Annotated in this window: 202 protein-coding genes and 4 pseudogenes (2 of these 206 only partly in view); 128 read left to right on the top strand and 78 right to left on the bottom strand. The window is 71.8% G+C overall.

The features are described 5' to 3' along the window. Window positions 1-619, bottom strand: the 5' end (the start) of a protein-coding gene (locus AB0L89_RS13545; protein WP_365139236.1) for a tetratricopeptide repeat protein. It extends 2,597 nt beyond the left edge of the window; only the first 619 of its 3,216 coding nucleotides appear in the window; it begins with the start codon at window positions 617-619; its stop codon lies off the left edge, out of view. A gap of 299 nt (window positions 620-918) precedes the next feature. Between AB0L89_RS13545 and AB0L89_RS13540 the strand changes: the two genes are divergently transcribed. The 5 genes and pseudogenes from AB0L89_RS13540 (at window position 919) to AB0L89_RS13520 (ending at window position 4,188) form a co-directional block, all read left to right on the top strand. After that, the gene (locus tag AB0L89_RS13540; RefSeq protein WP_365139233.1) at window positions 919-1,551 is read left to right on the top strand and encodes an ATP-binding cassette domain-containing protein; all 633 of its coding nucleotides are present in this window, start codon (window positions 919-921) and stop codon (window positions 1,549-1,551) included. Then, window positions 1,548-3,098 (top strand): hypothetical protein, encoded by a 1,551-nt coding sequence (locus AB0L89_RS13535; RefSeq protein ID WP_365139230.1) that lies wholly within the window; start codon window positions 1,548-1,550, stop codon window positions 3,096-3,098. The genes AB0L89_RS13540 and AB0L89_RS13535 overlap by 4 nt, the downstream gene beginning before the upstream one ends. A gap of 102 nt (window positions 3,099-3,200) precedes the next feature. Then, window positions 3,201-3,356 (top strand): annotated as a pseudogene (locus AB0L89_RS13530) (DUF255 domain-containing protein); the annotation flags it as partial. A 47-nt stretch (window positions 3,357-3,403) separates the two neighbouring features. Next, complete coding sequence (locus tag AB0L89_RS13525; protein ID WP_365139227.1) at window positions 3,404-3,538, top strand: hypothetical protein; 135 nt, start codon at window positions 3,404-3,406, stop codon at window positions 3,536-3,538. Window positions 3,539-3,837: 299 nt separating this feature from the next. Continuing rightward, entirely contained in the window at window positions 3,838-4,188 is a 351-nt protein-coding gene (locus AB0L89_RS13520; RefSeq protein WP_365139224.1) for a hypothetical protein, read from the top strand. A 927-nt stretch (window positions 4,189-5,115) separates the two neighbouring features. On the opposite strand, the gene AB0L89_RS13515 is transcribed toward AB0L89_RS13520, so the two are convergent. The 5 genes from AB0L89_RS13515 to AB0L89_RS13495 form a co-directional block, all read right to left on the bottom strand. After that, window positions 5,116-5,649: a hypothetical protein gene (locus tag AB0L89_RS13515; RefSeq protein WP_365139221.1), complete on the bottom strand. Its 534-nt coding sequence runs from the start codon at window positions 5,647-5,649 to the stop codon at window positions 5,116-5,118. 26 nt (window positions 5,650-5,675) lie between these two features. Beyond that, the gene (locus tag AB0L89_RS13510; protein ID WP_365139218.1) at window positions 5,676-7,658 is read right to left on the bottom strand and encodes a hypothetical protein; all 1,983 of its coding nucleotides are present in this window, start codon (window positions 7,656-7,658) and stop codon (window positions 5,676-5,678) included. Then, complete coding sequence (locus AB0L89_RS13505; protein ID WP_365139215.1) at window positions 7,655-8,818, bottom strand: 5'-methylthioadenosine/S-adenosylhomocysteine nucleosidase; 1,164 nt, start codon at window positions 8,816-8,818, stop codon at window positions 7,655-7,657. Before AB0L89_RS13505 ends, AB0L89_RS13510 begins: the two co-directional genes overlap by 4 nt. After that, window positions 8,819-9,562 carry an NUDIX domain-containing protein gene (locus AB0L89_RS13500; protein WP_365139212.1) on the bottom strand — a complete coding sequence of 248 codons (744 nt, stop codon included), beginning with the start codon at window positions 9,560-9,562 and terminating at the stop codon, window positions 8,819-8,821. A gap of 467 nt (window positions 9,563-10,029) precedes the next feature. Beyond that, window positions 10,030-10,596 (bottom strand): Uma2 family endonuclease, encoded by a 567-nt coding sequence (locus AB0L89_RS13495; protein WP_365139209.1) that lies wholly within the window; start codon window positions 10,594-10,596, stop codon window positions 10,030-10,032. Between the two features lie 196 nt (window positions 10,597-10,792). Here AB0L89_RS13495 and AB0L89_RS13490 point away from each other — a divergent pair, with 196 nt between their 5' ends. Then, window positions 10,793-12,811 (top strand): thioredoxin domain-containing protein, encoded by a 2,019-nt coding sequence (locus tag AB0L89_RS13490; protein ID WP_365139206.1) that lies wholly within the window; start codon window positions 10,793-10,795, stop codon window positions 12,809-12,811. 37 nt (window positions 12,812-12,848) lie between these two features. Here AB0L89_RS13490 and AB0L89_RS13485 read toward each other — a convergent pair whose 3' ends face one another. The 4 genes from AB0L89_RS13485 to AB0L89_RS13470 form a co-directional block, all read right to left on the bottom strand. Next, complete coding sequence (locus AB0L89_RS13485; RefSeq protein WP_365139203.1) at window positions 12,849-13,616, bottom strand: Mut7-C RNAse domain-containing protein; 768 nt, start codon at window positions 13,614-13,616, stop codon at window positions 12,849-12,851. A 30-nt stretch (window positions 13,617-13,646) separates the two neighbouring features. Further along, complete coding sequence (locus AB0L89_RS13480) at window positions 13,647-14,282, bottom strand: TetR family transcriptional regulator (protein ID WP_365139200.1); 636 nt, start codon at window positions 14,280-14,282, stop codon at window positions 13,647-13,649. 5 nt (window positions 14,283-14,287) lie between these two features. Then, the gene (locus tag AB0L89_RS13475; protein ID WP_365139197.1) at window positions 14,288-15,847 is read right to left on the bottom strand and encodes an MFS transporter; all 1,560 of its coding nucleotides are present in this window, start codon (window positions 15,845-15,847) and stop codon (window positions 14,288-14,290) included. Between the two features lie 131 nt (window positions 15,848-15,978). Further along, window positions 15,979-16,704, bottom strand: a complete 726-nt coding sequence (locus AB0L89_RS13470; protein WP_365139194.1) for a hemolysin III family protein — start codon at window positions 16,702-16,704, stop codon at window positions 15,979-15,981. Window positions 16,705-16,950: 246 nt separating this feature from the next. On the opposite strand from AB0L89_RS13470, the gene AB0L89_RS13465 reads away from it, so the two are divergent. Together AB0L89_RS13465 and AB0L89_RS13460 are read left to right on the top strand one after the other, a co-directional pair. Then, on the top strand, window positions 16,951-18,783 hold the full coding sequence (locus tag AB0L89_RS13465) for a phosphoenolpyruvate carboxykinase (GTP) (protein WP_365139191.1): 1,833 nt from the start codon (window positions 16,951-16,953) through the stop codon (window positions 18,781-18,783). A 261-nt stretch (window positions 18,784-19,044) separates the two neighbouring features. Then, window positions 19,045-20,757 carry an Ig-like domain repeat protein gene (locus AB0L89_RS13460; protein ID WP_365139814.1) on the top strand — a complete coding sequence of 571 codons (1,713 nt, stop codon included), beginning with the start codon at window positions 19,045-19,047 and terminating at the stop codon, window positions 20,755-20,757. Between the two features lie 76 nt (window positions 20,758-20,833). Here the strand turns inward: AB0L89_RS13460 and AB0L89_RS13455 are convergent, their stop codons facing one another. Both AB0L89_RS13455 and AB0L89_RS13450 read right to left on the bottom strand, forming a co-directional pair. After that, entirely contained in the window at window positions 20,834-21,241 is a 408-nt protein-coding gene (locus AB0L89_RS13455; RefSeq protein ID WP_365139188.1) for a hypothetical protein, read from the bottom strand. Between the two features lie 187 nt (window positions 21,242-21,428). After that, window positions 21,429-22,640: a pyridoxal phosphate-dependent aminotransferase gene (locus AB0L89_RS13450; protein WP_365139811.1), complete on the bottom strand. Its 1,212-nt coding sequence runs from the start codon at window positions 22,638-22,640 to the stop codon at window positions 21,429-21,431. A 308-nt stretch (window positions 22,641-22,948) separates the two neighbouring features. Between AB0L89_RS13450 and AB0L89_RS13445 the strand changes: the two genes are divergently transcribed. Continuing rightward, entirely contained in the window at window positions 22,949-23,842 is an 894-nt protein-coding gene (locus AB0L89_RS13445; protein WP_365139186.1) for a serine protease, read from the top strand. A 40-nt stretch (window positions 23,843-23,882) separates the two neighbouring features. Here the strand turns inward: AB0L89_RS13445 and AB0L89_RS13440 are convergent, their stop codons facing one another. Continuing rightward, window positions 23,883-24,479, bottom strand: coding sequence for a hypothetical protein (locus AB0L89_RS13440; protein ID WP_365139183.1), 597 nt, complete (start codon window positions 24,477-24,479; stop codon window positions 23,883-23,885). A gap of 108 nt (window positions 24,480-24,587) precedes the next feature. On the opposite strand from AB0L89_RS13440, the gene AB0L89_RS13435 reads away from it, so the two are divergent. Further along, window positions 24,588-26,027: a cellulase family glycosylhydrolase gene (locus tag AB0L89_RS13435; RefSeq protein ID WP_365139180.1), complete on the top strand. Its 1,440-nt coding sequence runs from the start codon at window positions 24,588-24,590 to the stop codon at window positions 26,025-26,027. Window positions 26,028-26,125: 98 nt separating this feature from the next. After that, a complete protein-coding gene (locus AB0L89_RS13430) occupies window positions 26,126-27,022 on the top strand; it encodes a serine protease (RefSeq protein ID WP_365139177.1) in 897 nt (298 codons plus the stop codon). Between the two features lie 13 nt (window positions 27,023-27,035). Here the strand turns inward: AB0L89_RS13430 and AB0L89_RS13425 are convergent, their stop codons facing one another. Together AB0L89_RS13425 and AB0L89_RS13420 are read right to left on the bottom strand one after the other, a co-directional pair. Then, window positions 27,036-28,646 carry a D-aminoacylase gene (locus AB0L89_RS13425; protein WP_365139174.1) on the bottom strand — a complete coding sequence of 537 codons (1,611 nt, stop codon included), beginning with the start codon at window positions 28,644-28,646 and terminating at the stop codon, window positions 27,036-27,038. Window positions 28,647-28,948: 302 nt separating this feature from the next. Then, entirely contained in the window at window positions 28,949-30,244 is a 1,296-nt protein-coding gene (locus tag AB0L89_RS13420) for an amino acid deaminase (RefSeq protein WP_365139171.1), read from the bottom strand. Window positions 30,245-30,371: 127 nt separating this feature from the next. Here AB0L89_RS13420 and AB0L89_RS13415 point away from each other — a divergent pair, with 127 nt between their 5' ends. The 7 genes from AB0L89_RS13415 to AB0L89_RS13385 all read left to right on the top strand — a co-directional run bounded on the left by AB0L89_RS13415 (window position 30,372) and on the right by AB0L89_RS13385 (window position 36,883). Next, entirely contained in the window at window positions 30,372-31,427 is a 1,056-nt protein-coding gene (locus AB0L89_RS13415; protein WP_365139168.1) for a sugar kinase, read from the top strand. Continuing rightward, window positions 31,424-32,200, top strand: a complete 777-nt coding sequence (locus AB0L89_RS13410) for an IclR family transcriptional regulator (RefSeq protein ID WP_365139165.1) — start codon at window positions 31,424-31,426, stop codon at window positions 32,198-32,200. The genes AB0L89_RS13415 and AB0L89_RS13410 overlap by 4 nt, the downstream gene beginning before the upstream one ends. A gap of 7 nt (window positions 32,201-32,207) precedes the next feature. After that, the gene (locus AB0L89_RS13405; protein ID WP_055697200.1) at window positions 32,208-32,618 is read left to right on the top strand and encodes a RidA family protein; all 411 of its coding nucleotides are present in this window, start codon (window positions 32,208-32,210) and stop codon (window positions 32,616-32,618) included. Window positions 32,619-32,744: 126 nt separating this feature from the next. After that, entirely contained in the window at window positions 32,745-34,235 is a 1,491-nt protein-coding gene (locus AB0L89_RS13400) for a gluconate:H+ symporter (RefSeq protein ID WP_365139161.1), read from the top strand. 229 nt (window positions 34,236-34,464) lie between these two features. Next, window positions 34,465-35,565, top strand: coding sequence for a hypothetical protein (locus AB0L89_RS13395; protein ID WP_365139158.1), 1,101 nt, complete (start codon window positions 34,465-34,467; stop codon window positions 35,563-35,565). Beyond that, window positions 35,562-36,227, top strand: coding sequence for a hypothetical protein (locus AB0L89_RS13390; RefSeq protein WP_365139155.1), 666 nt, complete (start codon window positions 35,562-35,564; stop codon window positions 36,225-36,227). Before AB0L89_RS13395 ends, AB0L89_RS13390 begins: the two co-directional genes overlap by 4 nt. A gap of 2 nt (window positions 36,228-36,229) precedes the next feature. Further along, window positions 36,230-36,883 (top strand): RES family NAD+ phosphorylase, encoded by a 654-nt coding sequence (locus AB0L89_RS13385; RefSeq protein WP_365139152.1) that lies wholly within the window; start codon window positions 36,230-36,232, stop codon window positions 36,881-36,883. Window positions 36,884-36,886: 3 nt separating this feature from the next. Here AB0L89_RS13385 and AB0L89_RS13380 read toward each other — a convergent pair whose 3' ends face one another. Together AB0L89_RS13380 and AB0L89_RS13375 are read right to left on the bottom strand one after the other, a co-directional pair. Then, window positions 36,887-38,803 carry a caspase family protein gene (locus tag AB0L89_RS13380; protein ID WP_365139149.1) on the bottom strand — a complete coding sequence of 639 codons (1,917 nt, stop codon included), beginning with the start codon at window positions 38,801-38,803 and terminating at the stop codon, window positions 36,887-36,889. Between the two features lie 89 nt (window positions 38,804-38,892). Next, window positions 38,893-42,798 carry a helix-turn-helix domain-containing protein gene (locus AB0L89_RS13375; RefSeq protein WP_365139146.1) on the bottom strand — a complete coding sequence of 1,302 codons (3,906 nt, stop codon included), beginning with the start codon at window positions 42,796-42,798 and terminating at the stop codon, window positions 38,893-38,895. 160 nt (window positions 42,799-42,958) lie between these two features. Between AB0L89_RS13375 and AB0L89_RS13370 the strand changes: the two genes are divergently transcribed. Then, window positions 42,959-43,423, top strand: coding sequence for a phospholipase A2 (locus tag AB0L89_RS13370; RefSeq protein WP_365139143.1), 465 nt, complete (start codon window positions 42,959-42,961; stop codon window positions 43,421-43,423). A 76-nt stretch (window positions 43,424-43,499) separates the two neighbouring features. Here AB0L89_RS13370 and AB0L89_RS13365 read toward each other — a convergent pair whose 3' ends face one another. Beyond that, window positions 43,500-44,837, bottom strand: coding sequence for a M14 family metallopeptidase (locus AB0L89_RS13365; protein ID WP_365139140.1), 1,338 nt, complete (start codon window positions 44,835-44,837; stop codon window positions 43,500-43,502). 158 nt (window positions 44,838-44,995) lie between these two features. Between AB0L89_RS13365 and AB0L89_RS13360 the strand changes: the two genes are divergently transcribed. Then, entirely contained in the window at window positions 44,996-46,330 is a 1,335-nt protein-coding gene (locus tag AB0L89_RS13360; RefSeq protein ID WP_365139137.1) for an Nramp family divalent metal transporter, read from the top strand. Window positions 46,331-46,445: 115 nt separating this feature from the next. On the opposite strand, the gene AB0L89_RS13355 is transcribed toward AB0L89_RS13360, so the two are convergent. After that, the gene (locus AB0L89_RS13355; protein WP_365139134.1) at window positions 46,446-47,450 is read right to left on the bottom strand and encodes a chitinase; all 1,005 of its coding nucleotides are present in this window, start codon (window positions 47,448-47,450) and stop codon (window positions 46,446-46,448) included. Window positions 47,451-47,758: 308 nt separating this feature from the next. On the opposite strand from AB0L89_RS13355, the gene AB0L89_RS13350 reads away from it, so the two are divergent. From AB0L89_RS13350 to AB0L89_RS13275, 16 genes and pseudogenes are all read left to right on the top strand, one after another. Continuing rightward, window positions 47,759-48,703, top strand: a complete 945-nt coding sequence (locus AB0L89_RS13350; protein ID WP_365139131.1) for a hypothetical protein — start codon at window positions 47,759-47,761, stop codon at window positions 48,701-48,703. 102 nt (window positions 48,704-48,805) lie between these two features. Next, window positions 48,806-49,516, top strand: a complete 711-nt coding sequence (gene cpaB, locus AB0L89_RS13345) for a Flp pilus assembly protein CpaB (RefSeq protein WP_365139128.1) — start codon at window positions 48,806-48,808, stop codon at window positions 49,514-49,516. A 9-nt stretch (window positions 49,517-49,525) separates the two neighbouring features. Continuing rightward, window positions 49,526-51,163, top strand: coding sequence for a P-loop NTPase (locus AB0L89_RS13340; protein WP_365139125.1), 1,638 nt, complete (start codon window positions 49,526-49,528; stop codon window positions 51,161-51,163). After that, window positions 51,160-51,570 (top strand): TadE/TadG family type IV pilus assembly protein, encoded by a 411-nt coding sequence (locus tag AB0L89_RS13335; RefSeq protein WP_365139122.1) that lies wholly within the window; start codon window positions 51,160-51,162, stop codon window positions 51,568-51,570. Before AB0L89_RS13340 ends, AB0L89_RS13335 begins: the two co-directional genes overlap by 4 nt. A gap of 53 nt (window positions 51,571-51,623) precedes the next feature. Then, complete coding sequence (locus tag AB0L89_RS13330) at window positions 51,624-52,961, top strand: CpaF family protein (protein ID WP_365139119.1); 1,338 nt, start codon at window positions 51,624-51,626, stop codon at window positions 52,959-52,961. Beyond that, window positions 52,958-53,905, top strand: a complete 948-nt coding sequence (locus tag AB0L89_RS13325) for a type II secretion system F family protein (RefSeq protein ID WP_365139116.1) — start codon at window positions 52,958-52,960, stop codon at window positions 53,903-53,905. The genes AB0L89_RS13330 and AB0L89_RS13325 overlap by 4 nt, the downstream gene beginning before the upstream one ends. 14 nt (window positions 53,906-53,919) lie before the next feature. Beyond that, the gene (locus AB0L89_RS13320) at window positions 53,920-54,810 is read left to right on the top strand and encodes a DUF5936 domain-containing protein (RefSeq protein ID WP_365139113.1); all 891 of its coding nucleotides are present in this window, start codon (window positions 53,920-53,922) and stop codon (window positions 54,808-54,810) included. 197 nt (window positions 54,811-55,007) lie between these two features. Beyond that, window positions 55,008-55,550, top strand: a complete 543-nt coding sequence (locus AB0L89_RS13315; protein WP_365139110.1) for a hypothetical protein — start codon at window positions 55,008-55,010, stop codon at window positions 55,548-55,550. Window positions 55,551-55,862: 312 nt separating this feature from the next. Continuing rightward, window positions 55,863-56,081, top strand: coding sequence for a hypothetical protein (locus AB0L89_RS13310; RefSeq protein WP_365139808.1), 219 nt, complete (start codon window positions 55,863-55,865; stop codon window positions 56,079-56,081). Then, window positions 56,078-56,239: pseudogene (locus AB0L89_RS13305) on the top strand (pilus assembly protein TadG-related protein); the annotation flags it as partial. The gene AB0L89_RS13310 and the pseudogene AB0L89_RS13305, both read left to right, overlap by 4 nt. 177 nt (window positions 56,240-56,416) lie before the next feature. Beyond that, window positions 56,417-56,686 (top strand): hypothetical protein, encoded by a 270-nt coding sequence (locus AB0L89_RS13300; RefSeq protein ID WP_365139871.1) that lies wholly within the window; start codon window positions 56,417-56,419, stop codon window positions 56,684-56,686. A gap of 32 nt (window positions 56,687-56,718) precedes the next feature. After that, a complete protein-coding gene (locus AB0L89_RS13295; protein ID WP_365139107.1) occupies window positions 56,719-57,321 on the top strand; it encodes a hypothetical protein in 603 nt (200 codons plus the stop codon). After that, window positions 57,318-58,031 carry an OmpA family protein gene (locus AB0L89_RS13290; protein ID WP_365139104.1) on the top strand — a complete coding sequence of 238 codons (714 nt, stop codon included), beginning with the start codon at window positions 57,318-57,320 and terminating at the stop codon, window positions 58,029-58,031. The genes AB0L89_RS13295 and AB0L89_RS13290 overlap by 4 nt, the downstream gene beginning before the upstream one ends. Window positions 58,032-58,082: 51 nt before the next feature. Beyond that, a complete protein-coding gene (locus AB0L89_RS13285) occupies window positions 58,083-58,796 on the top strand; it encodes a hypothetical protein (protein ID WP_365139101.1) in 714 nt (237 codons plus the stop codon). 58 nt (window positions 58,797-58,854) lie between these two features. Further along, entirely contained in the window at window positions 58,855-59,670 is an 816-nt protein-coding gene (locus AB0L89_RS13280) for a class I SAM-dependent methyltransferase (protein ID WP_365139098.1), read from the top strand. 60 nt (window positions 59,671-59,730) lie between these two features. Next, complete coding sequence (locus AB0L89_RS13275; protein ID WP_365139095.1) at window positions 59,731-60,102, top strand: helix-turn-helix domain-containing protein; 372 nt, start codon at window positions 59,731-59,733, stop codon at window positions 60,100-60,102. Window positions 60,103-60,303: 201 nt separating this feature from the next. On the opposite strand, the gene AB0L89_RS13270 is transcribed toward AB0L89_RS13275, so the two are convergent. Next, entirely contained in the window at window positions 60,304-60,690 is a 387-nt protein-coding gene (locus AB0L89_RS13270) for a DUF192 domain-containing protein (RefSeq protein ID WP_365139805.1), read from the bottom strand. A 357-nt stretch (window positions 60,691-61,047) separates the two neighbouring features. Between AB0L89_RS13270 and AB0L89_RS13265 the strand changes: the two genes are divergently transcribed. Beyond that, complete coding sequence (locus AB0L89_RS13265) at window positions 61,048-61,548, top strand: hypothetical protein (protein WP_365139092.1); 501 nt, start codon at window positions 61,048-61,050, stop codon at window positions 61,546-61,548. Window positions 61,549-61,642: 94 nt separating this feature from the next. Here the strand turns inward: AB0L89_RS13265 and mgrA are convergent, their stop codons facing one another. Then, entirely contained in the window at window positions 61,643-62,680 is a 1,038-nt protein-coding gene (gene mgrA / locus AB0L89_RS13260) for an L-glyceraldehyde 3-phosphate reductase (RefSeq protein ID WP_365139089.1), read from the bottom strand. A gap of 111 nt (window positions 62,681-62,791) precedes the next feature. On the opposite strand from mgrA, the gene AB0L89_RS13255 reads away from it, so the two are divergent. The 4 genes from AB0L89_RS13255 to AB0L89_RS13240 all read left to right on the top strand — a co-directional run bounded on the left by AB0L89_RS13255 (window position 62,792) and on the right by AB0L89_RS13240 (window position 67,893). Next, entirely contained in the window at window positions 62,792-63,565 is a 774-nt protein-coding gene (locus tag AB0L89_RS13255) for an isoprenyl transferase (RefSeq protein ID WP_055697881.1), read from the top strand. Window positions 63,566-63,897: 332 nt separating this feature from the next. Further along, complete coding sequence (locus AB0L89_RS13250) at window positions 63,898-65,220, top strand: PhoH family protein (protein WP_365139086.1); 1,323 nt, start codon at window positions 63,898-63,900, stop codon at window positions 65,218-65,220. A 418-nt stretch (window positions 65,221-65,638) separates the two neighbouring features. Beyond that, entirely contained in the window at window positions 65,639-66,394 is a 756-nt protein-coding gene (locus tag AB0L89_RS13245) for a lytic transglycosylase domain-containing protein (protein ID WP_365139083.1), read from the top strand. A 143-nt stretch (window positions 66,395-66,537) separates the two neighbouring features. Further along, window positions 66,538-67,893 (top strand): AI-2E family transporter, encoded by a 1,356-nt coding sequence (locus AB0L89_RS13240; RefSeq protein WP_365139080.1) that lies wholly within the window; start codon window positions 66,538-66,540, stop codon window positions 67,891-67,893. Between the two features lie 65 nt (window positions 67,894-67,958). Here the strand turns inward: AB0L89_RS13240 and AB0L89_RS13235 are convergent, their stop codons facing one another. Both AB0L89_RS13235 and AB0L89_RS13230 read right to left on the bottom strand, forming a co-directional pair. After that, entirely contained in the window at window positions 67,959-68,489 is a 531-nt protein-coding gene (locus tag AB0L89_RS13235; RefSeq protein ID WP_365139077.1) for an alkyl hydroperoxide reductase, read from the bottom strand. Between the two features lie 15 nt (window positions 68,490-68,504). Then, entirely contained in the window at window positions 68,505-69,059 is a 555-nt protein-coding gene (locus AB0L89_RS13230) for a peroxiredoxin (RefSeq protein WP_098244520.1), read from the bottom strand. A gap of 142 nt (window positions 69,060-69,201) precedes the next feature. Here AB0L89_RS13230 and AB0L89_RS13225 point away from each other — a divergent pair, with 142 nt between their 5' ends. Beyond that, entirely contained in the window at window positions 69,202-70,146 is a 945-nt protein-coding gene (locus AB0L89_RS13225) for a LysR substrate-binding domain-containing protein (RefSeq protein ID WP_365139802.1), read from the top strand. A gap of 50 nt (window positions 70,147-70,196) precedes the next feature. Here AB0L89_RS13225 and AB0L89_RS13220 read toward each other — a convergent pair whose 3' ends face one another. From AB0L89_RS13220 to AB0L89_RS13210, 3 genes are read right to left on the bottom strand one after another with little or no spacing between them, the layout of a single operon-like run. After that, on the bottom strand, window positions 70,197-72,608 hold the full coding sequence (locus AB0L89_RS13220; protein ID WP_365139074.1) for an FtsX-like permease family protein: 2,412 nt from the start codon (window positions 72,606-72,608) through the stop codon (window positions 70,197-70,199). After that, window positions 72,605-73,291 (bottom strand): ABC transporter ATP-binding protein, encoded by a 687-nt coding sequence (locus AB0L89_RS13215; protein ID WP_365139071.1) that lies wholly within the window; start codon window positions 73,289-73,291, stop codon window positions 72,605-72,607. Before AB0L89_RS13215 ends, AB0L89_RS13220 begins: the two co-directional genes overlap by 4 nt. Beyond that, window positions 73,288-73,815, bottom strand: a complete 528-nt coding sequence (locus AB0L89_RS13210; RefSeq protein ID WP_055697873.1) for a PadR family transcriptional regulator — start codon at window positions 73,813-73,815, stop codon at window positions 73,288-73,290. The genes AB0L89_RS13215 and AB0L89_RS13210 overlap by 4 nt, the downstream gene beginning before the upstream one ends. A 239-nt stretch (window positions 73,816-74,054) precedes the next feature. Between AB0L89_RS13210 and AB0L89_RS13205 the strand changes: the two genes are divergently transcribed. Next, on the top strand, window positions 74,055-76,364 hold the full coding sequence (locus tag AB0L89_RS13205) for a transglycosylase domain-containing protein (protein WP_365139068.1): 2,310 nt from the start codon (window positions 74,055-74,057) through the stop codon (window positions 76,362-76,364). Window positions 76,365-76,461: 97 nt separating this feature from the next. Here the strand turns inward: AB0L89_RS13205 and AB0L89_RS13200 are convergent, their stop codons facing one another. The 4 genes from AB0L89_RS13200 to AB0L89_RS13185 form a co-directional block, all read right to left on the bottom strand. After that, entirely contained in the window at window positions 76,462-78,534 is a 2,073-nt protein-coding gene (locus tag AB0L89_RS13200; protein ID WP_365139065.1) for a SpoIIE family protein phosphatase, read from the bottom strand. 62 nt (window positions 78,535-78,596) lie between these two features. Then, a complete protein-coding gene (locus tag AB0L89_RS13195) occupies window positions 78,597-79,238 on the bottom strand; it encodes a class I SAM-dependent methyltransferase (RefSeq protein WP_365139063.1) in 642 nt (213 codons plus the stop codon). 116 nt (window positions 79,239-79,354) lie between these two features. Beyond that, window positions 79,355-80,041: a DUF402 domain-containing protein gene (locus AB0L89_RS13190; protein WP_365139061.1), complete on the bottom strand. Its 687-nt coding sequence runs from the start codon at window positions 80,039-80,041 to the stop codon at window positions 79,355-79,357. A 95-nt stretch (window positions 80,042-80,136) separates the two neighbouring features. Continuing rightward, window positions 80,137-81,549: a class II fumarate hydratase gene (locus AB0L89_RS13185; RefSeq protein WP_365139058.1), complete on the bottom strand. Its 1,413-nt coding sequence runs from the start codon at window positions 81,547-81,549 to the stop codon at window positions 80,137-80,139. Window positions 81,550-81,671: 122 nt separating this feature from the next. On the opposite strand from AB0L89_RS13185, the gene AB0L89_RS13180 reads away from it, so the two are divergent. Continuing rightward, window positions 81,672-83,219, top strand: a complete 1,548-nt coding sequence (locus AB0L89_RS13180) for a ricin-type beta-trefoil lectin domain protein (protein ID WP_365139055.1) — start codon at window positions 81,672-81,674, stop codon at window positions 83,217-83,219. Window positions 83,220-83,327: 108 nt separating this feature from the next. Here the strand turns inward: AB0L89_RS13180 and AB0L89_RS13175 are convergent, their stop codons facing one another. Continuing rightward, complete coding sequence (locus AB0L89_RS13175; protein ID WP_365139052.1) at window positions 83,328-84,995, bottom strand: fumarate hydratase; 1,668 nt, start codon at window positions 84,993-84,995, stop codon at window positions 83,328-83,330. Between the two features lie 146 nt (window positions 84,996-85,141). Between AB0L89_RS13175 and AB0L89_RS13170 the strand changes: the two genes are divergently transcribed. Together AB0L89_RS13170 and AB0L89_RS13165 are read left to right on the top strand one after the other, a co-directional pair. Continuing rightward, window positions 85,142-85,798 (top strand): DUF1707 domain-containing protein, encoded by a 657-nt coding sequence (locus AB0L89_RS13170; RefSeq protein ID WP_365139049.1) that lies wholly within the window; start codon window positions 85,142-85,144, stop codon window positions 85,796-85,798. A gap of 148 nt (window positions 85,799-85,946) precedes the next feature. Further along, window positions 85,947-86,315 (top strand): WhiB family transcriptional regulator, encoded by a 369-nt coding sequence (locus AB0L89_RS13165; protein ID WP_079037059.1) that lies wholly within the window; start codon window positions 85,947-85,949, stop codon window positions 86,313-86,315. Window positions 86,316-86,395: 80 nt separating this feature from the next. Here the strand turns inward: AB0L89_RS13165 and glpX are convergent, their stop codons facing one another. Next, a complete protein-coding gene (gene glpX, locus AB0L89_RS13160) occupies window positions 86,396-87,427 on the bottom strand; it encodes a class II fructose-bisphosphatase (RefSeq protein ID WP_365139046.1) in 1,032 nt (343 codons plus the stop codon). Window positions 87,428-87,583: 156 nt separating this feature from the next. Here glpX and AB0L89_RS13155 point away from each other — a divergent pair, with 156 nt between their 5' ends. Then, window positions 87,584-88,111: a DUF4245 domain-containing protein gene (locus AB0L89_RS13155; protein ID WP_365139043.1), complete on the top strand. Its 528-nt coding sequence runs from the start codon at window positions 87,584-87,586 to the stop codon at window positions 88,109-88,111. Window positions 88,112-88,182: 71 nt separating this feature from the next. Here the strand turns inward: AB0L89_RS13155 and AB0L89_RS13150 are convergent, their stop codons facing one another. From AB0L89_RS13150 to AB0L89_RS13135, 4 genes are all read right to left on the bottom strand, one after another. Beyond that, window positions 88,183-88,773, bottom strand: a complete 591-nt coding sequence (locus AB0L89_RS13150; protein ID WP_365139040.1) for a malonic semialdehyde reductase — start codon at window positions 88,771-88,773, stop codon at window positions 88,183-88,185. Between the two features lie 197 nt (window positions 88,774-88,970). Next, complete coding sequence (locus AB0L89_RS13145; protein ID WP_365139037.1) at window positions 88,971-89,228, bottom strand: exodeoxyribonuclease VII small subunit; 258 nt, start codon at window positions 89,226-89,228, stop codon at window positions 88,971-88,973. Between the two features lie 9 nt (window positions 89,229-89,237). Beyond that, on the bottom strand, window positions 89,238-90,455 hold the full coding sequence (xseA, locus tag AB0L89_RS13140; protein ID WP_365139034.1) for an exodeoxyribonuclease VII large subunit: 1,218 nt from the start codon (window positions 90,453-90,455) through the stop codon (window positions 89,238-89,240). Window positions 90,456-90,702: 247 nt separating this feature from the next. Then, window positions 90,703-92,091: an APC family permease gene (locus AB0L89_RS13135; protein ID WP_365139031.1), complete on the bottom strand. Its 1,389-nt coding sequence runs from the start codon at window positions 92,089-92,091 to the stop codon at window positions 90,703-90,705. Window positions 92,092-92,176: 85 nt separating this feature from the next. Here AB0L89_RS13135 and AB0L89_RS13130 point away from each other — a divergent pair, with 85 nt between their 5' ends. Further along, window positions 92,177-93,160: a 4-hydroxy-3-methylbut-2-enyl diphosphate reductase gene (locus tag AB0L89_RS13130; RefSeq protein WP_365139028.1), complete on the top strand. Its 984-nt coding sequence runs from the start codon at window positions 92,177-92,179 to the stop codon at window positions 93,158-93,160. Between the two features lie 21 nt (window positions 93,161-93,181). Continuing rightward, complete coding sequence (gene ppgK, locus AB0L89_RS13125; RefSeq protein ID WP_365139025.1) at window positions 93,182-93,925, top strand: polyphosphate--glucose phosphotransferase; 744 nt, start codon at window positions 93,182-93,184, stop codon at window positions 93,923-93,925. 25 nt (window positions 93,926-93,950) lie between these two features. On the opposite strand, the gene AB0L89_RS13120 is transcribed toward ppgK, so the two are convergent. Then, a complete protein-coding gene (locus AB0L89_RS13120; RefSeq protein ID WP_365139799.1) occupies window positions 93,951-94,406 on the bottom strand; it encodes a DUF6542 domain-containing protein in 456 nt (151 codons plus the stop codon). A gap of 438 nt (window positions 94,407-94,844) precedes the next feature. On the opposite strand from AB0L89_RS13120, the gene ychF reads away from it, so the two are divergent. The 14 genes and pseudogenes from ychF (at window position 94,845) to AB0L89_RS13050 (ending at window position 112,549) form a co-directional block, all read left to right on the top strand. Beyond that, on the top strand, window positions 94,845-95,933 hold the full coding sequence (gene ychF, locus AB0L89_RS13115) for a redox-regulated ATPase YchF (RefSeq protein ID WP_365139022.1): 1,089 nt from the start codon (window positions 94,845-94,847) through the stop codon (window positions 95,931-95,933). 280 nt (window positions 95,934-96,213) lie between these two features. Continuing rightward, a complete protein-coding gene (locus AB0L89_RS13110; protein WP_365139018.1) occupies window positions 96,214-96,498 on the top strand; it encodes a hypothetical protein in 285 nt (94 codons plus the stop codon). Continuing rightward, window positions 96,480-96,893, top strand: a complete 414-nt coding sequence (locus tag AB0L89_RS13105; protein WP_365139015.1) for a PIN domain-containing protein — start codon at window positions 96,480-96,482, stop codon at window positions 96,891-96,893. The genes AB0L89_RS13110 and AB0L89_RS13105 overlap by 19 nt, the downstream gene beginning before the upstream one ends. A gap of 1,112 nt (window positions 96,894-98,005) precedes the next feature. Next, window positions 98,006-98,266: a type II toxin-antitoxin system prevent-host-death family antitoxin gene (locus AB0L89_RS13100; protein ID WP_365139012.1), complete on the top strand. Its 261-nt coding sequence runs from the start codon at window positions 98,006-98,008 to the stop codon at window positions 98,264-98,266. Next, the gene (locus AB0L89_RS13095; protein ID WP_365139009.1) at window positions 98,263-98,532 is read left to right on the top strand and encodes a Txe/YoeB family addiction module toxin; all 270 of its coding nucleotides are present in this window, start codon (window positions 98,263-98,265) and stop codon (window positions 98,530-98,532) included. The genes AB0L89_RS13100 and AB0L89_RS13095 overlap by 4 nt, the downstream gene beginning before the upstream one ends. A gap of 307 nt (window positions 98,533-98,839) precedes the next feature. Next, window positions 98,840-99,256, top strand: a pseudogene (locus AB0L89_RS13090) (CPBP family intramembrane glutamic endopeptidase); the annotation flags it as partial. A gap of 56 nt (window positions 99,257-99,312) precedes the next feature. Continuing rightward, a complete protein-coding gene (locus AB0L89_RS13085) occupies window positions 99,313-99,807 on the top strand; it encodes a hypothetical protein (RefSeq protein WP_365139006.1) in 495 nt (164 codons plus the stop codon). Window positions 99,808-99,899: 92 nt separating this feature from the next. Continuing rightward, window positions 99,900-100,763, top strand: a complete 864-nt coding sequence (locus tag AB0L89_RS13080; protein ID WP_365139003.1) for a DUF4097 family beta strand repeat-containing protein — start codon at window positions 99,900-99,902, stop codon at window positions 100,761-100,763. 80 nt (window positions 100,764-100,843) lie between these two features. Then, window positions 100,844-101,383: a chloramphenicol phosphotransferase CPT gene (gene cpt / locus AB0L89_RS13075; RefSeq protein WP_365139000.1), complete on the top strand. Its 540-nt coding sequence runs from the start codon at window positions 100,844-100,846 to the stop codon at window positions 101,381-101,383. Window positions 101,384-101,755: 372 nt separating this feature from the next. Next, entirely contained in the window at window positions 101,756-102,583 is an 828-nt protein-coding gene (locus tag AB0L89_RS13070; RefSeq protein WP_365138998.1) for a hypothetical protein, read from the top strand. 35 nt (window positions 102,584-102,618) lie between these two features. Then, the gene (locus tag AB0L89_RS13065) at window positions 102,619-104,688 is read left to right on the top strand and encodes a CHAT domain-containing protein (RefSeq protein WP_365138995.1); all 2,070 of its coding nucleotides are present in this window, start codon (window positions 102,619-102,621) and stop codon (window positions 104,686-104,688) included. Beyond that, window positions 104,688-109,790: a hypothetical protein gene (locus AB0L89_RS13060; protein WP_365138992.1), complete on the top strand. Its 5,103-nt coding sequence runs from the start codon at window positions 104,688-104,690 to the stop codon at window positions 109,788-109,790. Before AB0L89_RS13065 ends, AB0L89_RS13060 begins: the two co-directional genes overlap by 1 nt. Further along, window positions 109,787-111,109, top strand: coding sequence for a hypothetical protein (locus AB0L89_RS13055; RefSeq protein ID WP_365138989.1), 1,323 nt, complete (start codon window positions 109,787-109,789; stop codon window positions 111,107-111,109). The genes AB0L89_RS13060 and AB0L89_RS13055 overlap by 4 nt, the downstream gene beginning before the upstream one ends. A 24-nt stretch (window positions 111,110-111,133) precedes the next feature. After that, the gene (locus AB0L89_RS13050) at window positions 111,134-112,549 is read left to right on the top strand and encodes an amidase (RefSeq protein ID WP_365138986.1); all 1,416 of its coding nucleotides are present in this window, start codon (window positions 111,134-111,136) and stop codon (window positions 112,547-112,549) included. 3 nt (window positions 112,550-112,552) lie between these two features. On the opposite strand, the gene AB0L89_RS13045 is transcribed toward AB0L89_RS13050, so the two are convergent. From AB0L89_RS13045 to AB0L89_RS13030, 4 genes are all read right to left on the bottom strand, one after another. Beyond that, window positions 112,553-115,123, bottom strand: a complete 2,571-nt coding sequence (locus AB0L89_RS13045) for a glycosyl hydrolase family 65 protein (protein WP_365139796.1) — start codon at window positions 115,121-115,123, stop codon at window positions 112,553-112,555. A gap of 150 nt (window positions 115,124-115,273) precedes the next feature. Further along, complete coding sequence (locus tag AB0L89_RS13040) at window positions 115,274-116,293, bottom strand: CU044_5270 family protein (protein WP_365138983.1); 1,020 nt, start codon at window positions 116,291-116,293, stop codon at window positions 115,274-115,276. After that, a complete protein-coding gene (locus tag AB0L89_RS13035) occupies window positions 116,290-116,979 on the bottom strand; it encodes an RNA polymerase sigma factor (protein WP_365138980.1) in 690 nt (229 codons plus the stop codon). Before AB0L89_RS13035 ends, AB0L89_RS13040 begins: the two co-directional genes overlap by 4 nt. Before the next feature lie 49 nt (window positions 116,980-117,028). Next, entirely contained in the window at window positions 117,029-118,153 is a 1,125-nt protein-coding gene (locus AB0L89_RS13030; protein WP_365139793.1) for a threonine synthase, read from the bottom strand. Window positions 118,154-119,125: 972 nt separating this feature from the next. Here AB0L89_RS13030 and AB0L89_RS13025 point away from each other — a divergent pair. After that, on the top strand, window positions 119,126-120,700 hold the full coding sequence (locus AB0L89_RS13025) for a S8 family peptidase (RefSeq protein WP_365138977.1): 1,575 nt from the start codon (window positions 119,126-119,128) through the stop codon (window positions 120,698-120,700). A 60-nt stretch (window positions 120,701-120,760) separates the two neighbouring features. Here the strand turns inward: AB0L89_RS13025 and AB0L89_RS13020 are convergent, their stop codons facing one another. Further along, window positions 120,761-121,990, bottom strand: coding sequence for a serpin family protein (locus tag AB0L89_RS13020; protein WP_365138974.1), 1,230 nt, complete (start codon window positions 121,988-121,990; stop codon window positions 120,761-120,763). 180 nt (window positions 121,991-122,170) lie between these two features. On the opposite strand from AB0L89_RS13020, the gene AB0L89_RS13015 reads away from it, so the two are divergent. The 8 genes from AB0L89_RS13015 to AB0L89_RS12980 all read left to right on the top strand — a co-directional run bounded on the left by AB0L89_RS13015 (window position 122,171) and on the right by AB0L89_RS12980 (window position 131,571). Continuing rightward, complete coding sequence (locus AB0L89_RS13015) at window positions 122,171-123,343, top strand: DUF4190 domain-containing protein (RefSeq protein WP_365138971.1); 1,173 nt, start codon at window positions 122,171-122,173, stop codon at window positions 123,341-123,343. Window positions 123,344-123,448: 105 nt separating this feature from the next. Next, window positions 123,449-124,639 (top strand): alpha/beta hydrolase, encoded by a 1,191-nt coding sequence (locus AB0L89_RS13010; RefSeq protein ID WP_365138968.1) that lies wholly within the window; start codon window positions 123,449-123,451, stop codon window positions 124,637-124,639. Between the two features lie 112 nt (window positions 124,640-124,751). Beyond that, window positions 124,752-125,507 carry a GntR family transcriptional regulator gene (locus AB0L89_RS13005; protein ID WP_365138965.1) on the top strand — a complete coding sequence of 252 codons (756 nt, stop codon included), beginning with the start codon at window positions 124,752-124,754 and terminating at the stop codon, window positions 125,505-125,507. A gap of 182 nt (window positions 125,508-125,689) precedes the next feature. Continuing rightward, window positions 125,690-127,396 (top strand): hypothetical protein, encoded by a 1,707-nt coding sequence (locus tag AB0L89_RS13000; RefSeq protein ID WP_365139790.1) that lies wholly within the window; start codon window positions 125,690-125,692, stop codon window positions 127,394-127,396. 184 nt (window positions 127,397-127,580) lie between these two features. Then, window positions 127,581-127,772 (top strand): SPOR domain-containing protein, encoded by a 192-nt coding sequence (locus AB0L89_RS12995; protein ID WP_365138962.1) that lies wholly within the window; start codon window positions 127,581-127,583, stop codon window positions 127,770-127,772. 72 nt (window positions 127,773-127,844) lie between these two features. After that, on the top strand, window positions 127,845-128,243 hold the full coding sequence (locus tag AB0L89_RS12990) for a (deoxy)nucleoside triphosphate pyrophosphohydrolase (protein ID WP_365138957.1): 399 nt from the start codon (window positions 127,845-127,847) through the stop codon (window positions 128,241-128,243). Between the two features lie 128 nt (window positions 128,244-128,371). Beyond that, window positions 128,372-128,788 carry an ATP-binding protein gene (locus AB0L89_RS12985; protein WP_365138954.1) on the top strand — a complete coding sequence of 139 codons (417 nt, stop codon included), beginning with the start codon at window positions 128,372-128,374 and terminating at the stop codon, window positions 128,786-128,788. A 173-nt stretch (window positions 128,789-128,961) separates the two neighbouring features. Continuing rightward, on the top strand, window positions 128,962-131,571 hold the full coding sequence (locus AB0L89_RS12980; protein WP_365138951.1) for a SpoIIE family protein phosphatase: 2,610 nt from the start codon (window positions 128,962-128,964) through the stop codon (window positions 131,569-131,571). 19 nt (window positions 131,572-131,590) lie between these two features. Here the strand turns inward: AB0L89_RS12980 and AB0L89_RS12975 are convergent, their stop codons facing one another. Both AB0L89_RS12975 and AB0L89_RS12970 read right to left on the bottom strand, forming a co-directional pair. Further along, a complete protein-coding gene (locus AB0L89_RS12975; protein WP_365138948.1) occupies window positions 131,591-132,304 on the bottom strand; it encodes a PspA/IM30 family protein in 714 nt (237 codons plus the stop codon). 59 nt (window positions 132,305-132,363) lie between these two features. After that, a complete protein-coding gene (locus tag AB0L89_RS12970) occupies window positions 132,364-134,460 on the bottom strand; it encodes a TPM domain-containing protein (protein ID WP_365138945.1) in 2,097 nt (698 codons plus the stop codon). A 114-nt stretch (window positions 134,461-134,574) separates the two neighbouring features. Between AB0L89_RS12970 and AB0L89_RS12965 the strand changes: the two genes are divergently transcribed. The 3 genes from AB0L89_RS12965 to AB0L89_RS12955 all read left to right on the top strand — a co-directional run bounded on the left by AB0L89_RS12965 (window position 134,575) and on the right by AB0L89_RS12955 (window position 136,809). After that, entirely contained in the window at window positions 134,575-135,240 is a 666-nt protein-coding gene (locus AB0L89_RS12965) for an SMI1/KNR4 family protein (RefSeq protein WP_365138942.1), read from the top strand. A 72-nt stretch (window positions 135,241-135,312) separates the two neighbouring features. Then, window positions 135,313-135,747: a VOC family protein gene (locus AB0L89_RS12960; protein WP_365138939.1), complete on the top strand. Its 435-nt coding sequence runs from the start codon at window positions 135,313-135,315 to the stop codon at window positions 135,745-135,747. 138 nt (window positions 135,748-135,885) lie between these two features. Next, complete coding sequence (locus AB0L89_RS12955) at window positions 135,886-136,809, top strand: hypothetical protein (RefSeq protein WP_365138936.1); 924 nt, start codon at window positions 135,886-135,888, stop codon at window positions 136,807-136,809. Window positions 136,810-136,818: 9 nt separating this feature from the next. Here AB0L89_RS12955 and AB0L89_RS12950 read toward each other — a convergent pair whose 3' ends face one another. The 6 genes from AB0L89_RS12950 to AB0L89_RS12925 all read right to left on the bottom strand — a co-directional run bounded on the left by AB0L89_RS12950 (window position 136,819) and on the right by AB0L89_RS12925 (window position 143,144). Continuing rightward, entirely contained in the window at window positions 136,819-137,727 is a 909-nt protein-coding gene (locus AB0L89_RS12950; protein ID WP_365138933.1) for a hypothetical protein, read from the bottom strand. Window positions 137,728-137,823: 96 nt separating this feature from the next. After that, a complete protein-coding gene (locus AB0L89_RS12945) occupies window positions 137,824-139,089 on the bottom strand; it encodes a hydrolase (protein WP_365138930.1) in 1,266 nt (421 codons plus the stop codon). A 116-nt stretch (window positions 139,090-139,205) separates the two neighbouring features. Then, window positions 139,206-139,976: a succinate dehydrogenase/fumarate reductase iron-sulfur subunit gene (locus AB0L89_RS12940; protein WP_365138927.1), complete on the bottom strand. Its 771-nt coding sequence runs from the start codon at window positions 139,974-139,976 to the stop codon at window positions 139,206-139,208. Then, on the bottom strand, window positions 139,973-141,922 hold the full coding sequence (locus tag AB0L89_RS12935; RefSeq protein ID WP_365138924.1) for a fumarate reductase/succinate dehydrogenase flavoprotein subunit: 1,950 nt from the start codon (window positions 141,920-141,922) through the stop codon (window positions 139,973-139,975). Before AB0L89_RS12935 ends, AB0L89_RS12940 begins: the two co-directional genes overlap by 4 nt. Then, a complete protein-coding gene (locus AB0L89_RS12930) occupies window positions 141,922-142,758 on the bottom strand; it encodes a hypothetical protein (protein WP_365138917.1) in 837 nt (278 codons plus the stop codon). The genes AB0L89_RS12935 and AB0L89_RS12930 overlap by 1 nt, the downstream gene beginning before the upstream one ends. A 74-nt stretch (window positions 142,759-142,832) precedes the next feature. Then, window positions 142,833-143,144: a hypothetical protein gene (locus AB0L89_RS12925; RefSeq protein ID WP_365138915.1), complete on the bottom strand. Its 312-nt coding sequence runs from the start codon at window positions 143,142-143,144 to the stop codon at window positions 142,833-142,835. 562 nt (window positions 143,145-143,706) lie between these two features. On the opposite strand from AB0L89_RS12925, the gene AB0L89_RS12920 reads away from it, so the two are divergent. From AB0L89_RS12920 to AB0L89_RS12870, 11 genes and pseudogenes are all read left to right on the top strand, one after another. Then, window positions 143,707-145,947, top strand: a complete 2,241-nt coding sequence (locus AB0L89_RS12920) for an ABC transporter family substrate-binding protein (RefSeq protein WP_365138913.1) — start codon at window positions 143,707-143,709, stop codon at window positions 145,945-145,947. 245 nt (window positions 145,948-146,192) lie between these two features. After that, a complete protein-coding gene (typA, locus tag AB0L89_RS12915) occupies window positions 146,193-148,100 on the top strand; it encodes a translational GTPase TypA (RefSeq protein WP_365138910.1) in 1,908 nt (635 codons plus the stop codon). A gap of 498 nt (window positions 148,101-148,598) precedes the next feature. Next, window positions 148,599-150,224 carry an ABC transporter substrate-binding protein gene (locus tag AB0L89_RS12910; RefSeq protein WP_365138907.1) on the top strand — a complete coding sequence of 542 codons (1,626 nt, stop codon included), beginning with the start codon at window positions 148,599-148,601 and terminating at the stop codon, window positions 150,222-150,224. A gap of 81 nt (window positions 150,225-150,305) precedes the next feature. Beyond that, window positions 150,306-151,235 (top strand): ABC transporter permease, encoded by a 930-nt coding sequence (locus AB0L89_RS12905; protein ID WP_365138904.1) that lies wholly within the window; start codon window positions 150,306-150,308, stop codon window positions 151,233-151,235. Beyond that, entirely contained in the window at window positions 151,228-152,190 is a 963-nt protein-coding gene (locus AB0L89_RS12900) for an ABC transporter permease subunit (RefSeq protein ID WP_365138901.1), read from the top strand. The genes AB0L89_RS12905 and AB0L89_RS12900 overlap by 8 nt, the downstream gene beginning before the upstream one ends. 11 nt (window positions 152,191-152,201) lie before the next feature. Next, window positions 152,202-153,263: an ABC transporter ATP-binding protein gene (locus AB0L89_RS12895; protein WP_365138898.1), complete on the top strand. Its 1,062-nt coding sequence runs from the start codon at window positions 152,202-152,204 to the stop codon at window positions 153,261-153,263. Then, on the top strand, window positions 153,256-154,419 hold the full coding sequence (locus tag AB0L89_RS12890) for a dipeptide ABC transporter ATP-binding protein (RefSeq protein ID WP_365138895.1): 1,164 nt from the start codon (window positions 153,256-153,258) through the stop codon (window positions 154,417-154,419). Before AB0L89_RS12895 ends, AB0L89_RS12890 begins: the two co-directional genes overlap by 8 nt. Before the next feature lie 154 nt (window positions 154,420-154,573). Then, window positions 154,574-154,837, top strand: a complete 264-nt coding sequence (locus tag AB0L89_RS12885) for a hypothetical protein (protein WP_365138892.1) — start codon at window positions 154,574-154,576, stop codon at window positions 154,835-154,837. Between the two features lie 69 nt (window positions 154,838-154,906). Next, a complete protein-coding gene (locus tag AB0L89_RS12880) occupies window positions 154,907-155,563 on the top strand; it encodes a GNAT family N-acetyltransferase (protein ID WP_365139787.1) in 657 nt (218 codons plus the stop codon). After that, a pseudogene (locus AB0L89_RS12875) lies at window positions 155,461-156,000 on the top strand (SigE family RNA polymerase sigma factor). The gene AB0L89_RS12880 and the pseudogene AB0L89_RS12875 overlap by 103 nt, the downstream one beginning before the upstream one ends. Continuing rightward, window positions 155,993-156,649: a hypothetical protein gene (locus AB0L89_RS12870; RefSeq protein WP_365138889.1), complete on the top strand. Its 657-nt coding sequence runs from the start codon at window positions 155,993-155,995 to the stop codon at window positions 156,647-156,649. Before AB0L89_RS12875 ends, AB0L89_RS12870 begins: the two are co-directional and overlap by 8 nt. Before the next feature lie 19 nt (window positions 156,650-156,668). On the opposite strand, the gene AB0L89_RS12865 is transcribed toward AB0L89_RS12870, so the two are convergent. From AB0L89_RS12865 to AB0L89_RS12840, 6 genes are all read right to left on the bottom strand, one after another. Continuing rightward, window positions 156,669-157,259 (bottom strand): GNAT family N-acetyltransferase, encoded by a 591-nt coding sequence (locus AB0L89_RS12865; RefSeq protein ID WP_365138886.1) that lies wholly within the window; start codon window positions 157,257-157,259, stop codon window positions 156,669-156,671. Between the two features lie 178 nt (window positions 157,260-157,437). Continuing rightward, a complete protein-coding gene (locus AB0L89_RS12860) occupies window positions 157,438-158,478 on the bottom strand; it encodes a dipeptide ABC transporter ATP-binding protein (protein WP_365138883.1) in 1,041 nt (346 codons plus the stop codon). Between the two features lie 26 nt (window positions 158,479-158,504). Continuing rightward, the gene (locus tag AB0L89_RS12855) at window positions 158,505-159,530 is read right to left on the bottom strand and encodes an ABC transporter ATP-binding protein (RefSeq protein ID WP_365138880.1); all 1,026 of its coding nucleotides are present in this window, start codon (window positions 159,528-159,530) and stop codon (window positions 158,505-158,507) included. A 13-nt stretch (window positions 159,531-159,543) separates the two neighbouring features. Next, window positions 159,544-160,524 carry an ABC transporter permease gene (locus AB0L89_RS12850; protein ID WP_365138877.1) on the bottom strand — a complete coding sequence of 327 codons (981 nt, stop codon included), beginning with the start codon at window positions 160,522-160,524 and terminating at the stop codon, window positions 159,544-159,546. Between the two features lie 88 nt (window positions 160,525-160,612). Beyond that, window positions 160,613-162,400 carry an ABC transporter substrate-binding protein gene (locus AB0L89_RS12845; RefSeq protein ID WP_365138874.1) on the bottom strand — a complete coding sequence of 596 codons (1,788 nt, stop codon included), beginning with the start codon at window positions 162,398-162,400 and terminating at the stop codon, window positions 160,613-160,615. An 84-nt stretch (window positions 162,401-162,484) separates the two neighbouring features. Then, a complete protein-coding gene (locus AB0L89_RS12840; RefSeq protein ID WP_365138872.1) occupies window positions 162,485-163,510 on the bottom strand; it encodes an ABC transporter permease in 1,026 nt (341 codons plus the stop codon). Window positions 163,511-163,910: 400 nt separating this feature from the next. On the opposite strand from AB0L89_RS12840, the gene AB0L89_RS12835 reads away from it, so the two are divergent. The 5 genes from AB0L89_RS12835 to AB0L89_RS12815 all read left to right on the top strand — a co-directional run bounded on the left by AB0L89_RS12835 (window position 163,911) and on the right by AB0L89_RS12815 (window position 169,626). Further along, the gene (locus tag AB0L89_RS12835) at window positions 163,911-165,542 is read left to right on the top strand and encodes an ABC transporter substrate-binding protein (RefSeq protein WP_365138869.1); all 1,632 of its coding nucleotides are present in this window, start codon (window positions 163,911-163,913) and stop codon (window positions 165,540-165,542) included. A 68-nt stretch (window positions 165,543-165,610) separates the two neighbouring features. Further along, window positions 165,611-166,534 (top strand): ABC transporter permease, encoded by a 924-nt coding sequence (locus AB0L89_RS12830; protein WP_365138866.1) that lies wholly within the window; start codon window positions 165,611-165,613, stop codon window positions 166,532-166,534. Then, window positions 166,527-167,498 carry an ABC transporter permease gene (locus AB0L89_RS12825; RefSeq protein WP_365138863.1) on the top strand — a complete coding sequence of 324 codons (972 nt, stop codon included), beginning with the start codon at window positions 166,527-166,529 and terminating at the stop codon, window positions 167,496-167,498. Before AB0L89_RS12830 ends, AB0L89_RS12825 begins: the two co-directional genes overlap by 8 nt. Before the next feature lie 6 nt (window positions 167,499-167,504). After that, window positions 167,505-168,500, top strand: a complete 996-nt coding sequence (locus AB0L89_RS12820; protein ID WP_365138860.1) for an ABC transporter ATP-binding protein — start codon at window positions 167,505-167,507, stop codon at window positions 168,498-168,500. A gap of 52 nt (window positions 168,501-168,552) precedes the next feature. Next, entirely contained in the window at window positions 168,553-169,626 is a 1,074-nt protein-coding gene (locus AB0L89_RS12815) for a dipeptide ABC transporter ATP-binding protein (RefSeq protein WP_365139784.1), read from the top strand. A 160-nt stretch (window positions 169,627-169,786) separates the two neighbouring features. On the opposite strand, the gene AB0L89_RS12810 is transcribed toward AB0L89_RS12815, so the two are convergent. Then, window positions 169,787-171,958, bottom strand: coding sequence for a prolyl oligopeptidase family serine peptidase (locus AB0L89_RS12810; RefSeq protein WP_365138857.1), 2,172 nt, complete (start codon window positions 171,956-171,958; stop codon window positions 169,787-169,789). A gap of 147 nt (window positions 171,959-172,105) precedes the next feature. Here AB0L89_RS12810 and AB0L89_RS12805 point away from each other — a divergent pair, with 147 nt between their 5' ends. The 8 genes from AB0L89_RS12805 to AB0L89_RS12770 all read left to right on the top strand — a co-directional run bounded on the left by AB0L89_RS12805 (window position 172,106) and on the right by AB0L89_RS12770 (window position 179,829). Further along, window positions 172,106-172,300: a hypothetical protein gene (locus AB0L89_RS12805; RefSeq protein ID WP_055698844.1), complete on the top strand. Its 195-nt coding sequence runs from the start codon at window positions 172,106-172,108 to the stop codon at window positions 172,298-172,300. Between the two features lie 69 nt (window positions 172,301-172,369). Next, window positions 172,370-173,317 (top strand): N-acetyl-1-D-myo-inositol-2-amino-2-deoxy-alpha-D-glucopyranoside deacetylase, encoded by a 948-nt coding sequence (gene mshB, locus AB0L89_RS12800; RefSeq protein ID WP_365138854.1) that lies wholly within the window; start codon window positions 172,370-172,372, stop codon window positions 173,315-173,317. A 134-nt stretch (window positions 173,318-173,451) separates the two neighbouring features. After that, on the top strand, window positions 173,452-173,820 hold the full coding sequence (locus AB0L89_RS12795; protein ID WP_365139781.1) for a DUF6113 family protein: 369 nt from the start codon (window positions 173,452-173,454) through the stop codon (window positions 173,818-173,820). A gap of 164 nt (window positions 173,821-173,984) precedes the next feature. After that, a complete protein-coding gene (locus AB0L89_RS12790; RefSeq protein WP_365138851.1) occupies window positions 173,985-176,138 on the top strand; it encodes a hypothetical protein in 2,154 nt (717 codons plus the stop codon). Window positions 176,139-176,304: 166 nt separating this feature from the next. After that, a complete protein-coding gene (locus AB0L89_RS12785; protein ID WP_365138848.1) occupies window positions 176,305-177,243 on the top strand; it encodes an ABC transporter ATP-binding protein in 939 nt (312 codons plus the stop codon). Then, a complete protein-coding gene (locus tag AB0L89_RS12780) occupies window positions 177,240-177,980 on the top strand; it encodes an ABC transporter permease (protein WP_365138845.1) in 741 nt (246 codons plus the stop codon). The genes AB0L89_RS12785 and AB0L89_RS12780 overlap by 4 nt, the downstream gene beginning before the upstream one ends. Then, on the top strand, window positions 177,977-179,173 hold the full coding sequence (locus tag AB0L89_RS12775) for a histidine kinase (protein WP_365138842.1): 1,197 nt from the start codon (window positions 177,977-177,979) through the stop codon (window positions 179,171-179,173). The genes AB0L89_RS12780 and AB0L89_RS12775 overlap by 4 nt, the downstream gene beginning before the upstream one ends. After that, window positions 179,170-179,829, top strand: coding sequence for a response regulator transcription factor (locus AB0L89_RS12770; RefSeq protein WP_365138839.1), 660 nt, complete (start codon window positions 179,170-179,172; stop codon window positions 179,827-179,829). Before AB0L89_RS12775 ends, AB0L89_RS12770 begins: the two co-directional genes overlap by 4 nt. A 19-nt stretch (window positions 179,830-179,848) precedes the next feature. On the opposite strand, the gene AB0L89_RS12765 is transcribed toward AB0L89_RS12770, so the two are convergent. From AB0L89_RS12765 to AB0L89_RS12755, 3 genes are all read right to left on the bottom strand, one after another. After that, entirely contained in the window at window positions 179,849-180,703 is an 855-nt protein-coding gene (locus AB0L89_RS12765) for a transglutaminase-like domain-containing protein (RefSeq protein ID WP_365138836.1), read from the bottom strand. Window positions 180,704-180,770: 67 nt separating this feature from the next. Further along, on the bottom strand, window positions 180,771-181,619 hold the full coding sequence (locus AB0L89_RS12760; RefSeq protein ID WP_365138833.1) for a transglutaminase-like domain-containing protein: 849 nt from the start codon (window positions 181,617-181,619) through the stop codon (window positions 180,771-180,773). A gap of 154 nt (window positions 181,620-181,773) precedes the next feature. Further along, window positions 181,774-182,778 (bottom strand): GNAT family N-acetyltransferase, encoded by a 1,005-nt coding sequence (locus AB0L89_RS12755; RefSeq protein WP_365138830.1) that lies wholly within the window; start codon window positions 182,776-182,778, stop codon window positions 181,774-181,776. 143 nt (window positions 182,779-182,921) lie between these two features. Here AB0L89_RS12755 and fdxA point away from each other — a divergent pair, with 143 nt between their 5' ends. Both fdxA and AB0L89_RS12745 read left to right on the top strand, forming a co-directional pair. After that, the gene (gene fdxA / locus AB0L89_RS12750; RefSeq protein ID WP_030573070.1) at window positions 182,922-183,242 is read left to right on the top strand and encodes a ferredoxin; all 321 of its coding nucleotides are present in this window, start codon (window positions 182,922-182,924) and stop codon (window positions 183,240-183,242) included. Window positions 183,243-183,335: 93 nt separating this feature from the next. Then, a complete protein-coding gene (locus tag AB0L89_RS12745) occupies window positions 183,336-184,430 on the top strand; it encodes a bifunctional succinyldiaminopimelate transaminase/glutamate-prephenate aminotransferase (protein WP_365138826.1) in 1,095 nt (364 codons plus the stop codon). 81 nt (window positions 184,431-184,511) lie between these two features. Here the strand turns inward: AB0L89_RS12745 and AB0L89_RS12740 are convergent, their stop codons facing one another. Continuing rightward, a complete protein-coding gene (locus AB0L89_RS12740) occupies window positions 184,512-184,958 on the bottom strand; it encodes an ATP-binding protein (protein ID WP_365138823.1) in 447 nt (148 codons plus the stop codon). 325 nt (window positions 184,959-185,283) lie between these two features. Beyond that, complete coding sequence (locus AB0L89_RS12735; RefSeq protein WP_365138821.1) at window positions 185,284-186,186, bottom strand: heavy metal transporter; 903 nt, start codon at window positions 186,184-186,186, stop codon at window positions 185,284-185,286. Between the two features lie 62 nt (window positions 186,187-186,248). Here AB0L89_RS12735 and dapE point away from each other — a divergent pair, with 62 nt between their 5' ends. Beyond that, window positions 186,249-187,337 (top strand): succinyl-diaminopimelate desuccinylase, encoded by a 1,089-nt coding sequence (dapE, locus tag AB0L89_RS12730; protein ID WP_365138818.1) that lies wholly within the window; start codon window positions 186,249-186,251, stop codon window positions 187,335-187,337. Between the two features lie 73 nt (window positions 187,338-187,410). Continuing rightward, complete coding sequence (locus AB0L89_RS12725) at window positions 187,411-188,169, top strand: TIGR00730 family Rossman fold protein (RefSeq protein WP_365138815.1); 759 nt, start codon at window positions 187,411-187,413, stop codon at window positions 188,167-188,169. Between the two features lie 18 nt (window positions 188,170-188,187). On the opposite strand, the gene folP is transcribed toward AB0L89_RS12725, so the two are convergent. After that, window positions 188,188-189,048, bottom strand: a complete 861-nt coding sequence (gene folP / locus AB0L89_RS12720) for a dihydropteroate synthase (protein ID WP_365138812.1) — start codon at window positions 189,046-189,048, stop codon at window positions 188,188-188,190. 123 nt (window positions 189,049-189,171) lie between these two features. Between folP and AB0L89_RS12715 the strand changes: the two genes are divergently transcribed. Further along, window positions 189,172-189,555, top strand: coding sequence for a DivIVA domain-containing protein (locus AB0L89_RS12715; RefSeq protein ID WP_365138809.1), 384 nt, complete (start codon window positions 189,172-189,174; stop codon window positions 189,553-189,555). Next, on the top strand, window positions 189,552-190,151 hold the full coding sequence (locus tag AB0L89_RS12710; RefSeq protein WP_365138806.1) for a DNA-3-methyladenine glycosylase I: 600 nt from the start codon (window positions 189,552-189,554) through the stop codon (window positions 190,149-190,151). Before AB0L89_RS12715 ends, AB0L89_RS12710 begins: the two co-directional genes overlap by 4 nt. Here the strand turns inward: AB0L89_RS12710 and AB0L89_RS12705 are convergent. Continuing rightward, the gene (locus tag AB0L89_RS12705; protein ID WP_365138803.1) at window positions 190,148-190,948 is read right to left on the bottom strand and encodes an enoyl-CoA hydratase-related protein; all 801 of its coding nucleotides are present in this window, start codon (window positions 190,946-190,948) and stop codon (window positions 190,148-190,150) included. The genes AB0L89_RS12710 and AB0L89_RS12705 overlap by 4 nt on opposite strands. 39 nt (window positions 190,949-190,987) lie before the next feature. Here AB0L89_RS12705 and AB0L89_RS12700 point away from each other — a divergent pair, with 39 nt between their 5' ends. Next, on the top strand, window positions 190,988-191,269 hold the full coding sequence (locus tag AB0L89_RS12700; protein ID WP_365138800.1) for a hypothetical protein: 282 nt from the start codon (window positions 190,988-190,990) through the stop codon (window positions 191,267-191,269). Then, window positions 191,257-191,424 carry a DUF3117 domain-containing protein gene (locus AB0L89_RS12695; RefSeq protein ID WP_003966491.1) on the top strand — a complete coding sequence of 56 codons (168 nt, stop codon included), beginning with the start codon at window positions 191,257-191,259 and terminating at the stop codon, window positions 191,422-191,424. Before AB0L89_RS12700 ends, AB0L89_RS12695 begins: the two co-directional genes overlap by 13 nt. Before the next feature lie 476 nt (window positions 191,425-191,900). On the opposite strand, the gene AB0L89_RS12690 is transcribed toward AB0L89_RS12695, so the two are convergent. Next, window positions 191,901-192,599 (bottom strand): O-methyltransferase, encoded by a 699-nt coding sequence (locus AB0L89_RS12690; RefSeq protein ID WP_365139778.1) that lies wholly within the window; start codon window positions 192,597-192,599, stop codon window positions 191,901-191,903. A 153-nt stretch (window positions 192,600-192,752) separates the two neighbouring features. Here AB0L89_RS12690 and sigE point away from each other — a divergent pair, with 153 nt between their 5' ends. From sigE to AB0L89_RS12665, 5 genes are all read left to right on the top strand, one after another. Next, window positions 192,753-193,526, top strand: a complete 774-nt coding sequence (gene sigE, locus AB0L89_RS12685) for an RNA polymerase sigma factor SigE (protein ID WP_193433187.1) — start codon at window positions 192,753-192,755, stop codon at window positions 193,524-193,526. After that, on the top strand, window positions 193,523-194,527 hold the full coding sequence (locus AB0L89_RS12680) for a zf-HC2 domain-containing protein (protein WP_365138796.1): 1,005 nt from the start codon (window positions 193,523-193,525) through the stop codon (window positions 194,525-194,527). The genes sigE and AB0L89_RS12680 overlap by 4 nt, the downstream gene beginning before the upstream one ends. Window positions 194,528-194,657: 130 nt before the next feature. Further along, window positions 194,658-196,520: a trypsin-like peptidase domain-containing protein gene (locus tag AB0L89_RS12675; protein WP_365138793.1), complete on the top strand. Its 1,863-nt coding sequence runs from the start codon at window positions 194,658-194,660 to the stop codon at window positions 196,518-196,520. Between the two features lie 136 nt (window positions 196,521-196,656). After that, window positions 196,657-197,118 (top strand): sec-independent translocase, encoded by a 462-nt coding sequence (locus tag AB0L89_RS12670; RefSeq protein ID WP_365138790.1) that lies wholly within the window; start codon window positions 196,657-196,659, stop codon window positions 197,116-197,118. Between the two features lie 120 nt (window positions 197,119-197,238). Then, window positions 197,239-197,907, top strand: coding sequence for a hypothetical protein (locus tag AB0L89_RS12665; RefSeq protein WP_365138787.1), 669 nt, complete (start codon window positions 197,239-197,241; stop codon window positions 197,905-197,907). Window positions 197,908-198,059: 152 nt separating this feature from the next. On the opposite strand, the gene AB0L89_RS12660 is transcribed toward AB0L89_RS12665, so the two are convergent. The 3 genes from AB0L89_RS12660 to AB0L89_RS12650 are packed head-to-tail and all read right to left on the bottom strand — an operon-like array spanning window position 198,060 to window position 201,089. After that, entirely contained in the window at window positions 198,060-199,193 is a 1,134-nt protein-coding gene (locus tag AB0L89_RS12660; RefSeq protein ID WP_365138784.1) for an Mrp/NBP35 family ATP-binding protein, read from the bottom strand. Between the two features lie 44 nt (window positions 199,194-199,237). Next, the gene (locus tag AB0L89_RS12655) at window positions 199,238-199,825 is read right to left on the bottom strand and encodes a DUF1003 domain-containing protein (RefSeq protein WP_365138781.1); all 588 of its coding nucleotides are present in this window, start codon (window positions 199,823-199,825) and stop codon (window positions 199,238-199,240) included. Beyond that, window positions 199,809-201,089: a CBS domain-containing protein gene (locus AB0L89_RS12650; RefSeq protein WP_365138778.1), complete on the bottom strand. Its 1,281-nt coding sequence runs from the start codon at window positions 201,087-201,089 to the stop codon at window positions 199,809-199,811. The genes AB0L89_RS12655 and AB0L89_RS12650 overlap by 17 nt, the downstream gene beginning before the upstream one ends. 254 nt (window positions 201,090-201,343) lie before the next feature. Here AB0L89_RS12650 and AB0L89_RS12645 point away from each other — a divergent pair, with 254 nt between their 5' ends. Continuing rightward, on the top strand, window positions 201,344-202,057 hold the full coding sequence (locus AB0L89_RS12645) for a hypothetical protein (RefSeq protein WP_365139775.1): 714 nt from the start codon (window positions 201,344-201,346) through the stop codon (window positions 202,055-202,057). Between the two features lie 26 nt (window positions 202,058-202,083). Here AB0L89_RS12645 and AB0L89_RS12640 read toward each other — a convergent pair whose 3' ends face one another. Both AB0L89_RS12640 and AB0L89_RS12635 read right to left on the bottom strand, forming a co-directional pair. Continuing rightward, a complete protein-coding gene (locus AB0L89_RS12640) occupies window positions 202,084-202,593 on the bottom strand; it encodes a hypothetical protein (protein ID WP_365138775.1) in 510 nt (169 codons plus the stop codon). A 56-nt stretch (window positions 202,594-202,649) separates the two neighbouring features. Continuing rightward, window positions 202,650-203,780: a magnesium and cobalt transport protein CorA gene (locus tag AB0L89_RS12635; RefSeq protein WP_365138772.1), complete on the bottom strand. Its 1,131-nt coding sequence runs from the start codon at window positions 203,778-203,780 to the stop codon at window positions 202,650-202,652. A gap of 453 nt (window positions 203,781-204,233) precedes the next feature. Here AB0L89_RS12635 and AB0L89_RS12630 point away from each other — a divergent pair, with 453 nt between their 5' ends. Continuing rightward, window positions 204,234-204,818: a suppressor of fused domain protein gene (locus AB0L89_RS12630; protein WP_365138770.1), complete on the top strand. Its 585-nt coding sequence runs from the start codon at window positions 204,234-204,236 to the stop codon at window positions 204,816-204,818. Window positions 204,819-204,836: 18 nt separating this feature from the next. On the opposite strand, the gene AB0L89_RS12625 is transcribed toward AB0L89_RS12630, so the two are convergent. Continuing rightward, on the bottom strand, window positions 204,837-206,093 hold the full coding sequence (locus AB0L89_RS12625) for an MFS transporter (RefSeq protein WP_365138767.1): 1,257 nt from the start codon (window positions 206,091-206,093) through the stop codon (window positions 204,837-204,839). Window positions 206,094-206,256: 163 nt separating this feature from the next. Here AB0L89_RS12625 and AB0L89_RS12620 point away from each other — a divergent pair, with 163 nt between their 5' ends. From AB0L89_RS12620 to AB0L89_RS12610, 3 genes are all read left to right on the top strand, one after another. Next, window positions 206,257-206,898 (top strand): DUF6758 family protein, encoded by a 642-nt coding sequence (locus AB0L89_RS12620; protein ID WP_365138764.1) that lies wholly within the window; start codon window positions 206,257-206,259, stop codon window positions 206,896-206,898. A 190-nt stretch (window positions 206,899-207,088) separates the two neighbouring features. Next, window positions 207,089-207,955 carry a PHP domain-containing protein gene (locus AB0L89_RS12615; protein WP_365138761.1) on the top strand — a complete coding sequence of 289 codons (867 nt, stop codon included), beginning with the start codon at window positions 207,089-207,091 and terminating at the stop codon, window positions 207,953-207,955. 132 nt (window positions 207,956-208,087) lie between these two features. Further along, the gene (locus AB0L89_RS12610; RefSeq protein ID WP_362328439.1) at window positions 208,088-208,693 is read left to right on the top strand and encodes a MarC family protein; all 606 of its coding nucleotides are present in this window, start codon (window positions 208,088-208,090) and stop codon (window positions 208,691-208,693) included. A 72-nt stretch (window positions 208,694-208,765) separates the two neighbouring features. Here the strand turns inward: AB0L89_RS12610 and AB0L89_RS12605 are convergent, their stop codons facing one another. Beyond that, window positions 208,766-208,918 (bottom strand): hypothetical protein, encoded by a 153-nt coding sequence (locus AB0L89_RS12605; RefSeq protein ID WP_167357870.1) that lies wholly within the window; start codon window positions 208,916-208,918, stop codon window positions 208,766-208,768. Between the two features lie 199 nt (window positions 208,919-209,117). Here AB0L89_RS12605 and AB0L89_RS12600 point away from each other — a divergent pair, with 199 nt between their 5' ends. Beyond that, window positions 209,118-210,056, top strand: a complete 939-nt coding sequence (locus tag AB0L89_RS12600) for an NYN domain-containing protein (protein WP_365138758.1) — start codon at window positions 209,118-209,120, stop codon at window positions 210,054-210,056. Between the two features lie 27 nt (window positions 210,057-210,083). Here the strand turns inward: AB0L89_RS12600 and AB0L89_RS12595 are convergent, their stop codons facing one another. Further along, window positions 210,084-210,971, bottom strand: coding sequence for an alpha/beta hydrolase (locus AB0L89_RS12595; protein ID WP_365138756.1), 888 nt, complete (start codon window positions 210,969-210,971; stop codon window positions 210,084-210,086). A gap of 310 nt (window positions 210,972-211,281) precedes the next feature. Beyond that, entirely contained in the window at window positions 211,282-213,576 is a 2,295-nt protein-coding gene (locus AB0L89_RS12590; RefSeq protein WP_365138754.1) for a DEAD/DEAH box helicase, read from the bottom strand. A 463-nt stretch (window positions 213,577-214,039) separates the two neighbouring features. On the opposite strand from AB0L89_RS12590, the gene AB0L89_RS12585 reads away from it, so the two are divergent. Next, window positions 214,040-214,777, top strand: coding sequence for a ferritin-like fold-containing protein (locus tag AB0L89_RS12585; RefSeq protein WP_365138751.1), 738 nt, complete (start codon window positions 214,040-214,042; stop codon window positions 214,775-214,777). 170 nt (window positions 214,778-214,947) lie between these two features. Here the strand turns inward: AB0L89_RS12585 and AB0L89_RS12580 are convergent, their stop codons facing one another. From AB0L89_RS12580 to AB0L89_RS12565, 4 genes are all read right to left on the bottom strand, one after another. Continuing rightward, window positions 214,948-215,217, bottom strand: a complete 270-nt coding sequence (locus AB0L89_RS12580) for a hypothetical protein (protein WP_365138748.1) — start codon at window positions 215,215-215,217, stop codon at window positions 214,948-214,950. A gap of 176 nt (window positions 215,218-215,393) precedes the next feature. Further along, entirely contained in the window at window positions 215,394-215,621 is a 228-nt protein-coding gene (locus AB0L89_RS12575) for a DUF3107 domain-containing protein (protein ID WP_365138745.1), read from the bottom strand. A 138-nt stretch (window positions 215,622-215,759) separates the two neighbouring features. Next, entirely contained in the window at window positions 215,760-216,401 is a 642-nt protein-coding gene (locus tag AB0L89_RS12570; protein ID WP_365138742.1) for a TetR/AcrR family transcriptional regulator, read from the bottom strand. A gap of 224 nt (window positions 216,402-216,625) precedes the next feature. After that, window positions 216,626-216,844, bottom strand: a complete 219-nt coding sequence (locus tag AB0L89_RS12565) for a hypothetical protein (protein ID WP_365138739.1) — start codon at window positions 216,842-216,844, stop codon at window positions 216,626-216,628. Between the two features lie 126 nt (window positions 216,845-216,970). On the opposite strand from AB0L89_RS12565, the gene AB0L89_RS12560 reads away from it, so the two are divergent. From AB0L89_RS12560 to AB0L89_RS12520, 9 genes are all read left to right on the top strand, one after another. Next, window positions 216,971-217,963, top strand: a complete 993-nt coding sequence (locus AB0L89_RS12560; RefSeq protein ID WP_365138736.1) for an alpha/beta hydrolase — start codon at window positions 216,971-216,973, stop codon at window positions 217,961-217,963. 8 nt (window positions 217,964-217,971) lie between these two features. Next, window positions 217,972-219,342 (top strand): DUF3152 domain-containing protein, encoded by a 1,371-nt coding sequence (locus AB0L89_RS12555; RefSeq protein WP_365138733.1) that lies wholly within the window; start codon window positions 217,972-217,974, stop codon window positions 219,340-219,342. A 79-nt stretch (window positions 219,343-219,421) separates the two neighbouring features. Then, window positions 219,422-219,514: an Ms4533A family Cys-rich leader peptide gene (locus AB0L89_RS12550; protein ID WP_324964634.1), complete on the top strand. Its 93-nt coding sequence runs from the start codon at window positions 219,422-219,424 to the stop codon at window positions 219,512-219,514. 180 nt (window positions 219,515-219,694) lie between these two features. Then, window positions 219,695-221,419 (top strand): ABC transporter substrate-binding protein, encoded by a 1,725-nt coding sequence (locus tag AB0L89_RS12545; RefSeq protein ID WP_365138730.1) that lies wholly within the window; start codon window positions 219,695-219,697, stop codon window positions 221,417-221,419. Further along, window positions 221,416-222,351: an ABC transporter permease gene (locus tag AB0L89_RS12540; protein WP_365138727.1), complete on the top strand. Its 936-nt coding sequence runs from the start codon at window positions 221,416-221,418 to the stop codon at window positions 222,349-222,351. The genes AB0L89_RS12545 and AB0L89_RS12540 overlap by 4 nt, the downstream gene beginning before the upstream one ends. Then, window positions 222,348-223,337: an ABC transporter permease gene (locus tag AB0L89_RS12535; RefSeq protein WP_365138724.1), complete on the top strand. Its 990-nt coding sequence runs from the start codon at window positions 222,348-222,350 to the stop codon at window positions 223,335-223,337. The genes AB0L89_RS12540 and AB0L89_RS12535 overlap by 4 nt, the downstream gene beginning before the upstream one ends. Further along, window positions 223,334-224,935, top strand: coding sequence for an ABC transporter ATP-binding protein (locus AB0L89_RS12530; RefSeq protein ID WP_365138721.1), 1,602 nt, complete (start codon window positions 223,334-223,336; stop codon window positions 224,933-224,935). Before AB0L89_RS12535 ends, AB0L89_RS12530 begins: the two co-directional genes overlap by 4 nt. 264 nt (window positions 224,936-225,199) lie before the next feature. Further along, a complete protein-coding gene (locus tag AB0L89_RS12525) occupies window positions 225,200-227,179 on the top strand; it encodes a DUF3492 domain-containing protein (RefSeq protein WP_365138718.1) in 1,980 nt (659 codons plus the stop codon). Between the two features lie 641 nt (window positions 227,180-227,820). After that, window positions 227,821-228,445: the 5' portion of a hypothetical protein gene (locus AB0L89_RS12520; protein ID WP_365138715.1), read on the top strand. Its footprint extends 605 nt past the window's final position; 625 of the gene's 1,230 nt are visible here — the first part of the coding sequence; the start codon lies at window positions 227,821-227,823; its stop codon lies beyond the right edge, outside the window.

Here is a 228,445-nt window from a genome sequence, read left to right as displayed (position 1 = left end):
AGGACTGCTCCAGCACGGAGCGCCGCCGCGCCGCCGCGCTCTTGTCCGTGCCGCGCAGCTGGGGCGCGGCCTGCTTCGCCGTCCGGGTGCCGGTCGAGGCGGCGAGGAGGCGCTGCTGGTCGAGGAAGGGCCGGATGCCGCGCACTTCGAGCGCCGTCAGCCATTGCAGCCGCAGCTGCTCGGGCCCGCCCGGCTGGCTGAGCGCCCCCGCGCGGCGGCTGGCGGCGGGCACGTGGGAGGCCGTCACCTTCACGACGGTGGCCGCCGCGCCCGCCACGGCGACGACCGCGCCGGTGCCCAGGGCCGTGCCGACGCTCGTGCCGAACGACAGGTCGGAGACGCCGGCGGCGACGGCGGCAACCACCGCCACCAGCAGGGGAGTTCCCGCTCCCTCGCGTGCGTAGCGCTGTCCGAAGGTGAGGTGGCCGGCCTGCGCGTCGTCGAGCGCGTGGGTGTACGCGCCGTACTCCTCGTCGGCCGTCTGCGCCATGGCGTCCAGGGCGCCGCGCGCCCGCGAGAGCAGTACGCCGCCGTCGACGCGGCCGCCCGAACGCCGGACCTCCTCCTCCACGGCCCGTGCCAACAGCCGCTCGGCCTCGGCCCGATGGCTGTCCCGCATATGGGTTCCCCCTCCGAGAGCAACAGTTGCCTGCACTTCACAAGTGTCCTGCGTACAGGGCCCGGAAGCGAGGGCGGCGGCGGATCGGTGACCTTCCGCTCCGGCGCAGGCCGGAATAACACCCTCCGGAATCCGCCGTCAGCCACCGCGTTCCACGAGAAGGCCACCTGGGCTACGCTCGCGGAGATCCGCCTGATGGCGCGGATCGCGGGTCTGGAGGAGGCGGACGTCAACGGGTCGTACGCGGGAGAGCCCTACGGCGCGCGCTCGCGGGAGACGCTCGTCGTCCTGGAGCGCCCGTGAGCGAGGTGCCCGCGATCGCCGCGCAGGACGCCACGGTCGTCCTGGACGGGACCACTCTGCTGGCGCCGACGACGTTCGCGGTGATGCCCGGCGAGTTCTGGTGCCTCACCGGCAGCAACGGCTCCGGCAAGACGACCCTCCTGCGGGCCTTCCTGGGGAGCCGGCGGCTGACGGACGGTGCCGTCCTGGTGCAGGGCGAGCGCGTCGACCTGGCCCGGCCCCGGCACCGGCGGCTCGTGGCCTCGCTCGTCGAACCGGTGCCCGTCGCGCGCGACATGACGCTGCGCGAGCAGGTGACCCTCGTGGCCGCCTCCTGGTACGGCAACACCACGACGACCGCCGAGCGCGCCGAGGAGGTCATCGACCGGCTCGGCCTCTCCGCCTTGGGCGAGCGGTTTCCCTCGCAGCTCTCCTCCGGCCAGCTCCAGTTGTTCAGCCTCGCCCTGACCCTGGTCCGCCCCGCCGACGTCGTCCTGCTCGACGAGCCCGAGCGGCACCTCGACACCGACCGCGTCGACCTCGTCGCCGAACTGCTCGTCGAGCGCGCCGAGGAGGGCACCTCGTTCCTCGTCGCCACCCATGAGGCCGCCGTGGTGGAAGCCTGCGACGGCGTCATGGAGCTGGGATGACGACGGACAGCATCACCGCCGTCGAGGCCGATCCCAGGGCGCGCGTCCACGCCGTACGCCACCGGTACGCCCACCGCGGCGACCGCGCCACGGTGCACGACCGGGCGTACACCATCTACCTCACCGCCATCCTCGCCTTCGTCTATGTGGCGCCGGTCGTCCACCTGGTGAGGACCTCGCGGGCGCTCGTCTCCCTGGAGTCCGCCGAGGCGGCGACGCCCGTGGTGTGCCTGTTCGCGGCGGCGGTCGTCTGGGGCGCCCAGCTGGCCGGCCGGTTCTGGGGACCGCTGGTGCTCAAGCCGTTCCTGCTGCACGTGTTCATGTCCACGGACCTGTCCCCGACGCACTACCTCGGCACGATCGCCCGCCGCCGTCTCGCCTACGCGGGACTCGGCACGCTCCTCGCGGTGTGCACGACGACGTTCCTCGTGACCGACCTGTTCGACGACGCGGGCAGCGCGCTCGTACCGCCGGGCGTGGCGGGCGTGGTGGGCATCGGCGCCGTCGCCTCCGTGGCGTGGCTGTGGGGCCAGGTCAGGGAGGTGCGGGAGAACCTCCTGCTCGCCTCCGGCGTGGCCGCCGCGGCCGTCGTCGTGGCGCTGCTCGGCCGCTCCGCCCTCCTGGGCGGGGGCGGCCTGTGGCTGGTCGCGGGGGTGCTCGCGGTCGCGGCCGTGCTGCTCGGCCGGTCCGCCTTCCGGTCGGTCCGCACGGTCGATCTCGCCCGGCTGGCCCGCGAGTCGGCGCGCGCCGCCGAGGCCCAGACCTTCGCCTGGACCGGCACGCTCCACCACGCGCTCGACCTGTACCGCCCGCAGCCGCGCGGGCTCACCTCGGCTCTCGTACGCCCGGACGGCCGCCTGCGCGGCCACCTCGCGCAAGGGGCGGTCCGCGCCCTGCGCACGCGGGGCCGCGCGATCGCGGCCGTGGCGTTCCTGCTGGGCGGCGGCGCCGCCCTGACGCTCGGCGTCGCGGAGCCGGACGCCCGGCTCGCGACGTTCTCCTGGGTGGTCGGCGCGGCCGCCGTGTACTGGGGGTCCGGGTGGGTCGGCGAGACCTGGCGCGGCCTGCGCGACGAGCTGACCCTGGCCCCGCTGTTCGGCGAGTGGTGGGGCGGGATGCTCGCGCGCACCCTGGCCTGGCCGGTCGTCGCGGTGGTGGCCGCGGTGAGCCTCGCGAGCGGGGTCACGGCCGCGACCCGGTGGCCACTGGAGGACGGCAGGGCGGCCGAGGCCCTGCTGCTCGCCGCGGGGTCGGTGGTCCTCGTGCTCGGCGCCAGGTTCCTGCGCGAGATGAAGATGAACCTGCCCGTCGAACTGCTGCTGCCCGTCATCACGCCGCTTGGCGACCTCTCCGGACTCCGGGTCTTCGTGTGGCAGTTCGACGGACTCGTCGTCGTGCTGGTCGGCGTCCTCGTGATGAACGAGATGCCGACCGCGCTCGGCGGGCTGCTGGTCGCGCTGGGCGCGGCCGCCTGGTGCGTCCGGGCGGGCCTGCGCCGGACCGGCTGGGCGCGCCGGGCGCTGTTCACCCGCCTCGGCCGGGTGTAGCGGCGCCCCGGCACCGAAACGGCGGGGCCGCCACCGCCCCGCCCCGGGCCGCCGGGCGACGGGCTCACGTGCGTGCGCGCGGCGGCAGGGCAGGATGGGCACATGCCGAACCGACTGGCCCATGAGACGTCCCCCTACCTCCTCCAGCACGCCGACAACCCCGTCGACTGGTGGCCCTGGTCGACCGAGGCCTTCGAGGAGGCACGCGAGCGCGGGGTGCCGGTGCTGCTGAGCGTCGGCTACAGGAGCGGTCACTGGTGGCAGTGAACTTGTTGAACCCATAAGAGCCGAACAGGCGTGACGCCATGGGCACCAGCAGTGACGAACTCGATGTGAGGATCGATGTCTTGGTGCAGGAGCAGCTCGCCGCATCACCCGCCTGGTTCAAGGAGAAGTGGGACACCATCATGGCGATCTTGGAGCCAGGTGGCTCCTCCTGAGTGCAAGGGATGCATCCCGGTCCCGCCCTTGGTGGACCTGGAGGGTCTAGGCGCTGGGCGACGATCGTAAGCCGGCGATCACGGTCGCGTACGCGACTCAGCCACAGCCGTGAACGACCTCTTCGCAATTCTCGGGGTTCTCAACTCATCGGCGGTCTGTTTCTGGCTGAAGCAGGCCAACGCCACCACAGGGGCCGACGGGCTCGATACCCCCCTGCCTGGTCAAGAATGTGCCCGGCCCTACCTCTTCGCGGCAGCTTCCCTCTCACGCCTCCCCTTGCCGGGCGGCACGTCACCGGATGACCGCACTTCAGGAGGAACTGGACTGGGACGTCTACGGCGCCTACGGGCTGCTGTCCGCTGATGAGTGGACTCGTCTGACCACCGTCCCCGGCGCCGAGTTGCCGCCGCTCCCGCCGGGCGAGCGTGCCTTCGAAATCGTGCTGGCACGCAAGGTCGCCGACGGTACGGCCTCGTCGTCCTGGTTCCAGAGGCTGTCCTGGTTCGAGAATCAGGGAGTTACACCGGTCACCGACGTCCCGAACCACTGGCCGACCACCTACCGGGACGTCGTGCAGGCCAGGGTCGACGCCATCGAGCCCGGGCATACGATCGCCCTCGTGGAACGTCCGGAGTACAAGCGGCGGTGACTGTCGGACCCATGGGCGAGGCGTGAGGAATCAGCGCTGCGTTCCTGGTTGCTCGACCACTGTAAGGACGAACGCCTGTGGTTTGAGCTCCGGGGGGCCCAGCACCCTCGCCCCAAGACGATCGATCAGCTCGCGCGGGACTTCGGAGACGACGCCGACGTCACTGCCGGCAGCATCGACCATGGCTGTTCCGTTGCGGCACACACTGATGAGCTGCCCGACCGTTGCGCCTCCGGGGCCGACGCCAGCCCGCTGGCGTACGTTCCGACCCTGACCGGAGTGAAGTCCTTCGCGTCGAGCGAGAGCTGAGCGCACCAGACTGCTCGTCCAGTTCCCTGCCGAGCGTGCTCGGCAGGGAACTGGAGAAGCGAGTAGGGGGTAATTCGGATAGTCATCGTGCGTGGAGTGCAAATTGGGCACATAGGGGAAGGGGCCTGAGTACGCTCGCCCGAGCCGAAGTTCAACGGGCCGATTCGATCGAGTGGCACCCGACCGGTATGTCGACGTTCTCCAGAGTCCTGGCCAGCCCGATGCACGTGGGAGTGTCCGATGAGGGAGGACACCCAGCGGCAGGGGAAACCCCATGACTTTGAGGACGCGCTGCTGATTGCCAAGGCGGTGTTGGCTTCCTGCGCGCAAGGGCTAGGACGACTGCACTGCGAAGTGCGGCCGCTATGTAGGTGGTGAACCCGTACGCCGGGGAAGCTGTCGCCCACACCCAGCCCACCGGCTCCGGCTGCATCCCGGCCCACGCGCCCAAGTACGGCTCGGCCAAGCTGCCCATCAAACTGGCCGACGGATGGACCTGGACCCCTGACCTGGACGAATCTCCCGGGCTCGAGCCGGGCGCTCGTTGACTGTACGGCGGAGTTCGGCTCGCACCCCGCGGGCGGAGATGTCGTACGCGCGCCTGGCGAGGGCCTGGTGCTACCGCTCCGTGCGGCGCAGGAACTGCCAGCCCAGTACGGCCAGGGCGAGCGTCTGACCGAGGGAAGCGAGCATGAGCACGGGCTGAACGACGGGAGAGCACCAGAACGCGGTCGTGCAGACCATGGGCAGGACCAGGTACGCGAACAGATCCACCGCAGTCTGAAGCCGCTTGCGCATGGTGCGGCCCGCGACGTTGCGGTGGTAGATCTCCCAGCCGAACACTGCGCCGTGGGCGGAGGTGAGTTCCCCCAGGCGTGGCCCCAACCGGTCGCGGACGTAGCAGCCGATCGCCGAGATCTTCTCGTCGTTGACCAGATAGGTCCAGCCCAGGATCAGACAGATCGCGGGGACGGATAGCAGCAGTCGGAACTGTCCGCGCTGGGCAGTGATCGCCACGACCGCGGTGGCTGCGGCGAGCGTGAAGTAGAGCAGGTTGTCGCGGAACCCTATGCGGGTCTTCTGTTCCTCCTTGAGGCGGTCGTACTCGGCCAGCAGGATCTTGCTCTCGGTGATGTCATCCGTGGAGGTCACAGGCACCCCTATGCTCGATTTAAGGATCAGCTGGCGATCTGGAAGGGCGCCAGGCTGTCGGGGCCGTGCCGTTCGATCCAGCTCTTCCCGTCCGCCGCTATCCCCTCCAGGAGGCGGAAGGTGTGGGTGGAGCCGGCCGCGCTGAGGTTGATCTCGGAGATTTCCTGGGAAGTCTCGGTCGGCGCCAGTTGATGGGCGTCAGCGTCCTTGACGCGGATCTTCCTGGCCGGTCCGTTGGTGAGGAAGAGCTCCAGGTCGTAACCGACGTCGGCGTTCTCCGTCACCTGCACGGAGGTCAGTGCGTCGAACCGGTAGTTGCTCCGCTGCTCGTTCCTGCGTGTTCCGTCGGAGAAGTTGAACTCGGAGCTGATCTCGCGGATACCGTCCTGGGTGAACAGGAACAGGCGGAACACGTAGTGCGAGTACCGCCATGGGCCGCCTCGGACCCGGCCACGTTTGTAGGAAGGCCCCGGGGCCACCAGGATGGTGTGGGTGATCAGGTCGCGCCAGGTGAGCCGGTAGTGCCGGAGTGCCTCATCGACGAACGAAGTCTTGTCGCAGGTGAGCCAGGTCTCCATCTCCAGTTCGCTGGGGCGCTTCTCATCCAGGAACGACTTCCAGCGCTGGTAGGCGATCTGTCGTGCGGTCAGTTGCTCGAGGTACTCCTGAGTCTCCCGGGCCAGCCGGCGCTCTTCACGCCGGACCTCCAGCCATCGGGAAGCCGTCGCGTGCCCGGACCAAGCCGCACCGAGCACGGCCAGGAACGCCCACAGAGACCGCGGTTGGGCGGCACCAGAGACCGCCGTGCCGAACGCGGCCAGAGCCGCGATGCCGAGAACGGCGAGGGCGGCCACGGCCAGGGCCTTCGTCCTGCCCGAAGTCTGGTCCTGGCGGTGTCGATCGAACAGGGTGCCGTTGTTGTAGCGATTTCGGGCGTCCTCGGCGAGGTGCCGGATCAGCCAGTCGACCCGCTCCACACCGATTCGGCTCTCCCGGTATAGGTCCGCGATCTCGGCGGCGAGGTTGCTGCGGATCTGAACCGTGTGGGCGAGCCAGGCATCCGAGGTGAACCCGTGGGGCCTGCGAATGCTGAAGTAGTGATCGAACGAATGGCGGACGCGTTTGGTGAACCCGTCCTCGGCGAAGGCGGGATCGTGCAGGTGCGGGACGTGGGCCTCCGCCGTGAGGCCCGGCCTGGGCTCCCGGCCCCACCACCGGACGCCGAGGCGCGCCGCGGTCAGGCCCGCGCCGAGTGCCGCCGGTAACTCGATGATCGCCTGGGCCGGGTCCGCGATCAGTGCCAGGACCCAGAGGAGCGCACTGCTGATGACGAACAGGAGCGCCCGGACAGGGAGGGCCGCCCTGGCGGCGGCAGCGGTGCTCGGGCGGGGCTGAACGGCCCGCGCCCCGATGGGGGCGGGTGCGAAGTAGGCCCAGACCCGCTGGACCCGGTCGTTGTCGAAGCGCTCCGCCCTGGCCCGTCCACGGGTCTCGGCCCACAGGTCGTCCTTCAGCCCACCGGTGAGTATGACGTCGAGGTGGCGGAGGATCGCGTCGTGCTGGCGGAGCGGTAGGTCCTGTAGCCGCTTCAGCACGGGGCCGGTCTCGCTGCCGGTGGTGCTGAGTACCGCCAACAGGTCGAACGTGACGCGCAGGGCTTGCTTCCACTCGTCCTCGGCGTAGGTCCGCACGAGCCTGGAGGCGTAGCGCAGCCGCTCGACCTCTTCGGTGGTCAGGTCGTGGTGGGTGCGTGCGCTGAGCATGGCGAGCACCCAGTGGAAGCGAACTTCCGTGCCGTCATGCCCGTGGACGATCGCATCGGTGATCATTTCGCGGGCCCGGCTGGGGACGCCGTCCTCCAGGAGCTGCACGCCGACCCGGTACTTCTCCTGCGGCGAGGCGTCCGGGTGGACGAAGTAGATGGTGGAGTCGTGTACGGTCTCGGCCTGGATCCCGATGGTGGAGTTGTACGCGGCCGAGCTGTACGCAGCACCGTCGTTGTGGCTCATGCCAGGTCACCGGCCGTAGCAACCAAGGGAGCCAACGTGGCCACCAGCGCGGGGCACTCCGCGACCAGTCCGCGCAGCCTCTTGAGGGTCATGACCGTCCGCTTCGACGATTCAGGGGTGCGCTCCCCAGCAGACCGGAGGGCGGAGTCCAGATCAGTCAGGGCTTCCCGGTAGCTGTCCTCGTCGAGGGCGCCCTCGTTGCGGTGCCACCCCAGCTGATCGCGGAATTCGTTCAGTTCCGTGATCAGATCCGTCGGGCCGGATGCCTTCGAGGCCGTGTTCATGTGGACACTGCTGCCCGTGACTGAGCTGGCAACGATGCCGACGGTACTGTTGTGGACGGTGTTGCTGACGTGCCTGTAGAACTGGTCGGCCGAACGGCCCCTGTCGTCCTGGAGCATTGCGACCTCCTCCTGCTCGCCCACCAGTTCCACTGCCAACCGGATGGCGAACGCCGCTGCGTTCGCCGCGGCCCGCGGCTGCCAGTTGCGGTCCTCCGAACTGTTCTTCGTGCCGTCCGCCCGGTCGCTGATCCCCCGGACGATGGCCACCGGCGCTCCGCTGAGATGGCCGGCCTGGGCCACACCGGCCGCCTCCATCTCGATGGCGAGCGCGTCGTTGTAGTGCTCTCGGATCCACTTTGCCTCGGCGGAGATCCTCGAGTTCTGGACGATCTCGCCGGCGGCGATCGCCCCGAAACGCACCTGCGGTCCGTCCTCGTGACCGGGTGTGGGGTCTGCCCAGTCGTTCAAACGGGCCAGGTGCGAAGCGAGTTGGCTGATGCCGTGCGGCGCTTCCCACACCCGGGGACGGGCTTTGAGCCCGTCGTCCTCGCTGGTTCCGCCGTGATAGGCGTACACGTGTGACGCCATCACCACGTCACCCAGCCTGGTGGCGTCCCACAGGGCACCGGCGACCCCGACGAACAGCACGGCCACCGGCGAGAACTCCTGGATCGCACGTTCGGCGATCACCGCGGCGGAATGGTTCCCCTTGTTCGTCAGGCCGAGCGCGACGCGGCACGATGTGCCCCGTACGGTTCCCACCTCGAACCGGGTACCGCGCTCATGTCGATGCACCAGAAGATCCGCCAGCCTCTGGCGCACGGAATGATATTCAAGATTGAGGGCGGTGAGAATCACCACTGGGCCCTTCGGCATTTACTCCTCTTCCCCTCTCGTGTTCTCTTCCGTCGCAGATGGCGCAGGTCGAATCAGCGGTGGGAACAGCACGGTTCTCGGGCCAGCCCGGTACAGCCGTGCGGGCCGTCCTCCCGTGGTTCTGCGGTCCGTGCCGACGGGAACGATGAATCCCTTCGCGGCCTGGACCTTCCGGTAGAAATTGCGGGTGTCGAGTGTGGTGCCCCAGACGGCCTCGTACACCTGCTGCAGCTCTGTGATGGTGAAGCTCTCCCCGCAGAACGCGGTGGCCAGTGCCGAGAACTCGATCTTGGTGCGCGCGCGTTCGATCCCGTCCGCGGCGATTCGATGGTGGTCGAAGGCGAGGGCCGCCTCGCCGGACAGGACGGCTTCTGCAGGAATCCATGCGGCATCAGTGGCATCCGTCCCTGCGACAGGGTCGGGCAGCCCCGGTGCGATCGCCAGGTGAGCTACGGAGACGACTCGGCCCCGCGGGTCGCGACCCGAGCTTCCGTACACGGCCAGCTGTTCAAGGTGCACCCAGCCGGAGGCCAGGGCCGTTTCCTCATGCAGTTCGCGGTGAGCGGCGTCCAGGATCTCCTCGCCATCGTGGCTCAGGAATCCTCCGGGCAGCGCGAGCATGCCCCGGAAGGGATCTTCGCCCCGCTCCACCAGGAGGACGTGCAGACGACTGTCGCGCAGCGTCAGGATCACGAGATCGACTGTCAGTAGTACAGGAGGTGGTGACCATGCGTCATCTTGCATGTCTCGCAAGGTACTTCAGTTACTGTCACTTGCACAAGAAGTAGGGTTCTGGGATCGACGCACCGCTCGACCTCATGGTCGTGGCGCGCATGGATGGTCGGCTGGTGGTCGCACGTGCCAGCTCGTGCCTGCCTGCAGTGCCACGGCTTTCCAGCCCGCGACTGGCGCGCTCGTGGCGTCGATGGCGAAGCGGGGCAGTCGTGGCTCGTTCATGTCGATGAACCGCAAGACGGATGCCGGGGCGTGGGTCAGTTTCGGAGGTGGCTGCCCCGGTTGGTGTGATCTTCCGTTGACGTGACCTTGATCAGTTCCTGAGCGGGCACGGCTAAGCGATCACTTATGAGTCGGCCTGGCATCCGCAGGTGGTGTATCCGGCCCGGAGGTGGGCAATGTTCCGATCGGTCCGCGAACAATGACTATCCGGGCAATGCCGGTCAGCTGTCGAAAGCGGGGAGACCTCTCCGTCCTTACATGACCCCAAGATCGACGGTGATGGAGAAAGGCGCGGGGGTCTTCACCGTGCCGGTGAACATCTCGCCGTCCCTGTACGCCTTGGTGGCGGGATCGAGCACGTAGGTGTAGACGATCGGGACGCCAGTGGCAGCCTGCTCGACCCGCCAGTAGAAGGGGATGCCGGCTTTGGCGTACTGGTCCACCTTCACGATCCGGTCCGTGGTCTCCGAACCGGGCGACACGACCTCGACGACCAGCAGTACGTGCTCGGGGCGGGTAGGCGTGAGGTCGATGGTCTCCGCCCGGTAGACGATGACGTCCGGGCGGCGGTTGGTGAGCGGAACGTCCTGCAGGCGGACGTCGAAGTCCGTGTCGGCGTTCCAGTCCGGGCCCGCGGCGGCGTCAAGGGCATTGGCCAGGATCCGGGCCAGCCGGTTGTGCCGTTTGGAGGCGCTCGGGCTCACGACGACCATCCCGTCCACGATCTCGATGCCGGCGCACTGCTCCTCGGACCAGGAGTCGTACTGCTCCGCGCTGATCTGCGAATGCATCCACGCGGGCGCCACCATCTCGGCGGTCATGGTGTACCTCCTTCGAGGAGCCTGGGCAGGTCCGGTTCCGCTGCGCCCAGCCTACTGTTCCGAGGTGCCGGGTCGCCCGAATCGAAAGGGAAGGAGCCGCCCACCACGTGATGCCTCGCAAGTTCAATTCAGCCGAGCGAGGCGGGTCCGTGAGGGTTTCGTCGGTCGGGCCGGGCGTTGTGAGAGGCTGGCCCGCATGAACCGGCTGGCTGGTGTGACCTCGCCTTATCTGCTGCAGCACGCTGACAATCCGGTCGATTGGTGGCCGTGGACGCCGGAGGCGTTCGAGGAAGCGCGACGGCGCGATGTACCTGTTCTGCTGTCGGTCGGCTACTCGGCGTGCCACTGGTGCCACGTCATGGCGCACGAGTCCTTCGAGGACGACGCGACGGCCGCGCTCATGAACGAGAAGTTCGTGAACATCAAGGTCGACCGCGAGGAGCGGCCCGACGTCGACGCCGTTTACATGGAGGCCGTGCAGGCCGCGACGGGGCAGGGCGGTTGGCCCATGACCGTCTTCCTCACGCCCGACGCCGAGCCGTTCTACTTCGGCACGTACTTCCCGCCCGAGCCCCGGCACGGCATGCCGTCCTTCCCGCAGGTCCTCGACGGCGTCCACCGGGCGTGGACGGACCGGCGCGGCGAGGTCGCCGAGGTCGCGGGCAAGGTCGTGCGCGACCTCGGGGAGCGGCAGCTGACGCACGGCGCCGACGAGAAGCCCGGCGAGGACGAGCTGGCGCAGGCGCTGCTCGGCCTGACCCGCGACTACGACGCCGCGCACGGCGGCTTCGGCGGCGCCCCCAAGTTCCCGCCGGCCATGACGGTCGAGTTCCTGCTGCGGCACTACGCCCGCACGGGCGCCGAGGGCGCGCTGCAGATGGCCGCCGACACCTGCGAGCGGATGGCGCGCGGCGGCATCTACGACCAGCTCGGCGGCGGCTTCGCCCGCTACTCCGTCGACCGCGAGTGGATCGTGCCGCACTTCGAGAAGATGCTGTACGACAACGCGCTGCTGTGCCGCGCCTACGCCCATCTGTGGCGGGCCACGGGCTCGGAGCTCGCGCGCCGGATCGCCCTGGAGACCGCGGACTTCATGGTCCGTGAACTACGCACGAACGAGGGCGGGTTCGCCTCCGCGCTGGACGCGGACAGCGCGGACCCGGCGACGGGCGAGCAGGTCGAGGGCGCGTACTACGTCTGGACGCCCGCGCAGCTGACGGAGGTCCTCGGCGAGGCCGACGCCGAGCTGGCGACGGCCTGCTTCGGGGTGACCGGGGAGGGCACCTTCGAGAAGGGCGCGTCTGTACTTCAACTGCCGCTTGCCGAGGGTCCGTTGGCGGATGCCGGGCGGCTCGCCTCGGTACGGGAGAGGCTGCTCGCGGCGCGCTCGCTGCGGCCCGCGCCGGGGCGCGACGACAAGGTGGTCGCCGCCTGGAACGGCCTCGCGATCGCCGCGCTCGCCGAGGTCGGCGCGTACTTCGACCGCCCGGACCTGATCGCGGCGGCCGTCGGCACGGGCGATCTGCTCGTACGGCTGCACATGGACGCCCGCGCGCGCCTGGCCCGCACCTCCAAGGACGGCCGGGTCGGCGCCAACGCGGGTGTCCTGGAGGACTACGCCGACGTGGCGGAGGGCTTCCTCGCGCTGGCCTCGGTCACGGGGGAGGGCGTGTGGCTGGAGTTCGCGGGCTTCCTGCTCGACCACGTCCTCGCGCAGTTCGTGGACGCGGAGAGCGGCGCGCTGTACGACACGGCGGCGGACGCCGAGCGGCTCATCCGGCGTCCCCAGGACCCCACGGACAACGCGGCGCCCTCCGGGTGGACGGCCGCCGCGGGCGCGCTCCTGTCGTACGCGGCGCACACCGGCGCCGAGCCGCACCGCACGGCGGCGGAGCGGGCGCTCGGCATCGTCAAGGCGCTCGGCCCCCGCGTCCCGCGCTTCATCGGCCACGGCCTCGCCGTCGCGGAGGCGGCGCTGGACGGCCCCCGCGAGGTGGCGGTCGTCGGCGAGGTCCTGGGCGACCTGCACCGCACGGCACTGCTCGGCACGGCGCCGGGGGCGGTGGTCGCGGCCGGGGCGCCCGGTTCGGGCGAACTCCCGCTGCTCGCCGACCGGCCGCTGGTCGACGGCCGTCCCGCCGCGTACGTCTGCCGCGGCTTCGTCTGCGCGGCCCCGACGACGGACCCGGCGGAGCTGGCGGAGCAGCTGTCCTAGGCGCGAGCAGTGCCGGGTGGAGTCCGCCTGGAAGCGGTCATCCGCGTTCTCCCGCGGTACGCGCCGCGAGCCGGCCGGGGGCCGCGCCGAACTCCTCGACGGCGCGGTCCACGATCGCCTCCAGGCGGTCGTGGTGGGCGCCCCGCCAGTACACGCGGGCGCACTGTCCGCACTGCGCGAAGACGTCGTACGTGCCGCGGGTGCCGCCCTCCAGGAGGTCCGCCACCTCGTCCTTCGTGGCCGGGCGCAGCGTGCCGTTGCAGGCGGTGCAGCGGGTCCAGGGGGTCAGCTCGGGGGCGAAGCGGCCGAGCACGTCGCGGAGCTGGTCGTCGGGGCGGTCGCTGTAGACGTACGCGCCCGCCCACAGCTCGCGGCGCCGCAGCAGCCCCCGGTCGCGGCTGAGCAGCACGCGCCGCTCCTCGGCCGAGCGCGTGGCGAGCGCGGGGTCGCCGATGTCGGTGCTCTCGTACGCCGCGTCGACGCCGAGGAGGCGCAACCGCCGCGCCAGCGTGCCGAGATGGACGTCGAGGAGGAAGCGGAGCGGGGCGCCGGGGACGGCCTGGGGGCGGGCCACCGCGCGGACGTCGACGGTCTCGCCGGCCGCGGGGACGTGCCCGGCGGCGACCTCGCGGCCGTCCACCACGAGCGCGCCGACCTCCGTCAGCGGGACGCCGAGGGACTCGACCACGTGCCCGAGCGTGGACACTCCGTCCGTCACGGCCGCGGTGGGGCCGCCCCTTCGCTCGTGCGGGACGAAGAGCCCCAGCTCGGGGGCGAAACCGACGACAATCTCCGGACCGTTCATGCGGTCAGGATGGCATGTGCGGGGCGGGCGTCACCGGGGATTTCCGGTCGCCGCGAACCCGCTGGTCAGCGCGGACAGCGTCCGGTCCACCAGCGTGGCCAGGTCGTCCTCGTGATCGTGCTCGGCCCAGTACGCGGTGGTCTCGGTGAGCGCGCCGATCAGCCCCATGGAGAACGTCCGCACCTCCAGGTCGCCGGGGTCGCGGCCGGTGCGCTCGGCGATGACGCGGCACAGGATCCCGCCGGTGACGGACATGCTCTCCAGCATCCGCGAGCGCACGGCGGGCACCTCGATCATCAGCTTCGTGCGCAGCCGGGTGGTCTCGGGCTCCTCGGTGAAGCCGAGGACGACGGCCTGCCGCAGCACCTGCCGCAGCGACTCCACGATCGGTTCGTCGGCGGGCCGCTGCCGCAGCTCGCGCTCCAGGAGCGGGTCGAACTCGTCGGTGAGGACGATGTCCTCCTTGGTCGGGAAGTAGCGGAAGACCGTGGAGGGGGAGACCTCCGCGGCCTCCGCGATCTGCTCGACCGTCGTGGCCTCGTAGCCCTGCTCCTGGATCAGCCGGTACGTCGCCTCCCGGATCGCGAGCCGGGTCTTGAGCTTCTTGCGTTCGCGCAGCCCGAGCGGGGGCGCGGTCTCGGGGAGCGGGGTCCGTGCGGCCGTCATGACGTTCATTGTCGGGCATCGTGCGGGGCGCCGCCCCGGTCCGTGCCCGGCGTCCGCGCGGCACCGGACCGGGGCAGGAGCGCGGCGACGAGCAGCGCCGTCACCAGGGCGGCCACTCCGCTGACCAGGAGGACGAGGTCCATGCCGTGGACGTACGCGGCGTTCGCGGAGGCGCGCAGCCCGTCGTCGCCGAGCCGGGCGGCGACCGCGTGGGCGGCGACGACCGAGTCCTTCGCGGCGTCGGCCGCGGGCGCCGGCAGCCCATCGGTGTCCAGGCGGCCGGTGTACGCGGCGGCGAGCAGCGAGCCGAGCAGCGCGATCCCGACGGCGGCGCCCACCTGACGCACGGTCATCAGGAGCCCCGAGCCGGACCCCGCGCGCTCCGCGGGCAGGGCGCCGAGCGCCGCGTCCATGGCCGGCACGATCGCGAAGCCGAAGCCGAGTCCGGCCACCGAGAGCCACAGCGCGGTGAAGCCGTAGCCGCTGCCGGGTCCGGTGCGGCTGCCGAGGATCGCGGCGAAGGCGAGGACGACGAGCCCGCCGCTGATCACCGCGCGCCCGCCGAAGCGCCGTACGACGGGTTCGGCGCCCTTCGCGGCGATCAGCAGGCCGCCCATCATCGGCAGCAGCCGCACGCCGGTGCCGAACGCGTCGTTGCCGAGGACGGCCTGGAGGTGGGGCGGCAGCACGAACATCAGGCCCGACAGCACGAACATCACGAGCGTCGCCGCCGTCGTGTTGAGGAAGAAGGCGCGCTCGCGCAGCAGGGTCAGGTCGAGCATGGGCCGCGTCATGCGGCGCTCGCGCAGGACGAGGGCGGTCAGCAGGACGGCGGCGCCGGCGAACGCGCCGAGCACGAGCGCGTCTCCCCAGCCACGGCCGGGCGCCTCGATGATGCCGAAGACCAGGGCGCCGAGCCCGGCGGCGGTCAGGGCGGCGGAGAGGGCGTCGACGCGCGGGGAGGCCGGGTCGCGGGTCTCGGGCAGCAGGAACAGGCAGGCGGCGAGGCCGATCGCGACCATGGGCACGTTGACCAGGAAGATCGAGCCCCACCAGAAGTGGTCGAGCAGCCAGCCGCCGACGATCGGTCCGAGCGGGGCGCCGAGCGCGCCGGCCGCCGAGACGATGCCGATGGCCCGGGTCCGCTCGCCGGGGCCGAAGAGCGCGGGCAGCACGGCGAAGGCGAGCGGCATGACGAGGGCGGCGCCCAGGCCCATGACGGCGCGGGCCGCGACGACGAGGGCGACGTCGTCCACGAGCGCTCCGAGCAGCGAGCCCGCCAGGAAGACGCCGAGCCCGGCCATGAGCATCGCGCGCCGCCCGAACCGGTCGCCGAGCAGCCCGGCGGGGAGCATCAGCGCCGCGAAGACGACCACGTACGCGTCCGCCAGCCACTGTTGCTCGCCGGTGCTCGCGCCGAGCTGTCCGGCCATCGTCGGCAGCGCGACGTTGAGGATCGTCATGTCGAAGCCGAGCACGAGGAGGCTCGCGACCAGGGCGCCGAGCGCCCACCAGCGGCGGGGGTCCTGCCGTACGGCGGCAGTCGGGTCAGAGACAGTCGTCATAAAATGAGAGTAGCTCTCAAAAGAGAGTTGCTGTCAATATTTTCTCCGAGGGGTGTGCGGGGGGCAGTGGGCGCACACGAAAGCGGCCGCGGCTGGAGAGCCGCGGCCGTCGGGTGGAAGGGGGGGGTGTGTCAGGCGTGCTGGTAGGCCACCAGGGAGATGCCGACGTAGTGCACGGCGAAGGCCGCGAGGGTCAGGGAGTGGAAGACCTCGTGGAAGCCGAAGAAGCGGGGGGAGGGGTTGGGGCGCTTGATGCCGTAGATCACGCCGCCCGCACTGTAGAGGAGTCCGCCGACGACGACCAGGACGAGCACCGCGATGCCGCCCTTCTGGAGGAAGTCCGGCAGGAAGAAGACCGCCGCCCAGCCCATCGCGATGTAGCAGGGGGTGTACAGCCAGCGCGGGGCGCCGACCCACAGGACGCGGAAGGCGATGCCGGCGACGGCGGCGCCCCAGACGCTCCAGAGCAGCCACCGCCCCTTCGCCTCGGGGAGCAGCAGCAGGGTCAGCGGGGTGTAGGTGCCCGCGATGATCAGGAAGATGTTGGAGTGGTCGAGCCTGCGGAGGATCCCGTCGGCCCTGGGGCCCCAGTTGCCCCGGTGGTAGAGCGCGCTCACGCCGAAGAGGAGACAGGCGGTCAGGGCGAAGATGCCGCAGGCGACCCGGCCTCGGGTGGAGTCCGCGAGCGCGGTCAGCACCAGGCCCGAGACGAGCACCGCGGGGAACATGCCGGCATGCAGCCAGCCGCGCATCTTCGGTTTCGCGGGGAGCGGCAGGTGTGGCCGCGGCACGACGGGAGAAGCGGTGCCCGCGGGCTCGGGGACCACTTCGGGGACGGGGGCGGTCATGGACGGCATCGTACCTACGGCTCCGTAAGTCGTACATCAAACGGACGGATCACCGCCCTCACCCCCGTACGCGTACAAGTGGCGATGCTCACGCCGCTCAGGTGTGAGGCCCTCTGGACAGATGGGCGCGCGCGTCGGATGATCAAATGAGTGCGGTCGGCACCGGATGAGCGCCAGAGGGAAATCAAGTGAAGCGTCCGGGTCGCAGCCCCCACGGGGCATACATCCTCAAAACCCCTCCGATTAGGAGCAATCGTGGCGCGCGACATCGCGGCTCCCCAGTCCTTGGACACTGTCCCGACCACCCACCAGGAGCTCGTCTCCTGGGTGAATGAGATCGCCGAACTGACACAGCCGGACAGCGTCGTCTGGTGTGACGGCTCCGAGGCCGAGTACGAGCGCCTGTGCGGGGAGCTCGTCGCCAAGGGCACCTTCAGGAAGCTCGACCCGATCAAGCGCCCCAACTCCTACTACGCGGCCTCCGACCCGACCGATGTCGCGCGTGTCGAGGACCGCACCTTCATCTGCTCCGCGAAGGAGGAGGACGCGGGCCCGACCAACCACTGGAAGGCCCCCGCCGAGATGCGGGAGATCTTCGCCGGCGAGAAGGGCGTCTTCCGCGGCTCCATGCGCGGTCGCACGATGTACGTCGTGCCCTTCTGCATGGGCCCGGTCGGCTCGCCGCTGTCCGCGATCGGCGTCGAGATCACCGACTCCGCGTACGTCGCCGTCTCGATGCGCACCATGACCCGGATGGGCCAGACCGTCCTGGACGAGCTGGGCTCCGACGGCTTCTTCGTGAAGGCCGTCCACACCCTGGGCGCGCCGCTGGCGGAGGGCGAGGCCGACGTGCCGTGGCCCTGCAACTCCACCAAGTACATCTCGCACTTCCCCGAGGACCGCGAGATCTGGTCCTACGGCTCGGGCTACGGCGGCAACGCCCTGCTCGGCAAGAAGTGCTACGCCCTGCGCATCGCCTCCGTCATGGCGCGCGACGAGGGCTGGCTCGCCGAGCACATGCTGATCCTCAAGCTGACCCCGCCGCAGGGCGAGTCGAAGTACGTCGCCGCCGCGTTCCCGAGCGCCTGCGGCAAGACCAACCTCGCGATGCTGGAGCCCACGATCTCCGGCTGGACCGTGGAGACCATCGGCGACGACATCGCCTGGATGCGCTTCGGCGAGGACGGCCGCCTCTACGCGATCAACCCCGAGGCGGGCTTCTTCGGCGTCGCGCCCGGCACCGGCGAGCACACCAACGCCAACGCCATGAAGACCCTGTGGGGCAACTCCGTCTTCACGAACGTCGCGCTCACGGACGACGGCGACGTGTGGTGGGAGGGCATGACGGAGGAGACCCCGGCGCACCTCACCGACTGGAAGGGCAACGACTGGACGCCCGAGAGCGGTGTCCCGGCGGCGCACCCCAACGCCCGCTTCACCACCCCGGCCGCGCAGTGCCCGATCATCGCGCCCGAGTGGGAGGACCCCAGGGGCGTGCCGATCTCGGCGATCCTCTTCGGTGGCCGCCGCGCCTCGGCCGTGCCGCTGGTGACCGAGTCCTTCGACTGGAACCACGGCGTGTTCCTCGGCGCCAACGTCGCCTCCGAGAAGACCGCCGCCGCCGAGGGCAAGGTCGGCGAGCTGCGCCGCGACCCGTTCGCCATGCTGCCGTTCTGCGGCTACAACATGGGCGACTACATGGCCCACTGGGTCAAGGTCGGCGCCGACAAGGACCAGGCGAAGCTGCCGAAGATCTACTACGTCAACTGGTTCCGGAAGAACGCCGACGGCAAGTTCGTGTGGCCCGGGTTCGGTGAGAACGCCCGCGTGCTGAAGTGGATCGTGGACCGCCTCGACGGCCGCGCCGAGGGCGTCGAGACCCCCATCGGCATCCTGCCGACGGCCGCCTCGCTGGACACGAACGGCCTCGACCTGGCCGACGCCGACCTGGAGTTCCTGCTCACGGTCGACAAGGAGGTCTGGCGCGAGGAGGCCTCCCTGGTGCCCGAGCACCTCAACACCTTCGGCGACCACACGCCGAAGGAGCTGTGGGACGAGTACCGCGCGCTGGTGCAGCGCCTGGGCTGACGTTCCCCGCATTCCGGATGGGCCCCGCACAACGGCGTGCGGGGCCCATCGGCGTGTGCGGAGGGATTCCGTCCGGGGCAACGGAGGGATTCCGTCCGAGGGTGCGGAGGGATCCCGTCCGCAATATCCGCATCTTGTGCACCTTGCCTTCACATGGCACTCACATGTTTCAATGTGCCCACACGGGGGGCCGCTGACGGGCGCGTGCCCCAAGAACGCCTGTGGGGGGCCAAGTTGAAGAACTCTCAGCGCTTGAGACGGGTGACGGGCGCCGCGCTCGCGGTGGTCCTCGGCACGACGGGCCTGGTCGCCGTCGGCACGCCGGCCGCGTACGCCGCCACGCCGTCGGACGAGGTGGCCAAGCTGCCGATCGCGTCGTTCGGGGCGATGGTGGTCGACGACGCGCACGAGTACGTCTACGTCACCGACGGCCGCAAGGGCAGCTCGGCGAGCTCGGTCTGGATCTACAACTTCCAGGGCCGGCGGGTGGGGTCGCTCGCCACCGACAAGCCGGTCTCCGGCATGGCGCTCAGCGCGGACGGCGCCACGCTGCACGTGTCGCAGTCGGACCGGATGCTGACGTTCGACACGGCGACGCTGACGAAGAGCGGCGCCAGCTACACGCCGGCCGACGTGACCTGCGGCCGTGACCTGGCCGTGGCGGGCGGCAAGACGTGGTTCACGGAGACGCCGTACAGCGACTCGTACTGCAACGACAGCAACAACACCACGACGCTCCACCAGGTCGGCTCGCCCTATCCCGCGAACACCGGCTGGACCGGCAAGGGACGGCTCAAGCTGGCGGCGGGTCCCGGCGCGCCGGACCGGCTCGTGATGGGGCAGGCCGCCGCGGGCGACAAGGCCGACCCGTTCCTCACCACGTTCGACGCGAGCGGCGACACCCTGGTGCGCGGTCCCCAGCGGCGCTTCGCCGACGCAGAGGGCAAGGGCGCGCTCGACCTGAAGGACCTCGCCCAGAGCGCCGACGGCAAGCGGATCGCGGTGGCCGACGGCGCGTTCGGCACCCGGCTCCTGAACGCCTTTGACCTCTCGGACGCGCCGACCGGCTACCAGCCCCTTCCGGAGGGCGCGAAGTCCTCGGCGGTGGCGTTCAGCGGCGACGGCAAGTACGTCGCCCGGGGCGCGGCGGCCTCCGGCAGCACGCCCGACCTGCTGATCCAGCCCGCCGACCCGGCGGACGGCACCACGCCCCTGGAGTTCGCCTTCGAGAGCGAGCTCGACGGCGCCCGGATCGCGCCGCAGGGCCTGGCCTGGGCCAAGGACGGCTCGCGGCTCTTCGCGGTGACCTCGGGCGGCGGCGGCGACCACTGGCTGCACGTCATCAAGCCGCCGGCCGCGCAGTACGACGCGCGCTTCACGGGCGCCCTGGGCACCACGCCCTCGAAGCCGGTCGTCGGCGAGCCCCTCGGCATCCGGGGCAGGCTGGAGCTGGACGGGCCCGCGCCCGCCGAGCCCGTGAAGGTCACCGCGGTCCGCAAGGACGCCGACGGCACGCAGGAGGTGGCGGCCGCCAAGGTCGCGGCCGACGGCACCTTCACCGTGCTCGACGTGCCGGACCGCCTCGGCGAGGCGACGTACACCCTGCGCTTCCTCGGCGATGTCACGCACCGCCCGGCCGAGGACGTCACGGTCACCGTCGACGTGGCGAAGGCCCCGACGGCGATCGAGCTGACGGCGCCCGCCGAGGCGACCCGCAAGGACGGCGTGGAGATCACCGGCAGGCTCACCGGGCAGGGCCGCGCGCTGCCGTCCGGGATCGCCCTGAAGGTGACGCGGACCGACAAGTTCGGCACGACGGGCGAGCTGACGTCGGCGTCGGTCGCGGCCGACGGCACGTTCAAGGTCCGGGACCTGCCGAGCAAGAAGGGCAAGACGGTCTACGAGGTGGGCTACGCGGGCGATGCCCTGCACGGCGCCTCGTCGGCGCGGACCACTGTGAGGATCACCGGCTAGGCGACGGGTACCCCCGGTCGTCGCCACCGGTGGTGGCGCCCGGTCCGCGGCCTCCCCGGCCGCGGACCGGGGCCGTTCAGGGGGCGCCGACCAGGCGCGTGGCGTCCGCGTGGGCGTCCATGCGCTCGGCGGCCAGGATCGCGGCCGCGGTGTCGGCGCGGGAGGCGGCCACCACCAGGGCGCGGCCCGCGAGGGCGTGCGCGCGCTGGTGCAGGGCGGCCAGGTGCGGCTCGTGGATGGCGGCGGCCACGGAGGACCGTGGGGGCAGCGCACCGCGCAGGCGGGCGACCTGAAGCGCCAACTTCTCGGCCGCCGCGTCCAGTTCGGCGGCGGGGGCGAGGGCGCGCAGCTCGTCGGTGACGGCGAGCAGGGCGGCCAGGTGCCCGGCGAGCTGGATGTCCAGCTCCTCCTCGCGGGAGCGGTGCGGGAAGCTCGCGTCGTCGGCCATCGAGTGGACCGACTTGGTGCGGATCGGCTCGTACATGAGATGGCCTCCAAGCTGTCTTGTGGACATCCTAGCTTAGATTCATTCTAAAGTTGAGCCGGATCCGAAAGGCCGGTGATGGGTCGGTTCCGCCCGGCCGGACCCGGAAACGCCGGTGGGGCCGGACGCCCGTCGGCGTCCGGCCCCACGCACCGTTCCCACACGCCGTTTCCGCGCGGCGCGGGCGTCACGGCTGGCTGTAGCCGTCCAGGAAGTTCCCGATCCGGGTGACCGCCTCCGCCAGATCCGTCGCGGTCGGCAGCGTCACCACGCGGAAGTGGTCCGGCTCCGGCCAGTTGAAGCCCGTGCCGTGCACGACCATGATCTTCTCGGCCCGCAGCAGGTCGAGGACCATCTGCCGGTCGTCCTTGATCTTGAAGACCTTCGGGTCGAGGCGGGGGAAGAGGTAGAGCGACCCCTTCGGCTTCACGCAGCTCACGCCGGGGATCTGCGTCAGCAGTTCGTACGCGGTGTCGCGCTGTTCCAGGAGGCGGCCGCCCGGCAGGACGAGGTCGTTGATCGTCTGGCGTCCGCTCAGCGCCGCGACGACGCCGTGCTGGCCGGGCATGTTCGCGCACAGGCGCATGTTCGCGAGGATCGTCAGGCCCTCGATGTACGAGGAGGCGTGTGCCTTGGGGCCCGAGATCGACATCCAGCCGACGCGGTAGCCGGCCACGCGGTACGCCTTCGACATGCCGTTGAAGGTGAGGGTCAGCAGGTCGGGGGCGACGGCGGCGGTCGGGGTGTGCGTCGCGCCGTCGTAGAGGATCTTGTCGTAGATCTCGTCCGAGCAGACCAGGAGGTTGTGGCGGCGCGCGATGTCGGTCAGGCCGCGCAGCATGTCCTCGCTGTACACCGCGCCGGTCGGGTTGTTCGGGTTGATGATCACGATCGCCTTGGTGCGGTCGGTGATCTTGCGCTCGATGTCGGCGAGGTCCGGCATCCAGTCCGCCTGCTCGTCGCAGCGGTAGTGCACGGCGGTGCCGCCGGACAGGGACACGGCGGCGGTCCACAGGGGGTAGTCGGGCGCGGGTACGAGGACCTCGTCGCCGTCGTCGAGCAGGCCCTGCATGGCCATCACGATGAGCTCGGAGACGCCGTTGCCGATGAAGACGTGCTCGACGTCGGTCTCGATGCCCAGGGTCTGGTTGTGCATGACGACCGCGCGGCGGGCCGCGAGGAGGCCCTTCGCGTCGCCGTAGCCGTGCGCGTCGCCGACGTTGCGGAGGATGTCCTCCAGGATCTCGGGCGGGCACTCGAAGCCGAAGGCGGCCGGATTGCCGGTGTTGAGCTTGAGGATGCGGTGGCCCGCCGCTTCCAGCCGCATCGCCTCCTCGAGCACCGGGCCCCGGATCTCGTAACAGACGTTGGCGAGCTTTGTCGACTGGATGACCTGCATGTCCGCGAGCTTAAGGCCGCGCATGGCGGGCCGCCTCGTGTTTTCGGACACAAGGGGGGTGTACCGCCCATACCGGCGGGGCAGGTCGTGCTGGTGGGGCGTTCCGTCCGCGCCGGTGGGGGCGTTCCGAACCGAACCGGTGAGGGGGCCGCTCCCGTGGTGACGCGTCCGCTCGCCCCGGCGCGGTGTTCTCTCAGCGGTCAGTTGTGTCCGTTCGCGGTCTTGTCCTGGGGCCCGGGGGCCTCAACAATGCGCATGACAAAACCGAAGCAACTTCGGTCACTTAGTCATCAAGAGGGGACCCCCACATGAAGAAGCCTCTCGTCGGTGCGTGCTTCGCCGTTCTCCTGCTCGGAGCCACGGCGGCGCCCGCGACGGCCGTCAGCAGCGAACGGCCCGCCCAGGCCGACACCAAGCCCGCGGCCGAGCCGGCCAAGCCGGCCAAGCCCAAGGCGAAGGCCGTCACGTTCGCCGGGACGGTGGCGCTGAGCAACTGTTCCGGCTCCGTCGTCCGCGTGCCCGACTCGAAGCCCGGCGACCCCGCGCTCGTCCTGTCCAACGGCCACTGCCTGGAGAGCGGCTTCCCCGCGCCGGGCGAGGTCGTCCTGGACAAGCCGTCCTCGCGCAGCTTCACGCTGCTCAACGCCTCGGGCGGCAACCTCGGGACGGTCAAGGCCAGCAAGGTCGCGTACGGCACGATGACCGACACGGACATGTCGCTGTACCAGCTCACCAGCACCTACAGCGACATCGAGAGCAAGTACGGGATCAAGGCGCTGGAGCTCAACGCCGCGCGTCCCGAGCAGGGGCGCGCGATCACCGTTGCGTCCGGCTACTGGAAGAAGCTGTACAAGTGCAGCATCGACGGCTTCGCCTACCGTCTGAAGGAGGGGAACTGGACCTGGAAGGACTCGGTCCGCTACACCCCCGACTGCAAGACGATCGGCGGCACCTCGGGCTCGCCGGTGATCGACGACGAGACCGGCAAGGTCGTCGCCGTCAACAACACCGGCAACGAGAGCGGCGAGGAGTGCACGGACAACAACCCGTGCGAGGTCGACGAGAACGGCAAGGTCACCGTGCGCGAGGGCATCAACTACGCACAGCAGACCTACGGCCTCGTGCCGTGCGTCGCCCCCGGCAACAAGATCGACCTGAGCCGCGAGGGCTGCACGCTGCCGAAGCCGTCCGGCATGAAGTGATCGAGCCGCGCACGCGGTGAGGCGGTCCGTTCCGTGACCGTCAGGGGCCGGCGTCCGGCGGGACGTCGGCCCCTTCCCGTTCCGGTGGGCCGTCCGCCGGAACGCGCGCCCCCAGCGCCGCCAGCCCCGGCAGCCACCCGAGCGCCACACCCCACAGCGCGCCGAACAGCGCCCCGGCGAGCGGCAGTCCGAGCCAGCCCCACCCGCCCGCCTCGACCATGCGGGCCGCGACCAGGCCGCGCCAGACGCCCGCCGTCGCGGCGCCCGCGATCAGGGCCGTCCAGCCCGCGAGCAGCCGCCGGACCCGCCCCGCCCCGGGACGTACGCGCACATGGCGGCGCATCCGGGCCGCCGCGACGGCGACCAGGAGCAGCGCCGCGAAGTCCTCGCACAGCTGCCAGGACCAGTCGGTCGCGCCCAGCGGCGCGGCCCGCAGGCCCGGCAGCGCGAAGGGCACGCCGAGCGCGCTCGGCACCACCGACAGGCCCGCCCGCGCGGTGAACGCGGTCAGCAGGGTGGCGCTGCCGTGCAGCAGCACGAGGAGCAGGCAGACCCCGGCGACGAGGGCCGTGGCGTCGACGCGCCCCCACAGCGCCTCGGCCGCCCGCCCCCGCGGTGCGTCGATCTTCGTCCGCATGGCGCGACTGTAGGGCGCAGGGGCGCGCGCCGACAGGGGGCGGACCAAGAAAAGTGAACAATGCTCAGGTCTATTGCTCGCAAGGGCCCGCGATCTACCATCCCGGCCATGAAGTCCCCTGTGGCACACCGCAGTTGGGTGGTGGGCGCGGTCGTGCTCGCCGTCGCCGCCGCCCTGCTGGTCGCCGTCGGACCCGAGGGCGCGGGGGCCGCGCGCGCCGACACCGCGAGCGGCCACCGGTGGATCACCGACCGGCAGGGGCGCGCGCTCGTGCTGCGCGGCCTGTCCACCGCGAGCAGCGCCAAGCAGGCCCCGGACGGCATGCCGTGGATCGAGGAGAAGGACGTGGCGCGCGAACGGCGTGCGCTGGGCACCAACTTCGTCCGCTTCCTGCTCCAGTGGCGCAAGGTCGAGCCGTCGCCGGGAACGTACGACACGACGTATCTGAAGCGGGTCGCCGAGCGGGTGCGGTGGTACGGCGAGCGCGGCTATCACGTGTTGCTCGACATGCACCAGGATCTGTACGGGCCCGGGGTGGGCGGCAACGGCGCCCCGAAGTGGGCGACCGAGACGGACGGGCACACCTCCGCCGCCACCGACCCCTGGGAGCTCGGCTACGTCGAGCCGGGGACGGTCCGCGCCTTCGACCGCTTCTGGGGGACGGCCGACGGCGGCCGCGATCTGCGCGGGCACTACGTGAAGGCCTGGCGCGAGGTGGCCAGGTACTTCGCCGACGACGACGCGGTCGTCGGCTACGACCTGATGAACGAGCCCTGGGGCGGCAGCGTGCAGGGCCCGGCCTTCGAGTCCGGCCCGCTCGCCCGGCTCTACCAGGACTGCGTCGACGCCATCCGCACCGTCGACCGCGACCGCTGGCTGCTGGTCGAACCGTCCGCCATCGGCGCCAACTGGGGCTTCGCCACCGGGCTTCCGCGCCTGGACGACCCGCGCGGCGACGGCGAGGAGGCGCGCATCGCGTACGCGCCGCACCTCTATCCGCTGCCCATGGACCTCGGCGGCGGGTACACGGGCAGCGCCAAGGGGCAGGTCGACGCGTCGCTGAAGGCCTGGCGCGAGCAGACCGAGAGGACCGCGCGGCGGCTCGGGGCGCCGGTCGTCATCGGCGAGTTCGGGCTCGACGTGGGGCTGCCGGGGGCCATGGAGTACGTCGAGAAGGTGCAGCGCATGGCCGACGAGATGGGGGCGGGCATCGCCTACTGGTCCAACGACCCCGGCTCCTGGGCGCCCTGGGACGCGAAGATGCGGCCGACCGCGCTGCTGCCCGTGCTCGACCGGCCCGCGCCGATGGCCGTCGCGGGCGACCCCGTCGGCTACCGGTGGGACGCCGGGAGCCGGACGCTGAGCGTCAGTTGGCGGGGCAAGGCGGGGGTGAGGGGCGGCACCGAGGTGTATCTGCCCGCGCGGTACTTCCCGCGCGGCGGGCGGGCGGCGGGCGGCGAGGCGATCTCCTGGGACCGCAACTCCCGTGTGCTCACGCTGCGTTCGGGACCCGGCGAGCACTCCGTCCGGATCACGCCACGCGGGTGAAATAGAAGGGTTACCCCCTCTTGTCCGGCCGCACAGGGAACCCAAAGAATGCCCCTGACATCAGCACCACAGGTGTACGTCAGAGGGGGGCTCCAACGATGGGAAAGAAGTCCAAGGCTCTCGCGGGTTCACTGTGCGCGCTCGCGCTGGCCGGCGCCGGCGCGGCGCCCGCGTTCGCCGGGCACGCGGCCGAGGGGGGCGCGGCAGGCCAGGACACCCGGTCGGTACGGCAGTCTTCGGCCAAGGCGAAGGCGGTCGACTTCGCGGGCACGGTGGCACTCAGCAACTGTTCCGGCTCGGTCGTCCGCACGCCTGGGGCCAAGGCGGGCGACCCGGCACTCGTCCTCACCAACGGCCACTGCATCGAGTCCGGTTTCCCCAGGGCGGGCGAGGTCGTCGTCGACCAGCCCTCCACCCGCACCTTCAAGCTGCTGGACGCGCAGGCGAACGACGTCGCCACGCTCAAGGCGTCCAAGGTGGCGTACGCGACGATGACGGACACGGACGTCACGATCTACCAACTGACCAGCAGCTACCGCGACATCACCAAGAAGTACGGCATCGAGCCGCTGGTCCTTGACGACGCCCACCCGGTGAAGGGGCGCGCCATCACGGTCGTCTCCGGGTACTGGAAGAAGACGTACAGCTGCTCCATCGACGGGTTCGTGTACCGCCTGAAGGAGGGGGAGTGGACCTGGAAGGACTCGGTCCGCTACACCCCGGCCTGCCAGACCATCGGCGGCACCTCCGGCTCGCCCGTGATCGACCACAAGACCGGCAAGGTCACCGCGGTCAACAACACGGGCAACGAGGACGGCGAGCGCTGCACCCTCAACAACCCCTGCGAGGTCGACCGCAAGGGCACCGTGACCGTGCGCAAGGGCATCAACTACGCGCAGCAGACGTACGGGATCGTGCCGTGCGTCGGCAAGGCCAGCAGGATCGACCTTGACCGGCCGGGCTGCAAGCTGCCCCGGCCGGCCGCCGCGCGGTAACCGCCGCGCCCGCTCAGGGAGTCCGGCGTACGGCGCGTCCCGCGAGGACGTCCGTGCGCCGGCCGTCGCGCATCACGAACCGGCCGTCGATCAGGACGTGCGGAACGCCGGTGGGCAGCGTGCGGGGCGCCTCGAAGGTGGACCCCGCCGCGACCGTCTCCGGGTCGAAGAGGACCAGGTCGGCGCGGTAGCCCTCGCGGACGATGCCCCGGTCGGACAGGCGCAGCCGGGCGGCCGGGCGCGAGGTGAGGTGCGCGACGGTCTCCTCCAGCGACATGACGCCCAACTCGCGGGCGTAGCGCCCCAGATACTGCGGGAAGGTGCCGTACGCGCGCGGGTGCGGCTTGAAGCCCTGCAGGATTCCGTCGCTGCCGCCGGTGTGCACGCGGTGCCGCATGATCGCCTGGACGTTCTCCTCGTGGCCGACGTGCTGGAGGATCGTCGAGCCCAGGCGGTCGTTGATGAGCAGGCGCCGCGCGGTGACCCACGGCTCCTCGCCGCGCATCTCGGCGGACTGGGCGATCGTCTTGCCGACGCAGGAGGCGAGCCCGGGGTCGGAGACGCCGGAGATCTCGATGGTGTCCCACTCGATGGGCACGCCGTGGCAGCCGTCGGCGCCGATCACCTCCATGTGGTGGCGGATCTTCTCGGCGGTCCCGTCGTCCTGGAGGCGCGCGAGGATCGCGTCCGGGCCGCCCTCGCTGGCCCAGCTGGGCAGCATGGCCACGAGCGTCGTGCAGCCCGGGGTATAGGGGTACGTGTCCAGGGTGATGTCGGCGCCGCCGTCGAGGGCGGTGTCGAGCAGGGCGAGCAGGTCCGGCGCCTTGCCCTTGTTCACGCCGAAGTTCATGGTGGCGTGCGCGAGGTGGAGGGGGCAGTTCGCGGTGCGGGTGAGGTTCACCATCTCCTCGTACGCCTGGAGGGCGCCGGCGCCGTAGCTGCGGTGGTGCGGACAGTAGTAGCCCTGGTGGGCGGCGACGACCTTGCACAGCTCGGTGAGCTCGGAGTCGTCGGCGTACATGCCGGGTGTGTAGGTGAGCCCCGACGACATGCCGACGGCACCCTCCCGCATCCCCTCGGCGACCAGCCGGCGCATGCGGTCCAGCTCGGCGGGGGTGGCGGGGCGGTCGTCCCAGCCGACGGCGTACATGCGGACGGTGCCCTGGGGGATGAGGTAGGCGGCGTTCACCGCGATGCCGTGGCCGCCGTGGGCGGAGTCCAGGGCGTCGAGGTAGCCGCCGACCGTGCGCCAGGTGAAGTCGATGTCGCTGCCGTCGCCGTTCCAGCCGGTGATGGCCTGGCGGACCTGGGCGAGGGTGCGGTCGTCCACGGGCGCGTAGCTGAGGCCGTCCTGGCCGATGACCTCCAGGGTGACGCCCTGGGCCGCCTTCGCGCTGTGGTCGGGGTCCCTGAGGAGGGCGAGGTCGCTGTGCGCGTGCATGTCGATGAAGCCGGGCGCCAGGGCGAGCCCCTGGGCGTCCAGGGTGACGGCACCTGAGGGGCGGGGGCCCTCGCCCTCCTTGTGGATGGCGGTGATCCTGCCCTCGTGTACGGCGACGTCGGCGCGGTAGGAGGCACCTCCGGTGCCGTCGATGACGCGTGCGTCCCGGATGACCAGGTCCATGGGGTGCCTCTCCTCTGCGTTCGGCTTTCGGCCGTTTGGTGGTGCGCCCGGCCCTCCGGCCGGGTCTGGTTGTCCCACCCGCTCCACCCGTGCGACTCCGTCGCCGGGTGCGGGTGGCCCCCGTGGCAGCATCTCGCCGTCGGTGTGCGCGGTCCGCCCCTGTGGCGGACCCGGCCCCTGCTCCAGCCGTACGGTGCGGGGCCGACGGGTGGGCGGGAGTGATCCGCCGCGGAGCGGCGGGACGGGAATCCCGCCCACCACGGTCAGTGGGCCACGAACGGAATGCCCGCCCAAGCCCCCGGTCAGAAATACGTGCGGATGTAGTCCGTGACCGTCCCGTCCGCCTCCACCAGGGGAATCAACTGCCACTTGTCGAACGCCGTGCACGGGTGCGACAGGCCCATTCCCAGCCAGTCGCCCACGGCGAGGTCCGCCTCCGGGGACGTGCGCAGCCACCCGTGCTGGTCGGAGAGGCCGGAGACCGTGACCCCGGTCGCGGCCCGCTCCACCCCGTCCCGCCGCACGACCTGCGCCTCCGGCAGGTCCAGGTCGTACGCCGCGTCCCGCTTGCCCGCGTTGGTGAACGCCTGCTCGGCGGAGGGCCGCGACACCACCTGCGCCCACAGGCGGAAGGCCGGCTCCAGCGCGCCCTCCTCCGGGACCCGGTTGAAGGGCGTCAGATGCCGGTAGTGGCCGTCGTCGTGCGAGACGTACGCACCCGAGCGCAGCAACTTCAGTACGGGTGCGGAGAGTTCGGGGAGCTCCGCGAAGACCGCCGCGACCGCGTCGAACCAGGCGCTGCCGCCCGCGCTGACCACGACCTCCGGCAGATCCGCGAACCGCCCCGCCTTGTCGAACTCCGCGAGCAGCGCGGTGAGCCGGCGCAGCCACGCCGTGACCGTCTCGGTGGAGGCCTCCGGTACCTCGCCCTCGTACCCGGCGATGCCCACGAGCCGCAGCGTGTCCGCGCCCGCGACGGCGTTGGCGATCTCGAAGCACTCGGCCTCGGTCCGCGCGCCGGTGCGCGCGCCCTCGCCCGCCGCCAGCTCGACGACCACGTCGACGGGGCGGGTGGCGCCCGCCGCGCCGAGGGCGGCGTGCATCAGCTCGACGCCGCGTACGGAGTCGACGTAGCAGATGAAGCGGAAGGAGGGGTCGGCGTCCAGCTCGGCGGCGAGCCAGCGCAGCGCCGCCGCGTCGACGAGTTCATTGGCGAGGAAGATCCGGCCGATGCCGAACCGCCGTGCCACGCGCACCTGGTGGGGGACCGCGAGCGTGATGCCCCAGGCGCCGCGCTCCAGCTGGCGGGCGAACAGCTGCGGGGCCATCGACGTCTTGCCGTGCGGGGCGAAGGCGAGGCCGTGCCGCTCGGCGTAGGTCTCCATGAGGGCGAGGTTGTGCTCCAGGCGCTCGGCGGAGAGCGCGAGGACCGGGGTGGTGAAGCCGTCCGTGAAGAGGTTCCTGCGCTGGGCCGCGAGCTCGCCGACGGTGAGGCCCTCGGCGTCCGGCGGCAGTCCCTTGAAGCGGTGGTCGACCCGCTCGTCCGCGAGCGCGGCCAGCGGATCGGCGGGACGTTCGACGGCGTTGTCGGCGGCCATGGGCGCCTCCTCCAGGAGTGCGTTGCAGCATGTGCAACAGTCATTGCGTATGTCGCTTACTGCTGTCTAACATCCCAGCCAACGCCGGGTCAACGGATCCGGAAGCCGGTGAGGAGTGAGATCGGACGTGACCGCACAGGCAGCACAGGACGCCCGGCCCCCGGAGCCCGTGGACGTCGTCGCGCTCGGCGAGTCCATGGTCACCTTCGTGCCCACGCGTCCGGGACGCCTCGCCGACGTGCCCTCCTTCGAGCGCGGCATCGGCGGCGCCGAGTCGAACGTCGTCTGCGCGCTCGCCGCCGCCGGGCACACCACCCGCTGGGTCAGCCGCGTCGGCGCCGACGGCTTCGGCGACCACCTCGTGCGGACCGTCGCCGGGTACGGCGTCGACACCTCCGCCGTGCGCCGCGACCCGGACCGCCCGACCGGCATCTACTTCCGCACGGCGGGCGACCGCGCCACCGACGCGCACGAGGTCGCCTACTACCGCGCCGGGTCCGCCGCCTCCGCGATGTCCACGGCCAACCTCGACCGGGCCGCGCTGCGCTCCGGACGGCTGCTGCACCTGTCCGGGATCACCGCCGCGCTCTCGGCCGACTGCCTGGAGCTGATGAGCACTCTGGTCGACCCCGCCGCCGGCGCGGACGGCGTCTCCTTCGACGTCAACCACCGCCCCGGCCTGTGGCGGCGGCCGGGCGACGCGCGCGTCCTGCTCGACCTGGCGCGCGGCGCCGACCTCGTCTTCGTCGGCGAGGACGAGGCCGACGAGGCCTGGGGCATCACCGGCGGGCCCGACGCGATCCGCGAGGCCCTGCCCGAGCCGCAGCTCCTCGTCGTCAAGCGGGGCGCCGAGGGCGCCGTCGCCTTCGGCACGGACACCGGACGCCACGAGGAGCCCGCGCCGCGCGTCGACGTCGTCGCGGCCGTCGGGGCCGGGGACGCCTTCGCCGCCGGGTTCCTCTCCGCGACCCTGCGGGGGCTGCCCGTCGGGCAGCGGCTGCGCCACGGCCACCTCATGGCCGCCGCCGCCCTCACCGTCCCCGGCGACCTCGCCACGCCACCGGCCCGGAGCCACGCCGACCGCCTCGCCGCCCTCGACGCGGACACCTGGGAGAGACTGCACCTCGGCCCAGGCTGGACGACAGCCGACGACCAGGCCGAGGAGGAGGTACCCACCCCATGAGCCAGACCGTCGACCGCGCTCTCTCGATCCTGCCGCTGCTCGCCGAGGGCCCCGCCGACCTCGGCCAGGTCGCCGACCGGCTCGGCGTCCACAAGTCCACGGCGCTCAGACTGCTGCGCACCCTGCTGGAGCACGGCCTGGTCTTCCGCCAGTCCGACCAGCGCTACCGCCTCGGCGCCCGGCTGTTCGCGCTCGCCCAGGAGGCCGTCGAGAACCTCGACGTGCGCGAGATCGCCCACCCCCACCTCCTCGCCCTCAACGAGAAGTGCGGCCACACGGTCCACCTCGCCGTCTACGAGGAGCAGGAGGTCGTCTACATCGACAAGGTCGAGAGCCGCTACCCGGTGCGGATGTACTCCCGCATCGGCAAGCCGGTGGCCATCACCGTCGCCGCCGTCGCCAAGCTGCTGCTCTCCGACTTCCCTGAGGCCGAGCGCCGCGCCATCGCGGAGAAGCTCGACTACCCCACCTACACGTCCCGTTCGACGCCCAACGCCGCTGCCTTCCTGAGGGAGCTGGACAAGGTGCGCGAACAGGGCTGGGCCACCGACCTCGGTGGCCACGAGGAGTCCATCAACTGCATCGGGGCCCCCATCCGCGGTGCGGACGGGCGTGTCGTCGCCGCCATGTCGGTCTCCGCGCCGAACGTCGTCGTCACCGCCGAGGAACTCCTCAGCCTGCTCCCGCTGGTCCGTCGCACGGCGGACGCCATCAGCCGGGAGTACTCGGGCGGTGTGCCCGATGCGAAAACCACCCCTCTCAAGGAAGCCTGAACAGCCCATGACCGAGAAGATCGCCCTCACCCCGGCCACCCACACCACCCCGCCCGCGAAGTTCTCCCACGGCGTGAAGAAGGGCAACATCCTTCAGGTCGCCGGCCAGGTCGGCTTCCTCCCGGCCGAGGAGGGCAAGGCCCCCACCCCCGCGGGCCCCACCCTGCGCGAGCAGACCCTCCAGACCTTCGCCAACGTCAAGGCGATCCTCGAAGAGGGCGGCGCGACCTGGGACGACGTGATGATGATGCGCGTCTACCTCACGGACGTGGACCACTTCGCCGAGATGAACCAGATCTACAACGAGTACTTCGAGGAGCAGGGCCTGAAGGCCCCGGCCTCCGCCCGCACCACGGTCTACGTGGGGCTGCCCAAGGGCCTCCTCATCGAGATCGACGCGCTCGCCGTCCTGAGCTGACGCAGCCCGTCCCCTGACCCACCCCCAGCAAGCCGTTCGTCGTCACGGCGCGGCGCCTCACCCGCACGAGGCGCCGTGCCGCGATCCCCCCTGCCCCGAAAGCCCCATGCACTTACGAGGTCGACGATGTCCCCGTTCCACACCGCCGTGCTCGCGGCCGCCCCCGCCGCCGAGGAACCACCCCACACCGGCGGTCTCCTCACCCTGATCGACGGCACGGCCGGTCTCCTGACCGTCGCCGCGCTCGGCATCCTCCTTCTGCTCTTCCTGATCATCAAGGTCAGGCTGCAGCCCTTCGTGGCGCTGCTCGCGGTCTCCATAGCCGTCGGCCTGTCGGCCGGGCTCTCCGTCACCGAGCTCTTCGGCACCGTCCAGAAGTCCGACGCCGTCTCCGTCATCGAGTCCGGCATGGGCGGCATCCTCGGCCATGTGGCGATCATCATCGGCCTCGGCACGATGCTCGGCGCGATCCTGGAGGTCTCCGGCGGCGCCGAGGTACTGGCCTCCCGGCTGCTGGGCCTCTTCGGCGAGAAGCGCGCCCCGCTCGCGATGGGCCTGACGGGTCTGATCTTCGGCATCCCCGTCTTCTTCGACGTCGGCATCTTCGTCCTCGCGCCGATCGTGTACGCGGCGGCCAAGCGCTCCGGCAAGTCGATCCTGCTCTACTGCCTCCCCCTGCTCGCGGGTCTCTCCATGACCCACGCGTTCCTGCCCCCGCACCCCGGCCCCGTGGCCGCCGCCGGTCTGCTGAAGGTGGACCTCGGCTGGGTCATCCTCATGGGCATCGTCTGCGGCATCCCGGCCGTCCTCGCCGCCTGGGTGTTCTCCGCGTGGATCGGCAAGCGCATCTTCGTGCCCGTGCCGCAGGACATGGTCGAGGCCGCCGACGAGGCGAAGGCCGCGGTCGTCGCCGAGCAGCGCGCCGCGGGAGTGCAGCCGAGCGAGAAGCCGGTCCCGCTGGGCACGGTCTTCGCGATCATCGGTACGCCGCTGCTGCTCATCCTGCTCGCGACGTTCTCCTCGATCGCCTTCGACCCCTCCACGCTCCGCTCGGTCATCGAGTTCTTCGGCAGCCCCTTCGTCGCCCTGACGATCGCGCTGCTCATGGCGTACTACCTGCTGGGCATCCGGCGCGGCTGGTCGCGCAAGTCCCTGGAGACGGTGTCGACCTCGTCCCTCAAGCCGGTCGGCAACATCCTCCTGGTGGTCGGCGCGGGCGGCATCTTCGGCGCCGTCCTCAAGGCCAGCGGCGTCGCCAAGGCCCTCTCGGACACCTTCCAGGACGTGGGCCTGCCGATCATCGTCCTCGCCTACCTGCTCTCCCTGATCCTGCGCGTGGCCCAGGGCTCGGCGACGGTCGCGATCGTCACCACGGCCGGCATCGTCGCGCCCCTGCTCTCCGAGGGCGACTACTCCCAGGCCTTCGTCGCCCTGGTCATCATGGCCATCTCGGCGGGCTCCATCTTCGCCTCGCACGTCAACGACGGCGGCTTCTGGATGGTCGCCAAGTACTTCGGCATCTCCGAGCGGGACACGCTGAAGACGTGGACGGTCCTGGAGTCGGTCCTCTCGGTGGCCGGGTTCGCGGTGGCGGCGGTGGTCAGCCTGTTCGTGTAGGGCGCGGGATCCTCCCGTCCGCGAGGATCCTCCGCACGTGATCAGGGGCATCCGGCAGTGCGCCGGGTGCCCCTGAGTGCTGTGTGCGCGGCGGTCGTACGCCCGGCAAACGGCCCGCAACTGCCCTGCGGGCGACCGGAGTTCGACCGGCTCCTCGTGTGCAATGGATGTCGGAGGGAGAACCCGAACGGGCTTGTGATGCGGATGACCCGGTGCGATCCTTGCCGCCATGTCAGCCGCACCTCGCCTGCCCGACTACGGACCAGTGCTAGAGGAGGTGAGGAAAGTGCGACGGGCCGGTGTCGTCAGGCTACGTGAGATCGATACGCCGGAGCTGCGGCGCATCGCCGGGCAACTCCCGGGTGCCGACGGCGGGTCGACCGGCACCACCGTCGAGGGGCTGCTGCGCACCGCCGTCACCGGGATCGGCGGGGGCAGCCTCCAGACCGCCGCCGAGTACACCCTCGGCCTCGCCCAGGGCACCCGCGACTGGCCGGCCGCCGACCGCAGGCGACGGGCCGCGCAGGTGTACGGCGTCAGCGTGGAGCGGTTCCGCAAGCACCACGAGCTGATGGTGCTCGGCCAGATCGCCGAGCAGGTCGTCGCGCTCGCCGTCACCGCCCCCGCGCGCGCCGACGGCACGGCCACGGCCCCGCTGCCCGCCGCGCACCGCACGATCCGGCTGTCCCTTGACGGCAGGACCGTCGTCCTCACCGTGCACGTCCACTCGGTGGACCTGCTGCGCGACGTGGACGTCGTCGTCTCGCCCTCCAACACGTACTTCGCGCTGCCCGCCGCCTACAAGTCGTCGGTCTCGGCGACCCTGCGGCGGGCCGGCGCCCTCAAGGACCCCGCGGGGGGACTCGTCGAGGACCACGTCCACGACGAGCTACGGGGGTGGGCCGCCCGGCACGGGGCACCGGGCCGGGCGGCCCTTCCGGGCACCGTCGTCGCCACCTCATCCGGCGCGCTCGCCGGACAGGGCGTGCGGCGCATCTACCACGTGGCCGTGGCCGTGCCCCGGCCCGAGACCAACGACTACGACGTGCAGCCCGCCGACGTCACGCGCGGCGTGGCCCGCGCCTTCGCGCTGCTCGCCGAGGAGGCGCGGGCGAGCGAGCCGCCGCTCACCTCCATCGCACTGCCGCTGCTCGGTGCCGGCCGCGGCGGGCTCCCGCCGCTGGAGAGCTTCGGCGCGCTCTGGGCGGCCGTGGAGGCCGAACTCGCCCGCGGCGCCGACTGGGACGTCCACTTCGTCGTACGCCGCCACGCCCGCGCCGACCTCATCGAGAGGCTGCTCGCGGGGCTCGCAGACCGGGGGAATCCGTGAATCCGTACGCCGTGCTCGCGGCCGCCGCCGCGCTCTGGGACCGCATCGCCGACCGGCTCGACCAGCCGCTGCGCGACCGCCTCGCCGCGCTCCTCGGCGTCGTGCGCAGAAGCGGCGACGAGGCGATCCGGCGCGACGCGGCCGACCGGGCCGCGGGGCTGCTGCGGGAGCGGCTGCCGGACGAGTTCGACGCGGGCGGCGGGGCGCGCCTGGCGCCGGACACCCGGCCCGAGGCCGGTGCCGAGGACCTCAGCTACCAGGGCTTCCGCGTCGAGGACCTCGCCGTGCTCCTGATCGACGGCCACCGCATGGTCGGCCCCGTGCTCGGCCCGGTCCGTGAACGGCTGCTGGCCGCGCCCGCGCTGGACGCCGACACCGTGCTGCGGCACGGCGGCAACCCCTTCGCGCCCGAGCTGATCCGGCTGCCCGGCGCCGGCGGCCTGCCGCGGCTGCCGCGCTTCCAGTTCTCCGAGGACACGATGCCCTGGCTGATCGTCCTTGAGGTCAACACGCTGCTCACCGCCGACCGCGACCCCTGGGGCGCCGCCGACTGGTGGCTGTCGGCCAACGCCTGGCTCGGCACCCCGCCCGCCGACCTCCTCGGCACCGGCCGCGACCGTCAACTCGTGGACACCGCGCGCTTCTTGATGGAGGGTGAGTAGCCGTGCCCCACTACCGCCCGCCCGAGGAGCTGACGGCCAGCCCCACCAAGGTCACCTTGGCGCGCGGCACCGTCCTGCACCGCGTGCACTCCGCGCGCCGGCCCGGCACCGCCTTCAACCCGCGCCCCGCGCACTGCCTGTACGGCGGCGGCCGCTTCGACGCCACGCCCTGCGACCCGTACGGCTTCCTCTATGCCGGGCTCAACCGCGAGGCCGCGGTCTGCGAGACGCTGCTGCGCTCAGTGCCGTTCGACCCGTCGGGCGCCCCGCGCCTGCTGCCGCGCGTGAGCATGCGCGGCAGGCGCCTGACCACGCTGCGGCTCACCGCCGAGGTGACCGTCGTCTCCCTGATGTCCGCCCAGGACCTGGCGGGCGTCCACCAGGACGGCTGGCTGGTGCAGACCGAGGCGGCCGACTACGCGTACACCCGCGACTGGGCCCACTGGATCCGGCACCACACCGACCCGTGGGCCCAGGGCTTCGTCTGGCCCTCGAAGCGCGAGCCGGGCGACCGCACGGTCGTCCTCTTCGGCGACCGCTGCCCCCGCGGCGTCGTCGACGCCGCCGAGGACGAGGCGATCGACTTCGACACGGCCGAGGGCGAGGAGTGGCTCGACTCGGTGCTGCGGCTCTATCACGCGCGGGTGGCGCCGTGAGCGCTACGGCACGACCGTCCGCACCGGGACCGTGAGCGTCGTCCAGCGCCCCGGCGCGCCCGCGCCGGTCCGCCGGAACTCCCGTACCGCGTGCGGCCGCAGGCGCAGCACCCCGTCGTCGGCCGAGAACCCGTCGGTGCGGGACGCGGTGCCCCGCGGGTCCCAGGGGGGCAGCCGGAACGGCAGCGTGTTCAGCTCGCCCTCGGCGACGACGAGCTTGAGCCAGTCCCGTGCCTGGGCGCCCGGCACGGCGGGCCTGTCCCTCGGCAGGGACAGCCGCACCGGCTCGCCGTCCAGCGCGTGGCCGATGCCGCCCGGCCCGATGAAGTGCCCCGGATACAGCTCGGGGTCGGCGGCGTAGCGGTCGGTCAGGTCCAGGAGCAGGCACCACAGCGTCCGGTCGGGGGAGCGGTTGCGCAGCCGGACCGTGACCAGGGGGCCCCGCGGTCCTTCGGGGCCGCGCGTGTAGGGGCAGACGATCTCCCCGCTGCCGTCGGGCAGCAGCGGTCCGCCGTCCGGCGCGTCCCACGGCGTGATCTCCACCCGGACCAGCCCGTCCAGGAGCGAGGGGCGCGGTGTGAGGTCCCGCAACTGGTGCCAGCGCGCGAGATGGACGAGGCAGTCGGCCACGCGCGCGGCGTCGTCGCGGCCCCTCAGCGGCAGCGGCTCGACGAACGGGGTGCCGTCGCGGCGCAGCACGTGCGCCGACGGGCCGCGCACCACCACCCGGAAGTGCAGATCGGCGGCCTCCCGCGCGGTGGCCACCACCCGCAGCAGTGGGGAGGCGGTGGTGACGGCTTCGTCCAACACACCGGAGAGGTCCGGTCGTTCGCTGGTGTCGAGCGCCGCCGTCGCCGGGGGAGCGGCGAGCGCCGAGAGCGCCACCGGGTAGACGCGTCCGGCGGACGGCGTCCAGTCCACGGGGTCGACGAGCGTGCGGTGGCCGTGCACGGCCCGGGCCCGGACGGTACCGGGGGCAGCCGCCGCTTCGGGAGGCCCTGCTTCGGGAAGCCCTCCTTCGGGAAGCACCGTGAACTCCGTCCCCGAGGCGCCCGCGCCGTCCCGCAGCCCGTGCCCGCTGCCACAGTCCACCTCCCAGCCCGCCGGTCCGTACCGCAGCAGATGAGGGCTGGGGGTGCGCGCGACGGCGCCGCCCAGGAACGGCCGGTCGGCCACGCCGTCGGCCTCCGCCGGGTACAGCACCGGCTGCTGGCCGCCCCCGGACCGCTGGAGCCGGGCGTCGGCGGCCGCCAGGATCCGGCGGTACGTCGCGTCGGGCCCCGCCTCCCGCAGGGCGCCGAGCAGCGCGTGGGTGAACGCGCCGTGCCTGCGGCCCCCGAAGTACCCCTCGTACGACAGCTGGTTGAGCCTGCTGGCGGCCAGGAGCACATGGCGCGGCGGACCGTCGGGGACCAGCGCCTCCCGCGCCCCCGCGAGTTCCCACTCCGGCTCCGGCGGCGTACAGCGGGCGGTGAGGTCCGCGTCCCGCGTCGCGCCTCCCGAGTAGCAGCAGTCGAGGACTGCCGCGGTGTGCGCGCCGCCGGCCGCGACCGCGTCGAGCAGGGCGCCCAGGCGCTTGTCCGGCAGCGGCCCGTCCACGCAGACGACGGCCTGGTTGTGACCGGTGGCCTCGACGAGCAGGTCCGCGCCCGTGGCCCGGGACTGCGTGCCGTGCCCGGAGAACCAGAACAGCGCCGTGTCGTCGGGGCCCGCCGCCCCCAGGTGGTGCTCGATCGCGTCCGTGACGGCGGCGGTCGTCGCGTCGGCGTTCAGCAGCGTCCGTACGTCCGCCGAGCCGCCCGTGCGGCCGGTGAGCAGTCGCCGGGCCGCCACGATGTCGTTGACGCACCCGGTGAGCGGGAGCGCCGTCCGCGACGGATAGTCGTCGACGCCCACCAGGAGCGCGTAGATCTTCCCCATGGGCCAGAGTCTGACAGCCGCGCACGATCACCCGCAGCCCGTGGCGGGTCGTGAACAGGGCTTCTTGCGGCCGGAGTCGGGGCGCCCGCTCACCGGCACGTCTCGTGGAAGGGCGCGTCCGGAATGTGCTTCCTCCACTCACCCGCCGAAAAGCCCCCCTCCGTCCGCCCGCACACCCGGTCCACCAGATACGCGTGGTCGATGCGGTACGCGAAGGACGGCGTGTGTTCGCCCGTGGCCAGGACCGTCGTGCCGTCGTGGGTGAAGGCGAGGGCGCGGACCGTGTCGCCGGGGGTGGGCAGGGAGGCGACCAGGAGGCGGCTGGAGGGGATGTCGTACAGCGCGACGCGGCCGCCGTCGTCGCCCACGGCGAGCGTCGTGCCGTCCCGGCTGAACGCCAGCGCGGTCACCGGGGATCCGGCGCCGTCGCCCGTCACCGTGAACGTGCCGGGCAGGTCGGCGATCAGACGGGTGCCGTCGCCGTTCCACAGGGCGACCCGGCCGGTGTGTCCGCCGCCCGCGAGCAGGGTGCCGTCGGGGCTGAACGCGTAGCGGTGGGCACCCTGCGACGCGAGCGGGGAGCGGGCGGGCCTGCGGCCCGAGGGGAGCCGGAAGAGACCCCCGCCGTCCGCGGCGTACGCGTCGTCGGGGCGGACCACCAGATGACTGTGACCCGGTGAGAGTCCGCTCAGCGCGACGGGCGCGGCCTCGGCCGCGGCGCCCGCGCGCAGCTCCGTCTGTTCGAGACGCGCACCGCTCTCGCGGCGGGCCAGCAGCGCGCCGCCGTCCGCCGTCAGGGCGAGGTCGGTCACGTCCTCCTCCCTGCGGCCCGCGCGGGCCAGCACGTGCCGGCTCCGCTCGCGTCCCTCCCGTACGTCCCACACGCGCACGGTCTGCGGACGGTCGCGACGGTCGTAGTCGTGGCGGGCCCGGATGCCGTGGGCCAGGCGGAGCCCGTCGGCGCTGAACGACATCAGCACGTCGCAGCTGCGCTCCGCCCGGTCCACGTCGCCCGGCCCGGACAGGCCGCAGTCCTCGGCGGCGAGGCGGCGGGTCTTCGCCCCGGAGCGGGTGGGCCGCAGCTCGAAGCGCATCCGGCCGCCGTCCCTGCGGGCCACCGCGAGCTGTCCGCCGTCGGGGCCGTACTGCGCCTCGACGACCGTGTCGCGCCGCCAGGCCGGGGTCAGGGCGTTGCCGAGCGCGAGCGTGCGCACCGTCGTGCCGTCCTCGACGTAGCGGACGGCGCGGTCCTCGGTGTCGATCCGCAGCTGCGTGGCGGAGCCGCCGTTGAGGGAGTGCCGGTAGACCGGCCGCCGCGGGTCGGCGGTGCGCCACACGAGGACCTCCTCGTCGGTGGTGACGCCGAGGAACGCGCCGTCCGCGCTGAACGCGACGCTCGCGTGGACCGGCGAGACGCGCCACGACGTCCCCCGTGCGAGGTCCCAGGCGCGGACCGTGTCCCCGACGGAGGCCAGGAACCGGCCGCTCGGGTCGAGGACGACGAGGTGCCCGAGCCGCTCGTCGCCGCACACCGCCCGCCGCTCCCCGCGCGAGAGCCCCGACGGCGGGGCGGGGGACCGCCCGTCGACGGCATGGATCTCCAGCGCCTGCGGGCCGCCGGGCTCGACGGCCCGGCAGAACGCCAGGACCCGGTCGGCACGGCCGAGGACGGGCTCGGCGACGTCCGCGTACGGGGTGAGGGCCATGCGGCGCGCGACACGGCCGCTCGCCGTCTCCAGCACGCGGATCGACCCGAGGTCGTGGACGACGACATGGCGCCCGGTGGGGGAGAAGGACGCCGGTGCGTACGGCGAGGCGAACGCGGGACCCACGGGGGACGCGGTCCGCGCGTCGTACACCCGCGACCGGCCGCCCTCGCCGAGGACGAGCCGCCGCCCGTCCGCCGACAGGTCCTGCACCTGCCGCCCCCGGTGCCGGACCCGGCCCACCCGCTCGTGCCGCACGACGTCCCACACGTGGATGTCGCGCGCGTCCCGCGTGAGCACGACGCGGCCGTCGGCGCTGAGGTGCGCGCCGTGGAACCCGTCGTCGGCCTCGCCCACCGGCGGGCGGTACGCGTCCTGTTCGGGCTGGGCCGCCGAGGCCATCAGCGCCGCCTCGGCCTCCGGGCCCGGGTGCAGGTGCCAGGCCGCCACGCTCATCCGCATCGCCTCCACCGGGTGGGTGTAGCGCAGGCTCTCCGCGCGGGAGGCGAGCCGGCGCGAGGCCGCCTCGACGTCCCGCCGGACGCGGTCCTCGTGCTGCTGCCAGGCGGTGACACCGGCGAGCAGCATCAGGACCGTGAGCACGACCAGGCCCACCCGGGCGCCGCGCCGCCTGCGCGCCTGCCGTCCCTCGGCCGCGCGGGACGCGGTGAGGAAGCGACGCTCCGGAGTCGCGGGGCCCAGGTGCGTGCCGGCCAGCGCGTCGGCGGCCAGGGCCAGTTGGGTGCCGCGGTACAGCGCCGCCGGGTCGTGCCCGCAGCCCGCCCAGGCCTCGGCGGCCTCGGTCAGCCGCTGCCGGTCGCGCAGCAGCGCCCGGTCGGCGTCGATCCACTCGCGCAGCCGGGGCCAGGCCGACAGGAGGGCCTCGTGGGCGAGTTGCACGCCGTCGGCGTCCAGCGTGAGCAGCCGGGCCCCGGCGAAGGCGGCGACGACGCGGCGCGTGGTGTCCGCGCCGGGCGGCAGGGCGGCCAGGTGGTCGGGGGAGACCCGCCGCCGGGTGCCCTGCCCGCCCGGTCCGACGCGGACCAGGCTCAGCAGGACGTGCCGGGCGGCGGCGCGTTCGGCCGGGCCGAGGCCGCAGTACACCCGCTCGGCGCTCGCCTCGACCGCGCCGCGGATGCCGCCGGTGAGCCGGTAGGCGGCGACGCTCATCAGGCCGTCCCGCTCGTCGCGCCGCTGCCAGGTGGCCAGCAGCGCGTGGGCGAGCAGGGGCAGTGTGCCCGCGTCGTGCGGCGGCGCGGTGTCGCCGTGGACGCCGAGGTCGGCCAGGAGGAGGTCGCCGAGGCCGGGGTCCAGGACGAGGCCCGCGCGCCGGGCCGGGCCCTCGATCGCCTCGCGCAGCTCGTCCCGGGACATCGGCCCGAGCGGCAGCTGTCCGTCGCGCAGCGCGGCGACCAGGCGGGGGTGCTCCAGACAGGCGGCGTAGAAATCGGCGCGGACACCGATGACGACCAGCACGGGCGGCTCTCCGGAGCCCTCGGCGGGCGCGGCCAGCGCGCACAGGAGGTCGATGAACCACCGCCGCTCCGCCTCGTCCGGGCACAGGGTGAAGACCTCCTCGAACTGGTCGGCGACCAGCACGAGTCCGCCGCCCGCGCGCCGGGTGCCGGCCGCGGTCAGGGCGGCGCGCACCGACACGGCGTACGACTCCGCGGAGCCGTGGTCGTACGCGGCCTCGGGCGGCTTGCGGTCCGTCACCTCCGCGAGCGCCGCGGCGAGGCCGTCGCGGGGGCGGGCGCCGGGGGCGAAGCAGACCACCGGCCACGACCGGGAGCCCGGCACCGGCAGCGCGCCGCGCGCCACGGCGGGGCCGAGCCCGGCCCGCAGCAGCGAGGACTTGCCCGCCCCCGAGGGCCCGACGACCACGACGGGCCCCGGCGCGCGCAGCCGCTCGGCGAGGCGGGACACCAGCGCGGCGGTGGCCCGTTCGCGGCCGAAGAACCACGCGGCGTCGTCCGCGCCGAAGGCGGCGAGGCCGGGATAGGGGCACGGGCCCTGGCCCGGCCCGGCGGCCCGGGGCGGGGCGAGGGCGATCAGCTCGCCGCCCGCCTCCAGGGCCTCGTCGCAGACGCGGGCCAGCTCGGCGGTGGGCGGCTTCTGCCCGTTCTCGGCCTTGCTCAGATAGCCCCTGCTGTAGTGCGCGACGCGGGAGAGGTCCGCGAGGGACATGCCCCGGTCGGCGCGCAGCCGCCGCAGGCACGCGCCGAAACTCTCCTCCTGACGCGGGCCGATGCCCAGGTCAGCTGGTGTTTCCCGTTTCCCGTCGGGCAAGGCGACAGGCACCTCCTTGGCCGGCCGTGCCGGGTGCCCCACGCTGGGACCCGGCAACGCTGCGTCACCGGAAAGCTACGCAGCGAAGTCGCCGGGTGTGGGCGTTCCGCACCCGCCACCTCCTATGGAGTGATCGACTCCACTCACGAAGGGATCTGTCATGCGTGCACGTATCGCCCTGCGCAAGGCCTTCCTCGCGGCCACCGCATGTCTCGCGCTGGCGGCCGGGGCCTCCCCCTCGCCCGCTGCCGCCGACGACATCCGGGCCGAGGCCGACCGTCTCATGGGCCTCAGCCGGATCGATTTCGTCAACCACCCGAAGAACCCGCCGTTCGACTGGGAGAACGACGGCTGCACGTGGTGGCCGGACGGCGTCTTCTTCGAGGCCTGTGCGCAGCACGACTTCGGCTACCGCAACTACGGCAACCACGGCTCCACCGGGCTCAGGCTGAGTCCCACGCCGGAGACCAAGGCGTGGATCGACGAGCGCTTCTGGCACCAGATGCGGGCCGCCTGCATCGAGAACTACCCCGAGGGCAGCACCGAGCGGAACTGGTGCCTCGGCGAGGCGAAGGTCATGTACGACGGCCTCTCGGCCGGCATCGGCAAGGACGCCTTCTTCTAGGCCGCCCGCCGGACCCGGGCGCGCGACGGCCCCGGACCCTGCCGGGGTCCGGGGCCGCCGCGTCACCACGGTCACGTCAACTCGTGCAGTACTGCTGTTCCTTGCCGATCGAGCGGTACATGCAGTCCGAGTTCTCCAGGAGCTGCAGGACCGCGTCGCGGTTGCGCGAGGTCTCCCGCTCGATGACCTCGTCGGGCGGGTAGAAGCCGCCGCCCCCGGCGGACGACGGATACATCTCGAAGGTGTAGCTGAAGATCTTCTGGTCGCCCCAGAGCCAGTCGTTGATCGTCCCGTCCGTGATGTAGAGGTCACTGGACTGCTCGGGCGTGTAGCCGTTGCTCGCGGCCATCTTCCGGCCGACGGCCGCGTGGGCGTCACGGTCGTCCTGGGTCAGGCCCGGACCCGTGTCGCTGTACGTGTAGCCGTACGGCCACAGGACCAGCTCGCTGTACGTGTGGAAGTCGATGGACGCCTTGATCTGCTGCTTGCCGCCGACGATGCGGCTGCGCACGAAGTTCGAGACGACCTGCACCTCGGGGGCCGACGCGGCGCTCGGGCCGCGGTAGGTCTCGGAGCCCGTGGAGCCCGACGAGCCGCCGCAGCAGCCCCACCGGTAGGCCCAGTTGCGGTTCAGGTCGGTGCCGACGTTCGACGAACCGCTGTTGGGCTGGCGGTTCTTGCGCCAGCTGCGGTAGGAGCCGCTCGCGATGTCGTACTCGCCGCCGTCCGGGTTGAGGTCCGGCACGATCCAGATCTCGCGCGAGTCGACCATCTTCTTGACGCGCGCGTCGGTGGCGTAGTCGTCGCCGAGCTCGCGCAGCAGGTAGAGGGCCATCTCCACCGTCAGGTGCTCGCGCGCGTGCTGGTGGTGGGTGAACAGGACCTCGGGCTCGGCCTCGTCGGTGCCGACGTTGTCGCTGACCTTGATGGCGACGATGTCACGGCCCGAGTAGGACTTGCCGATGACCCTCTTGCTCATGAGGTCCGGGTGGGCCGCGACGCGCTGGTCGATCTCCGCGGTCATCTCGGCGTAGTTGTGGTAGCGCGAGTCGGCGGGCGGGAAGTCCTTGGGCTCCACGGTCTTGCCGCCGGTCCGCTTCGGGGGCGCGGCCAGGGCCTTGAGCTCGTAGCCCGACTCCCTCAGCAGCGCGGCCTCCTTGCCGTCGGCCGAGACGACCACGGCGCGGCCGTCGACCTCGTCGATCGCGACACCGGTACGGGCGAGTGCGGTGCGCGCGGCGGGATCGTCGGACAGGGGGATCTCGTACTGGCGGGTCTCCTCGTCGGCCGCGGTCGCCGCGCTCCGGGGGGCCGGATCGGCCGGGGAGGCGTTGGCGGTGATGGGGGCCGCCACGGCGAGGGCGAGCAGGGCCGCGAGTGCGGCGGATCGTCTGCCGCGTATGCGAAGTCGCATGAAGTCTCCTCAGGGGTGGGGGCGGTTCAGTGCGACGCGTGCGGTGCGATGCGGTGCGGGTTGCGCGGGCCCATCGTCGAGGCGTGGCATGCCCCCGTCAACGCTGTCTTCGGCCAACCCCCTTGTGCCGCGCGCCGCGATGCGCTTTCTTGATCCGCATGGCTGAAACCACAGGCAGCGGCACCACCGCGGGCGAGTCGACGCCCCGGATGCGCAAGGCGAGTTGGAAGTACGTCGGGCCCGGCATCGTCGTCGCGGCCACCGGCGTCGGCGCGGGCGACCTCGTCGCGACGCTCATCGCGGGCAGCAAATTCGGCTACACGCTGCTGTGGGCCGCGATCATCGGCTGTCTGGTGAAGATCTCGCTCGCCGAGGCGACGGGCCGCTGGCATCTGGCCACCGGCCGCACCCTGTTCGAGGGCTGGCGCAGCCTCGGCCAGTGGACCACCTACTACTTCGCGATCTACGTCGTGGTCTGGGGCTTCGTCTACGGCGCCACGGCGATGTCCTCCAGCGCCCTGCCGCTCGTCGCGCTCTTCCCCGACGGGCCGAGTCTGAAGACCTGGGCGGTCCTCTGTGGCCTGCTCGGGCTCGCCTTCGTGTGGTTCAACCGGTACGCGGTCTTCGAGAAGGCCATGACCGTCGTCATCGGCATGAAGTTCCTGATCGTCGTGTACGTCGCCATCCGCGTCGCCCCCGACCTCGGCAACGCCGTCGCGGGCCTGGTCCCGGCCCTGCCCGACGGCTCGCTGCTCTACACGCTCGGCCTGATCGGCGGCGTCGGCGGCACCATCACCATGGCCGCGTACGGGTACTGGGTGAACTCCAAGGGCTGGACCGACATCACCTGGCTCAAGGTGATGCGGCTCGACAACCGCGTCGCGTACATCACCACCGGCGTCTTCGTCGTCGCCATGATGATCATCGGCGCCGAGCTGCTGCACTCCACGAACATCGCCCTCACCTCCGGCGACCGGGGCCTGATCGACCTCGGCAAGGTCCTGGAGGACAAGTTCGGCGCGGTCACCGCGAACCTCTTCCTCATCGGCTTCTTCGCCACGTCCTTCGGCGCCCTGATGGGCGTGTGGCACGGCGTGAGCCTCATGTTCGCGGACTTCGTGGAGCGGCTGCGGCGCGAGCGCGCCGCCACGCCGGACACCTCCGGTGAGGCCAAGGGTGAGGGCGACATGGTCGCGGAGGTCGCGGCAGGCAAGCGCGAGAAGTCGCTGCCGTTCCGCGCGTATCTGCTCTGGCTGACCTTCCCGCCGATGGGCCTGCTCTTCCTGGACCAGCCGTTCGGCCTCGTCATCGCCTACGGCGTGCTCGGCGCCTTCTTCATGCCGTTCCTCGCCCTCACGCTGCTGTGGCTCCTCAACTCCTCGCGCACGCCCAAGGAGTGGCGCAACGGCATCGTCAGCAACGTCATGCTGGCGGGCGCCGGGCTGCTGTTCCTGATCCTGTGCGTCCAGCAGGTGCGCGACCTGCCCTGGTGAGACGTGCCGGTGACACGCGGCAGCGCCGCCGGGGGAGCGGCGGCGCTGCGGTTCGCGTGAGCGGTTTCCGGGGGATTTTCCGGGGGATACGGGGACGGGGTGTGGGGGCTGCTCGCTAGGGCAGGCCGTGGACGTGCGGGCCGACCGCCTTGGACCAGGCGCTGCCCGCGGCGGCGTCCCAGTTGGTGGACCAGGTCATCGCGCCCCGGATGCCCGGGTACGTCTTGGACGGCTTGAAGGAGCCGCAGCCGGTGCCCTTGGCCAGGCAGTCCAGGGCGTCGTTCACCACGTCCGGGGAGACGTACCCGCCGCCGGCCGCCTGCGGGGAGGCGGGGACGCCGATGCCGACCTGGGAGGGCGCGAGGCCGTTCTCCAGCTGGATGCAGGCGAGCCCGGTGAGGAAGTCGACGGTGCCCTGGCTGTAGACCTTGCCGTCGCAGCCCAGCATCGAGCCGCTGTTGTAGTACTGCATATTGACCACCGTGAGGATGTCCTTCACGGCGAGCGCGGTCTTGAAGTACTCGTTCGACGGCGACTGCATGTCGATGGTCTGCGGCGCCATCGTCAGGACGAGACCCGAACCGGCCTTGCCCGCGAGCGACTTGAGCGCCTGGGTCATGTACGTGGAGTTGAGGCCGTTCTCCAGGTCGATGTCGACGCCGTCGAAGCCGTACTCCTGCATCAGCGCGTACACCGAGTTCGCGAAGGCGTCGGCCGACGCCGAGTCGCTGACCGACACCGCGCCCTTCTCGCCGCCGACCGAGACGATCACGGACTTGCCGGCCGCCTGCTTGGCCTTGATGTCGGCCTTGAACTGGTCGACGGTGTAGCCGCCGAGACCCGCCGAGTCGAGGTTGAAGGTGACCTCGCCCGGTGTGCCGGTCGCGTCGGCGAAGGCGACGGCGATGATGTCGTAGTCGTCCTGCACGTCGCCCAGCTTCTGCACCTGGGCGCCGTTGTCGAAGTTCTGCCAGTAGCCGGTCACCGCGTGCTCGGGGACGGCACGGGTGTCGGCCCGGGCGGTGCCCGTGCCGCCGGCGAAGAGGCCGGTGACGGCGAGGGCGAGTGCGGTGAGGGTGCCGGCGACGGCACCCGTCCTTCTCCTGCGTATGCGGTCCACTTGCTGCCTCCGTGGGGGGAGTCGTGAGGAGGGGGGAGTCGGGATCCAGGGGTCGTGGGGTCGGGGACAGGACGCTGGAACGGTGGCCACCGCTGTTCGCCGGGTCGCGTTCCGCTCGGCCGTTTCAGGACTCACGCGACCCCGCTTGGTCGTACAAGTTGGTCCAGACCAATTGAGTTGTCAAGGCCTCAAACACCACTGGCTTCCCGCCGGGAGAGCCCCACCTCCACGTGAACAGTGGGAAGTTGGGTGTTGAGGCGGCCATCACCTGGATATGGTGCTGAGGCAGGAGTGCACGACGACCGGGGGTGTACGCGTTGCCGACCGCCATAGCCGTCACCGGCCCCGACCTCGTGCTGCCGTCACCCGACCGGCACACGCCGTCGGCCGCCGTCCTCCAGTCGGCCGTGCAGTCCCCGCGGACGTACTCGCTGGACCGGGCGCTCACCGAGATGCACACCCTCATCGAGCACCACGGCTACGTGGTCGCCCTGTGCCCGGCCTCCGCGCCCGCGTCCGTCGCCCAGCGCCTGCACGCCGTCCGCTCGGTCCTGGAGAGCGACCGCATCGCCATCGTCCGCTCCGACCTGCCGCCGCTCGGCCTCGCCGTACTGGCCCTTCAGCTGCGCCAGTTGTCGATCTGCGACTTCAGCCCCGGCGTCCTGGCCTCCGCCGCGCGCCTGCTCTCCCACTACATCTACGCCGGCGCCCTGCTCGGCTCCGTCGCCCGGCTCGACCGCGTCCCCGTCACCCTCCAGTCGCACGCCAAGTCGTGGCTGCCCGGCGCCCAGTTCGCCGTCCTCGCCACCCCGCGGCCCGAGCTGGTCAAGCTCTCCGGCGACAGCGAGGGCGGGGCGGGCCTGCCGGGGCCGGGGTTCGGCACGCAGATGCTCTACGCCCCCGGGCAGCTGGCCCCCGACTGGGTCACCGACACCCTCGCCCCCGCCTGGCACTCCACCGGCGTCGTCGAGGCGCGGCTGCCCGCCGAGTCCGCGCGCTGGTGGGCCACCGGCAAGCTGGTCGAGTTCGCCGCGGCGATCCCGGACATCTCCGTCCTCTACCAGCTGGTCTCGTCCGTCCGCCGCGACGACTGCCACTGGTGCGGCCTCGAACTCATCGGCGACCGCTGCGCGTTCTGCGCGGCCCCCCTGCCGCCGCCCGCCGAACGCCCCTCGCCACCGGTGCGCGCCCTCCCGCGCGGCACGGCCGCCCTGCCCCGGGCCGCGACCGCCCTGCCGCGCGGCGCGACCTAGTCCAGGACCCGCCCCCGTACGCCGTACGCGACCGACGACCGATCACGCGCCACCCCGCTCACTGTCCGTAGCCAACCGCACCCGATCGAGGTAGTCCGGCCCATGAACTCACGCCAGCGCCGCGGCGTCATCCTGCTGGTCCTGTCGGTCCTGTGCGCGTTCGGCGCGTTCGCGGGCGTCCTCTCGGTGATCCGCGACGTCAACTCGAAGGTGGGCCCCGAGACCTCCGCGTACAAGCTCAAGGACGACATCGCGCCCTATAAGGAGCTGAGCGCCGACCAGTTCGAGAAGGTCGAGATGCCCGAGCGCTGGCTGTCCGAGAACGCCGTCACCGACCTCCGCGACGTCCGCGGCAAGATCGCCGTCACCCAGCTGCGCAAGGGCTCGCTGCTCCAGTCCGACATGATCGTCAAGCGTCCCGAACTCGGGCCGGGACAGCAGGAGATCGCCATCATGATCGACGCGTCGACCGGCGTCGCGGGGAAGATCACCCCCGGCTCGACGGTCAACATCTACGCCACCTTCAAGGGCGAGAGCGACCAGGCGAAGGACCAGTCCAAAGTCATCGTGGAGGGCGCCAAGGTGCTCGACGTCGGCAAGCTGACCCCGCTCGAACCCGACCAGGACGACCGTACCCGCCGCAAGGCCACCGAGGCCGTGCCGATCACCTTCGCGCTCGGCACGGCGAACGCCCAGCGCGTCGCCTACGCCGAGTCGTTCGCCACCCACGTCCGGCTCGCCCTCGTCGGCGCGGGCGGCGACGCGAGTGTGCCGCCGCGCGACCGGACGTACACCCTCGACGAGGACAAGTAGGAGGTCCGCATGGCCATCCGGATCCTCCCCGCCGTCGGGGACATCGAGGCCGCCCGCGCCCTGTCCACGCTCACCGGCCAGCTCCCCGACGCCGAACCCGCCCTGCCCGTCGGCGACTCCACCGCGCTGCTCGACACGCTCGCCCACCTCGCCGCCGAGTCGGTCGACGAACTGCCCGAGGTCGTCCTCGTCCACGAGCGCATCGGACCCGTCCCCGCCCTCGACCTGATCAGGGACCTCGTCCTGCGCTTCCCCGCGGTCGGCGTCGTCCTGATCACCGCCGACACCAGCCCCGGCCTGCTCACCGCCGCCATGGACTCCGGCGCACGCGGCATCGTCGGCTTCCCGCTCTCCTACGACGCCCTCGCCGAGCGCGTCCAGGCCGCCGCCGCCTGGTCCACGGGCATGCGGCGCCACCTGAACAGCGGCGGCCTCGAACTGTACGGGGGCGGGGGCGGGGGCGTCGGCGCGGGCGCCGGGACCGGCGGCGCGGGCACCGTCGTCGCGGTCAGCGGCGCCAAGGGCGGCGTCGGCGCCACCCTGACGGCCGTCCACCTCGCCCTCGCCGCCCGCGCGTCGGGCCGCACGGTCGCCCTCCTCGACCTCGACCTCCAGTCCGGCGACATCGCCTCCTATCTCGACGTGCAGTTCCGCCGCTCGGTCGCCGACCTCGCCGCCATCACCGACATCACGCCCCGCGTCCTCCAGGACGCCATATACACCCACGAGACCGGCATCGGCCTGCTCCTCGCCCCCGCCGAGGGCGAGCGCGGCGAGGAGGTCACCGACCGCGTCGCCCGCCAGACCGTCGCCGCCCTGCGCGCCCGCTACGACGTGGTCGTCGTCGACTGCGGCGCCTACGTCACCGGCGCGAGCGCCACCGCCGTCGAACTCGCCGACCAGGCGCTCCTGCTGGTCACCCCGGACGTGGTGGCCGTCCGCGCGGCCAAGCGCGTGGTCCGCCTCTGGGACCGGCTCCAGATCCGCAAGGCCGAGGAGACCGTCACCGTCGTCAACCGCCACGGCAAGGGATCGGAGATCCAGCCGTCCCTGGTGGAGCGCGTCACCGGCACGCGGACGGCCCGCACCACGGTGCCCGCCGCCTTCAAGGAACTGCAGGCCGCCGTCGACGCGGGCCGCATGCAGGACCTCGACAGCCGCTCCTCGGTGAAACAGGCGCTGTGGGGCCTCGCGGGCGAACTCGGCCTGGTCGACCCGGAGGCGGCGGGCACCGGCGCCAAGCGGGGCGGCCTCTCCCTGCGCCGCAGGTCCGCGACCGGCGACCGGGGCGCGGTCACCCTCGAATTCGCGGGCATGTTCCCCCTGCTGCTCGTGGTCATGACGATCCTCTGGCAGTGCGCCCTGTACGGCTACACGTACTCCCTCGCCGGAAACGCGGCGGACGAGGCGGCACGGGCGGCGACGGCGGCGTACGCGGCGGGGGAGGGCGCGGCGGGCGCGTGCGACGCGGCCGGGAAGAAGCACCTCCCCGACGCCTGGCAGGCGGCGTCGATCTCCTGCACGGACGAGGGCACGGTCTGGAAGGCCCGCGTGGCGGTCGACGTCCCGCTCTTCTTCCCGGGCTTCGACGCGGGGTGGAGCGTGAACGGGGAGGCGGGGGCGGCGAAGGAGGGGGAGGACCGATGAGTGCCGGTTCTCCCGCCGCGCCCGCGGTGCCGGGTGCGGTGAAGAGGGCGTTCCTGAGGCACCGCCACGACGACAGAGGCGTATCCATCCTGGAGTTCGCCGGATTCCTGCCGGTCCTCCTCCTCGTGGGCCTCGCCGCGATCCAGCTGGGCCTCGTCGGCTACGCCGCCAACCAGGCGGGGTCCGGCGCCCGTGCGGCGGCCCGCGCCGCGGCACAGGGCGACTCCGGCGAGGCAGCGGGCCAGGCGGCCGTCGACGGCGGACTCACCGCATCCGTGGGCGTGAGCGACGGCGGCACCACGACGACCGCCACCGTGGAGGTCCGGGTCCCGACCCTGCTCCCCTTCGTCGACACGAACTGGAGTGTCACCAAGAAGGCCACGATGCCGAACGACGACGTGGACTGAGCCGCGTACCACCACCGAGGGACCCCTGCCGCCGAAGGAGGCCGAAGGACGACATGAGTCTGCGCGACCGCGTGGCCCCCAGCCACCAGACCGAGCCCAGCCGGGACGACGGCCTCGTCGCCGTCTACCGGGCCAAGCTCCTGGAGGAGATCGACCTCGCCGAGATGTCCTCGCTCGCGGCGGCGGACCGCCGCGTCCGCCTGGAACGCGTGCTCGGCCACATCATCAGCCGCGAGGGCCCCGTCCTCTCCACCTCCGAACGCGCGCAGCTGATCCGCCGCGTCGTCGACGAGGCCCTCGGCCTCGGCGTACTCGAACCGCTCCTCGCCGACGCCTCGATCACGGAGATCATGGTGAACGGCCCCGACTCGATCTTCGTGGAGCGCGCGGGCCGCGTGGAGCAGCTCCCCCTCCGCTTCGCCTCGAACGACCAGCTCATGCAGACGATCGAACGCATCGTCTCCACGGTGAACCGCCGCGTCGACGAGTCGAACCCGATGGTCGACGCCCGGCTGCCCACCGGCGAGCGCGTCAACGTCATCATCCCGCCGCTCGCGCTGACCGGCGCCACGCTCACCATCCGCCGCTTCCCGCGCGCGTACACGCTGCCCGAACTCATCGGCCTCGGCTCGCTCGACGAGCACATGCTGATGCTGCTCGGGGCGTTCGTCCGCGCCCGCTTCAACCTCATCGTCAGCGGCGGCACGGGCTCCGGAAAGACCACCCTGCTCAACGCCCTCTCGGGCCTGATCCCGGCCCACGAGCGCATCATCACCATCGAGGACTCCGCGGAGCTCCAGCTCCAGCAGGAGCACGTCATCCGCCTGGAGTCCCGGCCCCCGAACGTCGAGGGCAAGGGCCAGATCACCATCCGCGACCTGGTCCGCAACAGCCTCCGCATGCGCCCCGACCGCATCATCGTCGGCGAGGTCCGCGGCGGCGAGACCCTGGACATGCTCCAGGCGATGTCGACCGGCCACGACGGCTCGCTCGCCACGGTCCACGCGAACACCGCGGAGGACGCGCTGATGCGGTTGCAGACCCTCGGCTCCATGTCGGAGGTGCAGATCCCCTTCGAGGCGCTGAAGGACCAGATCAACTCCGCGGTCGACGTGGTCATCCAGCTCACGCGGCACGCCGACGGCTCCCGGAGGATCTCCGAGATCGTGCTGCTCGTCTCGCACGGCCGCCAGCAGTTCCGCATCGTCCCGGTCACCCGCTTCGTGGCGCGCCCGCTGGGGGCCGACCGGGTCGTGCAGGGCTGCTTCGAGCACCTGCCGCTGCCGCGCGAGGTCGCCGACAAGCTGTACGTCGCGAACGAACCGGTGCCGTCGGCGTACGGGGTGGCCGAGGCCGTCGACGTACTGAACACGAGGGAAGCGATCGGATGAACAACCCAGCCGTCCTCGCGCTCGGCGCCACGCTCCTGACGGGCACGCTCGCGGTCGCCGGAGTGCACACGTACGCGTCCGGACGGGCCCAGCGCCAGGCGCTGGTCGACCGCTTGGCGCTCGGCCCCGGGACGGGGGACGGCGGGCCGCCCGGCCGCGCGCGCCGCTTCGCGGGCATCGACCGTCGGCTGCGCCGCACCCGCCTCGGCCGGGCGATCCACCTCCGGCTCTCCTCGACGGGGCTCGACCTGACGGCGGGCGAGTTCTTCACGTACGTCCTCGCGGTCGTCGCCGCGCTCTGGCTGATCGCGGCGGCGACCCTGGCCCCGTTCTTCGGCCCGATCGCGGGCGTCGTGGCGGTGTGGAGCGCGGTGGCGTTCCTCAACTGGCAGCGCCAGAAGCGCATCGAGGCGTTCATCAACCAACTGCCCGACGTGGCGCGCATCCTGGCCAACGCGACGGCGGCGGGCCTGGCCCTGCGGACGTCGCTGGCCATGGCGGCGGAGGAGCTGGAGGCCCCGGCGGGCGAGGAACTCTCGCACGTGGCGCATCAGTTGACGCTCGGCCGCTCGATCGACGACACCCTCGGCGAACTGGCCGAACGCCTTCCGTCCCGGGAACTGATAGTGCTGGTGACGACCCTGGTCCTGTCCAACAAGGCGGGCGGCACCGTGGTCAACTCCCTGCGCAACCTCACGCAGACCCTGGAGGACCGCAAGGAGACGCGGCGCGAGGTCCGCACGATGCTGTCCGAGGTCCACGCGACGGCCTTCACGGTCCCGCTCCTGGGCCTCGGATCCCTGCTCCTGATCAACTCCTCGAACGAGGGCGCGCTGGAGCGGGTGACCGGCTCACCGCTGGGCCAGACCCTGATCCTGATCTCGCTCGGCCTCTACGGCGTCGGATTCTTCGTGATCCGGCGCCTCGGCAAGATCGAAGTGTAGGAAGGTTTCCGACGATGCTGGCACTGGCTCTGGCCGCCGTGATGGGCCTGTCCGTGGCGGGCGTCTGCCAGGGCGTCCGCATGTACCGCGCGGACGCGAAGCTGCCCTCCGACCTGGCCGTGGCCCTGGAGGTCGGCGCGACCCGCGTCTCGGCGGCGGGCTCGGCGGTGGACCGCCTCGGCATGCGCTTCGCACCGCTGGTCCTGCGCCTGATGGGCCCCAAGCGGGTCGACGCCAAGCGCCGCAGGATCGACATGGCGGGCAACCCCGGCGGCCTGACGATCGACCGCTACGCGGCGCGGCGCGCGGTCTACGGCGTGTTCGGCGTGCTCCTCGGGCTGATCTTCCTCACGAACGGCTCCCCGCTCTTCGCGCTCCTCACCCTGGCCTTCGGCGCGACGGCGGCGGACGCCCTGATCTGGCAGGCGATCCGCGAACGCCGCGAGGTCATCGACCGCACGCTCCCCGACTTCCTCGACGTCCTCGCGGTCGTCGTCTCGGCGGGCCTCGGCTTCCGCCAGGCGCTGGACCGCGTGGCCGAGCGCTACGAGGGTCCGTGGGCGGACGAACTCCGCATCACCCTGCGCCAGATGGACATGGGCGTCAGCCGCCGCCAGGCCTTCGACGACCTCCGCCGCCGCAACGCCTCGGAACAGGTGGCCCAGTTCGTCTCCGCCCTCCAGCAGGGCGAGGAACTGGGCTCCCCCATCGCGGACACCCTGATCCAACTGGCCACGGACATGCGGCGCACGGACGCCCAGAACTCCCGCCGCAGGGCGGCCAAGACCATCCCCAAGGCGACGATGGTGACCCTGGTCTTCATGCTCCCGGCCACGATGATCCTCATCGCGGCCGGCATGTTCCTCGGCTCGGGCTCGGACTTCGGGTCGATCCTGGGCCGATAGCGGCCTTCCTCCCCGCGTACGCCGGTGCACGCCCCCGGTACGGGTGGGTGAGGGAAGGGATATTCGGTTCCGGTCCGCCGATGGCGGTGGGGCGGCGCGGGCATGCTCCTGCCGCACATGCCACTGGCGACTGGGAGAGCCTCATGAACGGCACGTACAGCGGGGAAGAATTCCGACAGGCACTTGCCGATGGCACGGTGGGGACACCCCTCACCCTGGTCGGCATGGTCAAGGCCGGCGAGGACGAGGACGCCCTCCAGTTCGCGCCGGGCACCGTGTGCAAGAACTGGGTGTCGGTTCCCGTCGCGCTCGTCGACCGCGTCGAAGTGCTGCGGGAGGTGCCCTGCGACGACCACACCCACCATCTGGTCGGGCTCCAGCTCAAGGACCCGGGAACCCCGGAAGGCACCTTCCTGCTGGGGCTGTTGCGGGCGGTGGTGAAGCAGCGGGCCGCCGCGCAGCAGGAGCCCACGGCGCTCGCGAAGGCGCCAGCGCCTCCTGCGCCTCCTGCGCCACCCGTGCCTCCCGCGAGGGCCGCTCGGGCCGTCGCCCGGGGCATCCCGACGTGGCCGTGCCAGGAAGGGGACTCGTACTGCGACCCGGATACGGAGCACTGCTGGGGCTGCTGCGGAGGCATCTGGAAGCCGTTCGCCTCGGGAGGGTGTCTGTACGGCATGAGGTTCCACTGCGACACCACGGGCAACAGCTACAACGCGTACGGCTGTTGGCCGATCGGTTAGCCGGGTCCGGTCCTCAAGAACGAAGACGAAATGGCAAGTTGGCGTCGGTTCGCACAACGATCCGCACCGGCTTCGCGAAACCCCTTCGCGGATGCAACTCGATGTGGGACAGTCGGGGCTGAGTTCACGGTTCGCGGGAGGGGACTTCGTGCATGGTGATCTCACCGAGGGGGAAGAGAACCCGCCAACTTGCCGACCGGGGCCAAGTGTTGCCCAATCGGTTGCGCAGAGTTGCTGCCGATGCACGTGTTGTGGCGTACGTTGCCTCTGACTGCAACGGTCGCGGTATCGGGTGGGAGAGAAGGGGCCGTCGTGCTGAAGGAACGCGTGCTCAGGGTCTGGTTCGACTGGACGGTGACGGTCGCTTCCCGCGTGCGGGGGAGGGAGCGGGACGCGGGGGCCGGGTTTGTGGAGTATGCGGGGCTGATGATTCTTATTGCGGGGATCTTCGTTCTCATCGACGGGCTGGGGCTCGACGGGCAGATCTCCGGAGCCATCCAGGACGCAGTGTCAGACGTGATCGGCGGCTGAGACGCGACCGTCTCCGCAGTGATTCAGGGCAGACCCTGCCCATCTACATCTGGCTGACGGCGATCCTGCTCTTCGCCGCTTTCGCCTTCTTCGCCTTCGCCCAGGCGGCCTCCGCGCGCAATGGTGCCCAATCAGCGGCCGACGCGGCGGCACTGGCCGCGGCCCAGGACGCCAGGGACGAGCTCGTCGAAGGGCTCGGTCTGTCCATCGGCGAGGGCGACGACTGGCTGGACTGGCTCGCGGGCGACAAGTTCACCGGTGACGGCGCGCAGGGCGCGGCCGACGCCCTCGCCGCCGACAACGACTCGACCGTCATCGGCTTCGGGCCCGACGAGGTGAACGGCTACCCGGGCTTCTGGGCGAAGATCGAGACCACGTACACCGTCGGCGATTCCATCATCCCGGGTACGGAGTCCCAGCACGCCAGGGCCGAGGCCACCGCGATCATCAAACCCCGCTGCGACGTCGATCCGTCGGCCGATCCCGAGAAGGCCGTGGAGTTCGAGTGCGACGGCGGCGAATCCTTCGAACTCGATCCGGACGACTTCGAACCGGGCGACCTCCCGGACGCGTCCGTCCTCTTCTCTGTCCACCTGGCCGGCTGACAAGCGATCGACGAGAGAAGGAAGCCGTAGCGATGAACATTCGGCGCACCACGACGACACGCAGGGCGATGACCGCCGTGGCGATCACGACTGGGCTGGTCCTCACGGTCGCCGGCTGCGGTGGCGGGGACGGGGGCGGTGACAAGTCCGAGAAGGGGGCGTCCTCGTCGCCCGCCAAACAGCGCGAGGACGACGACGAGAAGGGTGACGGCGAGCAGGCCCCGTCGCCGGACAAGGTGCTGGCCGAGGTCAAGGGCGAGGAGAGCATCACGCTGACGATCACCTCGGCGGTCCGGGACGAAGGCGGCTTCGTGACGGTCTCCGGCAGGGTGACGAACAACGGCGGAAGGTTCTGGGCTGCGGCGAACTGGCGCGGCGAGGAACGGGAGTTGAACAAGAACGGCTCGTCCGTGGCGGGTGCGAACCTGATCGACAACGAGGGCCGGAAGAAGTACCTCGTACTCCGGGACACCCAGGGCCGCTGCCTGTGCACCAAGTTCACCGGAGGCGTCAAGCCGAACCAGACCGCCGATTGGTACGCCCAGTTCCCCGCCCCACCCGAAGGCACCACCAAAGTCGACTTCCAGGTGGGCGCCATGCCCCCCGCCCCCATAGAGCTCACCGAGGGCGAATGACCATGACCCCCATCTCCGCACCCGCCCCCCTCACCCGCACCGCGGGCGTCGCCGTGTTCGCGGCGTTCGTGCTGGCGCTCGGGGCCGTCCCGGCCTTCGCCGACAACGACGACCCCTCCGCGCCGCCGGGCAGTACCACCACGTCCCCGCCGCCCGAGGTCGACTCCAACAGCCCCGGGCTCAAGCTCGCCGACGGCGCCACGCTCGCGCCCGCCAAGGTGCTGGACATCAAGTCCGTCGTCGAGGACCTCGGCGGCGAGGAGCGGCGCGAGGACACCAACACGGACGTGAAGTTCGCGCTGCAGGCCGAAGTGCTGTTCCCCAAGGACAGCGCGAAGCTGAACCCCGAGGCGAACGCCCGCATCAAGGCGATCGCCGAGGAGGCCGAGGCGCAGAAGGCCACGGACGTCCGGGTGTTCGGCTTCACGGACAACCTCGGCTCCTACGGCCACGGCAAGAAGCTCTCCCGCGAGCGCGCGGAAGCCGTGCACGACAAGCTGTCGGGCTACCTCGGCCCCGAGGTCACGTACTCCGTACGCGGCTACAGCGAGGACTACCCGATCGCGGACAACGGCTCGGAGGAGGGCCGCAAGAAGAACCGCCGGGTGGAGGTCTCCTTCCCGCGTGGCGCGGGCGGCGGCACGGGGTCCGCGAGCGGCGGGACCGGGAACGACACGGCTGCCGGAGGATCCACCCCGGAGAACCCGTAGGTCCTCCCCGCACGGGCCGCCCCGCCACGCCCGGTGCGACAATGCCCCGTGATGAGTGAAGCGCACGGACTCGGCGACGCCGAATGGGCCCGGCTGCGGAGCGAGTTGCGTCTCGGGCAGGTGCTCACCGGCACCGTCGTCCGCGTGCCGACCCCGGGTGCGGTCGGCGTCTTCGTCGACGTGGGCCTGCCGGTCGGCGGGTTCGTGGACGTACTCCTGCTGCCCGGTGACGCGGACCGCTGGCCCGTAGAGGGCACGGTCACCCGGTTCGAGGTGTGGTGGGCGCACCAGGACGCCCGGCAGGTGCGCCTCAAGCCCGTCGACCCCGCCTTTCTCCGCGCGGACTTCGAGGAGTTCGTGGCGGAGCTGCGGCCGGGCTGGCCCGCGCAGGTGGGGCATCCCGTCGACCACATGGAGAAGTCCCTCGCCGTCCTGGAGCACGAGTTCGCCGCCGGCGAGGGCAGTTTCCTGATCGGGCTGCGGGGCGACCTGACCTGGGACCGGGCCGCCTTCACCCGCCTGGAGAAGGCGATGCGGGCGGTGTGCGCGTACGTCCAGGGGAGCGACAAGCTGGACCGGTGGCTGGCCGGCGGCTTCCACCACGTGGCGACGTTCGTCCCCGCCTGGACCGCGCACCCCCGCTTCACGCGGCCGGAGCCCGTCTCCTACTACGAGGCCTGCCTCGAACGCATCGGCGACCTCGCGGACTGGTTCTTCCAGGGGGAGTCCCCTTATGCGGACCGCCACGTCTGGACGGAGCTGTAGGCCCCGGACCAGGCGAAACCCGGATGTGCGACCGGTGCCGCGATGCCAGGATTGCCCCATGAGCACCGACCACACCGCTGAGCCCTCCGAGAGCGCAGGCGCCACCCCCGGCACCACCCCCGATACCTTCGAGGCCCTCGTCGCCGAGGCCGAGGCCGCCCCCACCGAAGGCTGGGACTTCTCCTGGTTCGAGGGGCGGGCCACCGAGGCGCGGCCCTCGTGGCGGTACGCCGAGTCCATGGCCCGGCGTCTGGCCGACGCGTCGGCGAGCCTCGACATCCAGACCGGCGGCGGCGAGGTGCTCGCCTCCGCCGCCGCCCTGCCGCCGCTCGCCGTCGCCACGGAGGGCTGGCCCGCGAACGTCGCCAAGGCCACCGCCCTGCTGCACCCGCGCGGCGTCGCCGTCGTCGCCTCGCCGGAGGACGCCCCGCTGCCGTTCGCGGACGGCGCCTTCGACCTGGTCACCAGCCGCCACCCGGTCAAGGCCCACTTCGACGAGATCGCCCGCGTCCTGCGCCCCGGCGGCACGTACTTCGCGCAGCACGTCGGGCCCGCCAGCGTCTTCGAGGTCGTCGAGTACTTCCTCGGGCCGCAGCCGGAGGAGGTGCGCGGCAGCCGGCACCCCGACCTGGAGCGCGCCGAGGCCGAGGCCGCGGGCCTGGAGGTCGCCGACCTGCGTGCCGAGCGGCTGCGGATCGAGTTCTTCGACGTCGGCGCGGTCGTCCACTTCCTGCGGAAGGTGGTGTGGATGGTCCCCGGCTTCAGCGTGGAGAAGTACCGGCCCCGCCTGCGCGAGCTGCACGAGCGGATCCGGGCCGAGGGCCCCTTCGTGGCGCACAGCACGCGGCACCTCTTCGACCTGCGCAAGCCGTAGTCCCAAGGGCTCCGGGTACTGTCGAACGCGCAAATGACCGTCGGACCGGAGGAGTTGGCCATGCCGAAGGACAGAGGACCGTACGCCTGCGGTCTCGACGCCGCGGTGGACGTCGTCGGCGGCAAGTGGAAGCCCATGATCCTTTGGGCGCTGCACTCGGGGGCGACCCTGCGCTTCGGCGAGCTGAAGCGGCACATCGTCGGTGTCAGCGAGAAGGTGCTGATCCAGCAGCTGCGGGAGCTGGAGTCGGACGGCATCGTGCACCGCGAGGTCTACCGCGAGGTGCCGCCGAAGGTCGAGTACTCGCTGACCGATCTCGGGGAGTCCCTCAACACGGCGCTGGTTCCGCTGGGGTTGTGGGGGGACGCGCACATGCAGCAGGTCGTCGCGAACAAGGCCAATGCCGACAAGAAGGCGGATAGCGCTGCTTGACGGGGTAATTGGGGCGGATTGCCCTTGAGGTGTGGCGTGTCACGTACGCCACAAAATCGAAGCCCTGATTCCGCATTGTTATCAATACTGGCTCGATCCGCCCCTAAGACTCACGTAAGTTCAGACCAAGGCTAATTCGCGTGAGCAAACCTGCGCGTGCGGTGCCGCGCGGCGGAGGGGGCCGCGCGGCACCGCGAGCCCTCACCCCGCGCCGCCGCCGGCGCCCCGCACGACGATCCGCGAGCCCCGGTGCACGCCCCACCGCGCCATCGCCCCGGCCTCCGCCTCGATCACCTGCCGGGCCCGTGGCCGCGGCAGCCCGATCCGTCCAGGGCGCATGGTCCGGACGGCCAGGACGCGCGACTCCCGGTCGAGATACGCCACATCAATGGCGAACCGCATCCCCATGGTGTGCACGCTGCTCGCCGGACTCAGCAGCAGCGCCCCCGTCACCCCGGTGCGCCCGAGCAGCCCCCGTCGCCGCGCCCGCGCCGAGTCGGCGATCTCCAGGGGGATCTCCGCGGCGGGGTCCCGCGGGGTGGTCGGAGGGTTCTCGGCGCGGCCCGCGAAGGGGCCGAAGACCGTCATCGTGGCCATGGGCGCGAAGTTAGCGCCTCTGCCGTCCGGGGCGTCAAGCACGCGAACCGCGCCGGGGTCCCCCGTGGGGAGTACGGCCCCACCCGGCCGAAATCCGCCCTCGAATCGCTGATTCCGCCGGTGAAACGGGGGTCGCGCAGTCGCCGCGCGGTTTCGGAGAGTAGTTGTCGGGCGCCAATGCACGCAGCATCACTTACGAAGGGTTATGGTGGAAACCCCCCCTCGGGCCGGTCCGTCTCCCCCCCACGGACCGGCCCGTTTTTTGTGCCCGCGCGCAGGGGTACGGATCAGGTCCGCCCGACGGGCCGCACGATGGCGGAAGATCGACGTCCAGTTATGGTCAGGGACATGTCGAACCAGTTCCCCCCACCGCCCGGCCCCGAGCACAACCCCCAGCAGCCCCCGTACGGCAACCCGCAGGCGGGCCTGCCCACCTACAACGGCCCCGCGCAGGACCCCGCGTACGGCTACGGATACGGCCCGACGGCTCCGCAGCAGATGCCCGGTGTCGTCCGCGCCGCACAGATAGTCCTCTGGGTCCTCGGCGGACTCCTCGTCTTCGGCGTGTTCGGCCTGATCTTCACGGTCAACCCGGAGACGGCGGGCGCCGCGCTCGGCGTGAACATCTGCCTGCTGGTCTCCGCGTGCATGGCCTTCCGCTTCGGGACGGTCGGCAACGGCATCCGCGTCACGTGCATCGTCCTGATGAGCGTGCAGATCGCCGCCGCCCTCGGCGGCGCGGCCAGCGGCAACCCGGCGGGACTGCTGCCGCTGCTCGGCGCCATCGCCGTCGTCGTCCTGCTCTCCCAGGGCGCGGCGGGCGCGTGGTTCAAGCGCCCGCGCGGCTGACGGCGGACCGGCCGACGCGGCGCTGAGCACCCAGAGGGGAGCCCCGGGCCGGACGCGCTCCGGCCCGGGGCTCCCCTCGGCGATGCGGGTCCGGCTAGCCCCGTCCGGCCCAGATGTTGGTGCCCGGCGTCGACACCGCGAACGTGTCGATGGCGGCCAGCTCCTCGTCGGTCAGCTTCGGGCCCGCGAGCGCGGCCACGTTCTCCTCCAGCTGCTTCACGCTGGAGGCGCCGATCAGCGCGGAGGTCATGCGCTCGTCGCGCAGCACCCAGTTGAGGGCGAGCTGGGCGAGCGACTGGTCGCGGCCCGCCGCGATGTCGTTCAGGCCGTTGAGGCGGCGCAGGACCTCGTCGCTCAGCAGGTTCGGGTCGAGGGACTTGCCCTGCGTCGCGCGCGAACCCTCCGGGATGCCCTTCAGGTACTTGTTCGTCAGCAGGCCCTGGGCGAGCGGCACGAAGGAGATGCAGCCCATGCCGGCCGCCTCCAGCGTGTCGAGCAGCCCGTCGTCCTCGGTCCAGCGGTTGATCATCGAGTACGACGGCTGGTGGATGAGCGCGGGGACGCCCATCTCCCGCAGCAGGCGCGCCGCTTCGGCGGTCTGCTCGCTGTTGTACGAGGAGACGCCGACGTAGAGCGCCTTGCCCTGCTGGACCGCCGAGGCGAGGGCACCCATCGTCTCCTCGAGCGGGGTGTCCGGGTCGAAGCGGTGCGAGTAGAAGATGTCGACGTAGTCCAGGCCCATCCGCTGCAGCGAGGCGTCCAGCGAGGACAGCAGGTACTTGCGGCTGCCCCACTCGCCGTACGGGCCGGGGTGCATGAGGTACCCCGCCTTGGTGGAGATGACCAGTTCGTCGCGGTACGCGGCGAAGTCCTGCGCGAAGATCTTGCCGAAGTTGAGCTCCGCCGAACCGGGCGGCGGGCCGTAGTTGTTCGCCAGGTCGAAGTGGGTGACGCCCAGGTCGAAGCCGCGGCGCAGGATCGCGCGCTGCGTCTCCAGGGCCTTGTCGTCCCCGAAGTTGTGCCAGAGACCGAGGGAGACGGCGGGCAGCCTGAGGCCACTGCGGCCCGTGCGCCGGTACTCCATCGCGTCGTAGCGGTCCGTCGCGGCCACATAAGGAGAGGTGTCGTTCATGGTTACGAAGCTACGACAGTGCGCCGGTGCCCTGTGGCTCACACCCCCGATTTCCGGCGGTAGGCTTTCGCCTTCGGGGACTGGCGTCTGCACGGAGGGGTTGGAAACACCGTGAACCTGCGGGACAGGCTGCGCGGCCTGCTGGTCAGGCTGTACGCACGCCGGGTGGAGGGCCACCTGGACCATGACCAGGTGCCCAAGCACATCGGGGTCATCATGGATGGCAACCGGCGCTGGGCGAAGGCCGCCGGATCCACCACCGCCCAGGGCCATCAGGCGGGTGCGGACAACATCGGGGAGTTCCTCGGCTGGTGCAGCGAGACGGACGTCGAGGTCGTCACGCTCTGGCTGCTTTCGACGGACAACTTCGACCGCCCCCAGGAGGAGCTCGGCCCCCTGCTCGGCATCATCGAGGACACGGTCCGCTCGCTGGCCAGGGACGGCCGCTGGCGCGTCCACCACGTCGGCGCCACGGACATCCTGCCGTCCGGGATGCAGACCGTCCTCAAGGAGGCGGAGGAGGCCACGGCCCACGTCAAGGGGATAGTGGTCAACGTGGCGATCGGCTACGGCGGCCGCCAGGAGATCGCCGACGCCGTCCGCTCCATGCTGCTCGACGCCGCCGACAAGGGCGAGTCGCTCGACGAGGTGGCCGAGAAGGTCGACGTCGACCTCATCGGCAAGCACCTCTACACCAGGGCCCAGCCGGACCCGGACCTGGTGATCCGTACGAGTGGTGAACAGCGACTGTCCGGGTTCATGCTCTGGCAGACCGCTCACTCCGAGTACTACTTCTGCGAGGTCTTCTGGCCGGCCTTCCGGAAGGTCGACTTCCTGCGTGCGCTGCGGGATTACGCCGCGCGCCACCGCCGTTACGGGGGATGACCCGCACACCCTCATGAGGTCGGGGTAACCCAGAGTTAACCAACGCGTCGTCATATGCCCTGGCATGGCTGCGCTTGTTCGAGGGAATAAGCCTTCCAGGTCGACGTCCGAGCAGTGTCCGAAAGGGACGTCGTTCTCAGCGGGCGGCATCAGGCCGCTCGCCCGGGAGGCCCTTTGCACCAGGACGACCGTGTGAACAGCACGGGCGACGTGGAGGGCCGGCGCTCGGCCCGCGCATCGCGGCCCGTGACCGGCCCGGTTCACACCCGCCGGACCGCGCCCGGTATCCCTCCCGTCGCTCCCCGACCTCATCCGAGGGGGTACGTCCTTCCGTGGTGAACAGCACAAAGCGCCGCATGCCCGACAGGCGCACCTATGTTCTCGACACCAGCGTCCTGCTGGCCGATCCCAACGCGCTGACCCGCTTCGACGAGCACGAAGTCGTGCTCCCCGTCGTCGTGGTCACGGAGCTGGAGGCCAAGCGGCACCATCCGGAGCTCGGTTACTTCGCCCGGCAGGCCCTGCGCCTGCTCGACGATCTCCGTATCCGGCACGGCCGCCTCGATGCCCCGATCCAGATCGGGGACCTGGGCGGTTCGCTGCGCGTCGAGCTCAACCACTCCGACCCCGGCGTGCTCCCGGCCGGCTACCGGTTGGGGGACAACGACTCACGGATTCTCGCCGTAGCCCGCAATCTCCAGGCGGAGGGGTACGACGTCACCGTCGTCTCCAAGGACCTGCCGCTCAGAATCAAGGCGTCCTCGGTCGGGCTCCTCGCGGAGGAGTACCGCGCGGAGCTCGCGATCACGGACTCCGGCTGGACCGGGATGGCCGAGCTGACCCTCTCGGGGGAGCAGGTCGACCTCCTGTTCGAGGAGGACAGTCTCTACGTCCCCGAGGCGGTGGACCTGCCCGTGCACACGGGCCTGACCATCCAGTCCGAGCGGGGCAAGGCGCTCGGCCGCGTCACGGCCGAGGGCAACGTCCGGCTCGTGCGCGGCGACCGCGAGGCCTTCGGTCTCAAGGGGCGCAGCGCCGAGCAGCGGGTCGCGCTCGACCTGCTCCTCGACCCGGACGTCGGGATCGTCTCGATGGGCGGGCGCGCGGGCACCGGCAAGTCGGCGCTCGCGCTCTGCGCGGGCCTGGAGGCCGTCCTGGAGCGCAGGCAGCACCAGAAGGTGATGGTCTTCCGGCCGCTGTACGCGGTGGGCGGGCAGGAGCTCGGCTATCTGCCCGGCACCGAGGCCGAGAAGATGGGGCCCTGGGCGCAGGCGGTCTTCGACACGCTGGGGTCGGTGGCGGGCAAGGAGGTCATCGAGGAGGTGACCGCGCGCGGGATGCTGGAGGTGCTCCCGCTCACCCACATCCGCGGCCGCTCCCTGCACGACGCGTTCGTGATCGTGGACGAGGCCCAATCGCTGGAACGGAACGTCCTGTTGACCGTTCTGTCCCGTATTGGGGCGAACTCCCGTGTCGTACTGACCCATGACGTGGCCCAGCGCGACAACCTCCGCGTGGGGCGGTACGACGGCGTGGTCGCCGTCGTCGAGAAGCTGAAGGGGCATCCGCTCTTCGCGCACGTCACGCTCACCCGGTCGGAGCGTTCGCAGATCGCGGCCCTGGTGACCGAAATGCTGGAGGACGGCCACATCTGACGGATCCGGCACATCTGGTGTGTCTGACTCTTCTGGGTCAGTTCGCGGCGGTTACGCGGTAGTTGGCGCCGCCCGGCGAAGCGAGTGAGCCTAGCCGGGCGGCGTCTGCGTGCGCGTCACTTTCCGTAAAACTCCTGGGGCAAACGAGGTGTGAGCTTTCCCACGCAACGGAGAATTGCCTTGCGGTGTCCGGCTGCGGCAGAGTCTGGGTCCTGTCAGGCCCCGCATGCGACACACATGTACCCCCAGCGGTACAGCAACTCAGGAACCACAGAACTTCATAGTGACCGTCGCATGCCGCCCGAAGCTTCACGCGGCGCTCCCGTAGCGGGAGTTGTCCACCGGGTCCGAGCCTCCCGTGACCGATGTACGAGCGGAGGCCAGCGCCAGGGGCACGATTGCGTCCGCGGGGTCACCTATGCGGGCGCTGCTGGAAGGAAACCGTGTGAGCCGGATTTCGGTCCGGGGATTCGCCGTGGCGTCTGCCACCGCGGTCACCACCGTCGGCGCTGTCGTGGGCGTTGCCTCGGGCAACACCCAGTCCTCGAACTCCAACGACTTCGAGGCAGCGGCAAGCGACGCGACGCTCCTCGCAGACATACCCGCCGGTCAGCAGGCGCAGGTCCAGACGGCGTCGCTGACGCAGCAGGCCGATGCGCAGGCCATGGCCGCGGACACCGCCGCGAAGAAGACCGCCGCTGAGGAGGCCCGCAAGCAGGCCGCCGCATCGGCGATCGAGAAGCAGAAGGCAGCGGAGAAGGCCGAGGCGGCCGAGAAGGCCGAGAAGGCCGCGGCCAAGAAGGAGCGTGAGGAGAAGGCCGAGGCCAAGGCCAGCCGCTCCTCCGCCCGCGACGCCTCCAGCTTCGCCCCGCAGAGCTCCTACACGGTCGCTCAGGTCCAGGCGATGGCACGGCAGATGGTCCCCGGGGACCAGTTCCAGTGCTTCAGCAACATCGTCAACCACGAGTCCACGTGGAACTACAAGGCCACCAACGCCTCTTCGGGCGCCTACGGCCTGGTGCAGGCGCTGCCCGGTTCCAAGATGGCCTCGGCGGGCGCCGACTGGCAGACCAACCCGGCCACGCAGATCAAGTGGGGCCTGGGTTACATGAACGACCGCTACGGCAGCCCGTGCGGAGCCTGGAGCTTCTGGCAGGCGAACAACTGGTACTAGGCCCAATCCGGCCACACCGTGCTCAACCTTTCGAGGCCCCTCGCCGTCCTTCGGTGAGGGGCCTCGCACGTGCACCCGTGTACGGTCGGTCCGGACAGCTCCAGGGGGGAGTGGTGGGGAAAGACGGGGGAAGAGGACGGATCATGTCGCGAGTGCCAGGGTGGCTCGGCCGGCTCGGCGCCGGGCTGAGCGAGATGGGCGAGCGGTTGAACGAGCAGCGCCGCGACAGGGAGGCCGAGGCGGACGCCGACGGGCCCGACGGCCTGCTCCACGACCGGGTGCGGGACGACGTCGCGCTCGCCGAGGACGCGCACGACGGGGAGCGCGACCACGTGCCGCCGCCGCCCGCGTACGCGCCGGCCGTGGCGGCCAGGCCCGACCCGGTGGCGGCCGTGCCGTGGGGGATGCGGGTCGCGGCCGAGGCCGGCTGGCGCCTCCTCGTCCTCGCGGGCACCCTCTGGGTGCTCATGAAGGTCATCAGCGCGGTGCAGCTGGTGGTGCTCGCCTTCGTCGCCGCCCTGCTGATCACCGCGATGCTCCAGCCCACGGTGGCGCGGCTCAAGCGGATCGGTCTGCCGCGCGGGCTCGCCACGGCCGTCACCGCGATCCTCGGCTTCGTCATCATGGGACTGGTCGGCTGGTTCGTGGTCTGGCAGGTCATGGACAACGTCGACGAACTGTCGCGCCAGGTCCAGGACGGCATCGAGGACCTGCGCAAGTGGCTGCTCAACAGCCCCTTCCACGTCACCGAGGACCAGATCAACGACATCGCCAAGAGCCTGCGCGACGCGGTCGGCGCCAACACGGAGGAGCTGACCTCCGCGGGCCTCGAAGGCGTCACGGTCATCGTCGAGGCGATGACGGGCATCCTGCTCGCGATGTTCTCGACGCTCTTCCTGCTCTACGACGGCAAGCGCATCTGGCAGTGGACGCTGAAGCTGGTGCCCGCCCAGGCGCGGCCCGGCATCGCGGGCGCGGGTCCGCGGGCCTGGCGCACGCTCACCGCGTACGTGCGCGGCACGGTGATAGTGGCTCTGATCGACGCGATCTTCATCGGGCTCGGCATCTACTTCCTCGGTGTGCCGATGGCGGTGCCGCTGGCCGTCTTCATCTTCCTGTTCGCGTTCATCCCGCTGGTGGGCGCCGTGATCTCCGGCGCCCTCGCGGTGGTCGTCGCGCTGGTCACGCAGGGCGTGTTCACGGCAGTGATGGCGCTGGTGGTGGTCCTCGCGGTGCAGCAGATCGAGGGGCACATCCTGCAGCCGTTCATCCTCGGCCGCGCGGTGCGGGTGCATCCGCTGGCCGTGGTGCTCTCGGTGGCGGCGGGCGGCCTGGTGGCGGGCATCGGCGGCGCGGTCGTCGCGGTGCCGCTCGTGGCGGTCACGAACACGGTCGTCGGCTATCTGCGGGCGTACACCCGGGAGCCCGCGCTGAAGCAGTCGCCGCAGCCCCGCGGGGCCACGGCGGTCGACGTCGCGCCGGTGCGGCCGCCCGAGTAGGCGCGCGGACACGCGAAAGGGCCCCGGAACCGTGGTGGTTCCGGGGCCCTTCCTGCTGCGTGGGGTTACGCGAGGACGTCCTCGGAGTCCAGCGTGACACCGACCGCCTGGATGACCGAGGCGACCTTGAAGGCCTCCTGGATCGTCTCGCGGTCGACGCCGGCCTTGCGCAGGACCTGCTCGTGCGAGTCCAGGCACTGGCCGCAGCCGTTGATCGCGGAGACCGCGAGGGACCACAGCTCGAAGTCGACCTTCTCGACGCCCGGGTTGCCGATGACGTTCATCCGCAGGCCGGCGCGCATCGTCCCGTACTCCGGGTCGGAGAGCAGGTGGCGCGTGCGGTAGAAGACGTTGTTCATCGCCATGATGGCGGCGGCCGACTTGGCGGCCGTGTACGCCTCGGGGGAGAGGTTCGCCTTCGCCTCGGGCTCCAGCTCGCGCAGCACCTTCGGGGAGCGGGACGCGATGGCGCAGGCCAGCACGGTGCCCCACAGCTGCTGCTGCGGCAGGTCGCTGTTGCCGATGACCGAGCCCAGGTTCAGGCGGAGGTCCTTGGCGTAGTCCGGTATGGCGGACTTCAGTTCGTCGAGTGCCATGTCAGAAGGCTCCGTTCACTCGCCGGAGAGCAGCGCGACCGGGTCGAGGGTCTCGTCGCCCTTGGACCAGTTGCACGGGCAGAGCTCGTCGGTCTGCAGGGCGTCGAGGACCCGGAGGACCTCCTTGGGGTTACGGCCCACGGAACCGGCGGTCACCATCGTGAACTGGATCTCGTTGTTCTGGTCGACGATGAAGACGGCGCGCTGCGCGAAGCCGTCCTCGCCCTCGATGCCGAGGTCACGCATGAGCTCGTGCTTCGAGTCGGCCAGCATCGGGAAGGGCAGGTCGGTCAGGTCCGGGTGGTCCTTGCGCCAGGCGTGGTGCACGAACTCGGAGTCGCCGGAGAAGCCGAGGATCTGGGCGTCACGGTCGGCGAACTCGTCGTTCAGCTTGCCGAAGGCCGCGATCTCGGTCGGGCACACGAAGGTGAAGTCCTTGGGCCACGCAAAGACGATCTTCCACTTGCCCTCGTAGGTCTTGTGGTTGATCTGCTCGAACTCCGAGCCCTTCTCCAGCGAGACACAGGCAGTCAGGTCGAACTCGGGGAACTTGTCACCGACAGTGAGCACGCGCTCTCCTTGCAGTGGAGAAAATCCCTTTTGGGGAGTTTCCTGTGGGGTTGGACTGGTGTCGATGGTGGCACAGGGTGCATTGATTAGGGAAATAGCTAGAGTGGGTCATGTTGATCGGAGGTGGCTATCAGTGCGAGCCATAAATAGGGGCAAGCAGCCCGGCGGCAAACAGCCCAGCCTGGCGCAGCTGCGCGCCTTCGCCGCCGTGGCCGAGCACCTGCACTTCCGGGACGCCGCCGCGGCGATCGGGATGAGCCAGCCCGCGCTCTCGGGGGCCGTCGCGGCGCTGGAGGAGGCACTGGGTGTCCAGCTCCTGGAGCGGACCACGCGCAAGGTGCTGCTCTCACCCGCCGGCGAGCGGCTCTCCGCGCGCGTCAACGCCGTCCTCGACGAGGTCGAGGCGCTCCTGGAGGAGGCCGACGCGGTCAAGGCGCCGTTCACCGGGGCGCTCCGGCTGGGCGTGATCCCGACCGTCGCGCCGTACCTGCTCCCGACGGTGATCGCCCTGGTCCACGAGAAGTACCCGGACCTCGACCTCCAGGTCCACGAGGAGCAGACCTCCTCGCTCCTGGAAGGACTCGCGGCCGGGCGGCTCGACCTGCTGCTGCTCGCGGTGCCGCTCGGGGTGCCCGGCGTCACCGAACTGCCCCTGTTCGACGAGGACTTCGTGCTCGTCACCCCGCTGGACCACTGGCTCGGCGGCCGCGAGGGCATCCCGCGCGAGGCGCTCAAGGAGCTGAACCTGCTCCTCCTCGACGAGGGGCACTGCCTGCGCGACCAGGCCCTCGACATCTGCCGCGAGGCGGGCCGCGCGGACGCCCCCGTCACCACGACCGCCGCCGGGCTCTCCACCCTCGTCCAGCTGGTGGCCGGCGGACTCGGCGTGACGCTGCTGCCGCGCACGGCGGTGCGGGTGGAGACCAGCCGCAGCAATCAGCTGCTGACCGGCTACTTCGCCGACCCCGCGCCCACGCGTCGGATCGCCCTCGCGATGCGGACGGGGGCGGCGCGGGCCGCCGAGTACGAGGAGTTGGCGAAGGCCCTCAAGGACGCCGTACGGCCGCTGCCGGTGCGGGTCGTGTGACCCCGCACCGGCAACGGCCGTACTGACAAGGGGCCGAAGCCCCGGGGGCGCTACTCCGTGCGCAGACCGTCCGGCCGCATCATCCGCCGCAGCGGCGGCAGGCTGAGCAGTGTCACGACGGCGACCATCGCCGCGCCCGCGCCCGTCAGCGGCACGAACGACCACCAGTCGGTGACGCTCTTGTCGATCATACGGGTCATCACCACGCCGAGGCCGAGGCCGCCGACGATCGCGAGGGCGAGGCCAAGGGCCACCGGCAGCGCCGTCTGCCACAGGAGCGACCAGCCCATCGACGAGCGGCGCGTGCCGAACGCGGTGAGGACCGCGAGGAGCCGCTTGCGCTCGCGCAGTTGCTCGATCATCGACACCAGCATGGAGGCCGCGATCAGTGCCATCGTGGCGCTCGCGCCGATCTGCAGACCGCGCGCGATGGAGTTGTACTGCTTGTCGCGGTCGACCGACTTCAGCGAGTCCACGCCGAGGAACGGGCTGATGTGGGCCGCCGCGTTGCGCACGTGCTCCTCGGCGTCCGGCACCTTCGGGTCGAGCTTGACCCAGGAGGTCGTCGACGCGTCGTCCAGCTTCTTGATGTCGACGGCGCCGGACGTGGCGAAGATGCCGTCGATCTTCATGCCGGACGGGTTGGGCCGGGCCTGGACCGTGGGCGAGTCCTTCGGCAGCGTCCACAGGACCGGCGCGGCGCCCTTGTTGAAGTCGGGGTCGGGCCCGACGTTGATCGGCTTGCCGGGGCGCGCGGTCGTGTCCACCCAGCCGTTCTGCTCCCGGCTGCCCGTGTGGACGACGAAGGTGTCGCCGTCCTTGCAGGCGCCGATGCGGGCCAGCTCGCGCAGGGTCGCGCAGGTGCCGATGGTCAGCTCCGTGGTCGGCGTCATGTCGTTGACCTTCTTGCCGCCGGGCCGGGTGACGTACGCCTGCACGGTGCCGATGACCTTGGTGACGCCCTCGGTCTGCGCGAAGTCGTCGATCATCCGCTGGGCGAGGGCGCCGTTGCCGGTGCCGCTGCGGATCGTGAGCTGGGCGCGCGTGGTGTCCTGCCCGGTGATCTCGTTGAAGTCGTCGTGCATGGACGCGAACATCATCTGCAGCGCCACCGCGCCGGCCACCGCGACGGTGATCCCGCTGACCGCGCGGGACGCCGTGCCCGTCGTCAGCTGAAGCCTGCGCACGGCGAGCTGCCAGGGCACGGGACCGCCGCGCAGCCGTCCCACGACGGCCTCGACGAGCCAGGGAAGGAGTGCGCTGAGCCCGATCAGGGCGAGCGCCGAACCCACCGCGATCGCGGGCACGTTGACGGCGGCGTTGCTCGCGGCGCGGTCGATGCGGCCCGAGAAGAGCAGGATGCCGATGCCGAGGACCGGCAGCACCACCCGCCACCACAGGCGGCGCTTGCGCTGCTTGGTGCCGCGGAACACGCCGAGCGGTTCGATGGCGACCGAGCGCAGCGAGATCAGCGTCACCAGGACCGAGGAGACCGGCACGGCCACCGCGACCAGCGCCACCAGGGCGGGCGAGGGCACCATGTCGGACGGGTAGGCGCTGACGTTCGTCAGGTCGACCACGCCCACGAGTTCGCGGAGCAGCAGGAAGAGCACGGCGCCCGCCGCGAGCCCGAGGACCGCCCCGAACATCGCCTCGCCGGCCGCGATCCTGCGCACCGCGCGGGCGTCCGCGCCGACCAGGCGCAGGGCCGCGAGCCGCCGGTCGCGCCGGTCGCCGCCGAACCGCACGGCCGTACCGATGAAGATCGCCACCGGGGTGAGCAGCACGACGCAGATCAGCACGACGAGCGCCATCAGGAACGGGTCGAGGGGCAGCGAGTTGTCCTGCCCGAAGCTCTCGACGCGATAGGCGCCCTGGGCCGCGGTGAGCTGGCCCGCGCCGGCGTAGTAGTAGAGCTCTAGCGGTGAGACGAGGCCGGCCTTGTCGATGGTGCCGGTCACGCGGAAGTCGCGGAAGCGCTCCTTGAACAGCTTGTTCGCCGGGTCGTCCAGCAGGTCGCGCAGCGCGGGCGAGACGACCATCTCGCCGGCCGCGGGGATCTTGTCGATGCCCGGCGGCAGCACGGGGTTCGTCCCGTCGGCGCGCAGGAACATGCCGGACGCGCTCTTCCCGTGGAAGGTGGTGCCGGTGTCGCGCATCATCACCGTCGACTCGGTCGCCTTGACCGACTTCCCGTCCATGGAGGAGTGCGGGGTGCGGGCGAACTGCCGGTCGTCGCGGTTCTGCAGAAGGTTGGGCACCGAGGCCGCGCCGAGCAGCAGTGCGACGCCGAGGCCGACGCCGATCGCGGTCAGGATCGTGCGGATCCAGCCCTCGCGCCCGCCGCCCGCCGCGAAGCGTATGCCCATGCCCAGGTCGCGGATCCAGGCGGCGGCACCGGTCGGTGCCACGGCGGTGGGGGCCGTGATCGGGGGCTGCGGGCGCACCTGGGTGTCACTCATGCGATCCGCTCCATGTCGCGGGACTTGCCGTCGCGCACGACGATCTCGCGGTCCGAGTAGGCGGCCACCCGGGTCTCGTGGGTGACCAGGACGACGGCCGCGTTGGTGGAGCGGGCGGCGTCGGTGAGCATCTCCATGACGCGCTCGCCGTTGAGCGAGTCCAGGGCGCCGGTCGGCTCGTCGGCGAAGATCACGCGCGGGCTGGTGGCGAGGGAGCGGGCCACGGCGACGCGCTGGCCCTGGCCGCCGGAGACCTCGCCGGGCCGCTTGTCGCGCACGTCGGCGACGTCGAGCCGGTCCATCCAGGCGAGCGCGGTGGCCTCGGCCTCCTTGCGCTTGACGCCGTTCATCCGCAGCGGCAGGGCGACGTTCTCCACGCAGGTCAGCTCGGGGACGAGCTGGCCGAACTGGAAGACGAAGCCGAACTCGCTGCGGCGCAGGGCGCTCAGCTCGGTGTCGGACATGCCGGTCAGCTCACGGCCGCCGTAGGTGATGGAGCCCGCGTCGGGGCGGACGATCCCCGCGAGGCAGTGCAGCAGGGTCGACTTGCCCGAGCCCGAGGGGCCCATGACGGCGACGACCTCGCCGGGGTGGATGGAGAACGCGGCGTCGTCGAGCGCGCTGGTGGGGCCGTAGGCCTTGCGCAGTCCATCGGCGACGAGAAGGGAACCTGCGGGGGTCATGCGGAGCGCACCTCCAGGGCGAGCTTGCCGAGGCGCGCGGCGGTGAGCTCCAGCCAGCGCAGATCGGCTTCGAGGTGGAACAGCGCGTGGTCGCAGATGAGCTGGTCGGCGAGGTCGCCCTTGCGCTTGCGGTCGGTCAGTATGCGCATCAGGCGCAGGTGCTCGGCGCGCTGGACGTCGAGGAGTTCGGCGGCGTCGCGGTCGGTGAGGAGCGCGAGGACGACCTTGGTGTAGAGGGTCGACTGGAGGTAGGGCTCCGGCTTCTCCGGGGTGGCGAGCCAGCGCTGGACATCGGTGATGCCGGCCTCGGTGATCGCGTACCGCTTGCGCTCGGGGCCGCCGCCCGCCTCTATGCCGTCGACCTCGACGAGGCCGTTCTTCAGCAGGCGGGACATGGTCGAGTAGACCTGCCCGTAGTGCAGGGGCTTGTCGTGCCCGAACTTCTCGTCGAAGGCGCGCTTGAGGTCGTAGCCGTGCCGGGGGCCCGACTCCAGAAGACCCAGAAGGGTGTGGCCAATGGACATGCGAAGCACTGTACATGGTGTGTATACGTGCCGTGTATACCCCCCGTGTAGAGCTGAGACGTGCGACGCGGCGGGCAACCATCCGGGCCCTGGGATCGTCGGTTCCTAAGGGGCAGGTGCTCATTGTCACGTCCGCAAAAGACCGGATCGGCAGGAGTTTGTCCCAGGGTGCGGTGTTAGCTTCATGAGCTGACTCGACGGACACATGTGGACTAGACGGAAGCGGAGCACTCTCAGTCATGGGCCGAGCCGAAGCACGACAAGCGCGGACGCGCGGTGCCCGCAGGGCAGCGCGCCGTGGGCGCCCGTCCGGCGGCAAGCGCACCGGCATACGCCGCTTCTTCACCTGGAAGAAGATCCTCGGGACGTTCTTCGGACTGATCCTGCTCGGCATGGGCGCGTTCATCGTGCTGTACCTGGTGATCGACATTCCCGAGGGCAACGCCCTGGCGAAGAAGCAGAGCAACGTCTACAAGTACAGCGACGGGTCCATCCTGGCGCGGGACGGCAAGGTCAACCGCGAGATCGTCGACCTGGACAAGGTCCCCGAGGACGTCCAGAAGACCTTCGTGGCCGCCGAGAACAAGTCCTTCTACAAGGACGAGGGCGTCGACTTCAAGGGCACGGCCCGCGGTCTGATCAACACGGTGACCGGCAAGGGCAAGCAGGGCGGCTCGACGATCACCCAGCAGTACGTGAAGAACTACTACCTCACGCAGGACCAGACGGTCAGCCGCAAGCTGAAGGAACTGGTCATCTCGCTGAAGGTGGACCGCGAGAAGAGCAAGGACGACATCCTCGCGGGCTACATCAACACCAGCTACTACGGCCGCGGTGCCTACGGCATCCAGGCCGCCGCCCAGGCCTACTACGGCGTCGACGCCCCGAGGCTGAAGGTGGAGCAGGGCGCCTACCTCGCCGCGCTGCTCCAGGCCCCCAGCCAGTACGACTGGACGTCCGCGACGCCCACCAGCAGGAAGCTCGTCGAGCAGCGCTGGAACTACGTCCTCGACAACATGGTCGAGGAGGGCTGGCTGGACGCGGGCAAGCGGTCCGGCATGACGTTCCCCAAGCCCGACGCCCCCAAGCCCGCGCCCGGCCTGGAGGGCCAGACCGGCTACCTGGTGAAGGCGGCCGACGAGGCCGTCGAGAAGCAGCTGATGACGCAGGGGCTCACCCGGTCCGAGGCCGAGGCGCAGCTGAAGCTCGGCGGGTACACCATCACGCTCAACATCGACCGCAAGAAGCAGCGCCAGCTGGAGAAGTCGGTCGAGGCGAAGCTCGAGGACAAGCTCGACCGCAAGAAGAACGAGGCGGACGCCCGGGTCCAGGCGGGCGCCGCGTCCGTCGACCCGAAGACCGGCGCGGTCCTCGCCATGTACGGCGGCGAGGACTACGTGAAGCACTACACGAACAACGCCACGCGCCGCGACTACCAGTCGGCCTCCACCTTCAAGCCGCTGATCCTCGCCGCCGCCCTGGAGAACGGCGCACGCACCCAGTCCGGGCAGCCGATCACGGCGAACACGGTCTACGACGGCACCAGCGAGCGCCCGGTCAAGGGCAGCGACGTCGCCTTCGCCCCGCCGAACGAGGACGACGTCAGCTACGGGCCCGTCACCGTCCAGAAGGCGATGAACAAGTCCGTCAACTCCGTCTTCGCGCAGATGGGCGTGGACGTTGGGATGCCCGAGGTGATGGACATGGCGGGCAAGCTCGGCATGGACGTCAAGGGCCTGCCCGCGGTGCCCGCCCAGACGCTGGGCTCCATGGGCGCGAGCCCGCTGGAGATGGCCGGTGTGTACGCCACGCTGGACAACCACGGCAAGAAGGTCACCCCGGCGATCGTGAAGTCCGTCGAGCACAAGGACCTGACGGTCGACATGCCCGACCCGATCGGCGACCAGGTCGTCGATCGCGGCACCGCCGACTCGCTCACCTCGGTCCTCACCGGTGTGGTCGACGACGGCACCGGCCACGCGGTCCGCAACTCCGCGCAGGACGTGGCGGGCAAGACCGGTACGTCCGACGACAACAAGTCGGCCTGGTTCACCGGCTACACGCCCAAGCTCGTCACCTCGGTCGGCCTGTTCGGCGAGGGTGCCCCCGGCACCCCGGAGGCCACCAAGCACGTGTCGATGAAGGGCGCGGGCGGCAAGGCCCGCGTCGACGGCGGCAGCTTCCCGGCCGAGATCTGGGCGGCGTTCACCTTCGACGCCATGGGCGCGCCGAGCAAGTTCGACCTCGACACGACCATGGGCGCGGCCATCGCGCCGCCGCCGGACCCGACGTCCGAGGCCCCGAAGGAGCCGTCGAACACGCCGTCGAAGCCGGAGGACGACCCGTCGTCGAAGCCGCCGACGCAGAGCCCGACGACCCGGCCGACCCCGACGACGCCGACCACTCCGACGACGCCGACCCCGACGATCGATCCGCCGACCCAGGAGCCGGACCCGTCCGACTCGGTCGGGATCCCGGAGGACCCGGACGGCAGGACCGGCAGGGGCGACCGGAGCGACCGGAGCGACCGGGGCGAGTCCAGGGACTGAGTCCCGGGACCGAGTCCGCGCCAGGAACACCCGAAGGCCCCCGGAACCAGCTGGTTCCGGGGGCCTTCGGCCGTTCTCGGGGCACTGCCGATTCGGTTCAGCTCCGGTTCAGTTCGAACCAGACCACCTTGCCGGTGCTCAGGCGCGTCGCACCCCAGCGCCGCGCCATCCTGTTGACCAGATACAGGCCGCGGCCGCCCTCGTCGGTGGCGCGCGCCTGGCGCAGCCGGGGCAGTTGCGGCACGTCGTCGCCGACCTCGCAGCGCAGCACGTCGGTGCGCAGCAGGCGGAGCGTGATCGGCCGCGAGGCGTACCGCACCGCGTTCGTCACGACCTCGCTGACCAGCAGCTCCACCGACTCGCTCAGGTCTTCGAGGCCCCAGCGGGCGAGAGCGCTGCGGGCCAGCCTGCGGGCCCGCGACGGCGTCGCGTTCTCCGGTTCGAGGAACCAGTACGCCACATCGCTCGGCGCGATCCCGTCGAAGCGGGCGGCGAGCAGCGCGATGTCGTCGTCCCGGTCGCCCGGACCGAGCATGTCGAGCACCTCGTCGCACAGCGCCTCCAGCGGCGGCGGGTGGTCCGGTCCCGTCAACTGGGCGGTGGCCGCGAGCCGTTCGCGCAGCTGCTCTATGCCGGTCCACACGTCCCGCAGCCGCGACTCGACGAGCCCGTCCGTGTACAGGAGCAGCGTGGCGCCCGCGGGGGCGTCCAGCTCCACGGCCTCGAAGTCGACGCCGCCCACGCCGATGGGGGCGCCCGGCGGCACCCGGAGCACCTCGGCGCGGCCGCCCAGGTGCAGCAGGACGGGCGGCGGGTGTCCGGCGTTGGCGATGGTGATGCGGTGCGAGACCGGGTCGTAGACCGCATACAGGCAGGTGGCCATGCGGTCGGAGCCGAGCCGCTGGGCCTGCTCGTCGAGGTGGTGCAGGACCTCCTGCGGCGGCAGGTCGAGCCCGGCGAGGGTCTGCGCGGTCGTCCGCAGCTGGCCCATGATCGCGGCCGAGGTCATGGAGTGCCCCATGACGTCGCCGACGACCAGCGCGACCCGGCTGCCGGGCAGCGGGATCGCGTCGTACCAGTCGCCGCCGACCCGGGCCGTCTCGGCGGCCGGCAGATAGCGCGAGGCGAGCCGGACGCCGGTGGGGCGCGGCAGCGTCTCGGGCAGCATCGTGCGCTGCAGCTCGTCGGCGATGTAGGCCTCACGCCCGTACAGGACGGCCTTGTCGATGCCGAGCGCGCTGTGCGTGGCCAGCTGGGCGGCGACAAGGAGGTCGTCCGCCTCGAACGCGGGACGGTCCGGGCGGCGCAGGAACACGGCCGCGCCGATCACCCGGCGGCGGCCCCGCAGCGGCGCGAGGATCGCCCGCTGCCCGTCCGGCAACGTCCGCCCCTCGCCGAGCAGTTCGGGCAGCGCGGCCCGCGCCGCCGGTGAGTCCGCGAAGACCGGACGGACCCCGCGCAGCACCTCCGCGAGCGCACCGCCGGCCCGCACCTCGCACAGCTCGGCACTGCCCAGCACATCGGTGATGTCCGCCTGCACGACCTGGAGCGTCGACAGCGTGGCGCCGTCGGTGTCCGCGTCCTCGGAGCTCTCGTCGAGGGAGCGCAGCCGGTCCGTGCGGCGCAGCCGCAGCACCAGCGGTCCGGTGGGCCGCTCGTCGCCGACGGGCAGCGGGTCGCGCAGATAGACGAGGATCGCGTCGGAGAACGTCGGGACGGTGGCCCGGCACAGGCCCATCACGATCTCGTCGAGGTCGATGCCGCGCGCGATGCGCCGGGTCGCGGCGCCCACGAAGCGCAGCCGGTCGCCGTCGCGCCGCATCGCCACCGGGCCCGCGCCCGGCGGCCTGGGCTGTCCGGTGCGCCGGTCCTCGCCGTCCGGCGGCCCCACCACGGGCACGGCCGGGGCGGGGCCGGGCTGCGCGGGCACGCCGCCCTCCGGCGCGGGGCGCGGCCGGTGCGGGTCGGGCTCGGCGGCGGACGACTGGGAGTGCTCGCCGGACGGCACGGGGGCGTCCGGCACGGCGTCGCCCGCGCGGGCCTGGGCCGCGGTGCCGCCGGCCGCCGCGGTCTCGGGGGAACGCAGCAGCGCCCCGCGGGGATCCGCGGGGGCGGTCGGCCGGGCAGCTGGTGCCTTGCGACCCTCGTGGGGGGTGAGGTGCTCCGTCACGCGTTTCGAATCCGTCCGTCCGGGGCTGCGCGCCGTGCGCGCCGTCCAGCGTTGCACGTTGCTCAGCCGCGTCGGCAGTGCAGAAAGATCTGGTGTTCGGGTGGTGCGTCGGTGCTCGCGGGGGCGTACGAGTACGTGTCCTCGCCGGTGATCTCGAAGCCCGCGTCACGCACGACCTGCCGCAGTTCGTCCCGCAGGTAACCCGATACCCGGATTGTGTGCCCCAGGAACGGAATCGCGGCGTCGTCCAGATCGGCCTCGACCATCGAGAGCTCCATCAGGCCGCCCGGCAGCAGCAGTTCGTGCAGCCGGCGCAGTGCCTCGGGGATCTCCCGACGCGGCAGCATCAGCAGGGAGAAGAAACATGCCACGCCGTCGAACCGGCCCACCCCGCCGGGACCCTCTGCCCTCAGGTCCGCGATGTCGAGCTGCCGGAACTCTGCGGCAGGGACGTTCTTTCCCGCCAGTTCCAGCATGCCCGCCGAGATGTCCGTGCCGAGCACCGAGTGGCCGGATCCGGTCAGGTCCAGGGCGGTGGGCAGGCCCGTTCCGCAGCCCACGTCGAGGACCCGGGAGCCGGGTCGCAGCCCTTCCGCGAGACGGCGGCCGGCGGCCAGCTGTCCCTCCTTGTGCGGGAAGGCTTCGTCGTAGTGCTGCCCGATGGCGTCAAAGGCCTCTGCCTGGCCCTTGCGGTCCTCGCTCACGTTCTGCCGCCCCTCGATGACTTCCTGTCAGGCACCGCGCAGACCCACGGAGTTGCTGCTGTGCGCCCTTGCGGAGGACGATCCTACGTTTGAACCACAGGGGCGCATCAAGGGTCTCATGAGGACACATGCGCGGGCGTACGGTCCCAGTCATCCGGAAGGGAGGGTACGACCCAGGACGGATCGGGCCGCCAGTGCTGCCAGCCGTCCGAAAAAGGTGCCCCCCAGGAACTGATCACGTCAAGGGCCGCCTCTCCGGCCGCGCGTACGTCAGCGGCCTTTCCGGCGTCCATCAGACCGACCCGGCGGGCCTCGGCGAACTCGTCCTCGTCGTGCCAGCGCCAGCTGCGGTCCGGCCGCACGGAGATGTCCAGAAAGTGATCCTCGGAGTCGACGCCGCCGGCCCAACGGGCGCGCGGTTCCTCCAGGTTCACGTACCAGTTCTTGAACTGCCAGCCCGGGTCCCAGAACAGCCAGACCGACCACGGGTCGTCCGGCCGCGCGAGCTTGAGGACGCCGGTGCCGAACCAGTGGTCCCTGCGGACCGTGCGCGGCTTGGTGTAGCGGGTGGCGAGCGGCTCGTGGTGCAGGGACGTGCCGTCGGCGAGCACCGGCTTCACGCACTCGGTGCCGGGCGCCATCCACACGGCGAGCAGATCGTCGTCGTCGCGGACGACGGTGACGGGCCGACAGATGTGGTAGCGGCGACCGGCGTTCTCCCGGTAGCGCCACAGGATGTGCTCACCGGCGGCCCATCGCACCGCTCCGCCGTGGGCCGCCGTCGTCCCGTCGAGGTCTGTCATGCACAGATATTAGACGCCGCCCCGCGCTTGTGCCGGGGGCACGTGTACGGAGGGCCGCACGGCCCCCGGCGCGGGGCGGCTGGAGTGGGCGCCGATCAGGGACGCGTCATGCGCAGCACGTCCAGCGCCTCGTCCAACTGATCGAGGGTGAGGTCGCCCCGGTCCACGTACCCGGACGCGAGGACGACCTCGCGGATGGTCTTCCGTTCGGCGAGGGCCCGCTTCGCGACCTTCGCCGCCTCCTCGTACCCGATGTACTTGTTCAGCGGCGTCACGACGGACGGCGAGGACTCCGCGTACTCCCGGGCCCGCTCCCGGTTCGCGGTGATCCCGTCGACCGTCCGGTCGGCGAGCAGGCGCGAGACGTTGGCGAGCAGCCGGATCGACTCCAGGACGTTCTTGGCGATGACCGGCAGCATCACGTTGAGCTCGAAGTTGCCCGCGGCCCCCGCCGCGGCGACCGTCGCGTCGTTCCCCGTCACCTGGGCCGCGACCATCAGCGCGGCCTCGGGGACGACCGGGTTGACCTTGCCCGGCATGATCGACGAACCGGGCTGGAGGTCCGGCAGGTTGATCTCGGCGAGGCCGGTGCGCGGCCCCGACGCCATCCACCGCAGATCGTTGGCGATCTTCGTCAGGCCGACGCCGACGGTCCGCAGCTGCCCGCTCGTCTCGACGATGCCGTCCCGCGCGCCCTGCGCCTCGAAGTGGTCGCGCGCCTCGGTCAGCGGCAGCCCCGTGGCCCGCGCGACCTCGGCGATGACGGCCGCGGAGAAGCCGGGCGGGGTGTTGATGCCGGTGCCCACGGCCGTGCCGCCGAGGGGGAGTTCGGCCAGGCGCGGCAGCGAGGAGCGCAGCCGCTCGACGCCGTACCGCACCTGCGCCGCGTAGCCGCCGAACTCCTGGCCGAGCGTCACGGGCGTCGCGTCCATGAGGTGCGTACGCCCGGACTTCACGACGTCCGCGAACTCCTCGGCCTTGCGCTCCAGGGCGGCGGCGAGGTGCTCCAGGGCGGGGATCAGGTCGCCGGTGACCGCGCCCGTCGCCGCGATGTGGATCGAGGAGGGGAAGACGTCGTTCGAGGACTGCGAGGCGTTCACGTGGTCGTTGGGGTGCACGTCGCGGCCGAGCCGCTCGGAGGCCAGCGTGGCCAGGACCTCGTTGGTGTTCATGTTGGACGACGTGCCGGAACCGGTCTGGAAGACGTCGACGGGGAAGTGGTCGTCCCAGCGTCCGTCCGCGACCTCGGCCGCCGCGTCCGCGATGGCCTCGGCGACGTCCTTGTCGAGCACCCCGAGCTCCGCGTTGACCTTGGCGGCGGCGCCCTTGATCCGCGCGAGGGCGGCGATGTGCGCGCGCTCCAGGGTCTGCCCCGAGACGGGGAAGTTCTCCACCGCGCGCTGGGTCTGGGCCCGCCACTTGGCGTGCGCGGGGACCCGCACCTCGCCCATGGAGTCGTGCTCGATCCGGTACTCGCCGGTGCGGTCGTCGGTGCCGTCGCTGGTCATGCGCTGAACCTACCTCTCCGTTCAAACCCCGTAAAAAGTTGAGCACTTGTCTTGTTCCAGGTATTCCCAAGCCTGCTACCCACCAGTAAAAACCCTGGGTAACACCACACCGGGGAGGCGCAATGAAGCGCATCAGACGCAGCGGACGGGGCCGGCTGCGATGTTCGTTCGCGGCGGCGGTCGCGATGACGGCCGTGCTCGGCACGGCGGCGGCGGTGCCCGCCCAGGCGGCGGACCAGCAGGCCGGGGCGGCGCCGAAGGCGGCACCGCTCCCGCCCGAGCTGGAGAAGATCAGGGCCGAGGAGGCCACCAAGCTCTACGGCAGCCCCGCCGAACGCCCGATGGCCGACCGCAAGACCGGTCTCATCTCGCTCGGCGACAGCGAGATCTCCGGCGAGGGCGTCGGCACGTACGAACCGGGCACCGACGGGCCCGACAACTGGTGCCACCGCTCGCCGGACGCCGCGATCCACCGCACCGGCATCCCGGCCGACGTGACGTACAACGTCGCCTGCTCGGGGGCCCAGACCGTCAACATCAGGATCGGCGGCCAGAAGCAGTACGCCGACGAGCTGGTGCAGAGCGACAACCTCGCCATCAAGGCGCGCAACACCAAGATCAAGACAATCCTGCTCGTCATCGGCGCCAATGACGACCTGGAGTTCTCCCCGGTCATGACGGACTGCGTGACCCGCTATCTGCTCAGCCAGGGAGCCTGCGCCGGCAAGTACACCGACGGCTGGCAGGCGCGGGTGGACGGCCTCGTGCCCAAGGTCGAGCAGTCCATCCGCGACCTGAAGACCGTCATGAAGGACGCGGGCTACCAGGAGGGCGACTACAAGCTCGTCGCCATGGGGTACCCGAGCCCGATCGGCCCGGACTTCCGCGACAACCCCGCGTTCCCGGGCAAGCTGGCCTGCGGCGGGCTCGGCTACGACTCGGACACCGAGTGGGGCCGCAACTACGCGGTGCCGGCCTTCGCGACGGGCATGCGCAAGGCGGTCAAGAACGCGGGCGCGACCTACCTGGACAACTCCCGGCTCTTCCAGGGCCACGAGGTCTGCATGGAGGACACCTGGGCGCGGGGTCTGTACATCGACCTGTCCAACCCGTTCCCGCCGGACTCCAACTCGGTGCGCCAGTCCTTCCACCCGAACGCCCGCGGCCACGCGGCCTTCGCGTCCTGTCTGACGCAGCTGTACGACTCGGGCTACCGCGAGGGCAGTTGCGCCGACCCGGCGAGCACGGGCAGCCCCAAGCTCTACCAGGGCGCCTGGGACGACGCGTACAAGCCCCTGAAGAACGAGGCCACCGGGACCTGCGTGGACGTCGACGCGTCCAAGAGCCGCAACGGCACCAAGGTGCAGGGCTGGGACTGCACGGGCAACCGGAACCAGACCTGGTGGTACGACGGCGCGTCCGGCGGGCAGCGGTCGCTGCACACCGGGCTGACCCAGGACCGCTGCCTGGACGTGCCCGACGGCTCGTACAAGGAGGGCGCCGCGCTCACCCTCTGGAACTGCCACGGCGGCGGCAACCAGAAGTTCGTGCGTCAGTCGGGCACGCTGCGTCCCGCCGCTGACACCGGGCTCTGCCTGACCCTCGCGGGGGCCAAGGAGCCGGTGCGGCTCCAGAAGTGCACGGGGGCGGCGAACCAGCGGTTCGCCTGAGGATCCGCCTCCTCCGCGGGGAGCCGCGGACGGCCGGTCACCGCGGGTGCGCCGTGGCCGGTCGCGCAGCTCCCCGCGCCCCTTTCGGGGCGCACCCGCACCGTCCTGCTACGCCAGGCCCGGGCCCCGCACCGGGATGTGCGTGAACGTCGGCTCCGGGGCCGGGTTCTGGAAGAAGTCGTTGCCCTTGTCGTCGACCACGATGAAGGCCGGGAAGTCCTCGACCTCGATCTTCCAGACGGCCTCCATGCCGAGCTCCTCGTACTCGACGACCTCGACCTTCTTGATGCAGTCCTGCGCGAGGCGCGCGGCGGGGCCGCCGATCGAGCCGAGGTAGAAGCCGCCGTGCGCGTCGCACGCGTCGGTGACCTGCTTGCTGCGGTTGCCCTTGGCCAGCATGACCTTGGAGCCGCCCGCCGCCTGGAACTGCTCGACGTAGCTGTCCATGCGGCCGGCCGTCGTGGGCCCGAAGGAGCCGGACGCGTACCCCTCGGGGGTCTTGGCCGGACCGGCGTAGTAGACCGGGTGGTCCTTCAGGTACTGCGGCATCTCCTCGCCCGCGTCCAGGCGCTCCTTGATCTTGGCGTGCGCGATGTCGCGGGCCACGACCAGCGGGCCGGTCAGCGAGAGGCGGGTCTTCACCGGGTACTTGGTGAGCTCGGCGAGGATCGCGTCCATCGGCTGGTTCAGGTCGATCTTCACGACGTCGCCGGACTCGTCCAGGTGGGAGTCCTCGGTCTCCGGCAGGAAGCGCGCCGGGTCCGTCTCCAGCTGCTCCAGGAAGACGCCCTCGGCGGTGATCTTCGCGGTGGCCTGGCGGTCGGCCGAGCAGGAGACGGCGATGGCGACGGGCAGCGAGGCGCCGTGCCGGGGCAGACGCACCACGCGCACGTCGTGGCAGAAGTACTTGCCGCCGAACTGCGCGCCGATCCCGATCTTCTGCGTCAGCTCGAAGACCTTCTCCTCGAGCTCCTTGTCGCGGAAGCCGTGCCCGGTCGCCGAGCCCTCGGCGGGCAGCTCGTCGAGGTAGTGCGCCGAGGCGTACTTCGCGGTCTTGAGCGCGAACTCGGCGCTCGTGCCGCCGACGACGATCGCCAGGTGGTAGGGCGGGCACGCGGCCGTACCCAGCGAACGGATCTTCTCCTCCAGGAACTTCATCATGGAGGCCTCGTTCAGGACGGCCTTCGTCTCCTGGTAGAGGAACGACTTGTTGGCGGAGCCGCCGCCCTTGGCCATGAAGAGGAACTTGTAGGCGCCGCCGTCGGTCGCGTACAGCTCGATCTGCGCGGGCAGGTTGGAGCCGGTGTTCTTCTCCTCCCACATGGTCAGCGGGGCCATCTGGGAGTAGCGGAGGTTCAGCTTGGTGTACGCGTCGTAGATGCCGCGCGAGAGGGCTTCCTCGTCGCCGCCCTCGGTGAGGACGTTCTGGCCGCGCTTGCCCATGACGATCGCGGTGCCGGTGTCCTGGCACATCGGGAGCACGCCCGCGGCCGCGATGTTCGCGTTCTTGAGCAGGTCGAGCGCCACGAACTTGTCGTTGTTCGACGCCTCCGGGTCGTCGACGATGCGCCGCAGCTGGGCCAGGTGCGCGGGCCGCAGATAGTGCTGGATGTCGTGGATCGCCTCGGCGGCGAGCTTGCGCAGCGCCTCCGGGTCCACCTTGAGGAACGTCCGCCCGTCGGCCTCGAAGGTCGACACACCCTCGGCGGTCACCAGCCGATACGGGGTGGTGTCCTCTCCCAGCGGGAGCAGATCGGAGTACGCAAACTCTGGCATTACGGCCATTCCTCACTCGGCAGACAGCGGCGCGGCCTCCATTGGCGACGCGCCAACCAGCGTAGAGCGCGCGAAGCGGACCGATCCTGTGAGGTAAGGCTCAGTAGGGGTAGTCGCGATCTATCGCGTTTGGGTACGCTGCCCGCGTGGACCTCGAAAAGCAGCCTCCAGCGCTCCGTGCCTCCGACGCCGACCGGGACCGCACCGCGGACATCCTCCGTGAGGCCCTGGCCGAGGGGCGGCTGACCGCGGAGGAGCACGCGGAGCGGATCGACGGGGTCTACCGCGCCAAGACCATGGCCGACCTGGAGCCGTTGGTCCGCGACCTGCCCGCGGCGCACGGACCGGCGCACGCCACCGGACGCGCCCCCGAGCCCGCTCCCGCGCGGCCGTCGCCCGGCCTGGTCCCGCCGGTCGCGGACGAGAACCTCGTCGCGGTCCTCAGCAGCTCGGTCCGCAAGGGCCGCTGGCGGGTGAGCCGCCGCACGCACGCGTACGCCATCTTCGGCAGCGTCGAGATCGACCTCAGCGAGGCGATCTTCGAGCAGCGCCACGTGGTCATCAAGGCGGTCTCGATCTTCGGCTCGGTCGACATCCGCGTCCCGGAGAACGTGTCGCTGCGCGGCAGCGGCTCGGGCGTCCTCGGCAGCTTCGAGGTCAACACCCTCGACTCCCCGGACCAGGACGCCCCCGTCGTCTACGTGGACGGCCTCGCGGTCCTCGGCAGCATCGAGGCGCGGCCCAAGCGCGGCAAGCTCATCCGCGACCTCCACAGCCGGCTGCGCAAACACCTCGGGAGCTGACGGCGCGACCGGGGCGCGGCAGGCGGCGCACGCCCGGCGCGGGGAAGGTGAACTTCCGTACATCGGAACTCAGTGCATAGGCGCGCACACAGCGGGTAGAGGTTGCTGCATCGTCTCTCGCACGCGAAGCCGTCGTCAGGAGTAGACCGTGCTGCAACCGCCGCATCAGTCCCTGCAGGTCGCCGCCGTTCCGGCCCAGCGGGTGCCAGTGCGAGATCGGAACGATGACGCCCCATGGCACACGGAGGCCGTGTGCAGGCGCGACGAGGCCGGACTGTTCTTCGCCCCGTCCAAGGAGCCGACCGCGGCCAGGCTCTCCCGCGAGGAGGCGGCCAAGCGCGTCTGTGCCCGCTGTCCGGTGATGGTGGAGTGCCGTGAGCACGCCCTGCTGCAGCCCGAGCCGTACGGCGTCTGGGGCGGCCTCACGGCCGCCGAGCGCCGTGTCGTGCTGGCCCGCCGCCGCAGGCGCGACCTGGAGTTGAAGAAGGCGACGCACACCGTCGCCGCCGCCGGCTGACCGCCGGGGTGCATGAAGGGGGCGTCCCCCGCACGGGGCGCCCCCTTCACGCATGAACCGTCGTGTGCCGTCCGCTGCCCCTACTTCGCGCGGTCGAAGTCGATGGCGCTGTAGGCGCGGAGCTTGGAGAGGCGGTGGTCGGAGTCGATCTTGCGGATCGTGCCCGACTTGGAGCGCATGACCAGCGAGGACGTGGAGGCGGTCGCGGCCCGGTAGCGCACGCCCTGGAGGAGTTCGCCGTCGGTGATGCCGGTCGCGACGAAGAACACGTTGTCGCCCTTGACCAGGTCGTCGGTGGACAGCGTGCGGTCCAGGTCGTGTCCCGCGTCGATGGCCCGCTGGCGCTCGGCGTCGTCCTGGGGCCACAGCTTGCCCTGGATCACCCCGCCCAGGCACTTGATCGCGCACGCCGAGATGATGCCCTCGGGGGTGCCGCCGATGCCCATGAGCAGGTCGACGCCGGTGCCCTCGCGCACCGCCATGACCGAGCCGGCCACGTCGCCGTCGGAGATGAACTTGATGCGCGCGCCGGTCTCGCGGATCTCCTTGACGATGCCCTCGTGCCGGGGCCGGTCCAGGATCATGACCGTGACGTCCTCGGGCGAGGAGTTCTTGGCGCGGGCGACGCGGCGGATGTTGACCGAGGCGGGCGCGTTGATGTCCACGTAGTCGGCGGCCTCGGGGCCGGTGACCAGCTTGTCCATGTAGAACACCGCGGACGGGTCGAACATGGCGCCGCGGTCGGCGGCGGCCAGCACGGCGATCGCGTTGGGCTGGCCCTTGGCGGTCAGGGTGGTGCCGTCGATCGGGTCGACGGCGATGTCGACCTCGGGGCCGGTGCCGTCTCCGATCCGCTCTCCGTTGAAGAGCATCGGGGCCTCGTCCTTCTCGCCCTCGCCGATGACGACGACGCCGTTCATCGAGACGGTGTGGACCAGGGTCCGCATGGCCCGGACCGCGGCGCCGTCGGCGCCGTTCTTGTCGCCGCGGCCCACCCAGCGGCCCGCGGCCATCGCGGCCGCCTCGGTGACCCGGACCAGCTCCAGGGCGAGGTTGCGGTCGGGAGCCTCGGGAGAGACCTCGAGCTCGGACGGGAGATGATGCTCGGTCATCGGAGCGCACCTTTCTGCTTCGTACGACGACGGCCGGATGAGGGATTGCTATGACTCTATCCGTAGGCCGACAAAATGAGCAGAGGGCCCCACGCATGAGCGGACCGGGCGGCAGGGGAGGGACCGGGGGAAGGTCGGCGTCCGCCGCCTGCGACGATGGGGGGCGTGGCAGGAAGACAAGGCAACCAGACCGTCAAGAACATGCTGTGGTCGTTGGTGGTGATCGCCCTCGTGGCGGGCGTGATCTACATCTTCGTCCCGCATGACGAGTCCGAATCCCCGGTCGAGCGGAAGGACTACCGCGTCGAGCTCCTGACGGCACGGCGGGCCGCGGCCTATCCGGTGGCGGCGCCCGAGGGCCTCCCCAAGGCCTGGAAGGCGACCTCGGTGCGGTTCAAGGGCGAGGAGCACGACAGCTGGCACCTGGGCTTCCTCGATCCGGACGACGAGTACGTGGCGATCAAGCAGTCCACGGAGAAGCCGGCCAAGTTCATCGAGGACGTCACCCGGGATGCCGCGCGGACCAAGGTCACCGACACGATCGGCGACCAGGAGTGGCGGCGGTACAAGGGGGAGACGTACGACGCCCTGGTGCGCACCGACAAGGGCGCGACGACGGTCGTCCTCGGCACCGCCTCCTTCGAGCAGCTGACGAAGATGGTGGAGTCGCTGAAGACGTCCTGACCACAGGACCCGAACGCGCGAAGGGCCCCCGGCGGTGTGCCGGGGGCCCTTCGCGCGTCGGTGGACGGTGCTCAGACCGTGGTGACGACGTCCTCGTAGGACAGGCGCGGGGAGCGCGGGAACCAGGCGTCCTCGCCCGGCTTGCCGATGTTGACGACCATCAGCGGGGTGTGGTCGTCGTCCAGGAACTCCTTCTGGATGCCCGCCGGGTCGTAACCGGTCATCGGGCCCGCGGCCAGGCCGGCGGCGCGCACGCCGATGATGAAGTACGCGGCCTGGAGGCCGGCGTTCAGGGACGCGGCCTGCTCACGGGCCGGGCGCTCCGAGAAGAAGACGTCCTTGGCCTGCGGGAAGTGCGGGAAGAGGGCCGGCAGCTCCTCGTGGAACTCGTTGTCCGCGGAGAGGATCGCGACGAGCGGGGCGCTCGCGGTCTTCGGCTGGTTGCCCTCGGCCATGTGCTTGACCAGGCGCTCGCGGGCCTCGGGGGAGCGGACCAGGGTCACGCGCAGCGGCGACTGGTTGAAGGCGGTCGGGCCGTACTTGACCAGGTCGTAGATCGCCTGGACCTGCTCCTCGGTGACCGGCTCGTCGGTGAAGGTGTTCGCGGTGCGGGCCTCGCGGAAGAGCAGGTCCTGGGCGGCGGGGTCAAGGGCGAGAGACATGGATCAACCTTCTCGATGCGTACGTGGGGTGGTGGCCGGGCCCGTCTCCGGACCTGCCTCCATGACAGTACGCCGGTGCTGTTCAACTTTCAACAAAAGCCGGGTCGGCGTGATCCGCTTCACAAGCCGCAGGTCAGCGTGGTGCCGTCGCGGACGTCGGCGCCGGTGCCGCCGCGGATGCCGGCGCCGCCGCTGCCTCAGGCCCGGGCGTCGGCGTCCTCTTCCCCGTCGCCGTCGGGGCCCGCGAGCGCCGCGTCGAGGCGGGCCCGCGCGCCGTCCAGCCAGCGGCGGCAGACCTTCGCCAGCTCCTCGCCGCGCTCCCACAGGGCGAGCGACTCCTCCAGGGTCGTCCCGCCGGTCTCCAGGCGGCGCACGACCTCGATCAGCTCGTCCCGCGCCTGCTCGTAGCCGAGCGCGTCCGCGGAGCCCGTCGCCTCGTCCGTTGTGCTGCTCATGCGCCCACCCTAATGGTCGATTTGTGTCGTTCGTACGGTGAATTCGCCCTCGGCGACCCGGGCCCTCAACTCCTCGTCGGCGCCCACCTCTTCGGGGTCGCGGACCACGGAGCCGTCCGACTTCTGCAGCACCGCGTACCCGCGCTGGAGGGTCGCGGCGGGGGAGAGGGCCACCACGCGCGCGTGCGTGTGCTCCAGCTCCGAGCCCGCGCGGTCCAGGAGGTGTCCCAGTGTGCGACGGCTGCGGTCGACCAGCGCCGCCACCTGCTCCTCGCGCTCCTCGACCATGCGGTGCGGATGCTCCATGGAGGGGCGGGCCAGGGCGTGCGCGAGACCGCGGGCCTCGCGGTCGAGGAAGGCGTCCATGCTGCGCCGGGCCCGGTCGCGCAGCCACTGCACGCGCTCGTACTCCTCGCCGACGTCCGGCACGACCTTCTTGGCGGCGTCGGTCGGGGTGGAGGCGCGCAGGTCCGCCACGTGGTCCAGGAGGGGGTTGTCCGGCTCGTGGCCGATCGCCGAGACGACCGGCGTACGACAGGACGCCACCGCCCGCACCAGCTGCTCGTCCGAGAACGGCAGCAGGTCCTCGACGCTGCCGCCGCCCCGCGCCACGATGATCACGTCGACGTCGTCCAGCGCGTCCAGGTCCTTGACGGCCTGCACGACCTGCGGCACCGCGTGCACGCCCTGCACCGGGACGTTGCGCACCTCGAAGCGGACGGCGGGCCAGCGGTGGCGCGCGTTCTCCAGGACGTCGCGCTCGGCGGCCGACGCGCGGCCCGTCACCAGGCCGATGAGCTGCGGCAGGAACGGCAGCGGCTTCTTGCGCTCAGGCGCGAACAGGCCCTCCGCGGCCAGGCTCTTCTTCAGCTGCTCGATCCGCGCGAGCAGCTCGCCGACGCCGACCGGCTTTATCTCGGCGGCGCGCAGGGAGAGCTGCCCCCGTGGCGCGTACCACTCGGGCTTCGCGTGCACCACGACGCGGGCGCCCTCGGAGACGACGTCCGCCACGGCGTCGAACACCTGGCGGTAGCAGGTCACGCTCACCGAGATGTCGTGCGACGGATCGCGCAGCGTCATGAAGACGACGCCGGCGCCCGGTCTGCGGGACAGCTGCGTGATCTGTCCCTCGACCCAGACCGCGCCGAGGCGGTCGATCCAGCCGCCGATGAGGCGCGACACCTCCCCGACGGGTAGCGGGGTGTCCGCGGACGTGTTCAGAGCCATGCGCCGAGCGTAGTCGGCGGGGCCGACATCGACGGGTGTCCTCAGCCCCGTCGGCCCCGGGCGGGGCGGCGACGGGGCCCTGCGGGGGGCGTGTGGTGGGCTCGGGTTCCTTGGCCGGTGCCGGTCGTTCTTGGCTGGGTGCGCCGTTCCCCGCGCCCCTTTCGGGGCGCTCGGCCGGGGTGTGTGTTGTCTGCGGGTTTCTCTTGGCTGGGCGCGCAGTTCCTCGCGCCCCTCAGGGGCGCGTCCCTTACCGGGCTTCCTCGCGTCTGGAGCCTTGTACGGCCAGTACGACCAGGCCCACCGCCAGCCAGATCGCGCCGACCACCTGGGCCGAGCCCGCCGCCTCCCAGATGACCGCCACCACGATCGCCGCGCCCAGCACCGGGAACAGGAGGTGGCGCCACCAGCTGAACCCGGCGTCGCGCTGTCTGATCACGAACCAGCCCACCACGCTCGCGTGCAGCAGCAGGAACGCCGTGAGCGCCCCGATGTCGACCACCGACACCAGGTGGTCCATCCCGTCGTCCCGACGCGCCGCCCACACCGCGGCGACCATCGTGATCACGGCCGCGCACAGCAGCGCGATCCTCGGCGTCCCCGAATCCGTCCTGGACAGCGCCTTCGGCAGCCGCCGGTCCCGCGCCATCGCGAACAGCAGCCGTCCCGCCGCGGCCTGCCCGGCCAGTGCCGCGAACGCCGCGCCGATCGCCTTGCTGACGGCCACCAGCTTGTGCAGCCACTCACCGGCCGCGGCCTCCGCCGTGTCGTAGAAGGCGGTCCCCTGCTTGCCCGGATCCGCGGCGAGCTCGGCCGACGACATCGGCTCCAGGAGCGCCACCAGATACGTCTGGAGGATGAACAGGAAACCCGTGAGCGCCAGACAGAACAGCACCGCCCGCGCGACCTTCGCCGAGCCGCCCGTCACCTCCTCCGCGAACGAGGCGATCGCGTCGAAGCCCAGATACGACAGGACGGCGATCGACACCGCCCCCACCACCGCGGACAGCGCGAACGCGCCCTGCGAGCCGTCGCCCGTCAGCGGCGAGAGCCAGTCCCGCCGGGCCCCGTCCTGCACGAGGACGACGAGGGCCGCGACGACGAAGACGAGCAGGACCACGATCTCCATCGCGAGCACCGCGAAGCCGACCCGCGCCGCCGCCCGTACCCCCCACAGGTTCAGCGCCGTGGTGACGAGCACGGCGATCGCCGTCCACACCCACCGCGACACCGAGGGCACCAGCGAGTTCATCGCGATCCCGGAGAAGAGGTAGGCGACCGCAGGGATCAGCAGGTAGTCGAGCATCGCCATCCAGCCCGCGATGAACCCGGGCCCTTTTCCGAGCCCCACGCGCGCGTACGCGAAGACGGACCCCGCCTGGGGGACCACCTTGACCATCTGCGCGTAACTGAAAGCGGTGAACGCCATCGCGACCGTCGCGATCAGATAGACCAGCGCGACGGCGCCGTGCGACTTCGCGTCGAGCGTCCCGAAGACGCCGACCGGCGCCATGGGGGCGATGAAGAGCAGGCCGTAGACCACGAGGTCACGGAAGCCGAGGCTGCGTCGCAGGCCTTCGCCCCCGGCGGGCCCGGCGCCCTCGGCGGGCGCTCCCGTACTGGCGGACTGTCCGGACATCGTGCCTCCGTAGATCAACGCAGGCCCCCAGTCTCTCCAAGAAGCGGATCTTTGACGCGTTGAGCGCGGCCTTACGATGGTGTGCATGACTGCTACGCCTGGCTCCCGCCGTGTCCTGCTCGCCGCTCCCCGTGGCTACTGCGCGGGCGTGGACCGTGCCGTGATCGCCGTCGAGAAGGCCCTGGAGCAGTACGGGGCCCCGATCTACGTACGCCACGAGATCGTCCACAACAAGTACGTGGTGAAGACCCTGGAGAAGAAGGGCGCGATCTTCGTCGACGAGACGGCGGAGGTCCCCGAGGGCTCGATCGTCATGTTCTCCGCGCACGGCGTCGCCCCGACCGTCCACGCCGAGGCCGCCGAGCGCAAGCTCGCCACGATCGACGCGACGTGCCCGCTGGTCACCAAGGTCCACAAGGAAGCGGTCCGGTTCGCCAAGGAGGACTACGACATCCTCCTGATCGGCCACGACGGCCACGAGGAAGTCATCGGCACGTCCGGTGAGGCGCCCGACCACATCACGCTGGTCGACGGCCCCGGCGACGTCGACAAGGTCGAGGTCCGCGACCCGGACAAGGTCGTCTGGCTCTCCCAGACCACGCTCTCCGTCGACGAGACGATGGAGACCGTCGGCGCCCTGAAGAACAAGTTCCCGAACCTCCTCTCGCCGCCCAGCGACGACATCTGCTACGCCACGCAGAACCGCCAGATCGCCGTGAAGAAGCTGGCGGAGGACGCCGAGCTGGTCATCGTCGTCGGCTCCAAGAACTCCTCGAACTCGATCCGCATGGTCGAGGTCGCCCTGGACGCCGGCGCCGCGGCCTCCCACCTCGTCGACAACGCCGACGAGATCGACGAGGCCTGGCTGGAGGGCGTCACCACGGTCGGCCTGACCTCCGGCGCCTCCGTGCCCGACGTGCTGGTCGAGGGCGTCCTCGACTGGCTCGCCGAGCGGGGCTACGGCGACGTGGAGACCGTCAAGACGGCCGACGAGTCCATCACCTTCTCGCTGCCCAAGGAACTGCGCAGGGACCTGAGGGCCGAGGCGGCCGAGCTGTCACAGCGGTGACCGCCCCGTAACGTGGGGTCCATGCAGATCTTCGGTGTGGACATCGGCGGATCCGGGATCAAGGGCGCTCCCGTGGACCTGGACCGCGGAGACCTTGCGCAGGAGCGGCACAAGGTCCTGACCCCGCAGCCGGCGACGCCGGACGCGGTGGTCGGGGGCGTGCGCGAGGTCGTCGGGCACTTCGACTGGACGGGGCCCGTCGGCGCCACCTTCCCCGGAGTGATCACCGACGGCACGGCGCGCACCGCCGCCAACGTCGACAAGAGCTGGGTCGGCACCGACATCCGCAAGCTCGTCTCCGACCGCCTCGGCGGCGTCCCGGTGACCGTCCTGAACGACGCGGACGCGGCGGGCGTCGCCGAGATGCACTTCGGCGCGGGCCGCGGCCGCACCGGCACGGTCATCCTGCTCACCTTCGGCACGGGCATCGGCAGCGCGCTCTTCACCGGCGGCCGTCTCGTCCCCAACACCGAGCTCGGCCACCTGGAGCTGCGCGGCCACGACGCGGAGAAGAAGGCCTCGTCCAAGGCGCGCGAGGACGAGGACCTGACCTGGGAGCACTGGGCGCGCCGCGTCCAGCGCTACCTCGCGCACGTGGAGATGCTGTTCTCGCCGGAGCTGTTCATCATCGGCGGCGGCGTGAGCCGCAAGGCGCACAAGTTCCTGCCGCTGATCGAGGGCGTCGCGGCGGAGATCGTCCCGGCGCAGCTGCAGAACAACGCGGGGATCGTGGGGGCGGCGATGGCGGCGGCGGGCGAGGCGTAGCGGGCCGGGGCGTGGCCCGCGGGGGTCACGCGGTGGGCAGCCGCTTCCCGCGACCGGCCCCCTGCCCCTGCCCCTTCTTCATCTGGGCCTGCACCTTCGGCGGGTGGGCCTGCCGCCGCTGCGCCATCAGCCGGATCTTGCGTACGCACACGATGAACCCGGCGACGAGCGTTCCGCCGTACAGCCATCCCGCGTGCAGGGCCAGTGACGTCACGAGCCCCATGAAGTGGCCGCCGAAGCCGCCCGTGCCTCCCGAGATCGGCAGGATGCCGACCGCGAAGGCGATCGGCACGCCCACCGGCGCGGTGACCAGGTCGGCCGGGCGCACCCACAGCGCGGTGAGCGCGGCCACGGGCAGGAAGAGCACGCCGTACACGACGGGTGACTCACCCACGAGCAGCCGGATCAGACAGGCGAGCACGAACATCACGGCCGAGCAGAACAGACCGCTGCCGAGCCCCGTGAGACGGGGGTTCGGCATGCGCCGCAGCGAGCGGTACAGCGGGCTTCTGCGCAGGGCCCGGACGAAGGGCGGGACGGGGCGCCGCGGGCGGGACCCCGCGCGGTACACCGTGCCCGGCTCGGCCGGACCGCTCTGCGGGGGCAACGGCGCGGTGCGCCGCTGCCGGGCCTTGGGATGGGCCTTCGGGGCGGACTGAGGGGGACGCGTCCTGTGTTGCTCCACTGGACCAACCTAGGTGGGCCCCCGCGCGGAATCAGGCATGGGACACGCCCTTTGAGCGACCTTGGCCAAGCGTTCGACGGGGCGCGGGGCCCCGGGGCCCGGGGGAGGCGGCCGACCGGCGGGTCCGGTGGTGGCACGCCGTAGACTGGTGGATCGGCCCACGCACGCAGGGGCCGGTCCCACCCGGCCCGCACGGGCCGTCCCACCCAGCCCTCACGTACGGGAAGTCGCAACGTGTCGCTCACGATCGGAATCGTCGGTCTGCCGAATGTCGGCAAGTCGACCCTGTTCAACGCCCTGACCAAGAACGACGTGCTGGCGGCCAACTACCCGTTCGCCACGATCGAGCCGAACGTCGGCGTGGTCGGTGTCCCCGACCCCCGCCTGACGAAATTGGCCGAGATCTTCTCCTCGCAGAAGATCCTCCCGGCGACGGTCGACTTCGTCGACATCGCGGGCATCGTGCGCGGCGCGAGCGAGGGCGAGGGCCTGGGCAACAAGTTCCTGGCGAACATCCGTGAGTCGGACGCGATCTGCCAGGTCATCCGCGCCTTCAAGGACGAGAACGTCGTGCACGTCGACGGCAAGGTCTCGCCCAAGGACGACATCGAGACGATCAACACCGAGCTGATCCTCGCGGACCTCCAGACGATCGAGAAGGTCCTGCCGCGCCTCCAGAAGGAGTCGCGCATCAAGAAGGACATCGCCCCGAAGGTCAAGGCCGTCGAGGAGGCCAAGGAGATCCTGGAGAAGGGCGACACGCTCTTCTCGGCGGGCATCGTCCAGGGCAGCGGCAACGAGGAGCTCCTGCACGACCTGCACCTCCTCACGACGAAGCCCTTCCTCTACGTCTTCAACGTCGACGAGGACGAGCTCACGGACGACGCGTTCAAGGCCGAGCAGCGCGCGCTGGTCGCCCCGGCCGAGGCGATCTTCCTCAACGCCAAGCTGGAGGCGGACCTCGCGGAACTCGACGACGAGGAGGCCCTCGAACTCCTCCAGTCCGTCGGCCAGGAGGAGCCCGGCCTCGCCACCCTCGCCCACGTCGGCTTCCGCACCCTCGGCCTCCAGACCTACCTCACGGCAGGCCCCAAGGAGTCCCGCGCCTGGACGATCAAGCAGGGCGCGACGGCCCCCGAGGCGGCCGGCGTCATCCACACGGACTTCCAGAAGGGCTTCATCAAGGCCGAGGTCATCTCCTTCGCCGACCTGGTCGAGACGGGTTCGGTAGCGGACGCCCGCGCGGCGGGCAAGGCCCGCATGGAGGGCAAGGAGTATGTGATGCAGGACGGGGATGTGGTGGAGTTCCGCTTCAATGTGTAGCGGGTGATGTAACACCACGTCGCTGATCTGGCAAACATGCAGGTCAGATAGGGTCCGACTCTTCGGAGTCGGGCCCTTTGTTTTTCCCGTGCTGGGATGGTGCTGGGATAGCTGATCCCTCGTCACCTGTCGTCATCCCTGGTCATCCGTACCGTGCTGGGATCGTGTTGGGATGGGATGGGGGTGCCCGTGCTGGGATTTGTGTGAGCGGGGCGCTGACCGAGCTGTGAAGGTAGTGCGGACGTGGCGCTTTTCCTACTCGTTTGACACAATCGGGGGCATGGCTGAGGCGACGTACAGCATCGGGGAAGGGCCAGCGACGCGGGTGAGCTTGTCGCTGCCAGAGGGGACCGCGGAGGCGATCCGGGCTCGGGTGGGCAAGCGGGAGTTCTCCGCGTTCATCGCCGAGGCGGTCGAGCGTGAGCTGCGTGGTCAGGTCCTTGATGAGTACTTGGCGGACTACGAGAGCCGCAAGGGGGCGGTCTCCGAGCCGGCTCGTCAGCGGGCGCGGCAGGTCTTCGACGAGGTGTTCGCCGAGGAGGCCGAGTGGCCCGCCGCAGGTTGAGTCACGAGGGGACGCTGGTCCTCGACAGTGAGGGACTCTCGAAGTTGCTCGCTGACGACGAGCAGGTGGTGGCTCTGATCGCTGAGGCGCGCTCGCGTGGCATGGAGGTCGTGATCAGTGCGCTCACCATTATCGAAGCCGTGCACGCTCGTACGAACAAGTCCCGCTTGAACTGGGTGCTTTCCGGGCTGCGGGTCGTCCCGGTCGGTGACGAGGAGGCGAGGGCTGCCTCGAAGTTGCTGATGAATGCCGGGTTGCACGGACACAAGTACGCGATCGATGCGGCCGTCGCCGAGGCCGCGCTGCGACAGCACCGCCCCGTGGTCATGCTGACTTCCGATGTCGACGACATGGCCAAGCTGTGCGGCGATCGGATCCGGCTCGTGGCGGTGTGATCTCACCTTGCCGACTGCGTGATCGCCGATGCGGCCGACGGGGTAGGGGCACGCCGACCGCAGCGAGTGCTGCAACTGCGCACTAATGGATCCGGGACAACCGCGGGTAGTGTCCGCGTCGGGATCTTGTGGACAGAGGAATCCTGCTGGAATGTGCAGGTGTGTTTTCCGGGGCCGATCGGGGGCGGGGCAAGGGCGTCTTGGCAGGTCATGGGCAAGCGCTGCCGCAGTACGCGCGTTCCCCGGTTTGGGAGGTGGTGCGTTGACATCCGGGCGCGGCTGCCGTCAGCGCCCTGTCTCGGCCCTGATGAGCTGCTGAGTCGCCTGCGATGCGGCCGGAGGGTGTCCCGGGAAACGGTTGGTCTCCGTGGCCGAGTGCTGCCATTCTCGCCGCTATGCGCACCAAGCACTTGGGAAGCTTCAGCGCGGCCGGCTTCTAGGCCGACCAAGCCGGAGAGTCCGGTGGGCCCGCCGAGGTCTGCCAGGTCCCGCACTTCACGATGTTCCGCCACGTCATCGTGGCGGCAGCGTTCACCAAGCTCCCTGCTGCAAGATTCGGGGCGGACCGTGCACGAGTCACTGCCTCACCGAACTTCGCTACAGTCAACGGGAGTTGATGCTCGCGGACGAGAGGGGCCGACGGCCCCAGCCTGTGCTGCTCGTGCGATCCTTCGCCGCGTACGCCTATCCGCGCGCATCGGGCGTGCGAGTCGCCTCCTGGCGAGAGTCGGAGGCGGCGACCCGCGCAGCCCTGCGCACCTTCCGGTGCAGCGGCGGTCAAGCGCCTCCGTAGGGCCGATCTGGGCTGCAGCAGCTACCGCACACCTTCCGACGGCAACGCCGAGATCCCGGACTGGGTCGCTCGCCAACTCGCTGATCGGCACTGGCTGACCGAGGGGGGCGCCGCACCATGGCAGTCGAGGTCTGCCGGCACCCTGGCGCGGACTGGCTGCGGCTCGCGGGCGCACCCGGAAGTGATCGCCCGCCTCGACGGGCTCGGGTGCCGGGCGCTCGTCGCGGAACATCCATTAATCGGTACTGAAATCCGTACCTATCCTGTACGGTTTTTGGTACGCTGAAAGCGTCTGATGGAAGCGGAAGGGGTATCGGCAATGACGATCACTGGATCCGAGGCGCGGCGGGACCTCTTCCCGCTGCTCAAGAAGGTCAACGACGATCACGCACCGGTGCGGATCGCCTCGAAGCAGGGCAACGCAGTCCTCATGGCGGAGTCCGACTACGAAGCCTGGACGGAGACCATGTACCTGCTCGGCAATGCGCGCACCGCCGCAGAGCTGATGGAGTCCGTCGCCGAGCTGGATGCCGGGCGCGGCACCGTCCGTGACCTGATCGACCCGGAGACGGCGGAGTGAAGGTCATGTTCTCCACCCGCGCATGGGAGCAGTATGCGCAGTGGGCCATGACCGACCGACGCACCCTCAAGCGCGTCAACACCCTGATCGCGGACATCCAGCGCAACCCCGATGACAGCAACGGCATCGGGAAACCCGAGATGCTGAAAGGCGCGCTCAAGGGGTGGTGCTCGCGGCGGATCACCGAAGAGCACCGGCTCGTGTACCGGGTGAGTGGCGACGTGCTGGAGATCGCCCGAGTCTACGGTCACTACGCCGGCCGATAGCCCGCGTGGCGACGCTGTCCGGTGATCAAGTCGGCGCGTCGGGAGGTCACCGCTGTGGATGCGAACGGTTGCTGGATCCGGCGCCCGGAATCGGTGTTCACGCAGGTGAATGCCGAGTCGTCGATGTTCCGCTTCAACGTGTAGCGGGTGACGTGTCGCTGCGGCGCTGATCCAGTAGTAGGCGCGCAGGTCAGAGAGGGTCCGGCTCTTCCGAGTCGGGCCCTTTGTGTTTTCCCTGTGCGCGACACGCAAGGCCCCTCCGAAGGTGCTGGGTTCCGGCCGGTGCGTTCGTACGTTCGTCTGGGTTCTGGTCGGTGTCCTGTTGTTCGCGGCCGTCGTGGCGAGCGTGTTCGCCTCCGGGTGTTACCGCGTCCACGGCCTCGGGTCGGTGGCGGGCGCGGTCGGGCTCGTCGGCCTCATGGCGGCCGTCGCCGTGACCGAGGAAGTGATGTACCGCGGCGTCCTGTTCCGGATCGTCGAGCAGTGGACCGGCACGTGGATCGCCCTGGTGCTGACCGGTGCTCTCTTCGGCGCGGCCCATCTGCTCAACCCGGACGGCAGCGTGTGGGGCGCCGCCGCGATCGCGGTCGAGGCCGGTGGCATGCTGACCGCCGCGTACATCGCCGCCCGCGTCGTGCTCCTGTGGTCGGCCCGTCGCCGTGGGCGCCTGGTGCCCCGCCGGCGTGCCGACCGCGTGGGCGCCGCTCCCGTGCTCTCCCGGTGATCGCGAGTGACGTCACTTCTGTTGTGGTGACGTCACTCTGACGCTACTGTGACGTCATGGATCTGGCGCCGTTTGTCGCGAGGCTCAATCGTGCGGTCGCCGCCGCCGGTACGGCGGGGGGAGAGGAGGCCGAGGCCTTTCTCGAGCGGTTCGCGGTGCCCCTGGAGTCGGCGATTCGGCTCGCCCTGCTGGAAGTCGTCTCCGCCGCGGCCGAGGAGATCACCTCGGAGCTGACGCCGGGGGGCTCGGTGGACGTGGTGCTGCGGGGCAGCGACCCGGGGTTCAGTGTCACGCCGCCCGCGGGGGAGGCGACCGCGCCGCCCGCACCCGCTCCGTCCGCCGGGGACGGGGCCATGGCGCGCGTCACCCTGCGCATCCCCGAGTCCGTCAAGCTCCAGGTCGACGAAGTCGCGGGCCTGGAAGGGCTGTCGGCGAACGCGTGGCTCGCCCGCGTCGTGACCGCCGCTGTCGCCGGTACCGGTTCCGGTGCCGGTTCCCGTACGGGAGGTGGCGTGCGCATCGATCAGGGGTACTCCGGCTGGTCCCGCTGAGGGGCGGGGCGGGGCAGTGCGCCCCGCTTTCCCAACCGCGCCTCCGCCGCGGGAAGTTCGCGTTCATTCAGACCCTTGAGGAAGGCCTTGGTATGCCCACTTTCGAGACGCCCGCCCCGATCTCCGTCTTCATCGACATCACCGTCGGGGACGTCGAGATCCGGGCGAGCGAGCGCACGGACACCGTGGTGGAGGTGCGGCCGAGTACCGGCAGCGAGGCCAGTGTCCGGTCCGCAGAGGAGACCAAAGTCGACTGCAGGGGCGGCAAGTTGGAGATCCGGGGGCCCAGGCCGCGCCGGCGGTTCTTCGGCAAGCAGAAGAACGTCGAGACCACCTGCGACGAGTCGGTCCACGTCACCATCGCTCTGCCCGTCGGCTCCACGGTGCGGGGCGAGGCGGCCCTCGGGCACGTCGACGGGCAGGGGCGGCTCGGTGCCTTCCGCTTCGTGTCGGGGAGCGGCGACATCCGCCTGGAGGAGGCCGCGGGCGTGCGCCTGGAGGCGGGGCTCGGCAACGTCACGGTCAGACGTGTCGTGGGTGACGTCGACGTCACCGTGGCGCAGGGCAAGCTGCGTATCGCCGACATCGACGGCTCCGCCACGATCGAGAACCTCAGCGGCGTCACCAAGATCGGCCACGTCTCGGGCGGTCTGACGCTCAAGGCGGCGAACGGCGACGTCTCGGTGGGCCGGGCCGACGGCGACATCAAGGTCAACAACGCCAACGGCGACATCCAGGTCAGCGAGGTCGTCCGCGGTTCCGTCTCGCTGGAGACCGCCCACGGTTCGGTCGAGGTCGGCGTCCGCGAGGGTTCCGCCGCGCACGTCGACGCCCACGCCATGGTGGGCGGCCTGCGCAACGACCTGAACACCGTCGACGGTCCCGGGGCGGGCGACGAGACCGTCCGGCTGCGTCTGCGTACCCTCGTCGGGCAGATCGACATCCACCGCTCCTGAGCTCCTGAGATCCTGAGCCCCCGGGCTCCCGGAGTCTCCCGAACTCCCAAGGGAGCCCGCCACTTTGGAAGGTCCCGCGCATGCGTACCCGTACCCAAGTCATCGTCCTGAACGGCGGATCCAGCTCCGGCAAGACCGGCATCAGCCGCTGCCTCCAGGCGATCCTGCCCACCCCCTGGATCGCCCTCGGCGTGGACGACCTGATCGCGCGGCTGCCCCGGTCGATGACCGCACAGGACTCCGGGATCACCTTCGGGGACCAGGGGGAGGTCGAGGTCGGCGCGGAGTTCCGGGAGATCGAGGCCGCCTGGACCACCGGCATCGCCGCCATGGCGCGCGCCGGGGCCCGCGTGATCATCGATGACGTCTTCCTCGGCGGTGCCGCCTCCCAGGAGCGCATGCGCGAGCGGCTCGACGGCCTCGACGTGCTGTGGGTCGGCGTGCGGTGCGACGCCGAGACCGCGGCGGGACGCGAACTGGCGCGCGGCGACCGGGCGGTGGGCATGGCGGCCTCGCAGGCCGAGGTCGTCCACGAGGGCGTCGTCTACGACATCGAGGTCGACTCGTCGAAGGCCGAGTCGCTGTCCTGCGCCCGCGCCATCGCCGCCGCGGTGCATTGACGTATCGCGTCGCTGTCGCGGTGCGCTGACGTATCGCGTCGCTGTCGCGGTGCGCCGACGCGTCGCGCGCGATCGCCGTCCCCGTACACGGCCGTACGTCGACACCGACCTCATCGGCGGACGCCCCGCCCGCCACCACCCCGCCCCCGCCCGACGCACCGCGTCATCGTCATTGCCATCGCCACGACCCCAGATGTAAACCTCACACCAACTCCAAGCCCAGAGAACCGAGTTCGGCTCGGGACACTTCGCGGGGGCGTACCCATACCGCATATTCCGTCGCCGCGTGCAAGGGCCCTGCATTCCGGGGTCCGGTCGCCTCACCCGCTGCTAATCTCCCAGAAAGAGCCGCATTCCCAGGGGGGAGTGGCCATGGCCAAGGGTGCGTACGCGGCGTATCGGAAAGCGCTGAGCGATGTGTACGGCGGCTGGTGGTGTGCCTGGCCGCTGACACAGCGGGTGCTCGTCGGTGACGTGCGCGCGCTGCACGACGGGGGCACGGTCACCGCGGGCACGCTCGCCGAGCGGAAGATCGAGGCCAAGTCGGGCCGGACCGGTGCGCCCGGCGACATCCTGTACGACGCGGGGGGCTCCGTCGGCGTCGAGTTCAAGGCGGCGGGCGCCGCCGCTCAGGGCTTCTCCGCGCTCGCGGCGGCCGACGCCGGGGCGCGCGTCGATTTCGCGGCCGAGCACAGCGCCCTCATCCTCTACACCGGCCTGGCACAGCACGGCCTGGACGACGTGGCACAGCTGGCGCAGGAGCTGGTCCGGCGGACCTGGCACGGCGACTGGGACCCGGCACTGTTCGCCGTCACCGAAGTGATCTCCGCGCGGGCGGGCACCGTCCTGACCGCCGAACGCAAGGGCGCCAGCGCGGAGTTGCGACTCCAGGCGGACGCCGGGCCCGGTCCGCTGAACCTCGCCGACCTCGCGGGCCGGGTCTCCTTCAGCGCCGCGAGCCGGCTCGGCCTGAAGTGGTCGGGCACCGACCTGACGCCCTGCTACCGGGGCGTGCGGATCTCCAGGTCCTGGTGGCGGCGCGAGGTCGAGGCGGAGTACGGCACCACCCAGCCGGGCCGGGGCCTCGCCGCCGACCCCGTTCCCGACCTGCTCCTGGAGCAGGCCAGGGACGACGTCTGGTCGGTGGTGGAACACGTGGAGCCGGACGGGCGGCTCCCGGGCGGTGACCAGCTGCCCTAGGCGGTACAGCACGGCGCGATCCCTCGGGGGGAACCATGACCGACGTCGTCCTCAGCATCCACCGGGACCACGTTCGACTGCACAGGGACACCGGTGAGTCCGACGAGATCGAGTGGCCGCTGGGTGCCGAGCTGGTCGAGATCGTGAACGATCCCACCGGCGTCAAGGCGGCGGAGTTCACGGGGGCCCTGGAACCCGGAGCGTCCCAGCAGGAGCGGATCGCCGTCGGCCTGCGCCTGTGCGAAGGGCTGCTCGGCAAGGCGCCCGAAGGGCTCTGGGAGGAGATGCAGCGGGACGCCTCCGAAGGGGCCCCGCTGCGGGTCAGGATCGACATCGAGTGCCTGCCGCTCGCGGTGCTGCCCTGGGAGCTGATGCGGGACAGGCAGCGCCCGCTGTGGCGCAACAGCCGTGTCCTGCTGCGCCGCGGGCGGCACGGGGCGGCGCCCGGCAAGTGCGAGGAGACCAGCCGCATGGGCCCCCTGCGCGCCCTGCTGGTGGTCTGCAACCCGCACGACCCCGATCTGCTCGCGGACTGCGAGCTCGCCATGATCGGCGCGGCGCTCACCCGCCTGCCGGGCCGCGTCCACACCGAGGTCCTCGACGGCCCGAGCCTGCCGCAGCTGACGGCCGAGCTGAAGCATGTGCGCCCGCACGTCCTGCACTTCATCGGGCACGGCATGAGTGCCGTCGCCGGGGACACGGGCGGGCTCCACTTCAACGCCCAGCAGGCCGTGGCCGCCGACGACCGGCAGTGGAAGACCGCGCAGGAGCCCTGGGTGCTCGGCCCCGACGAGATGCACACCCTCTACGACAAGTGGACACCGCGGCTCGTCGTGCTCAACGCCTGCCGGCAGGCGCACGCCCCCGCCGCCGAGCTGGCGGCGCTGGTCGACACCTGTCTGGACCGGGGCTCCGCCGCCGTGGTGGCCATGCAGGCCGACATCGAGTCGCCGGCCGCCGCGCAGTTCTCCCACGCGCTCTACCAGGACCTCGCCCACGCCAAGTCGATCGACGCGGCCCTCACCGAGGTCCGCAACCATCTGCACATGGCGGAGCCGGACGGTCCCTCCTGGGCGCTGCCCGTGCTGCAGTGCGGCGTGGACGACCCGGGCGAGGTCGTGCGCATGGACTTCGGCCACACGGAGCCCGAGCTGACCCAGCTGGGCGAGAGCTGGCCGTTCGGCGAGCTCGCGATGTTCCTCGGCCGGGCCAAGGAGCGGCGCACCGGCTGGTGGGAGCAGTGCGGGGAGAAGCCGCCGCAGCGGCTGCTGGCCATCACCTCCGCGCAGCGCGAGTCCGGCAAGACCTGGCTGGCCAAGTGGTGCCTGCTCACCTGCATGCTGCGCGGCGAGGACGTCACGTACGCCGACCTCGCCGCCTACGCGGGCCGGGGCAACGGCGACGACCCGGTGACCCTGGACTGGCTGGCCGTGCTGCGCGCCCTGCGCAAGGCCTGCACGGACCCGCGGCAGCCCGACCCGATGCTCCCGGTGGAGTTCGCCCGGTTCAACCAGGTCCTCAACCGCGCCCTGCGCGGCGGCAAGGAGTGGGCCCAGCGGCTGCCGGCGTCCTCGGAGGACCGGGGCGGCCCCTTCGTGGTGGAGAGCGACCGGCACGCCGAGGACCGCAAACGGGAGATATTCCAGGCCTTCCTGAGCACCCTGCGCTCCCGCGCCCAGGCCCGTCGGCGCCCGCACCTGCTGGCCATCGACCACGCGCAGGGCATCATCGAGTCCGATTTCCGCTCCGTGCTGCTGCCCCAGCTCTTCGGCCCCGTACAGGACATGACCGACGAGTTCCCGCTGCGGGTCCTCGCGGTGACCCCGCAGAGCTGGCCGGGCTACCGGCACCTCCAGGAGTTCATGCGGGGCGACCCGGTTTCCCTGACGGACTTTCAGTTGTACGACTACAAGCGGCTGGCCCGTGAATTCTGGGAACGTCAGGTGCACAGCAGCCGGCTGCCGAGGGACTGGACGTTCAAGAACTTCGAGCAGGTGCTCGACGCCGCCCTCCTGGGCAGCAGTCAGCAGTCCTTCCCGGTGACGGCGTACCAGCAGATGCTGGACGTGCTGCTCGGCATGGCCGGCGTCAGGGAGGCGGGATGATGAGCGACCACGACGCGCGTCGAGAGGGGCCGTTCGCCGAACTCGCCGCCCGGCTCGGCCGGGGCGAGGGCCTGGACGACATCCGCCGCACCCTGCTGCCGGACGCCTGGACCGAGATCCTCAAGGCGGCGGCCGTCGCGCGGCTCTTCGACGACACCACCTACAGCTCCGTCCTGAAGGAGTTCGCCGGCGAGGACCCGCCCAGCCTCGCCGCCCTGAAGGAGCGGGGCGCGGTCGAGGAGATCGCGGGCCGCCGCCTCTTCCGGGTGCCGGACGCCTTCCGGCCCTCGTACTTCCTGTCCTGGCTGCGCGACGGGTCGAGCCCCGAGATCCCCGACGCGCTCGTGCGCCTGGAGCGCAGGCTGAGCGAGCACTGGCACTCCCGCGGCAAGCCCGCCGAGCGGTTACGGCACCTGATGCTCGCCGACCCCGACGCCACCGTCGAGCTGTTCAAGGACCTCTTCTCCGCCAGCGACGCCCGGCGGGACTTCACCCGCTGCCAGGACTTCACCGACGCGCTGGCCGACCCGGACCGCGCCGCGGTGGCCGAGCGCAAGATCCTCGAACTGGCCGAGGACCGCGCCGGCTATCTGCGCGCCCGCACCTACTGGACCACCGACTACGCCCGCTCCGCGCAGTTCCTGGAGCCGGACGGCCTGTGGGAGCGGGCCCAGCGGCTGCTGTCGCGCGAGGGTCCGCGCGTCTGGCAGATGTACGGCAGCGGCGGCTCGGGCAAGACCATGCAGCTGCGCTGGCTGGTGTCCCGCAGGGCCGTCACCCCGGAGAAGGACATCAACTGCGCCCGCATCGACTTCGACGTGGTCGATCCGCTGAACGCCGCGCACTGGCCCTGGCTGCTGCTCCTGGAGATCGCCGACCAGCTCGAACAGCGCCTGCCCACCCGGGTGTTCGCGGGCCTCGACGAGTACGCCGCCTACCGTTCGCTGCTGCGCCGCCCCACCTCGCGGTCCGCCGTCGAGGCCGCGCGCGGCATCCGCAGCCAGGACGCGAGCCGCATCGAGCGCGAGGTGGTCACCGCGTTCACCACCCGCTTCAACCAGGGACTCGGCACCGACCAGCCCGTGCTCATCGTGGTGGACACGCTGGAGGAGGTCGTCGTGCGCAGCTCGCGCACCGACAGCCTGCTGCGGCTGCTGGGGGAGACCGTCAAGCGCTGCAAGGCGATGCGGCTCATCCTCTCCGGCCGCCCCGACCTGAGCCAGGGCCACGGACCCGCCCTCGCCACCCTCGGCGCGTACGAGAACGTGCCGGTGCCCGGGTTCACCGCCGACGAGGCGGACCGCTATCTGCACCACATACGCGGCATCCAGGACCCCGGCCTGCGCGAGGTCATCATCCGCCGCAGCGAGGGCATCCCCTTCCACCTCGCGCTCTTCGCCGACAACATCGACCAGAACCCCGAGGCCACCGCCGAGTCGATGGACAGCCTGCGCGACCCGCTCATCCGCTACCTCATCAACCGCGTCATCCGCCGCATCGAGGACCCCCTCGTGCGCTGGCTGCTGCGCTACGGCGTGATCCCGCGCAGACTGCGCCGCGAGCACCTCTACGACATCCTCCAACCCCATCTGCGGCAGCGGATGACCGCCCAGTCGGAGGAGGACGACCCGCTCACCGACGACCACCACATGCGCGGCAGCGACGACGTGTTCCCCTTCGTCGAACAGCCCCTCGACAAGGACAAGCTGGACGAGGCCTGGCGCAAGGTCCTCACCTACGCGAAGGGCTCCTCGTGGATCAGCGAGGTCGCCGAGGACCAGGAGTCGGTGGTCTTCCACGGCATGGTGCTCGGCCCCATGCGGGACCTCATCTCCGACAAGCCGATCTTCGCGCAGCTCCACGCGGACTTCGCCGAGCGGTTCGAACTGCGCGCCCAGGACGACCCCGACAACTGGTCCTGGTACCTGCGCGAAGCCCTCTACCACCGGTTCCAGATGCGCGACCCGGGCGCGCCGGAGGCCTGGCGCGGCGCGATGGAACGGGCCTGGATGGCCGGGGAGACCGACCGGCTGCGGGACCTCGCCGAGGAACTGCTCGGCGAGGAGTACGTGGACCGCGGCACCCCCCGCAGCACCTGCGGCGGCCCCCTCGTCACGTACGCCCTGATGGCCGAGGCCCATCTGAACATCGCCTACGCGCAGTTCAGGGACGGCATGGTCGAGGGCGTGCCGTCCGACGTGCACGACCACGTGTGGTCCGAGGTGGAACTGCACCTGGCCGAGGCCGACGGGCTGTACCGGCGGGCGGGCGCGGGCGAGAACCGGCGGCACTCGGTGCGCGAGGAGGTGGTGCGGGCCACGCTCCTGAGCCTGCGCGGCCACCCGGACGACGCCGTCCGGCTCCTGGAGGCCGCCGTGCTGCACCGGGTGGGGCTGCCCGAGCTGGAGAAGCTGTGGGCGCTGAGCATCCTCGCCACCTCGCAGCGCAGGCTCGGCTCGCCCGACGCGGCGAACGCCTTCCAGCGGATGCTCGTCTTCGCGGGCCACATCCACCGTCCTGACATCGCCGCGCACGCCGCGTCGGCCGAGGCGGCGCAGTACCGCCTGATGGGCAACGTCGGACGCGCCATCGAGCTCTACCAGCAGGCGGCGGGCCTGCGTTACCGGGCGGGCGTCTCCGTGTTCCAGGCCGTCGCGCAGCGGGCGGGACTGCTGCTGCGCTGCCGCCGCCCGCAGGAGGCCCTGCGCGTCCTCGACGGGGTGGAGGTCCACTCGGCCAGGGAGGAGGCCGACCGGGCCCGCCTGCAGGCCAAGGCCCAGCTCCTGCTCGGCAGGGAGGGACCCGCGCTCGCCGCGCTCCAGCGCGCCGACGCCGCCGCCGGACAGGTGCCCGACGCCGAGCGCTACCGCCAGCTGGCCCAGAACGCCCAGCTGCGCGGGGTCGCCCTCGGCGAGCTGCACGAGATCGAGGGCGCCGACGACTGCTTCACCAGCGCCACCGGCCTCTGGTCCGAACTCGGCTATCTGGCGGGCGAACCCGAGTGCCACTACCTGTACGCGCGCTTCCTGCTGCGCGGCGCCCTGGACTACACCGCCGCCCACCCCCTGCTCGAACCCAAGGAAGCCCCGGGCCAGGAACCGGAGTTCGCGCTGCGGCTGCAACTGCTCGCCCTGGAGTGGGCCAAGCGCACCGGGAAGACCAGGGTGGGCCGCGTCCCGCCGCTGACGTACGGCGAACTGCCCGCCCTGGTCCGCCCCCTGCACGCCCTGTGCCGCATCGCCGCGCACCCCGAGGGCGAGGCGTCCGAGGAGGCGCTGGGGCAGCTGACGCGGGCGCTGGAGAAGGTGCAGCCCGTCGACGCCCGGCTCGCCACGCTGCGCGACCTGATCGACAACCCCGCGATGGAGGGCCGGGTGCCCTGGCAGGTGCTGCGGCCCTTCTACGAGATGGAGGCCGGCGGCGACGACCCCGACCACGGTCTCGCCCAGCTGCTGATCATGCAGGTGCGCGGCGAAGCGGGTCCCGAGAGCCTCGGCCGCACCGTGCGCACCCTCGTCGAGAGCGGCGACGGCAGCCGGCTCATCGTCTGGCGGTGCGCGCGGATCGCCGCCCGGCTCGGCCACCGGGAGCTCGCCGTGCGGCTGCTGGACCGGGTGCCGTGGGAGGTGCCGCCCCGGGTGCCGAGCGGCGCGCCGCGCATCCCGCACGTACGGCTCGCGCTGGCCGCGCTGGTGCTGCGCGCCGGGGTCGACCCGGACCCGGTGGCGGCCGGGATGGCCCTGCGCAGGGCCATCGCGCTCGCGGAGCGGGGCGGCGGCGGGGCCACCCGGCAGAGCGTGCCGGTGCAGCTGACCGACTGCGCCCTGCGCATCCAGGTGGCCGGGGTCCAGGACCGGGTGGGGGAGCTGCTGCTCGGCCTGCAGCGGCCCGCCTTCCTCGACACCGACCTCCCGGACGACCTGCGGCTGTTCCAGGACTGGCGCGGGGAGCTCGGCTTCACGCTGCGCGCCCGCCCGGAGATCAACCCGGTGGACGACAAGGCCGTGCCGCACCCCGCGAACCTGGCGAAGTGGCACGACGACATGTGGCAGCTGCGCACCGAGCTGATCAACACGGTGCACGGCCCGCTGAGTTTCGTACGCCTGGAATCGGAGGATCCCGCCGCGCACGCGCTGCCCTGGGAGCTGGCCCTGCAGTCGGCCCTGGAGACCTCCGACGGACAGGAGCGGCCGGTGATCTACCGCACGGTGCCCACCGGGGCCCGGCGCGTGGACGTGTGCTGGCTGCAACTGGGCCTGAACCGCAGGTACGGACTCGACCTGGACGTGGACGGCATCGTGGGCCCGCAGACCCGGCAGGCCCTCGACCGCCTCCAGCCGGGCGCGGCGACGGCCGACTGGCCGCTGGTCGAGCCGGAGACCCGCTGGGAGCTCCAGCGGGACATGCCCAGCGAGCCGGGCACCCGCAAGGTGCTGGTGCTCAGCGCCCGGCAGGACGAGCGGTCGGTGCCGCTGTCGTACTGGCTGCGCGGCCGACGCCCGCTGCTGGGCCAGTTCCCCGCCAGGCTGCTGGTGGTGGAGCCGGGCACCGACCTGGCCGAGCGCCTCGCGGCGCCCACGGAGGAGGTCGACATCCTGCACGTCGCCGCCCCGCTCAGGCAGCGCGACGGCATGCCCTACCTCGAACTCTCGCCGGTCGGGCACGCCCGGCGGCTTGCGAGCAAGGCACGCGGCTCGGACCTCTTCCCGGTCCAGCTGTCGCGCTACCTCGCCGGGTTCCAGCCGGGGCGCAGGCCGCTCATCGTGCTCGATCCGCCGTGCCCCGGCTCCGAGGTGGACATCCACGTCCAGCTGGCGCTGCGCAACCTGTTCGCCGCGCAGCTGTTCCGGCTCGGCCACTGCCCGGCCGTGGTGTGCACCGGGCTCTTCCCCGGGGGCGGCCTGAAGCAGGTGCTCGGCTTCTACCAGTCGCTGTCCGCGCAGGGGTCGCTCGCGGACGCCGTGCGCGAGCTGCGCACCACGGAGCAGCCGGGCGGTCCTGGCCGCGGCACCACCTTCAAGACGGACGACGACGCGCGCCGGGCGACGGCGCTGTACGCGGCGGGCTCCTCGCTCCTGAAGCGGCCCATGGGCCGGACGTGAGCGCAGGGCAGGGGCAGCGCCGGGCGGTCCTCGCGCACTTCGTGGCCGGGCTCCGCGCGGAGCAGGACTCCTGGCGGCGCCTGGCCACCCAGGGCGAGGCGCCCGCGCTGGAGAAGCACCGCAGCCAGCTCGCCGCCGTGGAGGCGCTGCTGGCCACCGGGATCGAGGAGGCGCGCGCCCGGCTGCGGACGGGCGAGCTGGACGGCCTTCCGGTGTTCGTCCTCGACCTGCACCACGTCTGGGACTACTTCCGTTCGAAGTTCGCGCTGCGCAGGCTGGCCGAGTACCGCGACTGCCTGGCCGTCGCGGACGAGATCGCCTGGGCCTGCTACCGCGCTCCGCTGGCCGCGGCCCTCGCCGCCGGCACCGCCCCGGCCAAGGAGCCGCCGCTGGTGTCGTTCGCCCGGGCGGCGGCGCCGCGCGCCCACCGGCGCGGCGACCAGTACCGCGAACTGCTGCCGCGCGGCGGCATCCACACCGGCGCGGGTCTGCGCCTGGTGCGGAGCCTGCCGTTCCCGGTGATCGACGTGCCCTGGTACCACGCCTCGCACCTGCCCGCCCTGCTGACCGTCGCGCACGAGGCGGGCCACCACGTCGAGGACGACTTCGGCCTCACCCCGGAGATCGGGGAGCGCCTGGCGGGGGCCGCGCTGCCGGACGCCGAGCGGGACCGGTGGCGGCGCTGGGCGGGCGAGGTGTTCGCCGACGTGTGCGCGTGCGTGGTCTGCGGGGTCGCCTATCCGGGGGTGCTCGCCGAGACCCTCGGCGAGCTGGTGCCGGAGCCCGCGGGAGCCGCGTCGCCGGACCACCCCCCGGCCGCCGTCCGCCTCGGCGTCTGCCGCGCGGCCCTGGAGCGGGCCGGGCACCCGCCCGCGGCGAACTGGCCGGGGCCGCTCGCCGCCGCCCTGGACACGTCGGCGGACGCCGCCCCGGCCGCCGCCGAGGTGGCTCGCGCCCTTGTGGACGGCGGGTACGAACGGCTCGGCGGGGCGAGCCTGCCGGACCTGCTCGCCCCGCGCCGCCCCCTGCCCGGCGCCTTCCGCGAGTACCCCGACATGGTCCATGCCGGGCGCCTGCTCGCCGGTGTCCCGTCCCGGCACCGGCGCATCCCCGGTGTCGTCGCCGCGGCGGCCCTGGCCTTCATGACCGACCCGGACGGCTACGACAGCCGCCGCGTCGGCGCCCGTGCCGCGGCGGAGGCCCTCGAACTGCGGCCCAAGGGGCCCCGCGCCGACGTGCCCCCCACCCCCGGGCGCGGCGCCGCCCCCGGCGCGGAGCCGGGCCGACTGCTCCTCGGCGCGCTGCTCGGCGAGCCGTAGCGCGGGCCTGGGCAGACTCCCGACATGGACATCTGCCTGCTGGACGCCACCGAGCTCGCACGCCTCGTCCGCCGCCGTGAACTCTCCGCCCGCGACGTGGTCACGGCCCACCTGGAGCGGATCGAACGGCTCGGCCCCGTCGTCAACGCCGTCGTCACCCTCGACGCGGACGGCGCGCTCACCGCCGCCGCGCTCGCCGACGACGCCCTCGCGCACGGCGCACGACCGGGGCCGCTGCACGGGCTGCCCATCGCCTTCAAGGACACCCACCTCACGCGCGGCATGCGCACCACGCAAGGTTCCCCGCTGCTCGCCGACTTCGTGCCCGACGAGGACGAACTCCTCGTGGAGCGCATCGAGTCGGCGGGCGCCATCCGCATCGGCAAGACCAACGTCCCCGAGTTCGGCGCCGGTTCGCACACCTTCAACCCGGTCTTCGGCGCGACCCGCAACCCCTACGACCTCACCCGCAGCGCGGGCGGCAGCAGCGGCGGCGCGGCCGCCGCGCTCGCCGCCGGACTCCAGCCGCTGGCCGACGGCAGCGACATGGGCGGCTCGCTGCGCAACCCGGCCTCCTTCTGCAACGTCGTCGGACTGCGCACGACACCGGGCCGTGTCCCCGCCCACCCGGCCCTCGACGCGTGGGGCAGCCTCACCGTCGCGGGCCCGCTGGGCCGTACCGTCGCCGACGCCGCGCTGCTCCTGTCGGTCATGGCGGGCCCCGACCCGCGCTGCCCGCTCTCCCTGGACACCCCGGGTGCCGCGTTCCGGGCGCCCCTGGGGGAGCGCGACCTGCGGGGGCTGCGGGTCGCCTGGGCGCCGGACCTCGGCGGGCGCGTCCCCGTCGAGGCGGACGTACGCGCCGTACTGTCCGAACAGCCCAAGGTGTTCGAGGAGTTGGGCTGCCACGTCGAGGAGGACTGCCCCGACCTCGACGGCGCCGACGACGTCTTCCGCACGCTGCGCGCCCAGGCCTTCCGGCACGCGCTCGGCATGTTCCTCGACGCGTCCCCCGAGGCGCTGCGGCCCAGCATCGCCCGCAACATCGAGGAGGGGCGCGGGCTGACCGGCGCCGACCTGGCCCGCGCCGCCGCCGCGCGCACCCGCCTCCACCTCGCCGCCGTCCGCTTCTTCGAGCGGTACGACGTGCTGCTCGCGCCGGTCAGCCAGGTCGCGCCGTTCCCCGTCGAGTGGGAGTACCCGCGCGTCGTCGACGCACGGCCGCAGCGCGACTACCTCGACTGGATGCGCTCCGCCTACCTGCTGTCCGTGCTCGGCGCGCCCGCCCTGTCCGTGCCCGCCGGGTTCACCCCCGCGGGCCTGCCCGTCGGCCTGCAGATCGTCGGGCCGCCGCGCGCCGACCGGGCCGTGCTCGACGTGGGGGCCGTCTTCGAGGCCGCGACCGGACACGGGAGGCGCCGGCCGCGGCTGCCGGAGTGAGCCTCAGCGCTCGACCCTCAGCTCCGTCAGGGACGGCGCCTCGTCGCCCCGCCGGACCGTGATCCGCACCTGGCGCACCGGGCCGTGCCCCGGGGCGTGCCAGGTGCGCCCGTCCGCCGAGGTCTCCACGCGGTGCCCGGCGGGCCGCACCTGCCACACCGGGGTGATCCGGCCGACCCGGCGCGCACTGCCCAAGTCGACGGTGAGAGAAGCCCGTTCAGAGGTGGGCGACCAGGCCGTGACCGGGTTGCCGTCCACCGCCGCGACCGCGTACAGACCCGGTTCCTCGGAGGTCGCCGTCGCCGGGCGGCAGCGCGCCAGGTCGGTCGTCGGGGCCAGGTCGGGGCGGCGGGTCCGCAGGACGGCGGGGGAGTGGCGCCGCACGGTGACCGTGCCGCCGGGCGCCGCCACCCGGAAGGCGTCGCCCGACACCAGCCGCACGGTCGTCTCCTTCGGGCCGATCGCGATGTCGTACGTCCGCCCCCGCCAGCGCATCCCGCGCAGCGTCACGCCCCGCGCGAGCTGCGGCGGCAGCGTCGGGTCGAGGCGCGGCGCGTCGCCCTCGCGCAGCCGCAGCCCCGTCAGGCCGTGCGTGAAGACCTGGAGGAAACCGCCCTTGCCGGTGAGGAAGTCCTGTGCGGGCGACCCGGCCAGCGCGTCCCCGGCGCCCGCCTTCGTGCCGCGCGACTCCGAGAACAGCGCGAACGGCCCCCGCATGAAGGGACGTACGGACCTCTGGAGATACGTGTACGCCGAGCAGCCCGGCTCGCCGATCGCGGCCGCGTCGATCGCGTGCACGGAGTCCGTCATCGCGGGCCCGTCCGGGTCGGTGCGGGCGCTGTAGTGGTCGAGCGTGGCCGCCGCCGCGCCCTTCGGCATCGGCCAGTCCAGCGGGTAGGTCAGCAGGACGGTGTCGGCCTGCTTGATGGTCGACCCGGTGTAACCGGCGTACTGGAGATAGATCTTGCGCTTCGGGTCGTACGGGATGCGGATGCGGTCGGCGGTCGCCGTCCAGGCGGCGGGGGCCCGCTTGCCGAGCGCACGGGCCGCGCCGACCGCCGCGCGCAGGGAGGTCACGGCGACGGCGTTGGTGTAGACGCCGTCGGTGACGCCGTTGCTGTACTCGTCGGGGCCCGCGACGTTCCGGATGGAGTGGCTTCCGTCCGGATTGCGGGTGGTGCGCGAGGTCCAGTACTCCGCGATGCCCTTGAGGAGCGGCCAGCCGCGCTCGCGCAGCCAGGCGCGGTCGCCGGTGGCCAGGTGGTACTGCCAGGCGGCCAGCGCGATGTCGCCCTGGAGGTGGTTCTGCTGGACGCAGTGCGGCGGGTACCAGCTCTGGCACTCCGACCACAGCGCGCCCCGGCTCGCGCTCGTCCACGGGAAGAAGAGACCCTTCACGGAGGTCCTGCGGGCGTTCTCGCGGGCGGCCCCGCTCGTGAAGTGCCGGTAGGCGAGGACCGGTTCGGCCAGCTCGGGCTGCGTCGCGAGCAGCGCGGGGAACATCCAGGTCTCCGCGTCCCAGAAGATCATGCCCGCGTAGTTGTCGCTGGTCAGCCCGGCGGGCGCGAGACTGTCGCGGGAGCCGGGGCGGGTGGCGGAGAGCAGTCCGTACTGCGCCGAGCGCGCCCACAGTTGCAGGTCGCGGTGGCCCGGGATCTCGATGTCGGCGCTCCAGAGCCGGCGCCAGGCGGCCGCGTGCGAGGCGAACAGCGCGTCCCAGCCGAGCGCGGCGGCACGGCGCGAGGCGCTCTGCGCGGCGGCGCGCGGCGCCCGGGAGGTGCGGGTGGTGTCGACGCCGACGTACTTGACGGCCTCGTACGTCCCGCCGTCGCGCACCCGGAGGTCCGCCGCCTGGCTGTTGCTCAACTCCCTTGCCGAGCCCGCCTGATGGGTGACCCCGGGCGCCTTCAGCGTGGAGGTGACCGCGCCGTCCGTGCGGGTGCCGTCGGTGCGGAAGGCCACGTCCATCGTCTTCTTGCCGCGCGGCCCGCCGCCGGTCTGCGTGATCCGCCGGGCGCCGCGCCCGTCGATGCGGTCGGTGACGGTGGCCCGGCCGGTCCAGTGCGGGGTCAGGCGCAGGCGTACGGCGGCGGTGTGCGCCCGGTCGCGGGAGGCGAGCACGTCGTAGGCGAGGTCGGTGCGGCGGCCGTCGGCGGTGGTCCAGGTGAGGGAGGTCCGCACGACGCCGCAGCGCAGGTCCAGCGTCTGCCGGTAGCGGGAGACACGGCTGCGCGGGCCGTACGTCTCGCCGCCGACGGTGAGGTCCAGCGCGGTCCAGTTCGGCAGCGCGGCGATCGCCTCGCGCCCGGCGGTCCCCCGCGGCCCGCGCGCGTAGAGCCCGGCGGCGAACGCCCCGTCGAAGCGCGGCGTGTACAGCGGCCAGCCGGTCTTCTCGTCCGGGTGGGGCGCGGGGTACCCGGCCCCGGCGGGCGGCACGCGCACGCCCAGGTAGCCGTTGCCCACGTACGGGTCGTAGGCGTTCTTCGAGGGGCCGCGGGTGGTGGCCGTCGGCGCCCAGGCGGGGTCGCCGGGCGGGCCGCAGTCCGCGGGCGGGCGGGGCTCGGGCGCGGGCACGGCGCGCGCGCCGCCGTCGGTCAGGGTGAGGGCGGCGACGGTCAGCAGGGCGGTGGCGAGGCGTCGGTTCACGGGCCGACGATGCGCCGGGGGACGCCCCCGGCCCGGCATGCGCGCCGGGGGCGTCCCACGGACGGGTGGGGTGCGGGATCAGCCGACGCGGTCGGCCGGGCCCACCTCCAGCCAGGTGTAGCGGTCCGTGGGGTGGTCCCCGCGGATCTTGTGGGTCTGCTCCAGGAGGAGGCCGGTGTCGGGGTCTACGACGTACCGGTCCTTCGTCCAGTACTCGATGGTGCCCTGCGGCTTCGTCGAGATCCTGGACTTCTGCTCGATCTGCACGGCGACCCCCGGACGGCCCGTGCTGTCCTTCACGTCACCGATCAGCTTCATGCCCGGGGTGTCCGCGAGGATCCGGAAGAGCGCCGCGCGCAGCTCAGGGCCCGCGGGGGAGTCCTCCAGCATGATCACCACCTGCTGGAACCGGTGCGCCGGGTCCTTGTCGAACAGCGCCGCGAGCGTCTTCCGGTCGGTGGGCAGCTCGTCGATCTCGGGCCAGGTCAGCCACTTCCCGCCCACCGGCCACTTCTTGAGCTTGCCCTTGGCGCCGGCGGGCGGCTCGTGCACCGTGCCGTCCGCGTCGACCGACCAGACGCGGCCCTCGCGGTCGACGTACGTGGTGTCCGTGCGGCGGCCGTCGTCCTGGTTCTCGGTCTCGACACGCACCTTCCAGTACGGGGCCCGTGCCGCGGGGGCGTCCGCCGCCACCGCCGCCATGTCGTCGAGGAACCGGCTCGCCGACGCGGTCGCCGCCGGTTCCCCGCCGAGTCCCAGCACGGGGTACGTCACGGCCCCCGCGGCGATCGCGGCCACCGCGGCGGCGGCCACGAGCAGCCTGCGGCGGCGCGGGACGGCACGGGCACGGGGCGGGGCGTGCGGGGCGGCGGCGCTCCGCTCCCGCGCCACGGCCGGGGCCGTCTCCCGCGGTGCCGCGCCCGGGAGTGCCCCCTGCCGCGCGGCGGCGTGCGCCACCGCGGCCTGGGCGGCGGCCACCGTGCCCGCGGCGGGCGGTGCCACCTCGCCCGCCGCGATCAGCTCCGCGGCGCCGGGGAAGTCGAGGACGTCGAGGGCGTCGAAGTCGTCGAGGTCGCGGTGGTCGGTGCGTTCGGTCATGCCGGGTCTCCTGTCAGCTTGAGGGGCGCGTCGGCGCGCAGCCGGGTACGGGCGCGGTGCAGCCGGGAACGTGCGGTGCCCGCCGGGATGCCGACCACCGCGGCGGCCTCGCCCGGTGTCAGCTGCTCCCAGGCGACGAGCAGCAGCAACTCCCGCTCCACGGGCGGCAGTTCCGCGAGCAGCAGGCGCAGGCGCGGGGCCACGGCCGCCGCGTCGAGCCGCGCGTCCACCGCCTCCCACGGGTCGTCGCGGGCGTCGCCGGTGGGGGCGGGGCGCTGCCGTTCGGTGCGCCGCCAGTGCGTGGACAGTACGTTTCTGGCCACGCCGAACAGCCAGGCGCGGGCGGCGCCCCGTGCCGTGTCGAAGCCGAGGCGCGCGGTGTAGGCCTGGAGCCAGGCCTCGGCCAGCAGGTCGTCCGCCGCGCCGGGGGCGCGCCGGGCGAAGTAGCCGTGCAGCGCCGCCGAATGGCGCCGCACCAGCGTCTCGAAGGCGGCGGTGTCGCGGGCCGAGCGGGCCAGCAGCGCCTCGTCCGAGACGTCGTCGCCGCTGCCGGGTCCGCCCCCGACGGGTCCGCACTCACCTGGTCCGCCGCCACTCGGTCCGCCGCCACCCGGTCTGCGCCCGGCCGGTCCACGCCCGCCCGGTCCGTCCCGTTTCTCCGGTGTCTCGCGTTCGTCCGGTGTCACGAGCCCTCCCTCCCGACCGCCGGACGGCGGTCTCACCCCCTACTTGGCGTCAGGCGCCCGGTGCGTTCGCGAGCCCCGTCTTCGCGCCCGCCCCGCACAGCGGGACGACCGCCGTGCGCTCCCCGAGCGCCCCGTCCCGCACGGCCGCCCAGCAGGCCACGCCCGTCGACTCGACGTACAGCCCGCGCGCGGCCAGATCCCGCTGGGCCGACCGGATCTGATCCTCAGTCACCGTCAGGAAGCCGCCGCCCGACTCCCGTACCGCCCGCAGGATCTGCCGGGCCCGCGCGGGCCGGGGGATCGCGATGCCCTCCGCGAAGGTGGCCGCCATCGGGGTCTCGCCGACCAGGTCGTCGGCGCCGGCCCGCCAGGCCGCGGCGAGCGGGGCGACCGCGGCGGACTGCACCGCGTACAGCGCGGGCGCCTTCGTGATGAGCCCGGCCGCGAGCAGTTCGCGCACCGCGAGGGCCGCGCCGAGCAGCAGCGTGCCGTTGCCCACGGGTACGACGAGCGCCTCGGGCAGCCGGCCGCCGAGATCCTCCCAGAGCTCGTGGACGTAGGTCTTGGTGCCGTGGAGGAAGTAGGGGTTGTGGACGTGCGAGGCGTAGAACGTGCCAGGCGCGTCGGCGGCGGCGCGGGCCGCGCGCGCCGCGTCCTCGCGGTCCCCGTCGACGACTTCGAGCCGCGCCCCGTGCGCGCCGATCTGCTCCAGCTTCTTCGGCGAGGTGGCGGCGGGGACGTACACGGTGCAGGGCAGCCCGGCCCGCGCGCAGTACGCGGCGACGGCCGTGCCCGCGTTGCCGCTGCTGTCGGCGACGACCCGGTCGGGCCCGAGCCGCAGGGCGAGCGCGGCGAGCACGACCGCGCCCCGGTCCTTGAAGGAGAGCGTCGGCATCAGGAAGTCGAGCTTGGCAAAGACGCCCCCGGCCAGCGCCACGACCGGCGTGCGGCCCTCGCCGAGGGAGATCGCCGGGGCGGACAGCGGCAGGCACTCGGCGTACCGCCAGAGGGAGTTGACCCGCCCCGTGAGGGAGGCGAGCGGCGCGGGGACGGGCGAGAAGTCCAGGTCGAGGGGCCCACGGCAGACGGGACAGCACCAGCCGAGCGACCCGCCGGGGACCCGGGTCCCGTCGAGGGGGCAGAGGAAGTCGGGGAGGGCGGGCGCGGGGGCCATGGGGGCTGTGGCCCTCATGGGGTCCACGGGGGCCGTGGGGTTCAGGGGGTCGACAGGGTTCGCGGCGCTGGGGTCGGTCATGCGCGCAGGCTAATCGGCACGTCCCCGAATCGGTCCGGCCCGACGCATCGGGTCCGCGCGGTGGTGCGGGCTGTTCGGCTGGTCCGGTGGTGTGGGCTGCCAGCCCGGTCCGGTGGTGCGGGGTGTTCGTCTGTCTTGCTTTGCGCGTCGTCTGTGCGAACGGTGGTGCGGGTTGTCCGTCTGGTCCGGTGGTGTGGGCTGTTCGCCTGTCTGGCCTTGTGCGCCGTTCGTGCGAACGGTGGTGCGGCTGTCCGCCCGGTCTGGCCTTGCGGGCTGTCCGTTCGCCCGGCCGTGCGGTCTGTCCTGCTCCTTCGAGCCGTCCGGTTCGCCGTTCCTCCGGTCGACCGGGTCCTCCGAACGCCCGGGCCCGCCGGCTCTCCGACCGGCTGGGCTGCTGGCTCTCCGGCTGACCGATCACCCAGGTCCACCGGTCCACCGGCCCACCGGCCCACCGGCCCACCGGCCCACCGGCCCACCGGCCCACCGGCCCACCGGCCCACCGGCCCACCGGCCCACCGGCCCACCGGCCCAGCGACCGGGCCGACCGACCCGGCCCGACCCACCGGCCGACCAGCCCGGCCCGCCCCCCCCGCCGAGCCCCTCACCTCCCCCACCCATCCCGGTTTCCGCTACCCCTGAGGCGGTAGTTGAAGGTGCGACGTGAGAGGTCTGCGGCAGTTGGTGATGATCCGTCATGGCACCGGCGTGGCAGTCGTGTTACGTCCGGTCCTGACCCTTGTGGGATTCCTATGGATCGGCCAATCTTTCGTCCCGACGGAGGCAAGGAAGCGCATGTCCTATTGACATGCTCCTGCCGCATGTCTCCGTCAGTGTGGGCACCACGGCACCAATCCCCCACCAGCGCACCACCTATTGAGGAGGACCCCTCAGATGGCAGTGATGCGTCATACCCGCCGAAGACTGGCCGGGATCAGCGCGACAGCGGTCGCGGCCCTCGCCCTCGGCGTCGTCTCCGCCCTCCCGGCGAACGCACAGCCGGAGCACGCGGAAGGCAGGATCGAGAACGCCGGCGCCCCCGGCACGATCAAGAACAGCTACATCGTGAGCCTCGACAAGGGCGCCCCGAAGGCCCGCTCCGCCGAGGGCAAGGCCCTCGCCAAGGAGTACGGCGCGAAGATCGAGCGGACCTACGACAAGGCCCTCAACGGCTACGCGGTCGAGCTGACGGAGGCCGAGGCGAAGAGGTTCGCCGCCGACCCGGCGGTCGACGCGGTCGTCCAGAACCGGACGTTCACTGCCACCGCGACCCAGAACAACCCGCCGTCCTGGGGCCTGGACCGCATCGACCAGAAGAACCTGCCGCTGGACCAGAAGTACACCTACCCGGACTCCGCGGGTGAGGGCGTCACGGCGTACATCATCGACACCGGCGTCCGCATCACCCACAGCGACTTCGGCGGCCGCGCCTCCTACGGCTACGACGCCATCGACAACGACAACACCGCGCAGGACGGACACGGCCACGGCACCCACGTCGCGGGCACCGTCGCCGGCACCCTGCACGGCGTCGCCAAGAAGGCCAAGATCGTCGGCGTCCGCGTCCTGAACAACCAGGGCTCGGGCACCACCGCCCAGGTCGTCGCGGGCATCGACTGGGTGACCAAGAACGCGGTCAAGCCGGCCGTCGCCAACATGTCGCTCGGCGGCGGCGCCGACAGCGCCCTCGACACGGCCGTCCGCAACTCCATCGCGGCCGGCATCACCTACGCGGTCGCGGCGGGCAACGAGTCGACCGACGCCTCGACCAAGTCGCCCGCGCGCGTGGCGGAGGCCATCACCGTCGGTGCCACGACCAACACCGACGCCAGGGCGAGCTACTCGAACTACGGCAGCATCCTCGACATCTTCGCCCCGGGCTCCTCGATCACCTCGACGTGGAACACCAACGACACGGCGACCAACACCATCTCCGGTACGTCGATGGCGTCCCCACACGTCGCGGGCGCGGCGGCGATCTACGTCGGCCAGAACCCGTCGTCGACCCCGGCGCAGGTGTCCGCGGCCCTGGTCAGCGCCTCCTCGACCGGCGTCGTCGGCAGCCCCGGCACCGGCTCGCCCAACCGTCTCCTGAACGTCACCGGCGGCACGACCAACCCGCCCGGCAAGTCGTTCAGCAACACCGACGACTATGCGATCAACGACAACGCCACGGCCGAGTCGCCGATCGCCGTCACCGGTGTCACGGGCAACGCGCCCGCGTCGCTCTCCGTGCCGGTCGCCATCCAGCACACGTACATCGGCGACCTCCAGGTCCAGCTGATCGCGCCCGACGGCACCGCGTACACGCTCAAGGGCTACGGCACCGGCGGCAGCTCGGACAACATCAACACCACGTACACCGTGAACGCCTCCTCGGAGACGGCCAACGGCACGTGGAAGCTGCGCGTCAGCGACAACGCGGCGCAGGACACCGGGAAGATCGACTCCTGGGGCCTCCAGTTCTGAGGCCCCACCGGACGTGAGCGGCGCGTGCGCGTGCGCACCTGAGGTGCCCGAGCGCGTGACTCAGTAGTCCTCGTTCTCGTACCGGCCCTCGTCCTCGCGGAGCGGCTCCGGGTCCGTGACCCAGCCCGCCGCGAGGACGAGGCGCGAGGTGCGGTGCACGGCGAGGAAGCCGAAGGGGCGGTCGAAGCGGGCGTCCACCTCGGTGGTGACGTAGCGCTCCTCGGGCATGCCGCCCCCGATCGCGACGACCGCGGTGACGGCCGCGGCCCGGAAGCCGAGCGCGCCGAACGTCGCCGTCGCCGCCTGCCGGGCCCCCTGGAGCGCCAGCGGCTCCTCGGCGACCCCCGGGAAGTGCCCGCCCGTCCCGTCCCGCGCCGTGGTCATGCCGAACAGCTCGTGCTCCGCCATCAGGTCGTGCCGCGCCGACAGCGTGAACGGCACGGTGGTCACGTGCAGCGTCGGCGGACGCGGGCTCATCGAGCGCACCCTGCCGACACGGAGTCCGGGACCCACCTCCCCGTACGGCAGGTGAGGACCCGGCACCACGGGGAGCCTGCGCGCAAGGGCGTCCACGCCCGCGCCGAGCACCTGCCCCGGCCCCATGCTCTCCTCGCCGAGCAGCAGATGGACGTCGATCCCGGTGTTGCCGAGCACCTTCAGCCCGGTGACGGCCCCGGCGGGGGAGTGCACGACGCCGACCCGGTCCAGGAGCGACGTCGTGCGGTACAGGGTGGCCAGGGCCCGGTCCCGCCACGGACCCGCCTCGACGTCCGTCCCGCCCTCGTCGAACGGCTGGAACCAGTCGGTCCGCAGGGCCAGCGCGCTCGCCAGGACGAACTCGCTGCTCTCGTCCGTGCGGCCCGGCAGCCGCTCGATCTGCCCGCCCGTCCGCTCGGCCGCCCACGCGTCCAGCGCCTTCGCGTCCGCCTCCGGGTCCCCGGTCAGCACCCCGAGGGCCCCCACCGGCACCCCCGCACGCCACGCGTCCCGCAGGGTCAGTGTGCGCCTGGTCCACAGGCCGAGCGCCGCGTCCACGCCCCGCATGGCGTCCAGCGAGGCCAGCAACTCCCGTGCCGCGCGCGCCGCTTCGTCGGCGGGCAGTCCCACCGCGGCCGACAGTTCCGCGCGGGCCGCGCCGCCCGCGCCGTCCGCGAGGAACGCGAGGAGGGGCCAGACGCCGGGCGCCGAGAGGACGGTGCCGCGGTCGGCGGGCACCGCGGCGGCCCACCGCGAGGTCAGCGCGTTGGAGGCCTCGACCGTTGTCCGAGTTAATGGGATTTGCCGCTGCATTACCTTTTCGCTCCCGCCCCGATTACGATGCGCCAAGTTCTCCGCACCACCCGACCCAGGAGCACGCTACCCGTGGACATACCGCCGCCGTCCGGTCCGTACGCGCCTCCTCCGGGCGGTCCGCAGAGTCCGCAGGGTCCGCAGAGCCCGCAGGGTTCGCCGCGGAGTCCGCAGGGGCCGGTGCAAGGGCCGTACGGTCAGCCCGGGGCGCCCTGGCCGCCGCCCGGCCAGGTCCCCTACCAGCGGTGGCCCGGCCCGTACTCGCCCTACTCCCGGCCGCCGGTGAACGGCTTCGCCATCGCCTCCCTGGTCCTCGGCATCCTCTGCTTCCTGCCCGCGGTCGGCCTGGTCCTCGGCCTGGTGGCGCTCGCGCAGATCAAGAAGAAGGGCGAGCGCGGCAAGGGGCTGGCCATCGCGGGCGGCATCCTCTCCGTGGTCGGCGTCGTGCTGCTCGTCCTCGCGGTGGTGACGGGCGGCGCCCGCGAGTTCGTCGAGGAGGTCAAGGAAGGGGCGCGCGACTCGCGGCGGAGCGCGGGCGCCTTCCCGGTCGGCAAGGGCGGCTGCTTCGACGCGCCCGACGGCGACCTCGACGCCATGAAGTACGCCTTCCAGGTCGACGAGGTGCCGTGCTCTGGGCCCCACGACGGCGAGGTCTTCGGGTCCTTCCGCGTGAACCACACCGGCTACCCGGGCGACGACGTGCTCACCGACCTCGCCGACAGCAGGTGCTCGGACCTGGCGACGGCCTACACGCAGGACTCCTGGGCCGACTCCGGCGACGCCGACCTCTACTACTTCATGCCCGACCGGAACACCTGGCGCCACGGCGACCGCAACGTCACCTGCCTCTTCGGCTCCGGCGACCCCGACCAGCCGCTGAAGGGCTCGCTGCGCAGCGACGAGACGACGCTCGACGACGACCAGCGGGCGTATCTGAAGGCGGACCGGGCGTTCGAGGAGGCGCTCGCCTCGGCCCCCGAGGAGGAGCGCTTCGAGGACGACCTGGAGGGCCACAAGAAGTGGGCGGCCCGCGTCGACAAGGGCCTGGGCGAGCAGGCGCGGCTGCTGCGCGCGCACGACTGGCCCGCGAAGGCGCGGGGGCACGTCGACACGCTCCTCGCCGACATCGGCGCATCCCGCAAGGAGTGGGCGAAGGCCGCCGCCGCGTCCGACGCCGACAGTTGCTACGCCCACTACACGAAGGCCTTCGGCCTCGTCGACGGCGAGGGCGCGGTCGGCGCGCGCACGGCCCTCGGTCTCGGGACGACGTCGCCGCGCGACGCGACCCCGGAGGACGGCACGGGTCCGGGCACCGGCGACGACCACGACGACCACGACGAGGCGGCCGTGTGACGGTGTGACCCGGCGGCCGGAACGGCGCCGGCGCGGGCTCCCGCAGAGGCCGTCGGACCCATCACCTCAAGGACTTTTTGTCCGCTTCTGTGATATTTCTTCGACGTGACGTCCCTCGTGCCGCCCCCCGCCGTGGCCCGGGTCCTGCTCCTCGCCGCCGCCCTCCTGAACGCGGCGCTCGCCGTCCTCGTCGCCGCCCCGCTGCCCCGCGTACCGCTCCTGGTGCTCGTCGCCGCCGTGATCACCTCCTGGGGGCTCGTCCTCCTGCCGCCGGGGCTGCTCGGCCTCGCCGTCGCCGCGCTCGCGGGGCGCCGCCACCCCTGGTGCGCGGGTCTGGCGGCCCTCTCCTCCTTCGCGGCCCTCGTCTACGGAGTGATGCCCTACGCCGCCGCGTACTCCGCCGCCGAACGGCAGGGCCAACACCTCGCCGCCGCCCGGTACTTCGACGGCGTCAACTACGCCAAGGTTCCCGACCGCACGCGCTCCCTCACCTATGCGCGGGCGAAGCGGCAGCGGCTGAGGCTGGACCTGTGGGCGCCGTCCGGGCGCTCGGCGGCGCGGCGCCCCGCCGTCGTCTGGGTGCACGGCGGCGGCTGGAACAAGGGGCACCGCAGCCAGACCCCCGAGTGGAACCGCTGGTTCAACGCGCGCGGCTGGTCGGTCTTCGACATCGACTACCGCCTCGCGCCCCGGGCCACCCAGCTCGACCAGATCGGCGACGTGAAGTGCGCGGTCGGCTGGGTGCGGCGGCACGCGCGCGCGTACGGCGTCGACCCCGACCGCCTTCTCCTGGCGGGCAGTTCGGCCGGCGGCAACCTCGCGCTCGCCGCCGCCTACACGGACGGTGACGGCCGGGTCCCGGCGTCCTGCCCGGTGCGTGACAGCTCCGTCTCGGGGGTGATCTCGCTGTACGGCCCCACCGACATGCGGCGCCTGATCGCCGGCACCGCGCTGCGCCGCGACCCCATCATCCCCCGTCTGATGGGCGGTTCGGCGGCGACCGCCCCGGCCCGCTATCGTCTGGGCTCACCCGTGCGGCTGGTGCGGGGCGACGTGCCGCCGACGCTGCTGCTGCACGGGAGCGCGGACCGTGCGGTTCCGGTGGCGCAGGCGAGGGAACTCGCGCGGCGCCTCAAGGCGGCGGGCGCCCCGGCGACGTACGTCGAACTGCCGTGGGCCGACCACTGTTTCGACGTGAACTGGGGAGGGTGGGGCAGTCAGATCGCGCGCGCCGCGACCGAACGTTTCCTCGGCACGCTCGACCGTTCGCTATATCCGGGGAAAGGCCCTGCGTAAAGACCTGTGCGGCAAGAAATCATCACTTCGGGTGATTCCATGGCCTTGGGTTGCACCCAACAACCGACGGTTGCCACGCTGTTGCTGTCTGTCAACCTGATGGGAGTGGCCAGTGACTTTCGGTGAGCAGCCGGCGTATCTGCGTGTCGCGGGTGATCTCCGCAAAAAGATCGCCGACGGCTCGCTGCCGCCGCACACCCGGCTGCCTTCGCAGGCAAGGATCCGCGAGGAGTACGGGGTCTCGGACACGGTCGCCCTGGAGGCGCGCAAGGTCCTGATGGCCGAGGGGCTGGTGGAAGGGCGCTCCGGCTCCGGCACCTATGTGCGCGAGCGCCCCGTCCCCCGCAGGATCGCCCGCACCGGCTACCGCTCGGCGAACGGCGGTTCGACCCCCTTCCGCCAGGAGCAGGCCGCCGAAGGCGTGCGCGGCACCTGGGAGTCCCGCAGCGAGCAGGCCGAGGCGAGCGCGGCGATCGCCGAGCGGCTCGGCATCCGCGCGGGCGACCGCGTGATGTGCACGAAATACGTCTTCCGGGACGCCGGTGAGGCCATGATGCTCTCCACCTCCTGGGAGCCCCTCGCCATCACCGGGCGCACCCCCGTGATGCTCCCCGAGGAGGGCCCGCTCGGCGGCTGCGGGGTGGTGGAGCGGATGGCGGCCATCGACGTGGTCGTGGACAACGTGGCGGAGGAGGTCGGTGCCCGCCCCGGCCTGGCCGAGGAGCTCACCGCGCTCGGCGGCGTCCCCGGCCATGTGGTCCTGGTCGTCCAGCGGACGTACTACGCGTCGGGCCGCCCGGTCGAGACGGCCGACATCGTGGTGCCCGCCGACCGCTACCGGATCGCGTACCACCTGCCCGTGAAGTGACGTCCGGTGACGGGGAGTTAACACCCGCCCCGCCCCCGTAACCCCGGAGCAACACCATCCCGCGACCGGCTGTCACGCGGGGCTCCTACCTTGCCCGTCCGTACCCGCACCCCGGTCGGACGACAGGAGCCCCCATGACGGACACGACGGTCGGCCGCGAGCCGACGGCCCCGGCGGACGCGATGCCGCCGGACGCGGAGCCCGAGGTCGACTCCGCGCCGCCCCGACGCAGTTACGCCAAGATGGCGGCCGACGAGAGCCGCGAGGACTACTCGCTGCGCTACGCCCCGCACTCCTTCCGGCGCTGGTCCCCGACCATGGTGGCCTCCACCGCGCTCGGCGGCATCGCCTACCTCGCGGACTTCGCGATCGGCGCGTCCATCGTCTTCACGTACGGATTCACCAGCGGCCTCGCCTCGATCCTGTGCGCCGCCACGATCATCTTCGTGACGGGCGTCCCGATCGCGCGGGCCTGCGCGAAGTACGGCCTGGACATGGACCTGGTGACCCGAGGGGCGGGTTTCGGCTATTTCGGGTCGACCCTCACGTCCCTCATCTACGCCTCCTTCACCTTCATCTTCTTCGCCCTCGAAGGCTCGATCATGGCCCAGGCCATGCACCAGGCCGTCGGACTCCCGGTCGAGGCCGGCTACCTGGTGACGACGCTGATCGTCATCCCGATCGTCTTCCGCGGCATGGGCGCGCTCGCCAAGGTGCAGGCCTGGACGCAGCCGGTCTGGCTGGTCGGCCTGGTCCTTCCGTTCGTGGTGCTCGCCTTCGAGGCGCCGGACGCGTGGGGAGCCTTCGGCTCCTTCGGCGGCACGGAGGGCGCGGGCAGCGGCTTCTCGTGGATCGGTTTCGGTCTCGGTACGGGCGTCGCGCTCTCGCTCATCGCGCAGATCGGCGAACAGGCGGACTACCTGCGCTTCATGCCCGCGAAGACCGAGCAGAACAGGCGGCGCTGGAACCTGGCCGTGCTGGCGGCGGGGCCCGGCTGGGTCGTGATCGGCGCGGCCAAGCAACTGGGCGGCGCCTTCCTGGCGTTCGTCGCCCTGGAGGCCGTCGGGAAGACGCACGCCCTGGAGCCCGTCGCCCCGCAGATCGAGGCCCTCAGGCCGTGGCTCGGCTCCGTCGCGCTGCCCGCCGCCGCCCTGTTCGTGATCGTCTCGCAGATCAAGATCAACGTGACCAACGCCTACAGCGGCTCGCTGTCCTGGTCGAACTTCTTCTCCCGCGTCACCCACCGCCACCCGGGCCGGGTCTGGTACATCTTCCTCAACCTCGCCATCGCGCTGACGCTGATGGAGATGAACATGTTCGCCGCGCTGAACAAGCTGCTCGGCTTCTACTCGAACGTGGGCATCGCCTGGATCACGGCCGTCGCCGCCGACCTGGTCATCAACAAGCGGGCGGGCTGGAGCCCGAAGTACATCGAGTTCAAGCGCGCCTATCTGCACGCGGTGAACCCGGCCGGGTTCGGCGCGATGGTGATCGCCTCGACGGTCTCGATCCTCGCGTTCTTCGGCCTGTTCGGGCGGTACGCGGAGGCCTTCTCGACCTTCATCGCGGCCGGACTCGCCCTGCTGCTGTGCCCGTTGATCGCCTGGGCGACGAAGGGCCGGTACTACCTGGCGCGGCCCAACCCCGTGAACGGGCCGCACGTGCCGGTGCCCGACGTGACGGCCACGCACACCTGCGGCGTCTGCGCCACGGCGTACGAACTCCCCGACATCGCCGACTGTCCCGTCCAGGCAGGGCCGATCTGCTCCCTGTGCTGCTCGCTGGACGCCGAGTGCGGTGACGTCTGCCGCAAGGCGCCGACGGGCGAGCCGGTACTGATGCCGATGCCGACCGTGCGGACGGACCGACCGCCCCTGCGGACGGACTGACGGCCCGCGCGGACGGACCGGCCCGTGGCCGATTGCGTGCGTCCTGACCACCCCCTGCGTATCTCTTTGTGCAAAGTCGTATCCGCTGAGTAAAGGTCGGGCGTAGGCTCGGGCATATGCGGATTGCGGTTTCCTTACTGATCGAGGCGTGGCGCGCGCCGGGGGTGGCGAGCGGAGGGGCGCGATGAACGACGGGACGGTTCTGCTGCCCTGGCTCGTGATACGTCAGGACGACAACGGCAACCGCTACCGCGTGGGCAGGTACGCGACGAAGGCAGAGGCCCAGAAGATCGCGGACAGCCTCGGCGATCGCGGACACAAACAGCTCTACTCCATCGAGAAGCTGAATCAGAACGTCGGAGGGGCCGCCCCGTAGGGCTGTCCCTCGCGCCGTGTGGAGCCGCCCCCGGGTCCGTCCCGTCCGGCGGAGCGCCTACGCTTCGGGCGCATGAACGAACGCATCGTGGTCGGCGCCGCCCTGTACGACGAGGGGCGCCTGCTCGCCGCGCGGCGCACCGCGCCGCCCGAGCTGGCCGGCGGCTGGGAGCTGCCCGGCGGCAAGGTCGAGCCCGGCGAGCGCCCCGAGGACGCGCTGCTGCGCGAGCTCCGCGAGGAGCTGGGCGTCGAGGCGGAGCTGATCGAGCGCGTCCCGGGGCAGTGGCCGCTCGCCAAGGGGTACGTCCTGTGGGTGTGGACCGCCCGCCTGCTCTCCGGCGCCGTCCGGCCCCTCCAGGACCACGACGAGCTGCGCTGGCTCGCCCCCGACCAGGTCTGGTCGGTCGACTGGCTGGCCGCCGACGTGCCCGCCGTGACGGCGGCGCTCGGCCTGCCGCACGCCGCGCGCTGACCCCGCCTACGCCGTTCGTGCCACAGTGCGCCCCAGTACGCGGTAAACCCACCGGGATATCGGGTATGTGCCCATTAACCCCATGAAACCGGACAGGTTCCCGGACAGGTTCTGCCTCTGGTCTGGAAGTGATCGGCGTGATCGACACCGAAGGCGACTGCGCCGAGTGGGAGTTCCCCGCGCACCCGGGCGCCGTCCGCTCCGCCCGCGCCGTCGTCCGCGAACAGCTCGGCGACTGGGGTCTGGCGCCCCTCGGCGATGTCACCGTGTTGCTCGTGAGCGAGTTGGTGACCAACTCGCTGCGTCATGCCTCCGGGCCCATCGGCGTACGCCTCGTACGTTCCGTGGACCCCTCGGGCACCCTCCTTGTGGAGGTGTCCGATCCGCTCCCCGACCCGCCCCTGGAGCGCGTCGCCGCACCCGACGACGAGGGCGGTCGCGGCATTCAGCTGGTGGCACGCTCCGCGCGCCGCTGGGGGACACGGCCGGGTCGCACGGGCAGTGGGGGGAAGACGGTGTGGTTCGAGCTGGCGCTGCCGGGTTAGAAGACTGGCAGTGTGCGAGGGACGTCGGGCACAAGGGCGGCACGGGCCAAAAAGCGTCGAGTCCGTGCTGTGATCGTGAACGCCGTGTGGTGCTGTGCCGTAGTGCTGGATACTGCGGTCAGCCGTATGCGGTGACCGGTGCCGGACGCGGTGAGCTGGAGGGGACGGTTCGCGTGAGCGAGATACCAGCGAAGGCGACGGAGCCCGAGGGGCCGTCGGGCGACGCGATGGCCGAGGACGCGGGCGAGGCCGGGGTCGGCGAGACCTGGCAGAGCAGCCCGCCCGGCTCGATCTACGACTACATCAAGGTCGCCTCGTTCTCGATCGGTGCCGACGGCCTCGTCGACCAGTGGAGCAACCGCGCCGAGCGGCTGTTCGGCGTGGCCGCGCGCGACGCCGTCGGCAAGGACCCCATCGAGGCCTTCGTGCCGCCCGAGCTGCGCCCCGGCGGCCACCGCAAGATGGCGGAGATCCTCGACGGGCGGGAGTGGACCGGCTCCGTCCCCTTCCGGGTGCCGGGCCGGGCCGCGGACGGCTCCGCCGGACAGGAGGGCATCGCCGAGGTCTACGTCATGCCGACGGAGACCGAGGACGGCGAGCGGGCCGCGGTCTGCATCGTCGTCGACGTCCGCGCGCTCCGGCAGATCGAGACCGACCTCGCCGCCTCACAGGCCATTTTCGGCCAATCCCCTTTCGGCTTTCTGCTGTTCGGCACGGACCTGAAGGTGCAGCGCGCCAACCGCCGCTTCGCCGACGTCTTCGGCGGCGGCGCCGAGGAACACCGCGGCCGCACCGTCCACGACTACCTGCCCCGCCACGAGGCCGACCGCATGTCCGCCGCCCTCAAGCGCGTCCTGCAGACCGGCGACGCCGTGACGGACATGCAGATCGTGGGCCCCGCGCCCGGCAGCGGCGAGCGCCGCCACTGGTCGATCAACCTCTACCGCGTGCACAGCGGCTCGGGCCGCCCCATCGGCGTCGCCGGGCTCGGCACCGACGTCACCCGGCGGCACGCCGCCGCCCGCGAGGCCGCGCACGCCCGGCGCAACCTCGCCCTCCTGAACGATGCCGGGGCCCGCATCGGCAACTCCCTCGACCTGGAGGCCACCGCACGCGAGCTGCTCGACGTCGCCGTCCCCGGCTTCTGCGACCTCGCCTCCGTGGACCTGTACCAAGGCCTGCTCGACGGCGACGAGACCCCGCCCGGCCTCGCCGACGGCAGCGCGGAGCTGCGCCGGGTGGCCTTCGCGAGCGCCGTCGCCGACGCGCCGTTCCCGGAGGGCACCGGGCCCGTCGCCGTCGGCGCCGTGCACCGCTTCGCGTTCTCCTCGCCCTGCGCCGACGCCCTGCGCGCCGCCCGGCCCCGGCTGATCACCGCCGCCGACAGCGCCTCCGCGAGCCGGCTGACCGGCGGCCTGGTCCAGTCCACGCTGGCCGTGCCGATGATCGCCCACGACACGGTGGTCGGCCTCGCCCAGTTCTCCCGTACGAAGGGCAGCGAGCCCTTCGGCGAACGCGACCGGGCGCTCGCCGGCGAGCTGGCCGCGCGCGCCGCCGTCTGCATCGACAACGCCCGGCTCTACCGCCGCGAGCACGAGCGCGCGCTGATACTGCAGCGCTCCCTGCTGCCGCCCGGCGACCCCGAGGCGTCCGGCCTGGACATCGCCTGCCGCTATCTGCCGGGCAACGCCGCCACGGAGGTCGGCGGCGACTGGTTCGACGTCATCGAACTGCCGGGCCACCGCACCGCCCTGGTCGTCGGCGACGTCATGGGGCGCGGGCTGCGCGCCGCCGTCGCCATGGGCGAACTGCGCACCGCCGTGCGCACCCTGGCGCTCCTGGACCTGGAGCCCGCCGAGGTGCTCTCCGCGCTCGACGAGATCGCCCGCGGCCTCGGCAACCCGGCGGGACCCCAGCAGGCCACCCGCGCCGCCCGCAAGGCCGCCGACGCGGACCTCGGCGAGGTCTACCTCGCCACCTGCGTCTACGCCGTCTACGACGCCGTCACGCGCCGCTGCACCTTCGCCAACGCCGGGCACCTCCCGCCCGTCCTCGTCGAGCCCGGCGAGTCCGCGCTCATGCTCGACGTACCCCCGGGCATGCCGCTCGGCGTCGGCGGCGAGCCCTTCGAGGACGTCGAGGTCGAACTCCCCGAGGGCGCCCTCCTCGCGCTCTACACCGACGGTCTCGTCGAATCGCGCGACCACCCGCTCGACGAGGGCCTGAACGCGTTCGTGCGCGCCCTCAGCGACGCGCCGCCCGCCCTTGAGGACGTCTGCGACCACGTCCTGACCACCCTCGACACCCACCACGGCGAGGACGACATCGCGCTCCTGATGGCGCGCGTGCAGGGCCTGCCCGCCGAGCACGTCGGCGACTGGACGCTGCCGCGCGACCCCAAGTCGGTGGGCCGCGCCCGCGAGCTGGCCTGCGACCAGCTGCGCGCCTGGGACCTGGAGCGGCTCTGCGACACGGCGGAACTGCTGGTCAGCGAGCTGGTCACCAACGCGCTCAGATACGGCGAGGGCGAGATCAGGCTGCGCCTGCTGCTCGACCGCACGCTGGTGTGCGAGGTGTGGGACGCCGGGTTCGTCCAGCCGCGCCGCCGCCGGGCCCGCGACACCGACGAGGGCGGGCGCGGCCTCCAGCTGGTGGGCCTGCTCAGCGCCGCGTGGGGCTCGCGCCGGACGCCGCAGGGCAAGACGGTCTGGTTCGAACTCGCCCTGCCGAACGGCGACACGGAGCCGATGGACCCGGCGGAGGCGCTGCTCAGCCTGTTCTGACGCCGGCCCCTCGGCCGGCTCAGGTGGTCGCCTTGAGGGCGGCGAGGCGGGCCTCGACCTCCGCCGCGTCGCCCAGGCCGTCCAGCTCCTCGAACTGCGCGTCGAGGGAGGACGCGGCGAGCTCCTGCCGGCCGAGCGCCCGCGCCTCCTCGCGGCGCACCTTCTCCTCGAAGCGGCTCAGCTCGCTCGTCGGATCGAGTACGTCGATGCTCGCGGCGGCGTCCATCATCCGGTTCTGCGCCTGTGCGGTCTTCGCGCGGGCCACCAGCTGATCGCGCCGCGACCGCAGCTCGACCAGCTTCACCTGCATCCGTTCCAGGCCCGACCGCAGCTTGTCCACGATCTCGGTCTGCGCGGCGATCGTCGGCTCGGCCTCCTTGGCCTCCTTCTCCGCCTGGAGCTGCCGCCCGAGCGCCACCTTGGCGAGCCGGTCGAAGGTGTCGGCCTCCGTCGCGTTCCCGTCCGCGCGCAGCTCGTCGCCCTTCCTGCTCGCGGCGAGCGCCTTGGCGCCCCACTCGGCGGCCGTGTCCTGGTCGTCCTTGTGGTCCTGCTCCAGCATCCGCAGATTGCCGATGGTGGTCGCGACCGCCTCCTCGGCCTCCTTGATGTTGTCCGTGTAGTCGCGGATCAGCTGGTCGAGCATCTTCTGGGGGTCCTCGGCCTGGTCGAGGAGCGCGTTGATGTTCGCCTTGGCGAGCTGGGCGACCCGGCCGAGGATGGTCTGCTTCGTCATGTCCTTGGTCTCCTTGAACGAGGGGCAGCGGGGTTGCGTGGGGGTGCGGGGACACGGGCTCAGAACCGGCCGCCCCCGCCCCGCCGGCCCCGGGTCTCCCCGCCGCCGAAGCTGCCGGGACCGCCGGATCCGCCCCCGCCCCGGCCGCCGCCCCCGCCGAACCCGCCGCCGTAGCCCCCGCCCGAGCGGCGCCCGCCCCCGAGGAGCTCGCCGAGGATGATGCCGCCGAGCACCGCGCCGCCCGTGCCGCCGCCCCGCCCACCGCCGCCGCCGAGGCCCCCGTAGGGGTTGCCGTAGCCGCGCACGTCCCGCTCGGCGAGCTGCTGCGCCCGGCGGGCCAGGGAGTCCGCCTGCTGGGCCGAGGCCAGCGCGGCGGCGGCCTCGCCCTCCGGCCCGGCCTCCGCCCGCGCCAGGTGCCGCTGGGCCTCGGCCAGGCGGGTCCGCGCCTCGCTGCCGACGGCGCCGCGGTGCGTGGTGACGTAGTCCGCGGCGGCCCCGACCGCGCTGCGGGCGGTCAGCAGCGCCTGGGAGAGCAGGGCGCGGGAGCGGCGGTCGGCGACCTCGCGCTCGCGCGCCCCCGCGAGGGCCGCGTCCAGCGCCGCGTCGGCCTCCTCGACCCGGCGCAGGGCGTCGATGGGGTCGTAGGGCCCCGCCGTCGTCTGTCCGCGCACCTCGGCGACCACCGACTCCGCCCGGGCGACCCGGCCCCGCAGATCGGCCGTGGAGACCCCTTCCGCGGTGCCCTCCAGGAGGCCGCGCGCGTCGGCGAGGTCGGCCTCGGACTCGGCGAGCGCGCCCGGCAGCTTCTCGGCGGCGAGCGCCAGTTCGCCCGCGAGCCGGTCGACGGCGTCCACGAACGTGCCCGCCTGGTCGACGGCGCCCTCGGCGGCGCGCAGGTGCACCGCCGCCGCGCCGCCCTCGCCGGAGTCGGCGGACTGGCGGGCCTGGTTGAGGTGGGTGGTGGCGAAGACGAGCCGGTCCTTGGCCTGCTCGACATGGCCGACGACGGCCGCCGACGCGGTGGGCGCGTACGTCGCGCGCAGGGTCGTGAGGGTGTCGTCGGCCGCGCCGGTGCGGCCCGCGACCTGCCGGAACACCGTCTCCGCGTGCTCCAGGGCGCGCGGCAGGTCCTTCTCCAGGGCGCGCAGCTCGTCGAAGCCCGCGGTCTCGGCGTCCAGGCGGCGGCCCGCCTCCGTGCAGCGCGCGACGATCTCGTCCAGCATGCGGCGCCTGGTCGCGTCGTCCTCGGGGTACGCGTCGTCGAGCTCCTGCCGCAGCCGGAACGCCGCCGTCAGCTCCGCGCGCGCGAACGCGAGCGCCGCGCCGAAGGGCCGGGCCGCGTCCTCGCCGAACTGGGCGGTGGCGAAGCCGAGTTCCTCGGTGCTGGTGCGGACCGCGTCGTCGGTCTCCACGAGGAGGCGCCGGGCCTCCTCGTCGAGCTCGGGCAGCGGCGTGACGCCCGCGCCCTGCCCCCAGCCGCCGCCGGGCGTCGTGCGGGTGGTGACGCGCTTCCTGCGCCGCTTGTACGCGACCGTCGCCGCGACCCCGGCCACGCCCGCCGCCACGACGGGGAGCACCAGGTCACCGGCCACGGAGTCGTCGCCGCCGTCGGCGGTGGGGTCCGCCGGGCCGGGGGTGAGCGAGGGCGCCGGCACGGGCTGCCCCGCGAGGACCGCGCGGTAGCCGTTCGCGGCGCCGATGGCCGCGCCCGCCCAGTCGTTCTCGCGCAGGGCGGGCCTGATCGCGGTGGTGGCCACGTCCGTGAGCTGCGCGTCGGTCAGCCGTGACCCGTCGCTCACGGAGTAGGCGAACTGCCGGTCGTGGGTGGCGACGGCGAGCAGCACGTCGTCGAGGCCGAGGCCGTTGCGCTCGGCGGTGGCGTCCGCCCAGCTCTGCGCGGAGCGACCGGAGAAGTCGCGTACGTAGGCGACGAAGAGCTGGACGCCGCGGTCGTCGTAGAGCCGGTCGAGGGCCTGCTCGGCGGCGTCCGCGCGGTCCCCGAGGGCGCCCGTCCGGTCGGTGAGCTGGCCGGTGCGGGAGAGAGTGACCGGGTCGTCGGCGAGCGCGGGCGCGGGGCACAGCAGCGCGAAGCAGGCGAGCAGCACGGCCACCGCGGCCGCGGCTGCCCGCGCGGCTCTCTGCGAGGGCGGCGTCACATAGGGGAGCGTATGGGTGCATTCGGGGCGCCGCGACCCGGAGGCGGCGCCCCGCGGCGGCCCCGTACGGTGATCGTGAGCGGCCGGAGCGGGGCCGGAGCGGGGGAGGCACGGGTGGACGGGGTCTGGACGGGCATCAGGGAGCGCGTGCTCGCGCTCCGGGACGCGCCCGGGTGGCGGGCGGTGTTCGGCGCGGACTTCCAGGGGCACGGCCACGGCTTCGCCCTGCTGCCCGTCCTGACCGAGGAGCAGGTCGACGCGGTCGAGCGGCGGCGCGGGGTGACGTTCCCTGCGGAGTACCGCGGCTTCCTGCTGGAGGTGGGGGCCGGCGGGGCGGGCCCGGACTACGGCCTGTTCCCGGTGGACCCGGACGACTCCGGGCCCGCCGCTCCGGAGGGCACCTTCCGCCCTGGGCGCACCGCGGAGTGGGAGGAGCACCGGTCGGCGGAACCGCGGCGCGCGGCGTACGGCGACACGGCCGAGGAAGAGGCCCGGTTCCGCGCCGAGTACACGGCCTGGGACCGGCGCGACGACGAACTCCTGGACGCACTGACCGAAGGCGCCCGCTACATGACCGACCAGGGCTGCGGCTATTACACGCTGATGGCGCTGACGGGCCCCGAGCGCGGCACGATGTGGAACGACGCGCGCGCGGCCGCGGAGGGCGTGATCCCCTTCGCGTTCCTGAACAGCACGGAGAGGGTCACGTTCGCCCAGTGGTACGTCCACTGGCTGACCCACGCGGAGCGGGTCGCGTGGCGGACACCGGCGGACGAGTAGCCGACGAGCAGCCGACAACACCCGTACGCACACCGGCAGATGACCCCCACGCCCCCCTGCTAGGGTGCGCCGATGTCTTCGATCAAGCAGTTCCAGGTCACCTTCGACTGCGCCGAGCCGGAGCGCGTCGCCCGCTTCTGGTGCGAGGTCCTGGGGTACGTCGCACCGCAGCCCCCGAAGGGCTTCGACACGTGGGACGCCTACAACGCCTCCCTGCCTCCCGAGGACCGGGACGCGTGGTTCGCGTGCAGCGACCCCACGGGCGTGGGCCCGCGCCTGTTCTTCCAGCGCGTCCCCGAGGGCAAGGTCGTCAAGAACCGCGTCCACCTCGACGTCCGGGTCGGCACCGGCCTCGTGGGCGAGGAACGCCTGGCCGCCCTGGAATCCGCCTGCGCCCGCCTGCTCCCACTCGGCGCGACCCGCGTACGCCTGCTGGAGGCCGACGAGGAGAACGAGTCGTGCCTCGTGATGCAGGACGTGGAGGGCAACGAGTTCTGTCTGGACTGAGTACGGGACGGGACGGCCGGATGACGGCACCCTGCCGCTGGAAGGGGCCGAGCATGCCCCCGGTGCTGCCCTTCCGTACCTCGTGCGGGGGGTGCGGCGGGGCTAGGTTCGCCTGGAACAGTGGGAAGGTGGGGCGGGGTGCGTGAGGTGCGGAGGGGTGCGGGGCGGCAGGCGGCGGGGGCCGGGGGTGTCCGGCGTGAGGAGCGGGTCGCCGGGCTGGCCGCGCTGCAGCGGAGCGCGGGCAACGCGGCCGTGACGCGGTGGGTGCAGCGGCAGACGGGCGGTCTCGACGAGCACTACGCGACCAGGCCCACCGAGCACCCCGAGTGGGGGCCGTACCAGGAGCTGACGAAGGCCGCGGGCATCCCGCAGGACGAGGCCGACGCCGCCTGGCAGCTGCTGCTCGGCGGGGTCGACGCGCAGGGCGCGCTGAACGCCGAGGCCATGGCGAGGACGAACGTCCGCCAGGAGCAGCGGGACCTGCGGGCGTCGAACACCTGGTACCAGGAGTTCGTCCGGCTCATGGCCGAGCACCTGGAGATCGCGACGCCCACCATGGCCCTGTGGTCGGGAGGGATCGAGACCAGCGACTACGCGCACGCGAAGGGCCACACCCCCCTGGAACGGACCCGGATCGGCAGCGTGCTCAACGTGCTGAAGCTGCACCCGGACTGGCCGCTGAAGACGCCGATGTGGAACGTCCTGTCGAAGGCGTTCGTGGCCCGCGCGACCGGCCCGGTGCACATCTTCCTGCGGTCCTACCTCCCGGAGAGCGTCCTCATCTCGCAGGAGATCCCGCAGCTGCGCGAGGTCATGCGGCTGAACCCGAACGTGCAACTGGTCTGGCACCCCGTGTACACCGCCCCCGACGGGCGGCTGCGGGAGATCACCGATGACTTCCGGCTCGTCGACGACGCGGAGTACCGGACGCGGGACACCTGCGTCGCCGTACTCCTCGACTACCTCAGGAAGTTCCACGACGAGGACAACGGCAAGGCCACCCGGGCGTACCAGGGCATGGAGAAGCTGATCGTCGCCAACGGTCACAAGGACGGGGTCTGAGGCCGGGCCCTACGCCAGCAGGCCCGGCAACTCGCCCGTGCGGTCGTTGTCGGCGGGGCGCAGGCCCGACGCGGCGCGGTTCTTCCACGTCATCGTGACCATCGGGGTGTCGCCCTCGCCGACGGTCACCTTCGAGCCCGCGTAGCGCTCGCCGGGTGCCGTCTTCTCGCGGAGCTTCGCGGCGGTCGCGGCCGCCGCCCTCTTCGACGCGGTCCGCGCGCAGAGCGTCTCCGAGGAGGACCTGCCGTCCTTGCCGAGCCGGCCGCCGATCGCGAAGAGCACGGTGTCGGCGTCCTGGCGCTCGGCGTAGTACGTGGCCTCGTACACGTCGCCCAGGCAGTCGGCGACCGCCGCGTACGCCTTGACGTCGCGCAGGGAGTCGTCGGGCGCGGTCAGGGGCAGCGCGACGTGCGAGCGGCGGGCGACGCGGGCCGACTCCGAGACGTCGTAGACGCCGGGCTCGCCGCGCTTCTCGTAGCGGGTGCCGCCGTCCGTGCCGGAGGATCTGTAGCCCTGCTTCTTCATCGCGCGGGCCACCGCGTCCGTGTCGAACGCGCCGGTCAGCAGCGAGCTGTCGCCGACCAGGACGGAGGCGCGGACGTCCTTCGCGCCGAAGCCCCAGTCGGCGCGGACGTTCCCGCCGGTGTAGCCGCTCTGGGCGACCTCCAGGATCCCGAAGCCGTCGAGGCCGCGGTAGAGCCCGGGGTCCGCGGCGACCAGGCGGCGCACGGTGCGTACGTCCCGGTAGGTCACCGCCTGGTCGGCCGCCGACGCGGGGACCGCGGCCAGCGCGCGCTCCAGGCCCGTGCCCCCGCCCGCGCCGTCGTCGCCGGGCAGGGTGCAGGAGGCCGCGCCCGCGCTCAGCGCACCGGCGAGCAGCGCGGCCATGACGGGGCGGGAGGTGCGGGGCAGACGCATGCGCGGCAGTGTGGCACAAGGTCCCCGCCGCGCACGGGCGGAGCGGAGGACTCGCCGTGGGGAGGCGTGCCGAGGGCCCGTACCCCGCGCGGGCCCTCAGTCCGTGAACTCCACCTCCGGGTACCGCCCCGACGGCGCGTCGAGCAGGCCGTCGTCCTTCCCCTTCAACCACCGGTCGAAGAACGAGGCCACGTACGCCCGCTCCGCCGCGACCGCCCGCCCCGGATCGACCGTGCCGATGTTCTCCTCGGTCACCTTCCGGTCCGCCCCGGACTGGGGGAGAAGCACGGAGAGGTCCGTGTACGCCTGGTGCCGCGCGCCCTTGAGCGTCAGGTTCCGCTTCCAGCCCGTGCTGTGGGACAGGAGCGCGCGCCAGGACGGCTCGGTGGGGCGGTCGCTGCCCATCAGCAGGAAGGGGCGGTCCAGGCCGTTCCGCGCGACCGGCATCAGGTTCGTGCCGTTCGGCTCGGGGTTGAACTCCAGCGTGCCGTCGAGGTCGACCGCGGCCCCGACCCGCCGGTCCTCGTACATCGTCTCGGCGGCGGCGATCCCGCCCGCGGAGTGGCCGACCATGCCCACGCGCCGCCGGTCGACCACCTTCGACAGGCCGTGCGGCAGCGAACCCAGGCTGTCCAGGACGAACCTGGAGTCGGCGACCCGCACGTCGAGCGTCTTCTTGAGCAGCTCCGTCAGGGTGCCGTTTTGCTGCGCCTCCTCCAGCGCCTTCCGCAGCGGGCCGTCGTCCTTGACCGAGCCGTCGGGGAACTGCACCCCGGGGTTCTCGTAGGTGTGGTCGACGGTCACCACGACATAGCCGCGGCTCGCCAGCTCCTCGACCAGGGCCGTGCCCCAGGTGCGCGGGTCGCCCGAGCCCGCCGCGTACACCAGCACGGGGCGCCGCCCGCCGCGGGTGTCGGCCGGCGCGCCCTCCCGGGCGTGCGTCCGCGTGGCCGCGAAGTCGACCGCGCCCCGGGGGATGCCGTGCGGCGCGGTGGCGTCCCAGCGGGCGGCGGCCCCCTGCGCCATGTAGGGCGCGCGGGGCCGCCCGTCGCCGGAGCCGGACGCGGCCGGGTACCAGACGCTGACCATCAGCTCGCGGAACGGCTGCGACGCCACCCAGGGGTCGTGCCGCGAGCGGTCCACGAGCCGGGCCGAGACGGTGCCGATCCCGTACGGCCCGGTGGGCGCGGGGAGTTGGGCCCGGACGCCGGCGGCGGGCGCCTGCGCCAGGGGACGCGCCTGCGCCGGAGACGCCAGGGGCAGCAGCCCCGCCACGAGCCCGGCGCCCGCGAGGCCCAGCAGCGTACGGCGCCTCACGGCGGAGGAAGCCCGGGAAGCCGAGGTGGTCGAGGAAGAAGTCATGCCTCCATGCTGGTTCCGGGGTGCGCCCCGGACCATGGGGGAGATCACGAGAATCCGCCTGGGGGATTACCCCCAGGCGGACCCCGTACCGTCACACCGTCACTCCGGCCGCACGCTCACTCCGACCGGCGCCGGATCTTGTTCCCCAGCCAGACCAGCGGATCGTACTTGCGGTCGACGGCCCGCTCCTTGAGGGGGATCAGCGCGTTGTCCGTGATCTTGATGCCCTCGGGGCAGACCTCCGTGCAGCACTTGGTGATGTTGCAGTAGCCGAGCCCGTGCTCGTCCTGCGCGGTGCGCTTGCGGTCCAGGCCGGACTCCGCCGCCGCGTCCAGCGGATGCATGTCCAGCTCGGCGACCCGCATCAGGAACCGCGGCCCGGCGAAGGCCTCCTTGTTCTCCTCGTGGTCGCGCACCGCGTGGCAGGTGTCCTGGCACAGGAAGCACTCGATGCACTTGCGGAACTCCTGCGAGCGGTCCACGTCCGTCTGCTGCATCCGGTACTCGCCGGGGCCGAGGCCCTCGGGCGGTACGAACGAGGGGACCTCGCGCGCCTTCGTGTAGTTGAAGCCGACGTCGGTCACCAGGTCCCGCACCACGGGGAAGGCCCGCAGCGGCGTCACCGTGATGACCTCGTCCCGGTCGAAGACCGACATCCGCGTCATGCACATCAGCCGCGGCCTGCCGTTGATCTCCGCCGAGCACGAACCGCACTTGCCCGCCTTGCAGTTCCAGCGCACCGCGAGGTCGGGCGCCTGGGTGGCCTGGAGCCGGTGGATGATGTCGAGGACGACCTCGCCCTCGTTGACCTCGACCTTGAAGTCCATGAGGTCGCCGCCGCCGAGATCACCGCGCCAGACCTTGAATCGCGCGTCGTACGAACTCACTCGTACAGCTCCTCTTCAGTCAGGTACTTGACCAGCTCCTCCTTCTCGAAGAGGGCCAGCAGGTCCGGGCGGATGGGCTCGGTGGACACCCGCACGAGGTCGATCTGGCCGCGCACCGGGTCGGTCGCCGCCAACCCGCCGGTGGGATCGGCGAGTCGGCAGAGCAGATTGGCGCGCCGCCACTCGCGGTCCATCGCCGGATGGTCCTCGCGGGTGTGCCCGCCGCGGCTCTCGGTGCGCTCCAGGGCGGCCCGCGCGATGCACTCGCTGACCAGGAGCATGTTCCGCAGGTCGAGCGCGAGGTGCCAGCCGGGGTTGAACTGGCGGTGGCCCTCGACCCCGGCCCGCCGCGCCCGCACCCGCAGCTCGGCGAGCTTCTCCAGGGCCTGCGCCATCTCGGCCTCGCGGCGGATGATGCCGACCAGGTCGTTCATGGTCTGCTGGAGTTCCTGGTGCAGGGTGTACGGGTTCTCCGGCGTCGCCCCGTCCTCGGGGCCCTCCGCGCTGAAGGGCCGCAGCGCCTCGGCGGCCGCGGTGTCGATCTGCACCTCGTCCAGGACGGGCCTGGCGTCGAGCCCGGCGGCGTACTCGGCCGCGTGCAGCCCCGCGCGCCGGCCGAAGACCAGCAGGTCGGACAGCGAGTTGCCGCCGAGGCGGTTGGACCCGTGCATGCCGCCCGCGACCTCACCGGCCGCGTACAGGCCCGCCACGCGGCGCGCGGCGGCGGTGTCGGAGTCGACCGCGACGCCGCCCATCACGTAGTGACAGGTCGGCCCCACCTCCATCGCCTCTGCGGTGATGTCGACGTCCGCGAGCTCCTTGAACTGGTGGTACATGGAGGGCAGCCGGCGCTTGATGACCTCGGCGGGCATCCGCGTCGACACGTCGAGGAAGACGCCGCCGTGCGGCGAGCCGCGGCCCTCCTTGACCTCGGCGTTGATGGCGCGCGCGACCTCGTCGCGGGGCAGCAGCTCGGGTGGGCGGCGGTTGTGGTCCGGGTCCTCGTACCAGCGGTCGCCCTCCTCCTCCGACTGCGCGTACTTCTCCTTGAACACGTCGGGGACGTAGTCGAACATGAACCGCTTGCCCTCGGAGTTCCTGAGGACCCCGCCGTCGCCGCGCACGGACTCGGTGACGAGGATGCCCTTGACCGACGGCGGCCAGACCATGCCCGTCGGGTGGAACTGCACGAACTCCATGTTCAGCAGCGGCGCCCCGGCGAGCAGCGCGAGGGCGTGCCCGTCGCCGGTGTACTCCCACGAGTTCGACGTCACCTTGAAGGACTTGCCGATGCCGCCGGTCGCCAGGACCACGCTCGGCGCCTCCAGGACGAAGAAGCGACCGGACTCGCGGTCGTAGCAGAAGGTCCCGCAGACCCGCCCGGCGTCGCCGGGACCCGCGCCCTCCTCCTTCAGCACCCTGGTGACCGTGCACTCCTGAAAGACCTTCAGGCGTGCCTCGTAGTCCCCGAACTCCTTGTAGTCCTCCTGCTGCAACGAGACGATCTTCTGCTGGAGCGTGCGGATCAGTTCGAGCCCGGTGCGGTCGCCGACGTGGGCGAGGCGCGGATACTCGTGCCCGCCGAAGTTGCGCTGGGAGATCCGCCCGTCCGGGGTGCGGTCGAACAGGGCGCCCCAGGTCTCCAGCTCCCAGACGCGGTCGGGCGCCTCACGGGCGTGCAGCTCGGCCATCCGCCACTGGTTGAGGAACTTGCCGCCGCGCAGCGTGTCGCGGAAGTGGACCTGCCAGTTGTCGCCGGAGTTCACATTGCCCATGGAGGCCGCGATGCCTCCCTCGGCCATCACCGTATGGGCCTTGCCGAACAGGGACTTGCAGATCACGGCCGTGCGGGCGCCCTGTGCGCGCGCCTCGATCGCGGCCCGCAGGCCCGCGCCCCCGGCTCCCACCACGACGACGTCCCACTGCTGTCGCTCCACTTGAGACATCAGAACAACCTCGGATCGTCGAAGGCGCCGCTGGAGATCAGGAACACATAGAAGTCGGCGAGCGCCACGCTCACCAACGACGCCCAGGCGAGCAGCATGTGACGGGCATTCAGCTTCCCTACCCACTGCCACATGCGGTAGCGCACCGGATGCTTGGAGAAGTGCTTGAGCTTGCCGCCGATGATGTGCCGGCAGGAGTGGCAGGACAGCGTGTACGCCCAGATCAGCACGATGTTGACGAGGAAGACGAGGGTGCCGAGGCCCATGTGGCCCCACTCGTAGTGCTCGTCGCGGAAGGTCAGCGCGGTGTCGTACGTGAGGATGCACGCGACCGGGACGGCGGCGTAGAAGAAGTACCGGTGGACGTTCTGCAGGATCAGCGGGAAGCGGGTCTCGCCGGAGTACTTCTTGTGCGGTTCGGCCACCGCGCAGGCCGGAGGCGAGGCCCAGAAGCCTCGGTAGTAGGCCTTGCGGTAGTAGTAGCAGGTCAGTCGGAAGCCGAGCGGGAAGATCAGGACGAGCAGCGCGGGCGACAGGCCCCACCAGCTGCCGAAGATCTCCCAGTTGGGCCCGGACCGCATCGGCTCGCAGTTCTCCGCCAGGCACGGCGAGTAGAACGGCGAGACGTAGGGCGCGTGGTAGTAGTCCGTATTCGCGAAGGCCCGCCAGGTCGAGTAGACGACGAAGGCGAGCAGTCCCGCGGCGGTCGCCGCGGGCGCCAGCCACCAGCGGTCGGTCCGCAGATGGGCAGCACCGATGGCGGCGCGCGTGCCGTCACGCACGCCGCCGCCGGGGGCCGGTCCGCTTTTCGGTTGAGGTTCCGTGCCGGTGGCCAACGAGGCTCCACTCCTTCGTCCTCGGGCAGCGGGAGAGGTACTTGGCGTGGCTCTGCGGGGGTGCGGCGGTGCGGTCAGGGCGCGTGACGGCCGCGGGCGCCCAGGCCCTCGTCGTCGAGGTCCCCGGTGTCCGTCCACAGCGCGCGGTCGTACGGCGTGTCGGGGATGGTCACCAGCTCCGGCCGGTGCTCGTCGCGGGGCGCGGGCGGCGGGGCCGTCGCGCGCAGCAGGGCGACGCTCTCGCGCAGCCGGTCGGCGTCCGTGCGCACGCGGCGCAGGTCGACGCCCGCCAGCTCCTCGCCGGCCTGCTGCTCAAGACGGCCGACCGTGCGGACCAAGTCGTCCACGCATCGCTGAACGGCCGTCAGTTCATCGTGCAGAGCCATGACTTGCCCTCACTTCAGGTGTGCGGTGGCAACGCTCATGCGCCTGCGAGTGTCGCGCGTCACATCCCGGCTTGTGAAGGGATCTGCACCGATTACCGGATCGGGGACGGTGAATGCGCCGGATCACGCGCCGATCGCGCCGACCCCGGCCGACGGCGACCGCCCGTGACCGCCGGGCGGGTAGGTGCGCCGCCCCGTGCGCGTGCGCCGTCCCGCGTACGCGCGCCGTCCCGCGTACGCGCGCCGTCCCGTGTACGGACACCGCCCCGCGTACGCGCGCCGCCCCGTGTGCGTGCGCGACGTTCCGTGTCCGTACGCGATGTGCCGCGTCCGCACGCCACGACCGCCGGACGGCCGTCCGCGGCCGGGCCCCGTGAGCGCATTGGGCCGCACGAGTGGGATCTGCGCGCCCCCACGCCGCGCCTCCGCCGCGCGCGGCGTCCGGTCGCCTTGGGTGGGGCGATAGATGTGATCAGCTCCATATACCGCCAAACGTGATCAAACCCGGCCCGATCCTGGAAGCGGGCGGCCGGGCGAGCCCCGGACCCCGGAGGTACCCGCCATGTCCCACCACGTCGGAGTCAGATCTGTCGTGTTCCTCGCGACGGGGGTGCTGGCTCTGCCCGCCCTCGCCGGATGCAGCTCGAACGACGAGGCCGGCCGGCCCACCGCCGGTCAGGACGTCGCGCCCGCGGCCCGGGACCTGGTCGCCGACGGGGGGACCATGAAGTGGGCGGTCGACGCCCTGCCAGAGACCCTCAACACCTTCCAGTCGGACGCCGACGCGGGCACCGCACGCGTCGCGGGCGCCGTCCTGCCGTCCCTGTTCCGCCTCGATGCCCAGGGCCGCACGCAGCCCAACCCCGACTTCCTGGAGTCGGCGAAGGTCGTCGAGCGCGAGCCCCAGCAGGTCGTCCTGTACAAGCTCAACCAGCAGGCGGTCTGGAGCGACGGCCGGGAGATCGGCGCCGACGACTTCGCCGCGCAGTGGCGCGCCCTGTCCGGCAAGGACACCGCGTACTGGACCGCGCGGAACGCCGGCTACGACCGGATCGAGAAGATCGAGCGCGGCGCGAACAACCTGGAGGTGCGGGTCACCTTCGCCAAGCCGTACGCCGACTGGCGCTCGCTCTTCTCGCCGCTGTACCCCAAGCAGGTCATGGGCACCCCCGACTCCTTCAACGACGGGGCGCGCCGCAGGCTGAAGGTCACCGCGGGCCCCTTCGCGCTCGCGGGCGTCGACCGCAAGGCCGGCGACGTCACGCTGGAGCGCAGCCCGCGCTGGTGGGGCCGCCCGGCCAAGCTCGACAAGCTCGTGCTGCGCGAGGTGCCCCGCGAGGAGCGGGCCGAGGCCATCGCCAAGGGCAGCGTCGACCTGGCCGAGGTCGACTCGGCGGAGGCGGGCCGCATCACCCTGGCCGCCCGCGACAAGGGGGCCCAGGGCCCGCTCGCCCACGGCCCCGGCTCGCAGCTCACCCCGGGCAGGGCGCTGCGCTCCTGGGCGATCGCCCACGGCTCCGACGAGGAGGCCGCCGAGGAGGAGGTCGAGGCCCGCGCCAAGACCCGCAAGGCGGTCAAGAAGTACGCGAAGGAACAGCAGGGCCTGCGCGGCTACGTGGTGCGCAAGTCCCTGGAGCCCGCCTACACCCAGCTCGCCCTCAACGGCTCCGAGGGGCCGCTCGCCGACGACCGCGTGCGCCGCGCGGTGGCCCGCGCGCTGGACCGGAGCGAGCTCGCCAAGACCGTCCTCAAGCCGCTCGGCCTGCCCGCCGAGCCGGTCGGCAGCCACCTCGCCCTCGCCGGACAGCAGGCGTACGCGGACAACAGCGGGGCCCTCGGCGAGCAGGACACCGCCGAGGCGCGGGCGCTGCTCGCGGACGCCGGCTGGGCGCCGGGCGCGCCGCGGCAGGAGAAGGAGAAGAAGGCGAAGACCGCGGGCGCCGAGGCCGACGACGCCAAGAAGGCCCGCTCCGACTCCGAGGAGGAGTCGGGCGACGGCACCTACATCGTCGGCGAGGACGACGGCAAGCCCGGCGACAGCGGCACCTCGGTGCTCGCCCCGGCGCCCGCGGCCGCCTACCAGCGGGCCGCGCTGAACCGCCAGGCCGACGTGCTCGCCCTGCCCCGCGAGGCCGACAAGGAGAAGAAGAAGGAGCCGGCCGACCAGGCCAGGGGCGGCGCCCCCGGCGCGTACGCCCCCAAGGGCACCGCCGCCCCGGCCGCCGCGTCCGGCCCGCTCGCCAAGGACGGCAAGCCGCTGACGCTGCGCTTCGTGCTGCCCTCCGGGGACGGCTCGGAGCCGCTGCGCGCGGTGGCCGACCGGATCTCGCGGATGCTGGAGCGGATCGGGGTGCGCACGGAGACGGCGAAGGTCTCCGACGACAGCTACTTCAAGGACCACATCGCCTCCGGTCAGTACGACCTGGCGCTGTACTCGTGGCCCGCCTCGGCCTTCCCGGCCACCGACGCCCGCCCGATCTTCGCCAAGCCGGTCCCGGCCGCGGACGGCTCGCTGAACGTCGAGCAGAACTACACGCGCGTCGGCACCGACCACATCGACCAGCTGTTCGATCAGGCGATGGGCGAGCTGGACGAGGACGCCTCCCGCTCCCTGGTCAGGAAGGCGGACGCCCGCATCTGGGCCGAAGCCGGATCGATTCCCCTCTACCAGCGGCCCCAGCTGATGGCGGCCCGCCCGAACCTCGCCAACGCCGGCGCCTTCGGATTCCAGGCGCCGAACTTCGAGGACATCGGCTTCCTGAAGCCCGAGGCCAGGCCGTCCGGCTCGCCCTCGGCGGGCTGACGCTCAGATTCAGCTCAACTCCCTTGCCCGCCGGCCACCCCGGCGGGCAAGCTCATCTCCACCCATTGACCTGCTGTTTCCCCAGAATTCCCCAGCCTTTCCGCACCCCCGCGCAGCCCCCGCGGAGGCTGCCTCCGCGACGGACACGTAGACTGGGGTGAGGCCGTGGCGTGTCCAGCCCGGCAGGGTCCGCGTACCTCAGGTGTACGCGCGACCGTCCACTCACTCCAGGAGTACGCCGCACTATGGCCACGCGCCACGACATCCGCAACGTCGCCATCGTCGCTCACGTCGACCATGGCAAGACGACCATCGTCGACGCCATGCTCAAGCAGGCCGGTTCCTTCGCCGCGCACGCCGCAGAGTCCCTCGACGACCGCATGATGGACTCGAACGACCTGGAGCGTGAGAAGGGCATCACGATCCTCGCCAAGAACACGGCGGTGAAGTATCACCCCAAGGACGGCGGGGACCCGATCACGATCAACATCATCGACACCCCCGGCCACGCCGACTTCGGTGGCGAGGTCGAGCGCGGTCTGTCGATGGTGGACGCGGTCGTCCTGCTGGTCGACGCCTCCGAGGGCCCGCTGCCGCAGACCCGCTTCGTGCTCCGCAAGGCCCTCCAGCAGCGCCTGCCCGTCATCCTGTGCATCAACAAGACGGACCGCCCGGACTCCCGCATCGACGAGGTCGTCAACGAGACGTACGACCTCTTCCTCGACCTGGACGCGGACGAGGAGCAGATCGAGTTCCCGATCGTCTACGCCTGCGGCCGTGACGGCATCGCCTCGCTGACCAAGCCGGAGGACGGCACGGTCCCGGCGGACTCCACCAACCTGGAGCCGTTCTTCTCCACGATCCTGGAGCACGTCCCGGCCCCGACGTTCGACGAGGAGGCCCCGCTCCAGGCGCACGTCACCAACCTCGACGCGGACAACTTCCTCGGCCGTATCGCGCTGCTCCGCGTCGAGCAGGGCGAGCTGCGCAAGGGCCAGACCGTGGCCTGGATGAAGCGCGACGGCTCGATCGCCAACGTCCGCATCACCGAGCTGATGATGACCGAGGCGCTCACCCGCAAGCCCGCCGAGGTCGCGGGCCCCGGTGACATCTGCGCCGTCGCCGGCATCCCGGAGATCATGATCGGCGAGACGCTCGCCGACCCGGAGAACCCGGTCGCGCTGCCGCTGATCACGGTCGACGAGCCGGCGATCTCCATGACCATCGGTACGAACACCTCGCCGCTGGTCGGCCGTGGTGGCACCGGCAAGGGCGCGGAGGCCAAGGCGGCCGTCAAGGACCGCAAGGTCACCGCCCGCCAGGTCAAGGACCGCCTGGACCGCGAGCTCATCGGTAACGTCTCGCTGCGTGTCCTGGACACCGAGCGCCCCGACGCCTGGGAGGTGCAGGGCCGCGGTGAGCTGGCGCTGGCCATCCTCGTCGAGCAGATGCGGCGCGAGGGCTTCGAGATGACGATCGGCAAGCCCCAGGTCGTCACCAAGGAGGTCGACGGCAAGACGCACGAGCCCGTCGAGCGCATGACCATCGACGTGCCCGAGGAGCACATGGGCGCCGTCACGCAGCTCATGGGCGTCCGCAAGGGCCGCATGGACAACATGTCCAACCACGGCTCGGGCTGGGTCCGCATGGAGTTCGTCGTCCCGTCGCGCGGCCTCATCGGCTTCCGTACGGAGTTCCTGACGAACACCCGCGGCACGGGCATCGCCCACTCCATCCACGAGGGCCACGAGCCGTGGTTCGGCACGCTGACGACCCGTAACAACGGTTCGCTGGTCGCCGACCGCTCGGGCGCCGTCACCGCCTTCGCGATGACGAACCTCCAGGAGCGCGGCGTGCTCTTCACGGACCCCGGCACCGAGGTGTACGAGGGCATGATCGTCGGTGAGAACTCGCGCTCCGACGACATGGACGTGAACATCACCAAGGAGAAGAAGCTCACCAACATGCGCTCCTCCTCCGCCGACTCCTTCGAGGCGATCGTCCCGCCGCGGAAGCTCTCCCTGGAGCAGTCCCTGGAGTTCTGCCGCGACGACGAGTGCGTCGAGGTGACCCCGGAGGCCGTCCGCATCCGCAAGGTCGTCCTGGACCAGAAGGAGCGCGGTCGCTCGGCGTCGCGCGCCAAGCACAACTGAGGCCCCTCAGCACAACTGACGCCCTGATGTAGGCGTTTGACGGCAGCCAGCCGCCCACGAGGCCGATTTCCGCCCCTCCCCGACGGAGTGCGCGGAAGTCGGCCTCTCGTGTTTCCCCTGGCGGGTACGGTGTGGCCACTGTCCTCCGAGTCGCTCCCGGCAACCGGTTTTCGAGCGCGGAGTGTCCGGTATGCGGACGTCACTGACCGTTAGATGGGTAACACGTCCGTTTCGCAACCATCTATCTCGGATCGGTTTGTCCGGATTTTGGAAGTTGTACGTGCCAGGTGTGATTGAACCGAGACCAAAAGGGTGTGGTCGACCGGTACCTCATGGCTAATAGTTGACCGCGTATAGCTCGGGTCAATGGGTCACGCGCTGTGGGGAGCGCCGACTCACGAGCACACTGGGGTACTCGATCTTCGCCGTCAGGGGTGTCGGCGCGGTTTCACGTACCCCCTCTCGTAGTGAACAAGTGGACTCATGAGGAGGAACCCCATGCGTGGTGCCAAGAGCGCCAAGTGGGTCGCGATAGCCGGTGTTGTGGCGCTGACTGCCACCGCTTGTGGCGGCAGCGACAAGGGCAGCAACGGCAGTGGCAAGGTCGACCCGAAGGGGATCGTCAGCTACGCCAACGGTGAGCCGCAGAACCCTCTGCAGCCGGCCAACACCATGGAGGCGTACGGCAGCGTCGTCATCGACTCGCTCTTCACGGGCCTGGTCCACTACGACGAGCAGGGCAACATCACCTACGAGAACGCCGAGTCGGTCACGCCCGACAAGGCGAACAAGGTGTGGACCGTCAAGCTCAAGCAGGGCTGGAAGTTCCACAACGGCGAGGCCGTCACCGCCAAGTCGTACGTGGACGCCTGGAACTGGGCCGCGAACCCCGCGAACGGCCAGCAGAACAGCGCCTGGTACCGCGACATCGTCGGCTATGACGACGTCCACCCGGCCAAGGGCAAGGCCAAGAAGGACGCCATGTCCGGCCTGAAGGTCGTCGACGAGAACACCTTCACCATCACGCTGAACTCGGGCATCCCGTACTACGCGTACAAGCTCGTCTACACGCCGTTCTACCCGATGCCCTCGGCCGCGCTGAAGGACCCGAAGAAGTACGGCGAGGCCCCGGTCGGCAACGGTCCCTACAAGTTCAAGAGCTGGGACCACAAGAAGTCGATCCAGGTCAGCGCCTGGGCCGACTACAAGGGCGCCAACAAGCCCAAGAACGGCGGCATCAACTTCAAGGCGTACACGACGCCGCAGGCCGCCTACAACGACCTGCGCTCGAACAACGTCGACACGATGCCGCAGATCCCGGACAGCGAGCTCGCCAACTACAAGCAGGACTTCGGCGACCGCGCGATCACGTCCGACTACTCGGCGATCAACACGGTCAACCCGGCCTTCTACAGCAAGACGTTCAAGGACGTCGACGTGAAGGTCATCCAGGGTCTGTCGATGGCGATCGACCGCGAGACCATCGCCAAGACCACCTTCTCGGGCACCCGTGAGCCGGCCACCGGCTGGGTCGCCAAGGGCGTGAAGGGCTACCAGGCGGACGCCTGTGGCGAGTACTGCAAGTTCGACCCGAAGAAGGCCAAGCAGTTCGTCAAGGACGGCGGCGGCGTTCCGGGTAACAAGATCTCGATCCAGTACAACGCCGACCAGCCGCACAAGGGCTGGGTCACGGCCGTCTGCAACGACATCCAGAAGAACACCGGCGTCAAGTGCGTCGGCGACCCGAAGACCGACTTCCAGGCCGACACCGAGGTGCGTGACAAGCGCCAGGTCAAGGCCATGTACCGGTCCGGCTGGGTGCTCGACTACCCGTTCAACGGCAACTTCCTGTCCGACCTCTACGGCACCGGCGTCGACGGCAACAAGGGCGAGTTCTCGGACAAGAAGTTCGACGAGCTGACCAAGAAGGCCGACGCGGCCAAGACGATCGACGACTCGGCCAAGCTGTACCAGGAGGCCGAGAAGGAGCTCGCCAAGACGTTCCCGGGCATCCCGCTCTGGTACAACAAGATCACCTCCGGCTACTCGACGAACGTGAAGAACATGAAGTTCGATCAGGCCGGCGACCCGGTCCTGACGGACGTCCAGGTCTTCGAGAAGTAGTCGACGGAAGTCCGTTCCCGAAGCGACGCCCGGCGATCCCGGGCGTCGCTTCGGACGGCTCCGGATTGGACGGAGGCACCAATGGGGCGCTACGTCGCGCGACGACTGCTCCAGATGATCCCGGTCTTCATCGGGACAACACTGCTGATCTTCATCATGGTCAATGTCCTCCCCGGCGACCCCGTAAGGGCGCTGTGGGGCGACAAGCCGCCGGACCCCGCGCAGGTCGCGCAGATCCGGCACGACCGTGGTCTCGATCTGCCGCTCTGGCAGCAGTACCTGCACTACATGGGCGGGCTGCTGCAAGGAGACTTCGGCAACACCATCGCCGGCAACCGGCCGGTCCTGGACGAGATCACCCAGGCGTTCCCGGTCTCGATCCGACTGGCCTCCATGGCCTGGACGTTCGAGCTCATCGTCGGCATCACCCTCGGTGTCCTCGCGGGCATCCGGCGCGGCCGTTTCGTCGACAACACGGTCACGCTCTTCACCCTCCTGGTGATCTCCGTCCCGATCTTCGTGGTCGGTCTGCTCTGCCAGCTGTTCTTCGGCAACGAGCTCGGGTGGATCACACCCACGGTCCAGGACTCCGAGGACATGAGCCAGCTGCTCGTGCCCGCCCTGGTGCTCGGCATGGTCGGCCTCGCCTACGTGGCGCGTCTGACCAGAACCTCGATCGCGGAGAACCGGCAGGCGGACTACATGCGCACCGCGGTGGCCAAGGGCCTGCCGCGCCAGCGCATCATCACCCGGCACCTGCTGCGCAACTCGCTGATCCCGGTGGTCACCTACCTGGGCACGGACATCGGCGCCCTGATGGGCGGCGCGGTCATCACCGAGGGCATCTTCAACGTGACGGGCGTCGGCAACCTGCTCTTCCAGGCGCTGGCGCGCCGTGAGGGCGCGGTCATCGTCGGCATCGTGACCGTCCTGGTGCTCGTGTACCTCCTCGCCAGCCTGCTCGTCGACCTGCTCTACGCGGTCCTGGACCCGAGGATCCGTTATGCCTGACCTCACCAAGACCTCAAGCACCGACGAAGCCGTCGCCGCCAAGGACGAAGTCGTGGCCGGGTCCACGGTCTCGGCCCCGGCGTCGGGCGGCAAGCCGCGCAGCCTCTGGGGCGACGCGTGGCGCGAACTGCGGCGCAACCCGCTCTTCGTGATCTCGGCGGTGCTGATCCTGATCCTGCTCGTCGTGGCGGCCTTCCCGGGCCTGTTCACCGACGTCGACCCGAACACGGGCGACCAGGCCAAGCACTTCCTGGGCAAGCCCGAGCTGACGCACTTCTTCCAGGCGGACTGGTTCGGGTACGACAGGACGGGCCGCAGCATCTACGCGCGTGTCCTGCACGGCGCCCGCAACTCCATCATGGTCGGCGTCGGCGTGACCCTCCTGGTCACCGTCTTCGGCGGCCTGTGCGGCATGCTCGCCGGCTACTTCGGCGGGTTCTGGGACAGCCTGATCTCGCGTCTCATCGACGTGTTCTTCGGCATCCCGTTCCTGCTCGGCGCGATGGTCGTCCTGAACGCCTTCACCAACCGCACCGTGTGGGTGGTCATGGGCGCGCTGGCCTTCCTCGGCTGGACGCAGATCGCCCGCGTGATGCGCGGCGCGGTCATCACGACCAAGCACGCCGACTACGTGATGGCGGCACGCGCGCTCGGCGCCGGGACCAAGCGGATCCTGTTCCGCCACATCCTGCCGAACGCGGTCGCCCCGGTGATCGTCGTGGCGACCATCTCGCTCGGCACCTACATCGTGGCCGAGTCGACGCTCTCCTACCTGGGTCTCGGCCTCGCCGACGACGCCATCTCGTGGGGCGGCGACATCTCGGACGCCACGCAGGACATCCGGAACAACCCGCACACGCTGTTCTTCCCGGCAGGAATGCTGAGCATCACGGTGTTGGCGTTCATCATGATGGGTGACGCCGTACGCGAAGCCCTCGACCCGAAGCTGCGCTGAGGGAGGCGTACGTGACCAGCATCGACATCAAGGAAGACTCGATCCCCGCCCCCCGCTCGGGCGAGGAGAAGAGCGGCCGCCTCCTGGACGTGAAGGACCTCCACGTCGAGTTCCACACCCGCGACGGCGTGGTCAAGGCCGTCAACGGCGTCAACTACAGCGTGGACGCGGGCGAGACGCTCGCCGTCCTCGGTGAGTCGGGCTCCGGCAAGTCCGTGACCGCCCAGGCGATCATGGGCATCCTCGACATGCCGCCCGGGAAGATCCCGCAGGGCGAGATCCTCTTCCGCGGCCAGGACATGCTCAAGATGTCCAACGAGGAGCGCAGGAAGATCCGCGGCCGCAAGATCGCGATGATCTTCCAGGACGCGCTGAGCTCCCTCAACCCGGTGCTCTCGGTGGGCTACCAGCTCGGCGAGATGTTCCGGGTGCACGAGGGGCTCAACCGCAAGCAGGCCAAGGCCAAGGCCATCGAACTGATGGAGAAGGTCAAGATCCCGGCCGCCAGGGAGCGGGTGAACGACTACCCGCACCAGTTCTCCGGCGGTATGCGCCAGCGCATCATGATCGCGATGGCGCTCGCCCTGGAGCCGGACCTGATCATCGCGGACGAGCCCACCACGGCGCTCGACGTGACGGTCCAGGCGCAGGTCATGGATCTGCTCGCCGAGCTCCAGCGCGAGTACAACATGGGTCTGATCCTGATCACCCACGACCTCGGCGTCGTCGCCGACGTCGCGGACAAGATCGCGGTCATGTACGCGGGCCGGATCGTCGAGACGGCTCCGGTGCACGAGCTCTACAAGCGCCCGGCGCACCCGTACACCCGGGGCCTGCTGGACTCCATCCCGCGCCTCGACCAGAAGGGCCAGGAGCTCTACGCGATCAAGGGCCTGCCGCCCAACCTGCTCAAGATCCCCGGCGGTTGCGCGTTCAACCCGCGCTGCCCCAAGGCGCAGGACATCTGCCGCACGGAGATCCCGGCCCTGGTGCCGGTGACCGAGCAGGACGGCGCGGAGCTGCCGGGCCGCGGCAGCGCGTGCCACTTCTGGAAGGAGACGATCCATGGCTGAGCCGACGAAGGCTTCGAAGCTCTCGAAGGCGGACGAGCCCGCCGACGCCACGCCGAACGTCTCCGAGGTGGAGACGGTCGACGCGGCCACCGCCGAGGAGGCCGTCGCGGCCATCGAGGCGCCGGTCGAGCGCGGCGAGCCGATCCTCCAGGTCCGCAACCTGGTCAAGCACTTCCCTCTCACCCAGGGAATCCTGATCAAGAAGCAGATCGGTGCGGTCAAGGCGGTCGACGGCGTCTCCTTCGACCTGTACCAGGGCGAGACGCTGGGCATCGTGGGCGAGTCCGGCTGCGGCAAGTCCACGGTCGCCAAGCTCCTCATGACGCTGGAGCGGGCCACCGCCGGCGAGGTCTTCTACAAGGGCCAGGACATCACCAAGCTGTCCGGGCGCGCGCTGAAGGCGGTCCGCCGCAACATCCAGATGGTGTTCCAGGACCCCTACACGTCCCTGAACCCCCGGATGACGGTGGGCGACATCATCGGGGAGCCCTTCGAGATCCACCCCGAGGTGGCCCCGAAGGGTTCGCGGCGCCAGAAGGTCCAGGAGCTCCTGGACGTGGTCGGCCTCAACCCCGAGTACATCAACCGCTATCCGCACCAGTTCTCGGGCGGTCAGCGCCAGCGCATCGGCATCGCGCGCGGCCTGGCGCTCAACCCCGAGATCATCATCTGCGACGAGCCGGTCTCGGCCCTGGACGTCTCCGTCCAGGCCCAGGTCATCAACCTGATGGAGAAGCTCCAGGACGAGTTCAACCTGTCCTACATCTTCATCGCGCACGACCTGTCGATCGTCCGGCACATCTCGGACCGCGTGGGCGTGATGTACCTCGGCAAGATGGCGGAGATCGGCTCGGACGAGCAGATCTACGACCACCCGACGCACCCGTACACGCAGGCGCTGCTCTCCGCGGTGCCGGTACCGGACCCGGAGGCCCGCGAGGGCCGGGAGCGCATCATCCTCACCGGAGATGTCCCCTCCCCGGCCAACCCGCCCTCCGGCTGCCGCTTCCGCACCCGCTGCTGGAAGGCGCAGGACAAGTGCGCGACGGAGATCCCGCTCCTGGCGGTCCCCGAGCGCTTCGCCGGCAAGGACACCCCTGCCGCACACGAGTCCGCGTGCCACTTCGCCGAGGAGAAGGCGGTACTGGTCGGCTGAGCGCCGGGCACGACGCGTGACCGAGGGGCGCCCGGGACCATGAGGTCCCGGGCGCCCCTCGGTGTTTCCGGGGTGCCGTCGCCGGAAGCGGGCCGCATGGTGGAGACACGAGAGGGCGCACCGAGCGCCCTCGTCATCATGGGGAAGTGATTCCATGGCAGCGACACCCCGGAAGCGGCTCGTGAGGTCGGCGGCCGTGCTGGCGGGCGCCGTGATGGTGGCCGTCCCCCTGACCGCGGCCTCGGCGTCGGCGGCGGTGAACCGGCCGCCCCAGGTCCAGGAGCTGACGTTCTACGACGACTACTGGTCCCAGAACGAGTGCGAGTCGGTCGGCAGGGCGGGCGTGGACAAGGGCATGTGGAAGGTCTACGAGTGCCGGGAGAGCGCCTGGGACTGGGATCTCTACGTCGGCAGGTGAGCGGGCGGAAGGGTGGGGGGCTTCCATGAGGACGTGGCGGCCGTCCTCGCCGCCTTCACGGCGCCGCTGATGGCGCGGGCCGACCTGCCGGTGGACTCGACGGAGACGGCGTCCCGCTGGACCGAGCGACGTGCCGTGGAGCGGGACGCGGGCACGGCCTACGCCTTCGCGGTGACGGACACCGACGGCAGGGCCCTCGGGAACGTCGTGGCGGGCGCCGTGAACCGGTCCCACGGCACCGGCCGGGTGTCGTACTGGACGCTGCCGCACGCGCGGGGCAGGGGAGTGGCCGCGCGGGGATGCCGGGCACTGGCCCACTGGTGCTTCACCGAACGGGAGCTGTACCGGCTGGAGCTGGGCCATCGCGCCGACGACCCCGTCTCCTGCCGGGTGGCCCGTGCCGCCGACTTCGCGGTGGAGGGGCTGCAGCGCCAGAAGCCGGCGTACGACGGCGTCCGCCACGACGTGGAACCGCACGCGCCTGGCCCGCGACCCGGCGCCGCCTTCCGCCGGCGGGCGACACACCCGAACCCGCCTGTAACAACTCCGGCCCGCCCGGCGTGTATCAGTCGGAAGCGGCGGGCGGACCGGCCCGTCGGACGAGGGACGGACGGGGACGGACGATGGCTGAGCGGACCGGAGCGGCGGAGCAGGATCGCTGCGCCGACTTCGACGCGTTCTACGCCGCCACGGCCAAGCGGCTGGTCGCCACGGTCTACGCGATGACCGGCGACCTGGCGGAGGCGGAGGACGCGGTGCAGGAGGCGTACGTACGGGCGTGGCAGCGGTGGGAGCGGCTGACGCGCGAGGGCGACCCGCTGCCGTGGGTGCGGACGGTGGCCTAGCGGCTCGCCATCAGCACCTGGCGCCGGACGCGCAACCGGCTGCGCGCCCATCGGCGGCACGGTGCGGCCGACTACGTCCCCGAGCTCTCGGCGGACCGGGTGGCGCTGGTGGCGGCCCTGCGCGAACTGCCGCCCCAGCAACGGCAGGTGGTGGTCCTGCACCACCTCCTGGATCTTCCCGTGGAGCAGGTCGTCCGGGAGACGGGCGCCTCCAGCGGAGCCGTCCGCACCCGGCTGAGCCGGGCCAGGAAGGTCCTCGGCGAGCGTCTGTCCGACACATCCGCGTGCAGCGGCGAGGGGGTGCCCAGCCATGGCTGAGGTGAAGGTCGAGGAACTGCTGGACGACGTCACGGTGCGGATGCCCGACGGGGCGGAGCTGCGGGCGCGCGGCGCCCGGCGGACGGCGCGCAAGCGGGCCGCGCTGGTGGCCGCGGCGGTCGCGGTCGTGGCGGGGGCGGCCGTGGTGGCGACGGTGCCCGGGGGCGGTGACCGGGGCCGGGACGTACGCCCGGCTGCCACGCCCACGAAGAACCCGTTCATGGTCGGCGGCGTGGTCCGCCTGCTGCCGCCCGAGCGGATGCCGGACCACGAGAAGTGGCACTGGAAGGGCGACGAGGAGGACGTCACCGAGAAGCTCCCGCTGCCGCGGGTGGGCGGCAACGGCAGCTGCCCCGGGTCGTACGCGGACAAGCGGCGCGCGCCCGACCAGATCCAGTACGGCACGGACTACTACAGCGACGAGGGAGCCACCGCCCGCCATCGCATCACGAAGTACGGGAGCGAGCGCGTCGCACGGCACGAAGTGGCGCTCCTGCGCGAGGCGTTGACGGAGTGCGGCCTCACGCCCCACGGCACCGCGACGGACGCCCCCTGGTCCGGGACGACCTGGTCCTCCTCGTGGCTCAGGGTGAAGATCGAGAGCTGGGGGAAGTGGGTCTCGGTGACGGAGGTGGAGGCGGACGGGTAGCCCTTCGCCCCCGGCCGCCTCACATGGGCAGCGAGCGCAGCCGCACACGGCCCTGCGGCCACCCGGCGTCGTCGTGCAGGGCCGTCACCATGGTGCGCAGGGGCATCACCACCACGCGGTCCCCGGGCTGTTCCACGTCGACGCCGGTGTCGAGCGGGTGCCAGCCGAGCCGTGCGTACAGCGCGACGAGCGGCGGGCGGCAGAAGAGGAGCGCGTGGTCCGGGCCCAGGGTGCGGGCGTGGTCCAGGGCGGCCGCGACGACCTGCCGCGCGAGGCCCCGCCCGCGCAGGTCGGGGGCGACGGCCACGCCGCCGACGCCGACGACCTCCGTGTCGGTGCCGCCGACCGACAGGGGCAGCCGCCGGAGGCCCGCGTGCGCCACGAGGCGGCCCTCGTGGCGTATGCCGAAGTGCTCCTCCTTGGGCAGCCAGCTCAGGCCGGCGTCCGCGACACCGAAGGGGTCCGCGCCGCCGCCCAGGATCTCCTCCTGCTCGGCCTTCGTGTAGTGGGGCAGCCGGATCGCGCCGGGCGGTTCGGCGGGGTGGGCCGAGTCCTGCGCGTCCGTGTCCACCGGGTCCGTGTCCGGTGTGTTCCTGTCCGGTGTGTTCATGTCCGGCATCATCCTCCTGGCCCCCGGCCCGGAACCGGCCGCGCCCCGCTCGGGTCAATGGGTGGGCGGGCCGGTTCCGGCAAGCGGGGCCGGCCCGGAAGGGTGGGCGGGCCCCGGCTCGGAAAGCTGAGTGGGATCCTGACGCCGGAGTCGGCTCGGCGTCAGGCCACGGCGGGCGTCAGAGCGACTTGCGGGCCGACGGCACCGCCAGCTCCGCGGAGTCCTCCGGGAAGTGGCACGCCGTGAGGTGGCCGGCGCGGTTGCCGTCGATCTGGACCAGCGGCGGGTCGTCGGTGGCGCACTTGTCCGTCGCCTTCCAGCAGCGGGTGCGGAACCGGCAGCCCGAGGGCGGGTTGACCGGCGACGGCACGTCTCCCTTGAGCAGGATCCGCTCGCGCCGCGGCACGTCGTCCGCCGTCGCCTCGGGCACCGCCGACAGGAGCGCCCTGGTGTAGGGGTGGCGCGGGTTGTCGTACAGGTCCTCGCGGTCCGCGATCTCCACGATCCGGCCCAGGTACATGACCGCCACGCGCTGCGAGAAGTGGCGGACCACGGCCAGGTCGTGCGCGATGAACAGGAACGCGATCCCGAGGTCCTTCTGGAGCTTCTGGAGCAGGTTCACCACCTGCGCCTGGATCGAGACGTCCAGCGCCGACACCGGCTCGTCCGCCACGATCAGCTTGGGCTCCAGGGCCAGCGCGCGGGCCACGCCGATGCGCTGGCGCTGACCGCCGGAGAACTCGTGCGGGAAGCGGTTGAAGTGCTCGGGGTTGAGGCCGACCGTCTCCAGGAGCTCCCGCACACGGGCCTCGCGGCCGCCCGGCGGGTTGATGTCGTTGACCTCCATCGGCCCCGAGATGATCTTGCCGACCGTCTGCCGCGGGTTCAGCGACGCGTACGGGTCCTGGAAGATCATCTGGATCTCCGAGCGGACCGGCGCCAGCTGCTTGCGCGAGGCGTGCGTGATGTCCTGGCCGCGGTAGGAGATCTTCCCGCCCGTCGGCTCCAGCAGGCGCGTGATCAGCCGGCCCGTCGTCGACTTGCCGCAGCCGGACTCGCCGACCAGGCCCAGGCTCTCGCCCTCGGCCACGGTGAAGTCCAGGCCGTCCACGGCCTGCACGGCGCCGATCTTCCGCTTGAACGGGAAGCCGCCCATCACCGGGAAGTGCTTGGTCAGACCCGTGACGTCCAGGAGAGGAGTGGGAGTGGTGCTGCTCATCGTCGTGAAATCCCGTCTCTTGTACGTCAGTCGGTCCGCGAGCCCGCGAAGTCCGCGAAGAATTCGGTCCGTTGTGCCGCCGTGAGGTGGCAGGCGGCGCCCCGGCCCCCGGCCAGTTCGAGCGGCGGCTGCTCGCCCGAGCAGCGCCCGTTCCCGACCTGCTCGGTGAACGCGCAGCGCGGGTGGAAGCGGCAGCCGGACGGCGGGTTGAGCAGGCTCGGCGGTGTGCCCGGGATCGGCGAGAGCGGCACGTCCACCGGGCCGTCGAGCGACGGCATGGAGCCCAGCAGACCCCAGGTGTAGGGGTGCTGCGGCGAGCGCAGCACCTCCTTCTTCGTGCCGCGCTCCACGCACCGGCCGCCGTACATCACGAGGACGTCGTCCGCGATGTCGGCGATCACGCCGAGGTCGTGGGTGATGAAGACGATCGACGTGCCGAACTCCTGCTGGAGGTCCTTCAGGAGGTCCATGATCTGCGCCTGGACGGTCACGTCGAGCGCCGTCGTCGGCTCGTCCGCGATCAGCAGCGTGGGGTTGCAGACCAGCGACATCGCGATCATCGCGCGCTGGCGCATACCGCCGGAGAACTGGTGCGGGTAGTCGTCCACGCGCAGGTCGGGCTGCGGGATGCCGACCTTCGTCAGCATCTCGACGGCCCGCGCCCGCGCCTCCTTCTTGGAGGCGCCGGTGTGCTTGCGGTACGTCTCGCCGATCTGCCGGCCGATGGTGTGGTACGGCGACAGCGAGGCCAGCGCGTCCTGGAAGATCATCGCCATCTTGTTGCCGCGCAGGCGCTCCAGCTCCCGCTCGGTGGCGGTGAGGAGCTCCTGGCCGTCCAGGAGGATCTCGCCGTCGATGGCGGTGCTGTCCTTGTGGTGCAGGCCCAGGATGGCGAGGTTGGTCACCGACTTGCCGGAGCCGGACTCGCCGACGATGCCGAGGGTCTTGCCCTTCTCCAGGTCGAAGTCGAGCCCGTCGACGGCCTTGACGACGCCGTCCTCGGTGGAGAAGTGGACGCGCAGGTCGCGTACGGAGAGGAAGGGGGTGCTCATGGTTTCCGGCTCCCTAGGCGAGGCGCACGCGCGGGTCGATGAGGGCGTACACCGCGTCGACGATGATGTTGAAGACGACGATGGCGGTGGCGGCGACCAGGACGACACCGAGCAGCATCGGCAGGTCGCTCGTGTTGACCGCACGGACCGAGAGGTCGCCGATGCCGTGCAGGGCGAAGGTCTTCTCGGTGATGATCGCGCCGCCGAGGAGCACACCCAGGTCGAGGCCGAAGATGGTGACGATCGGCCCCATCGCTCCCCGCCAGGCGAAGCGGAAGAAGACCGAGCGGCCGGAGAGGCCCTTGGCGCGCGCCGTGCGGACGTAGTCCTCGCTGAGCGTCTCGACCATCTGGGAGCGCGTCATGCGGGTGTAGTTGGCCGTGAAGATCAGGGAGAGCACGAGCCACGGGATCAGCAGGCCGGAGAACCAGTCACCGGGGTTCTCGGTGATCGGCGTGTACTGCGGCCGGTCCATCCACTGCAGCTGGTTCACGAAGAGGTAGACGGCGAAGACGCCGACGACGTAGATCTGCAGCGAGGACGCGATGAGCGAGGCGGACGAGGCGATCTTGTCGACGGCCTTGCCCTGCTTGACGGCGGCCAGCATGCCGGCGCCCACACCGAAGACGACGAAGACGGCCGCGGCACCCAGCGACAGCGAGACGGTGGTCGGGAAGCGGTCCATGATCGTGCCGAGGACCGGCTCGCGGTTGCGGAAGGAGTAACCCAGGCAGGGCGCCGGACAGTTGCCGTAACTGGCGTAGTCACGGCCCACGAACAGGCCCTCGAACCAGTGCCAGTACTGCACCGGAAGCGGATCGGCGATCCCCAGGTTGTGCCGCACCAGGTCCAGCGTCTCCGGGGAGCAGACCTTGCCGCAGGCCAGCCGGGCGGGGTCGCGCGGGGCGGCGTAGAAGAGGATGAACACGAGAACGCTGATGATCAGCAGGATCACCGCGCCACCGGCGATGCGGCGAAGGAGGAAGCGGAGCATGGCAGTTGGGTTTCCTGACGGATGCCGTGGGTGAGGAGGGGGCGGGGCGGTCCCGGTGGGGGAGCCGCCCCGCCTCAGGGGCCGGTCGTCAGGCCTTGACGTACGTCTTGTAGATCAGCGTCGCCGCGAACTGCGGGTCGTGCTGGGCGCCACCGACCTTGGAGCCGTGCAGGTAGAAGCGGCGCTGGTAGGTCTCCGGGATGATCGGCACGACCTCGGTCATGATCTTCTTGTCGAGCTCGGCCCAGGCCTTGCCCGCTTCCTCCACGTCCGAGATGACCGCGTTCTTCTTGATCGCCTCGTTGATCCAGGGGATGTCGGTCTGGGAGATGTTGTTCTGGCCGTCACCGATCGCGTCGCCGTCGAAGAGCGGCTGGATCAGCGTGTAGGCGGTCGGCCAGTCCGGGGACCAGCCGAACCACATGACGTCGAACTTGTTGTCGATGCGCTGCGCCTGGTCGTAGTAGTCCGTCGAGTTGAGCGGCTTGATGACCGGGTCGAAGCCCGCGGCCTTCAGCGCGTTCTCGATGACGACCTTGGTCTTGTCGTACGTGGGGCGCTGCGGGAAGGCGTAGACGATCTTCTGGCCGAGCTTGCCGGCCTTCTTCAGGATCGCCTTGGCGGCCGCGGGGTCGCCCGCGGGCTTCTTCAGCTTGCCGAAGACGTCGAACTTCTCGCGGCCGATGATGTCGGGGCTGAGGATCGTCGTCGCGAGGTCACCCGCGGACTCGCCGCCGTAGATCCGGCGGATCTGCTCCAGCGGCCAGGCGACGTTGAGGGCCTTGCGGACCTCGACGTCGGTGATGCGCTTGGTGTTGATGGCGTAGTAGTACGTGCCCGAGGACAGGCCGTTGAAGGTGCGCTCCTTGAGCTTCGGGTCGCTGAGGACCTTCTGCATGCGCTCGGCCGGGATGTTCTCGTAGATGGCGATCATCTGCTGGTCCTTGCCCTGGTCCGAGATGAATCGGTCGCAGGAGTCAAGGCCCGTGGGGCCGAACTCGAACTCGAAGCTGTCCGGGTAGGCGGTGCGGATCGGGTCCGTCTTCGGGTCCCAGTGCTTGTTGCGCGTCAGCGTCATCGACTTGTCGATGGAGCGGTTCTTGACGATGTAGGGGCCGCAGGAGAACGGCGCCTTGTCGTACTTCTCCTTGGTGTCGTGCTTCACCGGAGTGGCGGCGTACGAGTGCATCGCCAGCGTGAAGTTGAAGTCCGGGCGGGCTTCCTTCAGCTTGAAGGTGATCGTCTTCTTCTTCTTGTCGATGGCGATCGAGTCCAGGTGGTCGCCGTCGTACGGGCCCTTGTAGCCCTCACGCCACTTGGAGCCCTTGCCGGTCAGGGCCATCTGGACGTACGCGGCGCCCTCGGTGATGAACGAGGCCCAGGCGCGCTCGAAGCCGTGCCGGACGTCCTCGACCGTCAGCTCGCTGCCGTCCTGCCACTTCAGACCGTCCTTCAGCGTGAAGGTCCAGGTCTTGTTGTCCTTGGACGCCTTGCCGACGTCGGTGGCGAGGTCGCCGACCAGGGTCATCTTGCCCTTGTCGTCGATGTAGTAGCCGGTGAGGGTGCGCGCGTAGAGGTTGGCGACCGAGGAGTTGTACGCGAAGTAGATGCGCTGCGGGTCCATGTGCGACACGTCGTCCTCGGCGACGCCGTAGATGGTGCCGCCCTTCTTCGCGCCCGCGACCTCGGGGGCGGGGCCCTTCGAGTCCTCCGCGGTGCCGATGTTGACGCTGGCACCCGTGTACTCCGTGGCGCCGCCGTGGTTTCCGCCCTTGCCTCCGCCACCGGATCCACCGCTGCTGCACGCGGACAGGACCATCGTGCTGCCCGCCGCGACCGATGTGGCGATGACGAAGTTTCTGCGGGAGAGAGACATGTGGCTACCAACCCTGATTGTCGAAGAAGAGGAGCGGAGAACGGCCCGGCACTGCCCCGTCGCGTGTGCCCGGCAGGGGGAGTGTCAGCGTTTGGTCTTCGGGTCCAGCGCGTCGCGCACCGAGTCGCCGAGGAGGTTGAAGGCGACGACGAAGATCACCATCGCGATGCCGGGGAAGGCCATGTACGTGATGTCCTGCTCGTACACCTCGGAGGCCCGCTGGATCATCACGCCCCAGTCGGGGGTGGGCTCCTGAAGGCCCACGCCCAGGAAGGCGAGTCCGGCCTCGGCGGTGACGAACATCGGGAGCGCGAGCGTGGCCTGGATGAGGATCGGCGTCCACAGGTTGGGGAGCAGTTCCTTGAAGATGATCCGGGCCGGCGAGGCGCCGGTCACCTTCGCGGCCTCCACGAATTCCCGTTCGCGCAGGGCGAGTACCTCACCGCGCAGCAGTCGCGCGATGGAGGCCCAGCCGAAGGCCGTCATCACCGCGATGAGACTGGTGACCGTCAGCCAGGTCGGCGTCTTGTCCTCCGGGGCCACGACCACCGAGATCATCACCGGCCAGAAGGCGATGAAGAAGAGCGTCGAGGGGAAGGCCAGCAGGATGTCGATGACCCGGCCGATGAAGTAGTCGGTCTTGCCGCCGAGGTATCCGGCCGTGATGCCGACCGCGATGCCGATGAGCGTCACCAGGATCGTCGTCGCCGCCGCGATCAGCAGCGAGTTGCGCATGCCGTACAGCAGGAAGGTCAGGACGTCCCGGCCGAGCTGCGGCTCGATGCCGAACCAGAACTCGCTGTCGATGCCGCCGTTGGGCTTGATCGGATAGCTGAACTCGTTGAACAGGCTCGGGTCGTTCACGCCGTACGTCGTGTACGGGTCCTTGCCGTACACCTTCGCGATCAGCGGCGCGCAGATGGCGATGACGAAGAAGAAGAGCACGACGCATGCGGCGATGACGCCGGACTTGTCCCGCTTGAACCGATTCCAGGCAAGCCGCCCCGGCGAACGCCCCTTGCCGCCCTGGTCCTTGGGCGAAGGCGGCGTGCCGTCGGTCTTGTCCGTCACTTCAAGCGTGGCGGCAGTGGCGGGAGTTGGCGAGGTCATGGCGCTCCAGGCCCGGAGGGGTCATCAGGAATCCGCAGGACAACCAGCACCTACGGGCTAGGCGCGACTTTCGCAAGGCGTTTCCCACGCGGTCAATGAATCGTGAGCCGCTTTGAGTCGGTCTTGGGATCCTTGACCAGAGCTTGACTCAATGTTGGCTTTGACATTGCCTTGGCGTAATCAAGCGTGATGGACAAGATCGGGCATATGCGGGTAGCTCCGGCAATGAGTCCGATATACGGGCGCGAGTGTCTCGGAATGCGTACATCCGGATGGCCTCCTCCTCGTACGGGTGGAGTAAATGTGCGGTTCATTCCTCCTGCGGCGATATTTGGCGATACGTGAGGTAGCTCACGCATCGCAGACGGTCGGAACAGCAGGAACGGGACAGGAGGACTCCATGCGTGGAGCCACGCACGCCAAGTGGGCCGCAGGTGCGGTGGCCGTCGCCCTCGCGGCGACGGCCTGTGGTGGCGGGGGGAGCGGCGGCGGTGGCGGCGACGGCTCCGGCATCGTCAGCTCCTCCTGGGGCGACCCGCAGAACCCGCTCGAGCCCGCCAACACCAACGAGGTCCAGGGCGGCAAGATCCTCGACATGATCTTCCGGGGTCTGAAGCGGTACGACCCGAAGACCGGCGAGGCCAAGGACATGCTCGCCGAGTCGATCGAGACCGAGGACGCCCAGAACTTCACGGTCAAGGTCAAGGACGGCTGGACCTTCAGCAACGGCGAGAAGGTCACGGCGAAGTCCTTCGTCGACGCCTGGAACTACGGCGCCAACCTCAAGAACAACCAGAAGAACGCGTACTTCTTCGGCTATATCGAGGGGTACGACAAGGTCCACCCGGAGAAGGGCGACGCGAGCGCCCAGACGCTCTCCGGGCTGAAGGTCGTCGACGACAAGACGTTCACCGTCAAGCTCAGCCAGAAGTTCTCCACCTGGCCCGACACCCTCGGCTATCCGGCCTTCGCGCCGCTGCCCAAGGCGTTCTACGACGACCACGACGGCTGGCTCAAGAAACCCGTCGGCAACGGCCCGTACACCGTGGACTCGTACACCAAGGGCTCGAAGATGGCCCTGCGGAAGTGGGACAAGTACCCGGGCGACGACAAGGCGCAGAACGGCGGTGTGGACATGAAGGTCTACACCGACAACAACACCGCCTACACCGACCTGATGGCCGGCAACCTCGACCTCGTCGACGACGTGCCCGCCTCCCAGCTCAAGAACGCCAAGGCCGACCTCGGCGACCGGTACATCAACACCCCCGCCGGCATCATCCAGACCCTGGCCTTCCCCTTCTACGACAGCAAGTGGACCAAGCCGGGCATGGAGAAGGTCCGCCAGGGCCTGTCCATGGCGATCAACCGTGAGCAGATCACCGACACGATCTTCGAGAAGACGCGGACGCCCGCCACCGACTGGACCTCCCCGGTGCTCGGCGAGGACGGCGGCTACAAGTCCGGCCTCTGCGGCGACGCCTGCACGTACGACGCGGCGCAGGCCAAGAAGCTGGTCGAGGAGGGCGGCGGCATCCCCGGCGGCACCCTCAAGGTCACGTACAACGCGGACACCGGCTCGCACAAGGAGTGGGTCGACGCCGTCTGCAACTCCATCAACAAGGCGCTCGGCAAGGACAAGGCCTGCGTCGGCAACCCCGTCGGCACCTTCGCCGACTTCCGCAGCAAGGCGTCCAAGCAGGAGCTCGACGGCGTCTGGCGCTCGGGCTGGCAGATGGACTACCCGCTGATCCAGAACTTCCTGGAGCCGACGTACTTCACCGACGCCCCGTCCAATGACGGCAAGTACTCCAGCAAGGACTTCGACAAGCTCGTCAACGAGGCCAACGCGGAGACGGACACCGCCAAGGCCGTCACCAAGTTCCAGGACGCCGAGAAGATCCTCGCCAAGGACATGGCGTCCATCCCGCTCTGGTACCAGAACGGCAGCGCCGGCTACTCCGACAAGGTCTCCGACGTCTCGCTGAACCAGTTCAGCGTGCCGGTCTACAACGAGATCAAGGTCAACTGAGACGCCGGGAGCGGCCGCCGGCCCGCTGACGGCGCCCGGCGGCCGCTCCCCCTAATCCCGGAGCCCCCATGGGACGTTATGTGATCCGGCGTCTGCTGCAGATGATCCCGGTCTTCTTCGGCGCCACGCTGCTGATCTTCCTGATGGTGAACGTGATGGGCGACCCCGTCGCGGGCCTGTGCGGCGACCGCCAGTGCGACCCGGCCACGGCCGCCCAGCTGAAGAAGGAGTTCGGCCTCGATAAGCCGGTGTGGCAGCAGTACCTCACGTACATGGGCAACGTCTTCACCGGCGACTTCGGCACCGCCTTCAACGGCCAGAAGGTCACCGAGCTGATGTCGGCCGCCTTCCCGGTCACCATCCGGCTCACGATCGTCGCGATCGTCTTCGAGATCGTCATCGGCATCTCGCTGGGCGTGCTCACCGGGCTGCGCCGCGGCCGGCCGATCGACACCGTGGTGCTGCTCCTGACGCTCGTCGTCATCTCCATCCCCACCTTCGTCACCGGCCTCGTGCTGCAACTGCTGCTCGGCGTCAACTGGGGCGTGATCAAACCCTCCGTGTCCCCGGAGGCGCCCTTCAACGAACTGCTCGTCCCAGGCCTCGTGCTCGCCTCGGTGTCCCTGGCGTACGTGACCCGCCTGACCCGCACCTCCATCGCGGAGAACCGGCGCGCCGACTACGTCCGCACCGCCGTCGCCAAGGGCCTGCCCCGGCGCCGCGTCATCACCCGGCACCTGCTGCGCAACTCGCTGATCCCCGTGGTGACCTTCATCGGCACGGACGTGGGCGCGCTGATGGGCGGCGCGATCGTCACCGAGCGGATCTTCAACATCCACGGTGTCGGCTTCCAGCTCTACCAGGGGATCCTGCGGCAGAGCACGCAGACCGTCGTCGGCTTCGTGACGGTCCTCGTCCTGGTCTTCCTGGTGGCCAACCTGATCGTCGACCTCCTGTACGCCGTACTCGACCCGAGGATCCGCTATGCCTGAACCCATGGAGCCGCAGGGCGCCATCGCCGCGACCGGTGCGGGCGGCGCGATGGACCTGGCCACGAGCGAGGCGACCTCCCTGGCCCCGGGCGGGCCCGACGGTACGGGTCCCTCCTCCCCGGCGCGCAGCCTGTGGTCGGACGCCTGGCACGACCTGCGGCGCAACCCGATCTTCATCGTCTCGGGCCTGGTGATCGTCTTCCTCGTCGTGATCTCGATCTGGCCCTCGCTGATCGCCTCCGGCAACCCGCTCGACTGCAACCTCGAAAACGCCCGCAAGGGCTCGGCGCCCGGCCACCCCTTCGGCTTCAACGAACAGGGCTGCGACGTCTACACGCGGGTCGTGTACGGCACCCGGGTCTCGGTCACCGTCGGCGTCTGCGCCACGCTCGGCGTCGCGATCCTCGGCAGCGTGCTCGGCGGGCTCGCCGGGTTCTTCGGCGGGATCTGGGACTCGATCCTCTCCCGCATCACCGACATCTTCTTCGCCATCCCCGTCGTTCTCGGCGGCCTGGTGCTCCTGTCGGTGGTGACCAGCTCGACGGTGTGGCCGGTGGTCGGCTTCATGGTGCTGCTCGGCTGGCCGCAGATCTCCCGCATCGCGCGCGGCTCCGTCATCACCGCCAAGCAGAACGACTACGTCCAGGCGGCGCGGGCGCTCGGCGCCTCCAACTCCCGGATGCTGCTGCGCCACATCACGCCGAACGCCGTCGCCCCGGTGATCGTCGTGGCGACCATCGCGCTGGGTACGTACATCGCCCTGGAGGCGACGCTCTCGTACCTCGGCGTCGGCCTGAAGCCGCCGACGGTGAGCTGGGGCATCGACATCTCGGCCGCCTCCCAGTACATCCGCAACGCCCCGCACATGCTGCTCTGGCCGGCCGGGGCCCTGGCGATCACCGTGCTCGCGTTCATCATGCTCGGCGACGCGGTGCGCGACGCCCTCGACCCGAAGCTGAGGTAGCCGCCCATGCTGCTCGAAGTGCGCGATCTGCACGTGGAGTTCCACACCCGCGACGGGGTCGCCAAGGCCGTCAACGGCGTCGACTACAGCGTCGACGCCGGGGAGACCCTCGCCGTGCTCGGCGAGTCCGGCTCCGGCAAGTCCGTGACCGCCCAGGCGGTGATGGGCATCCTCGACATCCCGCCGGGGCGGATCACCTCGGGCGAGATCCTCTTCCAGGGCCAGGACCTCCTGAAGCTCAAGGAGGACGAGCGGCGCAAGGTCCGCGGCGCCGGCATGGCGATGATCTTCCAGGACGCGCTCTCCTCGCTGAACCCGGTGCTCAGCGTCGGCGAACAGCTCGGCGAGATGTACGTCGTCCACAAGGGCATGTCCCGCAAGGACGCGAAGGCCAAGGCCGTCGAGCTGATGGACCGGGTGCGCATCCCGGCCGCCAAGGAGCGCGTGGGGCAGTACCCGCACCAGTTCAGCGGCGGCATGCGCCAGCGCATCATGATCGCCATGGCGATGGCGCTCGAACCCTCGCTGATCATCGCGGACGAGCCGACCACCGCCCTCGACGTGACCGTCCAGGCCCAGGTCATGGACCTGCTCGCCGAGCTCCAGCGCGAGATGAACATGGGCCTGATCCTCATCACCCACGACCTCGGCGTGGTGGCGGACGTCGCCGACACGATCGCCGTGATGTACGCGGGCCGCATCGTCGAGAAGGCCCCCGTCCACGAGATCTACAAGGCCCCCGCCCACCCGTACACCCGGGGCCTGCTCGAATCGATCCCGCGCCTGGACCAGAAGGGCCAGGAGCTCTACGCGATCAAGGGCCTGCCGCCGAACCTCATGAACATCCCGCCCGGCTGCGCCTTCAACCCCCGCTGCCCCATGGCCCAGGACGTCTGCCGCACCGACGAGCCGCCGCTCGCCGAGGTGACGTACGAGGGCCTCGCCGCCGACCGCAGGAGCGCCTGCCACTTCTGGAAGGAGACGCTCAGTGCCGCACGGTGAACACGTCAGCAAGAAGCAGCTGGAGGAGGAGGGCGAGACCGCGCGGCAGCTGATGGACAAGGCGCGGGCCGAGTCCGACTTCGCGGCGCACGGCTCGGCCTCCGGACACGAGCCCATCCTCCAGGTGCGCGGCCTGGTCAAGCACTACCCGCTGACCCAGGGAATCCTGATCCGCAAGCAGGTCGGCGCGGTCAAGGCCGTGGACGGCGTCGACTTCGACCTCAGCCAGGGCGAGACGCTCGGCATCGTGGGGGAGTCCGGCTGCGGCAAGTCGACCGTCGCGAAGATGCTGGTCAACCTGGAGCGGCCGACGGCGGGCGAGATCCGCTACAAGGGCGAGGACATCACGAAGCTGTCCGGGCGCGCGCTGAAGGCGGTCCGCCGCAACATCCAGATGGTGTTCCAGGACCCCTACACCTCGCTGAATCCGCGGATGACGGTGGGCGACATCATCGGGGAGCCGTACGAGATCCATCCCGAGGTGGCCCCGAAGGGTTCGCGCCGGCAGAAGGTGCAGGAGCTCCTGGACGTGGTCGGGCTCAACCCCGAGTACATCAACCGCTATCCGCACCAGTTCTCCGGCGGCCAGCGCCAGCGCATCGGCATCGCGCGGGGGCTCGCGCTGCGGCCCGAGGTGATCGTCGCCGACGAGCCGGTCTCCGCGCTCGACGTCTCCGTCCAGGCGCAGGTCGTCAACCTCCTGGACAAGCTCCAGAACGAGTTCGACCTGAGCTACGTCTTCATCGCCCACGACCTGTCCATCGTGCGGCACATCTCCGACCGGGTCGGCGTGATGTACCTGGGACGGATCGTGGAGATCGGCTCGGACCAGCAGATCTACGAACACCCGACGCACCCCTACACCCAGGCGCTGCTCTCCGCCGTGCCGGTCCCCGACCCCGAGGCGCGCGAGCACCGGGAGCGGATCATCCTCAGCGGCGACGTGCCCTCGCCCGCGAACCCGCCCTCGGGCTGCCGGTTCCGCACCCGCTGCTGGAAGGCGCAGGAGCGGTGCCGCCTGGAGGTGCCCGAGCTCGCCGTGCCCGCCGAGTTCCGGCTCGCCGACAGCCCCGCCGCACACGACTCGGCCTGTCACTTCGCCGAGGAGAAGCAGGTCGTGCCGTAGCCCGGCGGACGCTTAACGCACGGGTAATGCCGCCGTCGTGGCGCCGATATACGGGCGGTGCACGCTGGAGGCGTACGGCCGTGCGGGTGCCGTAGACCGGCCGGGGTGCGCCATGTCACCCCGGCCGGTTCTTCTCGTCCGTCCGCCCGTGCGCGGCCCGCTACAGGCCCAGCGACCGCTTCAGGAAGTCCACCTGGAGCAGCAGCAGGTTCTCCGCGACCTGTTCCTGCGGGGTGATGTGGGTGACGCCCGACAGCGGCAGGACCTCGTGCGGGCGGCCCGCGGCCAGCAGCGCCGAGGACAGCCGCAGGCCGTGCGCCACCACCACGTTGTCGTCGGCCAGGCCGTGCACGATCAGCATCGGGCAGTGCGGCTCGGCCGCTTCGACCAGGCCGTCGTCCCAGATGAGGGAGTTCTTGCGGTACACCTCCGGGTTCTTCGCCGGGTCGCCGAGGTAGCGCTCCTCGTAGTGCGTGTCGTAGAGCCGCAGGTCCGTCACCGGGGCGCCGACCACCGCCGCGTGGAAGACGTCGGGGCGCCGCAGCGCCGCCATGCCCGCGAGGTAGCCGCCGTAGGACCAGCCGCGGATCGCCACCCGGTCCAGGTCGAGCGGGTACTCCCCGGTCGCCGCGAGGGAGTGCAGCGCGTCGACCTGGTCGTCGAGCGTGAGTGTCATGTCGTTCTTGACCGACTTCTCCCACGCGGGGGAGCGGCCCGGGGTGCCGCGGCCGTCCGCGACGACCACCGCGAAGCCCTGGTCGGCGAACCACTGCGAGGTCAGGAAGATGTTGTGCGCACGCTGGACGCGCTGGCCGTGCGGGCCGCCGTACGGATCGAGCAGAACCGGAAGGGGCCCGTCGCCCTCCTTGTAATCCGTGGGGAGCAGGACGGCGCACGGAATCCTGCGTGTGCCCCCTTCCGTGAGCGTCACGCGCGGCGTGAGCCCTGGGCGCTGGGCGTGTGAGGCGACGGTCGCCACCTGCTTGCCCTCGCGCAGCACCTGGACCCGAGCGCCGGGACGGTCCAGGGTGGCCGACACCAGCACGGTCACGCCGCCCGCGCGGACCGCCGAGTGCACGCCCGGCTCCCGCGAGACGCGCTCCACGCCCAGTTCGTTGACGCGGTAGACGTGCACCTCGCCGGTCTCCGGGTCGGCCGCCTCCTCGCCCGCCGACGCCGCGACCAGGATGTCCTCCTCGGTCACGTCGAGCACGGCACGGACGTGCAACTGCGGTCCGGTCAGCGGCCGTTCACCCCAGGCGAGCACCCGCGCGCCGCCCTCGTCGACGATCCGCACCAGCTTGCCACTGGGCGACCAGCACGGCACACCGGCGAAAAGTTCCAGCCATTCCGCATCCTCCTCCGCATGCACCATCCGCGTCGCCCCGTCGTCCGGGTTCACCGCGAGGTACAGCTGGCTGCCCTGGTCGCGGGACTGCACGAGGAGCAGCGGCGCGCCGTCCGCCGACCAGTGCACGCGCGCGAGATACGGGAAGCGGACCCGGTCCCAGACCACCTCGACGCGCGACCCGTCCAGGCCCAGGACGAACAGCCGCACGTCCGCGTTGGGCGTGCCCGCGGCCGGGTAGGCGACGGCGGCCGGCTCGCGGTCCGGGTGCGCGGGATCCGCGATGTACCAGCGCTGCACGGGCGCGTCGTCGACCCGCGCGACCAGCAGCCGGTCCGACTCCGGAGACCACCAGAACCCGCGATAACGCGCCATTTCCTCGGCCGCGATGAACTCCGCGACGCCGTACGTCACGGTCTCCTCGCCCGCCTCCGGGGCGGCGAGCGCACGGTCGTCCGCGCCGTCGGCCCCGGTCACGCGCAGGGCGCCCCGGGCGACGTAGGCCACATGGCGCCCGTCCGGCGAGGGGCGCGGGTCGATCACCGGCCCCGGCACGGGCAGTTCGCGGGCCGTGCCCGCGCGCAGCTCCGCCGTGAAGAGCCGGCCCGACAGCGCGAACGCCGCCAGCTCCACGGCCGCGTCCGTCGCATAGCCCACGATGCCCGCACCGCCCTCGCGGCTGCGCTCGCGCCGGGCGCGCTCCGCGGCGGAGAGCCGCTCGGCCGCGCCGCCGAGGAGCAGCAGCGGATCGGCCGCGACACGCTCGGCGCCGCCGTCCGCCAGATCCAGGACCCAGAGCCGCTGGGCCCGGTCCGTGCCGTCGGACGACCGCAGGAAGGCGACGCGCGAGCCGTCCGGCGCGACCGTGAACGCGCGGGGCGCGCCCAGGGTGAAACGCTGCGTCCGGGCGTGCTGCCGCGGGAAGGAGAGCCGCTGTGCCGGGCTCTCGCCGGGCCTGGGATTTCCGGGGTTCTCGGAGGTCATCCCCCGACCTTATGGCGCATGCGCCCCCCTGTGCTGCCGTGCTCCGACTCATGCGTCCGCACGGATAGTTATGATCCGTAGCGCTTGGTGGGTATGAACCTGCTGGCGTCCGCACTGGGTTACGGCAACGACTTGGAGGTGACCGCCGTGGCACTCTCGATTTCGGCGGTGGTGCTGCTGGCGATCATCGTCTTCCTGTTGGTCAAGAAGTCAGGTCTGAAAGCGGGGCACGCGGTCGTCTGCATGCTCCTCGGCTTCTACCTGGCGAGCTCGTCCATCGCGCCGACCATCAACGAGCTGACGACGAACGTCGCGGGGATGATCGGCGACATCAAGTTCTGACCGCCGTGACCCCTCGGGGCGTGCCCCGCACGTTCTGAAGGGTCGCCGCGGTGCTCGTAGGGTGGTCCCATGACGGAACTGCCCGCCCGGCGCCTGCTCCTCGTGCACGCGCACCCCGACGACGAGTCGATCACCACCGGCGCGACCATGGCCAAGTACGCGGCCGAGGGCGCCGGGGTCACCCTGGTGACCTGCACGCTGGGCGAGGAGGGCGAGGTCATCCCGGCCGAGCTCGCCCACCTCGCCGCCGACCGGGAGGACTCCCTGGGCGCCCAGCGCATCGGGGAGCTGGCCGCCGCCATGAAGGAGCTGGGGGTCACCGACCACCGCTTCCTCGGCGGCACCGGGCGCTACCGCGACTCCGGGATGATGGGCGTCGAGCAGAACCACCGCCCCGGCGCGTTCTGGTCGGCCGACCTGGACGAGGCCGCCGCGCACCTCGTCGAGGTGATCCGCGAGGTCCGCCCGCAGGTGCTCGTGACGTACGACCCGGACGGGGGCTACGGCCACCCGGACCACATCCAGGCGCACCGCGTCGCCATGCGCGCCGCCGACCTCGCGGCCGAGGGTGCCTTCCGCGCCGACCTGGGGGACCCGCACACCATCAGCAAGATCTACTGGAACCGCGCCCCGCGCTCGGTGGTCGAGGAAAGGTTCCGGTGGATGGGGGGCGCGCTGGCGCACTCACCCTTCCGCACGCCCGCCGCCGTCGCGGACGTGCCCGGCGTCACGGACGACGAGCGGATCACGACGGAGATCGACGGCCGGCCCCATAAGGCGGCCAAGGCGGCGGCCATGGCGGCCCACGCCACCCAGATCACGGTGAGCGGGCCGCTCTTCGTCCTCTCCAACGACCTCGCGCAGCCGATCTTCGACGTGGAGTATTACGAGTTGGTGCGGGGAGAGGCGTCGACCCAGGGCACCGTGGGACCCTCGAAGGAAGGCGTGGCCCGCGAGAGCGATCTGTTCGCGGGGCTCGAAAGGGTGACGGATGCGGCGGAGGTGACCGCGCTGTGAGCACGCGATCCCGTGCCTCGTCGGGGGCCGACTCCGGCAGGGGCTCCGGCCCCGGGGCCGCCGGGGGCTCTTCCGCTTCGGGTTCCGCTTCGGCGGCCGCGGCGGCGCCCGCGGGCGGCTTCCTCGCCCAGCCGCTGCGGGCGGGACGGCTCGCCGCCTACCTCGGGCTGTTCGTGCTCGGCGCCCTCGTCGGCGTCGCGGGCGCGCTCGTCCAAGGCGGCTTCTTCCCGGCCGGGTTGCTCATCGCGCTCCTCGGCGCCGCCGGCGCCTTCTACGGAGGGGCGCGCGCGGTCGGCACCAGAGCCGGGGCCGTCGCGCCCGCCGCGGGCTGGCTGGTCGCGGTCATGCTGCTGACCGCCACCAGACCCGAGGGCGACTTCCTCTTCGGTGCGGGCCTCGGCTCGTACGGCTTCCTGCTGGGCGGCATGGCCGTGGCTGTGATGTGTGCCACGCTCGGACAGCGCCCGCAACCGGGCGGCCCCGCCGCCCGACTTGGCAAGTGACGTACCACTTCGGCCCGTGTCCCGCCCGGGTTTGACGCCGGTCACGGGAGGAGTGCCGACGGCGGCCAGTATGGTGGTGCGGCCGCCGAGCCTCCCCAACCTCCGGCCGGGGGGACCCCGGATGAGGTAGAGACGGGCGGCGGAGTCAACCAGGAGAACCTGCCTTGAGTCGTGAAACTGACAGTTCGTCCGCCGGGCCCCAGGCGCGCGGCGGAGCCGCATACCCCTCGGGGACGCCGCCGTACGGCTCCCCGGCACAGGGCGCAGCCGCCGACGGCGGCGCGGACGGCTCGCGGCGGCAGGCCGCCGACGAGCGGCCCGACGAGCCCGAGACCCAGACCACGCTGACCACCCGCATCCGGATCAACATCCCCGGTTCGCGGCCCATCCCGCCGGTCGTCATGCGCACGCCCGTCGGCGACGAGGGCGGGCGCGACGACGCGCGCGCGGACGACGAGGGGCCCCGTGACGGTGGCGCGCCGGCACCCGGCGCGGGCGGCACGGCAGGCGCGGGCAGGGCACCCGGCGCGGCTGCCCCGGGCGCTTCCGCTTTCGGTTCGGGCGGGGCCGTCGGCGGCGGTGCCGCCGCGGCCGACGGTGGTGCGGGAGCACCCGCGGCGTCCGAGGAGAAGACGAGCGACTGGTTCGCGCCGCGCAAGCCCGCGCGGGGCGACGGTGCGAACGGCTCGGCGGGTCCCGCCGGTTCGAACGGCTCCGGCGCAGGATCCGGCGGTACGGGCTCCTTCGACGTGTCCGGCGCCGTGGCGTCGGGCCCCCTCGGCTCGGGCGCCCCGGTGCCCCCGGGCGCACCGCAGGGCGGCGACCCGACGCGGGGCGACCTGCCGTACTTCTCCGACGGCGGTACGGGCTCCGGCCCCGGCGCGGGCGGCTCCCGCGGTCCCGCGGGTCCCACGGGCGGTCCGGTCACCGGTGACAGCCCGCTGGCGCCGCCCACGCCCTCGGCCCCCTCGGGCCCCGGCGTCTCCGGCGTGCCCGGTGCCCCCGCCAACTCCGGCCCCCGGCCGCCCCGTTCCGGCGCCATGAGCGACGACACCGCGATCCTCACGCCGCAGAAGGCCGGTCCGGTCTCGCCGCCCGCCGGCGGCCCGCGTCCGCCCGCGGGCGGCGGCCCGGTGCCCGGCGGCCCCGGTTCCGTGCCGGGCGGCCCCGCCGCCCCCGCCCCGGGCGGCAACGTCTCCGGCGAGACGCTCACCAGTGGCATCCCCGTGGTGCCGCCCGTGCAGGACAACTCCCCGTTCGCGCCAGGACCGCAGGGTGAGGGACCGGTTCCGCACACCCCGCCGAAGCTGCCCGAGCCGGTGCGCCCGGACGTGCCCACGTCCCCGTCGCCCGCGCCGAAGGCGAAGAAGAAGGGCCGCAGCAAGCTGGTCCTCGTCGCGGTCGCCGTGGTCGTCGTGGGCTGCGGTGCGTACGGCGCGGGCCTGTTGATGAACCACGCGGACGTCCCCAAGGGCACCACGGTGCTCGGCGTCGACATCGGCGGCGGCACGCGCGACGAGGCCGTCAAGAAGCTCGACGCGGCGCTGGACGAGCGCGTCACCAAGCCCCTGAAGCTGTCGGTGGACGGCGAGTCCGTCACCCTCAAGCCGGACCAGTCGGGGCTGACCCTGGACAGCCAGGCCACCGTCCGCGCGGCGGCGGGCAGCGACTACAACCCCGTCTCGGTGGTCGGCTCGCTGTTCGGCGGCCAGCGCGTCGTCGAGCCCGTCATGCCCGTCGACGAGGAGAAGCTGGCGGCCGCCCTGGAGCGCGCCGCGGGCGGCTCGGGCACGGCGCAGGAGGGCACGGTCAAGTTCGTGCCCGGCAAGGCCGTCCCCGTCTACGGCAAGGTCGGCAAGGGCATCGACGCCGACGCGGCCACGAAGGCCGTCGCCGACGCGTACAAGAAGCAGGTCGAGACGGGCAGCGCGGGCACGGTCCAGCTGCCGGTCACCACGCGCAAGCCGACCGTCGCCAAGGCCGAGGTCGACAAGTTCATGACCCGGTTCGCCAAGCCCGCGATGTCCGCCAACGTGGTCATCAAGGCGGGCCCCAAGTCGCTCCCCTTCGGCCCGTCCAAGTCGCTGCCGAAGATCCTGGAGACGCGGGTGGCCAAGGACGGCACGCTGCAGCCGTACTACAACCTCGAAGAGCTCAAGAAGCTGTACGGCAACGCCTTCGACGGCGTGCTGATCCAGCGCGGCGACGGCTCCAAGACGCCGGTCCAGGCGACCGACGTGGCGGGCGCGATGAACAAGGCGCTCATCGGCAGCACGCCCGCGGAGCGCATCGGTGTGATCGAGACGAACGCGAGCTGAGGCCGGCGGCTTTTCGTCCGTCCCGAAGGTGCGTCCGTCTTGAATTCTCGTCCGTCCCGAAGGCCGGCAGGACATTCCTGCCGGCCTTCGGCATGACATCTGTCATCCCCGAGACACCACAGTCGACACTGCCGCCGCCACCTGCGGTTTTGTGACGATGACAGGCATGACGACGACATCGGGGGCACTCGCCCCGGCCACCACCGCGGTGAGCTTCGAGCAGGTGACCAAGAGCTACGGCGACGTCCGTGCCGTCGACGGTCTGACCCTCGACCTCCACCCGGGCGAGACGGTGGCGCTGCTCGGGCCGAACGGCGCGGGCAAGTCCTCCACCCTCGACCTGCTCCTCGGCCTGCGGCGCCCGGACAGCGGCACCGTACGGGTCTTCGGCGCGGCCCCCCGCGAGGCGATCACCGCGGGCCGGGTCGGCGCCATGCTGCAGAGCGGCGGCCTGATGGGCGAGGTGACGGTGCGCGAGCTGGTCCGGCTCGCCTGCGACCTGCACCCCAGGCCCCACCGCGTGGGCGACGTGCTCGCCCACGCGGGCATCACCCAGATCGCCGACCGCAAGGTCGACAAGCTCTCCGGCGGCCAGGAGCAGCGCGTGCGCTTCGCCCTCGCCACGGCCGGCGAGAACGACCTGATCGTCCTGGACGAGCCGACCACCGGCATGGACGTCAGCGCCCGCCAGGCGTTCTGGGCCACCATGCGCGAGCAGGCCGACCAGGGCCGCGCGGTCCTCTTCGCCACGCACTACCTGGAGGAGGCCGACGCGATCGCCGACCGCGTCCTGGTCCTGCACCGCGGCCGCCTCCTCGCGGACGGCACCGCGGCCGAGATCAAGGCCAAGGCGGGCGCCCGCAAGGTCGCCTTCGACCTGGCCGGCATCGACGAGGCGCTCACCGCGCGCCTGCGCGAGCTGCCGTTCCTGACCACGCTGGACGTCTCGGGCCACACGGTCCGCCTCCAGTCGACGGACGCCGACGCCACCGTGCACGCGCTGTACGGACTCGGCGTCTACCCCCGCAACCTCGAAGTCGCCGGACTCGGTCTGGAGCAGGCCTTCGTGGCGATCACCGAGGCCGAGGAGGCCAGGACCCGATGAACAGCCTGATCAAGCTCGAGATCACCCGCGCCCTGCGCAACCGCAAGTTCCTGTTCTTCTCCGTGATCTACCCGTCGCTGCTCTTCGTGATCATCGCGGGCACCCAGGACGGCGCGGACAAGATCCCCGGCTCGGGGCTCTCCGTGCCCGCGTTCATGATGGTCTCGATGGCGTCCTTCGGTGCCCTGACCGCCGTACTGATGGGCAACAGCGAGCGCATCGCCAAGGAGCGCGAGAGCGGCTGGGTGCGCCAGCTGCGCCTGACGAGCCTGCCCGGACGCGGCTACGTCCTCGCGAAGACCGCGAGCGCGGCCGTGGTGAGCCTGCCCTCCATCGTCGTGGTGTTCGCGGTCGCTGCGCTCGCCAAGGACGTGCGCTTCGAGGCCTGGCAGTGGCTGGCGCTGACGGGCGCGATCTGGGCGGGCAGCCTCTGCTTCGCCGCGCTCGGGGTGGCCATCGGCTATCTCGCCTCCGGCGACGCCGTCCGCCCGATCACGATGATCATCTACTTCGGGCTCTCCATCCTCGGCGGCCTGTGGATGCCGTCGACGACGTTCCCGCAGTGGCTCCAGGACGCCGCGTCGTGGCTGCCCACGCACGCGTACGCTGCCCTCGGCCAGGCGATCGAACTGGGCGACGCGCCGCACGCGAAGGACATCACGCTCCTGATCGCCTACTTCGTGCTCTTCGCGGGCGGTGCCGCATGGCTGTACCGGAAGGACACACTGAAGGCGTGAACGCGACAGACGGCGAGTACGCAGAGCTCAATCCCGTGCAGACGTTCGGCCGGCCGCCGCAGGGCCGCCGCCAGTGCCTGGTGAAGTCGGCCTGGATCGGTGTCTGGCTGGTCTTCCTGAGCGCCCCGATCAGGGATCTGACCGACACCCCCCGCACGGCCCTCGCCACCGCGTCCGGCTGGCTGGGCCTCGCGGTCTTCGTGGTCTGCTACCTGACCCTGGTCTTCCGCTACACCACCAAGATCCTCGACTGGGGCAGGGTCGTCGCCTCCTTCGTGCTGCTCCTGCTCCTCGCCGTCGTGCTCGCCTTCGGCTTCGGCGACCACTGGCTCGGTCTCTTCGTCTACGTCTCGGTCTCCGCGGGCGCCGTCCTGCCGGTGCGGTACTCGCTGTGGGTGATCCCCGGGGTCACCCTCCTGATGGTCCTGGTCGGCCTGCGCGACGACGGCCTCGGCGATCTGATCACCAACCTCGGGGTGATCACGCTCCTGGTGGGCTTCGCGATGTCCGGCGTACGCGAGCTGATCCGCACCACGATCCAGCTCCGCCAGGCCCGCGCGACCGTCGCCCAACTCGCCGCGAACGAGGAGCGGCTGCGGCTCGCCCGCGATCTGCACGACCTGCTCGGCCACTCGCTCTCCCTGATCACGCTCAAGAGCGAGCTGGCGGGCCGCATGCTCCCCGACCACCCCGACAAGGCGGCCCAGCAGGTCGCCGACATCGAACAGGTCAGCCGCCAGGCCCTGGTGGACGTGCGCGAGGCCGTCTCCGGATACCGCAGGCGCACCCTGGCCGGCGAACTCGCGGGCGCCCGCACGGCGCTGACCGCCGCGGGCATCGCGGCCGACGTCCCGCTTGAGGCGCCCGCCGAACTGCCGGGCGAGGACGGGGAGGCGGCGCTCGCCTGGGCGCTGCGCGAGGCCGTCACCAATGTGGTGCGGCACAGCGGCGCCCGGCGCTGCACGGTGGCGTTCACGGCGCGGCAGACCCTCGCGGGGCGGCTCCTCGAACTGTCCGTGGAGGACGACGGGACGGGCGGCGCGGGCACGGCGTCGGGCAACGGCCTGACGGGCCTTGCCGAGCGCGTCGACGCGGTCGGCGGTGCCCTGGAGACGGGTCCGGCGGCCCGCGGGGGCTTCCGCCTCACGGTCCGCGTCCCGTTCGCGCCCGCGGCCGTAGGATCCCCCTCATGAGCAGCGAGATCAGTCAGCGCGGCGCCGAGGGCGCGGCCGGGGCGAGCGGCGTCGTGCGGGTCCTGCTCGCCGAGGACCAGTCCATGGTCCGTGAGGCACTCGCCGCCCTGCTCGGCCTGGAGCCGGACATGGAGGTCGTCGCCCAGGTGGCGCGCGGCGACGAGGTGGTCGCGGCGGCGCGCGCCCACGACGTGGACGTGGCGCTGCTCGACATCGAGATGCCCGGCATGACGGGCATCGAGGCGGCGGCCCGACTGCGGTCCGAGTTCCCGGAGTTGAAGGTGGTCGTGCTCACCACCTTCGGCCGCCCCGGGTATCTGCGCAGCGCCATGGAGGCGGGCGCCGTCGCCTTCCTGGTCAAGGACGCGCCCGCCGCGCAGCTCGCCGAGGCGGTGCGCAAGGTGCTCGCGGGGGAGCGGGTCATCGACCCCACGCTGGCCGCGGCGGCCCTCGCCGAGGGCGCGAACCCGCTCACCGACCGCGAGCGCGAGGTGCTGCGCGCGGCGGCCGACGGCGCCACCAACGCCGAGCTCGCCACCACCTTGCACCTCTCCCAGGGCACCGTCCGCAACTACCTCTCGACGGCGATTCAGAAGCTCGCGGTCCGCAACCGCGCGGAGGCGGTCAGGGTCGCCAGGGACAAGGGCTGGCTCTGAACCGCCGCGGTGCCGGGCGTCAGTTCAGCATCGCCCGCGCCCGCAGCGCCTGCCGCCGCGCCTGGTCGGCCGTCGCGGGCTCGGCCGCGGCGACCTCCTCGGCGTAGACGTCGAGTTCGCGCGCGCCGACCAGGTAGTCCCCTCGCTGGACGAGGAGTTGGGCCCGTTCGTAGTGCAGCCGGGGCGGCGGGGACGGCAGCAGCAGGGAGAGCTCGATCGCCCAGAGCGAGACGTCGGAGTGCTCGGGGCGCGGCGCGGCCCAGGCGCGGATGTTGTTGAGGATGCGCCCCACGATGTCCAGCGGGCCCGCGGGGCTCAGCATGGACGGCAGGAGCGGGGCACCGGTGGCCGCCGCGACCAGCAGCTCGACGTCCGTCCCGGTCAGCAGGCGGCCGCCGTCGAAGGGGTCGGCGAGGACCTGTTCGTCGCGGGGGCCGAAGCCGACGACGAAGTGTCCGGGCAGGGCCACTCCGTAGACGGGGGCGCCCGCGCGGCGCGCGACCTCCATCCAGACCACCGAGAGCAGGATCGGTAGGCCCCTGCGGCGGCGCAGGACCTGGTGCAGGAGGGAGGACTCCAGGCGCTGGTAGTCGCCGGGCCGCCCCTTGAACCCGCAGCGTGAGCCGAGGAGTTCGGCCAGCGAGGCCGCCCAGGCGCGGGGATCGTCGAAGCGGGGGGAGCGGGGGCCGGGCGCGGCCTGTTCCGCGAGCCGGTCGAGCACGCGCCGGGCGGTGTCGATGCCCGCCGCGTCGAGAGAGGGGTCCGCCTCGGTGCCGATCAGCAGGCACAGCAGCGCCAGATCGGGCCGCGCGGACCCGGCCTCGGCCGCGAACAGCCGCCGCCACGGGGCGGCTCCAGGGGGTCGGGGGTGCATACGTCCCTGGTGCCCGGTCGCCTCGATCGATACGTCGGTTCCGGGCGGCCGGAGCCGCCGCCCGGGCTCAGTTGAGCATCGCCCGCGCGGCCCGCGCCTGCTGGCGGACCCGGTCCGCGGTGGTCGGCTCGACGGGCGTCACCACATCGGCGTAGGCGTCGAGCTCGGCGGCGCCGCCGAGGAAGTCGCCGCGCTCCACCAGGAGTTGGGCGCGTTCGTAGCGCAGGCGCGCGGGGTGGGCGGGGAGCAGGAGGGAGAGTTCAAGGGCCCACAGCGCGACGTCGGAGCGCTCGGGGCGGGCGGCGGCCCAGGCGCGGATGTTGTTGAGGATGCGCTGCACGATGTTCAGCGGGTCGGCGGGCGTCAGCATCGAGGGCGGGATGCCTCCGCCGGCCGTCCCGGAGACCAGCAGCTCCGCGTCGGCCCCGGTCAGCAGGCGGCCGCCGTCGAAGGGGTCGGCGAGCACTTGGTCGTCCCGGGGTCCGAAGCCGACGACGAAGTGTCCGGGCAGGGCCACTCCGTAGACGGGGGCGCCCGCGCGGCGCGCGACCTCCATCCAGACCACCGAGAGCAGGATCGGCAGGCCCCTGCGGCGGCGCAGGACCTGGTGCAGGAGCGAGGAGTCGAGGCGCTGGTAGTCGCCCGGCGTCCCCTCGAACCCGTGCTGCCCGCCCAGGAGTTCGGCCAGCGCCGCCGCCCAGGCGCGCGGCCCGCCCGGCCGGAACGGCAGCAGCCCCGCGAGCCGGTCCAGTTCGATCTCGGCGGCGTCGATCCCCGCCGCGTCGAGCGAGGGGTCCGCCTCGGTGCCGATCAGCAGGCACAGCAGCGCGAGACCGGGCCGCTCCGACCGTGCCTCTTCGGCGAACCGCCGCCGCCATTCGCCGGACTCCGCGTGCATACGTGCCTCGTGTCTCATGCCCTGACCGGGCGTTGTTGCCGTGCTGTGTACGTGCGTCGTTCTCTAGTACGTGCCGGGCGCGTGCTGTGCTGTGTTCAGCGCCGAGTACGTGCCGTGCCGTTACGTGCCGTGCCGTGTTCGCCGCGCCCGTGGCGCCGCGCGCGCCGCCCGCTCAGGCCGACGCGCCGTACCGGTAGTGGTGATAGGCGTGATGGGCCGCGAAGCCCATCCCTCCGTACAGCGCCCGTGCGCCGTCGTTGTCGTCCTCGACCTGGAGCCAGGCCGCCGACGCGCCCTCGGTCAGGGCCTGCCGGGCCAGCGCGGTCATCACCGCGGTGGCGAGCCCCTGCCGCCGGAACCCCGGATCCACCTCGACCGCCATGAACCCCGCCCAGCGCCCGTCCACCACGCACCGCCCGATCGCGGCGGGGGAGTCACCGCTCCCGGGCACGGAAGCGAACCACACCGAGGGCCCGCCCGCCAGCACCTCGCGCACATGGGGGCCGGGAATCCCGGCCCGGTTGTACTGCCGCAGCCACGCCTCGTCGAAGGACCGGGACAGCCGCACGCGGTCCACGGCGGTGTCCAGATCGCCGACCGGGGCGAGCCCGCCGACGTACAGCTGCGCGGTCACCTCACGCACCCAGCCGCGCTCCTCCAGGCCGGCGCAGAGCAGCTCCTGGGTGCCCTCGGCGCCGGTGGCGGTCTGGATGTACGCGGGCAGGCCCCGGGTGGCGTACCAGCCACGTACGGCCGAAAGTGCCTCGTCGAGGGGGATTCCCGGATCACCGAGCGGCAGCGCGGAGTTGGCCCGGCGGGTGAAGCCGGCGGCCGCCCGCAGCCGCCACTCGCCGAGCGCCTCGCTCTCCACCGGCTGCCAGGCCCGCGCGCTCACCCGGGCCAGTTCCTCGAACGAGGCGGCGGGGCCGCGCCGGCGTGCGGGAGCGGCCGGGACGACCTTGCCCGCGACCAGAGTTCGCTCCGGAATCCGGACGCTTTCGCCGTCCCGTCGTGTGATGAGCACCACACCGTCGTCCCACGATGTGAGAACACCCACCGTGTCGGTGAACTTGCCGGCAGTGTCCGAGGCGTCGGTGAGCCGTCGAACAGAGACGCGTTTTCCCACGTCAGCGGGGGTGATACGGACCTCGAGTTGTCCGCCCGCAGTGAATTCCACAGCTCTGTACGCCCCTCCTGTTCGGATCATGCCCGGGAACGGAGATACTAGGGGCGGGCATCGACGACGCCGCGCTCCCGCGCGCCAGGCGAGCGGAGCCTGAAGACGGCCCGCCAACGCCCGTATCGAGGAGGAACGACAGCGTGACCTACGTCATCGCGCAGCCTTGTGTCGACGTCAAGGACAAGGCGTGCATCGAGGAGTGCCCGGTCGACTGCATTTACGAGGGCTCCCGGTCCTTGTACATCCACCCGGACGAATGCGTCGACTGTGGAGCCTGCGAACCGGTCTGCCCGGTCGAGGCGATCTTCTACGAGGACGACACTCCTGAGGAGTGGAAGGACTACTACAAGGCGAACGTCGAGTTCTTCGACGAGCTCGGTTCGCCCGGCGGCGCGAGCAAGCTCGGCCTGATCGAGCGCGACCACGCCTTCATCGCCGCCCTGCCGCCGCAGAACCAGTAACGGCAGTTCGAGCGCTGCCCCGGTCCCGTACGGCTTCGCGCCGTGCGGGACCGAGGCGTTTGCAACGACCAGTACCAGCACGGGAGTCAGCACGTGTCAGCAGTCTCCGACCGCCTTCCCACCTTTCCCTGGGACAGGCTCGAGCCGTACAAGGCCACCGCGGCCGCCCACCCCGGCGGCATCGTCGACCTGTCGGTGGGCACCCCGGTCGACCCGGTGCCCGAGCTGATCCAGAAAGCGCTGGTCGCGGCCGCTGACTCGCCGGGCTATCCGACGGTGTGGGGCACCCCGGAGCTGCGCGACGCGCTCACCGGCTGGTGCGAACGCCGCCTCGGCGCGCGCGACTTCACGCACCGCAACGTCCTGCCGGTGGTCGGCTCCAAGGAGCTGGTGGCCTGGCTCCCGACGCAGCTGGGCCTCGGCCCCGGCGACGTGGTCGCCTACCCGCGTCTCGCCTACCCGACGTACGAGGTGGGGGCGCGCCTGGCCCGCGCCGAGTACGTCGCCTACGACGAGCCCACCGAGCTCGACCCCACGCACCTCAAGCTGCTCTGGCTCAACTCGCCCTCGAACCCGACCGGTCGCGTCCTCACCCGCGAGGAGCTCACCCGCACCGTCGCCTGGGCCCGCGAGCACGGCGTGCTGCTCGTCAGCGACGAGTGCTACCTGGAGCTCGGCTGGGAGGCCGAGCCGGTCTCGGTGCTCCACCCGGACGTCTGCGGCGGTTCGTACGAGGGGATCGTCGCCGTCCACTCGCTCTCCAAGCGGTCCAACCTGGCGGGCTACCGCGCGGCGTTCATCGCCGGTGACGCGGCCGTCCTCGGCGAGCTGCTCCAGATCCGCAAGCACGGCGGCATGATGACCTCCGCGCCGACCCAGGCGGCCGTCGTGGCGGCGCTCGGCGACGACCAGCACGTCCAGGAGCAGCGCGGGCGGTACGCGGCCCGGCGCACGGCCCTGCGCGACGCCCTGGTGCAGCACGGCTTCCGCATCGAGCACAGCGAGGCGAGCCTGTATCTGTGGGCCACCCGCGACGAGTCCTGCTGGGACACCGTCGGCCACCTCGCGGAGCTCGGCATCCTGGTGGCGCCCGGCGACTTCTACGGCCCTGCGGGCGAGCGCTTCGTGCGCGTGGCGCTGACGGCGTCGGACGAGCGGGTCGCGGCGGCGGTCGCGCGCCTGGCCTGAGCCGGACGCCCGGCGGGCGGCAGGACATGACGAAGGGCCCGGAGCCACTGGCTCCGGGCCCTTCGTGCGCGCGCCGGGCGATCAGCCGAGCGGCAGGCCCTTGACCGGGAGCTGGTCGGCGGCCGGCAGGCCGCCCTTGGTCAGGCCGTCGGTGGGCAGGCCGCCGTCGGTGGCCGTGCCCGCGGTGTCGCCGAGGACCTCGCCCGCGCTGCCCGCGACGTCGCCCGCGGCCTTCTGCGCGGCGGGGGTCGCGGTCTTGGCGCCCTTGCCGACGGCCTTGCCCGCGGTCGGCACGGCCTTCTTCACGGCCTTGCTGCCGGTGTCACCGGCGAGGTCGCTGACGTTCTGAGCGGCACCGTCGACGGTGTTGCCCAGGCCCGCACCGTCCACGGCGGTCAGCCCGCCCAGGTCGGGGGCGGCCGGGAGAGCCGCGGCGCTTGCGGAGCCGGCCGCACCGACCGCGGCAGCTGCACCCGCTGCGCCGAGCAGCGCGGCACGGGCGATCCGGCGGGTCAGGGGGAGGGACATGATGCTCCTTCAGACGGGAGAGAACGTTGGGTCGTCCGGCCGGATCGGCTCCGGCTTCCCGCCGGATGGGTTCCGGCGATCGGACGCAGTGACTACCGCTCGAAGTCCGGGAAGGTTGCGGCGGCCCAACGTAAAGAGTTGGCAATGCGTCGCATAATCGCCTGCGGTTAAAAGCGGACAAACGCGGCCCGTGCCGCCCCCTCGCCGATTGCCTGATCCCCAGTGCTCGCAAGGGATCCGAGGTTTACGGGCGAGCGGCACGGGAAAGCTGCGCGCGGCGTCGAGCCGACGCGCTCACCGTGCCCCCAACGAGTGATCCGCCGTACTACTGCCCGGTGACGATGCGGACCTCGTCCGCGGCCCCGCCCGGTCCCGCGGCGCCGTCCGACGCCGCCTTCCGCCACGCCCCCGAGCCGTCGGCGCGCCACTCCCTGCCGCCGTACGAGACCCGCTCGACGTGCAGCGCCGAGGACTGCGCCACCGCCCAGTGCGCCAGCTCCCAGCCGCGCTGCGGGGTCCGGCCGCCGGCCAGCGGGGCGGGCACGGGGACCGTCACCGTGCGCCCCCGCGCGGCGTCCGGGCGGACCTCGCGGCCGAAGTCGCGGACGAGGGCGGCCCGCACCTGCGCGGGGCCCGACGGGTCGGTGTCCGGGCGGCCCTCGCAGCTGAAGGTGGCGGGCGAACGGCCGGTGAGCGCGGCGGCGAGCAGCGCGGCGTCCGGCTCGTGCTTGGCGTAGGCCTGCGGATAGCCGCTGCGCTGCACGCGCTGCGCGGCCACCGTGAGGGGCAGGCGCGAATAGCCGGGTACCTCGGCCAGATGCGCGTAGAACCGGCCCGCCGAGTACGCCGGGTCCATGATCTGCCGCTCGTCGCCCCAGCCCTGCGAGGGCCGCTGCTGGAAGAGGCCGAGCGAGTCCCGGTCGCCGTGGCTGATGTTGCGCAGGCCCGACTCCTGGAGGGCCGTCGCGAGCGCGATGGTCACCGCGCGCTCGGGCATGCCGCGCGCGGTGCCGACCGCGGCCACCGTCGCGGCGTTCTGCGCCTGTTCGGCGGTGAACTCGTACGAGGCGCCGTCGCCGTTCCCCGACACCACCGTGCACCGCGGCGCGGGCTTGCCCCCGTACACGTACTGCACCGCCACATAGCCCGCGACGGCCAGCAGCACGGCGAACGCGGCCCCCAGACGGAGGCGACGGCCGCGCCGGACGCGGGTGGGGGGCTCAGGCACGCGTCCAAGGTACTGGAGTCCACCGACAGGTCGGCGCGCCGTCTGGCGTTAGGGTCTTCGGCATGCCTCACACACCGCTTGACCTCACGCTCGACGCCGCGAAGCTCACCGCGCAGCTGGTCGACTTCCCGTCCCCGAGCGGCGAGGAGAAGGCGCTCGCCGACGCCATCGAGACGGCGCTGCGGGCCCTGCCGCACCTCACCGTCGACCGGTACGGCAACAACGTGGTGGCCCGCACGAACCTCGGCCGCGCCGAGCGCGTCGTCCTCGCCGGGCACATCGACACCGTGCCGATCGCCGAGAACCCGCCCAACGTGCCCTCGCGCCTGGACGAGGACGGCATCCTGTGGGGCTGCGGCACCTGCGACATGAAGTCGGGCGTCGCCGTCCAGCTGCGTATCGCGCAGACGGTGACCGAGCCCACCCGCGACCTCACCTTCGTCTTCTACGACAACGAAGAGGTGGCTGCGCACCTCAACGGCCTCGGGCACGTGGCCGAGGCCCACCCCGACTGGCTCGCGGGCGACTTCGCGATCCTCCTGGAGCCGACCGACGGCCTCGTCGAGGGCGGCTGCCAGGGCACGCTGCGGGTCCTGCTGAAGACCAAGGGGGTGCGGGCGCACTCCGCGCGCGCCTGGATGGGCTCCAACGCCATCCACGCGGCCACCCCGATCCTGGAGCGGCTCGCCGCGTACGAGCCGCGCAGGCCGGTGGTCGAGGGGCTCCAGTTCCACGAGGGCCTCAACGCCGTCCGCATCGAGGGCGGCGTCGCCACCAACGTCATCCCCGACGAGTGCACCGTCACCGTCAACTTCCGCTATGCGCCGGACCGCACCGAGGAGGACGCCCTCGCCTTCGTGCGCGCGTACTTCGCGGACTGCGGCGTCGAGGAGTTCATCGTCGACGACCACACGGGCCCGGCCCGCCCCGGCCTCACCCACCCGGCCGCCGCGGCCTTCGTGGCGGCCGTCGGCGGCGAGCCCCGCCCCAAGTTCGGCTGGACGGACGTCTCCCGCTTCAGCGCGCTCGGGGTGCCCGCGGTCAACTTCAGCCCCGGCAATCCGCTGCTCGCGCACAAGATCGACGAGCGTGTCGAGGCGGCGCGGATCCCCGAGGCGGAGGAGACGCTGCGGGCCTGGCTCACCTCCTGACACACGGAGGTCCCTCTGTGGTAACCCGCGTAGACCTACGCTGTGAGTCACGTACGCATGGAGGGAGCAGACGATGAGCAACCCCGACGAGGTCAGGGCCGGGAAGCGTCCCGAGGAGCAGCGGCTCGGACCGGTGCTGCGCCGGCGCGACCAGGTCCAGCCCGGCACCACCGATCAGCGTCTCCTCGACTCCGACGGCCCCTCGGAGTGGGTGCACACGGACCCCTGGCGGGTCCTGCGCATCCAGTCCGAGTTCATCGAGGGCTTCGGCACGCTCGCCGAACTCCCGCCCGCGATCAGCGTCTTCGGCTCGGCGCGCACTCCGGAGGACTCACCGGACTACGCGGCGGGCGTCGCGATCGGCAAGGCCCTCGTGGACGCGGGCTTCGCGGTGATCACGGGCGGCGGGCCCGGCGCGATGCAGGCCGCCAACCAGGGCGCCGTCGAGGCGAAGGGCATCTCGGTCGGCCTCGGCATCGAGCTGCCCTTCGAGCAGGGGCTGAACCCCTACGTCGACATCGGCGTGAACTTCCGCTACTTCTTCGTCCGGAAGACGATGTTCGTGAAGTACGCGCAGGGCTTCGTGGTCCTGCCCGGCGGCCTCGGCACGCTGGACGAGCTGTTCGAGGCGCTCACGCTCGTCCAGACCCGCAAGGTCACGCGGTTCCCGATCGTCCTGTTCGGCTCGGAGTACTGGGGCGGCCTGGTCGACTGGCTGAAGAACACGGTCATCGCCCAGGGCAAGGCCTCGGACGCCGACCTGCTCCTCTTCCACGTCACGGACGACGTCGACGAGGCGATCGCCCTGGTGACGAAGGAAGTCGGCAAGTAGAACCCCCCGAAGGAGGGTTCACGCGAGCCCTCGGCGGGCGACCGCCGGGGGCCGGTGGCCGGCGATCGTCGCCACCATGTCCAGGACCTGCCGCGTCTCCGCCACCTCGTGGACGCGGTAGACCTGCGCGCCCAGCCACGCCGAGACCGCCGTCGTCGCCAGGGTGCCGATCACCCGCTCCTTGACCGGCTTGTCCAGGGTCTCGCCCACGAAGTCCTTGTTGGACAGCGAGACCAGCACCGGCCAGCCCGTGTCCACCATCTCGCCGAGCCTGCGGGTGGCCTCCAGGCTGTGCCGGGTGTTCTTGCCGAAGTCGTGCCCCGGGTCGATCAGCACGGACTCGCGCGCCACGCCCAGCTCCACCGCGCGCTCGGCCAGCCCCACCGTCACCCGCAGGATGTCCGCCATGACGTCCTCGTACGTGACCCGGTGCGGCCGCGTGCGCGGCTCGGCGCCGCCCGCGTGCGTGCACACCAGGCCGACCCGGTACCGCGCGGCGACCTCCGCGAGCTTCGGGTCGACGCCGCCCCAGGCGTCGTTGAGCACGTCGGCGCCCGCCTCGCAGACCGCCTCGCCGACGTCGTGCCGCCAGGTGTCGACGCTGATCACCACGTCGGGGAAGCGCCTGCGCACCTCGGCGACGAAGCCGACCGTGCGGCGCGCCTCCTCCTCGGCGGTCACCTCCTCGCCGGGCCCCGCCTTGACACCGCCGATGTCGATGATCGCGGCACCCTCGGCGACCGCCTGCTCCACGCGGGCGAGCGCGGGCTCGTCGCGGAACGTGGCGCCCTGGTCGTAGAAGGAGTCCGGGGTCCGGTTGACGATCGCCATGATCACCGGCTCGTGCGCGTCGAACTCGCGCCTGCCAAGCCTGAGCATCCCCTGTGGCCCTCCTGGGTCCTTGTCGCGGTTCGGCCGCCTGCGACCTTAACTGTCGGTGCCGCATGGCACGATCGGACCCTGACAGTTTCAGCACGGGCAGTCGAGCGTGGGGGCCTCACGATGGTCTTGTTCTTGTTCCTGGTCATCGCCCTCGTCGTGGTGGTCGGCGCGGTGACCCTCGCCGTGATCGGCGGCGGCGAGAGCGGCGCCCTGCCCGAGGCCGCGCCCGAGCAGTTCACCGACCCGCTGCCCCCGGACCGGCCGCTGCGCCGCGCCGACATCGAGGAGGTGCGCTTCCCGATGACGCTGCGCGGCTACCGCATGGCGGACGTGGACGACGTGCTCGGCCGCCTCGGCGCCGAGCTGGCCGAGCGGGACTCCCGCATCGCCGAGCTGGAGGCGGCCCTGGCCGGCGCCCAGGCCACGGCGGTCGCGGGCCCCGCCCTCTTCGAGGGGTACGCACCGCGCAAGGCCACCGAGGACGAGAAGGGCGACGACCAGTGAGCACCGAGACCGGCGCGATCCCCGGCCCGGACGGCGCGCTGCGCTGCCCCTGGGGCCTGTCCACCGAGGACTACGTCGCGTACCACGACGAGGAGTGGGGCCGCCCGGTCCACGGCGACGACGCGCTGTACGAGCGGCTGTGCCTGGAGGCCTTCCAGTCCGGCCTGTCCTGGATCACGATCCTGCGCCGCCGCGAGGGCTTCCGCGCGGCCTTCGCGGACTTCAAGATCGCCTCGGTGGCGGAGTTCACGGACGAGGACCGCGAGCGGCTCCTCGCCGACCCCGGGATCATCCGCAACCGCGCGAAGATCGACGCCACCCTCGCCAACGCGCGCGTGCTGGCCGACTGGCCCGAGGGCGAGCTCGACTCCCTGATCTGGTCGTTCGCGCCGGACCCCGCCGGGCGCGAGGTCCCGAGGACCCTGGCCGACGTCCCCGCGATCACGGACGAGTCCACGGCCCTGTCCAAGGCCCTCAAGAAGCGCGGCATCCGCTTCGTCGGCCCCACCACGGCGTACGCGCTGATGCAGGCCTGCGGACTGGTCGACGACCACCTCGCGGACTGTGTGGCCCGCGAGGCATCACCCGCCGTCTAGCGCCCCAGGTACTTCGGCTTCTCCTTGGCGATGAAGGCCTGCACGGCGATCGCGTGGTCCTCGGAGGCGCCCGCCCTGCCCTGCAGCTCGTCCTCCTTGTCCAGCGCCTCGTCCAGGGTGTGGGCCGCGGCGTAGGCGAGGGACTCCTTCAGCGCCGCGTAGGCGAGGGTCGGGCCCTCGGCCAGGGCGCGGGCCACCTGCGCGGCCTCGGCGGCGAGGTCGGCGGCGGGCACGACCTTGTTGGCGATGCCCAGGGCGTACGCCTCCTGCGCGTCGATGTTGCGCGGGAACAGCAGCAGGTCGGCGGCCCGGCCGGGGCCGATCACGCGCGGCAGCGTCCAGGAGACGCCCGAGTCGGCGGTCAGGGCGACCCCGGCGAAGGAAGTGTTGAACTTGGCGGTGTCCGCGACCACGCGGTAGTCGGCGGCGAGGGCGAAGCCGAGGCCGGCCCCGGCGGCGACGCCGTTCACGCCGGCCACGACCGGCTTCGGCATCCCGGCGAGCGCCCGCACGATCGGGTTGTAGTGCTCCTTGACCGTGCTCATCGTCTGCCCGGTGCCCGCCTCGCGGTCCGCGGCGAGGTTGCCGATGTGCTCCTTGAGGTCCTGGCCCACGCAGAAGGCGCGCCCGGTCGCGGTGAGCAGCACCGCGCGCACGGCCGCGTCGGCGGCGGCTGCCCGCGCGGCCTCCCGCAGGGCGACCTTGGCCTCGGTGTTCATGGCGTTCATCGCCTCGGGACGGTTGATCGTGATCGTCGCGAGTCCGTCGCTCACCTCGTAGAGCACGCTGTCGGCCATGGTGGCCCCCTCCGCTGGTCCAGTAGGTAGGAACTCAGCATGACGGAGATCATCGGGGTCGGGCACGAGGGCGGATATGTGACCTGCGTCAAAGAATTCCGGGCCTGTGGGGCGTATGGGGCGGCGAAGTATCGCAGCCGCATCGCCGAATTGGGTGGTTTTGCGGGCGCGCGTTGCGCAAGCGATGCCGACCGATGTTGGTCATCGGGTCCTGCCATGCGGGATAATGGCCTGGAAGCAATATGTTCGATGCCGGTGACACCTGGGTTGTCGGCTGCGATGAGCTGGTTTCAGGAAGGGGAACGAGCATGGCGGCCATGAAGCCGCGGACGGGCGACGGCCCGCTCGAGGTGACCAAGGAGGGGCGGGGCATCGTCATGCGCGTTCCGCTCGAAGGCGGCGGTCGACTTGTCGTCGAACTGACCCCGGACGAGGCCGACGCGCTCGGCGACGCCCTGAAGAAGGTCGTCGGCTGACGCGGAAACGCCCACACTTTTCCACTGCCCCGGCATCGTACGACGATCCGGGGCAGTGCTGTGCCCGGCCCCCGAGGACCCGAGGAAGGGGCGCCCCGCCAGGGGCGCGGGGAACGGCGCGAGCAAGCACGAGGGACCTGCTGGGGACAGCGGAGGGGCGCCCCGCCAGGGGCGCGGGGAACGGCGCGAGCAACCACGAGGGACCCGGTGGGGACGACGGAGGGGCGCCCCGCCAGGGGCGCGGGGAACGGCGCGAGCAAGCACGAGGGACCCGGTGGGGACGACGGAGGGGCGCCCCGCCAGGGGCGCGGGGAACGGCGCGAGCAAGCACGAGGGACCTGCTGGGGGCAGCGGAGGGGCGCCCGATAGGGGCGCGGGGAACGGCGCGAGCAAGCACGACGAACCCGCGGATCAGAACGGGCGGAGGGGCCGGGAGGACCACGGCACCGAGGAGAACCGCCCAACCCAGCGGAGCGCTACCGCTTCACGGCGCAGAGCAGCCCATCCCCCACAGGGAGCAGCGACGTCACAAGATCAGGACTCTCCCGCACGGTCCGCAGGAGATCCCGCACGTGCAGGACCTCGACCGGCTGGGGCCCCGAGTCCACGGTCCTGCCGTCCGCGAAGACGCCCTCGAAGCAGACGAGCCCGCCGGGCCGCAGCAGGCGCAACGATTCAGCGAGGTATTCGAGGGACTCCAGGCGGTCGCCGTCGCAGAAGACGAGGTCGTAGCCGCCGTCCGCGAGGCGCGGCAGGACGTCGAGGGCGCGCCCGGGAATGAACCGCGCGCGGTTGCCCGCGAAGCCGGCCGCGCGGAAGGCCTGCCGGGCGAACTGCTGGCGGTCCGGCTCGGGGTCGACGGTGGTCAGTACGCCGTCCGGCCGCATGCCGTGCAGCAGGTGGATGCCCGACACTCCCGTCCCCGTACCGATTTCGGCCACCGCTTTCGCGTCAACCGTGGCGGCGAGCAGGCGCAGCGCGGCGCCGGTGCCGGGCGACACCGAGGGCAGGCCTGCCTCCCGGGCCCGGTCGCGGGCCCAGCGCAGCGCCTCGTCCTCGGCGACAAAGGCGTCGGCGAACGCCCAGCTCGTCTGCCGGTTGGCGGTAATGGCCCTCTCCTGTCCCCGTGGTTGCCTGGCCGTGACTGTATCCGTTGGGGCCGGGAACCCGCAGATGGGACCGGGCGTTTATAGGGGGTGTGAGGACAGCGGGGGTAACGGATGGATCAAGACCGGAAGCGGGCGCGTCCCGGCGGCAGGACAGTCGCAGGGAAGTCCGTACCAAATTCACGTAAAAACGCTTATCCGGAGCTAACGGGCGAGGTGGTTATGGTAGGGGCTCCACTGGACACCACCAGAGCCGACAGGGGAGGTGCGGCTGCGTCCGCGGTTCGGGGAGGAGCGCTCCGGCGTTTTCTCGGGTTGGCGGGTGAGCCGAAATCCGTGACCGACACCGCTGACCGCATCCGTGCCAACGACTCCGCTCAGACCGCGACCTTTGCCGCTGACGCGGAATCGCAGGTGTGGACTCCGCCCACCTGGGAGGAGATCGTCAGCACGCACAGCGGCCGCGTGTACCGCCTGGCGTACCGCCTGACCGGCAACCAGCACGACGCCGAGGACCTCACGCAAGAGGTCTTCGTCCGTGTCTTCCGGTCCCTCTCGACGTACACCCCCGGCACCTTCGAGGGCTGGCTGCACCGCATCACCACGAACCTCTTCCTGGACATGGTGCGCCGCAAGCAGCGCATCCGCTTCGACGCGCTCGGGGACGACGCCGCCGAGCGGCTGCCGAGCCGCGAGCCGTCGCCGCAGCAGGTGTTCAACGACACGCACTTCGACGCCGACGTGCAGCAGGCGCTCGACACCCTCGCGCCCGAGTTCCGCGCCGCCGTGGTCCTCTGCGACATCGAGGGCCTCTCGTACGAGGAGATCGCCGCGACCCTCGGAGTCAAGCTCGGTACGGTCCGCAGCCGTATCCACCGGGGCCGCTCGCAGCTGCGCAAGGCCCTCCAGCACCGGTCGCCCGAGGCCCGTGCGGAGCGCCGTTCGCTCGCGGTCACCGGTGCCGTGGCGCTGGGAGGAGGGGGCGCGACCGCGTGAGTGGATCACGGTCGAATCCTGCCGATCGGCAACTGGCCGATGCCGAGCAGCATCTGGGGGACAGGCTCGCCGCCCTTGTGGACGGCGAGCTGGGACACGACGCGCGCGAGCGCGTCCTGGCACATCTGGCGACGTGCCCGATGTGCAAGACCGAGGCCGACGCCCAGCGTCGCCTGAAGAACGTCTTCGCGCAGGCGGCCCCGCCGCCGCCCACCGAGAGCTTCCTCGCCCGCCTTCAGGGCCTTCCGGCGGGCGGTGCCGAGCCGCCCGCGGGACCCGGTGACGGGGAGGGCTTCGCCATCGGGGGCACAGAATCCGCGGGACTGCCGCGGAGCGGCCTCTTCGGCGCGGGCCGTGAGCCCTTCGTGGGGTACCTCCCCTCCGGGGCCCACGCCGCGGTGCTCCCCAGTGAGCAGCGGGGCTTCCGCATCCATGACGTCGGCAGGCCCGAGCCGGAGCGCTCGCCCTGGCGCGGGCGCCGCTTCGCGTTCGCGGCGGCGGGCGCGGTGTCGCTGGCGGCCATCGCGCTCGGCGGGGTCACGGTCGGCGTCCCCGTCGACTCGGGCGACTCCCGCGCGGGCGGCTCCGGAAGCAATGTGACGCCGCAGCGCACCCAGGGCTCGGGCACCGCCGCGACCCCGGACTCCGTGCGCCGTCGTGGTGGCGGCAGTCCACTGGCGGCACACGGCCAGCGCCCCGGCGCCCTGTCGGCGCCCGTCGCGCCGACCGAGGTGACGGGACCGCTGCTGCCGGGCGCCCCCGCGCAGCCGCCCCGCTCGCGCGAGCGGGTGTACGAGCTGACGGCGCCGATGCTGGTGGGCGCCACCGCGGTGTCCCCGCTGATACGCCCGGTGATGCCGGGCCGCCGCGCGGCCGCGCCGCCGGGCATCGAGCGTCCCGCCTCGGATCCCTCCGGGGCGTCCGGGGGCACGAATGCCATGGGCACCGCGTCCGCTCCGCCCGGCTCGGGTCCGTTGCAGGGCACGTCGCAGATTCACTGACGTGACGCTGCCCTGCGCTTCGGCGGGGGAACCTGGTTGAATCCTCGGTGAGCCGTGCCGCCGGGGGACTTGGCGAGCGCGGGATCGAGCATCCAATCGGCGTCCGCCGCGGGCCAGTTGTGGGGAGAGCATGGACGAGGGGAAGCCCACGAAGGCGAAGTGGTGGAGCCGTCCACGGCCCGAGACGCCGGGTGCCGCCGACCCATCGGCCGCCCCCTCTCGGGAGCAGGCGCCCGCGCGGGCTCCGGAGAGCACGACGCAGGGCGTGCCCCAGGGCACGGCCCCGGGCGCGACGCAGGGCGCGGGCGTGCCGGCGCAGGGAGCGCCGACCCCGGCCTCCGGGACCCCGGTCGCAGGGGCCCACTCCGCGCCCGCCCCGGCCGACCCGTCGCCCGCCGCCCCGGTCTCGTACGGCGCGTCCGGCGCGTCCGGCGCCGCTCCGAGTGGGACCGCACCGGCCGCGGCCCCCGCCGACCGCCCCCGTCCCCTGCACGACCCGGATCCGTACAGCACCCCGCCGTACGGCGAGCCCGGTCCCTGGGCGCCCGCGCCTCCGGTGCAGCACCCCGTGGCCACCCCGGCCCACGGCACGCAGCTGCCCGCGGGGGCCCACGGCGCCACGCCCGCGCACGGCACGCCCGCCCACGGCACTCCGCCCCCGCAGCACGGCGGCACGCCCCCGCACGGCACCGTGCACGGTGCCCCCGGCCCCACCCCGCCCCCGCCCTCGTACAACGGCGCCTCGCAGCCGCAGCCCCTGGCCCAGCCGGTGCCGCCGCAGGCCGCGCACCCGCAGGCGGCGCCCCGGCAGCCGTACGACCCCTGGAACGCGCCCCTCCAGCAGACCGGCGCGCTGCCGCCGGAGGACAAGGAGAAGCGGCGCAGGCGCGGCAGGCGGGTCCTGTTCGTCGGGGTCGCCGTGATCGCCCTGGTCTCCGGTCTCATCGGCGGCGCCGTCGGCTCGTACGTGGAGCGCAACGGCGGCGTCGGCGACATCGAGCTCCCGCAGGCGGACACGGAGTCCAAGGACCGCCCCAAGGGCAGCGTGGCGGGCATCGCCGCGGCCGCCCTGCCCGGCGTCGTGACCCTGCACGTCAGCGGCGACTCCGCCCAGGGCACCGGCACCGGCTTCGTCCTCGACGGCAAGGGCCACATCCTCACCAACAACCACGTCGTCGAGCCCGCGGGCACCGGCGGCGAGATAACGGTGACCTTCAGCGGCGGCGAGACCGCAAAGGCCGAGGTCATCGGCCGCGACTCCGGCTACGACCTCGCGGTCGTCAAGGTCTCCGGCGTCCGCGGCCTGAAGCCCCTGCACCTGGGCAATTCCGAGAACGTGCAGGTCGGCGACCCCGTCGTGGCCATCGGCGCCCCCTTCGACCTCGCCAACACCGTGACCTCCGGGATCATCAGCGCCAAGGAGCGCCCGATCACGGCGGGCGGCGAGAAGGGCGACGGCAGCGACATCTCGTACGTGGACGCCCTGCAGACCGACGCGCCCATCAACCCCGGCAACTCCGGCGGGCCGCTGGTCGACTCCAAGGCCCGCGTGATCGGCATCAACAGCGCCATACGCTCCGCCGACGACGGCTCGGAACAGGGCGGCGGCCAGGCGGGCTCCATCGGCCTGGGCTTCGCCATCCCCATCAACCAGGGCAAGCGCGTCGCCGAGGAGCTGATCAACTTCGGCAGGGCCACACACCCCGTGATCGGCGTCACGCTCGACACCGAGTTCACGGGCGACGGCGCCCGCATCGCGGACAAGGGCAGGAACGGCGGCCCCTCGGTCAACCGGAACGGCCCCGGCGACAAGGCGGGCCTCAAGCCGGGCGACGTCATCACCGAGGTCGACGGGCACCCCGTGCACTCCAGCGACGAGCTGATCGTCAAGGTCCGCGCGCACCGGCCGAAGGACCGTCTGGAGCTGACGGTCGAGCGCGACGGCGCCGACCGCGAGGTGACCTTGGTGCTCGGCTCGGCCGGAGGGAACTGAGTAAAGGACTGACCAGGTCTGTTCCGGGTTGTCGTGCAGCGGCTACCGGACAGACATGAGCGGCGGGTACCGTGGTCACGGTCCAGACCTCGGACGACGACCTGTTGCGGGCTGAGGACATCGCAAGGAGCTCAAGGTGTTCAATGACATTGGCGCACTGGAGATAGTGACGCTGGTCGTCCTCGCCGTGCTCATTTTCGGCCCCGACAAGCTGCCGAAGGTCATTCAGGACGTCTCCCGCACGATCCGCAAGATCCGCGAGTTCTCCGACAGCGCGAAGGCGGACATCAGGGACGAGCTGGGCCCCGAGTTCAAGGACTTCGAGTTCGAGGACCTGAACCCCAAGAAGTTCATCCGCAAGCAGCTCGACAACGACGAGCTCGGGCTCAAGGAAATCCGCAACGGCTTCGACCTGAAGAAGGAGATGAACGAGGTCGCGGACGCCGTGCACGGCCGCGACAGCGACTCCTCCGACACCGCTTCCGGGACCACCGCGGCCTCCTCCGGCGGGGCCCGTGTGGACATGCAGAAGAAGTCCGCGGAGCCCAAGAAGCTCGACGCCGGCGACCGTCCGCCGTTCGACGCGGACGCCACCTGACCCCTTGCCTGATCCATGGCCGCCAACCGGTGTGGCTATCCTGCCTTGTTGTCCGGCGTGAGGACGCCCGAGGGGGGCGGGCCGCTCCGGACCGACGAGAGCGAGGAGGCGGCCGGGTACATGGAGACGACAAGTCGGGTGGGCGCGCAGGCGTCGGCCACGGACGGCACCGCACAAGCGGTGCCCTCCGCCCGGCGCACGGTCGACGGCTACCTGCTGGCGCCCTTCCCCTGGTACGGCCTTGACGAGGCCTACACGGGGCAGCGCTGGCTGATGCAGGTCGGCGCGGCGGCGGACGGTGCCGTGGAGCACGGTTCGATCGGGCACGGCGACGAGCCGTCGGTCCGTGGCGAGGGCACCCTCGGCAACAGCGACAAGGAGCGCTTCGCGGTCGTGGTGACCGTCGCGGCCAACCCGGTGCGGCGCAGCGCCGACGGCACGGGCGTCCTGGAGGCCACGTCGGTCTCCTCGGCGGCCTGGCTCGCCGGGGTCGGCCTGCTGTCCTTCACCTGGCCCGGCCAGATGGACCACACCCTGCGCGACGACTGGCTGGACCAGCAGACGGAGACCGCCTGGGTGCTCGCGGACGACCTGGAGGGCTCGGACTGGTCGACGCTCTCGCTGCCCGTGGACGGCGTGCCCACGCCGTTCCACTACCGCGAGTCCGAGTACGGCTGGGTCCTCGCCGGGTCGACGAAGGAAGGCGTGCACCTGGGCGCGTACGGGCGCGGCATGAGCGCGTACGGGCTCGGGTTCTCGGTCATCAAGGACGTCGCGGCGTACGCCTAGGCGGCGGGCCTACGCGGAAGGGGGCGCCGTCACTGTGACGGCGCCCCCTTTCCCGCTTCCCGTAGGGACGGTTCGTGGGCCTCTGCGGGGGCGTCGTTGTTGCTCGCGCAGTTCCCCGCGCCCCTTACGGGGCGCCCTGCCCGGGGTGGTCCTCAGAACTTGTTGCGCGGGGTGATTCCCAGGGACATGCCCGACAGGCCCCGCTGGCGGCCGCCCAGTTTGCCCGCGATGGTGCGCAGGGCCGAGCCCGCGGGGGAGTCCGGGTCGGTCAGGACGACCGGCCTGCCCTCGTCGCCGCCCTCGCGCAGGCGTACGTCGATCGGGATGGAGCCGAGCACCGGCACCGTCGCGCCCGTCGTCTTCGTGAGGCCCTCGGCGACCTTCTGGCCGCCGCCCGTGCCGAACACGTCGACCATCTCGCCGCAGTGCGGACAGGGCAGCCCGGACATGTTCTCGACGACGCCCACGATCTTCTGGTGGGTCTGGACGGCGATGGAGCCCGCGCGCTCGGCGACCTCGGCCGCGGCCTGCTGCGGCGTCGTCACGACCAGGATCTCGGCGTTCGGCACGAGCTGTGCCACGGAGATCGCGATGTCGCCCGTGCCCGGCGGCAGGTCGAGGAGCAGGACGTCCAGGTCGCCCCAGAAGACGTCCGCGAGGAACTGCTGGAGCGCGCGGTGCAGCATCGGGCCGCGCCACACGACCGGCGCGTTGCCCGGCGTGAACATGCCGATGGAGATGACCTTCACGCCGTTCGCCGACGGCGGCATGATCATGTTCTCGACCTGGGTGGGCCGGCCCTCGGCGCCCAGCATGCGCGGCACGGAGTGGCCGTAGATGTCCGCGTCCACGACGCCGACCTTCAGGCCGTCCGCGGCCATCGCCGCCGCGAGGTTCACCGTCACCGAGGACTTGCCGACGCCGCCCTTGCCGGACGCGACGGCGTAGACACGGGTCAGCGAGCCGGGCTTGGCGAAGGGGACCTCGCGCTCGGCGGTGCCGCCGCGCAGCGCGGCGGCCAGCTCCTTGCGCTGGTCGTCGCTCATCACGTCCAGGGTGACGTCGACGCGCGTGACGCCCTCGACCGCGGCGACCGCGTCCGTCACGTTCCGCGTGATGGTCTCGCGCATCGGGCAGCCGGAGACCGTGAGGTACACGGTGACCGCCACCACCCCGTCGGCGGAGATGTCCACCGATTTGACCATCCCCAGCTCGGTGATGGGTCGCTGGATCTCGGGGTCGTTCACCGTCGCCAGTGCTTCGCGCACCGCGTCTTCCGTAGCCATGGAACCGATAGTACGGCGCGGTAACCCCGCCCCGGAAAGGGCTGTCAGCGGTCGCCTACGTCACTTCCCCGCCCGCCCTCCGACGGGAATACGACACGGCCGTCGGAGTGATGCCCGATCCGCTGCTCCTCCAGTTCCTTGACCAGGTCCTGGAGCTCGGAGCGGATCCAGTCGCGGGTCGCCACCTCGCCCAGGCCCATGCGCAGCGCGGCGATCTCGCGGGTGAGGTACTCGGTGTCCGCGATCGACCGCTCGTTCTGCTTCCGGTCCTGTTCGAGGTTGACGCGGTCGCGGTCGTCCTGACGGTTCTGCGCGAGGAGGATCAGCGGGGCCGCGTAGGACGCCTGGAGCGACAGCATCAGGGTGAGGAAGATGAACGGGTACTGGTCGAAGCGCAGATGGTCGGGCGCCGCGATGTTCCACACCACCCACAGGATGATGACGACCGTCATCCAGACGATGAACCTGCCCGTGCCCAGGAACCGCGCGATGCGCTCCGAGAGCCGCCCGAAGGCCTCCGGGTCGTAGTCGGGCAGGAGCTTGCTGCGCGGGACGCGCGGCTGGTCGAGGCGGAACCGGGGGGCCCTGGGCTCGGCGCGGTTCTCGCGCTCACGGTCACGGTCGGCTGCCATGGCCCGCTTCCTCCTCCAGATGGAACTCCGTCTCGCGCCAGTCGTCGGGGAGCATGTGGTCGAGCACGTCGTCGACGGTGACCGCGCCGAGCAGCGAGCCGCCCTCGTCGACGACGGGCGCCGCGACCATGTCGTACGTCGCGAAGAACCCGGCGACGGCCGGCAGCGTGGCGTCCGGCGCGAGCGGCTGGAGATCGTCGTCGAGGATCGAGCCGACCAGCGTGTACGGCGGATCGCGCAGGAGACGCTGGAAGTGCACGGTGCCCAGGTACTTGCCGGTGGGCGTCTCGTCCGGCGGGCGGCACACGTACACCTGCGCGGCGAGCGCGGGGGAGAGGTCCTCCATGCGCACCCGCGCGAGGGCGTCGGCGACGGTGGCGTCCGGCCGCAGCACGATCGGCTCGGTCGTCATCAGGCCGCCCGCCGTGCGCTCCTCGTACGCCATCAGGCGCCGCACGTCGGCCGCGTCGTCCGGCTGCATGAGCGTGAGCAGCCGCTCCTTGTCCTCCTCGGGCAGCTCGGCGAGCAGGTCGGCGGCGTCGTCGGGGTCCATGGCCTCCAGGACGTCGGCCGCGCGCTCCTCCTTGAGCTTGCCGAGGATCTCGATCTGGTCGTCCTCGGGGAGCTCTTCGAGGACGTCCGCGAGACGGTCGTCGTCGAGCGCGGCCGCGACCTCGGCACGCCGTTTGGGCGACAGGTGGTGCAGGACGTTGGCGAGGTCGGCGGGGCGCAGCTGTTCGAAGGTGGCGAGGAGGTTCTCTGCGCCCTGCCCGTGCTCCTCGAGGGAGAAGCCCGCGACCGCCGACCAGTCGACCGTCAGCGTCTCGCCCTTGCGCCGGAACGTTCCCGCCTTGCCCTTGCGCACGAAGACCCGGTCGATCTCCCAGTCGCGGCGGGCCGGCAGCTGCTGGACGGAGATGTCGAGGACCGTCACCTCCTCGTCGGTCTCGACGAGCCGCACCCGTCGGTCCAGCATCTCGCCGAGCACGAGCCGCTCGGTGGGCCGCTGTTCGAAGCGGCGCACGTTCAGGACGCCGGTGGTGATGACCTGGCCGGACTCGATGCCGGTGACGCGGGTCATCGGCAGGAAGATCCGGCGCCGGGTCGAGAGCTCGACGACGAGCCCGAGCAGCCGGGGCGGCCGCTTGCCGACCCTGAGCATCGCCACCAGGTCGCGCACCCGGCCGACCTGGTCGCCGTTCGGGTCGAAGACGGGGGTGCCGGAGAGATGGGAGACGAAGACCCTGGGGGCGCCAGCCGCCATGCGTGCGCCTCCTTCTCCCGGTTCGTTCGCCGATTCATGCCGTTTCGTCCGGCCATACGGGCTTCAGGCTAGCCCGTCCCGGTCGGATGCGCCCCGGCGGAGGGTCCGGACGGACTGGCTCCGATCTTCTCGGCCGACACAGGTACGCTGCCGTACTGCCGAAGCCGTAGAGGTCGTCCGCACGAGAGGCAGCGCCACCTGTGACCGCTCTTCCCCTGGCCAGCCGAGCCCGCAGGGCAGCGTTCGTGAGCGCGATGTGCGCGGGTCTGGTCGTGGGGGGCATGAGTCTGACGGGGTGCAGCAGCGAGGACCCGGACGCCGGCACGAACGGCGTCGGCAAGCTCTCCGCGTCGAAGATCCAGAGCAAGGCGGGCCAGGCGGCCGCGTCGGCGTCCGCGGTCCGCCTCTCCGGGACGCTGGTGAGCAACAAGCACACGTACAGCCTCGACATGCGCCTCAAGGGGGAGGGCGGCACCGGCTCGGTCACCTCGAAGGGGCAGACCTTCCAGCTCCTTCGGGTGGGCGAGGAGCTGTACCTGAAGGCCGACTCGGAGTTCTGGACGCACGACGGCACGACCGACGGCAAGGCGGCGAAGTCGGACGACACGGCCGCGGCCAAGCTCGACGGCAAGTACGTGAAGGTCCCGAAGGGCGACCCCTCCTACAAGCAGCTGAGCGGCTTCACGGACAAGGACCTGCTCCTGGACGGCATGCTCACGCTCCACGGCGAACTGGCCAAGGGCGAACGCGGCACGACGGCGTCGAAGCGCACCATCGAGATCAGCGGCGACGACGGCGCGGGCGGCACGCTGGACGTCTCCCTGGAGGGCAAGCCGTACCCCCTGCGTCTGGAGCGCGGCGGCCAAGCGGGCACGCTCAAACTCACCGACTGGAACAAGGACTTCCCGCTCCAGGAGCCGGAGAAGGACGAGATGGTCGACTACGGCAAGCAACTGCCGACGTCGTGACGCGAGCCCCGTGAGGGGCACGGGCCTCAGCGGCGCTTGCGCTTGAACAGCAGCCGGGGCAGCCCCGCGGGCACCGGCATCCGCGTGGTCGCCGCACTGGGCAACGGCGCGGCGGCCAAGGACCCCTCGGGGAGATCCGTCAGCGCGTCGAGCGGGGCGAGCCGAAGGACCCGGCACTGCTCGGCCCACCGCTCGGTGACCCGCTCCGCGTCCACCGCGTTCAACCGCTTCCCCTTGAGCTCGGCGACCGCCGCCTCCCACTCCTCGGAGCGGGGCGCCAGCTCGCTCACCACGGCGGTCCAGGCGACCACACGGCCGCCCTTGTCCTTGCTGCGCACGGTGACCTCGGCGCGCTCCCCGTCGACGAGCCCCGGCAGGGGCTGCTCGCCGGGGCCGTCGCCGACGAGATGCGCGGCGCCCTCGTGCCAGACGTGCCACAGCGCCCGCGCGGGCCCGGTGCCCTCGACCCAGATGAGGCCGGACTTCTTGGTGGCCTCCTCGATGAGGGCGCGGCCGAGCAGCGAGTCAGCAGTCATGCGGGCAGCCTACCGAGTGGGGTGACGGCCGACGCGGGGTCACTGCCGACGGGTGGTCACAGCCAGCCGTTGCGCTTCAGGGTCCGGTGGATCGCGAAGCAGACGCCGCCGATGAGGGCGAGCACCATCGGGTAGCCGTACCGCCAGTGCAGCTCGGGCATGTGGTCGAAGTTCATGCCGTACACGCCGCAGACGGCCGTCGGCACGGCGATGATCGCCGCCCACGAGGTGATCTTGCGCATGTCCTCGTTCTGCGCGACGGCGGCCTGCGCGAGGTTGGCCTGGAGGATCGAGTTGAGCAGCTCGTCGAAGCCGATGACCTGCTCCTGGACGCGCGTGAGGTGGTCGGCGACGTCACGGAAGTACTTCTGGATGTCGGGGTCGACCAGGCGCATCGGCCGCTCGCTGAGCAGCAGCATCGGGCGGAGCAGCGGCGAGACGGCCCGCTTGAACTCCAGGACCTCGCGCTTGAGCTGGTAGATCCGTCCGGCGTCGACGCCGCGCGCGGAGCCCTTGCCCTTGCTCGGCGCGGAGAACACCTCGCTCTCCACGTCGTCGATGTCGTCCTGCATCGCGTCGGCGACCGCGAGGTACCCGTCGACGACGTGGTCGGCGATGGTGTGCAGGACGGCGGAGGGGCCCTTGCCGAGCAGCTCGGGGTCCTCCTGGAGGCGGCGGCGCAGGGCGCGCAGCGAGCCGTGCCCGCCGTGCCGCACGGTGATGAAGAAGTCCCGGCCGGTGAAGCACATCACCTCGCCGGTCTCCACGATCTCGCTGGTGGCGGTGAGTTCGTCGTGCTCGACGTAGTGGATGGTCTTGAAGACGGTGAAGAGGGTGTCGTCGTACCGCTCCAGCTTGGGCCGCTGGTGCGCGTGCACCGCGTCCTCGACGGCGAGGGGGTGCAGCCCGAACTCGGCCGCGATACCGGCGAATTCGGCCTCGGTCGGCTCGTGCAGGCCGATCCAGGCGAAGCCGCCCTCGCGGCGCACTTCGAGCATCGCCTCGTGCGGGGTGAGGGCGTCGGCGCACTCCATGCGGCGCCCGTCGCGGTAGACGGCGCAGTCGACGACGGCGGACGCGGCGTCGCGGGTCGCGTCGTAGGTGTCGTACGAGGAGGAGGGGTACGGGGCGCCGTCCTTGCGGAGCGAGGGGCGGACGGCGGCACGAAGGTCACGGATCATCGACATGGGCAGGCTCCTTCGCGGGCGTGAAGCCACCGTGACCGAACCGGATTCGGCGCTGCCCGGAATGAGGACGTCCTGACTGCGGGACCTCTGCACGTCCACAAAGCGGGGAGCACCGCACCGTCGCGGGGCGACTTCACTGCTGATACAGATCAGACAGATCAGGCGGAAATGAAGCGCTCTTCCGTCGTGCGGCTGTGCGGGAAGCGGAGCTGCGGCTCAGCTGCCGGAAGAGCGGGTGGTACTGCACGGTCGACTTCGGTCCATTGCAGCCCCACCTCCTCCGGCCGGTCCCCCGTAAGGGACGTCTCATCCCCGCTGTGGGGGACGGTCTCGCGGTCAGGGGCTCGAAAGCGACGCTTGGCGTGCTGCCCCGACCAGCGGCCAAGACTATCAGTCGAACTGAAGAAGCGACCTCACCCCTTACCCGTTCCCTTCGGGTTCTATGCTCGCGCCATGGGAGAAGTTCTTGCTCTGGTCGAGGCCCGCCTCCGCACTGGCCTGGGGGAACCGGACGCGCGCGCCGCGGTGACCTTCCTCGGCACCGACCGTTTCGAAGTGCTGCGTTTCACGGACGGCGACGTGGTGCGCTACGCCACCCTCGGTATGTCGGCCCAGCCGATGACGGACCCGACCGCGGCGCTCGCCGACCCGGTCAAGGGCCCGCGCGCGGAACTGGTGTTGTCGGTACGAGGGGGTCTCGCCGACACGGACAAGGTGCTGCGCCCGCTCGCCGTCCTGGCCGCCGCACCTCAGGTCGAGGGCCTGATCGTGGCGCCCGGCGCCTCGCTGGACGTGGGCGAACCGCTGTGGCCCGGCGCGCCGTTCACCTCGGTCCTGGTCGCGGAGTCCGGCGGCCTGGTCGAGGACCTGGACCTGGACGCGCCGATGGAGCCCGTGCGGTTCCTGCCGCTGCTCCCCATGACGCCGAACGAGGCGGCGTGGAAGCGGGTGCACGGCGCGGCGGCCCTCCAGGAGCGCTGGCTGAACAGCGGCACGGACCTGCGCGATCCGCTGCGCAAGTCCGTGTCCCTGGACTGAAGTCCCTTACGGGCCGCTTCAGTTGGCGAAGACGGCGACGCCGTCCTCCGTGGCGTGCCGCGGCTCCAGCTCCTCGGCGTCGTGCGTGAGTGCGCTCCTGCGGACCCAGACGACGGCGGCGCCGAGCACCGCGGTGACGGCCGCGACCACGAACGGGATGTGGATGTTGCTCCACTCCTCGATCTTCGGCGCGAAGAACGGCGCGGCGGCCGCGGCGAACCAGCGCACGAAGTTGTAGCCGGCGCTGGCCACCGGGCGCGGCGCGTCGGAGACCCCGAGGGCGAGCTCGGTGTAGACGGTGTTGTTCACGCCGATGAAGGCGCCGGACAGGATGGTGCAGACGACGGCCGCGGTGTGGTTGCCGTACCCGAGCACCAGGACGTCCACGGCGAGCAGCACCAGCGAGCCGCCCAGCACCTTCAGCGAGCCGAACCGCTCCTGAAGCCGCGGCGCGACGAGCACCGAGAAGACGGCGAGCAGCACGCCCCAGGCGAAGAAGACCGCGCCCGACTTGTAGGGCGTCATGTCCAGCACGAACGGCGTGAAGGCCAGCACGGTGAAGAACGTGTAGTTGTAGAAGAACGCCGAGGCGGCGGCGGAGGCGAGTCCGCCGTGGCCGAGCGCCTTGATCGGGTCGAGCAGCGAGGTCTTCTTCGCGGGCCTGGGCTGTTCCTTGAGGAACGCCGTGATGCAGAGGAAGCCGATCGCCATCAGCGCAGCGGTGCCGAAGAAGGGGTAGCGCCAGCTGGCGTCGCCGAGCAGTGCGCCGACCAGCGGGCCGCACGCCATGCCGAGGCCGAGTGCCGACTCGTACAGCAGGATCGCGGCGGCGCTGCCGCCGGCCGCGGCGCCGACGATGACGGCGAGGGCGGTCGAGACGAAGAGCGCGTTGCCGAGCCCCCAGCCGGCCCGGAACCCGACGAGCTCGCCGACCGAGCCCGAGGTGCCGGACAGGCCGGCGAAGACCACGACGAGCGCGAGCCCGAGCAGCAGCGTCTTCTTGCCGCCGATGCGGCTGGAGACGAACCCGGTCACCAGCATCGCGACGGCGGTGATCAGGAAGTACGAGGTGAAGAGGAGGGAGACCTGGCTGGCGCTCGCGTCCAGGCCCTTGGCGATGGAGGGCAGGATCGGGTCGACGAGTCCGATGCCCATGAAGGCGACGACGGACGCGCCCGCCGTGGCCCACACGGCCTTGGGCTGACGCAGGATGCTGCCCGCTCCCGCGTCGAACGGGTCCCCTTCGGAGGGGCCTCCTGTGCTGCTGCTGTTCATACAGCCGCTCCTTCACTGCTTCCACAGAGGTCGTTGACGTATACACATATTAAGTTAGGAAGCCTAAAAGATGCAAGCTACACGTAGTTTTGCCTGGTGACAGCGCCACCGGACGGGTGATCGTCCTTGACGGGGCGGCGACCAGGGAGGACCGTTGGGCGCTATGAGGGGCGAACCCAGTTGCCCGAAGTGTGGTGGCCGGGTCAGGGCTCCCGGCCTCTTTGCCGACTCCTGGCAGTGCGACGTGCACGGCACCGTGCACCCGCTGCAACCCGTGATCCCGCCCAGCGTCGAGGCCCTCCAGGTCGTGGTGCACCGCGCGCAGGTTCCGGTGTGGATGCCGTGGCCCCTGCCGGTGGGCTGGCTGTTCACGGGCGTGGCCTGTGCGGGCGACGACCGGAGCGGCGGACGCGCGACCGCGGTGGCCTGCTCCGGGCCCGCGCCGCTCGGCGGCGGCGGTGAGCTGGTGCTCGTCGCCGAGGAGCTGGGCGTCGGCCTCGGCGCGCGGTACGCCGGCATCGACGGCCCCGACCCGGGCCCGCACATGAGCGTCGAGAAGCCGCCGCAGGCCAAGGTCCTCGCCGCCGGGCGGCCGACGCCGATGTGGCACGTCTCCGGGGCGCCGGACGACCGGGCCGTCTTCGCGGGCGAGGCGCGCGGCCTGTGGCTGTGGGCCATCGCGTGGCCGGAGCAGTCGGGGCTTCTCATGTACGACGAGCTGGTCCTCACCGACCTGCGGGACGCGGGCGCGGAGGTGGACCTGCTGCCGTGCGGCGCGCTGTCGCCGCGGCTGCTCACGCCGTGACGGCCGCCGGTGGCCTCCGACGCGGCCCCGCGCCCGTGCGGGGCCGGGCTCGTTCGCGGGTGCCGCCTTGCCGGTGAGTGACGCCGGGGCCGTGAGCGACGCCTCGTCCGTGGCGGCCGGGGGAGCGTTCGAGTCCCGTTATCCTTGAGCGTCCCCTTATGTCGCCCCGTCAGAGCCTGGAGTACGCAGCGTGCGCATCGATCTGCACACCCACTCCACCGCCTCCGACGGCACGGACACCCCGGCCGAGCTGGTGCGCAACGCCGCCGCCGCCGGACTCGACGTCGTCGCGCTGACCGACCACGACACCACCCGGGGATACGCGGAGGCCATCGACGCCCTGCCCGCCGGACTGACCCTCGTCACCGGCGCCGAGCTCTCCTGCCGCCTCGACGGCGTGGGCCTGCACATGCTGGCGTATCTCTTCGACCCCGAGGAGCCGGAGCTCGCCCGCGAGCGCGAGCTGGTGCGCGACGACCGCGTGCCGCGCGCCAAGACGATGGTCGGCAAGCTGCGGGCACTGGGCGTGCCGGTGACCTGGGAGCAGGTCGCGCGCATCGCCGGCGACGGCTCGGTCGGCCGTCCGCACATCGCCGAGGCGCTCGTCGAGCTGGGCGTCGTGCCCACCGTCTCCGACGCCTTCACGCCCGAGTGGCTCGCCGACGGCGGCCGCGCATACGCCGAGAAGCACGAGCTCGACCCCTTCGACGCGATCCGCCTGGTCAAGGCGGCCGGCGGCGTGACCGTCTTCGCGCACCCCGCCGCCGTCAAGCGCGGCCAGGTCGTGCCCGAGGCCGCGATAGCCGCGCTCGCCGCCGCGGGTCTCGACGGCATCGAGGCCGACCACATGGACCACGCGCCCGAGACCCGTGCCCGGCTGCGCGGACTGGCGGCCGACCTCGGCCTCCTGGCCACCGGGTCCAGCGACTACCACGGCAGCCGCAAGACGTGCGGGCTCGGCGAGTTCACCACCGACCCCGAGATCTACGGCGAGATCACGCGCCGGGCGACCGGGGCGTTCCCCGTGCCCGGGGCGGGCGGAAGCCCGGCCGCCTGACGGCCCGCGCCGTCCCGCGCCCCCTCCCACTTCACCTCACCACTCCACGGTCGCGTGGCGGTGGCCGCCGTGCCGCGTGCCCGGCGCCGCCCGCCGCGCCGCCTTCGTACGACTCTCTGCAAGGCCATCACTGTGTTCGACGTCGCCGTCTTCGGATCCCTCTTTCTCACCCTTTTCGTGATCATGGACCCCCCCGGGATCACGCCGATCTTCCTCGGCCTGACCGCGGGCCGCCCCGCCAAGGTGCAGCAGCGCATGGCCTTCCAGGCCGTCTGTGTCGCCTTCGGCGTGATCTCGGTCTTCGGTCTGGTGGGCCACCAGATCCTCAACTACCTGCACGTGTCCGTGCCCGCGCTGATGATCGCGGGCGGGCTCCTGCTGCTGCTCATCGCGCTCGACCTGCTGACCGGCAAGACGGACGAGCCGAAGCAGACCAAGGACGTCAACGTCGCGCTCGTGCCGCTCGGCATGCCGCTGCTCGCCGGGCCCGGCGCGATCGTCTCCGTCATCCTGGCCGTCCAGGACGCCGACAGCGTCGGTACGCAGATCTCCGTGTGGTCGGCGATCGTCGCGATGCACGTGGTGCTGTGGCTGGTGATGCGCTACTCGCTGCTGATCATCCGCGTCATCAAGGACGGCGGCGTGGTGCTCGTGACGCGGCTCGCGGGCATGATGCTGTCCGCCATCGCGGTGCAGCAGATCATCAACGGCGTGACGCAGGTGATCAAGGGCGGCTGAGCCGCGCCGGTCCGCACCGCGCACACGAAGGGCCCCCGTACGGATGCGTACGGGGGCCCTTCGACGTGTGCGTTACGAGGCCGTGGCTTCGGCCGGGCGGATGTAGATGCGCTGGCCGATCGCTGCGGCCTGCTGCACGATCCGGTTGACGGAGGCGGCGTCCACGACGGTGCTGTCCACGGCGGTGCCGTCGACGTCGTCGAGTCGCATGATTTCGAAGCGCATGAGGCTTCTCCCTTCGTCTGGTCATCCTCCTGAAGGAGAACTGCTGTGGTTCCGAACAACTTCTGTGGTTCCGATGGGTACAACGAGTTGCCCCCTGCAAACATTCCCTACGCTAAAGAAATTTTTCGAGTACCTAATTACTCGTGGGTAGCGGGACCGGTTGTGTTCGCTGCGTGACCGGCGGGACACTGGGTTCCCTATGAATGACGCCGATCACAGCCCGGTCGACCCCGGCACCGCCGACCCCAGCGCAGCCGACATCAGCGCACAGCTGGAGCGCGCCAACGGCCTGCTCGAACGCGTGCTCGCCGAGGTGGCGAAGACACCGTCCACCCACGCGATCTTCGTCGACGCCGGGTACCTGTACGCGGCCGCGGGCCGGCTCGCCGCCGGCACCGAGGACCGGCGGGCCTTCGACCTCGACGCCGAGGGCCTGATCGAGGCGCTCATCGACAAGGCCCGCACGATCTTCGCGGACAGCAGGCTGCTGCGCGTCTACTGGTACGACGGGGCCAGGCGGCGCATCCACACCACCGAACAGCAGTCGATCGCCGAGCTGCCCGACGTCAAGGTCAGGCTCGGCAACCTCAACGCCAACAACCAGCAGAAGGGCGTCGACTCGCTGATCCGCAGCGACCTGGAGTCCCTGGCCAGACACCGCGCCATCAGCGACGCGGCGCTCATCGGCGGCGACGAGGACCTGGTCTCGGCGGTCGAGGCCGCGCAGGGGTACGGCGCGCGGGTCCACCTGTGGGGCATCGAGGCGGCCGAGGGCCGCAACCAGGCGGAGCCGCTGCTGTGGGAGGTCGACAGCCAGCGCACGTTCGACCTGGAGTTCTTCAAGCCGTACGTCACGCGCCGCGCCGTCACGACGTACGAGGCGGGCGCGACCGCGCAGCGCCCCTCCCGCGAGGACGTCCGGTTCGTCGGCGCGCAGATCGCCGCGAAGTGGCTCTCGGCGCGCGGACGCGAGGCGCTGGTGGGGCTGCTGCCCGGCCATCCGTACCTGCCCGGCTCCGTGGACCAGGAGCTGCTGGTGGAGGCGGAGCGCCTGTTGCAGTACTCGCTGCGGGGGCAGTCGGACCTGCGCAGGGCGCTGCGGGACGGGTTCTGGGACCACCTCCAGGCGCAGTACTGAGCCGCGGGGCCTGATCCCGTCCTGGGCTCAGTGGCGGTCCCAGAAGTCGATCAGGGCCGCGGCCGTCGTGGCGGGGCGGTCGGTGTTGGGGGAGTGCTCGGCGCCGGGGATCACCGTGCGGTGGGCGCGCAGCCGTACCGCCATGTCGTCCAGGAGCGGCAGCGGCCAGGTGTCGTCGCGCTCGCCCGAGACGACGTGCTTGGGCAGGGGCAGCGCGGCGAGCTCGGCCACGCGGTCCGGCTCCGTGGAGAGCTGCCTGCCGGTGGCGGTGAGCTGGGCCGGGCTGTGCTTCAGCCAGCGGGCGCGCAGGGCCTCGGCGTCGTCGGCGTCCCCGTCGGCTCCCGTCGCCGCCTCCTGCGGGGGCGGCGGCTCCATCGCCTGCATCGCCTGCCACACCTCGTCCATCGAGAGCACCGCGAGGGCGTCCGCCAGCATTGTGGCGCGGGCCTGCTGGGCGGGGGTGATCGCGGCGGGGCCCGAGGACATGAGGGTGAGCGTGGCGAAGGGGCGGGGGTCGACGAGGAGGGCGGCGCGGGCGATCTGGCCGCCGAGCGAGTGGCCCAGGAGGTGGAGGCGCGGGCCCGCGCCGGGCTCCCCGGTCAGCGCCTCGGCCTGGGCGAGCACGTCTCGCGCCAACTCCCCCTGGGCGTAGGCCGATTCGTCGTCCGGCCCCGCCGTCTCGTACTGCCCGCGCCCGTCCACGGTGACCGCGCGGTAGCCCGCACGCGTCAACGGTTCCAGGAGGGCGATGAAGTCCTCCTTGCTGCCGGTGAACCCGGGCAGCAGCAGAACGGTCCCGCGCCCGGCGACCCCGCCGTCCGGGACCGCGTCGAGCACGGCGAAGTCGCCACGGGCGGTACGGAGGGTGCGCGCGGTGGCGCACGCGGGCGGCACGAACGTCGGAGGCCTGCTCATGAGCCGAGGCTAACGGACGGCCGGGCGGTGTCCGCGGCGGTGTGCTCCCTGAGGGCCCACCCCGGGTGGGAGTGGCCTTCTGGGAGAGCGGGTTGTCCGGGTGGGCGGTGTCCGGGCCGTGTACTGCCCGGGGGTCTCGCTCTGGGGGAGGGCGGTGCTTCTGGGCGCGGCGAGAAGGCGGTGTGCTGCCTGGAGGCTCGCCCCGGGTGGGGCGGGCCTTCTGTGGTGGGGGCGACGGACAGCCGTACGACGCGCGAAGGCCCGCTCCCGAGGGGGAGCGGGCCTTCGACGGACGTGGCGGGCCGGAGGATCAGGCCTCCGTGGTCTCCACGGGCTCCGCCTTCTTGCGCGTGCGGCGACGCGGCGCCGGGGCCTCGGCCTCGGCCGTGTCCGCCGGGGCGGCCGCGGCCTTGCGCGTACGACGGCGGGGCTTCGGCTCCTCCGTCGACTGCGCCGGGATCTCGGCCTCGGCGACGGCCTTCTTGCGCGTACGGCGCTTCGGCTTCTCGGCGTCCGCCTCGGGGGCGTCGGCTTCGACGGCCTTCGTCGCCGCGGTCTTGCGGGTGCGGCGCTTCGGCTTCTCGGCCTCGGCGTCGGCCGCGACGTCCGGCACGGCGGCCTCGGCGACCTTGGCCGCCGCGGTCTTGCGCGTACGGCGCTTGGGCTTCTCCGCCTCGGCGTCCACCGGCGCGTCCGGCACGGCGGCCTCGGCGACCTTGGCCGCGGCCGTCTTGCGGGTGCGGCGCTTCGGCTTCTCCGCCTCGGCGTCGGGCGCGACGTCCGGCACGGCCGCCTCGGCGGTCTCGACCGCGGCGACGGCCTTCTTGCGGGTGCGGCGCTTGGGCTTCTCGGCCTCTGCCGTCTCCGGCGTGCCCTCCGCCGTCGCGACGGCGGCCTCGGCGGCCTCGGCGGGCTTGCGGGTGCGGCGGCGCGGCTTGGCGGCCGGGGCCTCCGCGTCGGCCTCCGGAGCGGCGGCCTCGGGCGCGGTGGCCTCGGGGGTCGCGGCCTCGGCGACCGTCTCCGCGGCCTTGCGGGTGCGGCGACGCGGCTTCTTGACCGGAGCCTCGGCCTCGGCCTCGGCGGCGGCCGGAGCGGGAGCCTCGGTCTCGACCGTCGTGCCCTCGGCCGTGGCCAGGGCCTCCGACGCTCCACCACGGGTGCGACGGCGACGACGCGGCGTGCGCGGCTCACTCACCTCGGCGACGGGCGCGGCGGCAGCGGCCTCCGGAGCGGTGGTCTCGGCCGGTGCGGCCGGGGTCGTCGCGGTGGAGTCCAGCGGGCTGCCGGCCCGCGTGCGGCGACGACGGCGCGGCGTGCGCGCGGGACGCTCGCGCTCGGCGGAGGCGGCGCCCCCGCGCGAACGGTCACGGTCCTGGCCACGACCGCCGGAGCGGCCGCCACGGCCGCGCCCACCGGTCTCGCCGAGGTCCTCGATCTCCTCCGCGCCCAGACCCGCACGGGTCCGCTCGGCGCGCGGCAGGACACCCTTGGTGCCCACCGGGATGTCCAGCTCCTCGTAGAGGTGCGGCGAGCTGGAGTAGGTCTCGGCCGGGTCGTTGAAGCCCAGGTCCAGCGCCTTGTTGATCAGCTGCCAGCGCGGGATGTCGTCCCAGTCGACCAGCGTGATCGCCGTACCCGAGGCGCCCGCGCGGCCGGTGCGGCCGATGCGGTGCAGGTACGTCTTCTCGTCCTCGGGGGACTGGTAGTTGATGACGTGCGTGACGCCGCCGACGTCGATGCCGCGCGCGGCGACGTCGGTGCAGACGAGCACGTCCACCTTGCCGTTGCGGAACGCGCGCAGCGCCTGCTCGCGCGCGCCCTGGCCGAGGTCGCCGTGCACGGCGCCCGAGGCGAAGCCCCGGCGCTCCAGCTGCTCGGCGATGTCGGCCGCCGTGCGCTTCGTACGGCAGAAGATCATGGCCAGGCCACGGCCCTCCGCCTGGAGGATGCGCGCGACCATCTCCGGCTTGTCCATGGAGTGCGCGCGGTACACGTGCTGCTTGATGTTGGCGACGGTCGCGCCCTCGTCGTCCGGCGCGGTGGCGCGGATGTGCGTGGGCTGCGACATGTAGCGGCGGGCGAGGCCGATGACGGCGCCCGGCATGGTCGCCGAGAACAGCATCGTCTGGCGCTTCGCCGGAAGCATGTTGATGATCTTCTCGACGTCGGGCAGGAAGCCCAGGTCGAGCATCTCGTCGGCCTCGTCGAGGACCAGGCACTTGACGTGCTTGAGGTCCAGCTTGCGCTGGCCCGCGAGGTCGAGCAGCCGGCCCGGGGTGCCGACGACGACGTCGACGCCCTTCTTGAGCGCCTCGACCTGCGGCTCGTAGGCACGGCCGCCGTATATGGCGAGGACGCGGACATTGCGCGCCTTGCCGGCGGTCAGGAGGTCGTTCGTCACCTGCTGGCAGAGCTCGCGGGTGGGCACGACGACGAGGGCCTGCGGCGCCTCGGTCAGCTGCTCGGGCTTGGCGCGGCCCGCCTCCACGTCGGCGGGGACGGTGACGCGCTCGAGGATCGGGAGCCCGAAGCCGAGGGTCTTGCCGGTGCCGGTCTTGGCCTGGCCGATGACGTCCGTGCCGGAAAGGGCGACGGGGAGCGTCATCTCCTGGATGGGGAAGGGGTTGATGATGCCGACGGCCTCAAGGGCCTCGGCCGTCTCGGAAAGGATTCCGAGCTCTCGGAAAGTCGTAGTCAGGGCAGTGCCTCTTCTGTGAGACGCGGCGCGAGGCGAACGCTGGGGGTCGTGACCGTGCCGGGACCGCCGGCCGCTTGGGGGGCGGGCCGGGGGCGCGGGACCACTGCCGGCGCTCGAGCGCTCGTACCGCTGAGGTTCCCTCCTCATGCCGCACGCACCTGTGCGTGCCGCCTGGAGGGCTGTCGGGTCGGAGCCGATCGGGCCACCGACCGGGCATCCTCATTCGTACGGCCCGTCGAATACTCGGCGGGCGCATTACCACTGTACCCCGGAATCTCGCATACGTGTCCGGCGAACTCGTCACATGGCCGTCGTCACAGTGACTGACCAGGGACTTACGCCTTACGGCAGGCGGGCTATTGTGCGCTTCATGGAGACGCCTGACACTTCCGCTGAATCCACCCCCGAGCCCACCGGGGTCGCCGCCCAGGACTGGGCGAAAGCTTCCGCCGAGCCCCACTACCGCGCCGCCGTCGTCGACCTGCTCGGCGCGCTCGCCTACGGGGAGCTCGCGGCGTTCGAGCGGCTCGCGGAGGACGCGAAGCTGGCGCCGACGCTCGGCGACAAGGCGGAGCTGGCGAAGATGGCGTCGGCGGAGTTCCACCACTTCGAGCAGCTCAGGGACCGGCTGTCCGCGATCGGCGCGGAGCCGACCGAGGCCATGGAGCCGTTCGTCGCCGCGCTCGACGGCTTCCACCGCCAGACCGCGCCGTCCGACTGGCTGGAGGGCCTGGTCAAGGCGTACGTCGGCGACTCGATCGCCAGTGACTTCTACCGCGAGGTCGCGGCCCGGCTCGACGCCGATACGCGCGAGCTGGTGCTCGGCGTCCTCGACGACACCGGGCACGCCAGCTTCGCCGTGGAGAAGGTGCGGGCCGCGATCGACGCGGACCCGCGCGTGGGCGGGCGGCTCGCGCTGTGGGCGCGGCGGCTGATGGGCGAGGCCCTTTCGCAGTCGCAGCGGGTGGTCGCCGACCGGGACGCGCTGTCGACCATGCTGGTCGGGGGCGTCGCCGACGGGTTCGACCTCGCGGAGGTCGGGCGGATGTTCTCGCGGATCACCGAGGCGCACACCAAGCGGATGGCTGCGTTGGGCCTGGCGGCCTGATTCGGGGGCGCCCTTTGTGTGAGGGTGCCTTCCGCGCGGGGGCGTCCGCGGGTGCGTCGTGGCTTGTCGCGCAGTTCCCCGCGCCCCTTATGGGGCGCTCCCGTCGTCGATCGGGTGCGCGCCCGCGCGGCGGAGCCGCAGGTGTCACAGCCCCGCGCCCCTTCGGGGTGCTACGCCGGTGCCGAGCGGTGGATTCTGCGGCGGGTGGGGCGGAGCAGGAGGGACAGCAGGGCCACGGAGACGGCCAGGGCTCCCGCGAGGGTCGCGGGGGCGTGGCCGGGGCCGAGTGCCATGTGTGTGATGAACGCGCCGACGAGCGCGCCCGCGGTGCCCGTCGACAGGACGAGGCTGCGCGCGGGCAGCCGGTGCCCCAGTCGGTGCGCGGCGGCCCAGGCCAGGGCGAGGCCGAGCAGTGTGGCGCCGAGCGCTTCCAGAATCACGGTGGTGCCCTCCCTCGCGGCCAGGTGCAAATCGGTCGTAGCCGGTCTACCCCAGGCGGCCGGAACGCAACCCTCCATGATCCGGCGGCACCGGCCCCGCTCCGTACAACGCACAAGAACGGCCCGGTGGTTGAGGTCAACCACCGGGCCGTTCTGCACGATCCGGGCAGAGCGTCCTACAGGGCGCTGAAGCCCACCTTGCGGGCGGTCGGCTCCCCGAGCTCCACGTACGCGAGGCGGTCGGCCGGAACCAGGACCTTGCGGCCGTGCTCGTCCACGAGGCTCAGCAGCGGCGACTTGCCGGACAGCGCCTCGGACACCGCCTGCTCGATCTCCGCGGGGCTCTGCCCGCTCTCCAGCACGATCTCGCGGGGCGCGTACTGCACGCCGATCTTGACCTCCACGGCTATGTCCCTCCGACGGTCAGTCTGTGCGCGGCCGTCCGCGCCGTACCAGCACACATTAGCCCGGTGAGGGGACGCCGACGGCCGCGGCCGTGCACGCCGTCAGCGAACACCGGACGGGAACAAAAGCGCGAGGGCTCAGTGTCCTTCGGTGCCGTGCAGCGGGAAGCCCGCGATGCCGCGCCAGGCGAGCGACGTGAGCAGCTGCACCGCCGTGTCGCGCGGCACGGTGCTGCCGCTGGCGAGCCAGTACCGCGCGACCACCTGCGAGTACCCGCCGAGGCCGACGGCCAGGAGCATCGCCTCGTCCCTGGGCAGGCCGGTGTCCTCGGCGATGACCTCGCAGATCGCCTCCGCGCACTGGAGCGTGACGCGCTCCACGCGCTCGCGGACCGCGGGCTCGTTCGTCAGGTCGGACTCGAAGACCAGGCGGAAGGCGCCGCCCTCGTCCTCGACGTACGCGAAGTAGGCGTCCATCGTCGCCGCGACGCGGAGCTTGTTGTCCGAGGTGGACGCGAGCGCCGTGCGCACGGACTGGAGGAGCGACTCGCAGTGCTGGTCGAGCAGGGCCAGGTACAGGTCGAGCTTGCCCGGGAAGTGCTGGTAGAGCACGGGCTTGCTGACGCCGGCGCGCTCGGCGATGTCGTCCATCGCCGCCGCGTGGTACCCCTGCGCGACGAATACCTCCTGGGCCGCCCCGAGGAGCTGGTTGCGTCGGGCACGGCGCGGCAGGCGTGTGCCCCGCGGGCGTGCCGCCTCTGTCTGCTCGATGGCTGTCACGCCGCCTCCCAAATCGTCCGATGTGCGGTGTGCGCCGCGCCGCCATCGTACTTTTCGGTAACAGTGATGTGCGCGGTGCGAGCGCAGAATTTCACGGACTGGACCGGCGCAGAAGGGCTCCGCGACGGCGCGTAGCAGGGCAAATACGGTCAGGGCGGGGCCGGTGCTCCCCGGTTGTCCCGCGGATGCTCGGCGGGCTCCCGGTGCCGGGTGCCCGCCGATGCTCAGCGGTAGTCGTCCTCGTCGAGGCTGACGACGCGGGCCTGCTCCGCGAGATCGCCCTCGGCGGCGGCGTCGCGGTCGGCGTCGGCCAGGGAGTCGTCCCTGCTGGGGGCGAGGTCGGCGTGCTGCTCCGCCGCGTCCGCCTCCGGGGCCTCGACGTCGGCCTCGGCCGCGGGCTCTTCCGGGTCGAAGGTGTCGGGATCGGTCGGATCGACGCTCATGTATTCGAGCGTAGGAGACGTACGGGCGCGGCGCTACGTGGTCCGCCTGCGATGGTCCGGGATTCATGTGTCATCTGTGACGGCGAACACGTGAACTAGCGCGTGATCGTCTCGTAACATTGCCGCATGTCTTCGACCGAGCTGCCGAACCCGCCGGCCATCGCTGTCGCGCCCAGGCCGGGTGCCGTGGCGGTCGCGGAGGGGGAGCGGCTCGACTCGGTCGGCCTGCCCGGACTCACGCTGAGCGTGCGGTCCCGGCCGCCGGCCCGCCCCGGACTTCCGCCCGCCCTGTACGTGCACGGGCTCGGCGGCTCCTCGCAGAACTGGTCGGCCCTGATGCCGCTCCTGGAGGACGTCGTCGACGGCGAGGCGCTCGACCTGCCCGGCTTCGGGGACTCCCCACCGCCGGACGACGGCGACTACTCCGTCACCGGGCACGCCCGCGCCGTCATCCGCCATCTCGACGCGCGCTCCCGCGGGCCCGTCCACCTCTTCGGCAACTCCCTGGGCGGCGCCGTCACCACGCGCGTCGCCGCGGTCCGCCCCGACCTCGTGCGGACGCTGACGCTGGTCTCGCCCGCGCTGCCGGAGCTGCGGGTGCAGCGCACCGCGGTGCCGACGGGGCTGCTCGCGGTGCCGGGCGTCGCCGCCCTCTTCACGCGGCTCAGCAAGGACTGGACGGCCGAGCAGCGGGTGCGCGGCGTCATGGGGCTCTGTTACGGCGACCCGGGCCGGGTGACGCCGGAGGGGTTCCGCGCGGCCGTGCGGGAGATGGAGCGCAGGCTCCAGCTCCCCTACTTCTGGGACGCGATGGCCCGCTCGGCCCGCGGGATCGTGAACGCGTACACGCTCGGCGGCCAGCACGGGCTGTGGCGGCAGGCCGAGCGGGTGCTCGCGCCGACCCTGCTCGTCTACGGCGGGCGCGATCTGCTCGTCTCGTACCGCATGGCGCACAAGGCCGCCGCCGCGTTCCGCGACTCGCGGCTGCTCACGCTGCCCGACGCCGGGCACGTGGCGATGATGGAGTATCCGGAGAGCGTGGCCACGGCCTTCCGTGAACTGCTCGTGGACACCGCCGGTTCGAGCGCCTCCGGCGCGCGCACGGCCGTGGGGAGCTGAGTCGGGGAGTGGGACGTCACAGCCGCCGTGGTCCGGCGGAGACACCTGACAACAGCAGCACCTCGGGGACACCGCTTTCGCACGGTGTGGGACCGCAGCCGGGCCCCGGCAGCGGCCGTCGCAGACGCGCCCCGGGGGCGGGCGGGACTCCCGCGCACGGGACCCCCGCACAGGGCACTCCCGCGGCCGGTACCCCCGCGCACGGCATACCCCGGGCGACTCCGCCGCACGGTGTGCCGCACGTCCGCGGCGGGCATCCCGAGCAGCGGGAGCCCGGTGGCGGCTGGGGCGAGGTCACCGGGACCGGTGGCGGTCCGCGCGCGGGCGCCGGGTACGGCATTCCCGGGCCCCGCCAGGAGTACATGGCGGCCTTCCCCGACGAGGGGCGGTCCTCCGCCGAGGGCGCGCCGAAGCCGGGCGCGCAGCCCCCGCCGCCCCGCGATCCGTACGCCTCCGTCACCGACTGGGACGACGCCGACGCGCACGAACTCGACCCCGATGACGGCGAGTTCACGGCGGACGACGAGCGCGAGGGCGGCCGGAAGAACGGTCGCGGCCGTGCCTTCACCGGCATCGCGGCCGCCGCCGTGACCACCGTGCTCGCCGTGGTCGTGGCGGGCCAGGTCGCCGACGGGCCGGACGACCCGGACGAGCAGACCCGCGCCGCCCCCGGCGGCGGCGTGCGCGACACCGAGGACCCCGCCTCGCGCTCGGACCGCCGGCCGACGCCGGCCGACGGGCAGGACGCGAAGCCGGCGACGTACGACCAGAAGATGGGCGAGAAATACCCGCTGGACCCGAAGCTGAAGGCGTCCGGCGATTTCGAGGCGATATCCGGATTCGACAAGGCGCCCGGCAAGGGGCGGAAATTCCGCTATCGCGTCGACGTCGAGAAGGGGCTCGGCCTGGACGGCAAGCTCTTCGCGGAGGCCGTGCAGAAGACCCTGAACGACGACCGGAGTTGGGCCCACGCGAAGGCCCGCACTTTTGAGCGGATATCGTCGGGGCAACCCGATTTCGTCATTACGCTCGCGAGTCCGGGAACCACCGCGGTCTGGTGCGCGAAATCCGGACTCGACACGACCCAGGACAATGTGTCGTGCGATTCCGCGGCGACGGAACGCGTGATGGTCAACGCCTATCGGTGGGCGCAGGGCGCGAAGACCTACGGCGACGCCGTCCAGAAGGAGTTCGGCAACGCCATCCACCCCTACCGTCAGATGTTGATCAACCACGAGGTCGGGCACCGGCTCGGCTTCAACCACACGGACTGCACCAAGGACGGCGACCTCGCGCCCGTCATGCAGCAGCAGACCAAGTTCCTCGACCACGACGGGATCAAGTGCAAGGCCAACCCCTGGGCCTTCCCCAAGAGTTGAGGCAGGGGGCCGGGCGGGCCGTGCGGTCACCGCGGTGACCGCTTTGACATCCGTCGGAAGTTCGTTCATATTTCTGCGCATGTCGAACCGTCACGCCCCGTCGAGCGCCGCCATTGAGCTGGCGCTGTTCGGCGTGACCGCGCTCTGCGTGGCCGACATCCACTGTTGCTGACGCCCGCCCCGGCGAGTGCGTCGCTCTTTCCTCAGCCGCTGCTGCCCCCGGCCGCCCCTTTCCGCTGCCGGTAGCCGTCCGCCGCTGCCCTTTCCGCGCCTTCTCCGGGGCGAGCCCTCCGCTCGATTCCTGCTGATCCGCTGCCGCATGCGCAGCGTTCCCCCGAGAGGTCTCCTTCCGATGCGTCGATCGTCCGTCATAGCCCGCCGTGTGGCAGCGGCATCCGTCAGCCTGGTCCTGGCCTCGGGCGCCGCCGCCTGCGCGGGCCCGAAGGACAACGACGCCGGCGGCGACGGCAAGCCCGCCAAGGGCGGCACCCTGACCGTCCTCAACCGCGACCCGCAGACCGACTTCGACCCCGCGCGGCTCTACACCTCCGGCGGCGGCAACGTGCCGAGCCTCGTCTTCCGCACGCTCACCACCCGCAACCGCGAGGACGGCGCCCAGGGCGCCGAGGTCGTCCCCGACCTCGCCACGGACCTCGGCAAGCCGAGCAAGAACGCCACCGTGTGGACGTACACCCTGAAGAAGGGCCTCAAGTACGAGGACGGCTCGCCGATCACCTCGGCGGACGTGAAGTACGGCATCGAGCGGTCCTTCGCCGCCGAACTCAGCGGTGGCGCGCCCTACTTGAGGGACTGGCTCATCGGCGGCGACAAGTACCAGGGCCCCTACAAGGACAAGAGCGGCAAGGGTCTGGAGTCGATCGAGACGCCCGACGAGCGCACCCTCGTCTTCCACCTGAACAAGCCCGAGGGCGAGTTCCCCTACCTCGCGACGCAGACCCAGTTCACGCCGGTGCCCAAGGCCAAGGACAAGGGAACCAAGTACGAGGAGCACCCGGTCTCGTCGGGCCCGTACAAGGTCGTCGAGAACGAGAACGACGGCGAGCGGCTGCGCCTGGAGCGCAACCCGCACTGGTCCCCGAAGCTCGACGAGGAGCGCAAGGCCTACCCGGACGTCATCGACGTGCGCTCCGGCCTCGACTCCTCCGTCATCAACCAGCGGCTCTCCGCGAGCCAGGGCGACGACGCGGCCGCCGTCACCACCGACACCAACCTCGGCCCGGCCGAGCTCGCCCGGCTCGGCGGCAAGGACGACACGTCCGCCCACGTCGGCACCGGCCACTTCGGCTACACCAACTACCTGGCCTTCAACCCGAAGGTGAAGCCCTTCGACGACCCGAAGGTGCGCCAGGCGATCTCGTACGCCGTGGACCGCTCCTCGGTGATCAACGCCGCCGGCGGTTCCTCGCTCGCCGAGCCCGCCACGACCTATCTGCCCAACCAGAAGTCCTTCGGCTACACGAAGTACGACCACTTCCCGGCGGGCGAGAACGGCAACCCGAAGAAGGCCGAGGAGCTCCTGAAGGAGGCCGGGTACAAGGACGGGCTCACCGTCACCCTGGTGCACTCCAACGCCAAGGACTTCGAGACCAGCCCGGAGATCGCCACCGCCCTCCAGGACGCCCTGAAGAAGGCCGGCATCACCGTCAAGCTCAAGGGACTCGAAGACAACGACTACAAGGACACCGTCCACAGCGCCAAGAAGGAGCCCGGTCTCTTCCTGTCGCACTGGGGTGCCGACTGGCCCTCCGGCGGTCCCTTCCTCGCGCCCATCTTCGACGGACGCCAGATCGTCGAGGACGGCTACAACTTCAACTCCGGCTTCCTGAACGACAAGTCCGTCAACGACGAGATCGACGAGATCAACAAGCTCACCGACCTCAAGGCCGCCGCCGCGCGCTGGGGCGCCCTCGACAAGAAGATCGGCGAGAAGGCGCTGACCGTGCCGCTGTTCCACCCCGTCTACAAGCGCCTGTACGGCAAGGACGTCAAGAACATCGTCATCAGCGACTGGACCGGTGTCCTCGACGTCTCGCAGGTCGCGGTGAAGTCGTCGTGACGTTCGGCTCCGTCTTCCGGGGGCGGCTGCGCGAGCAGCGCGCCGCCCTCGTCGCGGCGGGCGTCGTCGCCCTGCTCGTCCTCGTGGCGCTCGCCGCCCCGCTGCTCACCGCCCTGGAGGGGCAGGACCCCACCACGTACCACCCGGATCTGATCGACTCGGCGCGCGGCGGCGTGCCGATCGGCTCCTTCGGCGGGATCAGCGGCGAGCACTGGCTGGGCGTCGAGCCGCAGACCGGGCGCGACCTCTTCGCCCGCCTCGTGTACGGCGCCCGGGTCTCGCTCGGCGTCGCGCTCGCCGCGACCGCCGTGCAGGTCTTCATCGGTGTCGCCGTCGGCATCGCGGCCGGGCTCGGCAACCGCTGGGTGGACCAGGCGCTCAGCCGCGCCACCGACGTCATCATCGCCCTGCCGCTGGTGGTCCTCGCGCTCGCCCTGATGGCGGTCGTGCCCAGCGGCTTCCCGCGGCCGGTGCTCGTCGCCCTGGTCATCGGGCTCGTCGCCTGGGGCAACATGGCCAAGATCGTGCGCGCCCAGACGGTCACGCTCAAGGAGCTCGACCACGTCGCCGCCGCCCGGCTCAGCGGCTGGAGCACCCTGCGCATCGCCCGGCGCGAACTGCTGCCCGCGCTCGCCGCGCCCGTCATCACCTACGCGGCGCTGCTCGTCCCCATGAACATCACCGTCGAGGCCGCCCTGTCCTTCCTCGGCGTGGGCGTCCAGCCGCCCACCCCTTCATGGGGACAGATGCTCACGGCCGCGGACGTCTGGTACCAGGCGGCGCCGCAGTACCTGCTGTTCCCGGCGGGCGCGCTGTTCGTCACCGTGTTCGCGCTCACCGTCCTCGGCGACGGCGTGCGCACCGCGCTCGACCCGCGGGCCGCCTCGCGGCTGAGGATCGGCACGGGACGCAAGCGGGAGGCCCGCGCATGACCGGCTTCCTGCTGCGGCGCCTGGTGGGCGCCGTCGTCACCCTCCTCGCCATCTCGGTGATCGTCTACGCGGTGTTCTACGCCGCGCCCGGCGACGTCGCCCAGATCACCTGCGGCCCGCGCTGCTCGCCCGCCCAGGTCCAGCAGGTCGCCGAGCAACTGCGCCTCGACGACCCGCTGTACGTCCGCTACTGGGACTTCCTCCAGGGCATCGTCGCCGGCCACGACTACTCCACCGGCACGGGCACCGAGCACTGCTCCGCCCCCTGCCTCGGCGTCTCCTACCAGAGCGACCAGCAGGTCACCGCGCTGATCGTGGCGAAGCTGCCGGTCACCGCTTCGCTGGCGCTCGGCGCGATGGTCATGTGGCTGATCCTCGGGGTCGGCGGCGGGGTCCTCTCCGCCTGGCGGCGCGGCCGGCTCAGCGAGCGCGTGGTCACCGCCGTCACGCTCGCCGGCACCGCCACGCCCGTCTTCGTCATCGGCCTGCTGCTGATGATCGTGGTCTGCGGCCAGCTCCAGTGGCTGCCCTTCCCGCAGTACGTGCCCTTCACGGACGACCCGACGCAGTGGGCGTGGAACCTCCTGCTGCCGTGGCTGTCGCTCGCGCTGATCGAGGCCGCCAAGTACGCGCGCCTGACCCGCTCCTCGATGCTGGAGACGCTCGCCGACGACCACGTGCGGACCTTCCGCGCGTACGGCGTGGGGGAGCGGTCGATCGTCGGGAAGCACGCGCTGCGCGGCGCCGTCGCACCCGTCATCGCGCTCACCGCCAACGACTTCGGGTCGATGTTCGGGGGCGCCGTGCTCAGCGAGACGCTGTTCGGGCTGCCCGGCATCGGGCGCGAACTCGTGCACGCCGTCAAGGTCGTCGACCTGCCGGTGGTGGTCGGCCTCGTCATGGTCACCGGCTTCTTCGTGGTGCTCGCCAATGCCGTCGCGGACGTGCTGTACGCGCTGGCCGACCGACGGGTGGTCCTGACGTGAGTCTCGTACAAGTCACCGATCTCTCCGTGGAGTTCGCCTCCGGGGTGAAGGCCGTGGACGGGCTCTCGTTCACGCTGGCGCCGGGCGGCGCGCTCGCCCTGGTCGGCGAGTCGGGGTCCGGCAAGTCGACCGTGGCCTCCGCGCTGCTCGGACTCCACCGGGGCACCGGCGCGCGGGTCGACGGATCGGTCCTGGTCGACGGCGTCGACGTACAGGAGGCGTCCGACGTCGAGCTGCGGCGGCTGCGCGGCGGCAAGGCCGCGATGGTCTTCCAGGACCCGCTGTCCTCCCTCGACCCGTACTACGGCGTCGGCGACCAGATCGCCGAGGTGCACCGCGTGCACACCGGGGCGTCCCGGCGGGCGGCACGCGCGCGTGCCGTGGAGGTGCTCGACCGGGTCGGCATCCCCGACGCCGCCCGGCGCGCCCGCTCGCGCCCGCACGAGTTCAGCGGCGGCATGCGCCAACGCGCCCTGATCGCCATGGCGCTGGCGTGCGAGCCCGCGCTGCTGATCGCCGACGAGCCGACCACCGCGCTCGACGTCACCGTCCAGGCCCAGATCCTCGACCTGCTGCACACGCTGCGGGACGAGACCGGCATGGGCCTGCTCCTGGTCACCCACGACGTGGGCGTCGCGGCGGAGAGCGCCGACGAGGTCCTGGTCATGCGGGGCGGCCGTGCCGTGGAGCGCGGGACGGTCGGCGAGGTACTCGGGTCGCCGCGCGAGACGTACACGCGCGAACTCCTGAGCGCCGTGCCGCGCGTGGACGCGCCGCTGGTCCGGTCCGCGAAGGAGACGGGCGACGTCGTCCTCGAAGCCACCGGACTGCGCAGGGAGTTCGGGCGCGGCCGGCGCGCGGTCACCGCCGTCGACGACGTCTCGCTCACCGTCCGCCGCGGGGAGACCCTCGGCGTCGTGGGCGAGAGCGGCAGCGGCAAGACCACGCTCGGGCGGATGCTCGTGGGTCTGCTGGCGCCGACCGCCGGGCAACTCCGGTACGGGGGTACGGAGATGCCCGGCGGCAAGGTGGTCCCCGGCGTGCAGATGGTGTTCCAGGACCCCGTCTCCTCGCTCAACCCGCGCCGCTCCATCGGCGAGTCCATCGCCGACCCGCTGCGCGCGCGGGGCGAGGACGACGCCTCCGTACGGGGGCGTGCGCGCGAGCTCCTGGAGCGCGTGGGGCTCGAACCGGCGCACTACGACCGCTTTCCGCACGAGTTCAGCGGCGGTCAGCGCCAGCGCGTCGGCATCGCGCGGGCACTCGCCGCCGAGCCGCGGCTCATCGTGTGCGACGAGCCGGTCTCGGCGCTGGACGTGACGACGCAGGCCCAGGTGACCGCGCTCCTCGCCGAGTTGCAGCGGGAGCTGGGGCTCGCCCTGGTGTTCGTCGCGCACGACCTCGCGGTGGTACGACAGGTCAGCGACCGGGTCGCCGTGATGCGGCAGGGCCGGATCGTGGAGTCGGGACCGGTGGCCGAGGTCTACGGATCGCCGCGGGACCCGTACACGCGACGGCTGCTCGCCGCCGTGCCCGCGCTGGATCCGCGGACGGCCGCGCGGCGGCGGGAGGCCCGCGGGGAGCCCGCCGCGGCCTGACGCACCCGGACGGTACTTCCGCCGCTCCGTCTTCCGCACGCTCCGTACTCCCCACGCTCCGTACTCTCCGTGGCGAAAGAGCGCCCCTGAGGCGCCATAGCGCGACGGAACGCTACCGGTGCGGGAAAGTTACGGCCGTTCACCCCTTCTGGTGGCGCGACGGACAACCGTCCATCGCGCCACCGGCATGACCGCATACGTTCGTCCCGCTGCGAGCCGCCGGTCCAACGGCGGCTCCCCAGAAGGGAGATCGGGGGTGCGTTCGTGCGCGTCGGACTGCTTACGGAGGGTGGCTATCCGTATGTGAGCGGTGAGGCGAGGCTCTGGTGCGACCGGCTCGTGCGCGGGCTCGGGCAGCACGAGTTCGACGTCTACGCCCTCAGCCGCAGCGCGCGGCAGGAGGCGCGGGGACGCGTCGAACTGCCGCCCCAGGTCATCCGGGTGCGCACCGCTCCGCTGTGGACCGTCGACGACGAGGCGCTCTGCGGCGCCGGACCCCGCGGCGGGCGCGGACGGCGGGCGCGGCGGCGGTTCGCGGAGTGCTTCGGGGAGCTGGCGGACGCGGTCTGCCGGGGCGGGTCCGCGGGGGCCGGCGGGGGATGCGGCGGTGGCGCGGTGGGCGCGGGGCCCGCGGCCGGCGCTTCGGCCGGGCTCTCCATGGCCTCCTCGCCCGGGGTCCCGCCCGCCTCCGAGCCGGGCCGCGGCGCCGTGGCGGACCGTTTCGGCAGCGCGCTGTACGGCCTCGCCGAACTCGCCCGCGACGAGGGCGGACTGGTCGGCGCGCTGCGCTCCGAGTCCGCCGTCCGCGCACTGGAGCGGGCCTGTCGCGCGCCCGGCGCGCTGCGGTCCGCCCGCGGCGCCCGCGTGCCCGACCTGCTCGCCGCCGCGGGCCTGATCGAGCGGGCGCTGCGCCCGCTCTCCCTCGACTGGTACGAGGACGACGGACTCGGCGCGGTCGACCTGTGCCACGCCACATCCGGCGGGCCCGCGGCGCTGCCCGGCCTGCTCGCCAAGCACTTCGCCGGGGTGCCGCTGCTCGTGACCGAGTACGGCGTGCAGCTGCGGGCCCACTACCTCGCCGCGGGCGGCACAGCCCTGAGTGCGCCGGCGCGTGCGCTGCTCGCCTCCTTCCACGGCCTCCTCGCCGCCGAGGTGTACCACCAGGCCGCTGTCATCACCCCCGGCAACACCCATGCCCGCCGCTGGCAGGAACGGTGCGGCGCCGACCGCGCCAAGCTGCGCACGGTCTACCCGGGCATGGCCGCGGGCCACTTCTCGGAGGTCGGTGAAGGGGGGTACGACGCCTTCGCCGCCGACCCCGCCACGCTCCTGTGGGTCGGCCGCATCGAGCCCGCCAAGGACCTGATCTCGCTGCTCCACGCCTTCGCGGAGGTCCGCAAGGAGGAGCCGGGGGCGCGGCTGCGGATCGTCGGGGCGCCGGGGGAGGGGCCCGAGGCCGCGGAGTACCTCGCGCACTGCCGGGCGCTGGCCGCGCAGCTCTTCCCCGACGAGGCCGACGGGGTGCACGCCGTCGGCGACAACCCCGTCTCCTTCGAGGAGATCGGCGGGCCCGAGGTGCCCGAGCTCGCCGACGCGTACGCCGCGGGCGGCGTCGTGGTGCTCTCCAGCATCGTCGAGGGCTTCCCGATCAGCCTGGTCGAGGCCATGTTCTGCGGGCGCGCGACGGTCTCGACGGACGTCGGCGCGGTGGTGGAGGTCATCGGCGGCACCGGGCTCGTCGTGCCGCCGCGCAATCCGCGGGCGCTCGCGGAGGCGTGCGTGGCGCTGCTGCGCGACCCGGAGCGCTGCGAGCGCCTGGGCGCGGCGGCGCGGGCGCGGGCCCTCGAACTCTTCACCGTCGAGCAGAACGTCGAGGCATTTCGGGGCATTTACCTGGAGATCGTCTCGCACTGTCCCGTGCGGCGGGACGCGGTGGACGAGGCGGGCGAGCCGGTTCCGTTCGCCCACCCGGCGGAGGCCCATGTGCCGGGCCGCTGGGCGGTCGCTGCGGGACCCACGGCGGGACCGGAGGGCGGCGGGGTGCCGGGCGGGGTACCGAGCTGGGCGGTGCCGCAGGACTTCCAGGACTCCCGGGGCACGCAGGACTCCCGGGCTGCCCTGGACTCCCAGATTTCCCGAGAGCCTCACGAACCTCGGGGGCTTCAAGAAGACGACGAGCGAGCCGAGCGAGCCGAGCGGGCAGAGCAGGACGAGCACGACGAGTTGAAGGGGGCCGCCGTATGAGGCGACAGCAGGGTGCGGTGGATGCGACGGACACCGTGGACGCGCCGAGGACTCCGGGGGGCGGGGTCGGCTGGGACTCCCGCTCGGAGGAACTGCTGGCGTCGACGGCGTTGGCACCGGACGGGGCGGGAGTGCCGGGGGTGCCCGGGTCGCCGGGGCTTCCCGGCGCGCCGGGGGTCGGAGTGGCGGGTCCCGGGGGCGCCGGTCTCCTGGGGGCCGCCGGTCGCTCGATCCCCGCCTTCGGGGACGACGGACTCGGTGCCGGGCCCGGCGATGACGAGGACGACAGCGGGTGGAACGCGCGGGGTGAGTCGGACAGCGGCTGGAACGCCCGCGGCGCGGCGGACAGCGGCTGGGACGCCCGGGGAGCGTGCGACAGCGGCTGGGACAGGCGTGGCGGGGGAGGAAGCAGTGGCGGAGAGGGTGACGGGGGAGGCAGTGGCGGGGGAGGCGGCGGTACGGGAGGCAGTGGTGCGGGAGGCGGCGGTGGCTCGGGCGGAGCGAGTGCGGGTGGACTGAGCCGGGGCGCCACCGGTGGCGCGGTCCTCGTCGGGGCACCACGGAGCGCCCTGGCCCATGCGGACCGCGCCACGGCGGCCACGTGCGCCACGGCGACCACACACGTGACCGAGGCCCCTCACGTGACCGAGGCCCCTCGCCTCACCGAGACCCCTCGCCTCACCGAGGCCCCCCGCACCACCGCACCCCTGCGAACCGCCGAGGCCACCCGCACCCCCAAGCCCGCACGGCGCGGCGGCGCCGACCCCGTCAAGGCCCTCATGCACCGCCACCGCGACCTGTGCGCGCGGGCCATCGATCCGTTGGAGATCGCGGCGGGTCTTGAGGCGCACGGGGTGACCGACCGGACGGCCGCCCGGTTCCGGCACCGCGACGTGTTCGCCCTGGCCGAGGAGATGTACGCGCGCGTACCGCGCGGAGACGACACCGCCGAGCACGCCGACCTCGGCTTACAGGCGGGCGACGCCACCCGCGACGTATCCCAAGTGCGCCCAGGAAGCGCTCTGTTCGCGCTGCTGCCCGGCGGGGCGTGCGCGGCGGCCGTGGCGGCGCTCGGCCCGACCGGGGGCGGCACCCGCGTCGCGGTCGGCCTCGGCGGCGCCCTCGCCGTGGGCGCAGCCCTGCGGATCGCCCTGCGGTACGGGCCGCTGCGCGCCGTCACCCGCCCGCCGGCGGCCACGCGCGCGTGGATGTGCTGGCTCCTCGCGTACGCCCTGTGCGGCGACGCCCTGTTGAGGGCGGCGGTCG

Source organism: Streptomyces sp. NPDC052114 (assembly GCF_040680155.1).
Classification (GTDB): Bacteria; Actinomycetota; Actinomycetes; order Streptomycetales; family Streptomycetaceae; genus Streptomyces.
The sequence above is the reverse complement of the archived record's forward strand: the minus strand, read 5'-3'. Positions and strand labels throughout refer to the sequence as shown.

Excerpts from the sequence above, each read along its gene's own strand:
- AB0L89_RS13535 (WP_365139230.1), top strand. The coding sequence starts at position 1,548 with ATGACGACGGACAGCATCACCGCCGTCGAGGCCGATCCCAGGGCGCGC.
- AB0L89_RS13525 (WP_365139227.1), top strand. The coding sequence starts at position 3,404 with ATGGGCACCAGCAGTGACGAACTCGATGTGAGGATCGATGTCTTGGTG.
- AB0L89_RS13520 (WP_365139224.1), top strand. The coding sequence starts at position 3,838 with ATGACCGCACTTCAGGAGGAACTGGACTGGGACGTCTACGGCGCCTAC.
- AB0L89_RS13510 (WP_365139218.1), bottom strand. The coding sequence starts at position 7,658 with ATGAGCCACAACGACGGTGCTGCGTACAGCTCGGCCGCGTACAACTCC.
- AB0L89_RS13505 (WP_365139215.1), bottom strand. The coding sequence starts at position 8,818 with ATGCCGAAGGGCCCAGTGGTGATTCTCACCGCCCTCAATCTTGAATAT.
- AB0L89_RS13500 (WP_365139212.1), bottom strand. The coding sequence starts at position 9,562 with ATGCAAGATGACGCATGGTCACCACCTCCTGTACTACTGACAGTCGAT.
- AB0L89_RS13495 (WP_365139209.1), bottom strand. The coding sequence starts at position 10,596 with ATGACCGCCGAGATGGTGGCGCCCGCGTGGATGCATTCGCAGATCAGC.
- AB0L89_RS13490 (WP_365139206.1), top strand. The coding sequence starts at position 10,793 with ATGAACCGGCTGGCTGGTGTGACCTCGCCTTATCTGCTGCAGCACGCT.
- AB0L89_RS13485 (WP_365139203.1), bottom strand. The coding sequence starts at position 13,616 with ATGAACGGTCCGGAGATTGTCGTCGGTTTCGCCCCCGAGCTGGGGCTC.
- AB0L89_RS13480 (WP_365139200.1), bottom strand. The coding sequence starts at position 14,282 with ATGACGGCCGCACGGACCCCGCTCCCCGAGACCGCGCCCCCGCTCGGG.
- AB0L89_RS13475 (WP_365139197.1), bottom strand. The coding sequence starts at position 15,847 with ATGACGACTGTCTCTGACCCGACTGCCGCCGTACGGCAGGACCCCCGC.
- AB0L89_RS13470 (WP_365139194.1), bottom strand. The coding sequence starts at position 16,704 with ATGCCGTCCATGACCGCCCCCGTCCCCGAAGTGGTCCCCGAGCCCGCG.
- AB0L89_RS13455 (WP_365139188.1), bottom strand. The coding sequence starts at position 21,241 with ATGTACGAGCCGATCCGCACCAAGTCGGTCCACTCGATGGCCGACGAC.
- AB0L89_RS13450 (WP_365139811.1), bottom strand. The coding sequence starts at position 22,640 with ATGCAGGTCATCCAGTCGACAAAGCTCGCCAACGTCTGTTACGAGATC.
- AB0L89_RS13445 (WP_365139186.1), top strand. The coding sequence starts at position 22,949 with ATGAAGAAGCCTCTCGTCGGTGCGTGCTTCGCCGTTCTCCTGCTCGGA.
- AB0L89_RS13440 (WP_365139183.1), bottom strand. The coding sequence starts at position 24,479 with ATGCGGACGAAGATCGACGCACCGCGGGGGCGGGCGGCCGAGGCGCTG.
- AB0L89_RS13435 (WP_365139180.1), top strand. The coding sequence starts at position 24,588 with ATGAAGTCCCCTGTGGCACACCGCAGTTGGGTGGTGGGCGCGGTCGTG.
- AB0L89_RS13430 (WP_365139177.1), top strand. The coding sequence starts at position 26,126 with ATGGGAAAGAAGTCCAAGGCTCTCGCGGGTTCACTGTGCGCGCTCGCG.
- AB0L89_RS13425 (WP_365139174.1), bottom strand. The coding sequence starts at position 28,646 with ATGGACCTGGTCATCCGGGACGCACGCGTCATCGACGGCACCGGAGGT.
- AB0L89_RS13420 (WP_365139171.1), bottom strand. The coding sequence starts at position 30,244 with ATGGCCGCCGACAACGCCGTCGAACGTCCCGCCGATCCGCTGGCCGCG.
- AB0L89_RS13410 (WP_365139165.1), top strand. The coding sequence starts at position 31,424 with ATGAGCCAGACCGTCGACCGCGCTCTCTCGATCCTGCCGCTGCTCGCC.
- AB0L89_RS13405 (WP_055697200.1), top strand. The coding sequence starts at position 32,208 with ATGACCGAGAAGATCGCCCTCACCCCGGCCACCCACACCACCCCGCCC.
- AB0L89_RS13400 (WP_365139161.1), top strand. The coding sequence starts at position 32,745 with ATGTCCCCGTTCCACACCGCCGTGCTCGCGGCCGCCCCCGCCGCCGAG.
- AB0L89_RS13395 (WP_365139158.1), top strand. The coding sequence starts at position 34,465 with ATGTCAGCCGCACCTCGCCTGCCCGACTACGGACCAGTGCTAGAGGAG.
- AB0L89_RS13380 (WP_365139149.1), bottom strand. The coding sequence starts at position 38,803 with ATGGGGAAGATCTACGCGCTCCTGGTGGGCGTCGACGACTATCCGTCG.
- AB0L89_RS13370 (WP_365139143.1), top strand. The coding sequence starts at position 42,959 with ATGCGTGCACGTATCGCCCTGCGCAAGGCCTTCCTCGCGGCCACCGCA.
- AB0L89_RS13365 (WP_365139140.1), bottom strand. The coding sequence starts at position 44,837 with ATGCGACTTCGCATACGCGGCAGACGATCCGCCGCACTCGCGGCCCTG.
- AB0L89_RS13360 (WP_365139137.1), top strand. The coding sequence starts at position 44,996 with ATGGCTGAAACCACAGGCAGCGGCACCACCGCGGGCGAGTCGACGCCC.
- cpaB (WP_365139128.1), top strand. The coding sequence starts at position 48,806 with ATGAACTCACGCCAGCGCCGCGGCGTCATCCTGCTGGTCCTGTCGGTC.
- AB0L89_RS13340 (WP_365139125.1), top strand. The coding sequence starts at position 49,526 with ATGGCCATCCGGATCCTCCCCGCCGTCGGGGACATCGAGGCCGCCCGC.
- AB0L89_RS13335 (WP_365139122.1), top strand. The coding sequence starts at position 51,160 with ATGAGTGCCGGTTCTCCCGCCGCGCCCGCGGTGCCGGGTGCGGTGAAG.
- AB0L89_RS13330 (WP_365139119.1), top strand. The coding sequence starts at position 51,624 with ATGAGTCTGCGCGACCGCGTGGCCCCCAGCCACCAGACCGAGCCCAGC.
- AB0L89_RS13325 (WP_365139116.1), top strand. The coding sequence starts at position 52,958 with ATGAACAACCCAGCCGTCCTCGCGCTCGGCGCCACGCTCCTGACGGGC.
- AB0L89_RS13320 (WP_365139113.1), top strand. The coding sequence starts at position 53,920 with ATGCTGGCACTGGCTCTGGCCGCCGTGATGGGCCTGTCCGTGGCGGGC.
- AB0L89_RS13295 (WP_365139107.1), top strand. The coding sequence starts at position 56,719 with ATGAACATTCGGCGCACCACGACGACACGCAGGGCGATGACCGCCGTG.
- AB0L89_RS13290 (WP_365139104.1), top strand. The coding sequence starts at position 57,318 with ATGACCATGACCCCCATCTCCGCACCCGCCCCCCTCACCCGCACCGCG.
- AB0L89_RS13285 (WP_365139101.1), top strand. The coding sequence starts at position 58,083 with ATGAGTGAAGCGCACGGACTCGGCGACGCCGAATGGGCCCGGCTGCGG.
- AB0L89_RS13280 (WP_365139098.1), top strand. The coding sequence starts at position 58,855 with ATGAGCACCGACCACACCGCTGAGCCCTCCGAGAGCGCAGGCGCCACC.
- AB0L89_RS13275 (WP_365139095.1), top strand. The coding sequence starts at position 59,731 with ATGCCGAAGGACAGAGGACCGTACGCCTGCGGTCTCGACGCCGCGGTG.
- AB0L89_RS13270 (WP_365139805.1), bottom strand. The coding sequence starts at position 60,690 with ATGACGGTCTTCGGCCCCTTCGCGGGCCGCGCCGAGAACCCTCCGACC.
- AB0L89_RS13265 (WP_365139092.1), top strand. The coding sequence starts at position 61,048 with ATGTCGAACCAGTTCCCCCCACCGCCCGGCCCCGAGCACAACCCCCAG.
- mgrA (WP_365139089.1), bottom strand. The coding sequence starts at position 62,680 with ATGAACGACACCTCTCCTTATGTGGCCGCGACGGACCGCTACGACGCG.
- AB0L89_RS13245 (WP_365139083.1), top strand. The coding sequence starts at position 65,639 with ATGCGGGCGCTGCTGGAAGGAAACCGTGTGAGCCGGATTTCGGTCCGG.
- AB0L89_RS13240 (WP_365139080.1), top strand. The coding sequence starts at position 66,538 with ATGTCGCGAGTGCCAGGGTGGCTCGGCCGGCTCGGCGCCGGGCTGAGC.
- AB0L89_RS13235 (WP_365139077.1), bottom strand. The coding sequence starts at position 68,489 with ATGGCACTCGACGAACTGAAGTCCGCCATACCGGACTACGCCAAGGAC.
- AB0L89_RS13220 (WP_365139074.1), bottom strand. The coding sequence starts at position 72,608 with ATGAGTGACACCCAGGTGCGCCCGCAGCCCCCGATCACGGCCCCCACC.
- AB0L89_RS13215 (WP_365139071.1), bottom strand. The coding sequence starts at position 73,291 with ATGACCCCCGCAGGTTCCCTTCTCGTCGCCGATGGACTGCGCAAGGCC.
- AB0L89_RS13210 (WP_055697873.1), bottom strand. The coding sequence starts at position 73,815 with ATGTCCATTGGCCACACCCTTCTGGGTCTTCTGGAGTCGGGCCCCCGG.
- AB0L89_RS13205 (WP_365139068.1), top strand. The coding sequence starts at position 74,055 with ATGGGCCGAGCCGAAGCACGACAAGCGCGGACGCGCGGTGCCCGCAGG.
- AB0L89_RS13190 (WP_365139061.1), bottom strand. The coding sequence starts at position 80,041 with ATGACAGACCTCGACGGGACGACGGCGGCCCACGGCGGAGCGGTGCGA.
- AB0L89_RS13185 (WP_365139058.1), bottom strand. The coding sequence starts at position 81,549 with ATGACCAGCGACGGCACCGACGACCGCACCGGCGAGTACCGGATCGAG.
- AB0L89_RS13180 (WP_365139055.1), top strand. The coding sequence starts at position 81,672 with ATGAAGCGCATCAGACGCAGCGGACGGGGCCGGCTGCGATGTTCGTTC.
- AB0L89_RS13175 (WP_365139052.1), bottom strand. The coding sequence starts at position 84,995 with ATGCCAGAGTTTGCGTACTCCGATCTGCTCCCGCTGGGAGAGGACACC.
- glpX (WP_365139046.1), bottom strand. The coding sequence starts at position 87,427 with ATGACCGAGCATCATCTCCCGTCCGAGCTCGAGGTCTCTCCCGAGGCT.
- AB0L89_RS13155 (WP_365139043.1), top strand. The coding sequence starts at position 87,584 with ATGGGGGGCGTGGCAGGAAGACAAGGCAACCAGACCGTCAAGAACATG.
- AB0L89_RS13150 (WP_365139040.1), bottom strand. The coding sequence starts at position 88,773 with ATGTCTCTCGCCCTTGACCCCGCCGCCCAGGACCTGCTCTTCCGCGAG.
- AB0L89_RS13145 (WP_365139037.1), bottom strand. The coding sequence starts at position 89,228 with ATGAGCAGCACAACGGACGAGGCGACGGGCTCCGCGGACGCGCTCGGC.
- xseA (WP_365139034.1), bottom strand. The coding sequence starts at position 90,455 with ATGGCTCTGAACACGTCCGCGGACACCCCGCTACCCGTCGGGGAGGTG.
- AB0L89_RS13135 (WP_365139031.1), bottom strand. The coding sequence starts at position 92,091 with ATGTCCGGACAGTCCGCCAGTACGGGAGCGCCCGCCGAGGGCGCCGGG.
- AB0L89_RS13130 (WP_365139028.1), top strand. The coding sequence starts at position 92,177 with ATGACTGCTACGCCTGGCTCCCGCCGTGTCCTGCTCGCCGCTCCCCGT.
- ppgK (WP_365139025.1), top strand. The coding sequence starts at position 93,182 with ATGCAGATCTTCGGTGTGGACATCGGCGGATCCGGGATCAAGGGCGCT.
- AB0L89_RS13120 (WP_365139799.1), bottom strand. The coding sequence starts at position 94,406 with ATGCCGAACCCCCGTCTCACGGGGCTCGGCAGCGGTCTGTTCTGCTCG.
- AB0L89_RS13110 (WP_365139018.1), top strand. The coding sequence starts at position 96,214 with ATGGCTGAGGCGACGTACAGCATCGGGGAAGGGCCAGCGACGCGGGTG.
- AB0L89_RS13100 (WP_365139012.1), top strand. The coding sequence starts at position 98,006 with ATGACGATCACTGGATCCGAGGCGCGGCGGGACCTCTTCCCGCTGCTC.
- AB0L89_RS13085 (WP_365139006.1), top strand. The coding sequence starts at position 99,313 with ATGGATCTGGCGCCGTTTGTCGCGAGGCTCAATCGTGCGGTCGCCGCC.
- AB0L89_RS13080 (WP_365139003.1), top strand. The coding sequence starts at position 99,900 with ATGCCCACTTTCGAGACGCCCGCCCCGATCTCCGTCTTCATCGACATC.
- cpt (WP_365139000.1), top strand. The coding sequence starts at position 100,844 with ATGCGTACCCGTACCCAAGTCATCGTCCTGAACGGCGGATCCAGCTCC.
- AB0L89_RS13070 (WP_365138998.1), top strand. The coding sequence starts at position 101,756 with ATGGCCAAGGGTGCGTACGCGGCGTATCGGAAAGCGCTGAGCGATGTG.
- AB0L89_RS13065 (WP_365138995.1), top strand. The coding sequence starts at position 102,619 with ATGACCGACGTCGTCCTCAGCATCCACCGGGACCACGTTCGACTGCAC.
- AB0L89_RS13060 (WP_365138992.1), top strand. The coding sequence starts at position 104,688 with ATGAGCGACCACGACGCGCGTCGAGAGGGGCCGTTCGCCGAACTCGCC.
- AB0L89_RS13050 (WP_365138986.1), top strand. The coding sequence starts at position 111,134 with ATGGACATCTGCCTGCTGGACGCCACCGAGCTCGCACGCCTCGTCCGC.
- AB0L89_RS13040 (WP_365138983.1), bottom strand. The coding sequence starts at position 116,293 with ATGACCGAACGCACCGACCACCGCGACCTCGACGACTTCGACGCCCTC.
- AB0L89_RS13030 (WP_365139793.1), bottom strand. The coding sequence starts at position 118,153 with ATGGCCCCCGCGCCCGCCCTCCCCGACTTCCTCTGCCCCCTCGACGGG.
- AB0L89_RS13025 (WP_365138977.1), top strand. The coding sequence starts at position 119,126 with ATGGCAGTGATGCGTCATACCCGCCGAAGACTGGCCGGGATCAGCGCG.
- AB0L89_RS13020 (WP_365138974.1), bottom strand. The coding sequence starts at position 121,990 with ATGCAGCGGCAAATCCCATTAACTCGGACAACGGTCGAGGCCTCCAAC.
- AB0L89_RS13000 (WP_365139790.1), top strand. The coding sequence starts at position 125,690 with ATGCCGCCGGACGCGGAGCCCGAGGTCGACTCCGCGCCGCCCCGACGC.
- AB0L89_RS12995 (WP_365138962.1), top strand. The coding sequence starts at position 127,581 with ATGAACGACGGGACGGTTCTGCTGCCCTGGCTCGTGATACGTCAGGAC.
- AB0L89_RS12990 (WP_365138957.1), top strand. The coding sequence starts at position 127,845 with ATGAACGAACGCATCGTGGTCGGCGCCGCCCTGTACGACGAGGGGCGC.
- AB0L89_RS12975 (WP_365138948.1), bottom strand. The coding sequence starts at position 132,304 with ATGACGAAGCAGACCATCCTCGGCCGGGTCGCCCAGCTCGCCAAGGCG.
- AB0L89_RS12960 (WP_365138939.1), top strand. The coding sequence starts at position 135,313 with ATGTCTTCGATCAAGCAGTTCCAGGTCACCTTCGACTGCGCCGAGCCG.
- AB0L89_RS12950 (WP_365138933.1), bottom strand. The coding sequence starts at position 137,727 with ATGCGTCTGCCCCGCACCTCCCGCCCCGTCATGGCCGCGCTGCTCGCC.
- AB0L89_RS12945 (WP_365138930.1), bottom strand. The coding sequence starts at position 139,089 with ATGACTTCTTCCTCGACCACCTCGGCTTCCCGGGCTTCCTCCGCCGTG.
- AB0L89_RS12935 (WP_365138924.1), bottom strand. The coding sequence starts at position 141,922 with ATGTCTCAAGTGGAGCGACAGCAGTGGGACGTCGTCGTGGTGGGAGCC.
- AB0L89_RS12925 (WP_365138915.1), bottom strand. The coding sequence starts at position 143,144 with ATGGCTCTGCACGATGAACTGACGGCCGTTCAGCGATGCGTGGACGAC.
- AB0L89_RS12920 (WP_365138913.1), top strand. The coding sequence starts at position 143,707 with ATGTCCCACCACGTCGGAGTCAGATCTGTCGTGTTCCTCGCGACGGGG.
- typA (WP_365138910.1), top strand. The coding sequence starts at position 146,193 with ATGGCCACGCGCCACGACATCCGCAACGTCGCCATCGTCGCTCACGTC.
- AB0L89_RS12910 (WP_365138907.1), top strand. The coding sequence starts at position 148,599 with ATGCGTGGTGCCAAGAGCGCCAAGTGGGTCGCGATAGCCGGTGTTGTG.
- AB0L89_RS12905 (WP_365138904.1), top strand. The coding sequence starts at position 150,306 with ATGGGGCGCTACGTCGCGCGACGACTGCTCCAGATGATCCCGGTCTTC.
- AB0L89_RS12900 (WP_365138901.1), top strand. The coding sequence starts at position 151,228 with ATGCCTGACCTCACCAAGACCTCAAGCACCGACGAAGCCGTCGCCGCC.
- AB0L89_RS12890 (WP_365138895.1), top strand. The coding sequence starts at position 153,256 with ATGGCTGAGCCGACGAAGGCTTCGAAGCTCTCGAAGGCGGACGAGCCC.
- AB0L89_RS12885 (WP_365138892.1), top strand. The coding sequence starts at position 154,574 with ATGGCAGCGACACCCCGGAAGCGGCTCGTGAGGTCGGCGGCCGTGCTG.
- AB0L89_RS12880 (WP_365139787.1), top strand. The coding sequence starts at position 154,907 with ATGGCGCGGGCCGACCTGCCGGTGGACTCGACGGAGACGGCGTCCCGC.
- AB0L89_RS12870 (WP_365138889.1), top strand. The coding sequence starts at position 155,993 with ATGGCTGAGGTGAAGGTCGAGGAACTGCTGGACGACGTCACGGTGCGG.
- AB0L89_RS12865 (WP_365138886.1), bottom strand. The coding sequence starts at position 157,259 with ATGAACACACCGGACAGGAACACACCGGACACGGACCCGGTGGACACG.
- AB0L89_RS12860 (WP_365138883.1), bottom strand. The coding sequence starts at position 158,478 with ATGAGCAGCACCACTCCCACTCCTCTCCTGGACGTCACGGGTCTGACC.
- AB0L89_RS12855 (WP_365138880.1), bottom strand. The coding sequence starts at position 159,530 with ATGAGCACCCCCTTCCTCTCCGTACGCGACCTGCGCGTCCACTTCTCC.
- AB0L89_RS12850 (WP_365138877.1), bottom strand. The coding sequence starts at position 160,524 with ATGCTCCGCTTCCTCCTTCGCCGCATCGCCGGTGGCGCGGTGATCCTG.
- AB0L89_RS12845 (WP_365138874.1), bottom strand. The coding sequence starts at position 162,400 with ATGTCTCTCTCCCGCAGAAACTTCGTCATCGCCACATCGGTCGCGGCG.
- AB0L89_RS12840 (WP_365138872.1), bottom strand. The coding sequence starts at position 163,510 with ATGACCTCGCCAACTCCCGCCACTGCCGCCACGCTTGAAGTGACGGAC.
- AB0L89_RS12835 (WP_365138869.1), top strand. The coding sequence starts at position 163,911 with ATGCGTGGAGCCACGCACGCCAAGTGGGCCGCAGGTGCGGTGGCCGTC.
- AB0L89_RS12830 (WP_365138866.1), top strand. The coding sequence starts at position 165,611 with ATGGGACGTTATGTGATCCGGCGTCTGCTGCAGATGATCCCGGTCTTC.
- AB0L89_RS12825 (WP_365138863.1), top strand. The coding sequence starts at position 166,527 with ATGCCTGAACCCATGGAGCCGCAGGGCGCCATCGCCGCGACCGGTGCG.
- AB0L89_RS12820 (WP_365138860.1), top strand. The coding sequence starts at position 167,505 with ATGCTGCTCGAAGTGCGCGATCTGCACGTGGAGTTCCACACCCGCGAC.
- AB0L89_RS12815 (WP_365139784.1), top strand. The coding sequence starts at position 168,553 with ATGGACAAGGCGCGGGCCGAGTCCGACTTCGCGGCGCACGGCTCGGCC.
- AB0L89_RS12810 (WP_365138857.1), bottom strand. The coding sequence starts at position 171,958 with ATGACCTCCGAGAACCCCGGAAATCCCAGGCCCGGCGAGAGCCCGGCA.
- mshB (WP_365138854.1), top strand. The coding sequence starts at position 172,370 with ATGACGGAACTGCCCGCCCGGCGCCTGCTCCTCGTGCACGCGCACCCC.
- AB0L89_RS12785 (WP_365138848.1), top strand. The coding sequence starts at position 176,305 with ATGACGACGACATCGGGGGCACTCGCCCCGGCCACCACCGCGGTGAGC.
- AB0L89_RS12780 (WP_365138845.1), top strand. The coding sequence starts at position 177,240 with ATGAACAGCCTGATCAAGCTCGAGATCACCCGCGCCCTGCGCAACCGC.
- AB0L89_RS12770 (WP_365138839.1), top strand. The coding sequence starts at position 179,170 with ATGAGCAGCGAGATCAGTCAGCGCGGCGCCGAGGGCGCGGCCGGGGCG.
- AB0L89_RS12765 (WP_365138836.1), bottom strand. The coding sequence starts at position 180,703 with ATGCACCCCCGACCCCCTGGAGCCGCCCCGTGGCGGCGGCTGTTCGCG.
- AB0L89_RS12760 (WP_365138833.1), bottom strand. The coding sequence starts at position 181,619 with ATGAGACACGAGGCACGTATGCACGCGGAGTCCGGCGAATGGCGGCGG.
- AB0L89_RS12740 (WP_365138823.1), bottom strand. The coding sequence starts at position 184,958 with ATGTCCCTCCCCCTGACCCGCCGGATCGCCCGTGCCGCGCTGCTCGGC.
- dapE (WP_365138818.1), top strand. The coding sequence starts at position 186,249 with ATGCCTCACACACCGCTTGACCTCACGCTCGACGCCGCGAAGCTCACC.
- AB0L89_RS12725 (WP_365138815.1), top strand. The coding sequence starts at position 187,411 with ATGAGCAACCCCGACGAGGTCAGGGCCGGGAAGCGTCCCGAGGAGCAG.
- folP (WP_365138812.1), bottom strand. The coding sequence starts at position 189,048 with ATGCTCAGGCTTGGCAGGCGCGAGTTCGACGCGCACGAGCCGGTGATC.
- AB0L89_RS12715 (WP_365138809.1), top strand. The coding sequence starts at position 189,172 with ATGGTCTTGTTCTTGTTCCTGGTCATCGCCCTCGTCGTGGTGGTCGGC.
- AB0L89_RS12705 (WP_365138803.1), bottom strand. The coding sequence starts at position 190,948 with ATGGCCGACAGCGTGCTCTACGAGGTGAGCGACGGACTCGCGACGATC.
- AB0L89_RS12700 (WP_365138800.1), top strand. The coding sequence starts at position 190,988 with ATGACGGAGATCATCGGGGTCGGGCACGAGGGCGGATATGTGACCTGC.
- AB0L89_RS12695 (WP_003966491.1), top strand. The coding sequence starts at position 191,257 with ATGGCGGCCATGAAGCCGCGGACGGGCGACGGCCCGCTCGAGGTGACC.
- sigE (WP_193433187.1), top strand. The coding sequence starts at position 192,753 with ATGGTAGGGGCTCCACTGGACACCACCAGAGCCGACAGGGGAGGTGCG.
- AB0L89_RS12675 (WP_365138793.1), top strand. The coding sequence starts at position 194,658 with ATGGACGAGGGGAAGCCCACGAAGGCGAAGTGGTGGAGCCGTCCACGG.
- AB0L89_RS12665 (WP_365138787.1), top strand. The coding sequence starts at position 197,239 with ATGGAGACGACAAGTCGGGTGGGCGCGCAGGCGTCGGCCACGGACGGC.
- AB0L89_RS12660 (WP_365138784.1), bottom strand. The coding sequence starts at position 199,193 with ATGGCTACGGAAGACGCGGTGCGCGAAGCACTGGCGACGGTGAACGAC.
- AB0L89_RS12655 (WP_365138781.1), bottom strand. The coding sequence starts at position 199,825 with ATGGCAGCCGACCGTGACCGTGAGCGCGAGAACCGCGCCGAGCCCAGG.
- AB0L89_RS12650 (WP_365138778.1), bottom strand. The coding sequence starts at position 201,089 with ATGGCGGCTGGCGCCCCCAGGGTCTTCGTCTCCCATCTCTCCGGCACC.
- AB0L89_RS12645 (WP_365139775.1), top strand. The coding sequence starts at position 201,344 with ATGTGCGCGGGTCTGGTCGTGGGGGGCATGAGTCTGACGGGGTGCAGC.
- AB0L89_RS12640 (WP_365138775.1), bottom strand. The coding sequence starts at position 202,593 with ATGACTGCTGACTCGCTGCTCGGCCGCGCCCTCATCGAGGAGGCCACC.
- AB0L89_RS12635 (WP_365138772.1), bottom strand. The coding sequence starts at position 203,780 with ATGTCGATGATCCGTGACCTTCGTGCCGCCGTCCGCCCCTCGCTCCGC.
- AB0L89_RS12630 (WP_365138770.1), top strand. The coding sequence starts at position 204,234 with ATGGGAGAAGTTCTTGCTCTGGTCGAGGCCCGCCTCCGCACTGGCCTG.
- AB0L89_RS12625 (WP_365138767.1), bottom strand. The coding sequence starts at position 206,093 with ATGAACAGCAGCAGCACAGGAGGCCCCTCCGAAGGGGACCCGTTCGAC.
- AB0L89_RS12620 (WP_365138764.1), top strand. The coding sequence starts at position 206,257 with ATGAGGGGCGAACCCAGTTGCCCGAAGTGTGGTGGCCGGGTCAGGGCT.
- AB0L89_RS12605 (WP_167357870.1), bottom strand. The coding sequence starts at position 208,918 with ATGCGCTTCGAAATCATGCGACTCGACGACGTCGACGGCACCGCCGTG.
- AB0L89_RS12600 (WP_365138758.1), top strand. The coding sequence starts at position 209,118 with ATGAATGACGCCGATCACAGCCCGGTCGACCCCGGCACCGCCGACCCC.
- AB0L89_RS12595 (WP_365138756.1), bottom strand. The coding sequence starts at position 210,971 with ATGAGCAGGCCTCCGACGTTCGTGCCGCCCGCGTGCGCCACCGCGCGC.
- AB0L89_RS12590 (WP_365138754.1), bottom strand. The coding sequence starts at position 213,576 with ATGACGCTCCCCGTCGCCCTTTCCGGCACGGACGTCATCGGCCAGGCC.
- AB0L89_RS12585 (WP_365138751.1), top strand. The coding sequence starts at position 214,040 with ATGGAGACGCCTGACACTTCCGCTGAATCCACCCCCGAGCCCACCGGG.
- AB0L89_RS12565 (WP_365138739.1), bottom strand. The coding sequence starts at position 216,844 with ATGAGCGTCGATCCGACCGATCCCGACACCTTCGACCCGGAAGAGCCC.
- AB0L89_RS12560 (WP_365138736.1), top strand. The coding sequence starts at position 216,971 with ATGTCTTCGACCGAGCTGCCGAACCCGCCGGCCATCGCTGTCGCGCCC.
- AB0L89_RS12550 (WP_324964634.1), top strand. The coding sequence starts at position 219,422 with ATGTCGAACCGTCACGCCCCGTCGAGCGCCGCCATTGAGCTGGCGCTG.
- AB0L89_RS12545 (WP_365138730.1), top strand. The coding sequence starts at position 219,695 with ATGCGTCGATCGTCCGTCATAGCCCGCCGTGTGGCAGCGGCATCCGTC.
- AB0L89_RS12535 (WP_365138724.1), top strand. The coding sequence starts at position 222,348 with ATGACCGGCTTCCTGCTGCGGCGCCTGGTGGGCGCCGTCGTCACCCTC.